At 47.1% G+C, this 230,686-nt stretch carries 173 protein-coding genes (2 of these 173 only partly in view); 90 read left to right on the top strand and 83 right to left on the bottom strand.

Translation table 11 applies throughout. From position 1 onward, the window contains the following. The 3 genes from OP864_RS12450 to OP864_RS12440 all read left to right on the top strand — a co-directional run. Positions 1 to 126, top strand: partial view of a hypothetical protein gene (locus OP864_RS12450; RefSeq protein WP_270098494.1) — the end only. Its footprint begins 336 nt before the window's first position; the window shows 126 of its 462 coding nt (coding positions 337-462); the start codon falls outside the window, past its left edge; the stop codon is at positions 124 to 126. Positions 127 to 392: 266 nt separating this feature from the next. Then, entirely contained in the window at positions 393 to 785 is a 393-nt protein-coding gene (locus OP864_RS12445; RefSeq protein ID WP_015693433.1) for an energy transducer TonB, read from the top strand. A 48-nt stretch (positions 786 to 833) separates the two neighbouring features. Next, a complete protein-coding gene (locus OP864_RS12440; RefSeq protein ID WP_270098493.1) occupies positions 834 to 1,574 on the top strand; it encodes an energy transducer TonB in 741 nt (246 codons plus the stop codon). 297 nt (positions 1,575 to 1,871) lie between these two features. On the opposite strand, the gene OP864_RS12435 is transcribed toward OP864_RS12440, so the two are convergent. Both OP864_RS12435 and dacB read right to left on the bottom strand, forming a co-directional pair. Then, on the bottom strand, positions 1,872 to 2,759 hold the full coding sequence (locus OP864_RS12435) for a lysophospholipid acyltransferase family protein (protein WP_270098492.1): 888 nt from the start codon (positions 2,757 to 2,759) through the stop codon (positions 1,872 to 1,874). A 162-nt stretch (positions 2,760 to 2,921) separates the two neighbouring features. Then, positions 2,922 to 4,382, bottom strand: a complete 1,461-nt coding sequence (gene dacB / locus OP864_RS12430; RefSeq protein WP_015693429.1) for a D-alanyl-D-alanine carboxypeptidase/D-alanyl-D-alanine endopeptidase — start codon at positions 4,380 to 4,382, stop codon at positions 2,922 to 2,924. 142 nt (positions 4,383 to 4,524) lie between these two features. Here dacB and trxA point away from each other — a divergent pair, with 142 nt between their 5' ends. Continuing rightward, the gene (gene trxA, locus OP864_RS12425) at positions 4,525 to 4,845 is read left to right on the top strand and encodes a thioredoxin (protein WP_015693428.1); all 321 of its coding nucleotides are present in this window, start codon (positions 4,525 to 4,527) and stop codon (positions 4,843 to 4,845) included. 60 nt (positions 4,846 to 4,905) lie between these two features. Here trxA and OP864_RS12420 read toward each other — a convergent pair whose 3' ends face one another. From OP864_RS12420 to ribD, 6 genes are all read right to left on the bottom strand, one after another. Beyond that, a complete protein-coding gene (locus OP864_RS12420) occupies positions 4,906 to 6,024 on the bottom strand; it encodes an AAA family ATPase (RefSeq protein ID WP_270098491.1) in 1,119 nt (372 codons plus the stop codon). A gap of 17 nt (positions 6,025 to 6,041) precedes the next feature. After that, the gene (locus OP864_RS12415) at positions 6,042 to 6,806 is read right to left on the bottom strand and encodes a leucine-rich repeat domain-containing protein (RefSeq protein WP_015693426.1); all 765 of its coding nucleotides are present in this window, start codon (positions 6,804 to 6,806) and stop codon (positions 6,042 to 6,044) included. A 9-nt stretch (positions 6,807 to 6,815) separates the two neighbouring features. Continuing rightward, positions 6,816 to 7,244, bottom strand: a complete 429-nt coding sequence (locus tag OP864_RS12410; RefSeq protein ID WP_270098489.1) for a hypothetical protein — start codon at positions 7,242 to 7,244, stop codon at positions 6,816 to 6,818. Between the two features lie 171 nt (positions 7,245 to 7,415). After that, on the bottom strand, positions 7,416 to 8,195 hold the full coding sequence (locus tag OP864_RS12405) for a hypothetical protein (protein WP_270098488.1): 780 nt from the start codon (positions 8,193 to 8,195) through the stop codon (positions 7,416 to 7,418). 230 nt (positions 8,196 to 8,425) lie between these two features. Next, the gene (locus OP864_RS12400; RefSeq protein ID WP_270098487.1) at positions 8,426 to 9,328 is read right to left on the bottom strand and encodes an EamA family transporter; all 903 of its coding nucleotides are present in this window, start codon (positions 9,326 to 9,328) and stop codon (positions 8,426 to 8,428) included. A 3-nt stretch (positions 9,329 to 9,331) separates the two neighbouring features. Continuing rightward, positions 9,332 to 10,378 carry a bifunctional diaminohydroxyphosphoribosylaminopyrimidine deaminase/5-amino-6-(5-phosphoribosylamino)uracil reductase RibD gene (gene ribD, locus OP864_RS12395; RefSeq protein WP_270098486.1) on the bottom strand — a complete coding sequence of 349 codons (1,047 nt, stop codon included), beginning with the start codon at positions 10,376 to 10,378 and terminating at the stop codon, positions 9,332 to 9,334. Positions 10,379 to 10,559: 181 nt separating this feature from the next. Here ribD and OP864_RS12390 point away from each other — a divergent pair, with 181 nt between their 5' ends. Then, entirely contained in the window at positions 10,560 to 11,336 is a 777-nt protein-coding gene (locus OP864_RS12390) for a ParA family protein (RefSeq protein ID WP_015693420.1), read from the top strand. Positions 11,337 to 11,395: 59 nt separating this feature from the next. Here OP864_RS12390 and OP864_RS12385 read toward each other — a convergent pair whose 3' ends face one another. From OP864_RS12385 to OP864_RS12370, 4 genes are read right to left on the bottom strand one after another with little or no spacing between them, the layout of a single operon-like run. Continuing rightward, positions 11,396 to 12,133, bottom strand: coding sequence for an outer membrane lipoprotein-sorting protein (locus tag OP864_RS12385; RefSeq protein ID WP_270098485.1), 738 nt, complete (start codon positions 12,131 to 12,133; stop codon positions 11,396 to 11,398). A 59-nt stretch (positions 12,134 to 12,192) separates the two neighbouring features. Continuing rightward, positions 12,193 to 13,467: an ABC transporter permease gene (locus OP864_RS12380; protein ID WP_270098484.1), complete on the bottom strand. Its 1,275-nt coding sequence runs from the start codon at positions 13,465 to 13,467 to the stop codon at positions 12,193 to 12,195. Next, positions 13,464 to 14,609 (bottom strand): ABC transporter permease, encoded by a 1,146-nt coding sequence (locus tag OP864_RS12375; protein WP_270098483.1) that lies wholly within the window; start codon positions 14,607 to 14,609, stop codon positions 13,464 to 13,466. Before OP864_RS12375 ends, OP864_RS12380 begins: the two co-directional genes overlap by 4 nt. Continuing rightward, entirely contained in the window at positions 14,606 to 15,316 is a 711-nt protein-coding gene (locus tag OP864_RS12370; protein WP_270098482.1) for an ABC transporter ATP-binding protein, read from the bottom strand. Before OP864_RS12370 ends, OP864_RS12375 begins: the two co-directional genes overlap by 4 nt. Positions 15,317 to 16,574: 1,258 nt before the next feature. Here OP864_RS12370 and OP864_RS12360 point away from each other — a divergent pair. Next, positions 16,575 to 19,223 (top strand): AAA family ATPase, encoded by a 2,649-nt coding sequence (locus OP864_RS12360; RefSeq protein WP_270098481.1) that lies wholly within the window; start codon positions 16,575 to 16,577, stop codon positions 19,221 to 19,223. On the opposite strand, the gene OP864_RS12355 is transcribed toward OP864_RS12360, so the two are convergent. Together OP864_RS12355 and OP864_RS12350 are read right to left on the bottom strand one after the other, a co-directional pair. Continuing rightward, positions 19,220 to 19,876: a glycoside hydrolase family 25 protein gene (locus tag OP864_RS12355; protein WP_270098480.1), complete on the bottom strand. Its 657-nt coding sequence runs from the start codon at positions 19,874 to 19,876 to the stop codon at positions 19,220 to 19,222. The two genes, OP864_RS12360 and OP864_RS12355, sit on opposite strands and share 4 nt — an antisense overlap. Then, a complete protein-coding gene (locus OP864_RS12350) occupies positions 19,876 to 20,871 on the bottom strand; it encodes a sugar phosphate nucleotidyltransferase (RefSeq protein ID WP_270098479.1) in 996 nt (331 codons plus the stop codon). The genes OP864_RS12355 and OP864_RS12350 overlap by 1 nt, the downstream gene beginning before the upstream one ends. 294 nt (positions 20,872 to 21,165) lie before the next feature. Between OP864_RS12350 and OP864_RS12345 the strand changes: the two genes are divergently transcribed. After that, complete coding sequence (locus OP864_RS12345; RefSeq protein ID WP_270098478.1) at positions 21,166 to 21,669, top strand: Dps family protein; 504 nt, start codon at positions 21,166 to 21,168, stop codon at positions 21,667 to 21,669. A gap of 230 nt (positions 21,670 to 21,899) precedes the next feature. Here OP864_RS12345 and OP864_RS12340 read toward each other — a convergent pair whose 3' ends face one another. Next, complete coding sequence (locus OP864_RS12340) at positions 21,900 to 23,765, bottom strand: endonuclease (protein WP_270098477.1); 1,866 nt, start codon at positions 23,763 to 23,765, stop codon at positions 21,900 to 21,902. 359 nt (positions 23,766 to 24,124) lie between these two features. Between OP864_RS12340 and OP864_RS12335 the strand changes: the two genes are divergently transcribed. The 4 genes from OP864_RS12335 (at position 24,125) to OP864_RS12320 (ending at position 28,609) form a co-directional block, all read left to right on the top strand. Next, entirely contained in the window at positions 24,125 to 25,873 is a 1,749-nt protein-coding gene (locus tag OP864_RS12335; protein ID WP_270098476.1) for a toxin-antitoxin system YwqK family antitoxin, read from the top strand. Positions 25,874 to 25,894: 21 nt separating this feature from the next. After that, positions 25,895 to 26,059 (top strand): hypothetical protein, encoded by a 165-nt coding sequence (locus OP864_RS12330; RefSeq protein WP_270098475.1) that lies wholly within the window; start codon positions 25,895 to 25,897, stop codon positions 26,057 to 26,059. Positions 26,060 to 26,154: 95 nt separating this feature from the next. Beyond that, positions 26,155 to 27,021 carry a nuclear transport factor 2 family protein gene (locus tag OP864_RS12325; protein ID WP_270098474.1) on the top strand — a complete coding sequence of 289 codons (867 nt, stop codon included), beginning with the start codon at positions 26,155 to 26,157 and terminating at the stop codon, positions 27,019 to 27,021. 334 nt (positions 27,022 to 27,355) lie between these two features. Beyond that, positions 27,356 to 28,609, top strand: coding sequence for a pyruvate dehydrogenase complex dihydrolipoamide acetyltransferase (locus OP864_RS12320; protein WP_015693405.1), 1,254 nt, complete (start codon positions 27,356 to 27,358; stop codon positions 28,607 to 28,609). Between the two features lie 258 nt (positions 28,610 to 28,867). Here the strand turns inward: OP864_RS12320 and OP864_RS12315 are convergent, their stop codons facing one another. The 3 genes from OP864_RS12315 to OP864_RS12305 form a co-directional block, all read right to left on the bottom strand. Next, on the bottom strand, positions 28,868 to 33,718 hold the full coding sequence (locus OP864_RS12315; protein ID WP_270098473.1) for a T9SS type A sorting domain-containing protein: 4,851 nt from the start codon (positions 33,716 to 33,718) through the stop codon (positions 28,868 to 28,870). Between the two features lie 333 nt (positions 33,719 to 34,051). Continuing rightward, positions 34,052 to 38,773 (bottom strand): T9SS type A sorting domain-containing protein, encoded by a 4,722-nt coding sequence (locus OP864_RS12310; protein ID WP_270098472.1) that lies wholly within the window; start codon positions 38,771 to 38,773, stop codon positions 34,052 to 34,054. Between the two features lie 433 nt (positions 38,774 to 39,206). Continuing rightward, a complete protein-coding gene (locus OP864_RS12305; protein ID WP_270098471.1) occupies positions 39,207 to 40,409 on the bottom strand; it encodes an imelysin family protein in 1,203 nt (400 codons plus the stop codon). A 181-nt stretch (positions 40,410 to 40,590) separates the two neighbouring features. Between OP864_RS12305 and OP864_RS12300 the strand changes: the two genes are divergently transcribed. Then, positions 40,591 to 40,869, top strand: a complete 279-nt coding sequence (locus OP864_RS12300; RefSeq protein ID WP_270098470.1) for a DUF202 domain-containing protein — start codon at positions 40,591 to 40,593, stop codon at positions 40,867 to 40,869. A 232-nt stretch (positions 40,870 to 41,101) separates the two neighbouring features. Here the strand turns inward: OP864_RS12300 and OP864_RS12295 are convergent, their stop codons facing one another. The 5 genes from OP864_RS12295 to OP864_RS12275 form a co-directional block, all read right to left on the bottom strand. Beyond that, the gene (locus tag OP864_RS12295; protein WP_015693398.1) at positions 41,102 to 41,362 is read right to left on the bottom strand and encodes a hypothetical protein; all 261 of its coding nucleotides are present in this window, start codon (positions 41,360 to 41,362) and stop codon (positions 41,102 to 41,104) included. Positions 41,363 to 41,384: 22 nt separating this feature from the next. Then, positions 41,385 to 42,980, bottom strand: coding sequence for a zinc-dependent metalloprotease (locus OP864_RS12290; RefSeq protein ID WP_270098469.1), 1,596 nt, complete (start codon positions 42,978 to 42,980; stop codon positions 41,385 to 41,387). Between the two features lie 73 nt (positions 42,981 to 43,053). Further along, a complete protein-coding gene (locus OP864_RS12285; protein ID WP_270098468.1) occupies positions 43,054 to 44,121 on the bottom strand; it encodes a DUF418 domain-containing protein in 1,068 nt (355 codons plus the stop codon). Positions 44,122 to 44,136: 15 nt separating this feature from the next. After that, entirely contained in the window at positions 44,137 to 44,451 is a 315-nt protein-coding gene (locus OP864_RS12280; protein ID WP_270098467.1) for an MGMT family protein, read from the bottom strand. Between the two features lie 14 nt (positions 44,452 to 44,465). After that, positions 44,466 to 45,581 (bottom strand): leucine-rich repeat domain-containing protein, encoded by a 1,116-nt coding sequence (locus OP864_RS12275; RefSeq protein ID WP_270098466.1) that lies wholly within the window; start codon positions 45,579 to 45,581, stop codon positions 44,466 to 44,468. A 449-nt stretch (positions 45,582 to 46,030) separates the two neighbouring features. On the opposite strand from OP864_RS12275, the gene OP864_RS12270 reads away from it, so the two are divergent. Then, positions 46,031 to 48,268, top strand: a complete 2,238-nt coding sequence (locus tag OP864_RS12270) for a Na+/H+ antiporter NhaC family protein (protein ID WP_270098465.1) — start codon at positions 46,031 to 46,033, stop codon at positions 48,266 to 48,268. 157 nt (positions 48,269 to 48,425) lie between these two features. On the opposite strand, the gene OP864_RS12265 is transcribed toward OP864_RS12270, so the two are convergent. The 4 genes from OP864_RS12265 to OP864_RS12250 all read right to left on the bottom strand — a co-directional run bounded on the left by OP864_RS12265 (position 48,426) and on the right by OP864_RS12250 (position 53,758). Next, a complete protein-coding gene (locus tag OP864_RS12265) occupies positions 48,426 to 50,492 on the bottom strand; it encodes a TonB-dependent receptor plug domain-containing protein (protein ID WP_270098464.1) in 2,067 nt (688 codons plus the stop codon). A 184-nt stretch (positions 50,493 to 50,676) separates the two neighbouring features. After that, the gene (locus tag OP864_RS12260; protein WP_270098463.1) at positions 50,677 to 51,753 is read right to left on the bottom strand and encodes a hemin-degrading factor; all 1,077 of its coding nucleotides are present in this window, start codon (positions 51,751 to 51,753) and stop codon (positions 50,677 to 50,679) included. Between the two features lie 5 nt (positions 51,754 to 51,758). Further along, positions 51,759 to 52,562, bottom strand: a complete 804-nt coding sequence (locus tag OP864_RS12255; RefSeq protein WP_270098462.1) for an ATP-binding cassette domain-containing protein — start codon at positions 52,560 to 52,562, stop codon at positions 51,759 to 51,761. Positions 52,563 to 52,735: 173 nt separating this feature from the next. Next, complete coding sequence (locus OP864_RS12250) at positions 52,736 to 53,758, bottom strand: FecCD family ABC transporter permease (RefSeq protein ID WP_270098461.1); 1,023 nt, start codon at positions 53,756 to 53,758, stop codon at positions 52,736 to 52,738. Between the two features lie 129 nt (positions 53,759 to 53,887). Here OP864_RS12250 and OP864_RS12245 point away from each other — a divergent pair, with 129 nt between their 5' ends. The 5 genes from OP864_RS12245 to OP864_RS12225 all read left to right on the top strand — a co-directional run bounded on the left by OP864_RS12245 (position 53,888) and on the right by OP864_RS12225 (position 59,092). After that, positions 53,888 to 54,832, top strand: coding sequence for an SDR family oxidoreductase (locus OP864_RS12245; protein WP_245538560.1), 945 nt, complete (start codon positions 53,888 to 53,890; stop codon positions 54,830 to 54,832). 36 nt (positions 54,833 to 54,868) lie between these two features. Further along, positions 54,869 to 56,107, top strand: a complete 1,239-nt coding sequence (locus OP864_RS12240) for an SH3 domain-containing protein (protein ID WP_270098459.1) — start codon at positions 54,869 to 54,871, stop codon at positions 56,105 to 56,107. Between the two features lie 183 nt (positions 56,108 to 56,290). Then, positions 56,291 to 56,944: an HD domain-containing protein gene (locus tag OP864_RS12235; RefSeq protein ID WP_270098458.1), complete on the top strand. Its 654-nt coding sequence runs from the start codon at positions 56,291 to 56,293 to the stop codon at positions 56,942 to 56,944. A gap of 230 nt (positions 56,945 to 57,174) precedes the next feature. Next, positions 57,175 to 58,374 (top strand): class I SAM-dependent rRNA methyltransferase, encoded by a 1,200-nt coding sequence (locus tag OP864_RS12230; protein WP_349294457.1) that lies wholly within the window; start codon positions 57,175 to 57,177, stop codon positions 58,372 to 58,374. A gap of 76 nt (positions 58,375 to 58,450) precedes the next feature. After that, positions 58,451 to 59,092, top strand: a complete 642-nt coding sequence (locus OP864_RS12225) for a hypothetical protein (RefSeq protein ID WP_270098456.1) — start codon at positions 58,451 to 58,453, stop codon at positions 59,090 to 59,092. A gap of 85 nt (positions 59,093 to 59,177) precedes the next feature. Here the strand turns inward: OP864_RS12225 and fahA are convergent, their stop codons facing one another. From fahA to nqrA, 7 genes are all read right to left on the bottom strand, one after another. Continuing rightward, positions 59,178 to 60,452 carry a fumarylacetoacetase gene (gene fahA / locus OP864_RS12220; protein ID WP_015693378.1) on the bottom strand — a complete coding sequence of 425 codons (1,275 nt, stop codon included), beginning with the start codon at positions 60,450 to 60,452 and terminating at the stop codon, positions 59,178 to 59,180. 286 nt (positions 60,453 to 60,738) lie between these two features. Beyond that, positions 60,739 to 62,067 carry an NADH:ubiquinone reductase (Na(+)-transporting) subunit F gene (gene nqrF, locus OP864_RS12215; RefSeq protein ID WP_015693377.1) on the bottom strand — a complete coding sequence of 443 codons (1,329 nt, stop codon included), beginning with the start codon at positions 62,065 to 62,067 and terminating at the stop codon, positions 60,739 to 60,741. A 40-nt stretch (positions 62,068 to 62,107) separates the two neighbouring features. Next, positions 62,108 to 62,713: an NADH:ubiquinone reductase (Na(+)-transporting) subunit E gene (nqrE, locus tag OP864_RS12210; RefSeq protein WP_015693376.1), complete on the bottom strand. Its 606-nt coding sequence runs from the start codon at positions 62,711 to 62,713 to the stop codon at positions 62,108 to 62,110. 43 nt (positions 62,714 to 62,756) lie between these two features. Continuing rightward, complete coding sequence (locus tag OP864_RS12205; RefSeq protein ID WP_002657242.1) at positions 62,757 to 63,422, bottom strand: NADH:ubiquinone reductase (Na(+)-transporting) subunit D; 666 nt, start codon at positions 63,420 to 63,422, stop codon at positions 62,757 to 62,759. 48 nt (positions 63,423 to 63,470) lie between these two features. Then, complete coding sequence (locus OP864_RS12200; RefSeq protein ID WP_270098454.1) at positions 63,471 to 64,280, bottom strand: FMN-binding protein; 810 nt, start codon at positions 64,278 to 64,280, stop codon at positions 63,471 to 63,473. Continuing rightward, the gene (locus OP864_RS12195; protein WP_270098453.1) at positions 64,270 to 65,571 is read right to left on the bottom strand and encodes an NADH:ubiquinone reductase (Na(+)-transporting) subunit B; all 1,302 of its coding nucleotides are present in this window, start codon (positions 65,569 to 65,571) and stop codon (positions 64,270 to 64,272) included. The genes OP864_RS12200 and OP864_RS12195 overlap by 11 nt, the downstream gene beginning before the upstream one ends. 52 nt (positions 65,572 to 65,623) lie before the next feature. After that, on the bottom strand, positions 65,624 to 67,267 hold the full coding sequence (nqrA, locus tag OP864_RS12190; protein ID WP_270098452.1) for an NADH:ubiquinone reductase (Na(+)-transporting) subunit A: 1,644 nt from the start codon (positions 67,265 to 67,267) through the stop codon (positions 65,624 to 65,626). 294 nt (positions 67,268 to 67,561) lie between these two features. Between nqrA and OP864_RS12185 the strand changes: the two genes are divergently transcribed. The 4 genes from OP864_RS12185 (at position 67,562) to aroB (ending at position 70,414) form a co-directional block, all read left to right on the top strand. Beyond that, on the top strand, positions 67,562 to 67,981 hold the full coding sequence (locus OP864_RS12185; RefSeq protein WP_270098451.1) for a Fur family transcriptional regulator: 420 nt from the start codon (positions 67,562 to 67,564) through the stop codon (positions 67,979 to 67,981). Positions 67,982 to 67,999: 18 nt separating this feature from the next. Next, complete coding sequence (locus OP864_RS12180) at positions 68,000 to 68,302, top strand: DUF4286 family protein (protein WP_270098450.1); 303 nt, start codon at positions 68,000 to 68,002, stop codon at positions 68,300 to 68,302. A 12-nt stretch (positions 68,303 to 68,314) separates the two neighbouring features. Continuing rightward, entirely contained in the window at positions 68,315 to 68,842 is a 528-nt protein-coding gene (locus tag OP864_RS12175) for a 1,2-dihydroxy-3-keto-5-methylthiopentene dioxygenase (RefSeq protein ID WP_270098449.1), read from the top strand. Between the two features lie 483 nt (positions 68,843 to 69,325). Then, entirely contained in the window at positions 69,326 to 70,414 is a 1,089-nt protein-coding gene (aroB, locus tag OP864_RS12170; RefSeq protein ID WP_270098448.1) for a 3-dehydroquinate synthase, read from the top strand. 68 nt (positions 70,415 to 70,482) lie between these two features. Here the strand turns inward: aroB and OP864_RS12165 are convergent, their stop codons facing one another. The 4 genes from OP864_RS12165 to OP864_RS12150 all read right to left on the bottom strand — a co-directional run bounded on the left by OP864_RS12165 (position 70,483) and on the right by OP864_RS12150 (position 75,964). Beyond that, positions 70,483 to 73,497 (bottom strand): DNA helicase, encoded by a 3,015-nt coding sequence (locus tag OP864_RS12165; RefSeq protein WP_270098447.1) that lies wholly within the window; start codon positions 73,495 to 73,497, stop codon positions 70,483 to 70,485. A gap of 339 nt (positions 73,498 to 73,836) precedes the next feature. Beyond that, positions 73,837 to 74,388, bottom strand: coding sequence for a hypothetical protein (locus OP864_RS12160; protein WP_270098446.1), 552 nt, complete (start codon positions 74,386 to 74,388; stop codon positions 73,837 to 73,839). A 202-nt stretch (positions 74,389 to 74,590) separates the two neighbouring features. Continuing rightward, on the bottom strand, positions 74,591 to 75,439 hold the full coding sequence (lgt, locus tag OP864_RS12155) for a prolipoprotein diacylglyceryl transferase (protein WP_270098445.1): 849 nt from the start codon (positions 75,437 to 75,439) through the stop codon (positions 74,591 to 74,593). Positions 75,440 to 75,490: 51 nt separating this feature from the next. Beyond that, a complete protein-coding gene (locus OP864_RS12150; RefSeq protein WP_270098444.1) occupies positions 75,491 to 75,964 on the bottom strand; it encodes a hypothetical protein in 474 nt (157 codons plus the stop codon). A gap of 176 nt (positions 75,965 to 76,140) precedes the next feature. Here OP864_RS12150 and OP864_RS12145 point away from each other — a divergent pair, with 176 nt between their 5' ends. The 4 genes from OP864_RS12145 to OP864_RS12130 all read left to right on the top strand — a co-directional run bounded on the left by OP864_RS12145 (position 76,141) and on the right by OP864_RS12130 (position 83,269). Next, complete coding sequence (locus tag OP864_RS12145; protein WP_270098443.1) at positions 76,141 to 76,980, top strand: MG2 domain-containing protein; 840 nt, start codon at positions 76,141 to 76,143, stop codon at positions 76,978 to 76,980. Positions 76,981 to 76,983: 3 nt separating this feature from the next. Then, positions 76,984 to 80,805 carry an alpha-2-macroglobulin family protein gene (locus OP864_RS12140; RefSeq protein ID WP_270098442.1) on the top strand — a complete coding sequence of 1,274 codons (3,822 nt, stop codon included), beginning with the start codon at positions 76,984 to 76,986 and terminating at the stop codon, positions 80,803 to 80,805. A 467-nt stretch (positions 80,806 to 81,272) separates the two neighbouring features. Next, positions 81,273 to 82,613: an RIP metalloprotease RseP gene (gene rseP, locus OP864_RS12135; RefSeq protein ID WP_270098441.1), complete on the top strand. Its 1,341-nt coding sequence runs from the start codon at positions 81,273 to 81,275 to the stop codon at positions 82,611 to 82,613. 5 nt (positions 82,614 to 82,618) lie between these two features. Continuing rightward, the gene (locus OP864_RS12130) at positions 82,619 to 83,269 is read left to right on the top strand and encodes a tetratricopeptide repeat protein (protein ID WP_270098440.1); all 651 of its coding nucleotides are present in this window, start codon (positions 82,619 to 82,621) and stop codon (positions 83,267 to 83,269) included. Between the two features lie 445 nt (positions 83,270 to 83,714). Here the strand turns inward: OP864_RS12130 and OP864_RS12125 are convergent, their stop codons facing one another. Further along, a complete protein-coding gene (locus OP864_RS12125) occupies positions 83,715 to 84,920 on the bottom strand; it encodes a GTP-binding protein (RefSeq protein WP_270098439.1) in 1,206 nt (401 codons plus the stop codon). A 383-nt stretch (positions 84,921 to 85,303) separates the two neighbouring features. Between OP864_RS12125 and OP864_RS12120 the strand changes: the two genes are divergently transcribed. Then, on the top strand, positions 85,304 to 85,618 hold the full coding sequence (locus OP864_RS12120) for a YbjQ family protein (protein ID WP_015693353.1): 315 nt from the start codon (positions 85,304 to 85,306) through the stop codon (positions 85,616 to 85,618). 3 nt (positions 85,619 to 85,621) lie between these two features. After that, entirely contained in the window at positions 85,622 to 85,744 is a 123-nt protein-coding gene (locus tag OP864_RS12115; RefSeq protein WP_002657274.1) for a hypothetical protein, read from the top strand. Between the two features lie 2 nt (positions 85,745 to 85,746). Here the strand turns inward: OP864_RS12115 and OP864_RS12110 are convergent, their stop codons facing one another. The 8 genes from OP864_RS12110 to OP864_RS12075 all read right to left on the bottom strand — a co-directional run bounded on the left by OP864_RS12110 (position 85,747) and on the right by OP864_RS12075 (position 94,184). Then, the gene (locus tag OP864_RS12110) at positions 85,747 to 86,892 is read right to left on the bottom strand and encodes a vWA domain-containing protein (RefSeq protein ID WP_270098438.1); all 1,146 of its coding nucleotides are present in this window, start codon (positions 86,890 to 86,892) and stop codon (positions 85,747 to 85,749) included. 6 nt (positions 86,893 to 86,898) lie between these two features. After that, positions 86,899 to 87,873 (bottom strand): toxin-antitoxin system YwqK family antitoxin, encoded by a 975-nt coding sequence (locus OP864_RS12105; RefSeq protein WP_270098437.1) that lies wholly within the window; start codon positions 87,871 to 87,873, stop codon positions 86,899 to 86,901. Positions 87,874 to 88,102: 229 nt separating this feature from the next. Continuing rightward, positions 88,103 to 88,849 carry a hypothetical protein gene (locus tag OP864_RS12100; RefSeq protein WP_270098436.1) on the bottom strand — a complete coding sequence of 249 codons (747 nt, stop codon included), beginning with the start codon at positions 88,847 to 88,849 and terminating at the stop codon, positions 88,103 to 88,105. 9 nt (positions 88,850 to 88,858) lie between these two features. After that, the gene (locus OP864_RS12095) at positions 88,859 to 89,527 is read right to left on the bottom strand and encodes a VTC domain-containing protein (RefSeq protein WP_270098435.1); all 669 of its coding nucleotides are present in this window, start codon (positions 89,525 to 89,527) and stop codon (positions 88,859 to 88,861) included. A 163-nt stretch (positions 89,528 to 89,690) separates the two neighbouring features. Then, a complete protein-coding gene (locus tag OP864_RS12090; RefSeq protein ID WP_270098434.1) occupies positions 89,691 to 90,389 on the bottom strand; it encodes a DUF4956 domain-containing protein in 699 nt (232 codons plus the stop codon). After that, a complete protein-coding gene (locus OP864_RS12085) occupies positions 90,382 to 91,266 on the bottom strand; it encodes a mechanosensitive ion channel family protein (protein ID WP_270098433.1) in 885 nt (294 codons plus the stop codon). The genes OP864_RS12090 and OP864_RS12085 overlap by 8 nt, the downstream gene beginning before the upstream one ends. Positions 91,267 to 91,583: 317 nt before the next feature. Further along, entirely contained in the window at positions 91,584 to 93,119 is a 1,536-nt protein-coding gene (locus OP864_RS12080; RefSeq protein ID WP_270098432.1) for an SUMF1/EgtB/PvdO family nonheme iron enzyme, read from the bottom strand. A 60-nt stretch (positions 93,120 to 93,179) separates the two neighbouring features. Next, positions 93,180 to 94,184, bottom strand: a complete 1,005-nt coding sequence (locus tag OP864_RS12075) for a PorP/SprF family type IX secretion system membrane protein (RefSeq protein WP_270098431.1) — start codon at positions 94,182 to 94,184, stop codon at positions 93,180 to 93,182. Between the two features lie 317 nt (positions 94,185 to 94,501). Between OP864_RS12075 and porU the strand changes: the two genes are divergently transcribed. From porU to OP864_RS12035, 8 genes are all read left to right on the top strand, one after another. Next, complete coding sequence (gene porU, locus OP864_RS12070) at positions 94,502 to 98,392, top strand: type IX secretion system sortase PorU (RefSeq protein ID WP_270098430.1); 3,891 nt, start codon at positions 94,502 to 94,504, stop codon at positions 98,390 to 98,392. Positions 98,393 to 98,833: 441 nt separating this feature from the next. Then, positions 98,834 to 100,111, top strand: coding sequence for a type IX secretion system outer membrane channel protein PorV (gene porV, locus OP864_RS12065; RefSeq protein WP_270098429.1), 1,278 nt, complete (start codon positions 98,834 to 98,836; stop codon positions 100,109 to 100,111). Positions 100,112 to 100,335: 224 nt separating this feature from the next. Beyond that, positions 100,336 to 101,454 (top strand): DUF1015 family protein, encoded by a 1,119-nt coding sequence (locus tag OP864_RS12060; RefSeq protein WP_270098428.1) that lies wholly within the window; start codon positions 100,336 to 100,338, stop codon positions 101,452 to 101,454. Between the two features lie 97 nt (positions 101,455 to 101,551). Next, a complete protein-coding gene (locus OP864_RS12055; RefSeq protein WP_002657294.1) occupies positions 101,552 to 102,691 on the top strand; it encodes a cystathionine gamma-synthase in 1,140 nt (379 codons plus the stop codon). 890 nt (positions 102,692 to 103,581) lie between these two features. Then, a complete protein-coding gene (locus tag OP864_RS12050) occupies positions 103,582 to 103,974 on the top strand; it encodes a hypothetical protein (protein WP_270098427.1) in 393 nt (130 codons plus the stop codon). Between the two features lie 303 nt (positions 103,975 to 104,277). Beyond that, positions 104,278 to 104,871, top strand: coding sequence for a leucine-rich repeat domain-containing protein (locus OP864_RS12045; RefSeq protein WP_270098426.1), 594 nt, complete (start codon positions 104,278 to 104,280; stop codon positions 104,869 to 104,871). Beyond that, on the top strand, positions 104,856 to 105,386 hold the full coding sequence (locus OP864_RS12040) for a DinB family protein (RefSeq protein WP_270098425.1): 531 nt from the start codon (positions 104,856 to 104,858) through the stop codon (positions 105,384 to 105,386). Before OP864_RS12045 ends, OP864_RS12040 begins: the two co-directional genes overlap by 16 nt. Next, on the top strand, positions 105,379 to 106,413 hold the full coding sequence (locus OP864_RS12035) for a radical SAM/SPASM domain-containing protein (RefSeq protein ID WP_270098424.1): 1,035 nt from the start codon (positions 105,379 to 105,381) through the stop codon (positions 106,411 to 106,413). The genes OP864_RS12040 and OP864_RS12035 overlap by 8 nt, the downstream gene beginning before the upstream one ends. 228 nt (positions 106,414 to 106,641) lie before the next feature. Here the strand turns inward: OP864_RS12035 and OP864_RS12030 are convergent, their stop codons facing one another. Together OP864_RS12030 and OP864_RS12025 are read right to left on the bottom strand one after the other, a co-directional pair. After that, positions 106,642 to 108,441 (bottom strand): acyl-CoA dehydrogenase FadE, encoded by a 1,800-nt coding sequence (locus OP864_RS12030; RefSeq protein WP_270098423.1) that lies wholly within the window; start codon positions 108,439 to 108,441, stop codon positions 106,642 to 106,644. A 260-nt stretch (positions 108,442 to 108,701) separates the two neighbouring features. Then, the gene (locus OP864_RS12025; protein WP_270098422.1) at positions 108,702 to 109,460 is read right to left on the bottom strand and encodes a hypothetical protein; all 759 of its coding nucleotides are present in this window, start codon (positions 109,458 to 109,460) and stop codon (positions 108,702 to 108,704) included. A 163-nt stretch (positions 109,461 to 109,623) separates the two neighbouring features. Here OP864_RS12025 and OP864_RS12020 point away from each other — a divergent pair, with 163 nt between their 5' ends. The 5 genes from OP864_RS12020 (at position 109,624) to OP864_RS12000 (ending at position 113,111) form a co-directional block, all read left to right on the top strand. Further along, a complete protein-coding gene (locus OP864_RS12020; protein WP_270098421.1) occupies positions 109,624 to 110,328 on the top strand; it encodes a DNA alkylation repair protein in 705 nt (234 codons plus the stop codon). Next, the gene (locus OP864_RS12015; protein WP_270098420.1) at positions 110,321 to 110,776 is read left to right on the top strand and encodes a hypothetical protein; all 456 of its coding nucleotides are present in this window, start codon (positions 110,321 to 110,323) and stop codon (positions 110,774 to 110,776) included. The genes OP864_RS12020 and OP864_RS12015 overlap by 8 nt, the downstream gene beginning before the upstream one ends. Before the next feature lie 13 nt (positions 110,777 to 110,789). Next, the gene (locus OP864_RS12010; protein ID WP_270098419.1) at positions 110,790 to 111,425 is read left to right on the top strand and encodes an SCO family protein; all 636 of its coding nucleotides are present in this window, start codon (positions 110,790 to 110,792) and stop codon (positions 111,423 to 111,425) included. Between the two features lie 7 nt (positions 111,426 to 111,432). Continuing rightward, positions 111,433 to 111,828 (top strand): c-type cytochrome, encoded by a 396-nt coding sequence (locus OP864_RS12005; RefSeq protein WP_270098418.1) that lies wholly within the window; start codon positions 111,433 to 111,435, stop codon positions 111,826 to 111,828. Positions 111,829 to 112,115: 287 nt separating this feature from the next. Continuing rightward, positions 112,116 to 113,111, top strand: a complete 996-nt coding sequence (locus OP864_RS12000) for a DUF3137 domain-containing protein (RefSeq protein WP_270098417.1) — start codon at positions 112,116 to 112,118, stop codon at positions 113,109 to 113,111. Positions 113,112 to 113,334: 223 nt separating this feature from the next. Here OP864_RS12000 and OP864_RS11995 read toward each other — a convergent pair whose 3' ends face one another. Further along, positions 113,335 to 114,477 (bottom strand): OmpA family protein, encoded by a 1,143-nt coding sequence (locus tag OP864_RS11995; RefSeq protein ID WP_270098415.1) that lies wholly within the window; start codon positions 114,475 to 114,477, stop codon positions 113,335 to 113,337. Between the two features lie 285 nt (positions 114,478 to 114,762). Between OP864_RS11995 and OP864_RS11990 the strand changes: the two genes are divergently transcribed. The 6 genes from OP864_RS11990 (at position 114,763) to OP864_RS11965 (ending at position 126,000) form a co-directional block, all read left to right on the top strand. Next, positions 114,763 to 115,497: a L,D-transpeptidase family protein gene (locus OP864_RS11990; protein ID WP_270098414.1), complete on the top strand. Its 735-nt coding sequence runs from the start codon at positions 114,763 to 114,765 to the stop codon at positions 115,495 to 115,497. Between the two features lie 85 nt (positions 115,498 to 115,582). Next, positions 115,583 to 117,289, top strand: coding sequence for a S8 family peptidase (locus OP864_RS11985; RefSeq protein ID WP_270098412.1), 1,707 nt, complete (start codon positions 115,583 to 115,585; stop codon positions 117,287 to 117,289). Positions 117,290 to 117,481: 192 nt separating this feature from the next. Then, complete coding sequence (locus OP864_RS11980) at positions 117,482 to 118,135, top strand: SanA/YdcF family protein (RefSeq protein WP_270098410.1); 654 nt, start codon at positions 117,482 to 117,484, stop codon at positions 118,133 to 118,135. A gap of 14 nt (positions 118,136 to 118,149) precedes the next feature. Further along, entirely contained in the window at positions 118,150 to 118,923 is a 774-nt protein-coding gene (gene tpiA / locus OP864_RS11975; RefSeq protein ID WP_270098409.1) for a triose-phosphate isomerase, read from the top strand. Between the two features lie 374 nt (positions 118,924 to 119,297). Beyond that, positions 119,298 to 122,771, top strand: a complete 3,474-nt coding sequence (locus OP864_RS11970) for a S8 family serine peptidase (protein ID WP_270098408.1) — start codon at positions 119,298 to 119,300, stop codon at positions 122,769 to 122,771. 208 nt (positions 122,772 to 122,979) lie between these two features. Beyond that, complete coding sequence (locus OP864_RS11965; RefSeq protein ID WP_270098406.1) at positions 122,980 to 126,000, top strand: CHAT domain-containing protein; 3,021 nt, start codon at positions 122,980 to 122,982, stop codon at positions 125,998 to 126,000. Positions 126,001 to 126,200: 200 nt separating this feature from the next. Here the strand turns inward: OP864_RS11965 and OP864_RS11960 are convergent, their stop codons facing one another. Beyond that, the gene (locus OP864_RS11960) at positions 126,201 to 128,798 is read right to left on the bottom strand and encodes an FtsK/SpoIIIE family DNA translocase (RefSeq protein WP_270098405.1); all 2,598 of its coding nucleotides are present in this window, start codon (positions 128,796 to 128,798) and stop codon (positions 126,201 to 126,203) included. Positions 128,799 to 128,977: 179 nt separating this feature from the next. Between OP864_RS11960 and OP864_RS11955 the strand changes: the two genes are divergently transcribed. Beyond that, complete coding sequence (locus OP864_RS11955) at positions 128,978 to 129,727, top strand: hypothetical protein (protein ID WP_270098404.1); 750 nt, start codon at positions 128,978 to 128,980, stop codon at positions 129,725 to 129,727. Between the two features lie 411 nt (positions 129,728 to 130,138). After that, positions 130,139 to 131,029 (top strand): lipoyl synthase, encoded by an 891-nt coding sequence (gene lipA, locus OP864_RS11950; protein WP_002657330.1) that lies wholly within the window; start codon positions 130,139 to 130,141, stop codon positions 131,027 to 131,029. 381 nt (positions 131,030 to 131,410) lie between these two features. Here lipA and OP864_RS11945 read toward each other — a convergent pair whose 3' ends face one another. The 4 genes from OP864_RS11945 to OP864_RS11930 form a co-directional block, all read right to left on the bottom strand. Further along, positions 131,411 to 133,510 carry a ComEA family DNA-binding protein gene (locus tag OP864_RS11945; protein ID WP_270098403.1) on the bottom strand — a complete coding sequence of 700 codons (2,100 nt, stop codon included), beginning with the start codon at positions 133,508 to 133,510 and terminating at the stop codon, positions 131,411 to 131,413. Between the two features lie 27 nt (positions 133,511 to 133,537). Beyond that, a complete protein-coding gene (locus tag OP864_RS11940; RefSeq protein WP_270098402.1) occupies positions 133,538 to 134,398 on the bottom strand; it encodes a PorV/PorQ family protein in 861 nt (286 codons plus the stop codon). 541 nt (positions 134,399 to 134,939) lie between these two features. Next, complete coding sequence (locus OP864_RS11935) at positions 134,940 to 135,806, bottom strand: helix-turn-helix domain-containing protein (RefSeq protein ID WP_270098401.1); 867 nt, start codon at positions 135,804 to 135,806, stop codon at positions 134,940 to 134,942. A 91-nt stretch (positions 135,807 to 135,897) separates the two neighbouring features. Next, positions 135,898 to 136,308 (bottom strand): hypothetical protein, encoded by a 411-nt coding sequence (locus tag OP864_RS11930; protein ID WP_270098400.1) that lies wholly within the window; start codon positions 136,306 to 136,308, stop codon positions 135,898 to 135,900. 183 nt (positions 136,309 to 136,491) lie between these two features. On the opposite strand from OP864_RS11930, the gene OP864_RS11925 reads away from it, so the two are divergent. From OP864_RS11925 to OP864_RS11890, 8 genes are all read left to right on the top strand, one after another. Then, positions 136,492 to 137,286, top strand: a complete 795-nt coding sequence (locus OP864_RS11925) for a M48 family metalloprotease (protein WP_270098399.1) — start codon at positions 136,492 to 136,494, stop codon at positions 137,284 to 137,286. Positions 137,287 to 137,308: 22 nt separating this feature from the next. Continuing rightward, on the top strand, positions 137,309 to 137,917 hold the full coding sequence (locus tag OP864_RS11920; RefSeq protein ID WP_270098398.1) for a hypothetical protein: 609 nt from the start codon (positions 137,309 to 137,311) through the stop codon (positions 137,915 to 137,917). Between the two features lie 134 nt (positions 137,918 to 138,051). Continuing rightward, positions 138,052 to 138,630 carry a hypothetical protein gene (locus tag OP864_RS11915; protein ID WP_270098397.1) on the top strand — a complete coding sequence of 193 codons (579 nt, stop codon included), beginning with the start codon at positions 138,052 to 138,054 and terminating at the stop codon, positions 138,628 to 138,630. A gap of 3 nt (positions 138,631 to 138,633) precedes the next feature. Further along, positions 138,634 to 139,107 (top strand): TlpA family protein disulfide reductase, encoded by a 474-nt coding sequence (locus tag OP864_RS11910; RefSeq protein ID WP_270098396.1) that lies wholly within the window; start codon positions 138,634 to 138,636, stop codon positions 139,105 to 139,107. 335 nt (positions 139,108 to 139,442) lie between these two features. Then, complete coding sequence (locus tag OP864_RS11905) at positions 139,443 to 141,836, top strand: hypothetical protein (RefSeq protein ID WP_270098395.1); 2,394 nt, start codon at positions 139,443 to 139,445, stop codon at positions 141,834 to 141,836. Between the two features lie 341 nt (positions 141,837 to 142,177). Further along, positions 142,178 to 143,827: a S8 family serine peptidase gene (locus OP864_RS11900; protein ID WP_270098394.1), complete on the top strand. Its 1,650-nt coding sequence runs from the start codon at positions 142,178 to 142,180 to the stop codon at positions 143,825 to 143,827. 201 nt (positions 143,828 to 144,028) lie between these two features. Beyond that, positions 144,029 to 145,246 carry an acyl-CoA dehydrogenase family protein gene (locus OP864_RS11895; protein ID WP_270098393.1) on the top strand — a complete coding sequence of 406 codons (1,218 nt, stop codon included), beginning with the start codon at positions 144,029 to 144,031 and terminating at the stop codon, positions 145,244 to 145,246. Between the two features lie 62 nt (positions 145,247 to 145,308). Next, positions 145,309 to 145,848 (top strand): TrmH family RNA methyltransferase, encoded by a 540-nt coding sequence (locus OP864_RS11890; protein WP_270098392.1) that lies wholly within the window; start codon positions 145,309 to 145,311, stop codon positions 145,846 to 145,848. A 250-nt stretch (positions 145,849 to 146,098) separates the two neighbouring features. Here the strand turns inward: OP864_RS11890 and OP864_RS11885 are convergent, their stop codons facing one another. After that, on the bottom strand, positions 146,099 to 146,554 hold the full coding sequence (locus OP864_RS11885) for a hypothetical protein (RefSeq protein WP_270098391.1): 456 nt from the start codon (positions 146,552 to 146,554) through the stop codon (positions 146,099 to 146,101). A 691-nt stretch (positions 146,555 to 147,245) separates the two neighbouring features. Continuing rightward, positions 147,246 to 148,217, bottom strand: a complete 972-nt coding sequence (locus OP864_RS11880) for a hypothetical protein (RefSeq protein WP_270098390.1) — start codon at positions 148,215 to 148,217, stop codon at positions 147,246 to 147,248. 1,114 nt (positions 148,218 to 149,331) lie between these two features. On the opposite strand from OP864_RS11880, the gene OP864_RS11875 reads away from it, so the two are divergent. Further along, positions 149,332 to 150,408: a 3-oxoacyl-ACP synthase III family protein gene (locus OP864_RS11875; protein ID WP_270098389.1), complete on the top strand. Its 1,077-nt coding sequence runs from the start codon at positions 149,332 to 149,334 to the stop codon at positions 150,406 to 150,408. A 113-nt stretch (positions 150,409 to 150,521) separates the two neighbouring features. Continuing rightward, positions 150,522 to 151,625, top strand: coding sequence for a redox-regulated ATPase YchF (ychF, locus tag OP864_RS11870; RefSeq protein WP_015693293.1), 1,104 nt, complete (start codon positions 150,522 to 150,524; stop codon positions 151,623 to 151,625). 388 nt (positions 151,626 to 152,013) lie between these two features. Here ychF and OP864_RS11865 read toward each other — a convergent pair whose 3' ends face one another. The 7 genes from OP864_RS11865 to OP864_RS11835 form a co-directional block, all read right to left on the bottom strand. Then, positions 152,014 to 152,796 (bottom strand): hypothetical protein, encoded by a 783-nt coding sequence (locus tag OP864_RS11865; RefSeq protein WP_270098388.1) that lies wholly within the window; start codon positions 152,794 to 152,796, stop codon positions 152,014 to 152,016. A 59-nt stretch (positions 152,797 to 152,855) separates the two neighbouring features. Next, the gene (locus OP864_RS11860) at positions 152,856 to 154,562 is read right to left on the bottom strand and encodes an AMP-binding protein (protein ID WP_270098387.1); all 1,707 of its coding nucleotides are present in this window, start codon (positions 154,560 to 154,562) and stop codon (positions 152,856 to 152,858) included. A gap of 505 nt (positions 154,563 to 155,067) precedes the next feature. Then, a complete protein-coding gene (locus OP864_RS11855; protein WP_270098386.1) occupies positions 155,068 to 156,054 on the bottom strand; it encodes an energy transducer TonB in 987 nt (328 codons plus the stop codon). 30 nt (positions 156,055 to 156,084) lie between these two features. After that, positions 156,085 to 156,420, bottom strand: coding sequence for a VanZ family protein (locus tag OP864_RS11850; protein ID WP_270098385.1), 336 nt, complete (start codon positions 156,418 to 156,420; stop codon positions 156,085 to 156,087). Next, positions 156,413 to 156,793, bottom strand: coding sequence for a glycine cleavage system protein GcvH (gcvH, locus tag OP864_RS11845; protein ID WP_270098384.1), 381 nt, complete (start codon positions 156,791 to 156,793; stop codon positions 156,413 to 156,415). The genes OP864_RS11850 and gcvH overlap by 8 nt, the downstream gene beginning before the upstream one ends. A gap of 610 nt (positions 156,794 to 157,403) precedes the next feature. Then, positions 157,404 to 159,815 carry a TonB-dependent receptor gene (locus OP864_RS11840; RefSeq protein WP_270098383.1) on the bottom strand — a complete coding sequence of 804 codons (2,412 nt, stop codon included), beginning with the start codon at positions 159,813 to 159,815 and terminating at the stop codon, positions 157,404 to 157,406. 479 nt (positions 159,816 to 160,294) lie between these two features. Beyond that, the gene (locus OP864_RS11835) at positions 160,295 to 161,356 is read right to left on the bottom strand and encodes an endonuclease/exonuclease/phosphatase family protein (protein WP_270098382.1); all 1,062 of its coding nucleotides are present in this window, start codon (positions 161,354 to 161,356) and stop codon (positions 160,295 to 160,297) included. A 299-nt stretch (positions 161,357 to 161,655) separates the two neighbouring features. Here OP864_RS11835 and OP864_RS11830 point away from each other — a divergent pair, with 299 nt between their 5' ends. Together OP864_RS11830 and OP864_RS11825 are read left to right on the top strand one after the other, a co-directional pair. Then, complete coding sequence (locus OP864_RS11830) at positions 161,656 to 164,511, top strand: carboxypeptidase regulatory-like domain-containing protein (RefSeq protein WP_270098381.1); 2,856 nt, start codon at positions 161,656 to 161,658, stop codon at positions 164,509 to 164,511. Positions 164,512 to 164,698: 187 nt separating this feature from the next. After that, a complete protein-coding gene (locus tag OP864_RS11825; RefSeq protein ID WP_270098379.1) occupies positions 164,699 to 166,738 on the top strand; it encodes a DUF5689 domain-containing protein in 2,040 nt (679 codons plus the stop codon). Between the two features lie 238 nt (positions 166,739 to 166,976). On the opposite strand, the gene OP864_RS11820 is transcribed toward OP864_RS11825, so the two are convergent. The 4 genes from OP864_RS11820 to folP all read right to left on the bottom strand — a co-directional run bounded on the left by OP864_RS11820 (position 166,977) and on the right by folP (position 173,039). Continuing rightward, positions 166,977 to 168,098: a hypothetical protein gene (locus tag OP864_RS11820; RefSeq protein WP_270098378.1), complete on the bottom strand. Its 1,122-nt coding sequence runs from the start codon at positions 168,096 to 168,098 to the stop codon at positions 166,977 to 166,979. A 79-nt stretch (positions 168,099 to 168,177) separates the two neighbouring features. Then, positions 168,178 to 171,081 carry a hypothetical protein gene (locus tag OP864_RS11815; RefSeq protein WP_270098377.1) on the bottom strand — a complete coding sequence of 968 codons (2,904 nt, stop codon included), beginning with the start codon at positions 171,079 to 171,081 and terminating at the stop codon, positions 168,178 to 168,180. 497 nt (positions 171,082 to 171,578) lie between these two features. Continuing rightward, a complete protein-coding gene (locus OP864_RS11810) occupies positions 171,579 to 172,181 on the bottom strand; it encodes a MiaE family protein (protein ID WP_270098376.1) in 603 nt (200 codons plus the stop codon). 3 nt (positions 172,182 to 172,184) lie between these two features. Beyond that, a complete protein-coding gene (gene folP / locus OP864_RS11805; protein WP_270098375.1) occupies positions 172,185 to 173,039 on the bottom strand; it encodes a dihydropteroate synthase in 855 nt (284 codons plus the stop codon). A 190-nt stretch (positions 173,040 to 173,229) separates the two neighbouring features. Here folP and OP864_RS11800 point away from each other — a divergent pair, with 190 nt between their 5' ends. From OP864_RS11800 to OP864_RS11790, 3 genes are all read left to right on the top strand, one after another. Next, positions 173,230 to 173,676 (top strand): cytochrome B, encoded by a 447-nt coding sequence (locus tag OP864_RS11800; RefSeq protein ID WP_270098374.1) that lies wholly within the window; start codon positions 173,230 to 173,232, stop codon positions 173,674 to 173,676. A gap of 404 nt (positions 173,677 to 174,080) precedes the next feature. Continuing rightward, positions 174,081 to 175,022, top strand: coding sequence for a thioredoxin-disulfide reductase (gene trxB / locus OP864_RS11795; protein WP_270098373.1), 942 nt, complete (start codon positions 174,081 to 174,083; stop codon positions 175,020 to 175,022). Between the two features lie 266 nt (positions 175,023 to 175,288). After that, a complete protein-coding gene (locus tag OP864_RS11790; protein ID WP_270098372.1) occupies positions 175,289 to 177,727 on the top strand; it encodes a bifunctional UDP-N-acetylmuramoyl-tripeptide:D-alanyl-D-alanine ligase/alanine racemase in 2,439 nt (812 codons plus the stop codon). Positions 177,728 to 177,936: 209 nt separating this feature from the next. On the opposite strand, the gene OP864_RS11785 is transcribed toward OP864_RS11790, so the two are convergent. Continuing rightward, positions 177,937 to 178,800 carry a hydroxymethylglutaryl-CoA lyase gene (locus OP864_RS11785; RefSeq protein WP_270098371.1) on the bottom strand — a complete coding sequence of 288 codons (864 nt, stop codon included), beginning with the start codon at positions 178,798 to 178,800 and terminating at the stop codon, positions 177,937 to 177,939. 127 nt (positions 178,801 to 178,927) lie between these two features. Between OP864_RS11785 and OP864_RS11780 the strand changes: the two genes are divergently transcribed. Next, complete coding sequence (locus OP864_RS11780) at positions 178,928 to 179,176, top strand: hypothetical protein (protein ID WP_015693265.1); 249 nt, start codon at positions 178,928 to 178,930, stop codon at positions 179,174 to 179,176. On the opposite strand, the gene dcd is transcribed toward OP864_RS11780, so the two are convergent. Further along, entirely contained in the window at positions 179,173 to 179,709 is a 537-nt protein-coding gene (dcd, locus tag OP864_RS11775) for a dCTP deaminase (RefSeq protein WP_015693264.1), read from the bottom strand. The two genes, OP864_RS11780 and dcd, sit on opposite strands and share 4 nt — an antisense overlap. A 291-nt stretch (positions 179,710 to 180,000) precedes the next feature. Between dcd and OP864_RS11770 the strand changes: the two genes are divergently transcribed. Then, entirely contained in the window at positions 180,001 to 180,222 is a 222-nt protein-coding gene (locus OP864_RS11770; protein WP_002657397.1) for a DUF2795 domain-containing protein, read from the top strand. Between the two features lie 263 nt (positions 180,223 to 180,485). Here OP864_RS11770 and OP864_RS11765 read toward each other — a convergent pair whose 3' ends face one another. After that, positions 180,486 to 181,910: a DEAD/DEAH box helicase gene (locus OP864_RS11765; protein ID WP_270098370.1), complete on the bottom strand. Its 1,425-nt coding sequence runs from the start codon at positions 181,908 to 181,910 to the stop codon at positions 180,486 to 180,488. A 409-nt stretch (positions 181,911 to 182,319) separates the two neighbouring features. On the opposite strand from OP864_RS11765, the gene OP864_RS11760 reads away from it, so the two are divergent. The 4 genes from OP864_RS11760 to rodA all read left to right on the top strand — a co-directional run bounded on the left by OP864_RS11760 (position 182,320) and on the right by rodA (position 188,344). Then, positions 182,320 to 183,849 (top strand): SulP family inorganic anion transporter, encoded by a 1,530-nt coding sequence (locus OP864_RS11760; RefSeq protein ID WP_015693261.1) that lies wholly within the window; start codon positions 182,320 to 182,322, stop codon positions 183,847 to 183,849. A gap of 635 nt (positions 183,850 to 184,484) precedes the next feature. After that, positions 184,485 to 185,405 carry a hypothetical protein gene (locus OP864_RS11755; protein WP_270098369.1) on the top strand — a complete coding sequence of 307 codons (921 nt, stop codon included), beginning with the start codon at positions 184,485 to 184,487 and terminating at the stop codon, positions 185,403 to 185,405. Between the two features lie 9 nt (positions 185,406 to 185,414). Next, positions 185,415 to 186,812 (top strand): thioredoxin domain-containing protein, encoded by a 1,398-nt coding sequence (locus OP864_RS11750; RefSeq protein WP_270098368.1) that lies wholly within the window; start codon positions 185,415 to 185,417, stop codon positions 186,810 to 186,812. Between the two features lie 116 nt (positions 186,813 to 186,928). Continuing rightward, positions 186,929 to 188,344 carry a rod shape-determining protein RodA gene (rodA, locus tag OP864_RS11745; protein WP_015693256.1) on the top strand — a complete coding sequence of 472 codons (1,416 nt, stop codon included), beginning with the start codon at positions 186,929 to 186,931 and terminating at the stop codon, positions 188,342 to 188,344. Positions 188,345 to 188,567: 223 nt separating this feature from the next. On the opposite strand, the gene OP864_RS11740 is transcribed toward rodA, so the two are convergent. The 7 genes from OP864_RS11740 to OP864_RS11710 all read right to left on the bottom strand — a co-directional run bounded on the left by OP864_RS11740 (position 188,568) and on the right by OP864_RS11710 (position 194,854). Then, complete coding sequence (locus OP864_RS11740; RefSeq protein WP_015693255.1) at positions 188,568 to 189,065, bottom strand: Lrp/AsnC family transcriptional regulator; 498 nt, start codon at positions 189,063 to 189,065, stop codon at positions 188,568 to 188,570. A gap of 292 nt (positions 189,066 to 189,357) precedes the next feature. Next, on the bottom strand, positions 189,358 to 190,779 hold the full coding sequence (locus OP864_RS11735) for a Glu/Leu/Phe/Val family dehydrogenase (protein ID WP_270098367.1): 1,422 nt from the start codon (positions 190,777 to 190,779) through the stop codon (positions 189,358 to 189,360). A gap of 86 nt (positions 190,780 to 190,865) precedes the next feature. Next, positions 190,866 to 191,081, bottom strand: coding sequence for a CcmD family protein (locus OP864_RS11730; protein ID WP_015693253.1), 216 nt, complete (start codon positions 191,079 to 191,081; stop codon positions 190,866 to 190,868). A gap of 389 nt (positions 191,082 to 191,470) precedes the next feature. Then, positions 191,471 to 192,520: a cytochrome c biogenesis protein gene (locus OP864_RS11725; RefSeq protein ID WP_270098366.1), complete on the bottom strand. Its 1,050-nt coding sequence runs from the start codon at positions 192,518 to 192,520 to the stop codon at positions 191,471 to 191,473. A 10-nt stretch (positions 192,521 to 192,530) separates the two neighbouring features. After that, a complete protein-coding gene (gene rsmD, locus OP864_RS11720) occupies positions 192,531 to 193,085 on the bottom strand; it encodes a 16S rRNA (guanine(966)-N(2))-methyltransferase RsmD (protein ID WP_270098365.1) in 555 nt (184 codons plus the stop codon). Positions 193,086 to 193,267: 182 nt separating this feature from the next. Next, positions 193,268 to 194,107: a DUF3822 family protein gene (locus OP864_RS11715; RefSeq protein ID WP_270098364.1), complete on the bottom strand. Its 840-nt coding sequence runs from the start codon at positions 194,105 to 194,107 to the stop codon at positions 193,268 to 193,270. 3 nt (positions 194,108 to 194,110) lie between these two features. Next, positions 194,111 to 194,854, bottom strand: coding sequence for a hypothetical protein (locus OP864_RS11710; RefSeq protein ID WP_270098363.1), 744 nt, complete (start codon positions 194,852 to 194,854; stop codon positions 194,111 to 194,113). Positions 194,855 to 195,432: 578 nt separating this feature from the next. Here OP864_RS11710 and OP864_RS11705 point away from each other — a divergent pair. The 7 genes from OP864_RS11705 to OP864_RS11675 all read left to right on the top strand — a co-directional run bounded on the left by OP864_RS11705 (position 195,433) and on the right by OP864_RS11675 (position 203,302). Then, on the top strand, positions 195,433 to 196,905 hold the full coding sequence (locus tag OP864_RS11705; RefSeq protein ID WP_270098362.1) for a phytoene desaturase family protein: 1,473 nt from the start codon (positions 195,433 to 195,435) through the stop codon (positions 196,903 to 196,905). Between the two features lie 12 nt (positions 196,906 to 196,917). Next, positions 196,918 to 197,760, top strand: a complete 843-nt coding sequence (locus tag OP864_RS11700) for a phytoene/squalene synthase family protein (protein ID WP_015693245.1) — start codon at positions 196,918 to 196,920, stop codon at positions 197,758 to 197,760. Beyond that, on the top strand, positions 197,761 to 198,615 hold the full coding sequence (locus OP864_RS11695) for a lycopene cyclase domain-containing protein (protein ID WP_270098361.1): 855 nt from the start codon (positions 197,761 to 197,763) through the stop codon (positions 198,613 to 198,615). Positions 198,616 to 198,712: 97 nt separating this feature from the next. Next, on the top strand, positions 198,713 to 199,882 hold the full coding sequence (locus OP864_RS11690) for a pyridoxal phosphate-dependent aminotransferase (protein WP_270098360.1): 1,170 nt from the start codon (positions 198,713 to 198,715) through the stop codon (positions 199,880 to 199,882). A 368-nt stretch (positions 199,883 to 200,250) separates the two neighbouring features. Next, on the top strand, positions 200,251 to 200,958 hold the full coding sequence (locus OP864_RS11685; protein ID WP_270098359.1) for an SAM-dependent methyltransferase: 708 nt from the start codon (positions 200,251 to 200,253) through the stop codon (positions 200,956 to 200,958). A gap of 12 nt (positions 200,959 to 200,970) precedes the next feature. After that, positions 200,971 to 202,368 (top strand): M20/M25/M40 family metallo-hydrolase, encoded by a 1,398-nt coding sequence (locus OP864_RS11680; protein WP_270098358.1) that lies wholly within the window; start codon positions 200,971 to 200,973, stop codon positions 202,366 to 202,368. Next, positions 202,355 to 203,302 carry a WD40/YVTN/BNR-like repeat-containing protein gene (locus OP864_RS11675; protein WP_270098357.1) on the top strand — a complete coding sequence of 316 codons (948 nt, stop codon included), beginning with the start codon at positions 202,355 to 202,357 and terminating at the stop codon, positions 203,300 to 203,302. Before OP864_RS11680 ends, OP864_RS11675 begins: the two co-directional genes overlap by 14 nt. On the opposite strand, the gene OP864_RS11670 is transcribed toward OP864_RS11675, so the two are convergent. Further along, the gene (locus OP864_RS11670; protein ID WP_270098356.1) at positions 203,299 to 203,877 is read right to left on the bottom strand and encodes a hypothetical protein; all 579 of its coding nucleotides are present in this window, start codon (positions 203,875 to 203,877) and stop codon (positions 203,299 to 203,301) included. The two genes, OP864_RS11675 and OP864_RS11670, sit on opposite strands and share 4 nt — an antisense overlap. 454 nt (positions 203,878 to 204,331) lie before the next feature. Here OP864_RS11670 and OP864_RS11665 point away from each other — a divergent pair, with 454 nt between their 5' ends. From OP864_RS11665 to OP864_RS11610, 12 genes are all read left to right on the top strand, one after another. Beyond that, complete coding sequence (locus tag OP864_RS11665; protein ID WP_015693237.1) at positions 204,332 to 204,661, top strand: hypothetical protein; 330 nt, start codon at positions 204,332 to 204,334, stop codon at positions 204,659 to 204,661. Positions 204,662 to 204,681: 20 nt separating this feature from the next. After that, complete coding sequence (mutL, locus tag OP864_RS11660) at positions 204,682 to 206,544, top strand: DNA mismatch repair endonuclease MutL (protein ID WP_270098355.1); 1,863 nt, start codon at positions 204,682 to 204,684, stop codon at positions 206,542 to 206,544. 960 nt (positions 206,545 to 207,504) lie between these two features. Further along, the gene (locus OP864_RS11655; protein ID WP_270098354.1) at positions 207,505 to 209,175 is read left to right on the top strand and encodes an ArnT family glycosyltransferase; all 1,671 of its coding nucleotides are present in this window, start codon (positions 207,505 to 207,507) and stop codon (positions 209,173 to 209,175) included. Between the two features lie 700 nt (positions 209,176 to 209,875). Next, the gene (locus OP864_RS11650) at positions 209,876 to 210,769 is read left to right on the top strand and encodes a DUF4007 family protein (protein ID WP_270098353.1); all 894 of its coding nucleotides are present in this window, start codon (positions 209,876 to 209,878) and stop codon (positions 210,767 to 210,769) included. A gap of 11 nt (positions 210,770 to 210,780) precedes the next feature. Beyond that, positions 210,781 to 214,008 carry a hypothetical protein gene (locus tag OP864_RS11645; protein ID WP_270098352.1) on the top strand — a complete coding sequence of 1,076 codons (3,228 nt, stop codon included), beginning with the start codon at positions 210,781 to 210,783 and terminating at the stop codon, positions 214,006 to 214,008. Then, positions 214,001 to 215,116, top strand: coding sequence for a phosphoadenosine phosphosulfate reductase domain-containing protein (locus tag OP864_RS11640; RefSeq protein WP_270098351.1), 1,116 nt, complete (start codon positions 214,001 to 214,003; stop codon positions 215,114 to 215,116). The genes OP864_RS11645 and OP864_RS11640 overlap by 8 nt, the downstream gene beginning before the upstream one ends. A gap of 169 nt (positions 215,117 to 215,285) precedes the next feature. Further along, positions 215,286 to 217,607, top strand: a complete 2,322-nt coding sequence (locus tag OP864_RS11635) for a DUF262 domain-containing protein (protein ID WP_270098350.1) — start codon at positions 215,286 to 215,288, stop codon at positions 217,605 to 217,607. Between the two features lie 1,213 nt (positions 217,608 to 218,820). Then, positions 218,821 to 219,336 (top strand): hypothetical protein, encoded by a 516-nt coding sequence (locus tag OP864_RS11630; protein WP_270098349.1) that lies wholly within the window; start codon positions 218,821 to 218,823, stop codon positions 219,334 to 219,336. Positions 219,337 to 219,497: 161 nt separating this feature from the next. Beyond that, entirely contained in the window at positions 219,498 to 219,905 is a 408-nt protein-coding gene (gene tnpA / locus OP864_RS11625; protein ID WP_270098348.1) for an IS200/IS605 family transposase, read from the top strand. Between the two features lie 863 nt (positions 219,906 to 220,768). Next, a complete protein-coding gene (locus OP864_RS11620; protein WP_270098347.1) occupies positions 220,769 to 223,015 on the top strand; it encodes a carboxypeptidase-like regulatory domain-containing protein in 2,247 nt (748 codons plus the stop codon). A 42-nt stretch (positions 223,016 to 223,057) separates the two neighbouring features. Continuing rightward, positions 223,058 to 225,322: an outer membrane peptidoglycan-associated protein gene (locus OP864_RS11615; RefSeq protein WP_270098346.1), complete on the top strand. Its 2,265-nt coding sequence runs from the start codon at positions 223,058 to 223,060 to the stop codon at positions 225,320 to 225,322. Positions 225,323 to 225,566: 244 nt separating this feature from the next. Next, positions 225,567 to 226,268, top strand: coding sequence for an SDR family oxidoreductase (locus OP864_RS11610; RefSeq protein WP_270098345.1), 702 nt, complete (start codon positions 225,567 to 225,569; stop codon positions 226,266 to 226,268). Positions 226,269 to 226,329: 61 nt separating this feature from the next. Here the strand turns inward: OP864_RS11610 and OP864_RS11605 are convergent, their stop codons facing one another. From OP864_RS11605 to OP864_RS11590, 4 genes are read right to left on the bottom strand one after another with little or no spacing between them, the layout of a single operon-like run. Next, positions 226,330 to 226,989: a hypothetical protein gene (locus OP864_RS11605; protein WP_270098344.1), complete on the bottom strand. Its 660-nt coding sequence runs from the start codon at positions 226,987 to 226,989 to the stop codon at positions 226,330 to 226,332. After that, the gene (locus tag OP864_RS11600; protein WP_270098343.1) at positions 226,982 to 228,085 is read right to left on the bottom strand and encodes a potassium channel family protein; all 1,104 of its coding nucleotides are present in this window, start codon (positions 228,083 to 228,085) and stop codon (positions 226,982 to 226,984) included. The genes OP864_RS11605 and OP864_RS11600 overlap by 8 nt, the downstream gene beginning before the upstream one ends. 49 nt (positions 228,086 to 228,134) lie before the next feature. Further along, positions 228,135 to 229,025 (bottom strand): 3-hydroxyacyl-CoA dehydrogenase family protein, encoded by an 891-nt coding sequence (locus OP864_RS11595; RefSeq protein WP_015693222.1) that lies wholly within the window; start codon positions 229,023 to 229,025, stop codon positions 228,135 to 228,137. 42 nt (positions 229,026 to 229,067) lie between these two features. Next, positions 229,068 to 230,165, bottom strand: a complete 1,098-nt coding sequence (locus tag OP864_RS11590) for an aminopeptidase (protein WP_270098341.1) — start codon at positions 230,163 to 230,165, stop codon at positions 229,068 to 229,070. A 320-nt stretch (positions 230,166 to 230,485) separates the two neighbouring features. On the opposite strand from OP864_RS11590, the gene OP864_RS11585 reads away from it, so the two are divergent. Further along, a protein-coding gene (locus tag OP864_RS11585; RefSeq protein WP_270098340.1) for an OmpA family protein crosses the window boundary here: on the top strand, positions 230,486 to 230,686 show its 5' portion. Its footprint extends 957 nt past the window's final position; 201 of the gene's 1,158 nt are visible here — the first part of the coding sequence; it begins with the start codon at positions 230,486 to 230,488; its stop codon lies off the right edge, out of view.

The raw sequence follows: 230,686 nt of genomic DNA, 5'->3' as shown, positions 1-230,686 counted from the left end.
ATGCCCCTGCACTTCCGATTCCAAGATCGCAAATATAAATTAATAGGGCCCTGGTCTGGGGTCGTCCCTTGGAGAGACTGCTCTCCTGGAGAAATTGAACTGGAAAAAGCCAGTATTCGGGCCTAGGTGGAATACCTAATTTATTAGTTGTAATAAAAACTTTTATTCCAAATATGGCCATTTGAGGCGATTTTTACCCTAAATTATGCCGCCAGAGCAAAATAATGCAGTTCGACCGACAATGGCCCACACAATAGATATTACTAATAGGTCTTTTTGGTATGATTTTCAGAGAGGAGAGCAAGAACAAATCTCTGCCTACAAAATAAGACTTATTAAGAACTACTGACCGCCCAGCTCCCTCCCCTTTGGGCCTAGAAAAAAACGATATTATGAAACAAATCTTTGCCCTTTTTTTCCTCATCAGCAGCCTTGGCCTTAGCCAAGTACACGCCCAAGAAGGAGAAGAGCCTCGCTTTCCCGGTTGTGAGGATGCCTTAGATTATGACTGCGCAGATATGAAAATGCTGCAGTTTCTTTTTAGTAATCTCAAACACCCTCAGGCCGCCAAAGACGCCAATGTACAAGGTACTGTCGTGGCCAGTTTTACCGTAAAAGCCGATGGCTCTATCAGCGCCCCAAGCGTAAAAGAAGGTCTAGGACATGGATGCGATGAAGAAGTCATCCGCCTAATCAATCTCATGCCCAAATGGATTCCAGGCACCGACCCCGAAGGAAATCCCATAGATATGGAGTGGGAGATTGACGTGAAGTTTAAGAATTAAACAAAAAGACGGCTGTGCCGTCTTTTTTTTGGCCAACACCTCTACACTATGCCTTATTATCGCCTTTTTTGCTGCCTCCTCTTCTCCGCCACACTCTGGGCCCAAGAAAATCGCCCCGCACTTTTCCCCTCTTGTAGCGACCCCCTCATTAGCCTAGCCCAACAAGAGGATTGCAGCCGCAAAAAACTCCTAGAATATATTCACCTGCATTGCCCCTACCCCGATACCGCCCTGCAGGAAGAAGTGGAGGGCCTAGTGGTCGCCGCCTTCGAGGTGGATGAAGAAGGCCAAATCGCTAAAGTCAAAATCCTAAAAGGGGTCAATAAAGCCATCAATGAAGCCGTTATGCAAACGCTCAGGGGCATCAAGGGCTTTCAGCCGGCCCTAAAAGATGGCCAAGCAAGCAAAAGCTGGATCGAGCTGCCTATCCGCTTCCAACTCAATAAATTACTAGATGCGGCCCAAGAAAATGAGTACCAACTGCTCTGGTCGGGCCCCAGCCAAAATAACCAACTCAAAAAAAAGGAACTAAAGACGCTCCTCCAAAATGAATCGCTTTTTGTCCGCAGTATCCAAGGCCAAAATTTCAAGATCCAAAAGCTAGAAATTACCTACTGGCGCAAAAAAAAGCTGCGGACCATCTACCTCAAAACCCCCAAAGATTTCTGGACCGAAGAGGTCCAAAATCTCCTCAAAGAAGTTCGCCGAAAAGGAAAGCTTTTTCTCCGAGCACATATCCAAGATCGCTATGAAGTAGTTGTTGTACAGCGAGATCTAGAACTGATTTAAGGGTTTGGGGCTGCCCCTTCCGCCAGCTTAAAAGCCAGCGCAAAGCGGTATCGCTTTGCGAAGCTATACAAAATGAGGGTTAAAACCCTCATGAATTATCGGGCGGGTCGGGCTGTGTCGCAGCTCGCAGGTCTGCTCGGCCCTGCGCCGCCAAAGGCGGCTGGGTCTGGCCCTTCGGGCCACTGCTATCCATCCCTCAGCCTGCGGCCCTTCGGGCCTGCTAGACGCAAAACAAGGCTCCGCTCCAGCCTAAAAAAAGGGCAGAAAACCATGGTTTTCTGCCCTTTTTCTTTGGCCCTAAGCCTGTGGTGGCTTGTGCTTCCAGCGCTTATGCGACCAGAGCCAATAAGCGGGGGCCTTTCGGATTTGAGCTTCTACTTTGGCCATGTAAATTTGGCTAATTTCTTCGGCAGTATGCGCCTGTGGGTCCTTAATGAGCTCTTCAAAATGGACCTCATACACTCCTCTTTTTACTTTTTGTACATCAAAATAATAGATGGGAATATTATAGCCTTGGGCATAGCGGGCCGGGCCGTGAATCGTGGCCGTCTGCTGGCCAAAAAACTCTACCCAATGCGCCTTTTTTACGCTACTCGGGTTTTGGTCGGCAATGAGGACCAAAAGCGGAGACTGCGAACGATGCGCCTCAAATTGCTTGGCCGTTTCATAGGTAGGTACAATCACATTGCCCGACAAACTGCGGCCCTTGAGCATTTCGGCCTCAATCAGTTTATTGGCCATGGGCTTATAAATGACCATACTGAGCATAGGCGTCTGAAAGCCAAGACCAGCTCCGCCCCACTCCCAGTTATTGTAGTGCGCCCCAGCCAAAACGGCCGCCCCTTCTTTTTGAGCAATGGGGTCCAAAATATCGCCATTGACGACCTTCCAGCGCTTTTTAGCCACCTCCTCACTCATGCTTAGGCCCTTAAGGCTCTCTAAAAAGATATCGCAAAGATGGCTATAAAACTCCCGCTCGATTTGGCTTCTTTCTGCTTCCGTTTTTTCTGGAAAACAACGCAGCAAATTGTCGCGGACCACCTGCTTGCGGTAGCCCAACAACTTATAAAGGACCAAATAAAGAAAATTAGAGTAGGCATATAAGAGCCAAAAAGGCGTTAGCCGAAAGCTAAAGCGCACCGTTTTAAAGGCCCAAAGCCCCAAATGATCTGAAAATTTTGCCATAAGTTCTGAGTTGTGAAATGCAGCCAGGCGCTATTGGCCTAGCGCTGTGGAGGGGTGGCCCGAAGGGCCAGACCAAAGGCGAAACGAAGTGAAGCCTGAAGGGCCGAGCAGACCTGCGAGCCCCGCAACATAGCGCCCGCCGAAGGCGGGAGGCCCCAAATCCTACTGATTATATTCGGCCATAGCCAGCAAGACTTTCTCTAGCTTTTTGCGGATGGTCCAGGATGCACAATTATAATTATTGACGATAATAGAAAACGCAATTCTGCGGCCCGAGCGGCTTTTGATATAGCCCGTATAAGAGCGAACTCGGTTCATAGAGCCGCCTTTGCCGTGCAGATTTTCCTCTAGGGCCGTTTTGCGGCCAAGGTACTTAAAAGTTCCTGTTTTACCCGCCACCGCCAATAAATTATAAAAATTGGGAAAGCTTTTTTGATCAATATACACTTTGCGCATAATTTGGGCCATGGTTTTGGCAGGTACGCCATTTCGGGCCGAAAGCCCAGAGCCGTCCTGCATAAAGAAGCCCTTGGTCGAAACGCCCCGCTTTTGCCAGAAGTCCATCAGGACCCCAATGCCCGCCTCGGTAGAGGCCTCTTGCTTAAACTTTTTGCCCAAGGTTTTGAGAAAAGACTCGCAATAGAGGTTTCGGCTGGCCTCATTCACATGCTGAATAATTTGGGCCAAAGGAGGCGAATAATGCGTATGAAAACGGCGGCGCTTTTCGGCCATTTTATAGTTTCTGTGCGTCACGGGTTGGCGCAAACAGCGAATCCCCTGCGCATTGAGCGAGCGCCAAAGCCAATGCGCCGCAAACAACTCCGGATTAGGTGCAGCGCCCTTCACCCGAAACTTCTTGCTGCCCTGAGGCAGGCTGCCCCGGATCCAAGCCTGAGGATGATAAGGGGCCGTATAAATATAGGATTGATCGCCAGAACGAGGCTTGCCCGTTTCCAATTCATTGATGACCTCTAGGCCGGGCACCTCTGGCTCGCAGCCCAAAAACTTAGGGCCACGGCTTTGGCTGGCGCTCAGTTGAAAGCGCATATAGAAAAGATTATCGTGCAAATTGAGGCCAGAAACCCCTGCCCCATAATGATTGCCCATATCCATCCATTGCCAAGTAGGCACCATAATCGAATTGTCGTAATAGCTGCCATCGCCAATAATGAGGCCCGTGATCTTTTGAATGCCCGCCTTGCGGACCGCCTCACAAAACTCATTGGCCAAATCATCTAAACTGGGAATATCCTCCATATAAGGAGAGCCCAAACAAGGGTCGCCCGTTCCTTTGAAATACAAATTGCCATGCAAAACCCCATCCTTGATATAACCATCATACTCCAGATAAGTAGCAAAACGATGATTGGCCCCCAAAAGGGCCAGAGTCGTGCTAGTGGTAATGGCCTTCATGGTAGAAGCCGTGATTAGGGATTGTTCTGGATTTCGGCTGGCGATCAGTTCGTTTTTATCGATATCAATAGCGGCAAAACCGATAGAGGCGTAGCGGAGCTCTGGCGCCTGCTCAAACTCCTTAAGCGCCATTTCTAGGCGGTTTTGGCCCAAAATAAAGCTGGGCGAAAGCAGTAAAAAACAAAAGAAAAAGCTAAATTTGTTAGACATAGTAGCGGGAATCTGTTAAATATATTTTAGGCGGTTTTCAGTTCTCAAACTTTATCGCTAATTTCGTTGTTACGACAACAAAATAATCAAAAGCCCTCGAGAAGGGCTCATATTTACAATATTTAAAACCAAAGATTGAATCATGGCCAAGGAAATCACAAATAGCAACTTCGATAGCCTAGTACTTGAATCTGGACAAGTAGCACTTATTGACTTTTGGGCACAATGGTGTGGTCCTTGCCGCGCAATTGCTCCTATCATTGAAGACCTCTCTCAAGAGTTTGAAGGTAAAGCAATTGTAGGTAAAGTAGATATTGACCGCAACCAAGAGATTGCTATGAAGTATAATATCCGCTCTATTCCTACTATTCTTGTTATTAAGGATGGTGAGGTAGTAGACCGCCAAGTAGGGATGACTACAAAGGCTAAATTGAAGTCTAAATTGGAGCAGTACATCGTCTAATCGATACGCCTCTATTTTAAGAAAAAGGAGCTTGACTTAAGGTCAAGCTCCTTTTTTGTTTTACATCTTCTGCAAAAGCAATTTGCCAATCTCAGGGTCGGTCATAATTACTTTAAGGTGCTTGTTGGGCGAGGCCACTAGGTCTTGGGCCATCGCCAAGCGGATGTCATTGGGCAGGAAGTCGATTTTGATAAAGGACTTTATATTTTGTAACTGCTCTTTGTTGGGCTTGACGCTATTGATATTTAGGAAGTTGACCAAACGCGTGCAAATGGTGGCCAAAATATCTACCCGCAAACTGCCCTTAGAAACCACTGACTTAATTGGCGAAAGCACTTCTTTCTTAAAGTCTTTGGCATTAAGAATATCTTCTGGGCTAATCAATTTGGCCAAGTTGTTATTGACAAAAGAGAGAAAGGCCGCCACCGTATTGCTATCCAAAGCCGAATCGGCTAGTAGCTGAACAAGGCCCAACTCCGCCGAAAGATCGGGAATATCACTAATCGACTCAAAGAATTGCACCAAGGAACGAGGGGTGGTCCGCTCGCCAGTGACCAACTCCGGATAGGTCAATACAAAGTTAATTCCCCTGGGGTCCAACCCATATTCCTCGGCCCATTTGGCCCATTCTTTCACATCAAATTCCATGGTAATGTGCATCATGCGGGTAAGCATGGCATCATCCATGGGCGTAACCGAATAATCGCCCCCATCGGGGTTGGCCGTTAGTACAATCTGCCAACCTTTGGGCAACTTCCAGCTCACTAGCTCATAATTTTGCAAAAGCTGCATAATCCCTCTCAGGATGCGGTCATCTGCTCGGTTGACATCATCAATTAAGAGAATGCCAGGCCCTTCTTCTTGAGGCACCCAATTGGGGGGAGAGAAACGAGTTTGGCCCTCCTCATCAATTCGGGGCATGCCCACCAAATCGCCCATTTCCTCAAATTGAGCTGGCGCTATATAAGCCAACTGATAGCCCTTTTCTCGAGCCATGCTTTCTACCAACTGCGTTTTGCCAATTCCATGCTTTCCCCAAATGCAAATTGGGGTTTTGGGGCGATTTTGCTCCTCCATCCGCGCATTGGTTTTTAGAATATGCTCCACAAAGCTGCGAAGTTCTGAGGCATTGGTTTTGGTGCCGTAATAGAGGTAGTGATGTTGTTCTGATATAGACATAAGAGGGAAAATTCTTCCTAAAAATAAATATTTACATCGCTCAGCTGGCGGCTAAGGTTGCGCTTTTGGCTGGCCGATAATTGGTTGCGCTCTAAATGCAGCATTTGCAAATTACTCATTTGCGGCAGATTATAAGGCAGGCGATCAATTTGATTGTCGCCTAGGTCCAAAATCCGAAGTTTGGGCAGGGCACAAAGCTCTTCGGGCAAACGCTTTAGACGATTGCCCCGAACAATCAGCTTCTCCAGATTTTGTAGCTGGGCCAAGGCCCTGGGCAATTCCGTCAGTTGATTGTCCATCAGGACTAGGGCCTGTAGTTGCTCCAACTGGGCCAAAGCATTGGGCAGTTGGCTCAGGCTACAACTATTTAGCGAAAGGGAACGCAAAAGAGAAAGCTGACCCAAACTTTCAGGCAGCTCCCCCAAAGGATTATAATGGATCTGTAGCTGCTCCAACGCCCGAAGTTCTGCCAAATTATCGGGCAATTTAGGCAAGTAGTTATGGCTCAGACTCAGGCTGCGCAAATTGGCAAAGTACCCCAATGGCTGCGGCAGTTCGGCCAGTGGCTCATAATGCAAACTCCAGGCTGTTAAGGCCCCCAAAAGCGCTTCCTGAGCAGTCTCTACCGCCCAATGCAAACCCGCTGGCTGCCGAACAATCAGTTCTGCCAGAGCTGCATCAGCAGGCAAGGGAGCAAAGGACTGCGCCAGGATGAACCCCAGCTCCCAGCCCTCTTCCGCTGCCAATAAGCGCTTTAAATTTGCTAGTTCTGCCGCTTGCATAAAGGCCAATTACTTTTTTTCCATTTCTTCAGATACCTTCACGACCTCTTCCGCCAATTTGCGAATATCTTTTTGGGCCGCCGCATTGGGATCCTCTGCAGAACGAGCCGATTTTGCCCCTTCTGCCGCCGCAAGCATTTCTTTAATGCGCTGACGCTCGGCCTCCAAATCTTTCAATTTCTGGGCGTAGTCTTGGTCCTTATCGGCCTCTTTTAGGTTGTCAATGGCCTTGTCCAATTTGTCCAAAACCTCATCATAAGTGCCCGCTTCTACCTTGTCCTTCTCATGGTTAAAGACCTCCACTACGGTCTGCCCAAAGTCCTTAGCAGAACCCAACAACTTATTGCGAACCGCCTTGTCTTCTGGCGTTCCCAATACAGACACATAGACAATCCAACCAATTAAGGCCACTACTACCAAAGAAATTAGCTTTTTCATACGCTCGTTTTTAGTTTTTGAATAAGAATATTTTTTTGGGGCCTCCGCCTCCCTTCGGTCGTCGGCGCTACGTTTCGCAGCTCGCTGTTCGCTCGGCCCTGCGCAAAAAACAAGTTTTTGCTGGGTCTGCGGCTGCGCCGCACTGCTGCACATCGCTAGGCCATTAAGGCCCTAGTTGGTGCCTGTTTTCGTTTTATACTTCTTTTCTATTTTTGCTTTTTTCGCCTCCTTGGGCGTCCTGCGATAAAGCTCCTGCTCTTCTTTGGTCAGAAAAGGAACCACCAAAGACAAACGGATCCCAAATTGCCCCCCTTTTTGCGTTATTTCATTAAAGCCCACATTTTGGTCAAAGTTGAAATCTCGCTGCAAAGCCTGTAGATCCAATGGACGATATGCCCGATAATATGGACGAATCTTAAAGATATAAAATAAGCGCTCTCGTTGCTCTTTTTTCAGCAAAAAGCGAAAAGGAAAGGCCAATTCCGCATAAAGCTCGCCCCAAATATTATAGTTCTTTATCGGAACCAGATAGTCGCCCCCAAAAGAATAGCGATAACGCATCTGCCCCATATGCAAACTGCCGCCAATGCTATGAAACTTTGACTTAAAAGGCCGAAAGCCTACACTAGCATCCGCAGAGATAAGGCTGTATTCTAGTTCTACCGTTTCTTTGAGCAATTGCGGATTGACACTGCTGAGCTTGCGCCCCAAATAGCCAAAACCCAAGGCCACATCCGCTACATAAGAATAACGCCCCAGGCCAAAACGATAGCCATGCAAGGCACGCAAATCGCCTAAGTTATGCCCCTCTCGCTCATTAAATTCTGTAACAATGGCAGACAGCTCATCAGATTGAAAGCTGCTGTATTCATAGCCCCCATAGGCATAGTATTGCCCCCAACTGCTGCCCGCAGAAATTAGAAATAAGAGTAAGAAAGTAATCTGTTTCATTATACTGTTTTATTTAATTAAATACAATCGGAAAGACTTGGCCTTGGCCTTTTTGGAAGGGCTTTGCCCGCCCCACTGAGGCTGGCGGAACCGCCAGCCCTTTCTCGGCTGAGGGATGGGCAGCAGTGGCCGAAGGCCAGACCCAAGCCGCCGCAGGCGGCTGCAGGGCCGAGCAGACCTGCGAGCTGCGATACAGCCCGACCCGACCAAAGGGAGGGGCAGCCCCAAAATCATTGAGAATAAGCCATCAATAAGATAGCGAAAATGGCTAAAAGCACCCCAATATAATTGATTTTTGACAAACGTTCACGAAAGAAAAAGAGCCCCAATAAGGCTGTGGCCATCACAATACTAATGTTGTTGATGGGCAAAACAACCGATTTGTCCCAAACGTTGAAGGCCAGCAACAAAAAGACGATCGAGAAGTAGTTGGGGATGCCCAAAGCTAAACCACCCCCTACATTTTTCCAAGACCAACGGGCCTTGGCCCTTAGCAATTGATAGAGGTAAACCACAGCCCCCGCCAAACCCGCCGAAGCAAAGATGGCCGTAGTAAAAGCCGCCGACTCTTCCTCTGTCCCCCCTAAAATACTTTGCTGCACATACTGCAAAAGAACCTCAATCAGGCCACTGCCGCTAAAGCTATAGATCGGAAAAAACCAAAGCAATAGCAGGCTACCGCCCTGGGCCAAATACTGCTGTCGCTCTTGTTTTCGGCTATCGCCCTCGGCTAGTTTTTCGGGCCAATTGCTGGCCAATACAGCCGCAAAGGCCAAGCCCAAACCAATAATTTTTAAGCTGCCCGCAGGCTCTTTAAAGGCAATAATAGCATAGGGCACCGAAACCAAAAGCGACATCTTCTGGAGAACCGAAGAAATGGTCACCCCAAATAAACGCACCGTCAGACCCACCGCATAAAAGCAACTGATGAAGATGATCCCCAAAATAAAGGCGTAGGGCATATAAGCTGCCCCCAAATCAAACAATTGACCATTGTATAGCCCGCCCGCCAACACACAGACAAAGTAGTTGATCACGATAGCCCCAAAGGTGTCTACCCCAAAACGAGGAAAGAGCTTGAAGACCGTAATCAAGGCCGTTGAGCAAAGGATACTCAAAAGAAGATATAACACAGTTTAGTCGTTGCGGTAATAAATTTCTACCCGATTATCAAATAGAGGCTGTACGCTCCTCAAATAGTTTTTGGGCGCTATGGGCGCCGCAATGCCTTGGCCCAAAATATCGGAAGATCGCAAAATGCGAATCTCATCCCATAGGCCCGCCGATAGAAAGCTCCGCAAAAGCTGCGCGCCCCCCTCCACTAAGACCGATTGTAGGCCTAGCTGCTGCCAATCGGCGCAAAGTTCCTCCAAAAGCTGCTCATAGGGAAGCTGCACAAAGCTGAGGTTCTTTTGCTCCAAAGCGGGCGGAATGGCCCGATACACTCTTGTCGCTTGCTGTCCATCAAATAGTTGTAGCCCCTTAGGCAACTGCCCCTCTCGGTCCAAAACCATCCGCAGCGGCTGCCGACCAAAATGATGGCGATTGCTCAAGGCGGGATTGTCTACGGCTGCCGTTTTTCGGCCCACTAGTATAGCCGACTCCTGGCTGCGCCAACGGTGGTTGATCCGACTAGAGATGGGGTTGGAGATCCGAAGGTTCTCTCCTTCTCTCCCCATAATATCATCTAAGGAACAGGCCCACTTGAGGACAATATAGGGGCGCTTTTGCCCTATATGCCGAAAAAAACGTCGATTTAGCCAAGCCGCTTCTTCTTCCAATACCCCCAGTTTCACCTCATGCCCCAAGGTCTTCAAGCGAGCAATGCTCTTGCCGCCCACCTGCTCAAAAGGATCCGTCTGAGCAATGACCACCCTTGGAATCTTATGCTGCACAATCAAATCTACACAAGGGGGCGTTCGGCCATGATGAAAACAAGGCTCTAAGGTCACATAAATAGTGGATTGGGCCAAAAGCGACTGATCTTGGACCGAACGAACTGCCAAGACCTCCGCATGCGGCTCTCCCGCCTTCTGATGAAAACCCTCCCCAATGATGCGCCCCTGATGCACAATCACGGCCCCCACTCTGGGGTTGGGCTGCTGACTCCTCCCACTCAAACGAGCCAAAGAGATGGCCCGACTCATGTATTTTTTGTCTAATTGTTCTATCGTCTCTTTCATGGCCCAAAGCTAATACTTTTTTCGATTTTGAATTGCTTTGCCTCCCCCCTGCTTTAGTCCCTCTAGCCGCAAATTATGGAGAGCGAAAAGCGCAAAAAGATATTTTTTTACTATTTTGGGCGGGCTAGCCTATCGCTTTTAGCAGAATGCTAGCGATTTAGTAAAGACTAATAAGAAGACCATGAGTATTATCATATCCCTATTGAACCACAAAGGAGGCGTTGGCAAAACTACCTCTGCGATCAACCTAGGCGCCGCCCTGGTCAAATTAAATAAAAAAGTACTGCTTGTCGATCTCGATCCTCAGGCTAACTTGACGATCTCTCTGGGTATCCCCAGACAAAGAGTGACGATCTATGAAAATATGCGCGGCGATGCAGAACTCCAACCCTATAATGTGAAGGAGGATTTTGATGTCATCACCTCTTCGCTAGACCTCTCTGGGGCCGAAATGGAACTCATCAATGAGCCCGGCCGAGAGTATATCCTCCGAGAACTCTTTGAGCCCGTTCAAGAGGAATATGATTATGTCATCATCGATTGCCCACCCTCGCTCGGCTTGCTGACCCTCAACGCACTCACCGCCAGTAATTTTGTTTTCATTCCCGTGCAAACTGAATTTTTGGCCCTGCAAGGACTCGCCAAGATCAAACAGATTACCGATAAGGTCAGCTTCCGCCTCAATAAGAAACTAAAGATGGGCGGCGTAATCGCCACCATGTACGATAGCCGCAAAATCCTTAATCGCGATATCGTGAGCACGATCAAGAAGTATTTTGGAGATAAGGTATTCAAAACCAAGATTCGTAGCAATGTCTCTTTGGCCGAAGCCCCCTCTCAGCATAAGGATATCTTTGAGTATAATAAGTCTTCTAATGGCGCCAAAGATTATCTCGCCCTCGCTAAAGAAGTGGTGGGCCGCCTAGAGGAAGCCCCTCAAAAAAAATCAGATGCCTAAAGGCTAGATGATAAAGCCAAAAAGGGCTGTCGGAATTCTCCGACAGCCCTTTTTCTTTGCTAACGCTTCAATACGCTTTTATTAAAATAGTGGTCTGGAATCGCTTCATCTAAGGCTAGCTCCAAAAGAATAAAGTCGGTCCCCTTGCCCTTTTTTAGGGCATCTTTATAATGCGTGACCGTGGGATAATAACGATCGCCAAATGCCTTGACCTCCGAGAAGGTCAATTCCTTGAGCAGCTGGCCACTCTTGGCATATAACTCTTCTTTTAGAGGGACATAATAGCGCTGATCTACCCAAATTTTTCGCTTGGGATAGCTCAAACCCTCTACCTTAGCCAATAGCTCCAAAACCCAGACCTGCTGTCCCTGCAGTTCTTCTTCGCCCAACAAACGCAGACTATACATCTCTTGCAGTTTTCGGTCCTCCATCATATCCTTATAAGAAAGGTCAGAGCCCATAACCGACTGCCGAAGCATATGCCCCGATAATTGAATACTCCGATCCGTTGCAGGCGAGTATATCCATAGGCGATCGCCTAACTTAAGCATTTTGGTCCCTCGCTCCCTAGCCGGGGCCAGGTATTCGGTATAGGCCTTTTGGCTCCCCTCCGAATAGGTTCGACTTTCTACGGTTCGGCTGCCTCGACGGCCATGAATAACCATCTGACTTCGGCTGATTTGCGTCTTGGCATTCATGTTTTCATCCATCTTGGCAATGATCTCACTGGCCGTTTGGGCCCAGTTTGGCGCCATCATAAAGAGGCTTAACACAAGGCTACATAATATTTTTTTCATCTCTTTTCTGTTTTGTTTTTTTGGGACTCGGTCTGGCCTTCGGCCCTTTAGACCAATTTCTAGGCCTCCAATTCCTTAAATAAATTGGCGGTGCTTCTTTGATAGATGCCCAAGCCCGCTAGCATACTGCCCAAAAGACTGGCCAAAAGGCCTGGAATAAAGCCAATATAGAGCAACTCTACCGTTAATTTGGCCCTAAAGACCGAAGGCATCATCACATTAGATTGCTCCAAAGCCCCATCTAGGTCAATACCATATAGTTGTAGGTAGTAGCAAAGCCCTAGCCCAACTAATGTGCCCCAAAAAGAGCCCAAGCCACCAATGAGTAGAGACTCTATACAAAGGGCCGTATATATCTGCCCTTTGGCCTCGCCCAAAGCCAAGCGAATACCAAACTCTTTATATCTTCTCAAGCCGCCTAAAAGGCCCATATTCCAAAGGACAATAGACATGGCCAGCACAAAGATGCCTATAATTAAAGTAGACATATTGTTGGCATAGTCTACATATTGGCCCAGGTTGTTTTGGGCCCTGAGCGAAAACATAATAGGCGCAAATTCATCAGGATTCTTCGCTTGCTTCTCATTAAAGGCTGCTGCAATGCTCTTGGCCCTTTCTGCCGAATAACTATTGCTCTTAAAGTAACCCAAGATCTCTGCCGCCGCATCTTGCATATCCAGAAAATCTTCCGCATCGGCTAGATTCATGATGAGGCTGCTGCGGTCCATGGCCTGCACCCCAAAGCGGATGACGCCCACCAATTGGTAGTTTCTAAAGCTCATGCTGCCCTCCATCGTGCTGCCCATCAAACTGAAGCTTTGGCCCAATTCTATGCCCAAGCGCCGAGCAAATTCCTCCCCCATAAGGACCTCCTGCGGCTGTTCTGGCAAACGCCCTTTATATAGAGATTTTTGCAGGTTCAGTCTTTGGGCCTCTCCCAAACTAGGGGTACTAAGGTCTAGGGCCGTTACATTGGCAGGGCCTTGGGCCTTCGTTTCTCCCTGAGCATTGGCCAAATCTACCAGCCCCCCAAAGCGAATCCTGGGCGTCCAGATTAACTCGGGATACTCCTGCCGCAAATGAGCCAACAGGCTGTCGGCCTCATAAAGGGCCAGGTCATTGGGCTTTTGGCTAGCTAGCTCGGCATAGGCGCGGCTCATCACTTTGAGATGCCCCGTCTCTAGGCGGGCATTCTGCTCAATAATATCATTAAACACCCCCTGCATAAACCCAGACAAGAAGACCGTGAGCAATACCCCCATGCCCGTGACCAAGATGGGGAAAAAGCTGCGAGAACGATCTCGCCAAATGCCTTTAAGTAGAAAGTAGATCATTGTAGTTTTCCTTTTAGGGCGGCAACGGGGCTCATCCGAGCAATCTTCCTTGCGGGCCAATAACTGACCAGAAAAGAGCTGCCTAAAATAATCAAGCTCGTTTTTAGAATGAGGGCCCAGCTATAGACGGGATAAATGGCCTTGCCCATACTCACGCCCATTTCATCGGCCATTTCGGGCATGGGGATGCCGTTTTGGGCCAAATAATAGAGCAATGGTCCCCCATATAAACCACCCAAGAAAAGGCCCAAGATGGCATATAGCCCTCCTTCTAAAGTAAAGAGCAGCTGAACTTCTTTTGGGCTCATGCCCAAGGAGATATAGGTCCCAATTTCTTTTTGCCGCTTAAATATAGACAGGACCTGGGTATCAAAAAGGGCCAAAAGGGCTATGGCCAACAAAATGTAATAGCTAAACTGCGAGCTGCCTTTTTTGGCTTCAATAATCTTATTGATAGGGGCTAGTAGGGCCTCCAAATCTTGCCAATTGGCCCCAGCCACCGACTGCGGTTTGGCCTTGGCAGACAGCCAAATATTGGCTTTGTTTTCTAGGCCCGTTTTAGCTTGCAAGCTCGAGAGGTCTACCCAGATTTGCCCTTGGTCCACGCTAGGCAGCGGGCTATCAAAAACGCCCACTATTTCTATTTCTTGAGCATCAAAGCTGCCTTTTTGGTCTCGCCAGCGCATCAAAAGACGGTCGCCTTTTTGGAGCTGGCAGTTTTTGGCCATTCTGCGACCAATGAGGGCGGGAAACTGGGCCTGACTTTCGGCCAAAAGAGCCGTAGGCAGGGCCAATAGTTCTTGCTGGGCGGGAATCCCCTTGATAATCAAGGGATACATGCGGCCATCGGGATAAATACTGCCCTGTCGCCATAGTATAGGCGTTCCCTCTAGGCTATTGGGCCAATCCTTTAGGCCCTCCTGATAAGAAAAGGGATCTAAGGGATCAAATCCTTGGGCCCAATACTGCCCCGCAGCAAACTCCCAAGCAATACTATCCTGTTTGGCCGACTGGTTCCAACCGTCTAACATGCCATTGATAAAGAGAATCAAGACAAAAACGAGGGAGAGAATGCTGGCATTGAGCCAGGTCCGCAGGCCAGCCCCCTTCAGATTCCGATAGGCTAAGGTCCAGGCTATCATTCGCTTACTGTTTTAGGAGTTTGGGCCTCATCCTTTTCGATTTCTCCGTCTCGAAGATGGATGATGCGCTCTAGGTAGGCCATTACTTTCTCATCATGGGTAGAAAATAGAAAGCTCGTGCCTAATTCTTGATTCAGGCGGCGCATCAGACGCATAATATTATGTGCATTGGCGGCATCTAGGTTGGCGGTGGGTTCATCGGCCAAGATTAACTTGGGCCGTTTGACAATAGCACGGGCAATGGCCACCCTTTGGCCCTCTCCGCCCGATAATTTATCGGGTTTTTTATTGGCCAAATGCGCAATGCCCAACCATTCTAGGGCTTCTTTTACGGCTTTTTGGCGCTCTGCCTTGCTCTTTTTTTGGAGTAGTAAGGGAAATTCTACATTTTCAAAAACAGTATAGACGGGCAGGAGGTTAAATTGCTGAAAAATAAATCCCAGCTCTAAATTCCTAAAGTTGGCCGCCGCCTTGGCGCTCATTTTGGCCACATCTTGGCCCAAAACAATAGCCTCTCCCTCCGAGGGTTGGTCAAGGCCACCAATAATATTGAGTAGGGTAGTTTTACCTGAGCCTGAGGGACCGACTAGGCCCGCAAATTCTGCCGCCTGCATACTTAGGCTCAAGTCTTTAAGGGCCGTAAACTCTCCTTCGCCCAAAGGAAAGCGCTTATAGATATGTTTAAGGACGAAGATTTCTTCTTTCATCTTGCTAGAGGATTATTACTGTTGCTTAGGCGGCCAAGGCTAGCCTGCCTTTCTACTGAAGATAAGGTTTAGCTAAGAAATAGACTGCTGATTGCTAAAAATATTCTGGAAGGCCCTCTTTTTTGACCCTTTCTAGCGGCCTCTTAATGGCAGGCGGCTCTCCTAGACTTCATGCCTAGGCCATAACTATGGCCTCTTTAAGGAAATGGATGTTTTTTGATGTTTTTTTTTGGGGCTGCCCCGCCCTGCGGGCGGGTCGGGCTGTGTCGCAGCTCGCAGCTCTGCTCGGCCCTGCGCAAAAAAGCGCTTTGCGCTTTTTTGCTAGGTCTGGCCCTTCGGGCCACTGCTTTCCATCCCTCAGCCGCGGGCGCTTCGCGCCCTTCTGGACCCTCGCCCTTTGCTTTGGGCTACATTCCCTATATATATAGTATGCGACTAAACTTTGTCTATTTATAGGGTTTTGTCTTTAAGCTGCTGTTTTCCTTAGCCAATAGGCCATCTATAATAATGAGTGTACAGCAAGTTTCCCTTTAGCTCTGGGGGATTCCCCCTGGCCATCTGGATCCTTACATTTAAGCGGGGGGATTCCCCCTAGCCATCTGGATCGTTACATTTAGCCGTGGGGATTCCCCACAGCCATCTGGATCCTTACATTTAGCTGTGGGGATTCCCCACAGCCGTCTGGATCGTTACATTTAGCCGTGGGGATTCCCCACAGCCGTCTGGATCGTTACATTTAGCCGTGGGGATTCCCCACAGCCATCTGGATCCTTACATTTAGCTGTGGGGATTCCCCACAGCCATCTGGATCCTTACATTTAGCCGTGGGGATTCCCCACAGCCATCTGGATCCTTACATTTAGCTCCGGGGATTCCCCAGAGCCATCTGGATCATTACATTTAGCTCCGGGGGTATCTAAATGGTCCTATTGCTTTTTTCGGGGACTCCCCTACTAGCGTTGAGCGATAAGTGATTAGGCGCTAAAATATGGAGCGAAGCCTTTTTACCTTCTAAAATTGGGGGCCGAAGCGGCAGGCCCAGAGAGAAAAAGGCCGTTGAGCGGCCCAGCGCTGCGGAGGGGTGGCCGCAGGCCAGACCGAAGCCGCCGCAGGCGGCTGAAGGGCCGAACAGCCCTGTGAGCCCCGCAGCATAGCGGCGGCCAGCTTGGCAGAGCCAAGCTGGCCGCGGGCCCCAAAAAATAAAACTTGCAGAAAGGAAGTTAAACAACTATATTAGATAGTTAATAAAAAGCGATCTATGTCAAAATTAATCGACCCGAACTTTAAGCCGTACAAATACTTGGATCTCAAGACCTACTGTACGGTAGAATGGTTAGCGGGCAATAAAAAGAAATATCGGCAAGTATTTGACCGCTATGAAACGGCTCATATATATGCGGAGCTGACCTTTTATAATAAGTTATTTGATGAGGAGGATTGGGTAGTGAAGGTCAACCTCAAGTGTTATTCCCTAAAGAAGGGGCGCAAAGAGCTTTGCGACCTTAGTTTTGAGCGTAAGGTAAGTCGTTATGACAACTGTGTTTATATTCGAGAAGGCTGGGGAAACAAAAAAGTAGGTAATTTTTGGAAGGCGGGTAGTTACTACTGGGAAGCCTATATAGATGGGGAGAAAGTAGCGACTCGGTACTTTTATATAGAGGATACGGGAAAGAAGACCTTAGATATAAAGCACTACTTGCAGTTAAAGTCGGCCAAAATGTTTGAGGCGCCTTATAATGCCACCTTAGCGGAAGAAGAAAAAGTATATTTGAAGACTTTTCCGGCCAATGAGACGCGTTATGTGCACATAGATTTGGGCTTAGAGAACATGTTTCGGGCAAAATCCTGGCATTGTGAGTTGGTGGTACGGGTCTATAACTCGGCTCGGCAGCTCAAGGGAGAGGCCACGCATTTGCAGAGCATTGAGGCGGAGGAAGAAGTTTTGGAAATTGAGTTGCAGTGGGGCTCTAATGTGAAGGGCTCTTGGAGCAAGGGGCAGTATACGGCCGAAATCATCTTTATGGACCAGCTGCTGGCCATTTTGCCTTTCACTGTAGATGAAGAGGCGGAAGAAGGGATTGTGGGATGTATTTTGCCCAATCAATTTCAGCCAATGGCCTTGCCTGGATTAGATGGACAGGGCGAAGATTTTGAGGAAGTGATGCAAGGTTTGGATCGTTTGATTGGCTTGGCGGCCATCAAGCAGAAGTTGCGCGACCATGCCAACTACCTACAATTTCTGCAACTGCGTAGAGACAAGGGCTTTGCGGAAACCGAAGAAATCAGTCTGCATGCCGTCTTTCAGGGCAACCCGGGGACGGGGAAAACCACCGTGGCCAAAATGATGGGGCGGCTCTACTCTAGTATGGGGCTCTTATCTAAGGGGCATGTACATGAAGTAGATCGGGTGGACCTTGTGGGCGAATACATTGGGCAGACTGCGCCTAAGGTTCGGGATGCGATTGAGAAAGCTCGTGGGGGTGTCCTTTTCATTGATGAGGCCTATGCCTTAGCGAGGACCAATGACGACAGCAAGGACTTTGGTCGAGAAGTCATTGAGATCTTGGTCAAAGAAATGTCTAATGGGCCGGGTGATATGGCCGTCATTGTGGCGGGATATCCTAAGGAAATGAAATACTTCTTAGGCTCTAATCCGGGCTTGCGTTCTCGTTTTAAGTTATTCTTTGACTTTAGCGACTACTTGCCCGATGAGCTATCGGCAATATCCAACTATGCTTGTCAGCAGAAGGGCGTTATTTTATCGGAAGCGGGGCGGAAAGCCTTGGATCAGATGATTGTAGATGCTTTTCGGTCTAGAGACCGTAGTTTTGGCAATGCTCGTTTTGTTTACGACCTCATAGAGGAGGCCAAAATCAATTTGGGCTTGCGGATTATGGGCAGCGAAGCGCCTCATAAGTTGAGTAAAGAAGAATTAGAGACCATTAGTTTAGAAGATGTGCAGCGGATAGAGTTGGAAAGCCCCAAGCGCTTGCCCAACCTCCCTATAGATGAGCGTTTATTGACTGAGGCCATGAAAGAGCTCAACGAACTAATAGGTATGCAGAACATCAAGACGGAGATTGCCGAACTGGTGCAGTTGGTTCGTTTCTATCGTCTGAGCCATCGGAATGTCCTTAATAAGTTCTTCTTGCATACTGTTTTTGTGGGGAATCCGGGAACGGGAAAGACCACAGTAGCCCGCATTTTGACCAAAATCTACAAGGCATTGGGTATTTTGGAGCGGGGGCATATGGTAGAGACCGACCGTCAGGGCTTGGTAGCGGGTTATGTGGGGCAAACCGCTATAAAAACCTCTGAGCGAATAGATGAGGCCATGGGAGGCGTTCTTTTTATAGACGAAGCTTATGCCTTAATCTCTGGCGGCAATGGCAGTTTGGCCAATGCCAGTGATTTTGGGGCCGAAGCCATACAGACCCTACTCAAGCGAATGGAAGACTCTAGGGGGCAGTTCTTTGTTTTTGCTGCGGGTTATCCGGAAAACATGGAAAACTTCCTCAAGGTCAATCCGGGATTGCGTTCTCGTTTTGACAAAGTCTTGAAATTTGAGGATTACAAAAGCGAGGAGCTCTATTCTATTGCCTTGATGATGCTAGAAGAAGAAGGTTTAGAGTTGGAAGAAGCTGCGGCGGACTATCTTCGTCAGCATTTGGAGCAGCTCTATGAAGTGCGAGACAAATACTTTGGCAATGCTCGTTCGGTGCGTCAGCTCATCAATGAGGTCAGTCGCAGACAGAGTTTGCGTTTGGCTGCACTCACAGAAGAAGAGCGGCAACAGCTATCCTTACAGCAGGTAAGTTATGCCGATGTAGCGGGCTTAGCGGCTGAAGGAGAAGAGCAGCTCTTTAATAAAAAGAGCATTGGATTTCGCTCCAAGGGCAATGCCTAATCGAGCAAGAGCGTCTTTAGCTCTTGGCGGCTAGCGGCAAACACATTAAGGTCGACCTGGGCGGGAATGCCCGGATGTCGGCCTTTATTTGTATACTGCCAAAACAGCCAATTTTTGGTTGTGGGCATCTTTCGGTTATAGCGAGCGATCCAGAGGGGGTAAGCTTGAAACTCTGGATGCAGATAATCCTCATAAAACTTCATGGAGCTATAGATAATGGGCTTGCATTGGCAGGCCTCTTCTACCTTGTTGAGCCAAAGCGATACGCCTAGGCGGAGCTTTTGCGCCCCTACCCCATCCAGTTCCTCTACATCGAGGACGGGGGGCAGGTCGCCGGGGCCTAGGGGCACCGTTTGTAGAAAAAAGTTGGCCTGTGCGATTGGCGAGCGTTGAGGTCTAAAAAAATGGTAGGCCCCTACGGGCAGGCCCTTCTTCTTGAGGGCCGTCCAATTATGCTCAAAGAGAGAATCTTGGTAATTATCGGCTTCTGTGGCCTTAATAAAAACAAAGTCGATCTTTTTTTCATCAAACTTTTCCCAATCGATTCGTTTTTGATAGTGTGAAATATCTAGACCTTTGACGGCATAGTCATCGGCTTGATGTTTACAAGAGAATAAAAGCGGCAGTAAGAGCAAGAGAGGGAAAAAGCGCATTAGGAAAAGTCAATTTCAGTGTTATCTCCAATATTTAGGCTTTGGCTAAGGCCCTTTACCGAGGCATCGCTACCAATGATAGAGCGTTGCAAGACAGCCTCTTCTATACTGGCATAATTTCCAATAATAGAATCATAGATAATGGCTTGTTTGAGTTGGGCGCCATCTCCCACCGATACATTGGGGCCAAGGATAGAGTTTTCTATTTTGCAATCTTTGCCGATGCGTACGGGGGGAATAATAATAGTATTTGTAAAACTATAGTGGGTACCTTCCTCTCGGTCGCGGCGTTGCAGCAGCATGGCATTGGTGGCTAGTAGAATTTCTTTTTTGCCACAATCAAACCAATTGCTAATGGGGCAGACGGAGATTTTGCAGCCCAATCGGACCATCTGCATGAGGGCATCGGTCAGTTGGAACTCCCCCATAGTTTTGACCTCATGCTCTATAATATAGCTAAGGGCGGCAATTAGTTCGGGCACTTCACAGATCTTATAGATGCCCACAATGGCCATATTAGATTTGGGGATGCGGGGTTTTTCTACTACTCTTCGGATATAGCGGTCCTCATCGAGCACCACCACGCCAAACTCTCGGGGGTCCTCTACTTTTTTGACCCCTAGGCAGGTAGTTTTGCTAGAGAGGATTCCTTGCAGGTCGCCATCTAGGATCGTATCGCCCAGCATAATCAAAAACTCGGGTTCCTGCATAAATTCCTTTTGGGCCAGCCAGATGGCATGCCCAAGGCCGAGGCGTTCTTCTTGGTAGATAAACACCTTTTTGAGGTCGGGATAACTATCTTCAATATACTTGCGGATCTTATCGCCTAGATAGCCAATGACAAAAACAAACTCCTCTATTCCGTACTCTTGCAGCTGCTCAATAATAGCGGCAATAATGGGTTTACCGGCCACGGGAATAAGGGGTTTGGGTTGGGTGTAGGTATGCGGGCGCAATCGGGTGCCCGCTCCTGCTACAGGTATTAGCGCTTTCATAAAATAGGCTTCTGATGAGTGATAGACTGGCTTTCGGTGCTCCAAAATACAGCTTTTCCCGCAAATCGGGCAGCATCCAATTTCTTTTAGCCAAAAGAAATAGACGCAAAAAAGTGAATAAAATATAAACAATACACTGATAAAGCTGTTAAGTAAGTAGAGAAAAGCAAAAGAGGGCTTGTTTTTAGCCTGATATTTTGGGAAGATTGGGATTAAGCTTGCTAAACAGCGGCTTTATATTCCCGAACGGCCCAAGTTCTTTTCTTTTACATTATTCATCTTATAAAACTATATATGCAGACCTACCAAAAGTTAGGATTCGAGAAAAAAGAGAGTCAATCTATTGTTCATGCCCTCAACCATTTGCTGGCCAACTACCAGCTTTACTATCATAAATTGCGGGGGTTTCATTGGAATGTAGAGGGCCGCGACTTCTTTGAGTTGCATGAAAAATTCGAGGAAGACTATCAGGCTGCTCATGAGAACATTGACCGCATTGCGGAGCGCATTCGGATTTTCGGAAAGAAGCCCGTTTATCGCTTGGCTGAATATTTAGAAATGGCCAAAATCAAGGAGGCCAAAAGTGGTTTGGCCCCAGAGGATATGGTTCGACAGATTGTGGATGATATGGAAACCCTTTTGGGGGAAATGCTTGGGGTGGTGCAAGCTGCCGAAGAGACTGGCGATACGGCCAGCATTCACTTAATCATGAACATGATGCAAGCCTTAGAGAAGCGCCACTGGATGTTTTCGGCTTGGCTGAAGAAAGTGCCTGTGGCCTCGCCCCAGCACAACTAGAGCTGGCCCAAAGCGGCTAGCCGCAAAGGGCCCCCAACCATTAGGTTGGGGGCCCTTTTTTCATTGGCTCATCGGCGCATTTGGCCCAGCGCTGCGGAGGGGTGGCCGAAGGCCAGACCCAAGCCGCCGCAGGCGGCTGCAGGGCCGAACAGACCTGTGAGCCCCGCAGCATAGCGGCGGCCGCCCGCCCTATTTGGGGCGGCCGCGGGCCCCAAATCATCAGTTGGTAACTAGTTTACTTTAAGCAGCTTAAATTGTTGTATGCTTTCGCCTTTTCGCAACCTAAGCAGATAGGCCCCTGCGGGTAGATCCTTAAGATCAAGTTGCCAGATTTTGGCGTTAAAGCTGGCTGTTTTGAGCAATTGGCCTTGCAGATTATAGATAGCCGCCTCTCCGCTTAATTGTTGCGCCCAATAGATCGTCAATTCGTTTTGGACCGGATTGGGGGCAATTTTCAGGGGGGCCTGTTCTTGAGTCTGCAGGCTAATGATTGGCGACTGTTGCTGGTTAGTTTTCAGTTGATAATAATAAGTGGTTTGGGGGGCAATATCTTGATCGAAATAATGATCTTGGGCCTCAAACTGCCCTAGGAGCTGCCAGTCCATAGCATCTTGGCTACGGAAAAGCTGCAATTCGGCTTGGGGGTTGGGTTTTTGCCATTGCCAGGCGATATTGGCCATTTGATTATTGAGCAGTTCGGCCTCAAAATCGAGTTCATCTTGGCCCAAAAGAATCATTTGAGTGCAGCCATGGCCTAGGGCATCGCCCCAGATTTGACCGACCCATTCGGGATGATCGATAAAAGGATTTCGGTTGCCTTGGATGCTATAGACGGCATTATTTCGGTCCAATTCTTTGCTACTTACGGGATCATTTGCATGCCAATTGAGTAGAATCTGGAGCAGCCAGGGGACATAGGCCGTACAGCTATTGCTGATCATGGCGCAGCTACCCTCTGGGCTAAGCGACTGCCAGCTGGCCCAATCGGACTCATAGCGGCAGGCCATATAAAAATACATACGGGCATAGTCGCCTTTATACTCATCTATGGGCTCAAAATAGTTACTGCTACAAGGCAGGCTGGGATTATCGCCGACCATAAAGCCATTGCTGCCCGTTCGACTGGGCAGGCTCACGATACCAGGCGGCAGATTACTTTTAGAGGCATTTAGGCTACCATCTGAAGGCAAAATATGGTGTAAATCGGTATAAGCCGTATCGGAATTTGTGGTGCCTCCGCCCCACCAAGACTTAGGAAAAGAATGTTCTCTTTGGTAGCAGCCTCCTTCTCCGCCGGGGCAAGAACCTTGATCTTTGTTCGTGCAGGGATCCAATTCATATTCTCCGCTGGTATGGGGAAAATCGGTAAATACATCCCAGATGATAGTGGCGGTGCCGGCATCATTGCTTCTCAAATCGGTATGTAAAATGGCGTCCCAGACATCATAATCGCTAGAGGTATAATCAATTTTTCGCTGTTGGCGGATCAGTTGATGCAAACTAGACTTAAGATTGCAGCAAGTTTGGCTGCTATTGATGGGCGCATAATAATCGGCTAGGATACGGATATTATCGAGTTTATAGCGTTTACTTTGATTATTGTAGCCTATATATCGGAAGGCAAAATGCACGCTTGTGCCGTTAATACTATCCAGAGCAATAGCGGGGTGCCGTTGAAAGAGCGTAGAAAAGCAGCTCAGGGCCTCAATATCGAGCAATTCATCGGCTAGGGAGTGCCAATTGGCGGCGGCCAGGTCGGCGGCGGTTCCTCCCCCATTATAATTTATTGAATAAAAGAGGCTTAATTTTGGGCCATTATAGCGGTCATTATAATCAAAGAGCAGAAACTCCTCTTGATGGAGGTCTAGGTTAATGGCTGGAGAAATCAGCCAATCTTCATCATCGGCCCCGCCAAAGCCATTACAGCTAGCCTCTCCGTTTTGGGCCGTCCAGATATCGCTGCCATCGCTCAGACTGATAGCGGACCAGCTCCCTAAACCGGCCGAAAAGTCTTCTTGATGGACAATATTTTGTGCGCTAATTGGCTCAAGGAGAGCCAAAAAGAAAAAAATAAATAGTGGTTTTAAGTCAAGCATCACGATTAAAATTAGGTGAGTCTGTTGGAATTGCTTGCCTTTTGTTTGCTTGTTTGAGCGTTTAAGCTAATATTTTTATTCTATAGACTAATGTGTTAGTTCAGCGGCTAGCAGGCCTATGCTATCTGTTTTTTGGGGCTGCCCCTCGCCTTCGGCTCGGGTCGCTCCACTCCGCAGCTCGCAGGTCTGCTCGGCCCTGCAGCCCTGCGGGCTTGGGTCTGCCGCCTGCGGCGGCCCTGCTCCGGCAGCTCAGCCTGCGGCCCTTCGGGCCTGTAGGGCGCAGAAAAGCCGTTTTGCGCCTAGAAAAACTTGCAAAAGCCAAGGAAAAACCCTAAACTGAAACACAAAAATTAACTAGCATGGCAAAACAACCCAATAGACCCGCTAATTTGCCCGAGGAGGCAAAATGGGTCAAGAGTAAAAACCGCTGGGAAGCTGGCGAAATCAATGCAAACGGAAAAACCGTTGGCCCTTGGAAAATCTGGCGAAAAAATGGCCAGCTTTGGATGGAAATGGAGTATGATGAGCAGGGCAAGCACATCAATGATTATCGCCGCTATCATCCCGATGGCAGTATTTCTCAGGAAGGGTCTTATAAAGCAGGCAAACTAGACGGCTGGTTGGCCTTCTATCGCCAACGCTCGGGCAATAGCAAAGAGCCTTTCCCCAGAGAGGTCTACTACAACCAAATTGTCAAAGTCTTACAGCGCTATGTAAATGGTCAAGCCCTTGGCAAGCGCTATCTTTTGCAAAATGGCCAAGAGGTCACCAACTACCTTAGCCACAAGCCCGCTTCGGTCCCTAAAGAAGCTTGCTGGAACCAAAGCGATTATGAATGGGAAATGGGCCCCTATGACCAAGAGGGCAAAAAGCATGGCCTTTGGAAATGGTGGCGGCCCGATGCCAGCCTCGTTTGTGAGGCCAATTATGATCATGGCGTTTTGCATGGTCCACTCAAGCGCTACCATAACGACGGCAAGGTTTCTAGAGCAGGCGAATACGCCCAAGGCAAAGCCCAGGGCGTGCATCATTTTTACCGCAACAAAAGTTATAGCCAAGAGCGCTTCATGAATCAGGTCGACCAAAGAGTTGACCGCTACGAAATTCACTATAAAACAAATGGGCAAGAAGATCATCGGGAGTACTTCCTTGCCGATGGAACAGCTTGTAGCAGCAAGGGCTTTGCCTTATTAACTGTAGCCCTAGACGATCTATTGACGCCTGGTCCCAATGGCTTTTTCCCTAGCCGCTACCAAGAGATGTTGGGCCGAATTTATCCGCAGCTGTTGGCTCAGGACCAATCGGCAGCAGTGGCCAAGATGAAGGCTAATTTCGAGCAGCTTTGGGGTATGCCCCTGCCCGAAGACTTAGGCCAACTCTATGCGCTTTGGTCCGCCATTGGCCAAAGAGAACTCTTTGATAGCCTTTTGCTGGCCCTACCTAAAAACCAAGCGCTTTTGGACCAAAAAGCAGCAGGCCAAAACCTCTTTGAGGCCGCCCTGCTCTCTATGCAAGAGGAATATCCCTATGACCATATCATGGATTGGTTTACGGGAGGGATTTGTTTGGACCAACCCCAACAGCAGCAAAATGGCCGCTACCGCTATGGCTACTATAGCTACCTTTATCAGCTTTATGGTACAGAGCAAGAGCAGGGAAAAATCTACTGCTACGAGCATAACAACAATGGACTCTGGGGCAGCCAAATTAACTCGGCCATGGCCCCCAACTTATCCGCTTGGCTCTTTGGGCTGTCGGCCTTTTCTTTCTATCATGAATATGAATTGCTCTCTCAGGAGCAGTTTAGCCGCTTATATGATGGGCCCCTCAAACAACACTTTGCCCCCAAATACTACTTTATGAACCATGTTCGTATGGGGAACCGCTATGTAAATGAGAGCGACTTTAAGTATCGGCCAGCCGAAAAACCTTTGGTCCAGCAATACAACAAAAGCCGCTGGATCATCGAGTTGTTCCGAGCAGAAGGCGATCCCTCTAGCATTGCCTACAACTTCTATAGCAATCAGCCCTACAAGGCGCCAGAGCAAGCTACAGACATCCTTAGCTCGGTCCCGGAGGCCTTGCACCACCTTTGGTCGGCCTTTTAGTTAGAGGGCCAAGCGGCTAAATTGCCCGAATACATTGCGCTTTGCAAGCAATCTCCTGCTTTGATTCTACAGGCTGCTGCCGAACTAGCCGAAGAGCTAAGCAGTGGGCGTAAGCGTTTGGGCTTTATCATTGATTTGCCAAAAATCAAGGCGGAATTTAATCGCTCTGTGGCCCAATACGTCTAAGTTTTCCTTAGACCAATCTAAGAAATGAGCTCCCTTTGGGGAGCTTTTTTTATTTTATGATTTCAAGCATCTCTTGATCACAAACATTGGATATCATGAAAAAACTAAGCTTAGTCTTGGCCCTGCTCCTGCTGCAAGCTAGCCTTTGGGCCCAAAAAGATGAGCGCCCTGCGCTCATCGCCACCGTCGATAGCTTTTTTGTGCATTTGCATAGCGGCGACTCGGCCAAAATGCGGCCACTCTTAGCCCCCCAAATGGAGCTACTCACGGTAGCTGGCGATAAGGTCCAACGCAGCCCCCTACCCGCCTTTTTAATGGCCATTGCCCGCCAACCGAGACTGCAAGAATGGGAGGAAAAACTCTGGGACTACCGCCTTCAAATAGATGGGCCATTGGCTACCGTTTGGACCCCCTACAGCTTTTACCTCGATGGAAATCTCAGCCATTGTGGGGCCAACCATTTTACGCTTCGCCAAAAGGCCGATGGCCAATGGCAGATCATTAGTTTGGTAGATAGCCGTCGACAAGAAGGCTGCCTCAACCGTTCTTGGGCCGAAGAAAGCCAGGCCAAAATTGACAGCCTTCTGGACCAATGGCATCTGGCCGCCAAGGAAGCCGATGCCGATGGTTTTTTTGGCAAAATGACTGAAAAAGGCATTTACATTGGTACCGATGCTGGAGAAAGATGGTATAGAGACGAGCTACGAAAATGGGCCAAGGGCGCTTTCAAGAAAGCCCCCGCCTGGGATTTTAGCGTAAAAGAGCGGCATATCCGCATCGATGAGCAAGGCGGCAAAACCGCCTGGGCCGATGAACTGCTCGATACCTGGATGGGCCCTTGTCGGGCCACAGCGGTCCTGAGCTACCAAAATGGCGAATGGAAAATAGAGCACTACCAACTCTCTATGACGGTCCCTAACGAAAAAGTAAAAGCTTATCTTAAATGGCTTGAACAAAAATAGCCAAGCGCTATTCTATAAAGCCGAGGGCCCTGCTTGGCCTAGCGCTGTGGAGGGGTGGCCCGCAGGGCCAGACCAAGCAAAACGAGCGCTAGCGAAGTTTTGCGAAGGGCCGAGCAGGCCTGCGAGCCCCGCAACATAGCGCCCGCCGCCCGCCCTATTTGGGGCGGCGGGAGGCCCCAAAAAAACTACATAATAATAGATAGTCTCTAACTCTAGTGGAAAGCCTAGAATAATTTTAGGACATTAAGAAAAGCTTACTATCTTTGAGCCGAGGCCCTGGCTTCAGCAAGAATAAACAACTATTACATTAAATAAATCAATAACTGAACATCCTATGGCAGAAATTGTAAGAATGCCTGCTCTCAGTGATACGATGACAGAGGGTACTTTGGTGGCTTGGCATAAAGCAGAAGGCGAAGCTGTAGAAATCGGCGAATTGTTGGCTGAAATTGAGACGGATAAAGCCGTCATGGAGTTTCAAAGTCTTTATGAAGGAACACTTTTGCACATTGGTGTAGAGGAAGGCAGTGCGGTACCTGTCAATCAAATTATTGCCGTAATTGGCGAAAAAGGAGAGGATGTTCAGGCCCTTTTGGCCCAGGCAGATGCAGGAGATTCGGCCACTACTGAGGAGGCTGCTCCAGCCGAAGAAGTAGTGCAAGAACTAGAAGCTCCTTTGGCCCAAAAAGAAACTTCTTCTTCTGATGATAGCCGCCTGAAGGCTTCTCCCTTGGCCCGTGCAATGGCCAAAGAAGAGGGCATCGACTTGAGCCAAGTAGAAGGTTCTGGCGATGACGGACGCATTGTGAAGAAAGATATTTTGGCCTATATGGAGAGCCAAAAAGCGGCTCCTGTAGCGGCTACGCCTAGCCCTCAAGTGGCTGCACCCAAGGTCCCCGAGGCCAAAGGCGGCTACAAAGATGTTCCTTTGAGCCAGATGCGCAAAACGATTGCCCGCCGCCTAGGCGAAAGCAAATTCAATGCGCCTCACTTCTATTTGACCATGGAAATTTGCATGGACAAATTGATGGAAACTCGCCAATACATCAAGGGCATTAGCGAAACCTCTATCTCTTATAACGACTTTGTGGTCAAGGCCGCAGCTAAGGCGCTTCAGCAGCATCCTAGCATCAATGCCTCTTGGTTGGGCGATGCGATCCGCTACTATGACTATGTAAATATTGGCGTGGCGGTGGCCATGGATGAAGGTTTGGTGGTTCCCGTTGTTGATGCCGCTGACACAAAATCTTTGTCTCAAATTGCTACGGAAATTCGCGAATTGGCTGGCAAAGCCCGCGATCGCCGCTTACAAGCGCAAGAAATGCAAGGCAATACCTTTACCATCTCTAACCTTGGTATGTTTGGTATTGACGAGTTTACAGCCATTATCAATCCACCCGATGCCTGCATTTTGGCGGTGGGCCGCATTGCGCCTCGCCTTGTGATGGTAGAGGGCGAAGTGAAGGAGTCGAACTTCATGAAAGTGACCCTTTCTTGCGATCACCGTGTGGTGGATGGTGCTCAGGGCGCTCGTTTCTTGCAGACCCTACGCGACATTCTAGAGGAGCCCATGCGTTTGATTATCTAATCGCTTTTGCTCCATTAAAATATCAGCCAGTTGCCTTTAGGTAGCTGGCTTTTTTTATTGTTTTTTTGGGGCCCGCGGCCGCAGGGCGGCCGCCGCTATGCTGCGCCGCTCGCAGGTCTGCTCGGCCCTGCGTCGCTTCGCTCCTGGGTCTGGCCTTCGGCCACGGCTGCGCAGCGCTGGGCCAGGCGCTCCCCTTTGGGGCGGGCAAAAAAAAGAAGGGGACAACAGCAAGCTGTTGTCCCCTTCTGCGCCTAAAGATTAGGGCCGAATTACCGTAAACTTCTTGGTGGTTTTAAAATTGGCATTGCCAATTTGCAAGAAATAAGGAGCTGCGGGTAAATCATGCAGATCGAAGCGAGCGCTTTGGCTGCCTGCCTCTAGCTGGCCTTGGGCCAATACTCTTCCTTGCAAGTCGATTAAGGACCACTGAAAATCTTGGCGGAGCGGCTGCGCAAACAACAACTGCGTATAATTTACCGCAGGATTTGGCGAAAGCAAAGCCGTATTGATCTGATGAGCTTCGGCCTGCGCCTCGGCTAGTTCAGTAGTGCTCAAGGCATTCACATATTCGGTAATATCTCGGGTCCTCACCGCCTGATAAATCGTTCGGCTAGTGGGGGCATCCTCCTGCACAAAGGCAATGGCCTCCAGATGAGCCGTATCGATATTATTGGGGTTGTAGGTCCAAACCTCCGAAAGCTGAACGCTATCGCCAGGCAACCAAGATTGGCTAAAGCGAGTTCCTGCGGCATCGGGCAACATCTTGCGGAGCAAAGAGTGCGTATGGAAATTTACGCCATTAGAAAAATAAACGGCTGAATCTTCGGTCACCACTAGCTGCAAATCATAATCTGCAGCGGCCAAGGTATCCTTAGCGATTAGGGTCGCATTGATTTGCAGATTATTATTCCCAATAAAGGCAATCGGCTCAAGGCGGATATCAAAACGGGCATCTTCTAGCATATCGGTCTCAAAATCCTCCTGTCTCAAATCGGCAGAATTGGGTGGATTGTTGCTATAGCGGCGACCATCGACTACCGCCTTAGCGCTTACGCCATCAATACCATAAATAGAGGTTCTGGCCGAGGGATCGTCTCGGTTCAGGCTGTTCATGGGGTCAAAAGCGGGGTCTTCATTATTGATTTGTAGTAAAATCACATCTCGAACGGCAGGCGTACGATAGACCAGATTATAAACATATTGGTTGATCGGGTCCATATTAACCACCCCAGCATTAGAAAAATGCTCGACCAGCACATTGCGTTCTCGGTTCCCGATCCAAACATTATCGAAGGCAAAGCCACGAAGAGGCGTTTGTGAGGCCCCAATGGCGCCAAAGGCCACTCTAAAGCGGAAATTCTCAAAGTTGCGGAAAGCATCTAGGGTATAGCGGGCATCTTGCCAGCCATTACTTATGCCAGACCAGCCTTTAGGGGCTAAATCTTGTACCCCAGGACGGCCAGCTACTACCGCCTGATTATACCAATTGATGCCTCGGTTGACATTTCCTAAGGGCAACCATTTCTCCGTTTGGGGATCAAAATATTCGATCACTGTTCCGTCATTTCCTTCATCGGTTTCATTAAAGAAATCGAGTTTGAGCATGGGACGTTCGAGAGCGGTTAGGTCGATACAAGGGCTATACACCCAACCACTTTCATCTGGGCCATAGGTACTATCTGTTCGAGTAATCCAAACTTGGCCATGGTCCTGAGCGATATCTAGATCGGTGGGCATACCCCACTCCCAGAGGTTACTCGATTGGGCTTGGCCTTCGGCCTCTTCAACCCAACCATTGGCGCTAGCATCAAAGTCTTCACTATAAGGAACTAGCGCATTGGGCTGTTCATTGGGCAAAACTAAGACCCGAATAGTATCCGAATCGCTGCAATAGTTATTATTTTCGACAAAGAGCGAGGCCTCAAAAATGCCAGGACTACTATACTGATAATTAAAAGTTGGAAACTGGTTATTATTATCATAGCTAGCGGCAAAGCTGTTGCCATCGCCCATATTCCAAACCGCGGTAGTTATAGAATCGTAAAGGGTGGTGGTTCCCGGAATTGTTCCGACCAAATTCATACTATCATTATCGATCTCAAAGAGGACGGAATCGCTAGAGCAGCTATTATCTGCGCTCAGTTTTACATTAGGCAAACTATGCACATTAAAGCTAGCCCAAGCGGTATCCAGACAAGAAACAAAGACATTGCTAGTATCTTGGAAAACTGCCTGAATCTGGTGCGTACCCACTCCTGCAATATTAGAAATCATAAACTCTTTTTCAAAGAGCACACCGGGACCGCTATAATTCAAGACATTTCCAGTGAGCAAATTGGGATAGAAAAAGAGCGTATCTCGGCCAAAGCAAGCATCTGCTGTAGCATCTGCGGGCAGACCTTGAGTGTCATGAGTGGCAAAAAAGCTATACTCTGGATGCGGATGAACATGGACAATTTGAGTATCTCGGGCCGTGCAAGTAAGCGCTTCCGTTTCATAGATAATGGTATCTCGGACCAAAGCGGGATAGCGTGTACTATCCGAGTAATTCGGATTGGGCCAATATTGTCCATTGATAAGGGCCCCATGAATAATTCCTGCCGTGGCAGAAGTATCCCCAAAGAAATAGCGTCCGCCGGTGGGCAAGCCAAAGAGCTCTTGCGGTTCATCGGCTTGGCAGAAATGATAGCTCGCCATACTGAAGTTGGAGCTAGGTAGCGGGTTAATCGTCACTTCAATTTCTACCGTATCCTTACAAAGGGTTGTAGGGTCTTGATAAACATAGGCATAATTGACATAACCAGGGGTATTGGGCAAAACGGGACTATAGACCACAGAAGGATTAAACTGATCATCTGTTGGTCCAGAAATCGTTGGTCCAGAATAAACCCCACCTGAGGGAGTTCCTGTTAAAATACCGATCGTATCATCGGCACAATAGGTGGTATCGGCTTCATCGGTTGAGAGCCCTACACTGGGAGATAAGTTGATTGTAAAAGTAGAGTCAATAGAAGAGACGCAACCATATTGGCTCACATAAGTATAGGTAATCACCTTTTGGCCCGTTCCGGCAACAGCCGGATTAAAAAGTGGTCCATCACCAACAATACCAGGCCCAGTCAAGTTGGCTTGAGAGGCTAAAAGATTGGCTGTAGAGGCATAAGAAGTTGGGGCTGGATAAGTTGTTAAAATATCTACTCCCCCGTTGGTACAATAGCGATTATTTTGGTTGCCCAAAGAGCTAGAGTTTCGGCCAGAGATGGCTAGGGCTACATCTCCGAGGATGCGGACATTAGCGGTATCTCTAGCCGCACAGTTTCCTTGTCCCGCCTCATAAATGAGGTAGTAGTTAACATCAGTGGTCTCATTGCTAGCCGTATAAATTGCATTAGGGTTAAAAATGGCCCCTAGAGTAGTGGAGGTATTGGCTGCATTTCCGTTTCTGGCGGTAATATAGTGTACCCCATTGGCGGGGCTAGAGCCACCTAAATTGACAAAGGTTTCATAATTACAGTAATTCTCTGCAATTGTAGAATCTATAGCCACTTCGGGCGGGTCTACAATTTGAATAGTTTCTTGATATCGAACGACAACTTCTTGTCCTGTATAGATGGTTTGTGCTTGTCCTGTTGTTGGAGAAGTAGGCACATACTCTCTATCTCTAACTTCTTCTATATATTCAATAGTCAGCAGCACACTATTTAATCCGCTTGGCAGCAGCAGTCTATATCGTTCTTGTCCTGGGGTACTATTGATTTGTTGGAGGGCAGAAGAGGGATTAGCTTGAACATTTATCAGGTAGCCTCTTCTTTGTCGGGTTCGGCTAGTTGTTGAAGAGGCATCTGGTCCTTGCCAGTTAGCATCCCATGGAAAATTAGTAGTATCTCGGCCAAACTCTAGAGGGCCATCTAAGCGGCAGTAGAGTTCGGGAAAAAGGCGGGGTGGAATAGCTAAAACATCAATAGAATCTCCTAATTGGCTAATACAGCCATTATTATCTATTTGCAGGCCCAATTCATATCGTCCAGAACCTGCTGTAGCGCCTAAAAAGCGGTTATTTTGAACATAGACGCCAGAAAAGCTGCTGGCTATGGGGGGGCTAGAATTAAGGATAGAGGCAAAATAGGCGGGTTCGCTAGCGACAACACGGATAGCTGCGGTATCTGAGCTATTGGTTACAGAGGCAAATTTGACACTATCGAGGCTATTATTATAAACCGTTATTATTTGTCGGCTACTCACCTCATTACAAACATCTGTAGTAGTTTGCATATAGGGTTGGTAGCGATATTCTAGTCGTAGGTCTCTATTTTTTCTATTTGTGGTTAGTGCTGCGCTGCCATTTATTCCATCGGGTATAAAATCGTAGCTAGCGCCAATATAGCTTGGTTGGGAAGAGGGATTTTGCAGATAATTTCCGGTTATTGGGGTATTGCTATTACTTTCTATCAGTCGTAGGTAAGTGGGACCTGAGCTAGGATTATAGCCAAAGCCTGTATTGGGTTGGGGGCTTAACTGGATAGCAATAGTATCTCTAGAGCAGACCTCTTGAGGGGCTATAATTTCGGGATGGACCTGTACCACTTGTAAAAAGAAGTTCAGCACGGCCCAGCCGGTATCTTGCTGTTCATCATAATGATAAAAAGTAATTTGGCCCGATTGCATATCATTGGGCACAGAGAATGTCATTTGGCCTGCGGTATCGCCTTCTATCGTTGTTGCATTGAGTAAAATGGTAGCTGGAAAAACATCATTAGGAAGCACGGGTACTGTTCGGATATTGGCTGGGGGGTAGGCGGGCTCTGTGGCGTCTAGATCTACAGTAATATCATTGATTGGCCCATCGCCATAATAGAAACTAGCATTACTAGGATTGCCTAGATAGCCATTATTGGCTTGTTTAATGAGGCAAAGAGAGCTCGTATTATTTTCATGTTGAACATAGAAAAAGTGGGGTGCCCTGTTGGTTCCTTCATAATGGATTGTTAGCTGATCGCCTGGGCAGGCTTCAAAGAGGGCGCCTGTATGGTTATTATTCGTAATACTTACTGTTTGCCCCCAGATGCTTAGGGGAACAGAGAGCAACAGAAAGAGGAGTAACTGTCTCATATATTTAGTTTTAGATGAGAAGGCGCTCTTGCTATAAATAGGTTGTAGGTGTTTGCTTTTTGCCTTTGGGCTAGAGGCAGGCGGGCCTTGGAGTTAAGCCCCGCTATTTTTATAGCGGGGCTTAGTTTATTTTAGGGCTGAGGTGGCCCTTAGCGGCAGGGATGGGGTGGCCGGCTTCGCCGGCCAGGCCCCTAGGGCCAATGGCCCAGCGCTGCGCAGCCGTGGCCGCAGGCCAGACCGAGCCGCCGGAGGCGGCGAAGGGCCGAGCGAAGAGCGAGCGGCGGAGCATAGCGGCGGCCGCCCGCCCTTATTGGGGCGGCCGCGGGCCCCAAATTATCGGACTAATACCATTTTGCGTTGTACTTGGAATCCTTGGCCTTGGATAGCGAAAATATAGACGCCGGCGGGCCAATCTCGGGCCCAGAGCTGTAGGCTTTCTTGGCCAGGCTCCCAGCTTCCTTCTTCAAAGATGCGGCCTTGCAGGTCCGTAACTCGCCAGCTATGTGCTTGTTGAGGGAGTTCTGCCAACTGCAAATTAAAGAACTCTGAAGAGGGGTTGGGATAGAGTTTTAGATTTTGGAAGGGAGCCGCAGCGGCCTGAGCGGCCTCAAAAGTGGAGGTGCCCAGAGAGTCGAGATAAATGGTAATATCTCTGGAGCTAGTGGCTTGGAAGACCTCCTTAGAAGTGGCTGTTTCCTCTTGGATAAAGGCCACTACCGAGGCTTCGTTAAAGTCAAAATCATTAGGGTAATTCCAGGTATATCGAATATGTTCTTGGTCGCCAACAGCGAAGGCGCGGCTATATCGGCTACCATCGGCAGCGGGCAACATTTTGCGCATCACGCTATGGGTATATTCTCCGCTAAAATAAGTGAGCGAATCTTCTAGCACGGCAATATGCAGATCATAATCGCCTAGCGGAAGGTCTTCTAGGGCGGTGAAAGTAACGGCTACCTCTAGAGTATTTCCGGCATAGCTCACAAAGGTATCGATACTAATATCGAACTTAGGCGAGCGGAGCATATCCTCTTCAAAATCGACCATTTGGAGATCTTGAGAATTGGAAGTAGCGCTAAATCTTCGGCCATCGATAAGGGCTTTACCGGCCTGTGAAATCCCGTATTTGATGACTCGAGCCGAGGGGTCGTCGATATTAAATAGATTAAATCGGTCGTTGGTATTGGGGAAGCTCGTTTGGTATTGGAGCATCACCGCATCATAGATCACAGGGGTGCGATACATGAGGTTATATACATGTTGGTTCACATAGTCAAAGTTATTGAGGCCCGAATTAGAAAAGTGTTCGAGCAGAACATTTCGGCTACGGTTACCGATCCAGATATTATCAAAGGCTACTCCATCGAGGCCCTGCACTACGCCAATTGCGCCAAAGGCGATACGGAGGCGGAGGTTAGTATAGTGCATGAGGTCGTCTAATTTGTAGCGAGCATCTTGCCAGCCATCAGAGTCGCCCGACCAGCCTCTGGGGGCTAGGCTTTGCACACCGGGGCGGCCAGCCACCACATTATAATTGTACCATTCGATTCCGCGGCCTTGTTCGCCAAGAGGCAGCCATTTATTGGCATCTTGATCAAAGTATTCAATAACGGCCCCATCATTTCCGGGGTCTGTTTCATAGTAAAGGTCTAGGCTAATCATTGGGCGTTCGAGGGCCGTCATATCAATACAAGGGCTATACACCCAGCCATCTTCTCCGCCTGAGGTATAGGCTCTGTTGAGTCCAGTGATCCAGGTATTTCCGTGTCCAGAAGCAATCACATTGGCGTTAGAGGTTCCCCATTCCCAGAGGTTACTGCTCGTATTGGCCGATTCGGCCTCCTCGATCCATCCGCCCGCATCGGCTTCAAAATCTTGGAAATAAGGAACAGAGTCTGTGGGTTGAATAGCGGGCAGCACCAAAATGCGCAATTCTGCAGAATCGGAGCAATAGCTATTATTTTCTACAAAAAGGGAGGCGGTATAGACCCCTTCTTGGGGATAAACATAATGGACCGTATCAATCGTATTATCTGATAGGTCAAATGTTCCAGAACGAATTGTTCCATCTCCAAAATCCCAAGTTACTTGAGAGATCGAATCATAGAGCGTGGTGGTTCCTGGGATGGTTCCTGTTAGTCCTAATTGTGCATTATCTGGAAAGAGCACAGCATCTTGTGTTCCGCAGCCATCGATAGAGCTAAAATTCACATTAGGCTGACTATGCACATAGAACTCGGCATAGGCTGTATCTCGGCAAACTGCGGGAAAATTGGTAGAGTCCTCATAAATTGCTCGAATATTGTGTGCACCGACACCAGCCACCTGAGGCAGCAAGAAGTCGGTATTATTGAGTACCCCTGGTCCATCATAATTCAGTACATTTCCGGCACTTAAATAAGGGAAGAAAAAGAGGGTATCTTGGCCCAAGCAAACATGAGTGGTCGTATCGCCGCCCCCATCTACGGTAGAAAAACTAAAGACGGGATTGGGGTAAGTGGTGAGTACGGCCTCTGTTCGATTGACGCAACCCAATTCTTCCAACTCATAGACCACCGTATCCACTCTAGTACTTGTGAGTAAGGTTGGATAATTGGGGTTGGGATAATAGGTCGCATCATGAAGCGTATCTGTTGTATTATAGTAGTAGAACACCCCACCAGCGGGTTGGCCATTTAGGCTAACGGGCTGATCTGACTCACAGAAGAAATAGTCGCTAACCGTTAAGCTAGGTTGCGGCAAGGGGTTAATGGTTACCGTCAAATAAGTGGTATCGCTACAGCCCGTATTGGGGTCGGTATAGCGGTACTCAAAGTCTACCGTACCTGCCGTATTGGGCGTAGGCGGGGCATAAATAATATTGGGCTGAAAAGCACTATCCTGAGGATTTTGGATCGTTGGGCCAAAAAAGATTCCTCCGGCAGGCGAGCCGGTTAAAATACCTAAGGTGTCATTGGCACAATAAGTATCTCCCAGTTGATCACTAGACAAAATGGGGTTGGGGCCTGGATCTACCGTAAAGGCAGAGTCAATAAAGCTTTTACAGCCATACTGATTGACATAAGTATAGCGAATATTAAAGGTACCTGGAGTTGCCGCCTGCGGATTAAAGATGGGTCCAAAACCACTAATCCCCTGCCCGGTGAAACTACCTTCTCCAGGCTGCAAAGAATCAGGGTGATCATAAAGCGTGGGCGCAGGAGCCGTCAAGAGTTGGTTAGAGGGGTCATTATAACAATAAGTATTGTTGCCATTTCCCTGATTGGCCGAGTTCCGACCAATAAAAGCCAAACTAATCGGAGCCACAATCGTAAACTCCGCCGTATCATAAGCAATACAGTTACCAATCCCCGATTCATAAATCAATCGATAGCGAATATCACTGACCTCTCCTTGGTGCAAACTTGAGGGACTAAAGTTGTTGCCCGCCTGACGTACTGTCCCCGTATTAGGGCCCGTGAGGGTGATCAAGTCGTGTACCCCACCAGCAGGCGTAGAGTTTAAGCCCACAATTGGCACATCATTACAGTAGTTGGCCTGCAAACTAGTGTCAATTACTGGGTCCTGCGGAGCAAATAACTCAATGGCCTCATAATAGACCAAGGTGGTGACGGTGTCTAGAATTGGGTAATTTGATAAATCCTGTGTACCATTATTATTATTATAATTCCTACCACCACTACCACTGTAGCGTCTTCTTTCCTCCATATACTCAATGCGCACCCAAATAGTATCAGTTCCTAAAGGAGCAGCCGCAGGATCAATCTGATAACGCTCTTGCCCTTGGTTACTATTGAGCACCGTTAGACAAGAGGCTGGCTGTACATCTACATCCATTAGATAACCTCTTTTTATGGTCCCGCCTCTGCGGCCTGAATAAAGAGGATCCCAAGGAAAGTTGTCATTGTCTCGCCCAAAGGTAAAAGCCGTATCCAAACTACAATAAGAATAAGGCATTACCCGACCCGGAACATCCCGAACCAAAACATTGGCCGTGGCCTGAGCCAAACAAGGCCCATTCTGCACCTCATAAGTCACAGGAAATGTCCCAATATCTGACTGAGAAGCCAAAAAGACCTCCCCTTCAACTACATAAGTCCCATAAATCGTATCGGCTAGGTTGTTATTGACAATCAAGTTCTCAAAACTAGTAGGAGTAACCCCCTGCAATTGCAAAACAGCACTATCCTCTCGGTTGGTTACCGCCGCAAAAGTTGCCCCATCAATATTATTATTATAAATAGTGGTAATCTGAGATCTGAACTTAGACGGACAATTAACCGCTGTCGTCTGCATGATTGGCCGATAATCATACCGAAGCGTATAGGTCGTAGACAAGTCCTGAGCCGCCACAATAGATGTCGCCCCATTCAACCCATTCGGCACAAAAGTATAGTCCAAAGGGTTGTTCGGATTGTTATTCGTAATGATATAATCATTCGGCGGATAACCCGTAAGCGCAAAGGTGTTCGAAATACTAATCGAACCCGCCCCCAAAGAAGAAGATGGCGCTGGCGTAACAAAAATTTCTAGATCTTCCGTCGTACACATTGTCGTCGGAATAGGAGACATATTTACATCCGGATTGGTCGCCAACAACACAATGGTATCCAAGGGAATCGGCGCCACCGTATAGTTACTATCTACCGCATACAACACAATAGTCCCTGAAGTAATATCTAGTGGAGCCGAAAAGGTAATGGTCCCCGAATAATTCCCCGCAGCCCCCTGACGAGTCGTCTGCGCAATAAGACTATCCGTAGTGTAGCCCCCAGAAGGCGGACTCAAATGCGTCGCAGTTTGCCAAGCCTGAACATGAGACCAATAAATCGTATCTGTTGTGGGCACGCTCTTCACCAAGCGCTGCCGCCCCCCTTTTACCGATAGAAAAAAGAAGTCAGGATACTCCGAATATCCGCTGTAGTTAATTCTCACATCATGCGTCGGATATGCTTCTTGTATAGCCGAACCAACATCTAAGTTCGTGATTGTTGTCGTTTTCTGCCCCCAAAGACAAAAACTCAAACTCAGCAATAAAAGGGTAAATATGTTCTTCATAGTGTTGCGTTTTCTATTCTAATTCCTCAAGGCCCCTCCGCCAATAGGACCCCTATCAAATGTTAAAACGATTTTAAGCTTTTCTTCGGCTACTCTCTCCCCCTTTTTTTATTTTTTTTGGGGCTGCCCCGCCCTGCAGGCGGGTCGGGCTGTGTCGCAGCTCGCAGGTCTGCTCGGCCCTTCGGCAGCAAAGCTGCCTCGGTCTGCCGCTTCGCGGCACTGCTTTCCATCCCTCAGCCAGTCGCTTCGCTCCTCTATCGCCAGCACAAATGTGCTGGCGATCAAAGATGTCTAAAAATAGCGTTTTTCAATTGCTAAAAAAAGACTAAACTCTCCTAAATCTTCTTTTCCCCCTAATTGTCTACGTTTTGTCTAAAAAAAAAGAGCGGCCCAATTAGACCGCTCTTCTTCACATACTATTAAGAGTTATCCCCTATTCAGGTAGCTCTGTGCTAATCGTAAAGCCTAAGGCCACCGCCGCATCAGCCAATAAGTCCCCCTGGTTTTGCAAGGCCGTAATAGCCTGGAAAACAGGCCCGTTATCTCCTACGTTCTCCTGCGTGACGTATTTATCAAATGGAGTGGGAATCGCATTGACTTTGTCCATTACTTCTTCCATAGCAGTCTCTAAATTGGCCGACTTCTGCTCGTCCAAATTGCGCAATAAGGCCAAAATAGAATGCTCTTGGTCCCCAATAATTTGACCGTTCACATCTTCATAGGTCCCCGACAATACATTATTGATCCCCAAAGCATTGGTAATAATGTCTCTATGCGTGTTGTCTGAAAAACAAGAGTGCTCATCTTCCTGCGGATTATCCGCCGGATTGGCCTCTAGGGCCACAAACATCCGCTCTCCAGCCAATTCTGACTTAGACAAGATGGCCGCCCCACTCAAAATCTTAGCCAAGGCTACATCTTCTTGCATGGCTTCAAAAGTAGTTCGGTAGCTCGCTCCAACAGCCCAAGCTGCCTTCAACTCTGCCAGTTGTTCTACCAATAATTCAGTAGTTGCCTGCAAATACTGAGCACGACGCTGCGCAAAAATGTCGCCCGCAAAATCCGTATGGCTGCGGTCTCCGCCCTGCCCCGGATTTACATTGACGTCCAGATCATCTTGGCCCCAAAGCAAAAATTCAATCGCATGATATCCAATGCTGATGTTCTTCTCGCCTCCCTGCTCATTCAAACTGGCCAATAACTCTTTGCTCAAAATAGGATAACTGGCCGTATCGTAGATAATGCCACCATTTACAATATTTCCAGAAGCATCCTCTACATAATCAATGTAGTTTTCATCCAAAGGCCAAGCATTCAAATCCCCCTCTGGCCCATCGGCATCATCAATAGGGCCATCATAAAAACGGAAGGCCTCCGTTTGGCCATAAGGCTCTCTAGCCGCTTTCCAAGCCGTTTTGGCCGCCTCTAAAGTTGTGGCAGAAGGTCCAGCCACCAAATTGTTAATCGCAGTCTGCAATTCCTGCGCCTTCAAATGACTGTCGCTATAAGAAGCATAAACAATCTCGCAGTAGTTGCTCACTACCTCATCTTTCAACCCTTCATTGGGGTCTTCATCTTTCTTACAAGCCGTTAGGCTCAATGCGCCCAAGGCTAGCGCTAAGGTCCAGTTTTTCATTATTGTTAGTTTATTAAGATTTAATCTAATTAAGATTAGGCGCAAAGATAGCAGCATTCATCTAAGCAAAAAATATTTTGATGCTTATTTTAAAGTCCTCTTAAATTTAAGCAGACTGCCAACCTTATCACAGAAAATGATGGCTATTTTTTGTTGCTTAGGCCCAAAACAAAAACAAGCTATGTCTGATACTACCAATAATAACCCCCAACCCTTGGTCCGCGATTTACTTGCCCTAGACCGCACCCACCTCGCCAATGAGCGCACCGCACTTTCTTTTATGCGCACAGCACTTTATATGGTGGTTACGGGCTTTGCCATTATCAATTTTTATCCCGATAAAGCAAGCTCTCATTATACGGCTTATGCGCTTTTTGCCTTGGGCTTAGTGATTTTCTTCTTGGGTATTTTTCGATATTTCCAGATGAAGGCCAAAATTTTGGACCACTATAAGGAGTAGGGTCCTGCAGGCGGCGAAGCCGCCGCAAAGGCGCGCAGCGCCGCGGCTGAGGGATGGAAAGCAGTGCCGCGAAGCGGCAGACCGAGGCAGCTTTGCTGCCGAAGGGCCGAGCAGACCTGCGAGCTGCGACACAGCCCGACCCGACCGAAGGAAGGGGCAGCCCCAAAATAAAAACCGCTAACTTCTAGATCTAGAAATTAGCGGTTTTCTCTTTCTCTTAGCGAGCCTGCTCTTATTCCAAATAACGCTGATCATTGCCCGAGCGAGAACGAATGGCCGCCCCAGCCGCAATGCCGCCGCCCAACAACAAATAGCCTGCAAAACCACCGGTAGCAATGGCCGCCAATAGGCAAACGGCAAAACCAATCCCCTCTACAGTTAGGCCCAATTTGCCTCTAAAACGGTATTCTGCCGCCGCTTTGAGGGGAATGAGCGAAAAATAGCCGACCACCGCAGCCATGGTCCAGAAAATAATACTTCCAATCAAAAACATATCTCTTATTTTAAATGAGTTCTTACTTAATGATAAATAATTTGCCTTGCATTTCGCCTGTTTTGCTGCGAAACTGCAGAAAATAACTGCCGCTGGCCCAATCTGTAGGCAATTGCAACTGATAGCGGCCCGCGCCAGCTTGCAACTGAGCGCTTTGTTCCCAGATCAACTGTCCTTGAGCATTAAAAATTCGCCATTGGCCCATTTTTTCTCCCTCTAGGGTCCATAAAATTTGCAAAGGCTGCCCCTGCGGCAAAGGGTTGGGCCCCAACTGAAAGTCCGATAAAACGGGCATATCCAAATCAGTTAGGGCCGTGGGCGAGTTGGTATTAAACTGCTGTGTGGGGCCATAACCCGCACAAAAATAGTTGTAGGTTAAGGGCATCACCCGCCAGCTATAAGGGAACATATTGGGACGAGGCGACAAAATGCGGTTGCTCTGAAAAAAGGTGTCGGCCACAATCACTTCTTCAATAACTTGGCCGCCTCCCATGGGCTCTTTGTAGAGCTGAAAAAGGTAGTGCGTTGCTCCAGCCGTGGCATTCCATTGAAAGAGCGGATATTCGGCGGGAATAATGGCATTTTGGCTAGGGCTGAGCAAAGTACTCAAATTACTAAAGCTGTCTAGGCTGCTAGGCTGCCCGATCCAATGCCCTCGCTCCGTCAATAAAAAGGCATTCATGGCCTGAATTTGCTCCTGAGAAAAGCCAACTTGGCAGCTGCTCAAGGCATAAGACATAATATACCAACCATCACTTAGAAAAGCCACGCTATCGGGATCTAACTGATAAATGGTGCTGCTGGCATTCGTCGAATTACAAACCCAACGATAGGCCAGATAATCGGCTGGAGTATCACAAAAACCATCGGCGGCAATACCACAGTTGGCATTGGGGCCTGTTCTGGGCACCTTTTCGACCAAAAGGGTGTCGATAATTAGGGTATCGGGATAAGGCTGGTCCTTAAAATCGGTGTAGTTAATGGTCACTTGCGTGGGCGCTGGCTGCGAAAAACTAGTCTGCGGACTGCCGTTCCAACTTTGCCCCCCTTCCCAACCAATAAAGGTATGCGGCAAGCCCAAAGCATGGCCCAACTCATGGGCAAAGGTGTGTCCCGTCAGGCAACTATTGCTCATGGCCACCCCAGCATAAGGCAGATTATAGCCGCAGTTTCCAGAGGCTGGAGAAGCCACAAAATAGACATTCAGGCTGCTATCTCTATTATATTGCAGCATCTTTTGGCCGCCCTGTGAGACCGAATCATGCACATAAAAGTCGGTATCATAAATCTTGCTAATGGGGGGCTCTACATAAAACTGGATGCCCGTGGCCGCAAAATCGGTATTGAGCTGGCAGACCGACTGCAGAATCTGATCGATAGGAATACTGCCCGTGCTATCATCCTTAAATACCTGATGAATTGTTAGTCCAATATATTGGGTACTATTAGATTTTGCCGCCAAGAGGGGCGCATATTGGCTGGGATTGGCCTGATAATTCTTTAGCCAGGCCGACTTATGCGAGGGGCTGCCACAAGACAACCACTCAAAGGGTTCTTGGGCCAATAAATAGCTGCTCAGCAAAAGTAAGGGGAGGAATAATAAAGTTCTTAGCATCATCTTTTTTTTGAAAAGATAAGCTTCTTTTTCCTTAACTCATTTATATAAAGTGGCTTATTTTGGGCCTCAATTCCTAATGCCCACAAACTTTACGCATTAGCCATTCTAACGGACCTAGTTTAAAATAACTAAGCCAAAAAAAAGAAAATGCAACAGCCAGCAAGCTAAAGACTAAAGCATAAGTAAAAGAAAAAACAATAGAGTAGGTCCCCAAGCTATTAGGCCAGAGCAATTCTACGGCCGTTATTCCGATCACAATATGGGCAACATAAACGCTAAGAGCCAACTGCCCTAGTTTATTTAAAAGAAGTACAATTAAATTGGTCGAAAATCTTTGTCCAATCAAAATACAAATAGAAATAAGAGTAGCAGCAAATGAAATTCCATTAAACATATATAAAGGATATGGAGGCATAGGGCTTGTTGCTAAGATAGTACTCCATCCATTTTCTTCTAAGCCAACTATATGACTTCCTGCCAATGCTATAAGTTGAATGAAGAGAAACACTGCGCCTCCCCCAAACAAAAATCGACCAACAAACTTAGAGTTTTGTAAGTCTTGCTGGCCTAGCCAGTAGCCAAATAACATGAAAGAAGTCCAAGGCAACACGGGGTGAAAACCATTAACAAATAGATTTCTAAAGAAGCCATTTATTGACCAGAAATCAAAATAAGTCAAGTTTTCAAAATTCCAAGAAGTTTCATAGGGAATAAAATACAGCACAAATGGGTAGATAAAAATAAAGGCCAAACTACTAAGCAATAATACAGTTTGCCTTGCCTTTAATAAAAGTAAAATGGCCAACATGTATACACCATAAAAATGGAGAATATCTGCTGGCCAAATATAAATATAAGATAGCCCCACAACAAAGAGAAAAAGAGCTCGCTTGGCTATTTTTTTCTTAATTACGCTTAGTTTAACTAGCTGCTTATTTTTCAAAGCAGATTTAGTCATCAAGGCTAAACCCACTCCAGCCAAAACCACAAATAAGGCAGCGGCTTTTCCATCAAAAAGACTAGCTAATGCTTTTAGTTGGGGGCTACCCTTTCCTCCTAAAACTACTTTAAAATTAACGATAATCATTCCTATAACAGCTAGGGATCTAGCTAGGTCAATACCTATTATCCGTTTCTTCATTGCATTTCAATTTGACTACAACTCCTCTAGCGGCTCCCAAATATATTGTTCAAAATTTTGGATTTGGTCTTCTACAATTTCTAGCCCCTCGGCCTCTAAAAGGGCCTGCATAGTTTGTCCACCAAAATGCAGCTTGCCCGTCAGGCGGCCCAAGCGGTTCACTACTCTGTGGGCGGGCACATCTGTCGGGCATTTATTTAGGGCATAGCCCACCTGCCGAGCCGCCCCAGCTTTTTCTAGGGCAGCGGCAATTCGGCCATAAGTACAGACCTTTCCTTTGGGAATTTGGCGAACCAATTCATAGATCGCCTCATAAAAATCACTAGCCATCTTTTGGGCCCAAGTTAAGCGTTATTATTGAGCCAGACAATCAGTTCGGGATCAATGTCTTTTTGCCGCAAGGGGTTTTTACGGTAGTTCAAGCTGCGCAACTCCTGCAAATCCATAATACTTAACGGTAGGGCCGACAGCTGATTATTTTCTACACGCACGGTTTTCAATTGCTGCAAACGCCCAATAGTAGCAGGCAATTTGGCCAATTGATTATCTCGAACAGATAGCTCGTAGAGTAGTGCCCAATTTTTAATGCAAGGCAATTTCTCCAACTGATTCCCATCCAAATTTAACAGCCGTAGCAAGGGCAAACGCGCCAAGGCAAAAGGCAAACGCCTCAACTCATTCTGGCTGAGGTCCAACCACTGCAAACGCTGTAAAGAACAAAGCTTAGAGGGGAGCTTCTTGAGTTTATTGTTTCGCAAACTCAACTCTTGCAACTGACAACAACGCCCAACGCTTTTAGGCAACTGCTCTAATTGGCTATGCTCAACGACTAGCTTACGCAAACTAGACAACTGCCCAATTTCCTCGGGCAAATACATAAGCGGCGAGGCCACCACTTGCAGTTCTTCTAGCTGCTGCAATTGCCCAATGCTTTTCGGCAAATAAGAAAGCGCCAATTGCCCCAAATGCAGGCGACGCAATTGCTTTAGCTGCCCGATCTCCTCGGGCAGTTCCTCCATTAGCCCCATCTGAATCTGTAGCTCTTCCAATTGATGCAATTGCCCAATACTAGCTGGCAAGCGCTTGGCTCGACTATGAAATATGCTCAGCTTTTTGAGCTGCTGCAAACGACCCAATACTTCCGGGATCTGATACAAAGACCGCTGTCGAATAAATAAATGCTCTAAGGAAAATAATTGCTGTATCTCTTTGCCCCCCATTTGCACGACCCGCTGCCCACAGCTCGCCCGATATAGCGTTTTTAGGCCTTCTAGCTCTTGAAACATCGGAATCTGCAAACTTTTAATCCAACTCAAGGCCATTTCTATATTGGCCCGATCCGCAGATTGGAATAGTTGCCAGATCTGCTCCTTAAAAGGATGCTCCTGCTGCTTTTGCTCTTCTTGGACCAGCATGTACCGACTGTAGTAGTATTTTTCTGTTGCTGCTCTTGCTGCCATAGCCATACAATTTTATAGAATGAGGGGGGAAATCAATCTCTATACACAAAACTAACCGCCAAAAAGAGCTTTAAAGGTGCAAAACATCACAGAACCAATAATAAACAAATTAAAATTTGGCAAATGTAATGTATTTAAAATTTTCAACTGTCACAAAAGCTGGCTTTTTTAAGAAACTTAAGGCCGCCGCCCTTTTGATTACCCAAATTGTTACGGTAGAAGAAGCTGTGGGGTTTTCCTCCCCATTTATTTTCTTTGTTTTTTTGGCCGCTAGCTCAGCTAGACTAGATTCCCAGCCATTTTCCAGAAGTTTGTGGAGCAATTCTCTTTAATTTTTTTAAAATCCATTATTTTAAGCGCCCAATTAAGCGATTTTGCAATCAATCATTTGGGCAATAAACAGGCAGGCCACCCCCTAGCCTTTTTTTATGCCCAATAATAGCCCGTTAATGAAAACTTTTTTTTGGACCCTAATCACGCTATTCTTGGCCGCTAACTTGCTCGCCCAAAGCCCTCCGAGCAATCAAGCCGATAGTCTCCGCCAAGATTCTATCGCCCAGGCCCATATCCAACTATTAGCCGATAGCCTTGCCCAAATTAACGTCAAAAGAGATACGATCCCTCAATACGATACGCTCGGCATCGCTAGCTTTCAGTACGAATGTATCCAGGAAAATGAAGAGAGCTTCCTCCGCTTTTCTGTGGTTAATCAAAAGCCCTTTTTAGGCAAAATATCCATCAACGGAGAAGAACAACTCCTCTTATTTAAAGATGGAAAAAGCCAAAAACAAATTGAGCCCCAACTCCAAGGTGAGCTTTATCAGCTCTCTAGCCAATCGGGGCGACAAAAAACACATAAGCTGGTCCATCTCCGCAAACGTACTGACGGCAGCATCCGCGTCAAACCCATCCCGCTTTGGTGGTCTATTCTCCCTCCCCTTGTCGCCATCCTAATCGCCCTGCTATTTAAACAGGTGGTCCTAGCCCTTTTCCTCGGCATCTTTTCTGGCGCCTGGATCATTAGCGGGATGCCCCTAGAGCCCTACCTGATCGTTAAAAGCTTCTTCAGTGTGCTCGATACTTATATTATTAAGGCCATGTCTGATAGTGGTCACCTCTCGGTGGTCCTCTTCTCGATGATGATTGGCGGAGTGGTGGCCCTGATTTCCCGAAATGGCGGTATGGCCGGCATTGTCAAACAGCTAGCCCCCCTAGCCCGTGGCCCCAAAAGTACCCAGTTGGTCGCTTGGTTCCTCGGTATCGCCATCTTCTTTGATGATTATGCCAATAGCCTAATTGTTGGTAATACGATCCGCCCCCTTAGCGATAAGTACAAGATTTCTAGAGAAAAACTCGCCTATATTGTAGATAGTACGGCCGCCCCTATCGCCGCTATCGCTTTTATTACCACCTGGATCGGTGCCGAACTCGGTTATATCGAAGATGCGCTCCCTAGCCTAGAGGGAATCGGCCAGCCGCCCTCGGCCTATTCGGTTTTTCTCTCTTCGCTCCAATATTCTTATTACTCTTTCTTTACCCTCCTCTTTATCCCTATTATCGTGATCTTCGGCCGCGATTTTGGCCCTATGCTTAAGGCCGAACGCCGCGCCCGCCACCAAGGGCAGGTTTTCGCCGTCTCTGGCAATGAAGGCGATAGTAGCGAACTAGAAGAGCTAGACCCCAAGCCCGGCGCTCCCCTTCGCTGGATTAACGGACTGCTTCCCATTCTCGTCGTAGTGCTCGGTACCCTCCTCGGCCTGATCGATACGGGCATGAATAGCTGCTACCAAAGCCTTATCGGTAAAGGCCTGACCCTAGAAAGCAATAGCTGGGAGCTGGTCTGGCAAGAACTCGGCTACCTAGAAGCCGACCTCAGCCAAGGGCTGGCCGCTGCCAAAAATGAGGCGATGGCAATCTCCGATTTGCGCAAGTTGGGCATCCTTATCGGTAGCTCCGACTCTTATTCGGCCCTCCTCTGGGCCTCGCTTTCTGCCATTATTGTGGCCATTTTCCTCTCTATGATTCAAGGAATTCTCAAATTAGGAGAAGGCCTAGAACTGATGGTCTCTGGCTTCAAAACGATGGTGCCCGCTCTCCTGATTCTAGTCTTTGCCTGGTCGCTGGCCCTCACTACAGAGGAATTGGGCACCGCCGAGTTCCTAACCTCTAGCCTAGAAGGAAACCTCAGCCCTTATTTTCTGCCTGTGGTCATTTTTATCCTTTCGGCACTGATTGCCTTTTCTACGGGCTCTAGCTGGAGTACCATGGCCATCCTCTACCCCATTGCCATTCCCATGACTTGGGAGCTCTGCCGTGCCAATGGCCTACCTATGGAAACCACCTGGGCCCTGCTCTATAATAATATCGCTATCGTGCTCTCGGCCTCGGTCCTCGGCGATCACTGCTCGCCTATTTCCGATACGACTATTCTTAGCTCTCTAGCCTCCAATTGCCGCCATATCGACCATGTGCGCACCCAACTCCCCTATGCCTTAACGGTTGGTGCTGTGAGTTTGGCCTGTGGCTATGCCAGTACAGCTTTCGCTATTCCCTTTACGATTTGTTTCCCTGTCGGTTTGGCGGTCTTGCTTTTGGTCGTCATTTTCTTCGGAAAATCAGTCAAAAAGAATCCCGATGCAGAGGATACCCCCCCCGATCATCCTCCCTTAGATACAGAACAAGAATAATAATCGCTGGCCCTTTTCACTTTTTGTGAGGAGGGCCTTTTTTTGGGGCCTCCGCTGCGGTTCAGGCGGGAGGCCCCAAAACATCCATCAACTAGCCGCATAAAAAAAGCCCGCATTGCTGCAGGCTAAAACACAAAAATCGACTACCTCTTCTGCCCTATTTAGAGCGGTAATTATAGCGCAATTGCAGAAAAAACTGCCGGCCAGGGCTAATCGCCATGCTGCCGCTGCTGCCCGAATGCGCAGAGCCGCTATCGCCAGCCGCTACGGTTTGTACATTGAGCAAATTGCGAACGCCCGCCCCTAAGGTCCAACTCTTTTTGAAGCGCTTTTGTACCGTTAGGTCCATTAAGGAATAAGCCCCCAAGCTATATTCATAGACCTCATTTTCTTGCGTAATGGGGTTGTAGGTCTCGGCATAGCGCAATAATTTGTCATAATCTCGACGAAAAATGGAGCAACTCCAGCCCGTTTTGGCCCAATGATAAGACAACTGCTGGCTAAATTCTAGGGTATAATTGTAGCGAGGCACCGCCTCCGACTCCTGGCTAAGGCTATTGTATCGGCCCGTATAAATGGCGCCCAACTGGATGCGCCAACCGCCCTTTTGATAAGCCAGGCGATAATCGGCGCCTAAACTCTCGTAGCGCTCCAGATTAAAATAGCTATACTGATTGCTCGCATTGGGCGCAGGTTGATAACTGCCCGTGCTGTCGACCACAAAATCTTGTAGCGTAATTTGGTCCTCAATATAATTATAGAACAAATTGAGGCCCGTTTGCCAAGGCCCCTTGCGGTAATCTAAATTGAGGCGCAGATGCTGAGAACGCTCCGCCTTGAGGTCGGCATTTCCCTGAATAAAATGATTGGCATCTACAAAATCCATATAGCGCTCTTTGAGCGAGGGCGCCCGAAAACCCGAAGCATAAGAGCCCCGAAGGGTCCAGTAAGGATGCCATTGCCAGCGGCCCTGCAAACTATAGGTCAATGGGGCCCTATAAGCCGTATGATAGCTCCCTCTAAGGCCCAATTGCAGGCGCAACTTGGCCGTGGGTTGATAACGGACTACCCCAAAGGCCGCATAATCGCCCTGCTCGCTATTTTCCTTGAGGCGTTGGCCCAAAGCAGCCTCCTGCCGAAAATCTAGGCCCGCTTGAAAGTCCCAAACTTCTCGAAATTCACTGGCCATCACCGCCCGAAAATGCCAGGCAGAAAAAGCCGAAGTATCAGAATCTAGGCTATCCTGCCGCAGGGCTTCGGGGTTTTCCCCTAGGGGCTGGCGATAGGCATTTTTCTGCCGTTCATAGAGGTTATTGGCCAAAAAAGCCTGTAAATGATAGCGCTCATCAATCACCTTTTTCCAAGATAATTGTTGGTCCAAACTGCGGGTAGTAAACGTATAATCATTGGCATAAGAAAGACTAGGAAAATCAGGCAAACGAGTATTGCCCAACTGCTTAATTTCCTCCAATAAGCCCCCAATCCGATAGCGGAATTGCCCCATTTTCTTGGCATCCCAACGCAAAAAAGCCTGTATATCATGCTGCCTTTTTGGATTAAAAGCCTGAGCGCGCAGGCTGTCAAAACCATAGCCCGCCCAATTTAAATAACGGTAGTTAATACGGCCAGAAATAGCCTTATAACGCCCCCCAAAATAGGCAGATCCCTGATAGCGGCCCTTGCTTTCACCCAACAAATGCCCGCCAGCCTGCCAACCTTCTTTGATAAAATCTTGGGTGACCAACTGAATCGTTCCCCCCAGCGCATTACTCCCATAAAGGACCGACATCGGGCCCTCGACAATCTCTACTTGCTTGAGGTTTTCTAGGCCCATACGGCCCAAATCGAGCTGCCCATCTTGTCGCCCGACCAAAGGCACCCCATCTACCAAAACGTTAATATAACGGCCCGATAAGCCCTGCATTTCTATCTGCGAGCCCAACACCCCATCCTGCTGAATCCGAATATTGAGTTGTTGTTGCAAAAGCTCGTCTAAAACCAAGGCGGCCCGCCTTCTAATTTCCTCTAAAGAGATGAGTTGCAGCGGCTCGATCGCCTTCGCTTGCCCAATGGGCAAAAATTCTCCACTCACAATCACTGCTTCATCCTGCCGCTCCTCTAACAACAAGCTATCTGCAGTGGGTGGAGTTTGGGCGTTCAGCAGCTGCAAACCGCATCTCCAAAGCAAAAATGAGAAAATACTGCAAATCTTTAGGTAGTTCATATCTACTTTTTTCTTTTTTGTTGGGGCTGCCCCGCCCTTGCGGGCGGGTCGCTCCCCTTTGGGCTCGCTCTCTGCTCGGCCCGTCTTTTTCGCTGCGCTCAAAAGCCGGTCTGGCCTTCGGCCACCCGCCGGGCAGCTCAGCCTGCGGCGCTTCGCGCCTGTAGAACGCAGAAAATCAAAGCCTTTAGACCGATTCGGGCTGGACCAAAACGGGCAAAGTATTGAGCAGGGCGCGCCAGTCTTCTCTTTCGGGAATACCGGGTTTGCGCGCGCCAAAGAAGTAAGCAATTAGTTCTCCTTGCTCATCAAAAAGCTCTAGGCTAGAGACGATTCCATCGGCAGAGGGTTTGCGGACCCACCAAGCCTCGGCTACGCCAGCCAGATCTAGATGCAGGTTAAAATCGGGGTCCATGACGTTGATCCAAGTCCCTCGCTCTACAATGCGTTTTACTGGACCTGTATGAATTTGGATACAGCCTTTATTGCCTACAAAGACCATAATAGGTTGGCCCGTCTCCGAGGCCTTTTCTAGCATTTCGGTAACGGCTGCTTTTTCCATTTGGCGGGCATGGCCTTCTGGGGCCAAACGTAGAGCATCTTGGCGGGCCAAGCCATGGCGTTTAAGCATCCCAAAGAAATCGTGCGTATCCTGCAAATTCAACCAATCTTCTTGAAAGGCCGCTACATCTACATCAGCTTTAGAAGCTTCGGGGCCTTCCCAATGGGGGTAAGGCAAAAGGGCCAAAGGGCTTTGGTCCTCCGCTCGGAACTTATCCAACAGCTTCTGATAAGCCTCCATATTGCTCTCTTTGGTACAATAGACCTTATGCACGGCCTCCCCTCTATGATCGAAAAACTGCAAGCCATGCAAGACCTCTTTTCCTTTGGGAATGCCCACGGCATAGACATGGGTCCAGCTAGACAAAAAGAGGCGCAAATCGATATCGGGATTCACCACCAGCCCCACTTGCTGAGTTGGGCCCATAAAAGAAACATTTTCATAAACGCCTTTGCGCTCATGCACCACATAAGGGTTGCGGCTAAGGGCCATCAGGCGGCCCAGGGGCGCTAGGCTCGCCAAAATCTCTTGGGGTTTATTCTCTAGGCGAATACAGCGGCCGCCCAGCTCCAATTCTAATAAAGACAGCTCGGCCACGCCCAATTTTTGGGCCGCTTGGCGGATGCGCAAATGAGGGGTTTCTGCTTGGAGGGCCGCATAAGCTTGGGCCAAATCCTGAGGCGTATTCAATTGATTCTCCATAATAATTATATAGTTTGGCCCTTTAGCCAGCCGCTAAAGATGACCTGTGGACAATGATGTATAGGATGTTTTTCTATAAATGTTTCTACTTGATACATAGCTTTGAGGGCTTCTTGCGTGAGCACCTCTTCGGGCGGGCCGAGGGCCCATTGTTGGCCTGGGGCCAAGAGCAGTAGACGGTCGGCATATTGGGCCGCAATATTGATATCGTGCAAAATGGCCAGAGCCCCCAATTCCTTTTCTTTACAAAGTTGGGCCACCAACTGCATCAATTGTTGTTGGTGGGCAATATCCAGGGCGGCTAGGGGCTCATCTAATAAAAGCAGGGCTTCTCTTTGCTCCACCGCCTCCTCCAATTGCCAGAGGAGTCGGGCCAATTGCAGGCGCTGCCGCTCTCCGCCTGAAAGCTGTTGCCAAAGGCGGTCTTCATAGCCTTTTAGGCCCAATTGGGCCAGTAAATCTAGGGCTCGTTCATCAGAGAGGGCGGCTTTTTGTTGGGCATGGCCTAGGCTCATAAACTCCTGGACCTTTAAGGGAAAAGGCAGATGCAAACTTTGCGACATCACCGCCCTAAACTTTGCCATTTCGGCAAGGCTATATTGGGCCAAATCTTTCCCTTTGAGTTGGAGCTTGCCCTTAACTTTGAGGCTAGGCGGTTTTTGTCCCGCCAAGCATTGCAAAAGAGAAGACTTTCCGACTCCGTTGGGGCCCAGAACCACCAAGAACTCTCCAGCAGAGAGCGAAAAGCGCAACTCTTTGAGCAAGGGCTTTGGGCCCCAAAACAAGGCCGCATCTACATCTAAAAGCATAATTATTCCGTTTATTTTGCGTCCTACAGGCCCCGAAGGGGCCGCAGGCCTAGCGATGTGTAGGGGTGGCCGAAGGCCAGACCCAGCCAGCTTGCTGGCGCAGGGCCGAGCGAGCAGCGAGCCCCGAAACGTAGCGCCTGCCGCAGGCAGGAGGCCCCAAAACATAAATAAGACTAAACCAACTGATGTCTTCCTCTAGCTTGCAAGACCAGATAGAAAAAAAGCGGGGCACCCAAAAGAGTCGTCAAGACCCCAAGGGGCAGCTCTTGAGGGGCCAAAAGGCAGCGGGCAAAGGTATCGGCCAGCAAGAGCAGGCCGCCCCCCAGCATAGCCGAAGCCGGCAATAAAAAGCGTTGATTACTGCCTCGCCAAAGGCGGATTAGGTGTGGGGCCAAAAGGCCAATAAAGCCAATGCTGCCCGAAAGCGCCACCGAAGCCCCCACCGCCAAACTAGCTGCAAACAAGACCTTCCATTTTATTTTTTGGCTGCTCCAGCCCATATATTGCGCCTCGGTTTCGCCCAATAAAAGGGCGTTTAGGGCGGGGCCCATAGGCAACAAAATGAACAAGGCAGGCAATAAGCAAATCAATAAAATCAGCAAATTGGACCAGCTACTACCAGCTAGGCTACCTAGGCTCCAGAAAGTAAAATCTCGGAGTTGGGCCTCCTCTGAAAAATAAGTCAGTAGGCCCGTAAAGGCGCCACAAAGGGCCGTAATCGCCACCCCTGCCAGCAGCATACTCGCCGTATAAGTTCGGCCATTTAGCGTACTCATGCGGTAGACCCCCAAGCAGGCCAAAATGGCCCCCAGAAAAGCAAAAAGCGGCAAGCCCCAAAGCGAATAACTGCCCAAAAGCGGCCCAATGAGGACCAAATAAATGGCAGCGGCCAGCATACTTCCGCCTTGCACCCCAATCAGGCTGGGTTCGGCCAAAGGATTTTGGAAAAGTCCCTGCACCCCCGCCCCAGAAAGGCCCAAGGCCGCGCCCACAGCATAAGCCATGAGCAGGCGAGGCAGGCGAATTTGCCAAAAGAGAAAATAGCTAGCGCCCGCTTGCGTTTGGCCAGAAAGCAGAGCCCATAAATCGGCAGCAGAAAGCGGGTAGGCCCCAAAAGTAGCTGAACCTAAGAGCAAAAGGACCGAAAACAGTCCGCCCAACAACAGCCATTGCAGATCTTCCTTTGCCAGATTCATCACTATTCTTATTTAGATCAATTACTAATAGTGCAAGTATAGGCCCTATTTAGCAAAAGACAAAACTTATTTAGACTTATTTTAATTAAGCGGCCTTAAAAGATTTGGGCTACTAAATATGAAGGCTGTTTGATATTCCTTAGATTAGCGATTCACCGAACGAATTGGATTGTGAAAAAAATTATTTTGACGGGCGCCTCGGGTTTTTTGGGTTGGCATTTGGCCCAAAGCTGGCAATTGGGTGGAGAGGCTGTAGGTTTATATTATCGGCAGCAATTTGAGGGGGCGCCTTGGTCTTGGGAGCGCATCAACTTATTGCGAGATCAGGAAGTACGGGAACTGTTGGATCGTTTGGCTCCTGATGCCATTATTCATGCTGCGGCTATTGCCAACACTAGCTTTTGCGAGGAGCATCCGGCCCTCTCCTATCATGTAAATGTATATGCGAGTTTGACCTTAGCGGATTATGCCAAGTCCAAGGGGATTCCCTTTTTGTTTGTCTCCTCGGACATGGTATTCAATGGGCATTCGGCGCCTTATGATGAGGAAAGTTTTGCTTATCCGCTCTTGCAGTATGGTAGTCAGAAATTGGCGGTAGAAGAAGCTTTATTGGCGGATTACCCCAATGCGTATATTTGTCGCTTGCCCTTATTGCTGGGCATTGGTCCGGCTTACAGCAAGCATTTTTTTGGGCGTTGGTTGGCCCAATTGGCGGATCAGGAAGGGGAGCAACTGGCGGCTTTTAGTGATGAATACCGAACGCCATTATCGGCTTATGAGGCTGCGCGTTATTTGCAGCAACTTTTGGCTTTAATTTATTATAATACGGAAGAGAAATTGCCTAGAATTTGGCATTTTCCTGGGCCAGAGCGGCTATCTCGTTTAGAATTGGCCCAAAAAATGGCCCATTGTTTTGGTCTTGATGCGCATAAAATTTTGGCGGCTAGTTTGGCCGATATACAGCCTGCTCGCCCTGAAGACCTCAGTATGCAAAGTCTTTATGCCGCCCAATACCTCAACTACAGTCCCTTAAGTTTGGCCGCTCAGCTAGAAGAGATTGCCGCCAAAGGTTAAGGTCCAACTTATTTTTCTCACGTTAGTTTATTCCCTATGCGACCCTTTCGACAGCTTTTAATTGGTAGTTTTGTTTTTTTACTCTTGCCTGCTTGTAGCGAGGAAGTGCCCAAGAAGCAGCCACAGGGGCCCGAGCAGCGTTTGGCGGCCAAAAACAGCAAAACCAGCCCATTACCACAGTTTGTAGAAGTCAGTATTCCCAACCTTCGGCTGCGTTCTACCCCTGATTTGGAGGGGGCTGTTTTAGAGCGTTTGGCCTTAGAGAGTGTAGTGGAGTACCTCAACGACAGCACCAACTTTACGACCCTAGTAGAAATGGGTGGAGAGGATCGCTATGAGCATTGGTATAAGGTGCGCAGCGGCAATGGCAATGAGGGTTGGGTCTATGGGGGCTGCATCAAATTTTTGGGAGAGCGAGAGAGCCTTCGTTTTCAGAGCATCAAGGAGAGTGAAACCCCTATTCCCTTGAGCAAAAAGGAGGAAATTGACCCTATGGAGCAGGCCCAGATGAATCGTTTTGGGGAGCTGCTTAAAAAGATATCGATACAAAACAAGTTAGCCTTAGAGGAGGCTATACAATACTATGAGGGGATGTTTCCCAACCGCAAAGCGGCGGCTTCAGACTGGGCTTTGGCCAAGCTGATTGCTTTTCAGCAGCAAGTGCATAGCTATTGGGTAGACCGTTTACCCAGCAGTAAATTTCAGGCCCATTTGGCCGAGCTCAAGCGCTATGGCTCTGTAGATATGCAACAAAATGCCAGTTTGCGAGAGCTCGATCAATTGTATTTGGCCTTTGCCTTGGGGCCCAAGGGCGAGCTATTGCTGGTCCCGAACATTGATAAATTTCAGCGGCGGGTCTATCGCATTGCCCCGGCCAATGGGCGTATTTTTCTGGACCTTTACGCCCAAGACATCGAGGAGCCGGTGCTAAAGGATGGGGAAATTATTCGGCCCATTACGGAGTTGGCGGCACGTTTAATTAGCTGGGATAAATTCTTATTGCGTTTGCCCAATTACGAGCTCAAGGACTGGATTGAGGAGCAAAAAAGCCTTTATTTGCGGGCCTTATTGCAGGGCAGCGCCAACCGCCCGGCTTTTGCGGGCCAGCCTAAGCGTTTGGAGGATGATTTTCAGTTGGCCTATAAAAACTTGCTTGAGCAGATGGGAGAAGCCAGTTTGATTCTAAAAATGCGCCCCTATGTCGAGGTATTGGCCCAAGAAAACTATATTTACAATGACCGAGTAAGGGCTGCACAAGCCAAGGTATATGAATAATTTTTTGGGGCAGTCCCGCCCTGCGGGCGGGTCGCTATGCTTCGGGGCTCGCAGGTCTGCTCGGCCCTGCGGCGGCTTTGCCGCCTGGGTCTGGCCTTCGGCCACCCCTGCGCAGCGCTCAGCCGTTCTGGCCTTTGGCCAGGGGCGGCTAGGCCGCCCAAGCTAGCCGCAAAACCATACAATATGATTATTAGTCCATATTTAGAAGAAGAACAAAAGGCCTACTTAGTAGAGAAATGGCAAGAGGCTGCTGGCGCTTATTCGATAAAGCCCAAGCAACAAGAAGACATCTGGGATTTGCTCTATGCGGCCTATGCCGATTGGGGTCGGCATTACCACAACCTTTCTCATTTGTACAATCTGCTACAACTGGCCGATCAGTGGGAGGCCCAGCTAGAAGATAAAGCCTTGGTCCAAATGGCCATTTTTTTTCATGATGTCGAGTACAACCCCAAGTCTAAAGACAATGAGCGGCTCTCGGCCCAATTTGCTCGGCAGCAGCTGCGCAAACCCTTGGGGGCCGAAAAATGCAAACAGCTCGAACAATATATATTGAGTACAGAAAAGCATGCGCCTTTGCTCGATGAGCCCGACTGTCGTTTATTTTTAGATTTTGACTTGGCCATATTGGGCCAAAGCTGGTCCATTTATGAAGAATACGCCCAAGCTGTGCAGAAAGAATACGTCAATTGGTACAACTTCCTATTTTATAAGCAGGGCAGACGAAAAGCCATGAAAAGCTTTCTGGATCGTCCTCAAATTTACTACTCTGCGGTCTTTAGGAAACAATATGAGGAGCAGGCCAGAGAAAATATAGATCGTGAGATTAGCCAATAGCCGTTAAAAAGCCTATTTTTGGGCCTTTGCCTTTAGGCCAAGGCGCTGATCGGCTTTAGCCGCCTTTCTTTTGGCTGAGGGATGGACAGCAGTGGCCGTTAGGCCAGACCCAGCCGCCAAAGGCGGCGCAGGGCCGAGCGAATAGCGAGCTGCGAAACAGCCCGACCCGCCCGCAGGGCGGGGCAGCCCCAAAAAAACAGTCTTTGAAACAGAACAGCAACAAACAACTAATGAACAAATTATATTATCCGAAAGTATTTATCAAGCCGGGAAAAGAGAGCGCCATTTTGCGCAAGCATCCTTGGTTATTTTCTGGGGCCATCAAGCGCATTGAGGGGCAGGTAGAAGATGGCGATATTGTGAGCTTGCACCGCAGCAATGGGGAATTTTTGGCCATTGGGCACTATCATCATGGCAGCATTGCCGTGCGGGTATTTAGTTATGAGCCCTTGGCGCCCGATGCTGATTTTTGGGCTCAAAAGTTTAATCGGGCTTGGAAAGTTCGGCAAATAGAGGGGTTGGACCAAGACCCTGAGACCAACTGTTTTCGCTTATTGCATGGCGAGGGAGATGGATTGCCGGGTTTAATTATTGACTTTTATGCGGGAACGGCTGTTTTTCAGGCGCATTCTATTGGGATGCACCGCTGCCGCAATGAAATTGTGGAGGCGCTCAAGCGTTGTTTGGGCGATAAGCTACAGGCGGTTTATGATAAAAGTAAGGCAAGTTTGCCGGCCCTTTATGCCCAAGAGTTGGAAGATGGTTTGCTTTATGGCGAAAGAGAAAGTGGATTGGCTGAAGTACTAGAAAACGGCCATAAGTTTGAGGTCAACTGGATTACGGGCCAGAAAACGGGCTTTTTCTTGGACCAAAGAGAAAACCGTGCGCTTTTGGGGCGTTATGCTCAGGGGAAAACTGTACTGAACGCCTTTTGCTATTCGGGTGGTTTTTCGATTTATGCCTTAAAAGCGGGAGCCAAGCGGGTAGACTCTGTAGATGTATCGGCCAAAGCGATTGATTTGCTCAACAAAAATGTGGCAATTAATGGTCTAGAGGGGGAAATGCATAGAGCGTACACCCAAGATGTGCTCAAATTTTTGCAGCAATCGGAAGAAAAATACGAGGTGATGGTCCTTGACCCACCGGCCTATGCCAAAAGCCTGAAAAAGCGGCATAAAGCGGTACAGGGATATAAGCGATTGAATATTGAAGGCTTTAAGAAAGTGGCCCCAGGAGGTTTACTATTTACCTTCTCTTGTTCTCAGGTGGTAGATGAGCAACTGTTTTACAATACGATTACCTCTGCGGCCATTGAGGCGGGTCGACAAGTGCGGGTACTGCGTCGCTTGAGTCAGCCGGCCGATCATCCTGTGAGCATGTTTCATCCAGAAGGGAGTTATCTCAAAGGATTACTTTTGCATGTAGAATAATTTTAGAAAAAGCTAATAGACCTTATCTATTAGCTTTTTTTATCTTTAGGGTATTAAATAATTTAATCCCCTTCTGATGAAATTCCCTTTCCTACTCTCCCTTTTGGTCCTCTTTTTATTTACCTCTTGTACCTCTAGCCGAGTGGTTCGGCCTTTAGAAAAGAAGAAAACGGCCTTTGGGGCCGATGTCTGTTTATTTACTACAGCTGGAGAAGCGGCCCCCATTATCAACATGCAAGTGGCCCATGGATTATCTAAGTACACGACCTTTTATGCCGGCACCAATGTCAGTTCTTTATTGGGTGGTGTTTTCATGGCTGATATTGGTTTTTTGTATGGACTTTGGAAGCCCAAGGGTTGGCGGCCGGGTTGTAGTATCTCTCCTCGGCTAACGGCCCAATTCAACTCTTATTCGACCAGTGACTTAACGCCTTTTCAGCCTGAGGCGGACCTCAACTTATACTGGGAGTATAGCAATCGAAAAGAGACGGCCAACAACTTCTTATTTCTGAACATTAGAAACTGGTTTGAATCTGAGGTTGGTGGAGTTTTCTTTCCTCAGGGCTATCGTCCTATTATTTCTGTAGGTCATCGTTGGCAGACGGAAAAAATGCAATTGGGTGTAGAGGCTCGTTATATGGGAGGTGCATTTGATGGCAGCACGACCAATGACCTACCTACTTATGGGTTTATGTTTACGGCCATGCGTTTGTTTTAATGTTTATTATGGTCAGCGCCCTAAAGGACAAAAAAAGAGCGCAGTACCCTTTGGGTACTGCGCTCTTGTCTATTGGGCCAATCGCTTAATCTAGAGCGGGTAAAATTTTGCCTGTGCAGGGGCCAAAGCCGATGCGGATCCCTTCGGCATTGTAGCCATAGCCAGAGAGGCTGAGTTCATCGCCATCTTGGAGGAACTTGCGTTGGCTGCCATCGGGCATATCGATGGGGCGGGTACCTCTCCAGCTTAGCTCGAGCATAGAGCCATAGCTAGAGGGTTCTTTGCCTGAGATTGTACCGGAGGCGCAGAGGTCGCCAACTTGAACATTACAGCCATTTACGGTATGGTGGGCCAATTGCTGGGCCATATTCCAGTACATGTACTTAAAGTTAGATTGGCAGATAGTTTTCTCTGCTCCGCTTGCTGTTTTGAGGTTAACTTCTAGCTCAATATTATAGTTTTTCTTGCCTTCATATTGGAGGTAAGGAAGTACTTCTGGATCTTGTTCTGGTCCTTCTACGCGCATATCTTCGAAGGCGTCTAGGGTAACGACCCAAGGCGAAACGGTAGAAGCGAAGCTTTTGGCCAAGAAGGGGCCTAGGGGCACATACTCCCATTTTTGGATATCTCGGGCGGACCAGTCATTAAAGAGGAGGAGGCCAAAGATATAGTCCTCGGCTTGGGCGGTGCTTACTCTTTTGCCTAGGGGATTTTCTTTACCGATAACGAAAGCCATTTCCAGCTCAAAATCGAGTAATTTAGAAGGGCCAAAAACGGGATTTCCTTCATTGGGTTTTTGTTGGCCTTTGGGGCGGTGAATAGCTGTACCAGAGACCACAATAGAAGAAGCGCGGCCATGGTAGCCTACGGGCAGGTGGCGCCAGTTGGGGAGCAGGGCATTATCGGGATCGCGGAACATGGTCCCTACGTTAGTAGCGTGTTCGATAGAAGAATAGAAATCGGTATAATCGCCTACTTTGACTGGCAGGAGCAACTCTACTTTATCGAGAGGAAAGAGGGCCCGGGCGCGGAGTTCGGCATGTTGGGCCATGGCTTGATTATCTTGGGCAAAGATTTCGGCTAGGCGGAGGCGGAAGGCCGAGGTTTTGGCTTTTCCGAGGGCCATAAAATCGTTGATATAGCGCTGGCTAAAGACAGTTTTATCGAGGTCCATATCATCGAAGAGGCCTAATTTGGCTAGTTGTTGTAGGTCGATAACGGTATCTCCGATAATTGTAGCCATACGGGCTTCAGACTGAGTGGTTTTGAAGACCCCAAAAGGCAAGTTCTGGATAGGGAAGTCGCTATTTTGCTGAACGGGCAACCAGCTTTTGAGTGCTGCTGCTATAATAGAAGCCATATAATATTTTTAGATGAGTTTATTGAATAGCGTCTAAGCTATAAAAAAAAGGGGAAGCCACAAGGCTTCAAAACTTAATTTTATCCAAAATTTGAGTGGGCTGGGTGGTGAATTGGCCTAGCGATGTGGAGCAGTGGCCGTTAGGCCAGACCTAGGCAGCGGAGCTGCCGCAGGGCCGAGCAGACCTGCGAGCTGCGAAACGTAGCGCCCGCCGCAGGCGGGAGGCCCCTAAAAAAAATAAAAAAGCCCCTGTAAAGAACAGAGGCTTTTATGGAAAGGGCTAAGATTAGCCACCAAAGTCATCAAAAGAGATATTTTCTTCTGGCACCCCTAGGCGGTCTAGGGTATCTACCACAGATTTGTTCATCATGGGAGGGCCACAGAAATAGTACTCAATTTCTTCTGGTTCTGGATGGTCTTTAAGGTATTGCTCGTAGCAAACGGGCATAATAAAACCTTTGAAGCCATCGCCATCGGCATCGATATTTTCTTTGACCTGCCAGTTATCTTCGGGCAAGGGGTTATCGAGAGCCACATAGAAGCGGAAGTTAGGGAACTGCTTTTCGATTTCGCGGAACTGCTCAATATAGAAAAGTTCTCGGCGGGTACGTCCACCATACCAGAAAGACACCTTACGGTCGGTTGTTTTGAGGGTGTGGAAGAGGTGGAAGAGGTGAGAGCGCAGAGGCGCCATACCTGCACCACCACCGATGTAGACCATTTCCTTTTTGGTGGGTTTGATATGGAACTCACCGTAGGGGCCTGAAACCACTACCTTATCGCCAGGTTTCTGGTTAAAGATATAAGAAGAGCAGACACCGGGATTAATATCTTGGTAGCCGTCCCATACGCGTTTGCCATCAACCTGCTTAAACTTGAAAGGAGGTGTAGCGATACGGATGTTAAGCATTACGATATTCCCTTCTGCGGGGTGGTTAGCCATAGAGTAAGCGCGGAACTGTGGTTCATCGTTCACCATTTGGAGGTCCCAAAGTTTGTAAGTATCCCATTCATCTTGGAACTTATTGGGGTCATCGCCATGGTGTTCGGGGTGGGCTTCAATATCGATATTTTTGTAATCCACAGTAATTTTGGGCACATCGATTTGAATATATCCACCTGGGTCGAAGTTCATCTCTTCGCCTTCTGGGAGGCGGACTACAAACTCCTTAATAAAAGAGGCTACATTATAGTTAGAGACAACAGTACACTCCCATTTTTGGATACCGAAGATTTCTTCGGGGACACGGATTTCCATATCGCCGCGGACCTTCACTTGGCAAGCCAAGCGCCAGTTATCTTGTGCATCTTTACGAGAAATGTGGTTAAGTTCGGTAGGGAGGATATCACCACCGCCGTTATCTACTTGACAGCGGCACATGGCACAGGTACCACCACCACCACAGGCAGAGGGGAGGAAAACACTTTGGCTAGAGAGCACACCGAGGAGTGTTCCGCCGGGTTTAGCCTCAAATGTTTTCTCGCCATTTACCTTAATCTTGACATCTCCTTGAGGGAGAAGTTTTTTACGGGCAGAGATCAATCCGGCAGACATAAAGAGAATGAGTACCGAAAAGACAATGACTGCCAGTATGATAGGAATAATAATTTCCATGAGGTCAGCTATTTTTTAATTCAGACGAAAATCGCTTTGATTAGTTAAAAGCCGCAGGATCGATACCCATGAGGCTCATAAAGGCAAGGCCCATTAGGCCTGTAAGGATAAAGGCCATACCCAGGCCGCGGAGAGCGGGGGGAATAGCGGCGGTTTTGAGTTTTTCTCGGATTGCGGCGATAGCGACAATAGCGAGGAAGAACCCAAGTCCGGCACCGAGGCCAAAAGATACAGAAGTACCAAACTCATACTCTCTAGATACCATAAAGAGAGATCCACCGAGGATCGAGCAGTTTACGGTAATGAGCGGCAGGAAGATCCCCAGGGAGTTATAGAGAGAGGGCGAGACCTTCTCGATAATCATTTCTACCAGCTGCACCATAGAGGCGATAACAGCGATAAAGAGGATCAGGCGCAAAAATACGAGGCTTACGCCTTCTACGATAGCTCCATCTTGGAGAATATATGTATTGAGTAGCCAGTTGATAGGCACGGTAATACCGAGAACAAAGATAACGGCGAGGCCGAGACCGAAGGCTGTTTTTACAGTTTTCGATACGGCTAGATAAGAGCACATTCCTAGGAAATAGGCTAGGATCATGTTATCGATAAAGGCCGCTTTGATAAATACGTTCAACGCATCCATGATAGTTGAATATTAATTAGCGTTTGGAAAAAGAGGTTCAGATCTAAGATACATCGACAAGTTTGGGGTTCAAGCTACGCTGAATCCAAATAAAGATGCCGATAATGAAAAGAGAAGCCGCGGGTAGCACCATTAGGTTATTGGCGATATAGGCATCGGGCATAACTTTCCAGCCCATAAAACTTCCTTTTCCAAAGAGTTCACGTACAATAGCCATAGCGACGAGGACGACACCATAGCCAATACCGTTACCGAGACCATCGAGGAAAGAGCGCCAAGGCTTGTTGGCCATAGCGAAAGCCTCTAGGCGTCCCATTACGATACAGTTAGTAATAATAAGACCGATAAATACGGCCAAGCTTTCGTAGGCGCTATAAGCAAAAGCACCGAGAACGATTTCTACTACCTGAACGAGGCCTGCAATAACGAGAAGTTGGACAATCATACGGATTGAGCCGGGGATGCTATTGCGGAGCATCGAGATAATCAGGTTAGAGAAAGAAGTAACAAAAATGAGAGCTACAGCCATAATTAGCGAAGGATAAACCTGAGAGGTAACCGCTAGGGCCGAGCAGATGCCCAAAACCTGTACGGTAATGGGGTTATTATCGTTAAGGGGGTCCGTCAGTAATTGACGTTCCTCTTTACCGAAGCCAAAGGCGGGTTCTTTCTTCTCCGCCTCGGCTAGCTGTTGTGTATCTTGAGCCATAATGCTAAAAATTTAAACAAATGAGATCAAATGCAATGCGGGAGCGGCTTAGCGCTGTCCGATTGCTTTATTATCGGCAGATTGAAGGCCTTTAATGTAGGGCAAATAATTGCCGATACCGCGCTGCATCATTTCAGACACACTATCACAAGTAACTGTAGCGCCAGAGATGGCCTTTACTTGATATTCGGGATGTTTGATATTTTTCTTTAGCACTTGTACAGACACATAATCGCCCGCTTCGTTAAAGATCTGCTTATTTTCAAATTGAGCTTTGAAGTCGGCATTATCTTTAATTTCGGCACCAAGACCGGGCGTTTCTCCTTTGTGGTCAAAGTTTACACCGGCCACCTGCCATTTGTCGGCATACTCTAGAGCGACATAGCCCCAGATTTTGTCCCAGAGTCCGTTTCCACGAACAGCAAGTACAAAGTAGTTTTTGCCTTCGTCTCCTTCATATTTATAGATAGGATAGACGCGATTTTCAGCGGCGAACTTCTCTTCTGAAGCGAGGTCAATATCGGCGAGTTTGCTATACTTTACGCCTTGGCCACGTTCATTGAGTTTATCGAGAGCGGCTTTAATTTCTGTTTCAGATTCTGCGGCCGACTTCTCTTGAGCGAAGAGAATATTGCCATTGGCATCCAAGATAGAAATCTTCACTTTTTGGTCAAAGACAGACTGCACATCGGCAGACATATCTTGGCCAGGGATACAGCTAAGAATTGCTTTTTTCTTAGCGGTTTCTTTGTTCTTCAAGAACATAGGGTTCAAACTATTGAACAAGAGCGAAAGCACAATGGCAATAACTCCAGTTAGCTTGAGCACATACAAATAGATTTGAGTATTACTTTGCATATTCCTTCGCGCGTTTCAATCGTTTACTAATATTTCCTTCGAGTACGTAGTGGTCTACCAATGGAGCAAAAACGTTCATGAGTAGAATCGCAAGCATCCATCCCTCAGCATAGGCGGGGTTCATCACGCGGATGACCATACCAAAGAAGCCGATCAAGAAGCCATAGATAATTTTACCACGGTTGGTTTGAGCAGCCGTAACGGGGTCAGTAGCCATAAATGCCATAGCAAAGAGCAAACCGCCCATACCGAAGTGCTGATACCAAGGTATATTCATAAATACGGTAGCATCCCAAGCGTTAAAGATCATCCCGGTAAGGGCTGTACCAATAACAAAAGAAAGCATCACTCTCCAGCTTGCTACTCTAGTAATCAACAAGAAGATGGCCCCAAAGATAATTGCAGGCTTAGAGGTTTCACCAATACAGCCGGGGATACCGCCCATCCACATCTGCAAAGCAGAATATTGAGAAAGGATACCACCAGTTACTTCACCAGTAGCTGCATCTACCTGCGCCCAACCTTGTGCGGCACCAAGGGCCAAAGGTGTAGCTCCAGAATAGCCCGCTACAAAGGGAGTTCCTTGCACAAAGGTGCTCCATCCGGCAGCTTCAAAAAGAGGATTGAACATAGTATGAGCCCAGTAGTAATCGGCTACTTTAGTCGCTCCATCTTCAGCCAAAGCCCAAGCAGCAACCCAAGGACCGTCCCCTGAGATTTCTGTAGGATAAGCAAAGAAGATAAATACACGAGCCAAAAGCGCTACATTCAATACGTTCATACCCGTTCCACCAAAGGCTTCTTTACCAATCACTACAGCAAAAGCTACAGCCAAAGCCAACATCCACAAAGGAATATCGGGGGGCATGATTAAAGGAATAAGCATACCCGATACCAAGAAGCCCTCTTCTACAGCATGGCCTCTTCGAGCAGCAAAGTAAAACTCGATTCCGAGTCCTACAACATTAGCAACAATAACAATAGGAAGCAATTGCACCAAGCCAAAAACGAGCTTGAGGTGAAAAGCTTCAATAAAACCTGTGTGAATACCAAGAGCAACAAAGTGCTGATGGCCAATATTAAAAGTTCCTACCAATAGGCAGAGTTGTAAAGCAATCACTACATGAAACATAGTGCGCTTCAAATCCATAGCATCACGAATGTGCACCCCTTTTCCCTTGGTCGTCAAGTTTGGCTTGAACATAAAGGTAAAAAAGGCATCATAAGTAGCATGAAGAAACTGATTCTCCTTGCTAGGCTCAATCCGTTTCCAGAAGTCTATTAATGCCATAACAAATTAGTTCTTATTTAGGTGGCTGAATCCAACGTTTTATAATCAAACCCTATTGAGCACGTAGCTCGTCTAGGCCTTCTCTTAAAATTGCTTGCAAAGGTTGCTTAGAAGTACATACGTACTCACAAAGAGCAATATCCTCCTCGCCTAGCTCCAACAAACCAAGACCTTCCATTTTCTCAAAGTCCTTGGCCAAAATGGCACGCATTACATGCTGAGGATAAATATTCATGGGCAAAACGCTCTCATATTCCCCTGTCATTACAAAGGCACGCTTCTCTCCATTGGTGTTTGTATCAGGAACATAATGAGTGCCGGGGAAAAACCCACCAGGGAATGTCCGCGAACGTGTGGGGTGCCCCGTCTGAGGAACCAACCAACCAAACAACTCATAATAATTACCTTCTTTCACTACAGATAGTTGGTCGTCGTAAAAGCCCAAAAAGCTTTCTCGCTCCACCTGCTTACCAGACAAAAGATCGCCAGAGACAATGCGGATGCTACGCACCTCTACCATTTTCTCCTCTTTCTGCCCCTCAGCATTACGTACATATGCTTTTTCTGTAGTCATATCATCGGCCATGCCTTCCAATAGCGCAGCAATCTGTATCCCCTGATGAACACGAGCATAATAACCCTCTTCACCGGGCAATTCAGCACCCGCTACAGCAATTACTTTAGAGGTATCAAAAATACCCTCCAACAACAACTGACCAATCAATAGTACGCCATGCACATCGGTATGCCATACAACCTGACCATTGGGAAGAACAGGGTCTACATGGTGAATGTGTACCCCTACATTACCCGCAGGGTGCTGACCCTGGAAATAATGAATCTCTACACCTTCTACCTCATCCGCTTTCAAGAAAGCATCAGACGGACGCTGCTGAGCCATGCCGTTTACTCCCAAATGTACCTTAGTACCTGAAAGCATCGCCAAAGCCTCTAGCCCCTTGCGAAAAGCAGCTTCCTTACCCGCTACAGACAAATTCGCATCTGTAGCCCAGGGTGCCGTGTCAAATGTAGATACAAAAATAGACTTGGGCGTCATGCTAGGATCTGCAACAATGTCAAAAGGACGCTGACGCAAGAAAGGCCATGCCCCACTCGCCGTCAAGAAATCAACCAAGTCTGCACGACTAGCCGTCTCCAAATTAGGTACATCCTCATGCTTGTGGTACTGCATCTCTCCCTGGTCAGCCAAAATAACCAACTCGTTGATAGAACGCTTCTCCCCACGACGCAACTCAATGAATTCTCCACTCACTGGCGCAGCATAAATGATCTCAGGATGCTTCTTGTCATAAAACAAGGGCTCCCCTGCCTTAACAGTAGCCCCCAATTCTGGCATCACCTTAGGAATTGGCGACATGCCAATGAAATCCTTAGGCTTTAGCGCATAAGTAGCCGAACGTACTTCCCGAATGCCCGTCTGGCCCAAAGAAGGTCCTCCAGCCAAGTTGACATCGAATCCACGTTTGAGGCGCTTTACAGGCGCATCGTCCGGTACATACTCCCCCTTTTTCTTGCCCAACCCCAATAACTCTTGCAAGCTGGAGGGCAATACAGAGTAGCCGCTGGTGTCTTCCCCAGCCTGACTTGCCGTTACCTTCAACAGCCCGTCTCCTAGCGTCAATAGTGTAAAGATGAATAACACCAACACTATCGCAATGATAATTCCCCAGGTCATCTAATTCTCAAAATTTTATTTCAATTCAATAAAAATTGTGTATCAAGCCCTCATTATAAATGCTAGCTTTTCTAACTTTGCAATAGACAGAAGCCCCGCCAAAGCTGCGCAAAACTACCAAATCTAAGGCGTCCAAAAAAATTTAACGCCTTTGTTTTGTAGCATTAGTCACAGTTTTATAGACCTCTGACCGACTTTGCGCAAATATATAATTTACTCTTACATTCTATAGCCCCCTTTTTAGCTTTTATTAACCTCTATTTTTATTTAGAAGTAGTCTAAATTACTTTATATATGTCCACCCCAATACAACTGCTGAGGAAACACAAAATTAGAAATACACCCATCCGTAGAGCCATCCTGCAGGTCTTTATCCAAAAAGATTATGCCCTCTCGCACGCCCAAATAGAAAAAGCCCTCAATGGCCAATTCGACCGAGTGACGCTCTACCGAAATCTCAAAACCTTTGAACAAAATGGCCTGATCCATCGCATCGCTAGCGAACAAGAGAGTATCCAATATGCCCTCTGCCAAGATAGCAATTGCCAAAATCATAAGCATAGCGATGATCACCTGCACTTTCGCTGCACAAAATGCGAACGCACGTTCTGCCTCAATCATAATCCCATCCCCAATATCGAACTCCCCCAAGGGTTTACCGCCCAAGAACAACAAATTTTACTCATCGGGCAATGTCCCAATTGCCAAGATTAAAACAAGAATAGTTTAGTTATGTTTATTCTCAATATTACACATAAGGTGGATGCCGATATCCTCCAAGAATGGAAGAGCTGGATGCAAGAGGAACATATTCCCGCTATCATGGATACGCAGCTCTTTACCGATTTTAAATTTACTAAGGTCCTCTTCCCCAGAGATGAAGAGGGCGCTAGCTTCGCTATCCAACTCCATTGCCCAGAACTTCGCCTGCTCCAACGTTTTCAAGCCAAGTTCTCCAACGATTTCCAGGCCCAAATGGCCCAAAAATATGGTACGAAATGCCTCTCTTTTCGTACCGTTCTCGAACTCCAATAAATTTTACCCATTATGGCTATTCTCAGTATTCCCGAGCAGAATTTCCAATCCAAAAATCCTAAGGAAATTCAAGATTTTCTGGCCCAAAAAGGTATCCTCTTCGATCAATGGCAGGCCAAAGAACCCCTTTCCCTCCAAGCTAGCCAAGAGGAGGTCCTCGCCGCCTACGAGCATGTCCTACAACCCTATATGAAACAAAATGGCTATAAGGTGGCCGACGTCATCAATATCAATAGCGAAACCCCCAACTACCCCGCTATCCGAGCCAAGTTCCTCGATGAACATACACATACCGAAGATGAGGTCCGCTTTTTCGTGGAAGGCCAAGGCCTTTTCTGGTTCCACCTGCCCAATTCCCCCGTTTTTAACGTGCTTTGCCAAGCCGGCGACCTCATTTCAGTCCCCGCAAATAGCAAACATTGGTTCGATGCCGGTAAAGATAATCCCTCGGTCAAAGCTATCCGCATTTTTATCGATATGGAGGGCTGGGTCCCCCATTATACCGGTAGCAACTTGGCCCAAAAATATGCCGCAGAATAAGTTTTTTATTTGGGGCCTCCGCTGCGGCTTCGCCTTGCGGCGGTTACTCCCTTTGGTCGTCGAACTGCGGCCTAAAGGCCTTGTTGTCGTTGCGCAGCTCGCTGCTTTTTTTGGGCCTCCGCTGCGGCTTCGCCTTGCGGCGCTACGTTCCGCAGCTCGCTCTTCGCTCGGCCCTGCGGCAGCAAAGCTGCCTCGGTCTGGCCTGACGGCCACTGCTGCACATCGCTAGGCCGCTCTACCCACTTCTTTGCTTTTAGGCCCCCTTTTTCAGCCCCCTTTGCTGTAGTTTTTTACAGTTAGCAGGCGGCAAAGCCGCCGCAGGCTGAGGGGCTGTAGCAGGGCCGCCAAAGGCGGCAGACCAAGGAGCCAAAGGCGACGCAGGGCCGAGCGAATAGCGAGCTGCGCAATGGCCCGACCCGGCCTTTGGCCGGGGCAGCCCCAAATCCTTTTCTAATATATATAGGTCCTAAATGCCCAATAGTCATGTTTCCAAATGATCCAAGCGCTGCCCTGCGCAGCCCCTACCCTATCCGTTTTGCTCAGGCCGATTTTCAAGCACTTAAGGAGCAGATAGAAGGCGGAAATTATGGGCAAATTTTCGTCCTGCTCGATGAAAATTCCGCCAGAGATTGTTGGCCCATTTTGGCCCCCGCCCTGGCGCCTTACTCCCCCCAATTGCTCCAAATTCCAGCCGGAGAAGAACATAAAAATCTGCAAACTTGCCAGTCACTCTGGACCAAATTGCTTCAAAAAGGGGCCCAGCGAAATAGCCTGCTCATCAATCTGGGCGGTGGCGTCCTTGGCGATATGGGCGGCTTTGTTGCCGCTACCTTTAAAAGAGGTTTCGATTTTATCCAAATCCCCACTAGCCTGCTGGCCCAGGTAGATGCTTCTGTGGGCGGCAAACTAGGCATCGATTTTCAAGGACTCAAAAACGGGATCGGCCTTTTTCAATTCCCTAAAATGGTCCTGATTTATCCCCCCTTTATCCAAACGCTCCCCCCCGAAGAAGTCCGCAGCGGCTGGGCCGAAATCCTTAAACATAGCCTGATTGCCGATGCCCAAAGCTGGCCCCAACTTCAAGAAATGCCCCCTCTGCAAGATATGAACCGCTGGCAGCAAATTATTGCTCACTCTATCCAGATTAAGGACCATATTGTGGACCAAGATCCTCAAGAAAAGGGCCTCCGAAAACTACTGAATTTTGGGCATTCTATCGGCCACGCCCTCGAAAGCCTAAGCTGGAACAGCCCTCAACCCCTCCTGCACGGAGAAGCGGTGGCTCTTGGCCTCCTAGCCGAAGCTTACCTCTCGGCCCAATACCTCCAACTCCCCCAAAAGGAATTGGACCAAATTGAGGCCGCTATCCGCCCCCTCTACCCGAGCTTTCCCCTGGCCCAAATTCCCCCCAATAGCTTCTTCCCCCTCCTTCGACAAGACAAAAAAAATGAAGGTAAAACCCATAGTTTTACCCTCATTTCCGCTATCGGCCAAGGCCAGTTTAATCAAAGCATTCCCTATACAGAAGAAGACCATATTTGGGAGGCTGTGGTTTTTGCTTTAGGGGGTTAGTGCAGTTCTCTCTTCAAAAAAAAGTCCTTGCTACCTAAATAAAGTAGCAAGGACTTTTTTTTTATGGCCTACTTATCCCAATTCAATATGGCCGCAGCCAAGCTCCGCAACTCCCCCTCTCTATTTTGCCAAAAATTGAAAGAATACAACTCAACCACCCAATAGCCTTCTTGGGCCAAACGATTTTGGGCCTCTACAGCCGATAGATAGTCGCCCGGGGCTTGCTGTTTCATCCAACCATCCAATAAAAGGATTAAGGGTTTTTCTCCCGCTCGACTAGACTCCACCAATAAATTGGCCCAAACTCCCTCTACTTTCTGATTGGCCAATAAACGCTCTTCATCTATGTAGCGACTCAAATAGGTTTTGAGGGCCTGACCAAAACTAGGGGCCGGCAAACTCAAGGCCTTGGGCTGCATAGAATAAGCCGCAGCCGATTGCCCCCTAAAACTACTCAAAGGCAACTCCCCTACGCTCCATTGCTGGGCTCCCAATTGCAACAAACGACGGCTGCGCTCTGCAGGCATTTGCTCCCCAGATTCTAAAAGGACCAATTCAAAATGTGCCAAACGCTCTGGCAAAAATTCTTCTAGCATGGCAGGCGTGGCTATAATAACGGGAGACAATTGATGAATCCGCTCCCAACCCAAATGCTCGATCAAAGCCCCCAAGGGTTCATCCTGCCAAGCTCTACTCCCCTGCGATAAGGGCAATTTGTTGTTTTTCTTCCAATCCTGATGCAATTCTTCATTCCGCAAAGCTACGTTCTTGCGGGCCGCCTCTCGCAAATGTGGCTGCAAGCTACGCTCCTGCTCCAATAGGTCCTGCAAATCGGTCCTTGCCGAAGGTAAGGCCAAGGAATAGGTAGCCGCCAAATAGTTATAGTAGTACCAGCTCTTAAAGGCCGTTTCCCAAGATTTGGGACGGCTAGCAATCAGGGCTTTGAGCAACTGCCGCCCCCGCTTGCCCAATAATAACCAATGTTTTCGCCAGCGATAATAAGCCAAGAAGTTGGGCAACTCTTCTTCTATGGCCAATAGCTGGGCAAAGCTATCTCGCAAAAACTGCTCTCTAGCAGGCAGAGAATCAGCCCCTACACTAAAGCGCTTTTTAAAGAAAGGCAAAGCGTTTAGACCTTCTAAGGCCTCCATCAAGCGCTCTTCCAAAGCTTGCAATTGCGATTTTCGGTCCAAGGGCAAGATAGAGCTCAACTCTAAAGCATTGACCTTCTCCCGCATTTGCTTGGGCAAACGCTGGCTCCAATGCTGCGCCCGCTTTTCAAACTCCTGAATGTGCTGATAAAGGGCATTGATGCTGTTAAATTGACGCATTTCCTTGAGCGCAAAGACAAAGTATTGCTTGCTGTCATAAAGCGATAATAATTGCTCGTATTCCTCCGCAATTTGCTGCTTGGCCGCCAAAAGTTGCTGATGACGCTTAGAAAATACGGACATCAATCGCAAGCGATTGCTATAGCCAGCTCTGTTTTCTCCAAATTCATCCCCATAAACCTTCTGATAAATGGCCATCATCTCCTGCAGACGGTCCAGTTGCTTGCGCAAGGCCATCGCATGCTGCTGATGATGCAAAAGCAACTCATCATAGTAGGCATCCAAAAAGCTGCTGTAATCTAAATGTAGCTGTCGAAACTCCTCGGTTTTCCAAGGCAATTCCTTCTGCAAAAGCTGCTCGGCCGCCTCCTCTGTATTTTCTAAAAAGAGCTCATCTCTTAACTGACTCAAGGGGTGGGCTAAGCTCCGTATAGGGGCAAATAGCGCCTCCTGCTCCCTAATGGCCTGCAAGAGCTCCTCATATTCTTTGGGACTAAAGATGTAGTCTTCTTTTTGCAAGATTCTCGACAAAAATTGCTTGCCTTCTTCTTGCTGATAACCCAAATAACGCCCCAACATCTGGCTCCAATCTTCCCCCAATAGGCCTTCTTGGCCCAAGGCTTCCTGCCCCTGATCCAATTTCTGCAATTGTAAGAGGTATTTCTGCAATTGTAACTGATAACTGGCCTGCTCTTTCCCCCCTTGCTTTTTGGGCTCCTTGGCCAATAGGCTAAATAGCTGCGCCCGAGCCTCTTCTTTGTTTTTCCATACCCAAGCCGGCCCAGGCAAAACCCCCTGTTCCATAAACTGGTTCTGATAGGCTTCTATGCGATTCAAGGGACAAACCACTAAAGCATTTCCACCATCCGCCAATAGGCCCGCAATAGCAGCAATAGGCAAACGAGGTAGACCAACAGTACTCTGCAATTGCTGAACGTTTTGGCCCTTGTACAAGGCTTGCAATAAGCTCCGCTCTGGCCCACTAACGGCTAAAGCGGCTAGCTTGCTGTGCCAAATAGGCTTGGGACTCCCCTTCAACCCTAAGGGCAAAGCCTGCTCCAACTGCTTGGGCTGCTCCAATTGACCCAAGATCCCCGCCCAATAGATGGCGTTTTTGGGCCGCTCTTCTTCCGATAATTGCGGATGCGGACAAGGGTAAAGCTTGGGCAAACCCGGCGCATCCAAACCCAACTTTTCCGCCAACTGGTTTAAGGCATCTAGTAAGGTTTGCGCCTTGAGCTCCTCTTTGGGCGGCAAAATTTCTTCCCAATCTAGCTTAAAGCGACTAATCAAATAGTTTTGCAATAATTCATTATATTGCAAAGCCGAATCCGAATCATAGGACAACATCCAATGCCGAGGATCCCCATCTTCCGCAGCCTCTAGCTGCAATTCCCATATAAAAATAGGCGCTTGCACCAATTGGCCCAAACCCTCATCTTCTAAAAGCAATAAAGGAAAACCCAACTGCAATTTCTGCTGCTGGTTGGCCAAACTACTAAAGCGCTCTTGCATGGCCGCAAGCCTCGCCTTTTCGGTACTTTCTAGCTGCTTGTACTGCCGCAGGTCCAAACCAAACTCAAACTCCTTTTGCTTGAGCAATTTAGCCATTAAACGCACAGGCAAATCAGCCCCCAAGGCATTCAATAACCACAAATCTAGTTGCCGCTCATCTAAGGGCAAAACATTGAGCTGGGCCAAGGCCGTTAAAAATAATTGATCGCTAGAGGAAGTTTCTTTGGGCTGCAACATAAGGAGCTATTTTATTTTGCTCTAAAATAATCAAGTCTACCGAATTTGATAATTTTTTTCGCCTCTCTCTATCACTCTTCTTTTTCTTCCCTTTTTTCTTTTCTGCTGTTATTTTGGGGCTGCCCCCTCGCTTTGCTCGGGGTCGGGCTGTCTCGCAGCTCGCTATTCGCTCGGCCCTTCGGCGCCAAAGCGCCTCGGTCTGCCGCCTTTGGCGGCCCTGCTGCCCATCCCTCAGCCGTTCTGGCCTGCGGCCAGTAGGGCCTTGCCCAGCCAAGCAAGGCTTTCTTCCCTTTTTATAGCTTCGGCCTTGGGCCAACCCTCCTAAATGATCCTTTTAGATCATTTCTTTTCCAGCAAATGCTCCTTTGCAAGCCTAAAAGACCATTTCTTTTCCAGCAAATGCTCCATTGCAAGCCCAAAAGACCATTTCTTTTCCAGCGAATGCTCCATTGCAAGCCCAAACAGCATTTCCTCTCCAGCGAATGCTCCATTGCAAGCCCAAAAGACCATTTCTTTTCCAGCAAACACTCCATTGCAAGCCCAAACAGCATTTCCTCTCCAGCGAATGCTCCATTGCAAGCCCAAAAGACCATTTCTTTTCCAGCAAACACTCCATTGCAAGCCCAAACAGCATTTCCTCTCCAGCGAATGCTCCATTGCAAGCCCAAAAGACCATTTCTTTTCCAGCAAACACTCCATTGCAAGCCCAAACAGCATTTCCTCTCCAGCGAATGCTCCTTTGCAACTCCAAAAGACCATTTCCTCTCCAGCAAACACTCTTTTGCTATTGCAGCCAAGATGTCGTTTTGGTCCAACTAGGGCCTTTGGCCCTAACTGGCCGTAGGCCAGAACGGCCACAACAAGCCCTTTAGGGCGCAGTTCGACGACCAAAGGGAGTAACCGATCTGTAGGGCGGGATCAAAGGGCCGTTAGGCCCGCAGGCCTAGCGATGTGCAGGGGTGGCCGAAGGCCAGACCAAGGAGCAAAGCGACGCAGGGCCGAGCGAACAGCGAGCCCCGAAACGTAGCGCCGACGAGCAAAGCGAGGCGGAGGCCCCCAAAAAAAAGACCCCAAAAAGGAGTCTTTATATAGATTAGTAAGTCTTGGGAGTAGGCGGTTTGTTTTTGGACCAAGCCAAATAAAGGCCAATTAGGATGAAAGGGATCGATAAGATTTGTCCCATGTTAATTAAAGCATCTTCGCTAATTCCCTCATTGATTTTGGTATACTCCAATAAGAAGCGATCAAAGAAAAGGAGGGCAAAGAAAACCCCAAATACTTGGCCTTGTTGGACCTTGCCATAGCGTTTTGCATAGTACCAAAACATAAAGCCAAAAATGGCCAGATAGCTAATGGCCTCATAGAGCTGAGAGGGGTGTCGGGGCTCCATGGGATCGCCATCATGGGAGCTCATGAGTCTAAACTGAAAGGCCCAAGGTAAATCGGTAGGCTCTCCAACAATTTCGGAGTTCATGAGGTTGCCCAAACGGATAAACATCCCCGCCAAAGGCACCACCACGGCCAGCTTATCGAGGTACCAAAAAACAGACTTTTTTTGTCTGCGGGCCAAGAGCAACAAAGCGGCCGTAATGCCAAAGGCGCCGCCATGGCTAGCTAGGCCTCTAAAGCCCGTAAATTGAAATTCGGGCTCAAATTGTACGGGCAGAAACATTTCTAGCGGATGTTGAGAGAAATACTCCCAATCATAGAAAATACAATGGCCTAGGCGTGCGCCCAAGATGGTCCCGATGACTACATACATAAGGAACTGGTCCAGCAGCTCGGGCTTTTCGCCTTCTTTTTTGACCAATCGGAGGATGATCATATAGCCGAGGATAAATCCAAAGGCAAAAAAGAGCGAATAATAGCGGAGTTCAAAGCTACCAAAGCGGAGCAAAACGGGATCTGGGGACCAGGGAATATAATTGAGTAGAAAATTCATACGGGCAGGTTTAAAAATAACTTGCCACAAAAGTAGAAAAAAATAATTGACTTAGCTGTTTTTTTGATCCATCAACCATTTCATAGCCGACTCCTTATCATTATCAATATAGAGATGTGCAATGCTTTGCATTTTGATCACATTGTGTAGCATCTCATAAATATGAGGGTCTGCTTTATAGTAAATACTCCATCGATAACGATCATCTAAAAAGCCCATTTCCATCAGGCTAGTAGCGAACTCAAAATTCTCTGCGGTTGTCAGCATAGATAATGTCTCACTAACATCAAAAAAGACATAGGGGCAATCATGTTTTTCTATAGTTGCAATAATAGCTTGCATAGCCTGGGCTCCTGTATTAGTAAGCGCTACGCCTGTAAACTTCCCCTCAATAAAGTGTTCTTTGGGGTGGTAGTGTAAACTTATCCCTTTGAGTTCCATAAAATTATCCATTAAAAGGTGTGTGAAGTGTTTTTTTGGGGGGCTAGGGATTTCTCTGGCAATTAAAATAGTACTTTTTTGCATTATCCTATCATTTTTTGATTGAATTAGGGGGGGATTTAATGATTCTGGGCACCAGATTCTGCTAAGGCTGCATCTTTTTGAATAGTTGAGGATAATCTAGTTTGGCTGTAAATGGCCATAGATTTTTTTCTTATCCTTGGCTAGCGAACTTTCACTCACTTAACTTAAATTTCCCTATGTATTTATTCCGTCATTCCAGGCTTTTAGCCTTATCCAGCCTTTTGCTCTTTAGCTTAGGCATAGGCTATGCCCTTTCTGGGGGCTCGCCTTTTTCCAATCACCCCAAGCTCAAGCAGCTACAAACTAAAATGGAGCAGCAGCAAGAGCAGCGGGGCCAAGAATTGGTTTATTTACAATGCGATCGGCCTATTTACCAGCCAGGCGAAGACCTTTGGTTTTCGGTCTATTTGCGTGATCCTGCCGACCTCTCTCCCTCTACAATTTCAGAGATTGTGTATGTAGAATTACTCAATGGCAAAGGGCAGGTTTTAGATAAAAAGCGCTACACTCTAGAAAATGGGCAAACTGCTGGCGATTTTCAGTTGCCTGCTAGCCTTTCTGGAGGTTACTACAAGCTAAAAGCCTACACTCAATGGCAAAAGAACAGTCAGCAATTTTATGAGCGAGAGATTCAGGTCCAAAAGCCGGTACTCCCTCGTTTAAATATGCGGCTTCGCTTTCAGGAGAAATCCTATGCCTTAGGCCAGCAGGTCAATGCCGAGCTTCAGTTACAGCAACTCAACAAGCAACCTTTGGCCAATCAGGCATTTAGCTATCATTTGATTGTAAATGGTAGAAAAGTAAAAGAAGGCCAAGGAAAAACGAATGGAATGGGCCAGGCTTTGGTGCAGGCTCAGCTTCCCAAAGAGGAATCTACACAGCAAGCCCTCATCAACATCTTTTTTCCCTTTGAGGGACAGCAAGAAGCCATTGCTCGGCCCATTCCCCTACAAATGGGCAAGGTAGATTTGCAGTTTTTTGCAGAAGGGGGAGATCTATTGCCCAACTTTCGGTAGACCTTGGCCTTTAAGGCTATAGATGAAAAGGGGCAGGCCGTCAAGGTTTCGGGACAAATCTTTAATAGTCAGGGCCAATACCTACAAGACTTTAGCAGCTATCATGCGGGCATGGGCAGTTTGTTATTTCAGCCCAAAGCTGGAGAGCGCTATTATGCCAAAGTACTCAGTCCCAAAGTAAAAAAGGATAGTTTTGCCCTACCGCAAGTAGAAAGCAGCAAAAGCCTAGGTTTGCGTTTGCGGAGTCAGAGCAGTCAGTTTCTAGACCTCGATATCTTGAGCAGCAAAGAGCAGGCTGCTTTTTTGGTCCTTCACCAACAGCAACAACCTTATTATAGTAAGGACCTAAAATTGGCCGTAGGAGCTAGCCCTTTGCAAATTCCCATAGCGGACTTACCTATGGGCCTAGTACAGCTCACCCTATTTGATGCAGAAATGCAGCCCATAGCCGAGCGTTTGGTCTTTGCCAATGCCGAGAAGCGTTTGCAAATTCAGATACAGACGCCCAAAGAGAAATATCTCCCTAGAGAGCAGGTAGAACTAGACATTCGGGTAACGGACCATTTAGGCAAGGCCGTTAATGGCCAATTTGCCTTATCGGTAGTCGATGAAAGTTTGCTCAGCTTTGCCGATGATGAAGAGCCGCATATTTTGGCCAGCCTCCTATTGAGCAGCCAGCTCAAAGGCAAGATTGCTTCGCCCAACTTTTACTTTGATGAGGCGGATGACCTAGAAAGAGAAAAACCCCATATTCATCGCCCTACTGCTTTGGACCAGCTACTGCTTACCCAAGGTTGGCGCAACTTTGACTGGAAACAGTTAGAACAAGCCCCCAACTATGCCCATCAGGCAGAAAAAGCTCGCTTTTTGGGCAAAGTGGTAGATGCCCAAGGGCAAGGTATCCCCAATGTTGAGCTTCAGCTAGGGGGAAAAAGTTTTAGCACCAATGAAGCAGGAGAATACAACATCTTTTGGCCCAACTATCAGGGAGCCGTACAAGCAAAATTGAGTAATCAGGGCTTTTTGGACCAAGTCGTTAGCTTTTCGGTTTATGGCCAACAGAGCAATATTGTCTACTATCGCCAAATTAAGCTATCGGGAAAAGTACAACAGGAAGAAAAGCCTGATCGTCACTTTAAAAAAGGAAAACTACAGTTTTATGGTCGGGGGCGCTACCTAGGCGAGGCCAAGATCAATAAGAAAGGAGAATATCAAATCAGTATTTCGGAAGAAGTAAGCGAAGCCCGCCTTGTTCAGGGGCAGATCTCGCTGCCCACAAAGCGGGTTCAGCTCCAAGGAAAGGGAGAAAACCGTAGGGCCAACTTTCAGTTTAGCAAAAAGGCGGTGGTAGAGCGCAAAAAGGAAAGAGCCATTGCTCAACTACAGCTAGCTCGTAGAAGCAAGCGGGCCCAAGTAAGACAACTAGAAGCTCCTCAGTTTGATGATGCCGTCTTGGAGCTCGAAGAGGATAGAATGGGAATGCTTGGAGGCGTAGGCGTTCCTCCCCCTCCGCCCCCTCCTCCTCCGCCCCCCCCTGCTTTACTATTTGAGATAGGGAACAAAGTAGAAGAAAAAGCCCTCCCAGAAGAAGTAGAAGCTCGCAAAGATATAGCAGAAGACGATGCTCTTATGGGCAAACGCAGACCTATGCCCAAGCCCATGCCTAGACGAGAAGAAGAAAGACAGAAAGAGCAACTACGTACTGTTATTATGCAAATTGATCGGGCCAGGACTTTCTATGCCCCTGCTTATACCGCAGAGCAGGCCATGCCTGAAAAGCGGACCGACTTTAGAAAAACCTTGTATTGGGCGCCCTTAATTCAGCTAAAGAATGGGCGGGCCAAACTAAGCTTTTACTGTAGCGATGCCATCACTCAATTTAAAGTGGTGGTAGAGGGTTGTGGACAAACAGGCGGTGTAGGTCGCCAAGACAGTCGCTTCTTTGTACAAACCCCATTGAGCGTATCGGCCAAGCTCCCGGCTCAGGTCCTCAAGCAAGATCGTTTAGAAATTCCGGTTAGCATCGCCAACCGCAGCGATCAGCTCCAAAAAGTACAGCTTAGCCTCGATCTTCCCGAGGGCATCAGCCTACTTACTGACTTAGAGCCAATAATCGAGCTAGCCCCTGCAAAGGCCATCACTAAATTTGTGGCAGTCAAAATTGGGCAAGAGGCCCAATCGGGCAAATTAGTGCTTGCCCTAAAAGGCGAAGCCTTTAATGATGCCATGGAGCAAGATATTGTCATCTTAGACAAAGGCTTTCCGGTCCGTTCGGTTTATGCGGGGCAGGCCCTAAAGAACCGCATGCAGCTCCACTTAGAAAAACCAGTAGCGGGAAGTATTCGGGCGCAATTTAAAGTTTACCCCAATAGTTTGGACCAAGTCATGGATGGCATTGCAAGCATGATGCGGATGCCTTCTGGTTGCTTTGAGCAAACCTCTAGTAGCAACTACCCCAACCTTTTGGCCCTCAACTACCTAAGAAGCAGCAATCAGAGTCGCCCCGCCCTAGAAGCGCAAGCCAAAGAATACCTAGAAGTAGGTTATGGCCGCTTGACGGGCTATGAATCGCCCTCTGGAGGTTTTGATTGGTGGGGACGGGACCCTGGGCATGAGGCCCTAACTGCCTATGGCTTGATGCAATTTATTGATATGCAAGCTGTATTTGATGTGGATCCCGCTTTGATCACGCGCACGCAAAAATGGTTACTATCTAGACGTAATGGCCAAGGGGGCTGGAAGAAAAACCCCAACCACCTACACTCTTGGGCCACTTCCGAAATCACCGATGCCTATATTGTTTGGGCTTTGGCAGAAGCTGGTTTGGGCCAAGAAATCGAAAAAGAGCTTACGGCTAGCTATAAGCAGGCAGTAAAGTCTGAAGACCCTTATCTAACCGCTTTGGTGGCCAATGCCCTTTGGGCGGCCAAAGACAAGCGAGGCAAGAGCCTGCTGCCCTTTTTGCGGGCGGCCCAACAAAAGGATGGTGCTTATAAGGGAGCAAAATGTTCGGTTGTTAACTCTACTGGGCAGGCGCTTTTGGCCGAAACGACAGCCCTAACGGCTATAGCCCTTATGCGCTATGATGGCTTGACGGCTCAGGTGACTAAGGCCATTGACTTTTTGCCCAACTGCAAAAACTACTATGGTTATGGCTCTACGCAGGGTACTGTTTTGGCCCTTAAAGCCATTTTGGCCTATACCGAACTGAATAAGCGGGCCGCAGAATCGGGCCGTATATTGGTCTATAAAGATGGGAAAAAGCTCTTTAGTCAGGAGTTTGTAGCGGGCCAAAAGGAAATTACTCTGCCCGATTTGACGCCCTACCTCAGCGCAGGCAAGCAAAACATAGAACTGCGTTATGAGGGTTGCAAGCAGGCCCTCCCCTTTGAGTTGGAATTGGCTTATAATACCAGCCTGCCTCAAAACTCGGCGGCTTCTGTACTGCGTTTGCAGACCCGTCTTTTGCAAAGCGATATTCGGATGGGACAGCAGGCTAGTCTAGAGGTCCAAATGAAGGCAGAAGGGCAGCAAAACCAGCCCGTAGTGATGGCCATGATTGGCATCCCCGCAGGTTTGTCGCCTCAGCTCAAGCAGCTAAAAGCCTTGCAAGAGCAGGGACATTTTGAGCATTTTGAGTTATTTGAAGACTTTGTGGTTTTGCATTTGGACCAACTACAGGCCCAAGAAGAGCGAAGTTTTCAGTTGGCGCTCAAAGCCGATATTCCAGGAAGCTATGAGAGCTCGGCCTCTTCTGTTTTCCGTTATTATACGCAGGAAGAGCGGCAATGGGCCGCCCCCTTAGCGATCAATATTTTGCCTTAAGGGCTAAAGCCTACAGCCGCCTATTTATTATAGGCGGCTCTTTTTTTGGGCCAAAGACGGCTGCTCTTTGCGTTTAGCAGGGCGCGAAGCGCCCGCAGGCCTAGCGATGTGCAGCAGTGGCCCAAAGGGCCAGACCCAGGCGGCTTTGCCGCCGCAGGGCCGAGCGAACAGCGAGCTGCGAAACGTAGCGCCGACGAGCGCAGCGAGGCGGAGGCCCCAAATTGCCTGCATATCCCTTCATAAACAAATAGTTAGGCCCTATGCAGGATAGATAAGAGGAGGCAAAAAAGGGGCAAAGTCTCCACCTTTGGAAGTTTTTAACAGGGCCAAGGGCTAATCTGACAAACTTTTAGTAAGTTTGCGAAGTTAAATTGACCTGAAATAAAGCCAAATGAGTAATTTTTATTCCTTGGCGCATACCTTATAATAGGGAGCTTTTGGCTCCACCACCTTTTATCATTTCATATATGGAATATCTGATTGTCGCAATACAATTTATCCTTAGTTTATCCATTTTGGTCACCTTACATGAGTTTGGCCATTTTTTGCCAGCTCGTTGGTTTGGCATGCGTGTAGAAAAGTTCTATCTCTTTTTTGATCCTTGGTTTGCGCTTTTCAAGACGCAGCGAGGCGAAACAGAATGGGGTGTGGGATGGCTGCCTTTAGGGGGCTATGTAAAAATTGCGGGCATGATTGACGAGAGCATGGACACCGAGCAGCTCAATCAGCCGCCACAAGAGTGGGAATTTCGTTCTAAGCCAGCTTGGCAGCGTTTGGTTGTGATGCTGGGCGGAGTAACGGTCAATTTCATTCTAGGGTTCTTCATTTTTGGGATGTTGCTTTGGGTTTATGGCGAGAAAAAGCTGCCCGCAGAAAATGTTCGCTATGGGGTGGCCGTGATGGAATTGGGCCAAGAAATGGGCCTAAAAACTGGCGATAAAATCTTGAAGGTCGGTAATAAAGAGCTCGACTATTTTACCTCTGGGGTGGTCTTGCAAGAGATTGTCATCAATATGGCCAAGACCTTGGAGGTAGAGCGGGAAGGCGCTAAAATTGAGCTGAATATTCCCGATAGCACTGCCGGCAAACTGGCCTCAAACAAGGCGGGCTTTATGGAAATCCGAGTACCTATGGTGGCTGGAGACTTCAGCAAGGAGTCTACGGCAAAGGCCGCAGGCATGGAAAAAGGAGACTCTATTATTGCCTGTAATGGGATGGAAGTGCACTTTTTTGATGAATTTGTTCGGGAAGTACAGCGACAGAAAGATCAGGAACTAAGCATTACGGTTATTCGCTCGGGAGAAGACAAGCCGCTTGTGCTCAAAGTGAAGCCTAATGAAGACGGAAAAGTGGGGGTAGCTCCTTTTGGTCCTGATCGTTATATGGAATTTGAAACCATTAAGCATGGGCCTTTGACGGCCTTCCCCTTGGGGCTACAAAAAGGTTGGAACTTCCTTTACTCCAACATCAAGGCGATGGGCCAAATGGTTACGGGCAGTGGTCATGTGAAAGCCACAGAAAGCTTGGGTGGCTTTATCTCTATCGCCAAATTATTTCCAACAGAATGGCAATGGGAGCGCTTCTGGTACATGACCGCCGTGCTTTCGCTCATTTTGGGCTTCATGAATCTTTTGCCTATTCCCGCTTTAGATGGCGGACATGCCGTCTTTTTGTTGATAGAAATCATCATGCGCCGCCCAGTTCCACAAAAAGTAATGGAAAAGGCGCAGGTAGTGGGCTTTATTTTGCTCATTAGCCTATTATTATTTGCCAACGGTATGGACTTTATTCGTTGGTTTAAAGGATAATACAGATGGAAGAGAAGGTCCTGCAAAAATACCTGGAGAAGCTACTCCAAATACAAGCTCGCCCAACTCATTTTGGCGAGCAGGACTTTCGCATTGCCCTGAGCGAACTCAATTTGACGGCGGAGGAACAAAAGGCCTTAGCGCAAGAATTTGAGCAGCGTTTTAAGTTGGGCAGCAACTATTATCAGGCAAAAAACTACGATAAAGCCATCGAGCAATTGGAGACGGCCAAGGCCATTGAGCCCTATCATTTGGCTTGTCATTTATTGCTAACCGATGCCTATAAATTGCGTTATTTGGCCGAGCATAAACCAGCTGATTATGAACGGAGCTTGGCCCTTTGCCAGGAGGGTTTGCGGCTACAATCGCATAATCCATTTTTCTCTGGAGTAGAGACGGCTATCGAAAAATACCAGCAGGGCCGGCATCAGCTGCGTTGGGCCATGCTGGGGCTTTTTCCCTTGGCGGGCCTATTGTTGGCGGGCCTCTATTTTGGGGCGCAGGCCAATTTATCTAGCTCGGCATTGTTGGCGATGACCCTTGGGTTTAGCCTTTTCGTAGCGGCCTTTTCGGCCTCCTTCTACTGGCATTATGCCAAGCGCAAAAAGGCCTTAAAGCGAGAGCGCATTTCGCTAAAATTTGTCGTTAAAAAATAAAACAGATCCCTTTACTTTTCTAGTGAAGGGATTTTTTTGGGGGCCCGCGGCCGCCCCAAAAGGGCGGGCGGCCGCCGCTAGGCTTCGCGGCTCGCTGTTCGCTCGGCCCTGCGTTTTTTTTCGCTGCGCTCAAAAAAACTGGGTCTGGCCTTCGGCCACCGCTGCGCAGCGCTGGGCCAAATGGAAGTCCTGCGCTTCGGCCATTCTTTGATGAAAATTTCAGGCTAGTCAAGGCATTTTTTAAAGGCATAGCCCTAGCTATGGCTGAGAAAAATAACGCAGAATAGCAGGAAATTAAATCAAAGGATAGAAGTGGCAGGGCTTTCATTTGGCCTTTGCCATTTGGCCTTCGGCCAAGGCAGGCAAGCTGCCTATATTGGGCCATAAAAAAGCGCCCCTCCCCTCTTTTGGGCAGAAGCGCACAATCAAAAAACCAAAAAACTATCTATGAAAATCTTGGAAAGGGGTCAGTGGCATAAAACTCGCCATCTTTCCAAGCTTGGATCTCTTCTTCGGTACAAAGGCAAGCCGTCAGCTCCTTGCGATAAGTAGGGACATCTAGGTCTAGACCAATAAAAACCAATTCATTGAGGCGGTCATCAAAGGGAGGGGTCCAGCGGGCCATCAGTGTTTCTTTATGGGCCTGAAAAACGGGATGTTGGTCCAATTCTTCTTGCGTAAAACTGCCCCACCAATAGCCAGCTAAATCGGCTCTTAAGCTACCGCCTGCTTGCGACCAGTTCAGGGCCAGTTTGGGACGGCTAGCGATCCAAAACATGCCTTTAGAGCGCAGAATATCTTGGGGAAACTCTTGGCTGAGCCAGTTCCAGAAGCGTTCGGGATGAAAGGGCCGAGGATCTCTAAAAACGAAAGAGCCAATGCCGTACTCCTCAGATTCTGGATGATGCTCCCCTTGCAGCTCTTGGATCCAAACTGCAGATTGGGCGGCCTCTTCATAGTCAAAACTATGGGTATTGATCAGCTCCTTAAGGTCTACCTTAGACTCTTGCGTAGCTATAATCTTGGCCCCAGCATTAAACTTGCGCAAAAGGTGGATCAACTGCTCCTTTTCCTCTTGAGTGACCAAATCTGTTTTATTGAGTAGAATCAGATTGGCAAACTCGATTTGTTCGGTAAGCAAATTAACGATAGGACGAGTATCGTTAAGGTCATCGGTGAGTTGGCGATCGACGATATTGTCGGCGCTAGAAAAATCTTGAAGGAATCGGCTGGCGTCTACCACTGTCACCATACAATCTAGGCGACAAAGGGAGCGCAGCTCTTCATTGCCCTCAATACCTTCTAGGCTAAAGGTTTGGGCCAGGGGAACGGGCTCGCTAATGCCCGTACTTTCGATCAGAAGATAATCGAAATCGCCAGTTTTGGCTAGGGCCGTTGCTTCTATAATTAGATCTTCTCGGAGGGTGCAGCAAATGCAGCCATTGCTCAATTCGATCATTTTTTCTTCTGTCTGCCTAAGGGCTTGGCCTTGCTTAATGAGGCGAGCATCAATATTGAGCTCGGCCATATCATTAACGATGAGTGCTACCTTTAGGCCCTCTTGATTTTCTAGAATATGCTTGAGCAAAGTGGTTTTTCCTGCGCCCAAGAAACCACTAAGAATAGTTACGCCCAACTGCTGTTCTGCCATTTTTCTCTTTTATAAATATGCAACAATGTTGCAAATATAAACAAAGTGCGTCAATAAAATGCAACATTGTTGCATTTTATTGACGCAGGCATTTAATTTTTGGACCGAAGGAAGATTCAGTTGGCGGCGGGCGGGCGAATTCTAGCGTTTGGGGTTCCTTTATACTGGGCGAAGCCCAGAACGGCTGAGGGATAGGCAAGGGTGGCCCGCAGGGCCAGACCGAGCAAAAATGCGCAGCATTTTTGTGAAGGGCCGAGCGAGCAGCGAGCCCTGAGATAGCCCGACCTGAGCGTAGCGAGGGGCAGCCCCACTAAAAAATGGGCTTAAAAAGAGAAAGTCTAAATAGAAAACTGTAATTTGGGAGAAACTTAAACTCCTCCAATATGATTATATCGAATACAGAAGGGCTGCCAGGCCGAGAGATCCAAGAAGTTTTGGGTTTGGTTCGGGGCAGTACGGTTAGGGCTCGGAATGTGGGTCGTGATTTTTTTGCTGGCCTCAAGAACATTGTTGGAGGCGAGATAGAAGAGTACACCAAGCTACAGGCGGATGCTAGAGAGCAGGCCTTGCAGCGGATGATTCAGGATGCGGAAAATTTGGGGGCGGATGCTGTAGTGAATGTACGTTTTACGAGTTCAACTATTTCTCAGGGGGCTTCTGAGGTATTGGCCTATGGAACGGCTGTAAAATTAGGATAAAGGATGCAGATTGTATTTGTCATTTATGGAGGGACCACCCTCTGCATATTGATTTTGATTGCCTATTTTTGGTCCTTAAAGATCAATAAGCGCAAAAAGGAGAACTTTGAGGAGCGCGATAATTAGTCTTATTTGGGGCTAATTCCTTCTTGATTGAGCCAATGGTGAATATCTTTTTTCTCTAGGGCTGCGGCAATCAGGCTAGGAAACTGTTGGGGAGTGCAAGCAAAAGCTGGGCTACCTAATTGGGCAAATTTTTGGGCCATATCTCGATCGTAGATTGGGGCACCTTGGTCATTTAGGGCGAGTAGCGAAATAAGCTGCACGCCTGTTTTTTTGAGTTGGACCAGCCTTTGGAGCAGGGCTTGGCTATCGCCGCCTTCATAGAGATCGCTAATGAGGACTATGGTTGTATTTTGGGGAGATCGGATAGACTTTTGGGCATAAGCCAGGGCCTTATTGATATCGGTTCCGCCGCCCAATTGGGTACCAAAAAGGAGGTCTACGGGTTCTTGCATATAGGCGCTAAGGTCGACTACTTCGGTATCAAAAACAATCATTTGGGAGCGCAGAGCGGGCAGAGAGGCGAGCACCGCCCCAAAAATGGAGCTATAGACCAGCGAGCTGCCCATAGAGCCACTTTGGTCTACACAAAGAATAATTTCTTTAAGGGATTGGCCTTTTTTGCCAGAGCCGATAAGGCGTTCGGGCACTACTGTTTTATAATCCTGTTGATAATGCTTAAGGTTGAGGCGGATAGTTCTTAGCCAATCGATTTCTTTATGTCGGGGCCGGCGATTGCGGACCGAGCGGTTCAGGGCGCCTTTTACGGCTTGGCGCAGGGGATTTTCGAGTTTTCTTTTGAGTTCTTCGACTACTTTTTGGACCAGCAGGCGGGCGGTTTCCCTTGTTTTTTCGGGAATCACCTTATTGAGCGAAAGCAAAGTGCTGAGTAGCTCTACATTGGGTTCTAGAGACTCCAGCAATTCGGGTTCTAGCAGCATTTCTTCTAGGCCGAGGCGGTCGAAAGCATCTTTTTGCATAATTTGGACCAGGGGGGCGGGAAAATACTTTCGGATATCGCCCAGCCAGCGATTCACCTGGGGCGAAGAATCGCCTAAGCCAGCCTGTCCATCATTTTGGTTATAGAGTGCCCCTAGGCATTGGTCCATTGCGTTGGCCTCTGCGGAGAGCTCGGTTTTATCTTCTGGGTTTTCGGCTGCTTTGCCGAGGAGCAAGCGCCATTTTTGGATACTGCTAAAATCTTCTTGCATAGGGAATTAGGGCATTTCTGTAGTTCTTAGGCGGCCATTATCATAGTATTCGGTTTTCATGACATTGCCTTGTTTATCCCAGTAGATCCAGCTTCCATGACGGGTTTGCGACCAGCGGTGGATACTCAGAGAGCTGGGCATATTGGACTTCCCTTGATATTTGAGTTGGCCATTATCCCAGTAGCTTTTGACCAAGATGGCTTTTTCGTCTTGCATTTCTACAATTTCGCGGACCAACTGTCCGGACTCGCTCCATTCCTTATACTCTCCACTCATTACATTATTGATAGAGAAAAACTGTCGTTGAGGCGAGCCATTGGGGTACCAAGAGCGGTAGCTACCGTGTACTCGGGTTTCCTTCATCATGACATCCTCTTCTTTTTGGCCATTGGCGTACCAGCGTTTAACGCGGCCGTATTGGTCGCCATTGCGATAAGGAATTTGAGATTTCATTTGGCCATTGGCGTACCATTCTACATCCATGGTTTTGCCTTCGCCTAGCAATTGGGTTTCAAAATACTTGCGGCCTTCTTTATCCCAGAGCGTTCTTGCGCCAATAGGGCGGCAATCGACATACTCTACTTCTTCGGCTTTTTGGCCATTTTTGTGCCATCGCTGCATCCTTCCGCTAGGGCAACCGCCCTGATAGCTTACGCTTGCCTTCTTATCTCCAGAGCCATAGAAAAAGGTCCATTGGCCTTCTCTTGCGCTATAGTCTTCTTCTAGGGCGCTGCGTTTTGATTTTTTACAGACCTCAATAGTTTTAGAAATTCCACGGCCATTATAGCTACCTTCGGCCTCTTTATTTCCATTTTCATAATAGTACTCCCAGCGGCCCACCTTTTTATTGTCGGCATTGAGCTGCCCTTTGGCCTTAAGCTGACCATTGGGCCATTGTTCCTTTACTTCTCTTTGCGCCTGAAGGACCGAGAAGTTAGCACAAAGAAGAATGGTGCAAAATGAATATATAAGATAATGCATAATTTGCTTGTTTGTAGAAAGTTAGAGCAGATCTTCCCGCAAAGCTACACTTTTAGATCTGAAAAATATATCGTATAAGTAGAATTCTATTTCTTGCGCAAGTAGTTCTAAATTAAGCGAATGAGTTTACTTTTAGTGGGCCAAAGAAGCCTATTATATAAGGTACGCTTTTCTATTCTATTTTTTGAAGTAAATTTATTTTTAGGCATTTTACTCATGTCACAAGCACTTACTTTTTTTGCTTTATCTTCAATCCTAATTGCTTTCTGATCTCTTCTTCGGCATGATAGAAATGTAAATAGTCGTCAAACCAGCGCTTGGGGCGTTTTTTTGGCCCATGCACCATGGCCACATTCTTTTTGGGATCAACCATCAAAACGCCTACTCCCCTAGCCTTACAAATCTTAATCAGATTATCTTGCAATTTAGGATCAATCATCTCAAAAGAGTCATTAGATAGCGATAGCCATTGTTCGTTGGCGGGATATTGAAATACCTGATGAATCACTTTCATCTCCTGATATTTATGACTATTTCTAAAAATATAGGCATAAAGAGCAGAGGCGCCAAGGAGGACCACCATAGGAATAACAAATCGAATCCAGAAGGATTCATCGGTCATTCGCCAAACAAAAAACATAACGCCCGACAAAATCGTGAAGAGCAAACCATGCCAAAGGCTATCTTTTACCCAAAGCTTGTCTATTCGATACGGTTTTAAGGCCTTTAAGGTTTTATGCGATTTGGCCTCCATAGACACTACATAGGCTTTGGTTTTACTCATGGGGTAGGCCAAAAGCCCATCGGCTCGCTTCATGCCATATTTGTGTTTGGTCCGTTCTTCCAGATTAGAGTAGAGCACTTTGGGCCGTTCTTGGGTCTTGTAATAATGCTCTAAATAGGCCTGGGCGGCCTTTTGCACCTCTAGTTCAATCAGGCGGTCTTCCTTGGGTATTCTCTTTTTTTTCTTTGCCATAACTTATTTTTAAAAGCGGTAGCATTGCTGCACGGCCTGTATATATTTTGAGTTTTTGCTTAATCGAAAGGGGATTTGCTGGGCCAGCTCTTCTGCTAAATTGGCCTCTTCTGGACCATATTTTAGCTCTAGAATTAGGCCGTCCATCGCTTTTTCTCCCTTGGGCTGCCAATAGGAACTGGGCCAAATGGCAGCTGCAGCTTGTTGGCTGTCTAGGGTCAGGCGCAAACGCCCATTTAGGGCCGAGTAATACTGCCGATAGTAGCAATTATAGACCTTTGGGGCCCAAGCATAGCCCTTATGCGGAGCATGGTCGAGCAGAGCGGCTAACTGCATTTTTGGCGAGTTAACATCCAACTTAGGCAGCTCCCAAATTTGCTTTCGGCCCAATTCTCCTGTTTTTTGCTTTAGCTCCAAACGGGCTGGCTGCCAAGCATTTTGCCAAGGCCCATAAAAACGCAAACGATACTTATAGCGCTGACTGCTGCCCGCCAAATTGGCCCGATAACAATGCCAATCTATGCTATCAAAATAAATATTGTGTAGCCAACGAGGAGCATGCGCTTTTCGCCAAGCAAAAGGCAGTTGCCGCAGCAAAATTTCTATCTCTGCTGGCCGATACCCTAAAACTACATACTTACGCTCGTATCGCCAAGCCGTTTGCTCTTTTAAAGACATTCAGGTACTTTTATATTTTTTTGGGGCCTCCGCCTCGCTATGCTCGTCGGCGCTACGTTTCGGGGCTCGCTATTCGCTCGGCCCTTCAGCGCTGCGCGCTTCGGTCTGGCCTGCGGCCACCCCTACACATCGCTAGGCCAGTCGCTTCGCGCCTCTAGGTCCATTAAAGGGGGAGGTCAGTTTGGGCCACCACCAAAAAGCTCGTATTGGCCGAAAGCGCCTGTAGGGCTTTTTGGGCTGCTTGTAGTTGGGCGGTTTCGCAGGCGGGCAAAGAAAAAGAGAGTTCTAGGCCCATCCCCTCGCCTAGGGCATCCATTCGGCGAAGCTGCAATTTTGGTCCCAATATTTTCTTCAAACTTTCTTCAATCAAAAGGGGCTCTTCCAAATCGGTGCGGAGCTCCAGATAAATGGCCCCTTCTTTTTGGTAGTAAGCGGCGGGCCGCATCCAGTAATTGGCCAAAATGGCCAAACTCAGAAAGCTAAATAAAATGAGGGCCAAAAAGGGCTGATTGGCCCCAGCCGCTAGGCCCAAGCCAATCACGATAAACAAATAGCTGAGCTCTTCGGGCTCCTTAATTGCTGCTCGAAAGCGTACAATAGAGAGCGCGCCCACCAAGCCCAAAGAAAGGGTCAAAGAAGATTTGACAATCAGCATAACGAGCATGGTGGTTAGGGCCAAGGGCATAAAATTGGCGGCAAAGCGCTTGCGATTAGACAAGGCTCGGCCATAGCGGACATAAATGGCCGCTAGCAGCCAGCTCAGCAAGGTCACCAACAATAAATTGATCACTAAATCAATGGGATGAATACTATTGAGCAAATCTTGGCCATATAGCTGCAGCCTCTCGTATAAACTATTCATGTTCTTGCTCTTCTCCTTTTTGCTGCACCACAACATCTACCGCCAAGCGATATTCTGAAGTCGGCTTAAAGTTTACATCCATCTGAGAGAATGGAATTTCGATTCCGGCCTTATCAAAGGCTTTTTTGAGGTATTCCTCCATATAAAATAGGGTCTCCCAATAATCATCGGCTTTGGCCCAGACCCAAACCTCTAGATCTACAGAAGAGGCGCCTAGGGCCAAAACATTCACTTGATGTTGATAAGCTTTATCGGAAACGGCAAAAGGGCAGCCGGCAATTACTTCTCGGGCCACTTGGCGGGCTTGGTCAATATCTGCCGAATAGCTAATGCCCACCGGGGCAGAAACCCGGATAATTCCGGCGGCCGAAATATTTTCTAGGGCCTCATCGGTAAGTAATTTATTGGGGATGACAATGCGGCGATGGTCCAAGGTTTCTAGGATGGTATTAAAAATCTGAATTTCCTTTACTCGGCCCATATAATCGCCAGCGCGGACCATATCGCCGGTGCGGAAGGGCTTAAAAATCAGGATGAGGATACCACTAGAAATATTGCTTAAGCTGCCTTGCAGGGCCAAACCTACGGCAAAACCAATAGAGGCCAAGACCGCCACAAAAGAGGTAGTTTCTACCCCTACAATATCCACCACCGAAATAGCCAACAGAATTTTGAGGGCCACCGAAACTAGGCTAATAATAAAGGGGCGGAGGTCTTTATCAAAATCATTCTTTTTCAGCAGATTGTTAATCAGCTTCATTCCTTGGCCAATAATTTTGAGGCCAAAATAGAGTAAGGCAAGGGCTAGCATCAGCCTTGGCGCATACTCCATTACCATATTAAAGAGGTTGGTTAGCAGCGCTTGATAGTCAATCATAGGAAAAAAAATTTAGGGGGCTAATAAATTATTTTGGCGGCTCAAAAATACAAGATTTGCCTTAGAACTCAGTTCTATAGAGCTGCTTTTTCTTCTTCCGTTATGCTTTGGGCCGATCTTTTTTAGGCGAAGAAGAAGGCTGTATGGCCTAGCGATGTGCAGCAGTGCGGCGAAGCCGCAGACCAAGGCCGTTAGGCCGCAGGGCCGAGCAGACCTGCGAGCTGCGCAACGTAGCGCCTGCCGCAGGCAGGAGGCCCCAAAACATAAAAAAGGTCCAACTCTAAAAAGAATTGGACCTTAGGGTAAGTCAGCAAAGCTTAGAACTTACGTTTTGTGCGTTTTTTGCGCGTTTTGATCTGGTTTCCACCTTTGAAGCGGTTTCCAGAGGGAGAACCCACGCGGAGCATAGAGCAACGGAAACCGATAGTAGCAGAAGCCTTATCTTCGTCTAGGAAGCGGCGTTGGCCGGGAGAGAGCCAGTAGGCGCGATCGGCCCAAGAACCTCCTTTGTAAACACGGGCCTTATCAGAGATAAGAGAGTGTTTGCCAAACTGGTACATATGTTTAGTTTCGTTATTGAGTTTAGAGTCGCCATAATTGAGGCGAGACTCGATATCGCCATCACCGTAGTTAATTACATTAGACTTGGTAAAGTTGCGGCGATCTTTGATCTCATTATCGTCTAGGGGCTTATACTTTAGGCGGCCGATGCTATCTACACCAACGGGAGTACCGTTGCTATTGCGTTCTACCTGCGTAAAGACATTACCACGGAAACTGTTCAACTCGTTATTATCCTCTAGGGTAAGTGAAGTAGTGGGACGGTAAACGTCGCGCACCCATTCGTTTACGTTTCCGGCCATATTATAGAGGCCAAAATCGTTAGGCACATAAGAGCGGACAGGCGCCGTAATACTTGCGTTATCGTTTAGTGCGCCAGACATACCCATATAGTCACCACGGCCACGCTTAAAGTTAGCTACGATAGCTCCTTGGTAGCGGCCATGTTGAGGATAGCGAACGGTAGTTCCGTCCCAGGGGTAGATACGGCGGTCAGTGATATTTTCGTCGCGGGCGGCACTTTGGTTACCTACGAGTGCGAGGGCGGCAAACTCCCATTGTGCCTCGGTGGGCAACTGATATTCGGGAAGCATGATACCATCTTCAAAGCGGACGGCACGTTCCTCGCCAGTAGCGGGATTCACGGCAGGTTTGGGGCCAGGTTGTGCTTGGTAGATACCAGAGAGGTAAGAGCCCGTGCTAAAGGTATTTTCTCCTTGTTGTCCTTCAATAGAAGTAGGATCAATTTTACCTTGTTCGATGAGCAACATCTCATTCACACGGTCCGAGCGCCATTTACAGAATTCGTTAGCTTGCAACCAAGTCACACCAACTACGGGATAATCCTCATAGGCGGGGTGGCGCAAGTAGTTTTCTACATAAGGCGTATTATAAGAAAGTTCGTCTAGCCATGCTAGGGTATCGGGTAGGGCCTGCAAATGCACTTGCGGCATAGAGGGGTACACCCGACGGAGGTAGTAGAGGTATTCCAACCAATCGATATTGGTCACCTCGGTTTCATCCATATAGAAGCTAGCCAATGATTGACGGCGAGGGGCAGCTCGGTAGTCTTTCATGACATCTTCTTCGGTTTGTCCCATATTGAAGGTACCCCCTTCAATAAGAACGAGATTAGGTCCAGTAATCTGGCCTTTATAGTTAGGGAGTTTTTCAAAACCACCCCATTCTTGCGAGTTATATCCCCAGCCGGTAGACTGAGAGCGCTGTTCGCGTTTGCAAGCAGTTGTAGCTAGTAAGAGGCCAGCCAAACTAAGCAGCAATAGTTTTTTCATGCTAAGCAAGGTTTTTTTTTCTGAACAAAAGGCGAAAACAAATTTATAAAAAAAAGCAGACTACCTAAACATTTTTAGACAATCGTTATAGTCTATGCGTTTTTTATCGGATGCTAGGTTAAGAATCAGCGAGACTTCATGGGCGCCTCCAGAGGCATTGGCAAGACCGGAGAGCGTCCAATCATAGCTATAAGCTATTTTAATTGGCCCTTGCTGAACGCCAAGCATAAAAATAACGGCATCGGCATTAGAAAAAGTATGTCTAAACCAAATTCCCCCTAAAAAAATATCATATTGACTTTGGGCGCCAAAGTTTAGCTGCTTAAAATCACGCTGTTGGCTATATAAAATACTGGGCGAGATATAGGCGGCTTTTCTGATTTTTTTTCCTGTTGAAAGTGGAATTTGCCCCCCAAAGTGCAAGGTATAACGAATGGGCAGGGTAGCCGCCACTTCATTTAGCGACAAATAGCTTTCGCTAGGGGCATTGATATGCTTAATCGAGAATCCTCCATAAAAGTAAGGCATTTGATACAAAACCCCTGCCCCAAAATCCATATAGCTCAAATTATTGGCGCCTCGGGCTTCTTGGGTCGCATTGGTATTGCCCGAGCCATCTACCGAACCCGTGGCGGGGTCTAGCTGGTCCAAAAAGACCAGTTCATCCCAATTTAGGCGCTTATTGATAAACTGCCCCTCTAGGCCCATCCGCAGCCGGCTATTTTCGGCCAAATAGAGTGAATAGGTATAGTGCAGGCCAATTTGCGTGCTAGCATAAATGCCATTGCCCGCCACATCGGCCAAAACCGAGGCCCCAAAACCACTATTCTGCTTGCTAAAAAACTGGCTATAAGAAGCCGCATAACTCACATAAGCCTGCGAAATACTCGGCCATTGGTTTCTATAATTCAAATGAAATACGGGCGCATCTTCCAAACCCGTCAAAGCGGGATTGAGCTGCAAGGGAGCCGCATAAAACTGGCTAAATACAGGATCTTGCGCCCTCAAAGGAGCCCAACTAAGGAGAAATAAACAAAGAGTAAGGAGAGGATAAAACTTGAGCATGCCAACACTTTTTTAAGTCAAGACGTTATTTTGATTGAGTCGTTTAGTCTACAAACTAAACGCTATTTTTCTATCTTTCGATTTTTTGGGGCTTTCCCTTCGGTCGCCAAGAACGGCCCAAGGGCCTTCTTGTCGCCTCGGGTCGCTATGTTTCGGGGCTCGCAAGTCTGCTCGGCCCATCGGCGGCTTTGCCGCCTCGGTCTGGCCTTCGGCCACCCCTTCACAGCGCTAAGCCAAAGCAGCTTCGCTGCTTTAAGAAACGGCCCAAAATACAAAAGCGTACATTCTCATCTAACATTCATCTAGACTTTTCCAGCATGCCTAACTCCTCTCTTTCTATTCTGCCCCTCTTTTTACTCTTAGCGAGTTCATTATTTGGGCAAAACTTAACCCCTGTTCAAATACAACTAGATTGGAGCCCCAGCTTCAAATCTGCAGATGCGCTGTCGCCACAACAACAGTACCCCCATTTTGAAGGGGCCGTCTATGATGAGAACGAAATGCTGCCTTATTGGACCTATAGCCTTCGCCTGCGACAAACAAGCCAAATTCAAGCCGAATTGCAAGGGGCCATTTATGAACCCCTAGCCGTGCCCGCCAACTGGCGGCCCCAACTGCCCGCAGCTATCCAAACAGAACAGTTGTTTGAAAGAGGCCAGCCTCTGGCCCAAATTAAAGTTCTACCTATTCGCTATAATAGTAATAGCGGACAGTATGAGAAGTTAGTGCAAGCCGAGCTAAAAATTAGCCTCTCGCCTAGCCCCTCGCCCCTAGCCCGCAAATCTATTCTGCACCCGGTCCAACAATCTGCCCTAGCTAGTGGCCAAATTTATAAACTGGCCGTAAGCGAATCGGGCCTCTATAAAATTAGCCGCCAAGACCTAAGCGCCATGGGCTGGGACCCCAATAGTATTAACCCTCAGCAAATTCAAATCTTTGGCAATGGTGGCCAAATGGTTCCCGAAATTATTGGCCATGCCCAAATGATTGACGACCTCCAAGAATTAGCCATCTGGGTGGAAGGCGAACAAGATGGCCGATTTGATGAAAATGATTTTGTGCTTTTTTATGCCAAAGGCCCCAGAAATTGGCAGTACCAAAGCAATACAGACCGCTACCAACACCAACAAAATATTTATAGCGATCAAGCCTGCTATTTTATTAAGATAAATAGCGCAAATGGCCGCCGTATTAGTAGCCGAAATAATGGCAGCAATCCAGATTATAGCAGCAGCAGCTATGATGCCCTAGCCCACTATGAAACCGATGAAATCGCACTCATGGAGGATGTGATCGCCCTGCCGCCTAGTGGCCGCCTCTGGCTTGGCGACCCCTTCCAAATTAGCCGAAACCAAGACTTTAGTTTCGATATTCCCAACCGCCTTCCCAATGAAGAGGTTATCGTTCAATCTAGCTTTTTGGCCCGCCTAATTAGCGGAACAGGTAGTGGCAGCCTAATCATCTCTGAAGGCAACCAAAGCCGACAAACCGGAACCCTAGGCACGGTCAGTAGCTATGTCTACGCACTTTATGCCCAAACACTAAATCAACGCTTTAGTTTTGTTCCCGCTAGCAACGGAAGTATTAGCCTCAATTATCAGTTTAATCACCCTAGCTCTGGGGCAGAAGCTTGGCTAGATTATATCAGCCTGCAAGCTCGTGCCAATCTCCGCTACGAAAATACGCCCCTCTTTTTTAGAGATAGCCGCAGCCTTAGCGCCAATCAGGCCCAATATCAAATTGAAAATGCAGGCGCCAATCTCCAACTTTGGGACCTCACAGAATGGGGCAATATTAAGGCCCAAAGCTTTAGCCAAACAGGCAGCAATATCAGCTTTGTCGCCCCAGCCGATACCCTCCGAGAGTTTGTCCTCTTTCAGGCAGATAATATTGGCGCGCCTAGCCTTCTTGGCCCTCTAGATAATCAGAATTTACATAATATTACCCAAGCCCCACAATTACTCATTATTTATCATCCCGATTTTGCTAGCGAAGCCCAACGCCTGGCCCAACACCGCCAAGAGCATAGCGACATCACTAGCCTAGCCGTAGATATTAACCAAATTTATAATGAGTTTTCTTCTGGCCAACAAGATGCCACTGCCCTGCGCAATTTCTGCCGCATGCTCTACGAACGCTCTAGCGGAAACGATAGCCTGCGCTATCTGCTCCTCTTTGGCGATGGGAGCTTCGACCCCAAAGGCCTAAGCAAAAAACGAACAGAACATCTCAATTTTGTGCCTAGCTACCAAACCCCCAACACCCTAGAACCGCTGCGCACCTACACCTCCGACGACTTTTTTGCCCTTTTGGACCTAGGCGAAGGCGACCCCAATGCTAACCAAGCCCTAGATATTGGCGTGGGAAGACTGCCCGCCGCTAGCCTAAGCGAGGCCAGAACAATGGTCGATAAAATTATAGATTATGATAGCCAACCTCTCGCTCAGCAAGATTGGCGCAATCGCCTGACCTTTTGGGCCGATGATCAGGATAATAATATCCATATCAATGATGCCGATAATATTGCCCAAACTGTAGCCGCTAACCACCCCAACTATAATATCAATAAGATTTATTTGGATGCCTATCAGCAACAAAGTACCTCTGGCGGTAGCCGATACCCCGATGTTAATGCCGCTATCCTGCAAGATTTGTTCAAAGGAACATTGGTGGTCAATTATCTGGGCCATGGAGGCTGGGACGGACTCGCTCAAGAGCGAATCTTTACCCTCAGCGAAATTCAACAAATGAATAATCCCAATAAATTACCCCTCTTTGTTACCGCCACCTGCTCTTTCGCCCCCTTCGATGATCCCAAAAATCTTTGTGCAGGCGAACAGCTCATCCTCAAACCCAATGCTGGCGCTATTGCCCTACTCACAACGGTCCGAGTAGTACTCGCCGATGCTAACCAACACCTTACCGCCAATACTTTTGACCAACTCTTTTCGCCCATTGGCAACCGCATGCCCACCCTAGGCGAAGTCCTCCAAAGGGCCAAAAATAATAGCGGAATCCTTAGCGCATCTAACTCTAGAAAATATGTGCTCCTCGGCGACCCCTCCATGACCCTAGCCTACCCCCAAATGCAAGTAGCCACCACCAGCATCAACGGACAAGCCCCCAGCGGCGCCGATAGTATCAGCGCCCTGCAGTTGGTCCAAATTGAAGGAGAAGTGCAAGACCAAAACGGACAATTACTCTCCAATTTTAACGGCACCCTCTACCCCACCGTCTTCGATAAAGCCGATACCGCAAAAACAAGAGCCAATGATAGCGATAGCCAAATCCGCAACTTTATCCTCCAAAAGAAGGTGATCTTTAAAGGAAGAGCAAGCGTGACAAATGGCCGCTTTAGCTTCTCTTTTATGGTCCCTAGAGATATCAATTACAGCCTGGGCTATGGCAAAATATCTTATTATGCCGAAGATGGCCAGAGCATAGACGCTAGCGGCCACTACAACGGTATTGTGGTGGGCGGAACCAACCCCAATGCCGCCGAAGATAACGAGCCCCCAACAGTTAAGGTCTATATGAATGATCTCAATTTTGCCAAGGGCGGAATCACTGACCGCAACCCGCTTTTGCTGGTCCAATTAGAGGATGATAACGGCATCAATACCGTAGGCAATGGCATCGGCCACGACCTCACAGGCATCCTTACCTATACTATCGATGAACAAACTTATAGCTATAATCTCAATGAGTTTTATCAGGCCGAAGAAGACGATTTCCGCAAAGGGAGCATAGAATACCCCCTAAATAATCTGCCCGAAGGCCTGCATCAGGTCCAAGTTAAGGCTTGGGACGTATATAATAATATGGGCCAAGGCGAAACCGAGTTTGTGGTGGCCGATAATGCCCAAATGGCCCTCAATAATATTCTCAATTATCCCAACCCCTTTACGGATCATACCGAGTTTATGTTTGAACATAATTTGCCCGGCCAAGAACTAGAGGTGATGGTCCAAATCTATACGGTTTCTGGCAAATTGGTCAAAACAATCCAACAACCTATTAGCGCCGCCGAAAATACCGGCTACCGCATCGATGGCATCCACTGGGATGGCCGCGACGACTTTGGCGACCAACTGGCCCGAGGCGTCTATATCTATAAACTCAGCCTGAGGGCCGAAAGCCTGTCTGTAGAGGATGAAACAGAAATTAAACAAGAGGCTAGCTTCCAAAAATTAGTACTATTAAAATAATTTTTTGGGGCTGTCCCGCCCTGCGGGCGGGTCGCTACGCTCTGCAGCTCGCTCTCTGCTCGGCCCTGCGCCGCCTTTGGCGGCTGGGTCTGGCCTGACGGCCACTGCGGCGCATCGCTCATCCGTGAAAGGCGCCCTAGGGCGCCGAGCAGGCAGGCCTAGGGCCTGCCTGCGCCTTGGTCCTCAAGCGCTAGAAATAGCGTTTAAAGTAGCTTAGGCCCAAGTTTGTCCATTTTTTTTAACAAAACTCAAAGATTTAGCCCTATTTTTAGGCGCCAAAACACAAAAACGCACAACTTGTCCTCAGACAAAATAAATAAAAAGACTCCCCGCCCTCAAAACTTATAACTTAATTCTCATCTATGTAGCAGCTTTACTTTGGGGCCAATACCTTTAGGTGGCAGCCCAACTATTATCATCTTAAATTTAATCTAACCTCTTATGCAACAGAGAATCTTGCAGGCCTTTAGTTTTGTTCTAGGCCTAGGAATATTTTTGGGTTTACCCGAAGCTAAAGCGCAGTGTATCCTTAAAGATGGACAACTCGTTCAACCCGATGGCAGCCCCTGCTCGAATACCATTATTACTGCTGTTCCCTTTTTGCGCATTACCCCAGATGCTCGCTTTGGTGCTATGGGCGATGCCGGTATCGCCCTAGATGCCGACCCCAACTCTATGCACTTCAATTCTTCTAACCTCGCCTGGGCCCCCAGCGATGTAGGAGTATCTATGAATTATACGCCTTGGCTTCGCGCCCTAGGCCTCAATGACGTTTTTCTCTCTTATGTCTCGGTCTATAAACACCTAGATGACCGCCAAACCCTAGGCGGCTCTCTCCGCTATTTCTCCCTAGGAGAAATCCAATATACCGACGATCAAGGAAACGCCCTGCAAACGGTTAGCCCCAGAGAGTTTGAACTCACTGGCGCCTATGCCCGTAAAATGAGCCAAAACTTTTCGGCCGCTCTTAACCTTAAGTATATTTACTCTAGCTTAGGAACAGGCGTAGCCGCTGGCGGAGAAACCCTAACGCCCGCCCACGCCTTTGCCGCCGATGTTTCCTTTACCTACAACAAACCTATGAAGGTCAATGATAAGGAAGCCAATTTACGTATTGGTCTGGCCATGACCAACTTGGGCTCTAAGATCTCTTATACCCAATCTGCCGACCGCGATTATCTGCCCGCCAATATTGGCCTAGGCTCTGCCTTTACCTATGATATTGATGAGCATAACTCGATCACTTTTGCCCTAGATATCAATAAATTGATGGTCCCCACGCCCATTCCCCGCAGCATCGAAGACGAAAATGGCAACCTAGTCGAAAATCCAGCATACGATAGCGATGGAGATGCGGGCCAAGGAGATGGTACCGCCGACTACAAACAGCAGTCTGTGCCTAGCTCTATTTTCTCTTCTTTTAATGATGCCCCCGCTGGCGCCGGCGAAGAGTTTAGAGAACTGATGTACTCTGTAGGTATGGAGTATTGGTATAACAAACAGTTTGCTGTACGTGCCGGACACTATAACGAGCACTCGACCAAAGGAAACCGCAAGTACTTTACGGTAGGCCTTGGCCTGAAGTATAACATCTTTAATATCAACTTCTCTTATCTAGTGCCTGCCGTAGCCGCCCAACGCAATCCCCTAGATAATACGCTTCGCTTTTCGCTTGTTTTTGACTTTGGCGAGGCCCCTGAATTTGATACCAAAAAATAAACTGCTTTTTTACAAAAAGTTTGTAATATATTTGGCCAGCTCCCCCCTTGGAGCTGGCCTTTTTTATGGCCTAGCGCTGTGGAGGGGTGGCCGAAGGCCAGACCCAGCCGCCGAAGGCGGCGCAGGGCCGAGCAGACCTGCGAGCCCCGCAACATAGCGCCGCAAGCGAAGCGCTGCGGAGGCCCCAAAATATCGACTAACAAACAACAGAAAACAACATTATTATGGCTAACATTATCCCTTTTCGGCCAGTTTTGCCCGACCTCAACGACATTATTTCCTTTGACGACTTTTTTGGTACCGCCAAACGCAAGTTCCCCCTCTATTACCGAGATGGCTACTACCAAATGGACCAAGAGCCTAGCCTGCTGATTTATCGAATTATCCGACACAACCGCAGCCATACCGGTATTATTGCCTGCACCCATGTAGAGGATTATATTCAGGGCCATATCAAACGACATGAGTTTACCCTGGCCGATAAAGAGGCCCGGATGCAGGAGCTTTTTGAGGAGCGCAATGGTGTGATTAAACCCATTTTGCTCACTTACCCCAATGTGCTAGAAATTGATGCCCTGATTAACCGCATCACGATTTCTATGCCCCCTAGCTTTAAAATTCCCTTTGAAGACGACCAACATGTATTCTGGTTGCTCAAGGAAGAAGAGCATGTGCAGCGGCTACAAGAACTCTTTAAAGATAAAATTCCAAGCAGCTATATCTGCGATGGGCACCACCGCATGACCACCGCCGAACGGCTGTATGCCCAACATAAAAGTAAGGAGGCCAAAAATCCTTACCACTATATTATGGCCGCCTATTTTCCCGCTAGCGAGATCCTAATCCATAACTATAATCGCATTCTCAAGTCGCTCAAAGGACTTAGCGAAGAGGAGTTTTTGCAAAAACTAGAGAAATATTATGAGGTCAGCCTAGAACCCATGGCCTTCCGCCCACTCCGCCGTGGCGAAATGGGCTGCTATATTAAGGGCCGTTGGCGCAAACTCATTTTAAAGGAAGAATATAGCCCCGGCGATGAAACCAGCGTGGCCGATAGCCTAGATGCCCACCTCTTCAATCGCTATATTTTACAAGATATCTTGGGCATTGAGGATGTCCGCAATGATGTGGAGGTCCGTTATGTAGGGGGCGTGAAAGGCCCTGCGGCCCTAGAGCGAAAGGTAGATGAAGAGTCGGCCGTGGCCGCCTTCAACCTCTATCCCGTGGCTATGGAAGACCTCATTTCTATCTCGGACCTCAGAGGGACCCTGCCCCCCAAATCTACTTATGTAGAGCCCCGTATGCGCAACGGCTTTACCGCCCAAATGTATAGCAAAATCTAAGTCTCCTCTTAATCAAGGCCTAGAACTTGGCTAGACAGCCCTACTTTTGTATCTTCCCCTAACTTCATTTAAGAATCGAATTAAACGACTTATTTTTATGAAATTCGGAACCAAAGTCATTCACGCAGGTATTGAACCCGATCCCGCAACGGGAGCGATTATGACGCCCATTTATCAGACTTCTACTTATGCCCAAAGCTCTCCGGGCCAACATAAAGGTTATGAGTATTCTAGAACGCTCAACCCGACCCGCAAAGCCCTAGAAGATAACTTGGCTGCCCTAGAAAATGGACAGTTTGGCCTTACTTTCGGCTCTGGCCTAGCCGCAGAAGCTGCCCTTTTGCACCTGCTCGATCCAGGCGATGAGGTGATTTCTACCAACGACCTTTATGGTGGATCTTACCGCCTCTTTACGAAGGTCTTTAGCCGCTATGGCATCAAGTTTCAGTTTGTAGGGATGCAGGGCACCGCCGAAATCGAGGCCCATATTACCGAAAAAACTAAGCTCATCTGGGTAGAAACGCCCACCAACCCCATGCTCAATATTATTGATATTGAGGCCATTTGTGCCGTTGCCAAAAAGCACAACATTATGGTTTGTGTAGACAACACTTTTGCTACGCCTTACCTCCAAAATCCCTTGGACCTCGGCGCTGATGTCGTCATGCACTCGGTGACTAAATACCTAGGTGGCCACTCTGATGTGGTGATGGGCGCTTTGGTGGTGAAGGATGAAGCCTTGGCCGAAAAGCTCTACTTTATCCAAAACTCTGTGGGCGCTGTTCCTGGTCCCCAAGATTGTTTCTTGGTCCTTCGTGGCATCAAAACTCTACATCTTCGGGTGCAAAGAGCGAGCGAAAATGCCGCTAAAATTGCCGACTTCTTGATGCAGCACCCCAAGGTAGATAAGGTGTATTATCCTGGTTTGGCCCATCATGCGGGACATGAAACTGCCAAAAAGCAGATGCGCGGCTTTGGCGCTATGCTTTCCTTTAATCTTAAGGAGGATACCGCAGAAGCTGCCGCTAAGGTGCTCGAAAAGGTACATTATTTCACTTGTGCCGAGTCTTTGGGTGGCGTAGAATCGCTCATTGGCCATCCTGCTAGCATGACGCATGCGGCTATTCCCCGCGAAGAGCGCCTCAAAGTGGGCTTGACCGACTCGATCATTCGCCTTTCTGTTGGGGTAGAAGATGCCGATGACCTTTTGGCCGATTTGGATAAGGCCCTAGGATAGGTCCTCCCCTTTTGGAATCTATACGATATAGAGCTGCCGTTTTTCGGTGGCTCTTTTTTTTTGTTTTGGGGCCTCCTGCCTTCGGCAGGCGCTACGCTTCAGGGCTCGCAGGTCTGCTCGGCCCTGCGGCCTGACGGCCTTGGTCTGCGGCTTCGCCGCCCCCTTTCGCATCGCTAGGCCGTTTGGCCTTCGGCAATGGCGGCACATCGGTTACTCCCTCTGGTCGTCGAAGACGCCCTAAAGGGCTTGTTGTGGCCGCTCATCTGTCTTTTTTCTTTTAGCTTTTTTCTGCGGCAGTTTGGCTTTTGTTTTTTATTCCCCATAATTCTCATAGGGACCCTAGGGCCAAGGCCCTAGGCTATCTAAAAAATCGCCTTCCCCTCATTCGAGGGGATTTGCCTAATAGCCAGCCGCTAACCCCATTCCCTAAAACATCCATTGACCGAAGCACTACCCCTCCTTGGAGTGACTCTACCCTTAGCCTAGGGTCTTGGGAGACTGTTTAAAATTTTGTAAGCCCCCTTATAAATTTTACAGTATATATAGTAGTCGAGATAAAACTGCTTATAGCCATGGGCTGAAGCCCATGGTTGTGGGGCTATGCAAAGAGCGGGCTAAAGCCCTTCTTTGCAGCTAGGGCTTGGGCTCATTTTCTTCTTTAGTGAATAGCCTTAGAAGTAGAAAAGCGAACAAGGACTTTAGTCCGTCAGTTCGCTCAGTCAATAACCCTGGGCTTCAGCCCAGGGCCTTACAGCATGTTACAGTTGCGCTAAGCTATTCTGCAAATGCAAAACAGCCCATCAAAACCTTTTTGTCCTATTTGACAGAGATCAAACAGCCCATCAAAACCTTTTTGCCCTATTCTGCAGCTACAAAACGGCATATTCCATTTGGAAGAAGCTATTCTGCAGCTACAAAACGGCATATTCCATTTGGAAGAAGCTATTCTGCAGCTACAAAACGGCATATTACAGTTGCGGCAAGCTATTCTGCAGATGCAAAACGGCAGCTTACAGTTGCGGCAAGCTATTCTGCAGATGCAAAACGGCAGCTTACAGTTGCGGCAAGCTATTCTGCAGCTACAAAATGGCATATTCCATTTGGAGGATGCTATTCTGCAGATGCAAAACGGCATATTCCATTTGGAGGATGCTATTCTGCAGATGCAAAACGGCATATTCCATTTGGAGGATGCTATTCTGCAGATGCAAAACGGCATATTCTATTTGGAGGATGCTATTCTGCGTCTAGAGGCGGCGAAGCCGCCGGCTGAGGGGCTGTAGCAGGGCCGCCGAAGGCGGCAGACCAAAGCGGCGCAGCCGCTGCAGGGCCGAGCGAACAGCGAGCTGCGAAATGGCCCGACCCAAGGCCGAAGGCCGCAGGGGCAGCCCCAAAACAGCCTCCTAAAGGCAGAAAAAAAGAGTAAAACTGGGGAGATGATGTGGCTGGGGAGGGGACATAGGCTGGCGAAAAGGGGAAACATCTAGGGACTTAGCCGAAGAGAAGGTTTTAAAATCTTTAGAAAAGCAGTATTTTGAGAGTAACTCAATGCTTGAGCGGCTTTATTTTGACAAAAAACGATATTGATGAGGCGATTATATTTTTTGTTTTGCTTTCTTTTGTTTTGGCAGTTTGCGATGGGGCAAGCGCAGCCGCCATCTTGGGCTTGTCGGGATATAGCAGGCTTATCGGGAGAGCAATTTGACAGCTTGCGGGTTCTTTATTTGTATGAAAAGGAGCTACAAGACTGGCCCAAGGAGATGCGTCAGGCCAAGGGGTTGAAGCGGCTTTGGCTGAGGAAGATGAGCTATATGGACCTGCCAGTTATTTTGGAAGACTTGCAATATCAGCCGCAGTTAGAGCAGCTCTTTTTGACGGAGAACGAGCTGGCCTTTTTGCCGGCTAGCATTGCTAATTTGCAGGCCTTGCGCATTTTATATTTGGACCAAAACGAGCTTGACCAACTGCCTGAGGCATTGGGGCAACTGCAAGATTTGGAAGAACTGCATTTAGGGGATAATCAGTTGGAGCAGCTGCCAAAATGGCTAGAAGACCTTCCCAATTTGAAAAAACTTTATGTGCAGGGCAACCCTTTGAGTTTGGAGACCGATGAAAGTCGAGCAGCTTGGGAAGAACTATTTAAAGAAAAGAAAATTCATTGTCAATGGAACAAACAGTAGCACGTCCGGAAGCGGGAGAATTTGCGCCCTTTTATGCCAACTACATCAACTTGGTTCCGGCTAGGCCCCTCTTGCCGCAATTTCAGTTAAACATGGACAAAACCCTTGAGCTATTGGCACATTTGCCATTAGAGGCGGGCAACTTTGCCTATGCCGAGGGCAAATGGAGCATAAAAGAATTGGTGCAGCACTGCATAGATACCGAGCAAATTATGTTATATAGAGCCCTGCGTTTTGTTCGGAACGATGGGCAGGCCTTGGCGGGATTTGATGAAGACGCCTATGTTGCGGCCCTTAATTTGGAGCAGCGCAAGCTTTCGGAGCTCTTAGTGGATTGGCAGAGTTTGCGACAATTTAGTCAGCGGTTTTTCCTACATCTTCGGGCAGAAGATTGGCTAAAGCGGGGAGTTGCTAGTGGCAAAACTTGTTCGGTTCGGGCTTTGGCCTACATCATCTTGGGTCATGAGAGTCATCATCGTAATATATTAGAAGAACGTTACCTTCCTTATGTCTAAACTAGCCAAATTGCAGGATGCCTGGAACCTAGGGCGTCGGATTGGGCCAAAACGGTTTTGGAATCTAGTCAAAGTCTACAGCTCCTATTATTATAGTCGTTTATTGGGGCGGCCCAAGCAATGGGGTTTGCCTTTTTCTATTGCCATAGAGCCGACCACGGCTTGCAACCTTCGTTGTCCGGAATGCCCTAGTGGGTTGCGCAACTTTTCTAGGCCAACGGGCAACCTCAAGGCTGATTTTTTCAGGAGTTTGATGGACCAAATGGGGGGGCAGCTCTTTTACCTGACCTTTTACTTTCAGGGAGAGCCCTACATCAACCCCAACTTTTTGGAGATGGTCGCTTATGCCAAGCAGAAGGGCATTTATACGGCCACCTCTACCAATGCACATTTTTTGAATGAGGCCAATGCGAAGAAAACCGTAGAATCGGGTTTGGACCGTTTGATTATCTCTATAGATGGCAGTGATCAGGAGACCTACTCGGCCTATCGGAAGAGTGGAAAATTAGAGAATGTATTGCAGGGGGCCAGGAATATGGTCAAGTGGCGCAAGAAACTGAAGAGCAAAACCCCCTATTTGATCTTTCAGTTTTTGGTAGTTCGGCCCAATGAGCATCAGATTCCGGACATCTATCGTTTGGCGGAAGAGATAGGGGTGGATGAGGTTAAATTGAAGACCGCCCAGATCTATGATTACAAGCAGGGCAACCCCTTGATTCCCACACAAAATAAATATGCTCGTTATGCCAAGCAGGCGGATGGCAGTTATGTCATTAAGAATGAGTTATTGAACCATTGTTGGAAGCTTTGGCACTCTTGTGTGATTAGTTGGGATGGTCGGGTATTGCCTTGTTGTTTTGACAAAGATGCGCAGCATGAGTTGGGGCAATTGCAGTCGGCAAGTTTTGAGGAAATCTGGTGGTCGGAGGCCTATCAGGAATTTAGAGAATTGCTATTTAGGGGTCGGGATCAGATAGACATTTGTCAGAACTGCACAGAGGGTTGTAAAGTTTGGGCGGAGGATTGATTTGGTGGAGCGCTTGAAGGCTTAGAGAATGACAATCACTGTAGGTTGAAACCTACAGCAACAATGGTATTGCTCCGCAATAATATATAAATGAGGGTTGAAACCCTCATGAAGTTGACTCGCCTAGGGTAAAACTTTATTCGGATACAGGACAGCCCCAAGGCCCAAACAAAAAAGGTCTACCTCTGAGGAGGCAGACCTTTTTGAATTTGATTGATATTCTGCTAATTAGAAGCAGTACTCATTAGCGTCGATAAAAGTTTTGGCGACTTCACGACCTAGATTTTTGACATTATATTGTCCGCCTTTGCTAAAGCGTTTCACGCCATTGAGCATCATGCGGAGGGCATCGCCATCGGCGAAAGAGCAGAGTGCATCTTTGGCATTTTTGGCGGCGCGATCGAGGGCATCGTTAAGGAAAATCTTAAGCATTTTTTCGGGATTGCTATTATCTTTTCCGAGTTCGGCTAATTTTTGGACACGGAGAAGGAAAGACTCGGCCACGAAAGCGTCGATCATTAGGTCGGCGATATTCATGCAGATTTCCTGTTCATTTTTGAGGTCCAATTTGCCATCAAGTTGGTATTTAGCGGCACCACCGGCCACCATAAGGGCCATTTTCTTGAGCTGCTTAACCGTTTTGATTTCTTGAGCTAGGGGGCCGTCGAGATTTTCGATTTTGGGCATGCTAGCCAACTCCTTTTGCACCTCCCAAGCGGGTCCAGTGATATCGATAGCGCCCTTCATAGCTCTACGCATCGTCATAGAGAAAGTGAGCAAGCGGTTAATTTCGTTGGTACCTTCAAAGATGCGGTTGATCCGAGCATCGCGGTAAGCGCGGGCAGCAGAATACTCTTCAGAGAAGCCATTTCCGCCATGGATTTGGACCGTTTCGTCTACTACATAATCGAGCATTTCGGAGCCAATCACCTTAAGCATAGCGCATTCTACAGCATATTCTTCGGCGGCGATTAGTTTGGCCTCGGCAAAAGTTTTGCCTGCTTCCATAAGGGCCTTAGCCTTTTGTTGGAGGAGCATAGAGCTACGGTAGAGCGCCGATTCTGCGGCATAAATCTGAGTAGCTTGTTGGGCCAACTTATGTTGGATAGCCCCAAAATTGCTAATTGGCTGTTTAAATTGATGGCGTTCGTTAGCGTACTGTACGGCTAGGTCGGCATTGCGTTTAGCGGCGCCTAGAGTCATTACGCCCAACTTAAAGCGACCCACATTGAGTACATTAAAGGCGATGAGGTGGCCTTTTCCGATTTCTCCCAAAACAGCATCCTTAGACACCTTTACATTTTCGAAGAACACTTGGCGAGTAGAAGAACCTTTGATCCCGAGTTTATCTTCCTCGGCGCCAAGGCTAAGGCCTTCGGCTCCACGTTCTACCAAAAAGCCAGTAAACTTATCGCCATCTACTTGAGCGAAGACAATAAACACATCGGCAAAACCGCCGTTAGTGATCCACATTTTTTGTCCGGTAATAAAGAAATGTTCTCCATCTTCAGAGCGGATCGCCTTTGTTTTAGCGGCTAGGGCATCTGAGCCAGAGCCGGGTTCGGTAAGGCAATAAGAGGCTGCCATTTGGCCAGAGCAAAGGCCGGGTAAGTACTTTTGTTTTTGTTCTTCGGTACCATAATAAAGGATGGGGAGCATACCGATACCTGTATGAGCGGCTACAGCTACAGAGAAAGAGCCCGAGCGGCCCACCTCTTCGGTAATAATGGTATTGGTATTATTATCCATGGGCATTCCGCCATATTCTTCGGGAATATGTGCGCTGAGTAGGCCCTGCTCGCCCGCTACGGCCAAAAGATCCTTAGCAATATTATTTTCTTGCTTTTCGATTTTGGCGTAATTGGGGTAGATATGCGTTTCGCAGAAATCCTTCACCATTTGGCGAATCATCTCCTGCTCCTCATTACTTTCTTCGGGGATATAAGTTTCTTTTGCTTGGCTATCGCGGACCAAATACTCCGCACCTTTTAGCACCTCTGTTTGTTTATTATCAACAAGTTCTGCCATGATTGTATGTTTTTATAGATTATACTTTCAGAATTACTATAGTTTAAGGGTTCTCCTTAAACCCAAAAGAAGAGATAGGGCCTTGGACCTTATCTCTTCTTTGATGGGAAAGCGCTTATTGCCAGCGCTATCTCCACAACCCTAAAAATAGCATTTTGTTTGCATTTAATCAAAAAAAGCCGATAATAATTTTCATTTGTGGTCATTTAGGCCAATAAACAATTAACTAATTTGGTGGCCATAGTTTTTTGGGGCTATACTTAGCGTTTTTTAGGCTTTTTAAAATAGTCTTCAAAAATGGCGGTTTGGTAGGGTTGGCTACGGAGCAAAAAGGTTTTATAGCCTTCTACCTTGGGGATATGTTTTTTGAGCAGCTCTATACTGACCTTAGCATTGGCGGGTTTAGCCATAAAGCAGAGGGCATCTAGGTGGATATAGTAGTAGTCTACGGTATATTTTTTCTCTTCTCTTTTTGTTTGGTTTTGGAAATAGGGTAAAGAGTGTCCTTCAAAACTGTTATAGTCCCTTTTCCAATAAAAAATTTCCTCATCTAGGGCCTCTAATTCTTCTAGATCTAATTTAATTTTGCCTAGGGTTTTTTTGGGCTTTTTTAGGAGCTGGCTCAATTTAACTTCTACAGGAAGTTTATACATTTGCCCATGCAAACTATCGCGGTTAATTTCTGTAATATGTTCTAGGGCGGTATAAACTGGCATATCGGGCAAATTGCTCATAAACTGATAATGCAGCAGCCAGTAGCCATCTCGGTACTTATTCCCTAGGGCTACGGTATACAGCATCACACTATCTTGGCCAGAATTCACGTACCATGATTTTAGCTCGCCATTAGGGGTTTTATTCTTTTGCCGAAAAACACCTTGACGCAGATGAAAAAGGCGCTCTAAGTTGCCATCTAATTTTTTGTAATGCTCTTCGGAGAGGTAGGCCTCGGTAGGCTGTGCTAGCAGTGCTGCCGAAGACAGGCAGAAGAGGAGCAACATCAAATAACTATTCTTCATAAAAATTAAGTTTAGGAGTGAAGCGATGCTGTGGGGGTTAGCAAAGTGTTTAAAAAAAAAGGGTATTGCTTGCTTTATTAAAATTAACTCAAAAACTGCGAAGTCTTAAATTTTTCAAAATAAAATTCTTCAAAAAGCAGTCATATTAAAATTTTGTAAACTATTGAAAAAGACTCAAATAGCTTTATTAAAAGCCTTAGAAGCCCACTTTAAGCAAGCCGCTATTAAAGAGAAGGCTGCGCCTATGTCGGCTTATATGCGGAATCGGTTTAGCTTTTTGGGACTGCCTGCCCCTATTCGGAAAACGGCCCAAAAAGCTTTTTGGGCCAAAAGGCCCTTGCCTCAGGGAGAAGATTTATTTGATTTTGTGCAATTACTTTGGGCGCAGGATTATCGAGAGTTGCACTATCAGGCGATGGAGCTCTTAGAAAAGCCCTTGAAAAAAACAGAAGATGCAGAGCTGCTGCCCTTTTTGCTGCAGCTCTTGCAAAGCAATAGTTGGTGGGATAGCTGCGATTATATTGGTCCAAAACTCATTGGCTCCTATTTGCAACGTTTTCCCACCCTTAAAACAGAGGTGAAAAACTGGGTTCAATCAGAAGACCTCTGGCTCCGAAGAACGGCCCTGCTCTTTCAGCTTCGCTATAAAGACAAAACAGATTGGCCCCTCTTGCAAGAAATTATTCTAGAACTAGCCCCCGAAACCGACTTTTTTATCCGAAAAGCAATCGGTTGGTCGCTCAGAGAGTACTCTAAAACCAACGGCCCAGCTGTTACTACTTTTATTCACACAAATGAAGCTAAACTATCAGGTCTTTCTCAACGAGAAGGACTCAAATGGCTAAAAAATCAACAAAAAAATGGCTAAATTCCACGCTTTATTTCTTGGCTTGCTCCTACTTGCAGCCTGCCAAAATCCCGCTGCTGCCCCCAGCAATCAAAGCGGCCTTTCTCCCCAATTAGATTCGCTCTATACCCTTGTTGTGGCCAAACACGACAGCATTATGCCCGAAATTGGGCAGCTAGAAGCTTATCAATTTAAGCTGCGTAAATTATCTGCCGCAGATAGCCTGCCCGCAGAACAAAAAAAGGACGCTTTGCTCATTTTGGCCCAGCTCAAAAAAGGACATGAGGCCATGTTTGACTGGATGAATGCCTTTAAAAATCCTCACCTCAATGAGGACTTTTATGCCCAAAGCTCAGAAAAAGAACTTTGGAGCTATCTACAAACTGAAGAAGAAAAAATTGAAGAGGTCACTAGGCTGATGCAAAGCAGTATGCAAAACGCCAAAGGCTTCCTTGAAGAGATTAAATAAAGATTGTCCTACTATGAATACTAAATTTTTCATCTTTCTGCTCGCCATAGCAACCTTAGGCGCCTGTAGTTCTAGCCCACAAAAAAAACTACCCGTTTTGGGCCAGCCCGAAGTGACTGAAAAAACCGTTGATGGTAAAACGGTCTATGACTCTACAGAACATAAAATTCCAGATTTTAGCCTCTACAATCAAGAAGGCGAAAATATTACCCAGGCTACCGTAGAGGGCAAGGTCTATGTCGCCGATTTCTTCTTTACCTCCTGCCCCACGATCTGCCCCAAGGTGAAGGCCAATCTCAAAAAGGTGTACAAGGAGTATAAAGACCGAGATGATTTCTTGCTCCTCTCCCACTCTATCGATGTCAAACACGATACTATTGGCCGCCTTGCTTGGTATGCCGATAAGTTTAATATTGACGCTAAAAGCTGGCATTTGCTCACGGGCAAACATGAGGACATCTATAAGCTCTCGCCAGAATATCTCATTGCGGCCTTGGTCGATGAGGGCGCTCCCGGTGGTTTTGACCATAGCGGGGCCGTGGCCTTAGTCGATCGCCACCGCCGAATTCGGGGAATGTACGATGGTACAGATCCCGAAAAAATGGAGGACCTCATTAAAGATATTGCCATCCTTTTGGCCGAAAAATAAGCCGCTTATGCGTCCCATTTTCCTTTTTTTCTTCCTGCTTTTGGGCCTTTTTGCCTGCGAGCAACCCAATGCCTACGGCGATGGCGCCATGCTCTACGAAAAACATTGCGCCAACTGCCATGGCGACCAAGGCGAAGGCCTAGAAGAGCTGATTCCGCCCCTCGCCCAAGCCGATGCCCTGATGCAGGCCGGTACGGCCGCCGCCTGCTGGGTCCGCTACGGCCTGCATGGCCCTATTCTCGTCAATGGACAAGAATTTGACAATGAAATGCCCGAAAATAAAGCCCTTAGCGCCGTAGAAATTACCAATGTGCTCAATTATGTGCGCAATTCTTGGGGCAATAAGGGGGAGTTTCTACAACTCGATCAGGTGCAAGAGCAACTTTTAAATTGCCAAAAGTAATTTTTTTGTATTTTGTTTTGGGGCCTCCGCAGCTTTGCTGCGTCGCTACGTTTCGGGGCTCGCTATTCGCTCGGCCCTTCGCCAGCAAGCTGGCTCGGTCTGGCCTACGGCCACCCCTGCACATCGCTAGGCCAGGGCGGCTTCGCCGCCTTGGTCTGCCGCCTTCGGCGGCCCTGCTACACATCGGTTACTCCCTTTGGTCGTCGAAGACGGCCTAAAGGCCTTGTTGTGGCCAGGGCGGCTTCGCCGCCCTACTGGACCATTTTTTTTGCTCTAATTCCCTCTTTATGTTTGACCTCAATGCGCATATCCAAGAAATTGAACAGCTGATTCCCAAGGCCGAAAAGCTGCGCAAGCGCAAGCTGATCCCCTACTATTTGCTCAAGTCCTTGGCCCTAATTCCCTTGGCTATCGCTTTGCTTTTTGCCTATATTGCACTGAGCAATTTAGATAGCAAGGCAATTCCGATTCCTACTGGGGTGGCGGCTTTCATCTTTTTTATTGGGGCAATTGTGCTCTTTTCTAGAGCGGGCCGCAATCGTTTGGACCGCCTGAGGGGCGAGGTAAAAGAAGCGCTTTTGTTGCCCCTTTTGGGCCAGCATCCTCATTTTGAGTATCGGCCCAAAAATAGCTTAACCCTAGATGATTTGCGCAGAGCGGGCTTGTTTCAGCCGCCGCCCAATATCCTAAAAGGCGAAGACTTGTTTGTGGGCCAAATTGGTAAATTCCCGGTCGATTTTTCAGAAATAGAGGCCAAAAGGCGGACAGAAAACCGCAGTGGCAACAAGAAAAAGGTCAATATTTCTGTTGTATTTAAGGGAATTTTTGGCCGTATTCGCCTGCCCAACAGCAGCCAAATTGGGTCTACCTTAGTGATTCCACAATTGATCAAAAACTCCCAAAACTCTAAGTGGTTTTCTTGGGTCAACGATGCGCTTTCACTGCTTCAGATTAAGCAAAAGCATATTGAAATTGAGGGCCTACCCGAATTTTCGGAGCGTTATGCCGTTTATGGCGACAGCCCTGAGGGGAGCCGTAAGTTATTGCGTTTGGATTTACAGCAGGTTTTGCTCGATATTTCGGCTCGTTGGGAGCGGCCCGTTTATTTTGCTTTTGTGGACCAGACGGCTTATTTGGGCCTATCTCATAAGGGCCAGCGTTTTGAGTTATCTGTTCGCCAGCCCTTGAGTGCGGAAACAGTACGGCAGGAGGCCAAGGTTTTTTTACAAGAGTTTCAGGAAATTGAACATTATATGGAGCTATTGGCCCAGCAACTCTCTTAGCTCCTCGGCCAGGCCTTATTTGGCCCAGCGCTGCGCAGCCGTGGCCCAAAGGGCCAGACCAAAGCCCGCAGGGCTGCAGGGCCGAGCAGACCTGCGAGCGGCGCAGCATAGCGGCGGCCGACCTAGCCGAAGGCTAGCCGGCCGCGGGCCCCAAAAAAGAATAAAGAAAGCCCCCAGCAGCAGAACGCTCCTGAGGGCTATTTTTTTGAATCTGGACCATCATTTAATTTGGACCATCTTGTTCGCCACAAATAATTTCGGCCTCTACCCGGCGGTTAACGGCCCCGCCATTTTCGTGATGCGGCAAAGGTTGAGAGCCGCCATGATGTAGGGTAATAATTCTTTTGCGATCCACCCCTTTCTGGATTAAGGCTCTTTTGACGGCCAAAACTCGTTCCTTAGAAAGGATGAGATTATTGTAAGCATCGCCAAAAATATCGGTATGTCCGTGCAAGACCACCTTAGCAGAGGGGTATCGTTCTAAATAATTTTGGACAATACCCAAGGTTTTCATGGCCTGTACTCGTCTAGAAAAGCGGGCTTTATTATCGTGAAAATAGACATTTTTGAGGATCACTCGTTTTTGGCACTCTAAATCTTCTACCGTATTGAGCATATTGGGCATATAATCTACGGGCTGCATGGCCGATTGAATGGGCATATTGGGGCGTTCGCCTAGGTTTTCGGCTTTGGGGACCAGTTCTTCTGACTCATAGACCTTAGACTTTGCGTAGCTAAAGGCTGTATAGAAATTATCTAGCTTCGTTTTCATTTCTTGTTGGCTGCCTAGGGTGGGGCTAGTAGCCGACTTTAGCATGAGGTCACTCACCTCAAAATACGTTCTAAAATTGGCATCTTGGGGGCCTCCGGTGAGGTTGACCACCTTAACGAAATAGGGCAAATTTTCTACATGTAACTCACAGCTAAGGACATCGCCTTTTTGGGGCATCATGGGAAAGCGTTGTTCGGCGCCTAGCTCGGCTAATTGCAATTCATTATTGAGGCGAATATTTTTGACCGTGGCCAATTTGCGCAAAGCCTCTTGTTGGCTACCTGGCCGTTTGGGTGTTTCTAGGGCCCAGGCATAAGGGAGGTCGTGGCCAACAAACTCCAGCATATCGTTATGGGTAGAAATATAAATACAATGCAAGACGACCTCTTTGGCGCCGTACTCTACCTTAGAGATGATAAAGTTTTTGTTTTTTTCACGATATCGGGGGAGATAATCTACATGAGAGAAATGATCATCAATGAGGGGACGATAATCCTCTGCTGGGCCTTGGGGGCTAGCCCAGGCCGTAGTCGTATTGGGCCAAAAACCCAAGATGAGACTGCAAACTAGGAAAAGGGGGAAAAATGATTTCATTTTCAAATGTTTGTATGTCGAACTCATAAAAAAGAGCGTTTATCAGCTAGCAGGACGTTTATAAAGCGATATTATTTTGTTTAGCGACCAAAACTTGCAAAAAAAGACTACTTCTGTAGAGTTCTATTGAGGCGGACAAATAGAACGGGACACAAAGATAAGCTATTCCCTTTGCATCTCCAACAAATTGGTTAACAAGCCGTTCCGAATTAACATTTGTAGAAAAACGATGGATGTTTATCTTTATTTATTAGTGATTTGTCTGCTGCTTTAAATAAAACTTTTATGTTGCATTACTTTTTAACAACCACCAATTTGTTGGCCAAATTCCATATTTGCCATTTATCTTTTCCATTCATTTTTTTCTTCTTGCTTTCTTGCCAGTCTAATTTGGCGCAAATAGAGGCCAGAGGAAACTTAACCAAGCAGCTAGAAAAAGCGGGCCTGCATTTAGGGGATCCCGTCTTGATTCGGATCTTCAAAGCGGAGCGGCGGCTAGAGTTATGGATGCAAAAAGAGAAGGGGGCCTACTACATTTTAGTACAAAAATATCCTATTTGTAATTATGGAAAAAAGGGCTTGGGGCCAAAATTCAAGGAGGGCGATGGTCGGGCGCCAGAGGGCATTTATGAGGTCCGAAAATCGCAGCTCAACCCCAAGAGCAAATATCATTTAGCCTTCAATTTGGGGTATCCGAATGCCTATGATCGGGCCCATCGGCGGACGGGTTCTTATTTGATGGTACATGGCGACTGTGTTTCTATTGGTTGTTATGCCATGACCGATGCGGCGATTGAGGAAATTTATGGGGCGGTAGCGGCGGCTTTATCTGCGGGGCAACCCTCGGTGCAGGTTCATTGTTATCCCTTTGCCTTAGAGCCAGCTGCTTTAGAAAAGCATAAGGATAGCCCCTACTTTGATTTTTGGTCCAATTTGGCCGATGCTTATCAGTTGTTTGAGGAGCAAAAACAGCCTTTAGTTTGGGAGGTACAGCAAAAGCGCTATGTTTTTCTGCCTTAATCTCTTGATCGACCCACTTTTTGCTTTTTGGCTACGTATTTTAAGCAAACTCATTATTACGGACCTCATTTAAACGAAATAATTTATGCGCATTATTTACTTGCTTGTATTTTTGGCCCTCCCTCATTTATTTTGGGCCCAAAAGATTTCGCCCATTATTGATCTGGAGCAAAAGTCTTTAATTGATTGTTTTTTATTGTTGGAGCAGCAGGCTGAGTTTCCGAACTTGCCCAAAAAAGGCAAATTGGCCAAGGGCCGCTATGTCTTTGCTCAACTCCAAAATGCGCAGGCTGCACAGGCGCCTATTTTGGCCCAATTAAAGGGTTTAGAGCTTCAGTATCAGTCTTTTTTAGTGGTCAATGCAATAAGAGTTTGGGCCAAAGCAAGTGATTTGGAGCAGTTGGCCCAACGGGCCGATATTGCCCGCATTCTTCCCAACCCCAATATGCAGGCGAGTTTTCCAGTAGCCCATGGCAGCAAAAGCTATAGCAATTGGGGCATCGAGCAAGTACGGGCGCAGCTTCTCTGGGCCTTGGGCTTTAAGGGCGCTGGCGTAGTGGTGGCTGGCCAAGATACAGGCTACGATTGGGAGCATCCGGCCATCAATAGCCAATATAGAGGAACGGCCCAAAACGACCATAATTATAACTGGCATGATGCCATCCATGAGGCCAGCCCCTTGCACAATACTTCGGATAATCCCTGTGGCTTTGATGCCCAAACTCCCTGCGATGACCATGCTCACGGTACCCATACCATGGGGACCATGGCGGGCCTTGCCCCCAACGAAACTATTGGCCTTGCTCCAGAGTCTCAATGGATCGGCTGCCGAAATATGGACCGAGGCTGGGGTAGCCCCGCCAGCTATTTGGAGTGCTTTGAGTGGTTTTTGGCCCCTACAAACCTTAGCGGTAGCGATGCAGACCCTAGCAAAGCCCCTGATGTAATCAATAATTCTTGGGGCTGCCCTCCCGTAGAAGGCTGCCATCCCGATAACTTTGCCCTACTTCGCCAAGCGGTAATTAACCTCAAGGCGGCGGGAGTTATGGTGGTGGTTTCGGCTGGAAATGAGGGGCCTAGCTGCGGTAGCATTCAAAATCCAGCCGCTATTTTTGGAGAATCTTTTGTGGTAGCTGCCAGTAATATAGATGACCAAATTGCAGGCTTTAGTAGCCGCGGACCATCGCTGACCCCTAGCAATGATAAGCCCAAGCCCGATATTGCCGCCCCCGGGGTCAATATCCGCTCTTCGGTCCTCAATGAAGGCTACAGCAGCTCTTCGGGAACGAGTATGGCGGGCCCTCATGTGGCTGCGGCCGTGGCCCTTTTGCTCTCTGCCGCCCCCGAGCTCAAGGGAGATGTGGAGCGCATAGAAGAAATTTTGCGGCAGTCGGCTTTGCCCTTGCCTGGCGAAGATTGTGGGGGCTTGGCCCAGGATGCCCAGCCCAATTTTAGTGCAGGTTGGGGCCGCCTAGACCTTTGGCGGGCGCTGGCCTTGGTCCGTCCAAATTTAGTCTACCCCATCATGGAAGATAATGCCTACAAATTGAGTATCTTGCCCAACCCTAGCCAAGGAAAACTCATTGTTTTATTGCCCGATAGCTATGATGAAATAGAGTACCGCCTATTCAATTTATTGGGCCAAGAGGTTGCCCAAGGCGAGGCGCCACTTTTGGGCCGCAGCTTACCACTAGATTTTTCGGCCATTCCCCAAGGAACTTATTTGCTCAATCTTTGGCCCAAAGGACGAAAAAGCGAGCAGTTTTCGGCAAAGTTGATTCTGCAGCATTAGGGGCCTCCGCAGCAAAGCTGCGGCGCTATGTTTCGGGGCTCGCAAGTCTGCTCGGCCCTGCGCCGCCTTCGGCGGCTGGGTCTGGCCTGCGGCCACCCCTGCACAGCGCTAGGCCATTTTGGCCTTCGGCCAAGGCGGCTTTGCCGCCGCCCCATTTCCCAAGCCCCTATTTGAACCACCAATTTACCAACTATGAGAATATTAAAGCATTGGAAAAAAATGGCCTATTTGGCTTTAGGGCTTTCTGCTACGGCTCTTATTTTACTCCTTTCGGTCAATTATGCCATGTTGAGCTGGGCCAAAGGGCAATCTTACCAAGATGTGGAGCAGATTGAGGCCCGAGAAGTCGCCCTAGTTTTGGGCACCTCTCGCTCAGTTAATGGCCGCTATGAAAATCCTTTTTTTAGTTTGCGCATGAAAGCCGCTGCCGAGCTTTATCATGCGGGCAAGGTTAAGCATTTTTTAGTAAGTGGCGACAACAGCAACCACAACTACAATGAGCCCAGAGATATGCGCGACAAGCTCATTAAGTTGGGGGTGCCCGCCTCGGCCATTACGATGGATTTTGCGGGTTTGCGGACCTTAGACTCGGTGGTGCGGGCCAAAAAGATTTTTCAGCAGCAAAAGATTACTATTATTTCTCAGGGCTTTCATAATCCTCGGGCTTTGTGGATAGCTAGCGCCTGTGGTATAGATGCCATTGCTTATGATGCTGACTTTCCGAAATGGTCCAATAAAAAAGTGATTTACAGAGAATATTTGGCCCGTTTGGGGGCTTGGGTAGATTTATATATCTTGGGGACAGCGCCCAAGTATTTGGGAGATAAAATAGATATTCAAGTTTAAAACCGCCCATAAAAATGAAAGCTAAGTCATTAGTGGTAGCCAACTGGAAGATGAATAAATCTTATGTTCCGGGGATCATGTTACTGAATCAGATTATTTCGACCCTAGATCCATTGCCCGAGGGCAAAGAAATGGTAATTTGTCCGCCCTATATTCATTTGCAGACGGCCCAAACCTTGGCCAAAGATCGTTTTGATGTACAAATTGGGGCACAGAACTGCCATGTTCAGAAAGAGGGCGCCTATACGGGAGAGATTTCGGCCCCTATGTTGGCCGATTTGGGCCTTAAGTATGTGATTTTGGGCCATTCTGAGCGCAGAAGAGATTTTGCGGAAGATGGCAAGATGCTAACGGATAAGGTCAAGCAAGCTTTGCGTCAGGGTTTGCAGCCGATTTATTGTTTTGGAGAACCTTGGCCCGTTCGGAAGGAGGGCCAAGCCCAAGCTTTTGTAGAGCAGCAATTGCAGGAAGTTTTGGGGCAGCTAGATGCCCAGCAGATGGAGCGGATTGTTTTGGCCTATGAGCCGATTTGGGCCATTGGCACGGGGCAGACGGCTAGTCCGGAAGAGGCCGAAGAAATGCACGCTTTTATTCGGGCTTATTTGGCCAAACAATTTTCTGAGGACTTGGCCCAGAGAACGACTATTTTGTATGGTGGAAGTTGTAAGCCCAGTAATGCGGCGGCCCTTTTTGCCCAGCCCAACATCAATGGGGCTTTGGTGGGCGGTGCCTCTTTGGATGCCGAAGACTTTTTGGCTATTGTAGAAGCTGGACGCAAGGAACTATAATTAGTGTGACTACTTTTTAGCTCGAAGCCCTTGGCAAGTAGTTGCCAAGGGCTTTTTTTGTTTGGTCCATTTTACATCTAGAGGCGGCGCAGCCGCCGGCTGAGGGATGGATAGTAGTGGCCGAAGGCCAGACCTAGCCGCCGCAGGCGGCGCAGGGCCGAGCGAATAGCGAGCTGCGGCACAGCCCGACCCGGCCAAAGGCCGGGGCAGCCCCAAACCTCATCAGATAGAAAATAAAATAATAGCAGGAGTAACTTATAAATAGGCATTGACTTACGTTAAATAAAATAAATTGCGCTAAACTGCTAATCCTGCCCTATTTTTGTGACTGCGCTTTTTGCATTTGCCAAAATTACCCTAAACTAACTGAAACTATGTTGAAATACCCCTACCCCTTCATCCTTCTCTTTATGTTGCTGCCTTTTTTGGGGCAAGCGCAAATTAGTACTATAGATTCTGTAGAGCTACTAGAATTTGCTCAAAAATTTGGTGGCTTAGATGCCCAAAACGTACCTATTGCTAACAGTTGGAATTCTCTGCCTAATTTGGCGAGCACAGAAGTTTGGACGCCTAGCAACCCCGCCTCTAATTGGTATGGGGTAGATACGGATGCCTCAGGGAATGTCATTCGTATTGATTTAAGTGGATTGCCTTTATCTATGCCTGTCACGAGCTATTCTTTAGCTGATTTTTTCTTTTTGGAAGAGATTTACTTGGATAGTTGTGGTTTGTTAGGGTCTTTTCCTGTTCCTATGTTTCAGGGAGGGCAGCAAGCACTCAGAGTAGTTGATATTAGTAATAATATGTTATTCTATGATACTAGTTTTTATAGTGTCAATTTTTCGGGACAATCGGGATTAGAAGAGCTATACAGCCGCAATGCCTTTGGCACGCCCGCCCCCTTCTTTTACTTTTATCCAGCTGGTTCTCAAAACCTTAGAGTATTAGATATTAGTGGAAATGGATTTCAGGGGCAGCTAGATATGGCTTCGGCTATGAGTAGTTTGGAGGTCTTAAAGGCCAAGGACAATGCCTTTGCGGGCATTATCAATACCTCCAATGCGACCGCTTTGGATTTGCTTGACATTAGTAATAATGCGATGACCACAAGCGCTCATATTGAGGAGCTGCTAGAAAACTGTCCTTTGAGACGTTTGGAGGCCAGTTCTGCGATGAATGCGGTAATGGGAACCACTTATCCTTTTCCGGACCCGACGCCCAACTTTACGCCTTACGACCTTCATTTGGACCTTTCGCACAACAACTTTGATGGCACGGCAAATTTGGATAAGCTGATTGACCAAGCGACTGCGATATACATCAACCTTTCGCATAATGAGTTGGATAGTGTTTATCCTTTGCAGAATGGCGTTAATCACTTGGAGTATCTAGATTTGTCTCATAATACTATTCTTTGTCGTTTGGACAACAACTTCTTGGATAAGTATCGAGAAATTGAGGAGTTGCGCTTAAATAACAACTTATTTTATGGGCCGCTCAGTAGTTTTCCAGATAATACCGCTGAATTTATGGAGGTTTTGGACCTTTCTGGCAATCCTGGACTAGTTGGTGTTTTTCCCTTAGAAGATTTTCTAACGGCCCAGGACGTCAACGCCCCTTTAAATACCTTAGACATATCTAATTGTAACTTTAGAAAGCTACAAACCACCTCTGGCAATGCTCGTAACTTTAGCAACTTGAAGCGCATTGGTATAGATGGCAATCGCTTTCACTTTGATGACTTCTTTACCTTAGTTCGGGCGGTAAATACCCCACAGTTTACAGTATACAACAACCTTCCTGCGGGAGTTACTGGCCCAGTTAGTCATTATATTCCGCCTTATTGGAATAGTGGAGCTGGCGCGGGTCTTCCTTTTGATACCTTGGCTGCTTTTACCTATGGAGTGGGTATTGATAGTGCTGGAGTGGGCGGTGTTCGTCGGAGAGGCATTGGCAAATATGTCTATTTGCCCACCAATGTAGGCTTTGACCCCGATTGGGTAAATACTGTTCGTTGGTTTAGAATGAAGGGGCTAACTGTAGAAAGCCTAGGCGGCTTAGCCTCTGATGGCACGCCACAGGGTTTTGATAATACCATTTTCCCTGTTACGGCCACAGATACAGGCTTTTTGGCTGGGCCAGATATTGATCATCCTCATATTTTGAGAGTGGGACCACTGGATTCGGCGGCGCATTCTGTCTGGAAATACTTTGCCGAGGTGCGTCATGATTCTTTTCCGCTCAAGAGCTTTGTTAGCCGGCCCAAACGCCTAATTGTGGGCAACTGTTTTGATAGCTTGGGCGCTCCTATTAACTGCCAGCAAATGCTGGTGCAATTTCAAGATACCGTTTCGGCAGAAACAAAACTGGCCCTTAGAGAAGAGCTAGGCGTTAGCCTTCTTGATTCTTGTGTTTGTGGTTCTATTGAGCTTTGGGAAATTAGCGATACCTCTAATCAGGCCTTGGTGGAAACTGTAGGAACAGGGACAAGAGGTACTGTAAACACGGGTAGAGGCCAAGCAGAACTCCTCAGTGCCGACCCCAATTACCAACTCCTCGGTCCAGGTGGTAATGGCAGTGCTGCTGCACCCAACTTTGCGCCCAGCCACCCCAACAATAATCCTGTTCTAATTGGGATGATTGATGCGGGTATTGACTATAATAATAGTTCTTTGCAAGAACGCATCTGGGTCAATACTGAAGATAATGATAACAACGGCATCGATGATGATGACGATTGTGAAATAGATAATGGCTGGGGTTGGAACTACCTAGACCGCAACGGCAATGTTTATGACGACCACGGACATGGAACCGCTGTAGCCTCTGTTTTAGGTGGTTTTTCTAGCCCCAACATCCTGCCCAATAGCAGCAGTAATGATGATATTGCCATTGTGCCTTATAAGTATACTGATGGAACAGGAGCAGGCTCTGTGTTTGAAGCCGCTTGTGCGCTTCGCCAAGCCAGCGATTATGCCGATGTTCTTCCGTCTGGCGATACCGCCCGCATCCGCGTGGTCAATGCAAGCTGGGGCTATTATGGAGAGCCTTGTATTTTGCTAGAAAACACGATTAAATATGCAGGCAGTAAAGAGCATTTGCTTTTGGTCACTTCTGCTGGAAACGATGGCTATAATACAGCCAACCAAAAGCACTGGCCCTCTAATTCGCCTTGGCAGGAGGACCCTCAAGAAAGCTTTAACGACAATGTTTTGGCCGTGGCTTCTCTCAACCCCAACAACCCCGATTTCTTGGCCAGCTACTCCAATTATGGCGCTATGCACATTGATTTGGCTGCCGATGGGCAGCTAGATGCCTTTGTTCCCGGTCAAACGACTATGCAAAGCCAGTCAGGGACCTCTTTTGCCGCTCCTCAGGTAGCACGTGCAGCCGCCCAACTTTTTGATGAGTTTCCCGATGCTTCGGCTTGTGCAGTACGCAATGCCCTCTTGTTGGCCGCCACAAAATTGCAATCGGATGATAGCCTAAAGCTTAGCTCTGGAGGTCGCCTCAATTACCAAGACGCTCGCCAAATTCTGTACAATACCATTGATCGTCAAACTTGCTCAGACAACTATGTTTTGAGCCAAGAGCGCATCTATGATTCTGCCCAGGAAGAGGAGCGCCTGCTCTGGCTTTCTCCTAACCCTAGCCAAGGCCAAATTCGCTTGCAAAGCCTAAATGGTCCGCTCACGCTTCGCATTCTGAGCCTAGACGGCAAAGTTTGGCAGCAACTAGAGCTTCAAACTAGCCAAACCCTAGATCTCTCGGCCTTACCCGCTGGTATGTACCTGATCGAATCTCGTCAAAATGATCGCCTGCAGGTTCAAAAATGGATCAAGCAGTAGGTTTTTCTATTTACTTTTTGGGGCCTCCGCCTCGCTGCGCTCGTCGGCGCTATGTTTCGGGGCTCGCAGGTCTGCTCGGCCCTTCGCCGCCTCTGGCGGCTCGGTCTGGCCCTGCGGGCCACCCCTACACAGCGCTAGGCCGCTCAACGGCAGAGCAAAAGCTAAGCTTCTTGCTGCGGCCCCACACCCCAAAAAACTCCCCCTAACTATGCTAAAAAAAAGCCTTTACCTCCTCCCCTTTCTCTTGCCCCATCTTCTGCTGGCCCAAACCGCCGAAGAGTATTTAGAACAGGCCCAAACGGCTGAAAGCCCAGCCGCAGCCCAAGCCCTTTACCAACAAGCTGCCCAAAAATTTAAGGCCCAAGGCCAAGCCGATCAATATCTACAAGCCCAAGCCGAATGGATTAAGGGCCAAATGAATGATTTAGGCTATGCCAATAGCCGAAAATTGCTAGAAAATGCCATTCAAGAAGGCCAAGAAATGCTCGGTATGCAGGGCCAAGGCATGGCCCTACTTCATAAGTACCTAGGCTATACCTACTACTATGAAGATAACTTGATTGATGCCACTCCCGCTCTAGAAACGGCCCTCGCACTAAGAGAAAAAGCCAACCCCAATGATCCCGAACTCTTTCGAGATTTTTTTAACCTAGGAGTCGTTTACAATAGCGTCAATGCTTACCAAAGAGCCAATAAAAAATTGGCAAAAAGCTTAGCCCTTGCTAAACAAAATAAAGTAGACGAGACTATTACTTATCGTATTCAAATTGAGCTAGCCAATAACTTAACCCTCTCCTTACGCTATAAGGAGAGCCTCCAATTACTAAATGCTATAGAACCTAAACTTAAAAACCTAGATCAAAAAGCAAGTAATCAACGCCTGCAAGCTTTCTTCTATACCAAAAAAGCTAATGCTATTTATGAACAAGCGACTAACTATAAGGGAATGCTTCAAGCGGCCCTAACAGAAAAAAAAGCCCTTGCATTTTATGAAAATGGACAGGATGAAGCAAATAGCATAATGTCTAAGCTCAAAGTTATGGAGTTTTATAGGCTAGCCTATGTAGACAAACCTGATAAAACTTATATAAAAAAAGCGCTTAAGTTTTTTAAAGAGATAGATAAAAGTAGCCTAACTCCTTACCAATACTATAAGTATTTAACTATGGCGGCTTTTTTTAGTAGCCATAATCAGAATGCTGCTCTTTCCTCTCAAAAAATAGAACAGGAGATTAACCAACTAATAGAGTCTCCTCAACTTACCAAGTTCAGTAAAAAGAACTTATTTACTACTCTTGCTAAATTAGCTGCACATCAAAAAAATTGGGAAAAAACCCAACAGCTGCTAGACAAGGCAGGCCGCATGCTCTTAAAAGAAGATGCAGAAGTAGAAGAAAATATTTCCAAAAGTTGGGTAAATCAAGTTAGTCGTCTCGATTTGCTTTCCTCTGTTGTGGCCAAAAAAATAGGCTTCTACCAAGAGCAATACGCCCAAGAAAAAGACAAAGCCCTTTTGCTAAAAAGCTTGGCCCTTATGGAGGTCTATGATGCTGTAGTAGATGAAATACGTAAACAGATTAATGAATCTGGAGGGCAGATGTCTTGGTCTACGTTCTTAGTAGTAGACTATAAATATGCGCTCAATGCCTGCTACATTTTGGGCCAAGAAGACCCTAAATACCTAGAAAAGGCTTTTTACTACTCAGAGCGGGCCAAAAGCTTTTTGCTCTTACAGTCTTTTCAGGCAGCAAAAGCCAGACAAGAAGCGGGCTTGCCCCTGCAACTGCTGGAGAAAGAGGAGGGCTTCCGCCAAAAAATCACTACTCTCAAGCAGGATATTTTTCAGTATAAACAGGCGGGACGAAGCAAAGAGCAAGCCGCCCAAAATTTAGAAAAAGAACTGCTGGCCCAAGAAACCGCCTTTAGTAACTTTCAAAAAGAGTTGCAAGAAGATTATCCGGCCTACTATCAAATGCAGTATGAGTTGCCTATCCGCGACCTAAAGAGCTGCCAAGCGGCCTTGGCCCAAAACCAAGGACTGCTAGAGTTTTTTGTTGGGGAGGAATATACTTATAGCTTTGGTATCCAAAAGGACCAAATCCAGCTAAAACGCCATAAAATTAGCCGGAACGGGCTAAGAAAACGCATCAAAAGCTACCGCAATAGCATTTATGGGCATTATTTGGGCCTAGGTAAAAAAACAGAGGAAAGCTACAAAGCAGATGCAAAGGCTTTTTATGAGCAAGGGTTGGCTTTTTATCAGGACCTTATTGCGCCCCTAGGCGAACTGCCCGAACGACTCATTATTGTGCCCGCTGGCGCTTTGGCTACCTTACCCTTTGAGCCTATGATTACCGCTGAAGTAGATCAGCCCACAAATTATCAGACGCACCCTTATTTGGTCCAGAAACACGCCATTAGCTACAACTACTCGGCCACGCTCTGGCAGGAAATGAAAGAGCGCAAAGGCCCTAAGGCAAGCAAAGAGCTTTTGGCTTTTGCACCCGAATTTGGGCAAGGAGCGGCTTCTTTTGTGCGGGGTCGACGCTTTGCGCTTTCTCCACTCACTTATAATAAAAGAGAGGTGGAACGAGTCCGTGAAATTTGGGGAGAAGGCGATATTTTCATGGGCCAAGAAGCAACTGAAGATAAGTTTAAGGCCTTGGGCGAAGACTATAAAATCATTCACTTTGCCACCCATGGTATGGCCAACGACCAAGATCCAGATTTCTCGCTTTTGGCCTTTACCGAAATTTCCGATAGCATAGAAAATGAGTTTTTGTATGTGAGCGATATTTATAATATGCAGCTCAAAGCCAATTTGGTGGTCCTTTCTGCCTGCGAAACAGCTCTGGGAGAGCTCAATGAAGGCGAGGGCAGTATTTCTTTAGCTCGGAGTTTTTCTTATGCTGGAGCCAAAAGTATTTTCACTACTCTTTGGTCGGTAAATGACCAAGCGACCTCGGCTTTGGTAGAAAACTTTTACTACAACCTCAAGCAGGGCATGCCCAAAGACCAAGCCCTACAAAAAGCCAAAACCATGTTTTTGGCGGCGGGTAATCATGAGACCTCGCATCCTTTTTTGTGGTCGCCTTATATTTTGATTGGCGATAGCCAGCCCATTAGCAGTCCTTCTTCCTTTTGGGCTTATGGCCTAGGCGCTGCGGGAGTTCTTTTATTGGGCGGTGGTTTTCTTTGGATCAAAAGAAGAAGAAAGCAGGAAGCCTAAGTTGGTCCAGAAAGGCGCGAAGCGCCTTGGCCTAGCGATGTGAAAGGGGGGCCGCAGGCCCGACCGAGTTTTGAGCGTAGCGAAAAACGAAGGGCCGAGCAGACCTGCGAGCCCTGAAACGTAGCGCCGCAAGGCGAAGCCGCAGCGGAGGCCCCAAAACAGCATAAAAAAGCCCAATACTTAGCGTACTGGGCTTTTCTTTATTTAAAGCTCAACTTATTTTTTTGGTCTCGGAGATGTTTGAGGTATTCCTCCAATTCGATTTCATCCATAAAGAGGACATCTCGGGCTTTGGAGCCTTGGTTGGGCCCCACGATGCCAGTATGTTCTAGTTGGTCCATAATGCGGCCGGCGCGATTGTAGCCCAATTTGAGGCGTCTTTGGATCATGGAAGTAGAGCCCGATTGATTGATGACGACCAAGCGAGCCGCATCCTCAAAATACTCATCCAAATCGTGCAGCACCTGGCTAAGCTGATCGCCACCGCTACCGCCCTCCTCGCCATAAGTGGGCAGATAATAGGGTTCTGGATAGCCGGGTTGCTCGGCAATATGGTCAATAATTCGCTCCACTTCGGGGGTATCGACAAAGGCACATTGGAGGCGAAGCAAGGTAGAGCCCGAAGAAAGCAGCATATCTCCTCGGCCGATGAGTTGCTCGGCTCCGCCAGCGTCCAGAATCGTTCTGGAGTCAATTTTTGAGGCCACCTTAAAGGCCAAACGGGCGGGAAAGTTGGCTTTAATGACCCCCGTAATAATATTTACTGAAGGGCGCTGTGTGGCAATAATCAGGTGAATGCCCACGGCTCGGGCCAGCTGTGCGAGGCGGCCAATGGGCAGCTCGACCTCTTTGCCCGCCGTCATGATGAGGTCGGCAAATTCATCAATGACCAAAACGATAAAGGGCAAAAAGCGGTGGCCTTTTTCGGGATTGAGGCGGCGGGCCACAAACTTAGCGTTATACTCATTGAGGTTACGCACCCTTGCTTTTTTGAGCAAATTATAGCGTTCATCCATCTCTACGGTTAGGGAGTAGAGGGTTTGAATCACCTGAGCAGTTTCGGTCACAATGGCCTCTTCTTCGCCGGGCAGATAGCCCAAAAAGTGCGCAGCGATGGCATTATAGGGAGAGAGTTCTACCTTTTTGGGGTCAATCAGAATGAGTTTGAGCTGCGAGGGATGTTTTTTATACAGCAGGCTGGCAATGATGGTGTTAATCCCCACCGATTTACCTTGGCCCGTGGCCCCTGCGATCAGCAAGTGAGGCATTTTGGCCAAATCGGCCACAAAAACCTCATTAGAGATGGATTTACCCAAGGCAATGGGCAGGTCCATTTTGGCATTTTTAAATTTGGGCGAGGCCAAGACCTCTTTGAGAGAAACAATCTGCTTATTGCGGTTAGGCACCTCAATACCGATCGTTCCACGGCCAGGAATAGGGGCAATAATCCGAATCCCCAAAGCGGCCAAGCTCAGGGCAATATCATCCTCTAAGTTCTTAATTTTAGAAATGCGCACCCCTGGGGCGGGCACAATTTCATAGAGGGTGACGGTGGGCCCGATGGTCGCCTTAATTTTAACGATTTCGATTTTATAGTTGAGTAAGGTCTCAATAATTTGGTCCTTATTCGCCTCTAGTTCGGCCCGATCGATAACGGGTTTTTGGTCCTCATAGCTTTCTAGCAAATCCAAAACGGGGCTTTCGTATCGGGGCAGCTCTAGGGTGGGATCATAGGGCTCAATATGGTCGGAGTTTTCCTCGGCGATGGCTACATCTTGGGCCAATTTGTCTTGATCAGACAAAAGCTCTACATCCAGTTCTCCATCCGATTCGGCCTGTTCTTTCTTTTTGGCCTCTAGGTTGAGTTCGAGTTGGTTTTCAGTGAGGCCCTTCACTCGTTCTTCCAATTCTTTGCTCTTGCTTTTCTTTTCGGGTTGGGCTTCTTCTACCACAAGTCCCTCGGCCCGCAGGCGTTGATCTTCGGTATGCTTGGGCAATTCGGCTTCTCGCTCTTCTTGCGTTCGGGGGCGAAGCGTTTTGGGTTCTTCTTTTTCTTTGAGGCTTTCGTTTTTATCGCCTGCAGCCTTTACATCTTTGGGTTTAGGCTGATTTTTGGGCAGCTGTTCGGCCTGAAAGGGGCTTTCTCCCTTAAGAAAATTATTGAACACTCTGCTTAGGCTGCGCAGCACTGTTTTTGGGGCCAAGCTCGACATAAAAAACTGCGGGGTCCATTCCTGAAAGTTGGGGTTGCGTAGCCAGACCAAAATAATTAGGGCAATAAAAATCAACATGCCCACAATGCCGGCCGTCCCGACAAAAGAAGAGAGCGAGCCAATAATCAGGGCACCAAAACTTCCGCCCCAAGGAAACTGAGAGCTAGCCGACTGAAAAATAAATTGCAGCAAACAGCTGGTCCAAACCATACTGACCAAGCCCCGACGGTAAATTTTGAGCATAGAACGAATCCCCTCGCCCATCACCAAATTGTAGCCCGTTTTATAAAACAAGCCCACAAAAACATAGGAGGAAATCCCAAAGCCCCAATAAAAGAAGCTATGCGAAAGCACCGCCCCCAAACGCCCGAGCCAGTTGCTCATCTCTTGTGGACGAAGCAGGATGGCCCAATAGGCTTTGTCCCAATCTTGTTTCCAGGTAAACAGATAAGAAGTGAAGGCAATCAGTAAATAAAGTGATATAAAGATGAGAAATAACCCAATCATTTTGGGCCAGCGCTCGTCTTTATAAAAATTCATGGAGATTTGTCCTCCCGACTTCTTTTTTTTCTTGGCTTTAGACATGCTTTTTGCTGAAAGTTTTGCGAAACCCAAATTTAAGGAAAATTAGTAGCTTTGCCAGTCCTCTAGCAAGAAAAGCTCGTTTATCCGCTATAGCCTCAGGCCTAGGGCTGCAAAAGCGAAACAAATGCGCTAATTTTTACGTTTTTAATACATTTAGCCCCCTCAAACCTCCACCGCCTATGAAATTTATCCTCTACCTTTTTTGCCTCCTTGGCGCTTTCTCTACTTTTGCCCAAAATGACAATAGCCCCAGTCATCAACATGAGGTGGTTGTTGGGGGCGGCCTACACAGCCAAGGCTATATGTTAGGCGGGACCTACAGCTATTTTTATCAGCCCAAACGCGCCCTTTTAGGCCAGGCCCAATTTGCCTATATCAAGCACCCCAAAGAGCGGGTGATGGACAATGATAACAATATTTCTATCAGCAATAGCGGCCAAAGCCGATACACTTTTGGTAAACAAAATAGCCTTTACAGCCTCCGCCTAGGCGCTGGCCAACGCTTTTTCCTATCGCCCAGAACCCGCAAGCAAAATCTTGCCCTCGCTTGGAGCTATAGCGCCGGCCTCAATCTCGGTCTGCTCAAACCCTATTATCTGGACCTCATCTACAGAACGAGCAATGATGGCGTGATTATCCGCTCCGAACCCTATTCCGAAGATAATCGCTATAAGTTTTTAGATCCCCTAGATATTAATGGCGCATCTAGCTCTTCTCTCGGCTGGGACGAGCTCCAAGGCCGTACGGGCCTCTACCTCCAAGGCAGCCTCTACTTTGATTTTGGCCCCAGCGATGAGGTCGCCAAAGCCCTAGAAATTGGCCTCTCCGCCGATTATTTTTTCCAAGAAATGCCCATTATGCTCGAACAACCCGACGAACGCCTTTTTGACAATATTTTCATCCACTTTTATCTAGGTAAACGCTGGTAATTTGGGGCCTCCGCTGCGGCGGTTACTCCCTTCGGTCGTCGAAGCCCCCCTAAAGGGCTTGTTGTCGTTCTGGGGCTCGCAAATGTTTTGGGGCCTCCGCAGCAAAGCTGCGGCGGTTACTCCCTTCGCTCGTCGAACTGCGCCCTAAAGGGCTTGTTGTCGTTCCGGGGCTCGCTATTCGCTCGGCCCTGCGGCGCAAAGCGCCTGGGTCTGCGGCTACGCCGCCCCCCTGCACATCGCTAGGCCAATTTGCGGCTGCGCCGCACTGCGCCTTCGGCGCAGCCCAACTGAACTTAATTGGACCAAATTCCTCGGCTTTTGGGCAAAAAACAGTAATTTTGCCCCCATTCTTTTCCATCAGCTAACCGAACAGAAGCCAATTTCTGCTGTTCTCAAAATAAAACTTGCTGTATGTTCGAACTTCCAATCGTTGAATCTAAAAAAGAACGCCGCAAAAAGCCAGATTGGCTTCGGGTGAAACTCCCCATCGGCGAGAATTATAGAAAGGTCCGTGATTTAGTGGACCAATATAAACTGCATACCATTTGCCAAAGTGGCCACTGCCCCAATATGGGCGAATGCTGGGGTGAAGGTACCGCTACCTTCATGATTTTGGGCAATGTCTGTACCCGCTCTTGTTCTTTCTGTGCCGTAGCCACGGGCCGCCCACCAGAATATGACGAGGATGAACCCCAAAGAGTGGCCGAGGCCGTCCGCCTCATGCAGGTCAAACATGCGGTCCTCACTTCCGTCAACCGAGATGAACTCAAGGACCGAGGCGCTGCTATTTGGCATCAAACCGTAAGGGCCATTAAAGAACAATCGCCCCAAACCACCATCGAAACCCTCATCCCCGATGTGCGCGCCAATTGGGAGGCCCTAGAAACCATGATTTCTGCCGGCCAAGAGGTGGTTTCTCATAATATGGAAACCGTAGAATCGCTCTACCGCAAAGTACGTCCCCAAGGAAAGTACAAACGCAGTTTGGAGCAAATCCAACGCATCAAAGACTATGGCAAACGGACCAAAACCGGCATTATGGTCGGCCTAGGCGAAAGCAAAGAAGATGTCTTCAAAATCATGGACGACCTGCTCGAACATGGCTGCGATGTCCTCACTATTGGCCAATACCTGCAACCCACCAAAATGCATATCGAAGTGGCCGAGTATATCCATCCCGACCTCTTTGCAGAATATGAGCAAGTCGGCCTAGAAAAAGGCTTCGACTTTGTAGAAAGTGGGCCTCTCGTCCGCTCTTCTTATCATGCAGAACGACATGTTTATCCCAATCAGAAGAAATAAAAAAAGGCCCTTAGGGGCCTTTTTTTATTTCTTCGTACTTCAGCTACTCAAGACCTATTTTGCAAAAACAGCTTAAGGTTTTTATCAAAGAATGGCCTAGAAGTTAATTTTATGAGGGTTTCCACCCTCATTTATAGATGTTTGCGAAGCAATACCGTTCTTGCTGTAGGTTCCAACCTACAGTAAAAAGGGCCGAAGGCCCGTCGGCCTAGGGGCCTGAAAGGGGGCCGCCTAGCGGCAGACCTAGGGCGAAATGAAATGAGCCCGCAGGGCCGAGCAGACCTGCGAGCCCTGAAAGGGCCCGCCCGCCGAAGGCGGGAGGCCCCAAAAAAAACAGCAGTCCCAAACTGAACTGCTGCTTAAAAAATGGGGCAAAATGGCTTAGAACTTCAGGCGGAGCTGCACTTTTAGTTCTGAGCGAGTATTGCCTAAAATTAGATTTTGGCCCGAGCTAATCTCATCGCGATCGGCCCAATAGGTTTGTGCATAGCGGACCCAAAGCGTTAGATTTCGATTAAATTTATAGCTCGTATTGATGTAGAATCGGCTGCCACGGCCATAATAAGCGGGCACCGAAAAGGCATAAAGCACATCATTTTCGTAGGCATAGATGCGGGTGTCATAATCCTCGGTGGCAAAAATGGCAAATCGAGTTTGGACCTTGAGGGGGGCAAAACGGGCCGACCAAACCAAGTCTTGGTACATCATAAATCCCTTACTGAACTCATGGTCCTCATAGAAGGATAGCTCGGCTCGGCTGCGGATTTCCCACTCTCGGCTCAGGCGATAGCGAAAATGAATGCGGGCATTTTGCCGCTTTTTGTTGATCAGATAATCGTAAGGCGTGGCATTATCAGAGCGGTTGCCTTCTTTTTGCTCAAAGCGATACTGAAAATAGAGGTTCCAGCGGTAAGCAGGTTGATAATCTAGGCGAACAAAATACTCATGTCCCTTGGAGGGCGCGTCAATATTGGAGCGCAGCCAAGGAAAAACGAAGAGGTCAAAATAGCCGCTAAAGCTCAGGCCACGGCCCAAGTTGGCATTCAGGCCCATATATAGGCCCTTTTCGTTATTGGTTCCCGCAGACTCGCCAAAGGCATTGCCCGTTAGGGTTTGGTAGTTTTTGGCATAATTCCGATAAATCAGGGCCATGCTCACTTTTTCATCTAGGGCCGCCGTCAGGCCGTTGATAGTTGCCAAACCGCCATTATCACTAACCGCCGTTTCGCCAAAAAACTGTAAGTTTCTATAAGCCAGATTATAATCTAGGCTAGCATTGAGCAGCGACTGCCCATTAAAGGCATACTTTTGATAAAGGCGGGGCGTGCGGACCAAAGAGTCGCTAAGGCGGTTATAGACTACATTTGCGCCAATTCGCCAAGTATTGGCCTTATAGGTCATATTGGCCCCGGTGGTAATTTGCTGCAAGCTATTTTTGTCCTCCAATTCGTTTTCGGTTCGGTGCAGGCCACTCAATTGCAAAGAAGAAACCTCTAAAACCTCAAAAGAATCATCTAGGCTATCGGTTTGGACCAAAGAGATATTGCCATCTCTAAAACGGTGTGAGCCAAAGACCGTCGCCTCCCATTTGCTGCCGCCAATCGTGGCCGCCCCGCCCCGCATAAACAAAGCCTCATTGACCGAGCTATAGGGGCGGATTTTATTGGACAAGCGCTTAATGTTGAGCACAGCCGCCCCTTTTCGGGTACCAAAGCCACTCCAACTGGTGAGCCCCTGCCCAAAATAGACCTGATAATCGCCTAAGGCAATGGCTTTGACCCATTTATTATAATCTTTGATAAAGAAATGGGCCGAAAAATAATCGGGTAATTTCGTCTGATTTTTCTGACTAAAAGGCGTCAGCCATTCTTCGCCTGCATCCTTTTCTAAAGTCAGGCCCATACTCAAACGGTCCTTGTAGGTCAGGCGATAGCGCAAATAAAGTTTATCGGGGCTCCCCAAAAAGTCGGGATCTTCCCCATCCTGAGGCAAAAAGCCAGCTTGCTCCTCTATATTTCGCTGATAGCGCATAAAGACTTGCTGTCGCTTATATTTAAAGGCCCGTTTAAAGCTAAAAGCCTCCATTTCCTTAGTAGCTTCTAGACTGACAAAGGGCAGAATCTTGGCAATGCTACTTTGGTCAAAAGTGGGCACGCCCTGTAGTTCATAGAGCGAAAAAATTTGGCCAAAGCGATTGCGGTAGTTAATCAAGGCCTGAATCTGAATGGCCGACAGTAAATTGAGGGCCTGTAGCTCCTCCCGGCTCGCCTTATTGATGTCTAAAGGGTTGCGTTGATAGATTTCGAGGTTTTCAAATTCCGTATCAAAATCAAATTCTTGCGCATCCGCATCATCCACCAAGTTTTCAATCTGGATTTGCGTGGCGCTATTGTCATCTAAAGGAGCGTCTGTGGTATCTACCTGCCCCCAAAGGCTGGCAGTCAGGCCCATAAAAAGGCCCAATAATGATCGTCTTAACATAATGGACAAGGTATTAAATGGGCAATCTTATTCTTCTTCTGTTTTGGCCTCGGCGGCTTTTTTAGTTTTTTGCAAGCGATAACTTAGGGCAAAAGAAGGCGTAAACCCAAGCACTTGATGATAGGCCGTGGCCAAATCAATTTGTAGCTCGTCTAGGTCTAAGCCCAAACCAAAAGAAAGCTGGCTCAAATCACTGAGCTGCATGCCCGCCCGCAACTTAAATATCTTATGCGCCTGATATTCAATACCGGCCTTAGCCCCAAAAGGCTGATTGTAAATGTCTTTTTCTAGGGCCGCATAAATCCCCACTTTTTCAGAGGGATGATAGGCCAAACCCAAATTAAAAAGGGCCGGCAGACGCTCGTCCAATTGGCCCAATTTGGCATGTACTGGATTATATACATGCGCTGCTAATGTCAATTCTTCACTAATTTTGGCCGTCAAGCCCAACTCAAAGGTAAAACTATTGGCCGAGCCATAAGTCGGAATCCTTATCCCCAAATAATCTAATTGTACGCCCAAAGCAAAACGCTCCGATAGCTTTCTGGCATAGGCCAAACCAATTTTTTGCTCATTATAGGCCGAAAAGCCAAAGTAGTTTAGCGTCAACCCAAAGGTCCCCTGATTATTTTCTAAGGGATAGGCCGCTGCAAACAAAAAGGAGTTGAGCCCCTCGGCCAAAAATCGCCGCTCGCCATAGGCAGAAAAGCTCAATTCTTCCAAAAAAGCAAGGCCCGCCTGGTTGCTATAAGCGGCATTGATGTCGGTAAAAGCAACCGAAGCATTCCCCAAGGCCGCCCCTCTGGCCGCAGCCGATTGAGGTTGGCCCTGCTGGGCAAAAAGTCCAAAAGCCATACTGGCCAAAAGAAGGGTGTAAAGCGTTCTCATAGTTTCTGTAATTTGCTGATGATGTTGGTTTTTTTGGGGCCTCCGCTGCGGCTTCGCCTTGCGGCGCTACGCTTCAGGGCTCGCTATTCGCTCGGCCCTTCGTCGCTCTGCTCCTCGGTCTGCGGCTTCGCCGCCCCCTTTCGCATCGCTAGGCCAAATGGAAGTCCTGCGCTTCGGCCATTCTTTGATAAAAATTTCAGGCTAGTCAAGGCATTTTTTAAAGGCATAGCCCTAGCTATGGCTGAGAAAAATAAGGCAGAATAGCAGGAAATTAAATCAAAGGATAGAAGTGGCAGGGCTTTCATTTGGCCTTTGCCATTTTGGCCTTCGGCCAAATAGAGCGAGACAGCCAGCGCTTAGCCGCCCAACAAATTACATAATTCGCTAGCCTTCTACAAAAGAGGCTTGGCTTTCTTAAAGTTTAATTAAAGCAGCAGGCCAAAAGCAAGCTGGCCACTTATAGCCTTAAGACTGGCCCGCTAAAAAAGAAAAGACCCAAAATCTAGGATTTTGGGTCTTTTCTTTAGCCTTAAAAGGAGGCTTAGGCAGAAACTAACTCTTGTTGTAGGCCTTGGCGATATTGCTCTGGAGAACAATCTTGGCTCTTACGGAAAAACGTAATAAAATAAGAGGGCGTTTCAAAGCCCAACTGCTGAGAAATTTCGGCAATAGTGAGGTTGCTATGGCAAAGCAGGCGCTCGGCTTCTAGTTGCACTCTCTTGCGAATAACCGCCCCAGAGGTTTTGCCAAAAACGCGTTTGCACAATTTATTGAGGTAATTGGTGCTAATGAACAGCTTTTGCGCATAAAAAGAGGGGGCTCTAGAGCTCTGGAAATGCTCCTCTACCAATTGCTCAAACTCTAGCATTTTTTCTTCTTGTCGGTTAGGACGGGCCAATTGAATATTGCGGGCCATTTTTTCGGGAGCAAAACGCTCTTGCAATTCAAAGAAAATAATATTGGCATAAGAGCGCAATACGGCCAATTGCTGCGGCTCTTGCTGGTAGTCATTATACATACAGGCCAGCAAAACATTTAGTTTGCTTATTGCATCCTGAGGCAAATCGACTAGGGCCAAAAGGCCTTTTTGCACAAAAGCAAAAGCCTTGAGAATATTGTTGTGGTAGCGTTGCTCGAAAAAAGCTGGCGAAAAAGAAAACAGATAGCCTTCTGCGGCCTCTCCTTCTGCAGAAAGCAGAATTTGATCGGGGCGAAGCAAAAGCGCTTGGCCCGCTTTCAAGGTTGTTTGGCGACGGTTGAGCTCCATTTTAAGCTGGCCAGCCGACAAATAAAAGAAACTATAGCCTCCTTCAAGAAGAGGAAGTTGCAATTCAGCTTTGGGCTGAATCAATTGCATATCAATAAGTTGCGGCCCATCTTGGGGCTGATATATAGCGTGAATAGTCATGAGATTCCACTTTATTAGGATAATAGAAACAGGCCCAACAAACTGATTATTAGCTTGTTGAACACCATAAAATTCAAATACTGGATTGAATTTATCCTAGAAGTGGAGGGTGAAAAACAGAGAGACCTGGCCCAGGGTTTTCAGAAAAACAATAGGCTGGAAAATGGGCAGGTTCTAAAATAAAGGGAATACGAATGAGGACATTTGTTAAGCTTGCTGGCTTGCTATCCAGCTCCTCATATAAAAAGTTTATTTGCAGCTCTTTTTGGGCATCTAATCCTTTTTCTTCCTGCTCTTCTGCATCTTCGGCCCAATTATTTAGCTGCTCTTTGTAGTAACATTTACCTTGGCACATAGGAAACTCATCGGGAATGTTTCTATTTACACAAAACTCCTCTGCTATAAGCTCTTGCTGTAGCTTATAGGAAAGGTATACTTGCAAAGGCCGACTAAGGGGCAAGAGCAAAGTACAGATGAGTAAATATAATCCGAATTGCTTCAAAATAACGCTACGGTTTTATTTGGGGGCAAGATAATACTTTTGGGCAGAATAAAAAGTGATCGAAGTAACCTAGCCCCTTTTTTAGACAATTAGTCCGCTTTAGTGATACAAACAGCTATTATAAAATGGCCACCTTTTTTTGTATTTTGCGGCCCATTTTAACGCCTGCTTAACTACTTATAAATGTCAGTCTTTAGAATATATCTGCTTGCTTTTTTTATCCTCTTTAGTTGGAGTGCCTGCCAAAAGCCAGCCCCCAAAATTGAGCATCAGTTACAAGCTACTGATGATAGTCGAATTGGACAAGCTATAGATGCACAATTTGTAGCCCATTGGGATAGTTTACCCGAAGTAGAGCTGCTACGGCCCACTGACTACCCCCAGGCCTATAATTACTTAGATAGTCAATTATTGTTTTGTTTGGCCCAGCCTCAGTTTGAGCATGCCCAAACCTTTAATTGGCAGTTGCGTATTTTTCAGGCAGCAGAAAAAGAGCAGTTATTTGTTGCCCCCGGCGGCTATCTTTATTTTTCTACAGACTTCCTTCGCTTTTTGGCCAATGAAGAAGAACTAAAGGCCGTTTTGGCCCATGCCATGCTCAGTATTGACCAACGGATAATTAGCCAACAACTACAAGAAGCCTTTTCTATTAGCTATTTATTGGACCTTGCCCTTGGGGCCGAACCCGATGCCCCCGCCCAACTTTTGGCCCTAGTAGAAACCGTAGGCTACAAAAAAGAAGAAATGCAGCAACTAGAACCCCTCTTTGAAGCCCTGCTCTGCCAAATTGATAGCTCTCCTGACAGTATGCGCTCTTTTTTGCAAAGAGTAGAAGGACAAAATGATTTTGACTGGGCTTGGCGATTTAATTCTGACTTTGACTGGTCTGCAGCCCTAGCTAGCAATAATAACTGCCCCCTCTCTCCCACTATGCTTTCTAGCAATAATTATTTATCCTTTTTAGATCAACTTCCTTAACCCTTTAGCGCCTATTTCCCCTATGAAAAAAAGTATCCTCCTATTTTTGGCCCTAGGCCTTTTGGCCTGCCAAAGCAAAGAACAAGAAAAAAAAGTGCTGCCTAATGTGCCCCCTGAAGCCAGTGCTACCTCTCTCTCTCCAAAAGATAGCCTTAGCCAATTTCCTAAAGATTGGGAAGGCCGCTATGAAGGCGAAATGCATTGGTACGTCAATGGCCAACTAAGAGGCAAAATTCCTTGCCGACATGAGGTTTTAGCAAAAAAGCCTGGCGTTTGGAGCTGGACCACCGAATTTGACTCTAGCCAACTCATCCCCAAAGCGGTCCTCAAAGACTACCTCTTAATAGAAGATAAAAGCCAAGCCCAAGGGCATTATATCCTCGATGAACAAGATGGAATTCTAATTGACATGATTTTAATGGGCAATAGCTTCTATAGCCAGTTTGAAGTGGGCAATAGTAAAATTACTACCGTAGACCGCCTAGAAGGAAATACCCTCTACAAAGAAATTATTATGGCCCCTAAAGATAAAGTTCGAAAAAGCTCGGCTAAAATTGGCAAAGAGAGCTTTGAAGTCACTGCCGCCAATAGTATCACCCTCCAAAAAGCTATCCTGAAAAAACAAAAATAACCCCCTCTAGAAGAACAGCTTTCATCCTCATTTTACTTCCCTAAACTTTTTATAAAAAAAAGTCTCGGCGAGGGTCTAAAAGGCTTCATTTTTGGATTAGAAGCAAGACCCTCCCCCATTTTATATTACACACTATGAAAGCAAAACATCTAATGAAAAACCTAGTTTTACTTCTCTTCTGTAGCCTCAGCCTACAACTTTTTGCCCAAAACAAAGAAAACCTCATCAACAATGGCCAATTCCGAAATAGCCTAGATGGTTGGGAAATTCTGCTCAGCAATGGAAGCCCCGGCATTAAGGCCCAAATTTTATCAGCGGAAGCAGATTATAAGAAATTTGGCTTGGCCGATAACTTTGTCGGCACCTCTTTTGTCGAAATTGACGAAAACTCTAGCATTCGGCAAGATGTGGAGCTAAAAAGCATTGAACCGCACAGCCTTGTTTTTGCCTATGCGCCTCGCCCCAATGCTGGCGACAAACAACTAATTGTAAAAGTAGATGGTCGGGCCGTTTGGACCACCACCCTAGGCAACCAAGATGCAGTGGGTCGTTTTCAGTATAAAGCCATTAAGTTGATGCCCGAAGAAAAATCGGCCCAAATTAGCTTTTATGTGGTCTCTCTTTCTGGCAAAAAGGACCAAGGCGTTTTCATTGCCGATGTTTTTCTCAATGAAGAACCGCTAGTAGATTTATACATGATTGATAAATACTAATTTATGATTTGGCGCATTTTCTTTTTCTTGCTGCTTAGCGCTCCTCTTTTTGGGCAAATGGCAGCCCCTGACTTTCAATTACAAGACCATAAAGAGCAACGCTTTGACTATAAGGAGGGCCGTAAGGCCAAGTACTATCTGCTTTTTTTTTGGCATTTCCAATGTAGCCATTGTCAGCAGGGCCTAGCCAAGGTAGAGCAGTTTTTAAAAGACAAATCACCAGAGGATATTCAAGTTGTTACGATTTTTCCCTTTGCCCACCAAAAAGAAGAATTTTGGACCTATGTGCAAGATAGTAGCAACCAATTGCAGACGCCTTTTTTTCAGCATGCTACAGATTATAAAGCCACGGCTCGCCGAGCCTTTGCCCTAAAAGGACAGCCGCCTTTTTTGGTTTTGCTCAATGCAGAAAACGAAATTTTATCTTCTGGCTTTAAGGCCAAAAAATTAGAGCGTATCTGGAAAGCGCTCCGCTAAGCTAAACAGCCCCTAGGGGCTGTTTTTTTTTGCCCCCCTGCTTTTAGGTCGAGTTTTTGCGCAGGCTCAAAATCTTTTGTTCCTCTTTGCTAAAATACTATTTTTAAGAGTTCGTTAAAGCTTTAGGCCCTATTGGCCCAGCGCTGCGGAGTGGGTGGCCGAAGGCCAGACCGAGCAAAACGAGCGCTAGCGAAGTTTTGCGAAGGGCCGAGCAGACCTGCGAGCCCCGCAGCATAGCGGCGGCCGACCTAGGCAAAGCCTAGCCGGCCGCGGGCCCCAAAAAAAATTAAACCCACAGAAAGACTCATATATCTGTTTCATTAAAACCAATAAAAATGAAAAACATCTTACAGTCAGCGTTTTTGCTGCTTATTTTTCAGTTGATGGGGAGTATAGGCGCGCAGGCCCAGCTCATCAACTTTGAAGAAACCTGGCAGGCCTTCTTAAAAGACCCTCTGACGGCCTCTGTTTCTGAACTGCCCAAGCCGCCAAAATCTAGCGTGGGCGATTATGCCAAATATCATTTGATGTATGCCAACTCTAGCTTTTGTGCCGACGAATTGATTGATGCAGAAAGCTATTTGAAAGAGCTCAAAAGTATGGATAAATCGCAATACGATAAATATCCCGGCTTTTCGCAGCGCTTGGCCGATTTGGAAGGAAAAATGAAAGCCTACTACAAAGTAGATGTACTTTGGAAGCGCCATTTGCAAAAATTTGATGTCTCTAGAGGCGAACTAGAAGCCGCCGAAGAAGGCCGCAAAGTTTGTGAAAAAGGGACCTTGGCCAAATATTATCAGATGATGTCGATGGCCTATTATTGCGAAGGCAATGAGGTAGAAGCCCTCAATCAGTTTGAAAACAAAGCCATGCGCATTGTAGACAAAACCTCTTTGCAAGCTGCCGATGTAGAAGGCCTACCCGGCGAAATTAAGCGCTCTAAGGCCCATTTTAAGGTTTTGGGACAGCTCAACAAGGCTTGGAAAACCTATATGGATAGCGATGTATCGCCTGGTTTTGAACCCGAAGTTCCTCTTTATAGCTGTTATACCATTCCCAATATGAAAGCTTATATGCTGCGGGCTATGGTAGATGTTTGTAAAAATGGCTCGGAAATGTTGGCCAAAATTAAAGAACTAGAAGCCGAAAACACCCATGACATTCCCGCCGATTTGGCCGAGAAAATCGGTTGGTTGGAAGCCGAAGTGAAGAAATATAACGGAAACTTGGCCGTGCTCAACAAAGCTTGGGGACAATTTACGAGCAGCGGAAAAGTAGACCCCAGCCTAAAATATATGGGCGAATACTGCGAAAAAGATGCGCAAATTAAGGCCTATACCATGGCCGGAACCCTAGATTACTGCAACATTGGAGAAGAAATGCTCGGCAAAATTGCAGAGGTGCAAAAAGAGTATAATCCAACCCTAGACGCTACCACCAAGGCCAAAATTAAGGCCCTAGAAAAATTGGTCAAGGAAGATGCCGCCCGCCAAGCTAAACTAGAAGAAGCTTGGGCCGAGTTTGTTCCTCAAGATACCCTCAATAGCATTGATTTTGCCTTTGAATACTGCGACAAAGAAGCGCAAATCCGTGCCTATATCATGGATGGCCGCGTAAATGCTTGCTACAAAGGCGAACAACGCCTAGCCGATATCGATAAATTGATGGCCTCGGCTAAGCCTAGCCTACAAGCCGATACCAAAGCCAAATGGGAGGACCTCAAAGTTGTTGTGGCTAAATACCGTGGCGATATTGCTGCCCTCGATAAACTTTGGGCCACCTTTATCCAAAATAATGACACCATCTATGAAGAATTTACCGTAGAACCCTACTACTGCGATAAAATTACTCAGGTGAAATCTTGGTGCCTAGTTGGTAATGTCAATACCTGCGAGCAAGGCCAAGAATATATGGACAAAATTGATAGCTATACCAAAACTTACAAACTCAAATATGACCGCGAACTGAGCTGCCGCATCACTCGCCTTCGTCAGCAAATTTGGGACTGCCGCTACTGGGAGCTCGTGCGCCAAGCACAACGCGAAACCCATGAAGAACGCGAGCGCTTTGGCCCCGAATCTGCCGAAATGATGCGCCTAGACCTCAATAACGACAAACTTCCCTGTAATACAGAGGTACTTTATGAGCCTCTCGGGAAAATTGGGGTGCGCTACGTCATCCAGACCTTCCTTTGCCAAGGTACCGACCTCGCCAAAATGGGAGATCCCGAGTACTATAAGAAAATTGCTACCTGGGTAGACACCGAAGTACTAAGCAAGTATTGCGAAGCCAATATGCGCTGTAAAAAAGATTTTTATATCTACCTAGAAGGCCACACCGATGGCCACCCCTTTAGCTTCCACCGCTACAAAAAGTCTTTGGGCGTTCCCAAAGGTACCGAGTTTACTCACTTTGTAGGCAAGGGAGAAAAAGAAGCCGCCGACACCATCGTGAAGAAAACTGAACGCGAACTAAGCTTTGACCTAAAAAGTAATATGGAGTTGGGTATCGCCCGCGCCTGGACGGTCCGCGAGCAACTTCAGTTCATGAAGGTTCCTATCACCATTGGCGCCTATGAACACCCCTCTAAAGAGCGTGGAGCCGAGTACCGCCGCGTAGATGTAGAGCTAAATATTACCAACCTTTTGCTCGATTTCTATGAAAAACGCCTAGCCGAACTCATCGAAGAATCTGGCATTGGCGAAAAACCTAAAGATTGTAAAGGCTAATCTTTTTAAGCTAAATCATCTGGGCCGGTCCTCTTTTCGAGGGCTGGCCTTTTTTATTTTTTTGGGGGGCTGCCCCGCCCTACGGGCGGGTCGGGCTGTGTCGTGGCTCGCAGGTCTGCTCGGCCCTGCAGGCTTTTTCGCTTTGCTTCAAAAGCCTTGGGTCTGCGGCTACGCCGCACCACTATCTATCCCTCAGCCGGGCGGCTGCGCCGCCCCCTAGACCATTTTGGCCCTCTTTTTTTGCCATTGGTCGAACTTTAGCCCAAAGCTTTGTAATATGTCCGCATCTTGCTTAAATTAGAATAAGCAACCCCAACCGCATTGAACGAATAAAAATGCCTATGTTAAAGCAACTCTACCTTTTAGTTTTTCTCCTCTCTAGCCAACTTATTTTCGCCCAAAGAGATTACGATTTATTTTGGGTGCAATTTGACCATAAGGACAATAGCCCCTACAGCATTTTTCACCCTCAAGAGTATCTCTCTTCTGCCGCCATTGAGCGCCGCCAAAAGATGGGCATAAAGATCGACAGCCTAGATTTACCCGTAGATCCTAGCTATTTGGCCCAAATAAAGGCCCAAGGCTTTGCCATTCAGTATAGCTCCAAATGGAAAAACGGCGCCGTGATCCGTGGCAATGGCCAAAAACTCAAATTTGTTCAAGAACTCCCCTTTGTCCAAAAAACAGCCGCCATCGGCTTTAGCCGCAAAAAAAATGAAGGGACCAACTATATCGGCCGACGAGAATATAAATCCGAATATACCAAAGAAGACGACTTTTACGGCCTGAGCGAAAACCAAATCCATATGCTGCAAGTCGATTATCTCCACCAACTCGGTTTTGCAGGCCAAAATATGCCCCTAGCCGTTTTTGATGGCGGTTTCTCCGACCTCAGAGAAACTCCCGCCTTTGATTCGCTCCGCCAAAAGGGCCAAATTTTAGGCAGCTACGATTTTGTTCAACTCGATACCTTTGTCTATGAAGGCTCCGAACATGGCCGCGATGTCCTCTCTTGTATGGCCGCCAATTTGCCCGGCCAAGTCATGGGCAGCGCCCCACAAGCCAATTACTTTTTATGCAAAACCGAAGACTCCGGCGGAGAATACCGCATTGAAGAATATAACTGGCTGGCCGCCGCAGAATTTGCCGATAGCGTTGGCGTTTATCTGATCAACTCCTCTTTGGGCTATGCCGATTTTGATGACGACAAAATGGATTATGCCTATGTAGACCTAGATGGTAATACCACCACCATCACCCAAGCCGCCGACCTAGCCGCTAGCCGTGGCATTTTGGTCGTTACTTCGGCCGGAAATGAAGGCAATGACCCCTGGCACCACCTCTCCGCCCCCGGCGATGCCGATAGCATCCTGACCGTTGGCGCCACCGATCGCGATGGCTTTCATGCCGATTTTAGCTCCTATGGTTTTGATTCTAGCTATTTGGTCAAACCCAACCTAGCCGCCCGAGGCCTTTTCGCTATTGTGGCCCAAGTTGGCCGCTATCGACACAATTTTAATTCGGGAACTTCTTTTTCTTCACCCATCTTGGCCGGCGCCATGGCTTGCCTTTGGCAAGCCCTACCCGAATATAGCAATGTAGAACTCATTCGCCTAGCCGAAAGCCTAGGCAACCAATACAAAAAACCCGATACCGCCCTAGGCTATGGGGTGCCCGCCCTCTTCGATGCCTGGAAAAAAGCCAGAGCCGGCCACTATCTAGAGGTCCAAGAAAAAGAAGATCTCTATTATCTGCCCATGGCCAAAGCCCAAGAAGATTTCTTTATCATCTGGCCCGAAGCCATTGACGAAGAAGTAGACGTAAAACTCTATGGCCCAATTGGCCAATTGATTTATACAAAAAAATATCAAGCCGTTTTCGGACAACGCTTTTTATGCAAAATTCCAAACTGGAAAACACTGCCCGCAGGCCTTTATCAACTAGAACTAAAAATGGGGCCCGCCAAGAAAAAAGCCCTTTTGGCTAAGTAGGCCCTAGAAAATATTGAACTCATTCATAGTTTTTTTTAGCTTTGCTGCAGCAAAGACAAAAAAAGAAAATCCCCTCTACTAATTCCCTGATTTTCGGCCTAAAAGCACAACGATTTAAGCAAATTCGAGTTCTATTTCTGGACTCATACAGCCCCCAACAACAAAATTAAGATAAGCTAACAGCTAAATAATAGTATAATTATGCAAAACCAAGAATTGCTAGACAGCATTAAGCGTTCGGCCAAACAAGACCGCTTTAAGGGCCAAGATTATTATATGATTGACGATTTGCTAACGGATGAGCAGAAAATTGCTCGCGATGCCGTTCGCGAATTTGTCCGTGGCGAAATTTCTCCCATTATTGAGGATTGCTACGAACGCGCCATCTATCCCCGCCACCTGATCAAAGGCTTGGCAGAATTGGGCGCTTTTGGCCCCTCTTTGCCCGAAAAATACGGCTGCGCAGGTACCGATGAAACCACTTACGGCCTCATGATGCAAGAATTGGAGCGTGGCGACTCAGGCATTCGCTCTGCTGCCTCTGTGCAAGGTTCTTTGGTCATGTACCCCATCTATCGCTTCGGTAGCGAAGAACAGCGCATGAAATACTTGCCCAAATTGGCCTCTGGCGAATTTATCGGCTGCTTTGGTTTGACCGAGCCCGATCATGGATCGAATCCCGCCGGCATGATTACCAACATCAAAGAAGATGGCGATCATTATATCCTCAATGGCGCAAAAATGTGGATCACGAACTCGCCTATCGCAGATGTGGCCGTGGTTTGGGCCAAGGATGAAGAAGGCGTTATCCGTGGTTTGATTGTCGATATGGACACCCCCGGCGTTTCTGCTCCCGAAATTCACGGAAAACTTTCTCTCCGCGCTTCTATTACTGGCGAATTGGTTTTTGAAGATGCGCGCATCCCCAAAGCCAATCTTTTGCCCAATGTAAAAGGCTTGAAAGGTCCTTTGTTTTGCCTCACTAAAGCCCGCTACGGCATTGCTTGGGGTGCTTTGGGTGCGGCTATGGATTGTTATGAGTCGGCTTTGCGCTACTCTTTGGAGCGCGAACAGTTTGGTAAACCTATCGCTGGTTTCCAATTGACTCAGAAAAAATTGGCCGAAATGATTACCGAAATCACCAAAGCGCAACTTTTGCTTTGGCGTTTGGGCGGCCTCATGGATGCCGGCAAAGCTACTCCCGCTCAAGTTTCTATGGCCAAGCGTAATAATGTGGCCATGGCCCTAGACATTGCTCGCGAAGCTCGCCAAATTCATGGTGGTATGGGAATTACCAACGAGTATCCCTGCATGCGCCATATGATGAACTTGGAAACGGTATTGACTTACGAAGGTACGCACGATATTCACTTGCTCATTACGGGTATGGATGTTACGGGCTTGAACGCCTTTAAATAAGCGAAATCAATAAACTTTAGCCTCCTCTAGTTGATAGAGGAGGCTTTTTTGTCTACAAAATTATGGAACTGAAAAAAAAGAGCATGCTAGAGCTACAGCGGCCTAGCATCGAAGAGTATAAGCAACAACCCAAAATGCCTTTGCTCCTCATTTTAGATAATTTGCGTTCGGCCCTAAATGTGGGCGCTGCTTTTCGCACCGCCGATGCTTTTGGCATTGAAGGCATTTTTTTGACGGGAATTTCGGCCCAACCGCCGCAAAGAGAAATTATGAAGTCGGCTTTGGGCGCCGATAGAGCTGTAGATTGGCAATATTTTGAAGAAAATAAAGCAGCCGTAGCCGCAGCCAAGGCCAAAGGCTATAAAGTGTATGCCGTGGAGCAAACTTTTGGCAGCCATTCTTTAGAACAGTTTGTTTGGGCCGCCCAAGAAGGCATTGCCCTCATTTTTGGCAATGAAGTAAAAGGCGTGGATGCCGAACTCTTGCCTTTGGTAGATGGCGCCATTGAAATTCCGCAATTTGGCAGCAAACATTCTTTAAATGTTTCGGTGAGCATGGGCGTTTTACTTTGGGAAATGCGCAGACAATATTTGGGACGCTAAGTCTAGAAAAAATGAGCGAATAGAGTGATAAAATCCTCTTTCGCTTTTTTTTAGTGCTTTTTATAAGCTTTTTGGGGCTGTCCCTCGCCTTCGGCTCGGGTCGCTACGCTCCGCAGCTCGCAGGTCTGCTCGGCCCTGCAGCGGCTTCGCCGCTTTGGTCTGGCCTTCGGCCACTGCTGCGCATCGCTCATCCGCTCATCTAATTTTTTTCTCAGGGCTTTTTTCTTCGGCAGTTTTGCTTCTTATTTTATTATGCAGCTTCTTGAGCAGCATATTTTTTTGTTGGACCATATAATAAGTCCCAGCCTTTTAGCAAAACTTGATAATAGAGGGCAATAAAGCGATTGAGCAAAGTCAATGGGGCTTGCAAAAGCCATAATTTTGGCGAAGAAGAAAGATTTTCCTCCTTTTTTTGCCCTTTTTGCGGCAAATCTTTTTGCGATTGCCCCTGCAACAAACCCAAGTTAATGAGTTGCTCATAAATTTGCGCTAGCTCTTGCAGCTCCGTAAAAATTTGTTCGGGTTGGCCCAATGCCCGAAAAATGAGGAGAAACTCCCCAAACAAAAATTTTCTGCGGCCAATAAATTCCTCCAAACCCGCTGCACGCAAGCGTTTGCGCAAGGTCGGATAAGAAATGCCGTAAAATGCCTTGAGCATTTTTTTGCTCAGTTTATAATCTTGCATTTTTTGCTGAAGACTGATCATGGGGCTGTGTTTTTTTGTTGTTTCTAAAGTTAAGGCTAAAAAATACTAATTTCAATAGACTGACTAATAATTTTTTAGACAAAAAAGCAGCAGAAAAATTAGTTTGATTTTTCTGCCGCTTGCTATTTGAAAGCCGCTAATTGAAAGGGGAATTTTATTTCCCCCATAAATTTCATAGGAAGGCCAAGGCCCTAGGCTAAGAAAAAAATTGTCATCCCCTCATTCGAGGGGATTTTTTTTGGCGGTTGTGCTTGGGCGGTTGTTGTTTTTTCTTGAAACTAAAATCCTTTTCCATTTTCCAGCAAAGAAGGGCTTTAGCCCGCTCTTTGCATAGCCCCGCAAGCATGGGCTTCAGCCCATGGCCATAAAGCAATTCTACACTTAAACTCCACACTAAAAATTCAGGAATGAAAACAATTGCTATTATTTATGCCCTGGGCTGAAGCCCAGGGTTGTAGACTTGAGCGAACTGACGGACTAAAGTCCTTGTTCGCTTTTTTGGCTGCTTATTGTTTTTTCTTTGGATTTTTACAGACCTGTAGGTTAAAACCCAGATCAAAAAAGAGGAACCATTCTACATCCAATAAAATGAGCCGATGGTTAAAACCATCGGCTCATAAAAAATGGAATAAAACCTTTCCCTTTTTCCAGCAAAGAAGGGCTTTAGCCCGCTCTTTACACAGACAATCATTCAAGAAGCGTAACCCTGCTCCACAGCAACAATTTTTAGTTTTCTGCCCAATTTTTTAAAATAGAAATTGTAAATGTAGGGATTAGACAACCTATGCCCTTGCAAGCAACTATTTTCATAAAAAAACAACTCTATGCGAATAAGTTTTTTGGGGCCAAGGGCTTTCCTAATGAAAATATCTAAATGATCTGTCCTGATATTCGCATCTAATGGAATTGTATCCATTATTGTCAAATTTTTCTGTTTTGCTCTTTTACCTATAGCCTGGAACTGCCCTTCATCATCAATAAGACGCAAATTAGTCTTGCCTAAATCTTGACTTTTACGCACTAACTGTACAAATTGACTACTTTTAAAAATGGCGGACAAAAACTCATCCTTTTTTTTGAGCTCCCTAGCCATTTGTTGGCCTCTTTTGGCCTTTACTTTAGGTAGCTCATCTCCAAAGTTTATTTCAGACAGAGGAAAAATATTTTCTGCCAGTAAAATAGGGGCATCTCCTTTCGTGTCAAAATAAAACTTAGCCAGACAAGGCTGTTTATGAGGTTTTTCTGCACTACAGTCCATTTTACAAAAAAACAATGCTAGCTGTTCTATCTGGCCAATTTTCTTCCGCTCTAAAATGATAAGATCAAAAAAAGGGGCCGCATTGATATTAGTTGGAAAATCTATTGCTACTGAGAGCGGCTTTCCAGCTCTGCACAAGCGCAGTGCAGCAAAAGAAGCGGTTTGATCAAAAATGCGCAGACTTAAATAAGCCAGATTTTTCTTTCTAGCCAATAAAAAGGGCTGTAAAGATGTTCCATCTATAATTTGTTGCAACATCTTTTCCTCCATAGTCTGCTTTGCATCCCTTAAGCCTTTACATTGAAGCTCAGAAAAATAATGCTCAAATTCGTCTTCCAAATCTTCTTGAGCATGCAAAAAACTTAAGCTGCTTAAAACAGCTAAAATCAATGCTATTGCTTTCATTAAACTACCGTTTTGGCAAGCTTGGATAAGAAATGCCGTAAAACGCCTTGAGCATTTTTTGTTGGAGATTCATCATGGGCTATATTTTTTGTTGTTTCTAAAGTTAAGGCTAAAAAATACTAATGTTAATAAACTGACTAATAATTTTTTAGACAAAAAATCGGCAGAAAAATTAGTTTGATTTTTCTGCCGCTTGCTATTTGAAAGCCGCTAATTGAAAGGGGAATTTTATTTCCCCCATAAATTTCATAGGAAGGCCAAGGCCCTAGGCTAAGAAAAAAATTGTCATCCCCTCATTCGAGGGGATTTTTTTTGGCGGTTGTGGTTGGACGGTTGTTGTTTTTGTCACTAAAAATTCAGGGATAAAAAACAACTGCTATTATTTATGCCCTGGGCTGAAGCCTAGGCTTGCTGACTTGAGCGAACTGGCGGACTAAAGTCCTTGTTCGCTTTTTTTCTTGGTTATTTTGGACCAGTGGGTTAAAACCCACAGCAAAAAAATGGCCATTCTACATCCAAAAAAATGAGCCGAAGGTTAAAACCATCGGCTCATAACATCTAGCAGAAAAAATTGTGGTAAAAAATTATTCATCACATTTAGGCCAGTTTTTTCTCAAGAGATATTTTTGTCCTTGTTTTTTTATGGAGGTTTTTAAACCTCCATTTAAAAGGAAATGCCTTTTTGTTGTATGGCTGTAGGTTTCAACCTACAGACCACTGCAGTTTTTGGCCCAGCTGCTAATTGAAAGGGGAGTTTTTGGGCCGAAGAAAAAAAGACCAGAGAAAAAACTAAAGTTGTGCGGCCCAGCGCTGCGCAGCCGTGGCCGTCAGGCCAGACCCAGTTTTTTGAGCGCAGCGAAAAAAACGCAGGGCCGAGCAGACCTGCGAGCGGCGCAGCATAGCGGCGGCCAACTGAGGCCGAAGGCCGAACTGGCCGCGGGCCCCAAAAGAAATAATAGAAAAAAAATTATATTAAGGCCCAGACTAGGGGCAGAGAGGGCCAACAAGTATCTCCCTAAAAGAGAAATCATTTTAAAAATATTACCTTTGTGCCTAGGCGGAGGGCAAACTCGGCCAACAACATCCTAAATACCAATAATTAGCTGCTTTTAATATGTGTGCATACTATAGTAAGATTGTGGGAACGGGTTCTTATGAGCCTCAAGTCGTGGTCCCCAATCAAGATTTTACCGACTATCAATTTTATAAGGCCAATGGCGAGAAGAATGTAAAGGAGCCAGCGAAAATTGTGAGCAAATTGGCTGAAATTTCTGGCATTACCGAGCGTTTGTATGCCCAAGAGCATATCAACACCTCTGATTTAGCTTATTTGGCGGCCAAAAATGCTTTGGAGAGCTCTGGAATAGATGGCGAAAGTTTGGACCATATTATTGTGGCCCATAATTTTGGTGATGTCAACTCGAAGACGCATTATACCGATATGTTGCCCAATGTTGCGGCTAAGGTCAAGCAAAAATTAGGAATTGTCAATTCGGATTGTGTAGCCTATGATATTTTGTTTGGTTGCCCAAGTTGGGTACAGGGCGTAATTCAGGCCGATTATTATTTGCGTTCGGGCGATGCCAAGCGGGTGATGGTGATTGGCTCTGATGTGATGTCTAGAGTATTGGACCCGCATGATTTGGACTCTATGCTTTTTGGCGATGGTGCCGGAGCGGTTATTTTGGAGCGTTTTGAATCGGAAGAGCCTGCGGGAATTCTCTGCCATAAAACGGTAACCGATAGCGTGCAGGGAGCCGATTTTCTTCGGATGGGAGCTTCTTATAATGAAGAAGTAGATGAGGACCGTCTGTTTGTAAAAATGAATGGCCGCTCTGTTTATAAATATGCGATGGAAAAAGTGCCGGCCACTATGGATGCCTGTTTGAAAAAGGCGAATGTAGATATTGCCGACCTCAAGCAGATTTTGATTCATCAGGCCAATGAAAAAATGATTCGTCAGTTGTGTAAGAAACTATACAGCATGCACGACCGCCAAATGCCCGAAACCGTTTTTCCCTTGACCGTAGGCAAATGGGGAAATAGTTCGGCGGCCACGGTGCCTATGTTATTGGACCATATCCTAAAAGGAAAATTGGAAGGCCACCAAATTGAGGCGGGAGACCATATTATTCTCTCTTCGGTAGGTGGGGGGATGCACGCTAACTGCATCGTTTATAAACATGTCTAAAAAACAAGAGGGAATTCTGCCCTTTTTTCTATAAGTTCGCTATTTTTGCGGCAAATGAATACAAGGGGCTTCGGCCCCTTTCTTTTTGAGGCCCTCAAAACTATACGCTATATATGGCTCTTCAATGTGGTATTGTAGGTTTGCCCAATGTGGGAAAATCGACACTCTTCAACGCACTTACTCAGGCTGGCGCACTAGCGGCCAACTATCCTTTTGCCACCAAAGACCCCAACGTTGGGGTGGTTACGGTTCCAGATTATCGTTTGGACAAGCTAGAGGAAATTGTTCAACCCCAAAAAACAGTTCCTACTACCGTAGAGATTGTAGATATTGCGGGCCTCATTCGTGGTGCGAGTAAAGGCGAAGGCCTGGGCAACCAGTTTTTGGCTAACATCCGTGAAGTCAATGCGATTATGCATGTGGTCCGTTGCTTTGACGATGGAAACGTAACGCATGTTGACGGTGGAGTAGATCCCGTTCGCGATAAAGAAACCATTGATTTGGAATTGATTTTCAAGGATATGGAAACCTTGGAAAAACGCAAACAACGTCTGCAAAAACTAGCTAAAGCCCTAGATCGTACCGTTTTGCGTCAACTCAAAATTGTAGAAGAACTCATTGCGCATTTGGAGCAAGAGCAGCCTGCTCGTTCTTTTGATGAGTTGGATAGCGAGGATGACGAAAAGTTCTTTAAAGAATTGCAACTGCTTACCGCCAAGCCCATTATTTACATCTGTAATGTGGATGAGGCTTCTGTACTTACAGGAAATGAGCATACTGAAAAATTTAAGGCGGCTGTCGCCAAAGAAAACGCCGAAGTGATTCTCGTTTCTGCTGCTATTGAGGCCGATATTGCCGAGCTAGAAGAAGAAGAAGAGCGCAAAGAATTTTTGGCCGATATGGGCCTAGAAGAACCTGGCGTAAACCGTGTGATTCGGGCTTGCTACAACCTACTCGAGCTGATTACCTATTTTACGGCTGGCGAGAAAGAAGTCCGTGCCTGGACCATTCGTAGAGGAACCAAAGCGCCTCAGGCGGCTGGTGTTATCCACTCTGATATTGAAAGAGGATTTATTAAGGCCCGTACCGTAGCCTATGAAAAATTTGTAGAGCTAGGCGGCTGGAAAGGCGCCCAAGAAGTAGGCGCTATGCGCCAAGAAGGTAAAGAATATCTGGTCCAAGATGGTGACCTTCTTGAGTTTATGCATAATACCTAGATCGATAGGCCAGACTACCTATTTTTAGGCTTTAGGTCTTATCAGCAAAAAAAATAATACCCCCTGCCCTATCTTTGTAACAGACAAGAAGGAAATACCTTGTCTAATCCAATTAAGTTTGGGGTAAATCATGGGGATTAATATTTAGCAAGTAGCTTGGGGAAGCTGCTTGCTTTTTTTTTGTTTTAGGGCCGAAGCAATTTGTTCTGAGCAAAAAATGAGGTGGAGCGGCTGAGCGCTGTGGAGTGGGTGGCCGAAGGCCAGACCGAGGAGCGTAAGCGACGCAGGGCCGAGCGAGCAGCGAGCCCCGCAACATAGCGACCCGAGGCCGCAGGCCGAAGGGGCTGCCCCAAAAAAATAGCCCAGCAAAAAGCTAGGCTAAATTCAGTTAAAAATCTTCATACTTTTGTCGGAAAGCGACATAGCGCCAAAGGACGTAAGAAAAGGCCAGATTGGGCGTTAGGCAGAGAAGCTCCCAGGTAGAGCGGAGCATAGATTTCCAGTAAGGCAGCTCCCAAAATAGCAAACCGATACTGCTAATCATGATGAGAATCCCCCAGGCAAAAATGCCCCAAAAAGCCGCCTTTTGGCTAGGCTTGAACCAAAGCAAGGGAATCAGGGCTAGCTCTACCCCACCCATAATTTGCAAAATCAGGCGGCTGCGGCCATAGCTCAGGCCAAAACTATCTTGTAGGGCCTCCTGCCAATTGATTTGATTGGGCGCATGAATATCTAGGGCATAAAAGGCGTAGGCCAACAGACTCAGGCTAAGGGCCATTTTCATTCGCCAGACAATTTTCTGCACCGGTTTTTTGCTAAAGAGCAGCAAATAGTAGCTAAAAGGCAAGGAAAACTGCAAACTGTGCACAAAAAAACTGGGCCAATAGGCGCCCGCTTCAATTTGGTAGAGCCAAGCCAAAACCATCAGTGCGCCCCCCTGCCAAATAAAAATACGGCCCTTATTTCGGCTATCGCTAAATACCGTGGCGGCGGCGCCCAAAACATAAAACCAACCCATCAAATGCGTAAAACGGTCGACCCCATCGGGGCCCCAGCTGGCGGGTAAAATATATTCATAGGGTGCCGACCAAAAAAAGTGCTGCCAAGCTCGGCCAATCAAAAGTAAGAAAAGGCTCCATTTGAGAAGCCGAATGAGCATAAATCGGAGCATACTGCTTTTTTTTCTCCAAAAAAAAGGGGCCGAAGCCCCTTTTGGTCCTAACTAAATTTTTATGCCTGTTTGGCCTCATCTCTTAGGGCCCGGCGAAGGATTTTACCCACATTGGTCTTGGGCAACTCCTCTCTAAATTCATAATGTTTGGGCTTTTTGTAGCCCGTAAAGTTTTCTTTAGAGAAAGCACGGAGCTCCTCTTCCGTCAGAGAAGGATCTTTTTTGACCACAAAGACCTTCACGGCCTCTGTAGACTTGGGATCGGGAACGCCAACTGCGGCCACCTCCAAAACTTTGGGATGAGCAGCAAGGACCTCCTCAATTTCGTTGGGATAAACATTAAAGCCCGAAACCAAAATCATATCCTTAATGCGGTCCACAATTTTCACAAAACCATCTTCATCCATAATGCCCACATCTCCAGTGCGCAACCAACCGTCAATAATGGTTTTGGCCGTGGCTTCTGGGCGGTTGAGGTAGCCCTTCATCACCTGAGGACCCCGCACTTGAATTTCTCCAGCCTCGCCCAAAGCTAAGGGGTTATTTTCTTCATCGCAAATGCGAATTTCGGTAGAGGGAATAGGCAAACCAATGGTGCCAATACGGCCCTCATCATAGAGCGGATTGACAGAAACCACCGGAGAGGCTTCGGTCATGCCGTAACCTTCTGTCAAGGTAGAACCCGTTACTTTTTTCCATTTTTCAGCCACGGGTTTCTGAATAGCCATGGCTCCCCCAATCACAATTTGTAGCTTAGAAAAGTCGAGCTGCGCAAATTCTGCATTATTCAAAAGGGCATTGAATAAGGTATTTACCCCGGTCATAATGCTGGGCTCGGTCTTTTTCATGATGTCCACCACCGCGGGTAAATCTCTAGGATTGACCACCAAAACATTGCAGGCACCAAAAGAAGTCCCCAAACAAAGTAAATTTACCGTAAAGGAGAAAATATGATAGAGCGGAAGCGGGGTTAAGATACGCTCCTGTCCTTCTTTGATATTGGCGCTATTGATCCAGCCTTCTACCTGAAAAGCATTGGCCAATAGGTTTTTATTGGTCAGCTCGGCCCCCTTGGCCACCCCAGTAGTACCGCCCGTATATTGTAGGCAAATTACATCATCAAGCTGGCCGCCAGTAGCCATTTTGAGCTGGCTGGCATTGCCTTTATTGAGGGCCTTTTTAAATTTGATATGCCCGGCCAAATTATAGCTAGGGACCATTTTTTTAAGATTGCGCACCGCAAAATTGATCAGCCAGCCCTTAAAGCCGCCAAACATCTCCCCAATGCTCACTACAATCACCTTATTGCGTTTCACTTGGGTCTTATCGATTACTTTTTCGAGCTCGGCCGCAAAGTTTTCGGCAATGATCACTGCGGTTACCTCTGCATCATTAAATTGATGCTCAATTTCTCTGGCCGTATAAAGCGGATTGGTATTTACAATGGTCAAACCCGCACGCATAGCGGCAAAAAGAGCAATGGGATACTGTAGAAGGTTAGGCATCATCAGGGCCAAACGATCGCCAGGTTTAAGGCCCATATCATTTTGCAAATAGGCCGCAAACTGCTTCGATAACTGATCTACCTCCGCAAAGCTAAGGGCCTTTTCTGAACTGCCCACAAAGCTTCTAAAAGCGGGACGGTTCGCATATTTTTTCAGGTTCTCATTAACCAAATCTACTAAGCTGGTGTATCCTCCAAAATCGATTTCATGAGGAACGCCTTGGGGGTAATTTTTCAGCCATCGTTTTTCTACAGCAGACATATATTTTGTTGTTTTTCTATCTTCTGCCTCCTTACTGCCTAATTATGAGGCAACTAAGCAGCAGCTTAAATTGATTGTTGATGTCAGTTTAGTGGGAAGCAAACAAACTTTTGATTCCAAGACCCAAAATATACACAATCTTCTTTTTTATTTAAGCTTTGGCCCTCATTTTTATTAGGAGGCTGTTTTTTTGGGGCTGCCCCTTCCGCCGGGTTGAAACCCAGCGCAAAGCGGTATCGCTTTGCGAAGCGATACAAAATGAGGGTGGAAACCCTCATGAATTATCGGCTCGGGTCGGGCTGTGTCGCAGCTCGCAGGTCTGCTCGGCCCTGCGCCGCCTTTGGCGGCTGGGTCTGGCCCTTCGGGCCCCTGCTATCCATCCCTCAGCCGAGGCGCTGCGCGCCTTACTCCCTTCGGTCGTTTGGGGAGCCAGATGCTGTGCTTTGGGCCAAAAAAAAGCTACTCCCAAGGGAGTAGCTCTATACAGTTTGGCCTAAGCCAAGATTTAGTTCAATTGGAACTTGATGGGCACTACCATACGTACACGTACGGGATTACCTCTTTGGCGACCGGGGGTCCATTTTTCCTTCATACTGTTCATACTTTTCACAGCACGGAGGGCAGCTTCTGCTAGTCCTCCACCGCCAGTCATGTCGCGAACGACTTCAACATTGGCGATACGGCCATCTTCTAGTACGATGTAACGAACGTAAACGGTTCCTTCGATGCCATTTTCACGGGCCATAGCGGGATAACCTGCTTTTTTGGCCAAATAGGCGCGGAGCTTCAAATCAGCACATTGCTTCTTTTCTGCATCAGAGCCTTCCTTATCCTCACAACCGGGGAAGCGAGGAAACTGCTCCACAAACTCAAAAACCTCGGGGGCTTTGGGGGGAGGAGGAGGGGGGGGAGGTGGTGGAGGAGGCGGAGGCGGTGGGGGTGTCCCTTTGCTTCCTTTCTTCCCATCTTTATCTCCTTCAAGATCCTGTTGCTCATCATCCTGAGAAGGTGGCTCAGGGGGAGGCTCCGGCTTGGTATCATCAATTTGTACCTGCGTGGGAGGAGGTGGCGGTGGTGGTGGCGGTGGTGGCGGAGGCGGAGGTGGTGGCGTGTTAGGCACATCTATCAGAATTTCTTCTGATTCGATCACCGTTTCCTCCTCAAAAGCAAACTCTTCCCATTCGGTTTGAGTCCAGTTTAGCGCCAAGAAGACCACAAAGAGTGAACATGCCAAACCTGCCCGGTACACCATGGGCGAGTGCTTAAACACATTCACCTCCTCGTACTTTCTAGTAATGGCCGAGTAATTGGCATCTTCTTTTCCTTCCTTGGCCTGCATGAGCTTTTCGCTCTGCTTAGCCAAATAGGATTTGTAGCCAAAAATAGCTCCGGCAGAAACCGCAATCAGCCCAACGAGGCTAATGACAATTTGGCTTCCAGAGACCATAATGCTCGCCATCAGAAAGTCGTTAGAGAGGAATCCTAACAGCATAATTCTGTGGTTTTGGGTGAAAAAAATAGTTTATTGAAACAATGAATATTTCCTTAATAAATAGTAGCCCATAAGGGCGCCTATTGTATTTGCGGCCAGATCCCAATAGTCAAATTGACGGTAAGGGCTAAGGTCTTGCAAACACTCTAGGAGGAGGCCCAAAGCGAGGCTAAAATAGAGGTTATTTCTTTTTTTGGTCCAGACGCTATTGCCCAAGAGCAGTAGGCCAAAGTAAAAAAGAAAATGAGCTAATTTATCCCAGCCCAAGCCATTTAGGCTAGCGGGCAATTGCAGGGGCCAAAGCGAGAGCAAGGCCAAGGCAATCAGGGCCAAAAAATAGGCTGAGGAAAAAAGTCGCTTAAGCATTGATGGCTGCTTTATAAGCAGCGGCATCCATCAAATCGTCCATTTCGGCAGCATCTCGAACTTTGATTTTAACCATCCAGCCTTCGCCGTAGGGATCAGAGTTGACCAACTCGGGGCTATCTTCTAGGCCTTCGTTAAATTCTACTACCTCTCCGCTAATAGGCATCATTAGGTCCGAAACTGTTTTTACAGCTTCTACAGAGCCAAAGATTTCCTCCGCGTCTAGGTCCTCCCCTTCTTCAGAAATATCAACATAAACAATATCTCCGAGTTCGGATTGGGCAAAATCAGTAATACCAACAAAAGCGAACTCCCCTTCTAGGCGAACCCATTCGTGGTCCTTACTGTACTTCAGATTTTCTGGAATGTTCATAAGCGAAACTAGCTTAATTAAAGGATATTAAAATTGTGATTGGCCCACAAGAATAGATTGGCCCGAAGTTATTGGGCGGCTATTTTGGGGCATTTGCTGCCAAAAATAATTTTTTTTTGGGGAAATCACTAAAGCACTTCCTTTAATTTCGCTTTTTTCCTTGCGGGGCTGCATATATTGCCGCCCAATTCGTCTTTAAGAACTTTCTATTTGACTAGATGTAAGCGGCTTGTATTTTGGTGCTTGCCTTTTAAAAAAAAAGTATTTTTTTTCTGTGGGCCAGAGGCGGCAGAGCCGTCTTCTTCTCCTTTAAGCGCTTTCTCTATTTAACTAGATGTAAGCGGCTTGTATTTTGGTGGCCGCCTTTTTAAAAAAAAGTATTTTTTTGCGGGGGACAGGCGGCGAAGCCGCCGCAGGCCTAGGGACATGTAGCAGGGCCGCCGCAGGCGGCAGACCCAAGGCTTTTGTAGCGCAGCGAAAAAGCCTGCAGGGCCGAGCAGAACTGCGAGCTGCGCAATGGCCCGGCCGCCGCAGGCGGCAGGCCCCAAAAAACAATAAAAAAAGCCCAACTCTGAAGAATCGGGCTTTTCTATATATATAATAGTTCCTTTTAGAACTTGAGTACAGCGCCTAAGGCGGGGAGGATAGGCAATTGATTTACTCTTTGGTAGCGGACGCGATCAAAGTAGAAAATATTGGCTCGATCGTACATATTGGTCACACTGGCATTGAGGAGCAACTTGCTATAGCGGCCGAGGTCAAAGGTATAAGTGGCCGAGAAATCGAGGCGATGATAATAAGGCAGGCGGCCACCGTTGAGTTCATCGCTGTAGAGCACGCCCAATTCGGTATCGGGATTATTATTGGCGGTAATATAATCGCTATTGATGCCGTCTTGGAAGCTATAATTAGTAAAAAAGCCTTGAGTTTGCGTAAAGGGGAAACCTGAGCCGAGATTCCAGCGGAGCGAGAGCTCTAGGGGGTACTCGGTACGTCTGCGGCGTTCCTCTGCAGAAAGGTCTTCGGGTAGGGACTTAAACTTCAGTTTATAGGCGCCCACAAAGTTGAGATTATGGCGGCGGTCGAAGTGAGCGGGAAACTCTTGCAGCCCATCATCTCGGCGGACATGGCCTAGAGAGTAGGCCAGATAGAGATAAAGTTGATCTTTTTCATAAGTTCCGGAGAGATCGAGGCCATAGGCTTTTCCTTCTTCGGCGATGTAAGTGGGTTGTAGTTGGTCGGTATCGGCGGTGCGGTTGCGGTTCAGGCCAATAATTTGGGGGAACCATTTGATATAGGGTTCTACATTAAAGACCAAATGTTTACCTGCGTCAAACTCTAGACCGCCAATAGCATGAATAGAAGTTTGCAGTTTAGAATTGGTGGCCTCATAAACAGGCGATTGACTTTCTTCATCATAGCCCGTAATTCGGAACACCTGTTGGTCGGGCCCACCCAAAAAGCCGACAAACAAGTTAACTACATCTCGTTCGTCTACAGAGCTGATTAAGTTTTGGGAGTACATCCCGCCCGCCATTTTGAGGCGGATATTTTCGGTAATATTATACTTAAGGCCCAGGCGGGGTTCTGCTCTAAACTCGCCCAAAGAGGCATAATATTGAGCGCGCAAACTAGGTTCGATCACCAAATTGCCAAAGCGGCCTTGATAGCGGAGATAGCCGGCTACCTCTGTATTAGATTGAGTTTGGCCGATGGGAATACCATTATTGTTTACAAAGGCGAAATCGGTACCGACACTATTGAACTCTAGGCCATAATTGAGCTCTCTAGAGAGGCCCATATAATAGGTAAAATTAAAGTTGGCGTTAAAATTAGAGATATCGCTACGGCGTTCGCGGCTACCGTCGCCTTCTTCAAAGTTAGAGCCATAGAGTGAGTAGGCCAGGGTACCGTCCATAATAATTTTGGCTGCGCCGGGGACGATACGGAAATTGATTCCACCGCCGGCAGAATTCCAGCTATACTTAGCCACATCGCCAAAATTGGCCACATCATTATGGCTAAAGCCGTAGGCATTTAGTCGGCTACCGTTGGCGGCATTAAAAGAGAGCTTTGCGTGAAAATCGGTAAAGCTATAAGGGAGTGTGCTATCAGAAACGGCAGTTCCTTCACGGCTGAGGATAGGCTTATAGAGTAACTTAGAGCTTTCATTGAGGTAAGAATGCTTGGCTGTCACAAAATAAGAGAGGCTACTTCCGCCATCATCGCCTAGGGGGATAATGGGTCCTTCAATTAGGGCTTTAGCGACAAAAGGGTTGATACTAACCATTCCCGCTGTGCGCTTTTTATTTCCATCTCGGGTTCGGATATCGACAATAGCGGAAGAGCGGCCGCCATATTTGGCGCTAAAGCCGCCGGTATAGACATCGGCGCTACGGATCAGTTCTGTTTCGAAGACCGAGAAAAAGCCGATAGAGTGAAAAGCGTTAGAGATGGTCATTCCATCGAGTAGAATTTTATTTTGGACGGGGGCGCCACCACGGATATAGAACTGTCCGCCTTGGTCGCCAGTAAAGACAATACCTGGAATAACTTGTAGGTATTGGGCGATATCGGCCTCGCCACCTGTAGAGGGCAGGCGTTTAATATCTTTGGGGGTAACTTGGACCACAGAGACCCGCACTGTATTTTGGGCTTTTTCCTTATCTGCATCTACGGTTACCGTACCTACCTGTTCGGCCGAGGGGACCATATTGAGGTTTACGGTCATAAACTTACCGGCGACAACCTCTACATCTACTACCAAACTATCATAGCCGAGGCTACGGCATTTGAGTTGATAGTTGCCTGGGGGCACATTAGCGATGGTATAGAAGCCATCATCTCCAGAGAGGGCATTATACTCTCCGTTATTGAGGTAGACGGGGGTAAAAGGGATAGGCATTCCCGTTTCATCATCTAAAAGGGTACCCCTTATTCCGCCATTTTGGGCCATAAGGCTAAAAGAAAAGAGGCCAAAAAGCAGCAAAAAGAGGCTGCTCATTTTAAAATTCTGCATCATTGATAAAATTATCAGTAGTCCGTTTTTGAATAAAAAGTGAAGCCTAGAGAAATGTTATAATTTTCCATGCTTAACTTCTCTACGGCGGCCAAAATAGCCTTTTTCAAGGGGATTGCCCTAAAAAACAACTTTATAAATTTTGTTAAGAGAAGCCAAACAAAAAACAATATTTGGTGGGGCGAAGGCTGCTCCGCCGAATAGAATGGGGGCGATTATTTTTGATGGGGCCTTATTTTTTTTGGATTTAGTAGGGCGCGCAGCGGCCTAAAAAGGAGCGCAGCGACGCGGCTGAGGGATGAGAGCAGGGCCGCCAAAGGCGGCAGACCAAAGGCTTTTGTAGCGAAGCGAAAAAGCCTGCAGGGCCGAGCGAGCAGCGAGCTGCGGACAGCCCGACCCGGCCGCAGGCCGGGGCAGCCCCAAAAGAAAAAAGACCTAAAGCATAAGCCTTAGATCTTTTAGGGAGGGGTAAGTTTAACTATTTATCGTTGTACTCGGCGGAGGAAAACGCTATAGACGGGAAGGTGATCGCTATAGCCGCCAATGAAAGTGCCAAAAGAGTAAGTTCTTTTGGGAGCATTTTTGAATCTGCCCTCTTTTTGGAAAAGGTAACCTTTGCGGAAAACCACCGCCTTTTGGAAGAAAAAGCCCTCTTGTTTTTTATTGAGGAAAGCCGAAGAGATGATCGTTTGATCGAAGAGGTTCCAGCTATCGTTCCAGGCCAGGGTACCATTACCTTTCTTGTATTTTTTCCACATGGGATTAAAGAGTCCGCCAGTTTGCACCTCCTTCTTTTTGCCTTTGGCTTGCAAAACATTTTTTACAGAAGGGCTAACGGGGTCGTCATTGAGGTCGCCAGTAATAAAGATTTTGGTATTGGGGTTAATCTTGATGAGCGAGTCGATCACGGCCTTACATTGTTTGGCGGCATGTTCTCGGCGGGGAGAAGAGCGTTTTTCTCCGCCACGGCGAGAGGGCCAGTGATTGACAAAAATGTGCATAGTATCGGTACCGCCGAGAATACCCTCTACCCAAAGGATATCGCGAGAATGGTAAGTGCCATCGCCCTCATTGCGGGGGAAATTGACGGCTAGGGTTTTGTGGCTAAGTTCTCGGAAATAGCGAGGATTATAGAGCAGGGCTACATCGATACCGCGGGCATCGGGAGACTCTTCATGGATAATTTTATAATTGCGGTCTTTAATTTTGGGTTGTTGGACCAAATCTTCGAGCACCTTGCGGTTTTCGATTTCGGAAACGCCCAGAATCACTACTCCGTCGGGCGTAATATCGGTAGCCATTTCGCTAATCACCTTAGAGAGGTTATTCATTTTGGATTGATAGACCTCTGTATTGTATTTATTGCGGCCTGTGGGCGTAAACTCCTCATCTCGTTTATCGGGAGTATCTAGGGTATCAAAAAGATTTTCGAGGTTATAAAATCCGATTGGCGCCACCTGATAATCTTGGGCGCTAAGGGGTTGCTGCAAAGCCAAGAGGCAAAGGCCTAGGGCCAAGACAGGAAGTTTCAAGAGAGCGTGCATGATAGTCGTTCTTTAGTTTCGAGCAAAAAAATAAGATCTGAATCAGCCGAAGCTGCTAGCGGATGGGCCAAAACAGGGCCAAAACGAGGCAAAGATAAAGGCTTGAGCCGCTTTTAGGTGCTGTTTCGTTCAAATATAACTTTAACTTATTGTTAATTCCTAAGAAAGTTTCGGTGGGCTCTCTCTTATTTGTGCTAACTTTGCCCCCGAAAAGGAGGGGCTAGCTTTTGCTTGCATCGATTTGCCAAGGGTAAAGGTTGGTCTTCATTTTACTATTAAAATAGCACAGTATTCTGCTTATGAAACAGTTAACCACATTATTCGCCTTGCTTTTGCTCTTAGGGCAGACGGTTTGGGCACAATCTGGGGCGGGGCTAAAAGGCTCGCTTAAGGATAGTGACAACCGGCCTGTAGATGGAGTTGCCTTAAGTGTAGATGGCCAAGAAGCAGCCAGTTCTTCTAATGAAGAGGGCTACTTTGAGCTATCTGGACTGTCGGCAGGTAGCCACACCCTTATTTTTAGCAAAGCAGGTTGGAACACCTACCGCCTAGATGTAAACCTTACTGAAGGAACCAAAGATCTAGGGACAATCATCATGGTCCAAGAAGGAGGCATTGATATGTTTTCTAGTGAGGACCTCATTCCCACTGTTAGCCTTTCGGACCAAGACGTTTCTGGGGGCTCTGGTGCTGGAGGCTCTAATGTCTCTGGTCTATTGACTTCTTCTAGAGATGTATTTTATAGTACTGCCGCTTTTGCATTTAGCCCCTTGCGTTTCCGTATTCGTGGCTATGATTCTGAGCACTCTACGGTTTATATCAATGGATTGCCCATGAATTCTCCCGAGAACGGCTTTGCCACTTGGAGCCTTTGGGGTGGATTGAATGACGCTATGCGCAACCGTAGCAATACCGTTGGTTTGGCCCCTACTGATTATACCTTTGGTGGAATTGGTGGCGCTACTCAAATTGATATGCGTGCCTCTACACAATGGAAGCAACTTCGCGTGGGTTTAGCTGCTTCTAACCGCTCTTACCGCGTTCGTCCTATGTTTATCTACTCTACTGGCCTGATGCCTAACGGCTGGGCCTTTTCTGTAAGTGGATCTTTGCGTTTGGCCGAACAAGGACAGGTAGACGGTTCTTATTATAATGCAGGTTCTTACTATGCCGCTGCCGAAAAGCGCATTGGTAAAAAGCATGCCATCAACCTTTCTATTTTTGGCGCACCCAGAGCCCGAGGTAAAAATGCCCCCGTTACTGCTGAAATGCAAGAAATTGCCCGCGAAGCCAACGACGATGATGGCTATTTTTACAACCCTTACTGGGGCTGGCAAACCCAAGAGGATGGCAGCCGGGTAAAGCGTAACTCTCGCTACTCTTATACCCATATTCCCGTTATTATGCTTACGCATGACTGGAAAATCACGCCTTCTTCTAAATTGACCACTAGCTTCGGCTATCAGTTTGGACAAAACGGAAGCACGGCCCTCAACTGGTACAACTCTTCTGACCCTCGTCCAGAATACTACCGCAAATGGCCTAGCTATTTTGATAATACCGACCAAGCTACTGCCGATGCCCTACGCGCACAGTATGTAGCCAACCCCGAGCAACTACAACTCGATTGGGATAACTTCTATGAAGTAAACCGTAATAGCTACGATGAGTCGATTTCTAGCACAGAAACTCGCGCAAAGTATATCGTTGAACAGCGTCGCTACGATGTGAAACAATTTAACTTCAATAGTATCTACCGCAATTTCCTCAACGAAAATGTGACCATCAATGCCGGCCTTAACGGTCAATATTATATTGGCCAAAACTTTAAGGTCCTAGACGATCTCCTTGGCGCCGATTATTATGTAGATGTAGACCAGTTTGCCCTACGTGACTCGGCCCAAAATGAAGATTTCTACCAAAATGACCTCGATAACCCCAATGCCGCTCTTACAGAAGGCGATCGCTTTGGCTACGACTATGAGTCGCATATCCAAAATGTTGCCGCTTGGGGACAAGGCCAATTCAAATATGGACAACTAGAGCTCTTCGGCGCTGCCGAACTTAGCTATACCCAGTTCTGGAGAGAAGGAAATATGCGCAATGGCCGCTTCCCCGACAACTCTCTAGGTAAAGGTGAAGTTTTCTCTGATTTCAACTACAACTTTAAGGCGGGTGCCACCTATAAACTAGATGGCCGCAACTTTTTCTTCCTCAACGGAAGCTATGGTACCAAAGCCCCCTATTTCCGCAACTCTTATGTTTCGGCTCGTACCCGCGACCAAATCGTTCCCGGCCTACAAAGCAAAACGATTTATGGCGTAGAAGGAGGTTACCTCCTCAAAGCACCTAAGGCCAAGGCTCGTATCTCTGGCTACTATACCGCTTTCCAAAACGAATTCTATAACCGTAGCTTCTTCTCTGATAACGCCTTTGCCGCCGATGACGGAAGCCTACAAAGCGGTTATGTAAACTTTGTTATGGATGGTATCAACCGCCGCCATATGGGCCTCGAACTAGCCGGAGAATATGAAGTACTTAGCGGCCTTAAACTAAGAGCTGTTGCCGCTGTTGGCGAAAATATCTACACCAGCCGCCCCAATATCTCGATCTACCTAGATAATGACCCCAATACTCAGGTGTCTAGCCGTACCGCCTACATGAAAAACGCTTATGTAGCCGGATCTCCCCAAATCGCAACTTCTTTTGCAATCAACTACCGCTCACCTAAATACTGGTTTGTGAACCTCAGCTTCAACTATATGGCCCGCAGCTTCGTCGATATTAACCCCGACCGCCGCACTTATGAAGCCGTTACCTACAGCGCCGACCCCACTTACCAACAACAGGCCGTTGTCCCCGACTCTGATCAGTGGAATGCCATTTTGGCCCAAGAAGAACTACCCGCCGCCTTTACCGTGGACCTTTTCGCAGGTAAGTCGCTTCGCCTAAAAACCAAAAAAGGCAAAACCTACTTCCTCTACTTTAACCTAGGGGTAAATAATATTTTGAACAACCGCAACATGGTTAGCGGTGGCTTTGAACAACTTCGTTACGACTTTGAAGAAAAAGATCCCGAGAAGTTCCCTACTCGTTACTTCTATAGCTACGGCATCAATTACTTCGCAAGTATTACTTACCGTCTACCTATGTAGATGAATCTTCATTTTTTCTGACTTTTATTTAGTTGGTTTTGGGGCCTCCCGCCTGCGGCGGGCGCTACGTTCCGCAGCTCGCTCTCTGCTCGGCCCTTCGGCAGCTCCGCTGCCTCGGTCTGGCCTGACGGCCACTGCTGCACATCGCTAGGCCAATGGCCGCCCGGATGCCCCCAAACCAGCCTCAATGACTTCTACTGAAAAATACCATATTATGAAAAGTATGTCTTATCGCATTTTTGCGCTTTTCTTGGGCCTCACGCTTTTTGGCCTCAATTTCCAAAGTTGTAAGAAAGACTTTGATGAGCCCCCCATCCGTGAGCTCCCTAGCCTTACTGGCAACACAACCGTAGCCCAGCTACAAGCTATGCACACGATCGGCGACCCCGCCGACTCTATCTCTGGCGATATCATCGTCGAGGCTATTGTCGTCTCTTCTGATGAAGCCGGTAACTTCTATAAGCAACTTATCGTTCAGGATGCTACCGGTGGTGTAGAAATCCGCGTAGAAATGAACAACCTCTACAACGACTACCCCGTTGGCCGCCAAGTTTGGATCAACTGTAATGGCCTCTACCTAGGCGATTTTGAAGGCAACTACCAATTGACCATCAACGCCAATGGCGACCGTATCCCCGAAGGCCTTTTGCCCGAGATTATCATCGCCGGTGAACGTGACCAACCCATCAACGCTCCTGTTGTGACTATCGCCGACATCAAAAGCAGCACGCAGTACCGCAACATGTTGGTCCAAATCGATGATGCCCAATTCGCTACTGCAGACGCTGGCCAACCCTATGCCGATGCAGCCGCTCAACAATCTGCTAACCGCACGATCGTAGACTGTAACGGGGAGTCTATCCTCCTTCGTAGCTCTGGCTACTCTGACTTCGTTGCAGAACTTACCCCTAGCGGAAAAGGTACTATCTTCGGTATCCACTCTAACTTTGGCTCTGATGCCCAACTTTATATCCGCGATACCGATGATATCAACTTCAATGATGCCCGCTGTAGCGTAACTGTTGGTGGTAACCTCATCGACTTGACGACCCTCCGCGCTGCTTATACCGGTAGCACTACGGTAGCTCCCGCCAACTCTAAGATCAATGTTTATGTGATCTCTGACCGCAATACAGATAACTTGGTAGACCAAAATATGGTCGTTACTGATGGTACCGCTGGTATCACTATCCGTTTCTCTTCTGCTCATAACTTCAATGAAGGAGACCAACTAGAAATTGGTATCGATGGCGCTACTTTGGATGAGTTTAACGGCTTGCTACAACTAGAAGGCGTAAATACCGCCAATGTAGGCATCTTGAGCAGCAATAACGCTGTTCCCGCTACTACTGTAACGCTTAGCGACTTGAATACCAATGCCGAAAATTATGAGTCTATGCTTGTCAAAGTAGTTAATGCTAGCCTTTCTGGTGGAGCTACTTACTCTGGCAACTTGATTATCGATGATGGTACCAGTACTATGGACCTCTTCACTCGCTTTGGTGCTACTTTCGCTAGCGATGCCGTTCCTTGCGGTACCCTAGAAGTAACCGCTATTGTTGGCCAATTTACTAGCTACCAACTTCAGTTGCGTAACCCCGCTAATGATGTGGTAGGCGGTACTACTTGTACTGCTGGTCCTGCCGACTTGACTACTATTGATAGCATCCGTATGCTTTATACGGGTAGCAATGTTACTGTAAATGCCAAAAAAGTAAGTGGTGTTGTTATCTCTGATGCAGCCAATGGCAATATCAATAACCAAAACTTGGTGATCCAAGATGGTACAGCAGGGATTACCCTTCGTTTTTCTAATGCCCACTCTTTCAACCTGGGTGACTCTGTAGAGGTGATCTTGAACAACGGTACAGTAAGCGAGTACAACGGCCTTCTTCAAGTAGATGGTTTGTTGACTACCAACGCTACACTTATCGCTTCTGGGGTAACTCCTGCTGTTCGCACAGCTACTGTTGCTCAGATTTTGGCCAATGCTGAAGACTGGGAATCTACTTTGGTCCAAATCACTGGCGCTACTATTGGCGGTGATGCTACCTATGGCTTCAATGATATTACTGATGCTTCTGGTACTATGGATTTCTATACTAGCAACGGCACAACCTTCAAAGGACAAACTGTTCCTACAGGTACCGTAAGTATTACTGGAATCTTGGGCCAATACAATACCGATTACCAAATCCTTATCCGTAGCACAGCTGATGTTCAGTAAGCTTTAGGATATTGATTATGATGAGAACTGCCCGCTAGCCAAAAGCTAGCGGGCAGTTTTTTTTGGCCCAAGGCCTTTTTTGCGTTCTACAGGGCGCGAAGCGCCCGCAGGCTGAGGGATAGATAGCAGTGGCCGAAGGCCAGACCTAGGCGGCAAAGCCGCCGCAGGGCCGAGCAGAGAGCGAGCTGCGACATAGCCCGACCCGCAGGCCCAAAGGGCCGTAGGGGCAGCCCCTCCCCTACTTCCTCAGTATCTCTAGCTCCTCCTCGGCCTTTTTGGGCCAAAGTCCCTTGCGCTCTACCCACCTCAACTGAATGGCTGGCCAAGGCGTTTGCGACAAATAAGTTTTGGCCCAAGCTCGTAAATAAGGCTTGTTGGAAAAGCTGGGTAAATCGTACTCCATGATGCTCCAATCATCTACAGATAGCCAGTATAGCCCCCCACTGCGATAGGCCGTTTTTAGGACCTTGAGCGGAATTTGTCGCTTGAGGCTGGGGGCATTAAATTGCTCCTCCGAAAAGCCCAAATGCAGCTCCGTAGAACAGGCCGAATACATGGAAAAAGACAGCGGATAGGGCCAGTAGCCCGTAGTTCGCTGGCTGGGAAGCAGGCCAAAAAGCAGGAAACTGAGGAGAAAAGCAGGCTGCTTGTAGGGCATAGATGCAGGCGTTTTTTGAGGAGCAAAAAGCAGGAGGGCCAAAAGCGGCATGCCCAAATTCCAAGGATAAACCACCCGATTCCAGTCGTCGAAAAAGAGGAAAAGCAAGATGCCCAAATGAAAGGGAATGAGCAACCATCGGCTATAGCGGGCCAATTTTGGGAAGAAAAAACTCAAGCCCAAAAGGGCCTCAAAAATGGCCAGGAGGTAGCCGCCCATGGGCCAATTGGCCCAGCTTTCGGTCCAATAAAAAATGCCCATCAGCCAAGGGAATACCTCTGTAGCAAAGAGCGGATTGATTTTGTGCAAGCCCGCCCAAAGGTAGCAGCAAGCCATAAAAAGCGCCAAAAGCTGCCGAACCAGCCCCTCTTTATCGCTTTGCCATTGGGCCCAGGCCAAGACCAAAAAGAAGAAAAAATACTGATAGCTCCAGGCTTGTAGCAGTTGTAAGTCGGCCAAAAACCCATAGGCCAAAAGGAGCGCTGTAGCCGATAAACTATAGCGGTTGGGGCGAAATACAACTGCTATCAGGGCCAAAACTAAGGCATAAAAATAGGGGGCGCCCAGGGGCAAGGGCAAAAGGCCCTGCATAGGAAAAAAACGTTGGCCCAAGCCCCAAGCAGGAGCCGAGAGCAGCAATTGAGCAAAAAACATCAGGCCACAAAGGCGGGCAATTAGGGAAAGGCGTTTGCTGTTAGGCATATAAAAAGAGTCAAAAAAGATCAAAAAAAGAGCCCGACATCCTCAGATAAATCGGGCTCTAAACTAGTTAAATCAGGCGCTATTTACCTTCTTCTAGTCGGCGTTCAGATTTAATTTTCTTAAGGGCATTCTCCTCATCTTCAATCTGTTTTCTCAAGAAGGCCAATTTATTTTCCTTCTCTTTAATTTCTGCCTGAATTTTATCCAGTTGCTCTTGGGTGGCTTTGCGTGCAGCTTCAATCTTCGCCATATTCTCCACCTCCACGGCCTTGAGGTTTTCGGCTAGTTTTTGTTTGGCGGCAAGATTATCGGCCTGAATGCTTTTGATTTCCTCTTCAGAGCGTTTTTTAGCCTCGGTAATTTTCTGGGCCGCATTTTCTTGGGCCTTGGCAATTTGCTCGGCATTGAGTTTCATGACTGCATTGAGCGAGTCTTGCAATTCTTGCTTTTTGGCTGCAGTTTCCTTTTTGGCCAAGGCAATTTCGCTAGCGCCTTTTTCCTTGGTATCGGCAATTTGGTTGGCTACATTCTCCTTCACCTTAAGTAGGCGTTCGGTTTCGGCTTTTTCGGCCAAAACGGTTTTGCTGCGAATCTCCTGAATGGCTTTGGCCGATTCTTCCTTAGTTTTTGCAATTTCAAAGGCGGCCGTTTCTTTGGTGGCGGCCACTTCGCTCAAAATCTTTTGGCGTTCGATAGCGGCTTTTTCCTTATCGGCGCGGATGGCCTCGGCTTGAGCCTCTCTATTTTCGGCAATTTTCTTCGCCTTTTCCTGATCAGAGGCAGCCATATCGGCATAGGCGGCCGCCTTTTCTGAAGCGACCTTTTTGCGCAATTCGGCAATCTCTTTTAGGGCTCTTTCTTGGGCCAAAAGGACCTCCTCGGCAGCAATTTCCTTGGTCTCTTTCATTTCGTCCTGAGACATACGGCTCACCTCATCGGCCTTGGCTCTAGCCGTAATGATATCAGATTGTACCTTTTCTTGAATTTCCTTTTGCTTTTTCACGGCTTCAGCCTGGGCTTTCTGTACCGCCTCGGCATATCTGGCCTTAGCGGCGGCGGCATCTTTGCTGGCCTGCTGTGCTTCTTTTTGAGCTTCGGCATCTGCTGCGGCAATTTGCTCGGCGGCCTTTTCTTTGGCCTGGGCAATTTCCTTAGCGGCAGCGGCCTTAATTTCAGCCTCTCTGGCTTTGGCGGCCTTAATTTGCTCCTGAATTTCTTTCTGGATGCGCTGAATTTCTTCTTCGGCCTTCACTTTGGCTGTGGCCACATCGGCTGCCAATTTGCGCTTCATGCTTTGGGCCTCTTCTCTAGCTTTGATCACCTCCTCATTGGTCAATTCCTTAGAGTTGGCAATTTCCGCTGCGGCTTTCTTTTTCGCCTCGGCTACCTCTTCGGCAGTTTGGGCTTTTTCTTTGGCTGCATCGGCTTTATCTTCTCTAATTTCCGACTTAATTCGGGCAATTTCATCAGCGGCAATTTTGCGTTCTTTCTCAATCTGAGCGGCAATGGCCTCTCTTTCTGTGGCCGCCTTTTCTAGGGCTGCCGCCACCGATTGGGCCGATTTCTCCTGAGCAGAGGCAATGTCTTCGGCGGCTTTGCGGCGCGCCTCCAAAACATCCATCTGAATCAATTCTTTTTCCTTGGCCGCTTTTTCTCTGGCTGCCGCAATGCTTTTGGCGGCCGCAATTTCGGCCTCGGCAATTTTCTCTGCAGCCGTCTTGCGAGACTGGTCTACATCCGCAGCGGTTAGGTTTTGTTGTTTTTTGGCCTTCTCTTTAGCCGCCGCAATTTCCGCTGCCATTTCTTCCTGAATGCTCTTGATTTTTTCATCAGAGGTTTCTTTGGCTAGCTCTACCTCAGCATCATACTGCGCCTTGGCCGATACGTACTGCTCTTTGGCACTTTTGATCCGCTCGGCAGCACTCTTTTGGGCCTCAGCTACTTTCTTGGCCTCATTGGCCTGAATCTCACTAATTTTAGCATCCGCCTTTTGCCGAACTTGCATGGCCTCCAACTGCGCTTTTTCAATCAAGCTGTTGGCGGTGGCCTGCGCATCCTCAATGGCTTTGCGCATAGCCTCTCTGGCCTTGGCAATCTCCTCCTGGGCCTTCTGACGCACTGCAACCACCTCTTCCGCAATGGCCGATTTTTCCTTAGAAGCATTCTCCCGAGCCGTAGCCAAAGAACGCTGAATACTCTCCCGAGCATCCGCCGCCTTCTGCTTTTCGTTCCGAATCGCTTCCTGCGTCAATTCTTTTTGTACGTTCAACTCATACTTCAATTTCTTAATCTCCTCATCCGAAAATTCTTCGCAAGGAGAAGATTGCGCCCGGGCAATCAATGCCGTAGAGTTGTTTTTCTTGGGGTCCTCCTTGGGCTTTTCACCCCCTCTAGAAGAGGCCACTGGCCCCGATTTCTTCGCCCCAGCAATGGTAACATTCACTTCTTTATAGGGCAAGAGGTCTTGGTTGATCACCTGCGTTAAGCAATAAGCCGTGTTTTTCAATTCCTCTTGGCGCGTACTCGAAACCGGACGAACATACATTTTACTCACGGTCATATCTACCAATCGAAGGGTCCGCACTTTATTCACCGCCAACCACTTGAGGTTTTCCATATTGAGCTGAATACTGTTTTGGTAGCCCTTGCGGTTCCCTACCTTAATCTGCTCCGCCGTCGAAATAAAGTCGTACAAACGCTTTTCCCCACTAGTCGAAATCAACATGATTTTAGTATTCCCCTTTTCCAAAGGATGCTCATCGGTAGAGGTTACTTCCAAAATAATCCCATCATCATCAACCTGCAAAACAAATTGATAACTCAAAGAGGTCTGACTATGAACAATAATAGATTTGGAGCGAATCTTTTGACGATCACTCATGCTTACTTTTTGGTCAAAAACGGTATTACAACCCTGCTGAGCAAAAAGCGAGGGGCCAGCCAATAGCATACAGCCCATCAATAAAAGTAGAATATGACGCATATAAATATATATTTTGGGGGAAATTAAAGGGATAAGTCTTTCACACCCTCATAAGTTACAGAAAAAAGGACAAAAGCCGCCGAGAAGCCCCTATTTTAAGAGTTCTCCTCCCTAAGGAGGCTATGCTTATTGTTTTTTTGGGGCTGCCCCTCGCCTATCGGCTCGGGTCGGGCTGTGTCGGGGCTCGCTGTTCGCTCGGCCCTGCAGGCAGGCAATGCCTGCCTTGGGTCTGCGGCTGCGCCGCCCCCCTATCCATCCCTCAGCCAGATTTAATCGCGCTGCTTTGGTCGTCTTTGCTATGATTTTTTGGCTAGGCCAGCTATTTTTTAAGGGCATAGCCTTCGCTATGACCGAGAAAAATAGGGCCGACTAGCGGGAAATTGCTGCAAACTATAAAAGTGAGTGCGTTTAAATTTGGCTATAGCCAGCCAGTCGCTACGCTCCTTTGCGGGCGCTGCGCGCCCTGTTCCATCCAAAGGGAGCAAGGCCTGCCCAAACTAGTGCATGCGGTCGGCCCGCACTTCCATACTAGCCAAAATCTCCGCCTCAAAAGCCAAACACTCTTTCCAACGAGCCATGCTCGTTTCTTCTCCACAATACTCTTTGGCCAAAGATAAAAAGAGCTTATAATGCCCCGCCTCAGCAACCATAAACCCATGGTAAAACTTACGCAGATGCTCTTCTTCTAATTGGGTGGCCAACAAACGAAAACGCTCACAACTTCGAGCCTCAATCATAGCACAAACCAAAAGCTTATCTAATAAGGCCGTTTCTGGACGCCCCCCTTTGCGCACAAAGGTAAACAACTTATTGACGTACTCGTCTTTGCGCTGCCGCCCCAACTTTAAGCCCCGCTTTTTGAGCTCTTTCAAAACCGAACGAAAATGGCCCCACTCTTCCGTAACAATGGGGGCGAGTTCAGCCACCAAGCGCTCGTAATCCGAATAACGCTGAATGAGCGAAATGCAGCTGGTCGCCGCCTTTTGCTCACAATAAGCATGATCGGTCAAAATATCTTCCAATTGCATGGCCGCCAAATCTACCCAACGTGGGTCGGTAGGTAGTTCTAGGCCCAAAACACGTTTAGTCGTTAGTTCCATAAACTAGTTTATCTTTAATTCTTCTTTTGCTTGCTGATAGGCCTGCCAAACTCCTATAGCCTGACGAGCCGCTTCTACATCATGTACCCGCAAAATGCGAGCCCCTTCTTCTAGGGCAAAAATATGCGCCGCAGTAGTAGCGGGCAAAACTTCCTGCGGTTGGCTATCCAAAAGTTTGTACAGCATAGATTTGCGAGAAACCCCCGCTAAAATAGGCAGTCCCAATTGCCGAAAAGCTTGCCCCCCCGCCAATAACTGGTAGTTCTGCCCCAGGCTTTTTCCAAAACCATAGCCAAGGTCCAATATAATATCTTTAACGCCCAACTGACGCAAGGCGCCCAGACGCTCCACAAAAAAGTCATAGACTTCTAAAACTACTGACTCATATTGGGGTTTATCTTGCATCGTTTCTGGCCGCCCCTGCATATGCATCAATACATAAGGCAATCCCAACTTGGCCACTATCGGCCAAAGTTTAGGGTCTATAGCCCCCGCCGATATATCATTGACCAAATGAATGCCCTCGGCCGCTGTAGCCTCTATAACTTCGGCCCAATAACTATCAATGCTGATCAATAAATCTGGAAACTCTTGCCGAATGCGCCTTAATGGCCCCAAAATTCGCTTTAACTCCTCCTCTGCAGAAACTGCCAGCGCCCCAGGCTTAGTCGATGCACCACCAATATCTAAAATGTCTAGCCCCTCTCCAATCATTCGCTCCACTTGCTCCAAATAAGCCTCTTCCCCCAAATAACGCCCGCCATCATAAAATGAATCTGGCGTTAGGTTGAGTATCCCCATAATCTTCGGAGAAGAGAGGTCCAAAAGTCGCCCCGCCGCATTAATCGTTGTTTGCATACTGCTTTTATACTTTAATGCGGCTAAAATAAGCCTTTTTTTTGAGAAACTAAGCCCCTAGGCCCTGCCGCTTATTTAGATAAAGTCTGATAAAAAACAGTTCTTTTTTTCCTTATATCAAGCCCCCTAATTACCTTTGAAGCCCCTTCTGACAAGGATCATTTTTTAATGTATAAATGCAACTAAACTTATGTTAAACGGACTACAACACGCTCACTCGGGCCTCCGCTGGCTAGTACTGATCTTTCTTTTACTCGCTATTGTGACCTCTTTCCAAAAATGGAAAGCCAATAAACAAGAGTACCTAAACAGCGATAAAAAACTACCGCTTTTTGCCCTCATTTTTACACATACACAGTTCCTCCTCGGACTCATTCTCTATTTTATGAGCCCTAAGGTGCAGTTTGTAGAAGGCATGATGAAAGATACTTATCTCCGCTTTTATGCCGTAGAGCATATTAGTATGATGGTCCTTGCTGTGGTGGCCATTACTATTGGCTATAGCCGAGCCAAACGCCTAGACGATGCCCCCGCTCGCTATAAAACGCAGTTTATGTTCTACCTTATCGGCCTGGTCCTTATGCTAGCCGGTATCCCTTGGCCTTTCCGTGAAGCCTTGGGCGCTGGATGGTTCTAAACCATTAAGCAAAAAATAAGACTACACCCAAAGGGGCAAAACTACAGTTTTGCCCCTTTTTCTATTTCAAAATATGCTAAGGCCGTATTTTGAACGCTACGCCCTTGCTTATCATTTCGCTTAGGGGAGTAGCTTGTAGAAATAATATGCGCTTAGATCCAGCCACGGGACCGTATTGCTCCGTCAGATTGGCTCCGTGGCAGCTGGGAGAGCAAGTAGAAGTTGGTCTAACAGCCCCTCTGACTAAGCATAATGGATAAAAAGCAGCCTCAAAAGGAAAAGACTTTATTTTAGGCTTAACAAACCCTAAGCGGTAAAACTTGTTTGCCTAACTGGAATTCAATACCTTTGTAGCAGGAATTTTTAATATAAATCTTATACCTACACATAATATATATATAGTTATGCCCAAAACAGTCAAATGTCTCATTATCGGTTCTGGTCCTGCAGGCTACACCGCTGCAATTTATGCTTCTAGAGCCAATATGGAGCCTGTACTTTATACAGGAAAAGAGCCAGGTGGTCAGCTGATGATCACAACAGATGTAGAAAACTTCCCGGGTTATCCCAAAGGCATCATGGGACCTGAAATGATGGAAGACTTCCGCAATCAGGCGGCCCGTTTTGGCACGGAGATCCACACCGGAGTCATGATTGACAAAGTAGACTTTTCTGGTCCTGTGCATAAGGCTTGGACCGAAGGTGGAGAAGAGATCCATGCTCATTCTGTAGTGATTGCCACGGGTGCTTCGGCCAAATGGCTGGGGCTAGATTCTGAAAAAAGGCTAATGAACAAAGGTGTTTCTGCCTGTGCGGTTTGTGATGGCTTTTTCTTCCGTGGACAAGAAGTCTCTGTAGTTGGTGGTGGAGATACTGCTGCTGAAGAGGCTCTTTATTTGTCTAAACTTTGTCCGAAGGTACACCTCTTTGTTCGTCGCGACGAGCTACGAGCCTCTAAGATTATGCAAGAGCGCATTGAGAAGGCCGAAAATGTAGAGGTGCACTGGAATACCGAGATCGAAGAGATTCTGGGCGATGATGGGGTCACTGGCGTTCGTCTCATCAACAATAAAACGAAAGAAAATAGCGAGCTCAGCCTAGGCGCTGTCTTTATTGCTATTGGCCACAAGCCCAATACAGACATCTTTAAGGAGTGGTTGCCCACAGATGAAACTGGCTACCTCATTGTAGATCAGCCGGGTACTTCTAAAACTAAGATTCCTGGTGTTTTTGTTAGTGGAGATGCTGCAGACAAAGTATATCGCCAGGCGATTACCGCCGCAGGTACTGGCTGTATGGCGGCCCTAGATGCCGAGCGCTACCTAGCCGAAGAAGGCATTATTTAAGCCCTAAAACAGGCAAAAAAGGCTGTCGAATTTCTCTTCGACAGCCTTTTTTTTGTTTGGCTAGGGCCCATTTTGGTCCAAAAGGTCGCCTAGCGCCATGCCGCTCTTGGCCTAGCGATGGGGAGCAGTGCCGCGCAGCGGCAGACCAAAGCCGAAACGAAGTGAAGGCTGAAGGGCCGAGCAGACTTGCGAGCTGCGGACCGTAGCGCCCGCCGAAGGCGGGAGGCCCCAAAAAACAATCAATACAGCATAAAAAAACAGGAAGGATGGAAGCAATAGATTTTGGAGGAGCATTTTGGCAAGGCAAGCGGGCATTGACCGATAGTCGGCAGGCGGTAGAAGCTGGGCGGCAGATTTTTTTTGCTCGTTTGGGGCCACAGCACAATGGACACGATTATATTCCGGCCCTTTATGAAAAAGGCCTGCGGCATTTTGTGGTAGAAGAAGGCGGTTGGGAAGAGCGTTACCCCAAGGCCGAATTTCTGCATTTTCCTGATAGTTTGGCCCTTTTGCAGGCTTGGGCGGCCTGGCATCGGCAGCAATTTGAGGGGCCGATCTTGGGGATTGCGGGCAGTAATGGCAAAACGATTATTAAGGAATGGCTCTACCAGTTGCTTTCGCCGCATTTGGCCCTACTCAAAAGCCCCAAGAGCTATAATTCTCAGTTGGGGGTGGCGCTTTCGCTGCTAGAACTGCGGGCAGAGCATCAGTTGGGCCTAATTGAGGCGGGCATTTCGAAGCGGGGCGAGATGCAGCGGCTGGCAAAGATGATTTCGCCCCAATATGGGCTCTTTAGTAATTTGGGCTCGGCACATGATGAAGGTTTTGCCAATAGAAGCGAAAAACTAGCCGAGAAAATGCGTCTTTTTGAGGGGGTGGAGCAGCTAGTTTATTGTTTGGACCAAAGAGAATTGGCCCAGTATGTCGCGCAGCATTTTGAGGAAGATCGCCGCTTTAGTTGGGGCCGCTCGCCCTTAGCTAAGTTGCAGCTTTTATCGGAAAAACAGCAAGGCAGCCAGAGCATTTTGCGTCTAGCTTATGCGGGTCAAGAGCAAACAGTTGTTTTGCCCTTTTGGGGAAAAGCCGCCATAGAAAATGCGATGCAAGTCCTGAGTTTTTGTCTGCTTTGGGGGCTATCTTGGGCCGATATTCAGGCTGGATTTAGGGAGCTGCGCAAATTGCCTATGCGGCTGAGCTGGAAAAAAGGGAGTCGAGATTGCCTTATTTTAGACGATAGTTATAGCAATGATTTATTGGGCCTTCGGCATGCTTTAGAATTTATGGCCCAGCATCAGGAGCATCGTTTTTTGCGGCCCAGCATCATCCTCTCCGACATCATGGAATCGGGCCAAGAGGAAGAGCAACTCTATGCGGAGGTTGCCCAATTATTGGAGCAATATCAGATCGAGCGGATCTTGGGCATTGGGGCCGCTATGCAGCGACAGCAAGCACAGTTTGACTTTATTCCGGAGCGCAATTTTTATCCCAATACAGAGCAGGCCTTGGCCGCCTTGGTCTCGGATGAGTTGCTTTTTCAATCGGAATATATCTTGGTCAAGGGGGCGCGTTCTTTTCGTTTGGAGCGCCTGAGTCAGCGCCTACTCGAGCAGCGGCATCGCTCGGTTTTGGAGCTCTCTAAATCGGCTATTTTGCATAATTTGCGGACCTACAAGCAGCAGCTCAAGCCCTCCACTCGGCTGATGGTCATGGTCAAGGCCTTTGCCTATGGCAGCAGCTATGAGATGGCCCATTTGCTGGCCAATCAGGGGGTAGATTACTTTGGGGTAGCCTATGCGGATGAGGGGGTGCGCTTGCGGAAAGAGGGCATTCAGCAACCGATTATGGTCATGAACAGTGAAAACCTGGCCTTTGAGGACCTCTTACAATTTCGCTTGGCCCCTTCCATCTTTAGTTTGGCCCAGCTCAAGGCCTTTGTGCAATTTTTGGAGCGTTACCACTACCCTGCTCATCCCATTCATATCGAGTTGGATACGGGCATGCATCGTTTGGGCTTTGAGGGCCAGGAATTGCCCGCCCTTTTGGCCTTTTTGAAAGAGAAAAAGCAATATATACAAGTGGCGGGCATCTTCTCGCATCTAGCTGCAGCCGATGAGGCCGAGCAGCAGGCCTTTACCCATTTGCAGGCCCAGCGTTTTGCCCACTGGGCCGAACAAATAGAGGCCATTTTAGAAGAGAAGCCCCTGCGGCATCTGCTCAATTCTGCGGGGATTTCGGCCTATGCCGACTACCAATACGACATGGTTCGTTTGGGCATTGGTTTGCATGGAGTAGACCCTGCCGAGCGCTTGAATTTGCAGGCGGTGGCTCGTTTGCGCAGCCAGGTCTCGCAGGTCAAGCAACTAGAAGCGGGAGAGGCTGTTGGCTATGGGCGAGCGGCCAAGGCTCCGCAGGCTAGGGAAATTGCCACCTTGGCCATTGGTTATGGCGATGGTTTGCCGAGGGGTTTGGGCAATGGCAAGGGGCAGGTTTATATAGGGGGGCGACTTTGTCCATTGGTGGGCAATGTTTGCATGGACATGTGCTTTGCCGATGTCTCGGGCCTAAGGGTTCGGGCGGGCGATAAAGCCATATTTTTTGGTCCAGAGCTGCCCATTGAGGGGCAGGCCAAGGCCTTGGGCAGCATTCCCTATGAGCTCTTAACTCGGATAGGGCCAAGGGTGCCGCGTTTGTATTATGAGGATTAGGATTTGGGGCTGCCCACTCGCTTCGCTCGGGTCGGGCCATTGCGCAGCTCGCAGGTCTGCTCGGCCCTGCAGGCTTTTTCGCTTTGCTTCAAAAGCCTTTGGTCTGCCGCCTGCGGCGGCCCTGCTCCAGCCCCTCAGCCGATAGGGCCAATGAAAAAGCCCCAAACGGCCGTTGGCCGTTTGGGGCTTGCGCTAATCTCTTTGCTCGCTTAGATCGTTGTTTTTTGAGGAAAGACAGCAAGCGCCATGGCCAAGCTTTCTTGCAGGGCCGTTTCATTTAGGGCGAGCTCTTCCTTTTGGCTATTAAAATAATAGACCAGATTTTCGGTAGGCATATTGCCCGTTAGATCATCTTTGGCCATAGGGCAGCCCCCATATCCTCTGAGCGCCCCATCAAAGCGGCGGCAATTATTTTGGTAAGCGGCCACAACTTTCTCCTCCCAATTATGGGCTTGAGTATGGAAATGGGCGCCAAACTCCACATCTGGATAAGGGGGAATCAGATTAGCAAAAAGGTATTCGATAATTTGGGGGTTAGCCACCCCAATAGTATCTGAAAGTGAAATAATTTTGATGCCCATATCGGCCAAGACATTGACCCAATTTTGCACCAGTTCTACATTCCAGGGGTCGCCATAAGGGTTACCAAAGCCCATAGAGACATAAACCACCAACTGCTTATTATGCTTGAGGCAAAGCTTTTGGATCGCCTCTACTCGGCCCAAAGAATCGGCAATACTTGCATTAGTATTGCGTTGTTGGAAGGTTTCGGAGACCGAAAAGGGATAGCCTAGGTAGCGAATTTCTTCAAATTGGCAGGCATCCTCGGCCCCTCTTTGATTGGCCACAATAGCTAGCAACTGGCTGCTGCTCTGCTCCAAATTTAGCTGGCTGAGGACCTTGGCCGTATCTCTCATTTGCGGAATCGCCTTGGGCGAGACAAAGCTGCCAAAATCTAGGGTATGAAAGCCCACTTTTAGCAATTGATTGAGATAATTTACCTTCTCTTCAGTGGGGATAAAATCATGCAAACCCTGCATGGCATCCCTTGGACATTCAATTAGTTTGATCATTAACTGTTAGTATCTAGTTAGTTCGCTCTAATTTTGCCTGCTCGGATGGAAAAGGAGCGAGAACAAAATGTAATTCTAATAGTTCTTTAGTAAGTTTGCGGCTTCAACGGAAATAGCATCTACAATTATGAAAAACAAAACAACCCTAACCCTCATTGCCTTTGGGCTTTTCCTCATTGGTTTTGTGGGCCTAATTGTCAACCTTATTGGTCTGCCATTTATGTTAACCGACTGGCTCAACCAGCTCTTTGGTGCGGCCGTAGGTTTCTTACTAAAACTTGTATTGGTCATGTTCGGTTTAGGCTTGGCGGTCTTTGCCAATAGCCCAGAAAAGGAGCCTTATGATGAATACTTTGATGGGGACAAATTTGATTAGAACTTATTTTTCCACATCATAGATTCTACGGGATAAGGCGTTTTCTCTACGTATTTGGCATTTTGTTTTTTATTGTAGCGATTTTCCACTTCGCCATCTAGGGCAAAGTAAATCAGTTGACCAATAGGCATACCGGCATATACGCGGACGGGCAAGCTACAAGAAATCTCTAAGGTCCAATAGTTACAGAAGCCCACATCGCCTTTACCTGCGGTGGCATGAATATCAATGCCCAAGCGGCCCACGCTAGATTTCCCCTCTAAAAAAGGAACTTGTTTATGGGTTTCGGTGTACTCTTGAGTCACGCCTAAATAAAGTTGGCCAGGCTGTAAAACATAGCCTTCTTCGGGAATTTCGAAGCGGCGAACCGAGTTGTGTTTTCGAGCATCTAGGACCTCGGCCTCATAAACGGCTAGGCTGGCTCCTAGGTGAACATCATAGGAATTGCTGCCTAGGCAGGCTCTGTCAAAAGGCTCAATAACGATTTCGCCTTGCGCTATACAGTTTAAAATGGCTTTATCTGATAGAATCATCTTGTTCTTCTTGAAGACTGCCCTATAAGCTAGACCAATCTTTATTTTGAATAATAATAATTTTGGGCGAATTAAAAAAGAAAAATGGACTTGGCCGCTATTTCTCAGGATAAGATTTTATTAAACTTTTGTCCTTTTTTTTCTTGGCCGACCCACTTTTTTTTCGCTCTTTTCGTTATGGAAATTAACGGCTAGCCCTTACATTTGCAGGCCTTTGAGGGGCCCGAATAAATAGAGGGTAATCCTTTAAAAGACAACATAAAAGCAAACCATCGAAAATTCTATTTCTCTATGTATTGGACGTTAGAACTCGCCTCTTATTTGCAGGACGCTCCTTGGCCTGCCACTCGCGACGAACTTATTGATTATGCTATCCGCTCTGGTGCGCCTATCGAGGTGATTGAAAACCTTCAGGCCCTAGAAGATGAGGGAGAGCATTACGAAGGCATTGAAGACATCTGGGATGATTATCCCACCAAAAGTGATTTCTTCTTTCCTGAAGACGAATACTAAATGCTTAAAGCGTTCTGGTAGAACCCAGAGCGCTTTTTTTGGTCCTATTTTGCGGTTTTGCAGGCGGCGAAGCCGCCGCAGGCTGAGGGATGGACAGGGGGGCGGCGAAGCCGCAGACCTAGCAGGCAAAGCCCGCGCAGGGCCGAGCAGACTTGCGAGCCCCGACACAGCCCGACCCGACCGCAGGGAGGGGCAGCCCCAAAAAAAGAAAAACCTTCCCCAAAAACTGGAGAAGGTTTTTTATTTAGAAGTTGGAGCGTTGTTTAGTACTTCCCTCTTTTCTTCTTCTTTTTCTTGAAGCTGCTAAAGCGGTCATTGGGACGGCCTTTGCCGTAACCACCACTTTTTTTCTTGCCTTTATAGCCACCTCGACGACCATCTTTGCGGCCAGAGCGGCCACGGTCTCCTCCACCTTTTTCAGAGAAAGACTGAGGGGCGCCCATTTTGCCGAGTTGGATTTTACTCAACTCATGAGCGAGGACCTTTCCGATGAGCTCTTCTTTGCTGAGGTTGGCAAAAAGCAGATTAGCTTCTTCCTTCATTTCCTCGGTAAGGTTGGCTCGGATAGATTGGTCCAAGACATTTTTGCACCAAGTTTTGAGGCGTTCGTTGCGAATCAGCTCCGCAGAAGGCACTTCTACTTGTTTGATTTTGAGGCCCAACATCTTTTCGATATGGCGGATGCGGTGGAAATCGCGTTTTTCTACAAAAGCGATCGACAAACCTTTTTTACCCGCACGAGCGGTACGGCCACTTCGGTGCGTATAATAAGAAAGGTCATCGGGCAAATGGTAGTGGAAAACATGCGTTAGATCATCCACATCGATACCCCGGGCAGCGATATCGGTAGCGATAAGGACCTGCAAGTTGTGTTGGCGGAAGCGGCGCATCACTTGATCGCGCTGCGCTTGCGACAAATCGCCATGCAAAGCATCGGCGGTATAGCCTCTTTGGATTAAGAGCTCGGCCAATTCCTGAGTATTGCGACGAGTGCGGCAGAAAACCACGGCCCGCATATCGGGTTGAGCGTCTAGGAAACGGCCCAAAGCCTCTGACTTATCCTTATAGTGTAGGCCTACATATTGGTGTTCGATATTTTCATTGACCTCTTGCTTGCTATTGAGCTGCACCTCTAGGGGGTTAGTCATATAGCGTTTTACGATGCCCTTAATATCCTTAGACATAGTAGCAGAGAACAACCAAAGGTTTTTACCTTCGGCGGTATATTCTAGAATTTCGTCTAGATCTTCTTTAAAGCCCATATTGAGCATCTCATCGGCTTCATCGAGGACCAAATAGCGCAAACCTCTGAGGTCTACAGCGCCACGTTTGAGTAAATCGATCAAGCGGCCAGGCGTAGCAATAATAATATGCTGAGTCTCAGAGCGGAGGGCTTTGAGTTGTTTAACGATGGGAGCACCACCATAAACGGCAAGCATGTTAATTCGCTGCTGGTATTTTCCGAAAAGCGCTAATTGTTTGGCAATCTGTTGGCCCAACTCACGAGTGGGGGCTAAGATTAATGCCTGTGTTAGGGGCATTTGGCTATCCATGCGCTCGATGAGCGGCAGACCAAAAGCAGCGGTTTTTCCGGTTCCCGTTTGGGCCAAGCCCAAAAAGTCGCGTTCCTGCTCTAGTAGTTCTGGAATAGCTTCATGTTGAATTTCACTAGGATTTTCAAATCCCATTTCCGCAATTGCTTTTAGCGTGGGCTGCGAAAGACCCAACTCCTTGAAGGTTAGCAAAGTAGTATTAATTTAAACTCGACCCACTCGCCCCCTTCATCAAAAATCTTTCTCAAATTCATTCAAAAGTAATAGGAGCCCTTAGGCCAAAATGATCATTAGTGAGCGCTTGCCAATTGTTTTTTTTTGGTATTGCTCGCCGCAAAGATGCGTAAAATATTGCAGAGCTGAGCCTAAAATTGATAAAATCGGTATTCTGCCTAGCAGATTTAATATTAAATCTGCCATCTGTTAAGACAAAGTTTTTCAGTTATTTAGGGTCTTTTGCTCAAAAAAGCCTAGTTTTGTGGCCGTTTTGCCCAAGCTTGGGCCAATAAAAAAACAACCCACTGAAAATCAATAGTTTTAACCAATGAAAAAGAAATATCAACTCTTTGATCTCTCTCAAAAAGTAGATTATCAAAAAGAATTACTCTCAGGCCTAACCGTGGCCCTAGCCTTGATTCCCGAGGCCGTAGCCTTTGCCATGATTGCTGGTCTACATCCGCTTACGGGACTCTATGCCGCTTTTATGATGGGAATCGTTACCGCTATTTTGGGTGGTCGTCCTGGCATGATTTCGGGCGCAACGGGTGCCGTGGCGGTGGTGATTGTCGAATTGGCCTTGCATCATGGGGTCGAATACGTTTTTGCGGCCGTTGTTTTGGCCGGGATTTTCCAAATTGGGGCCGGGCTCTTCCGTTTGGGCAAATTTATGCGGCTGGTCCCGCATCCTGTTATTTTTGGTTTTGTCAATGGTTTGGCCATTATCATTTTTACCGCTCAATTCGATCATTTTAAGCAAGATGGCCAATGGATGATTGGCAGTGAAATGTGGATGATGCTTGGCCTGACGGTCCTTTCTATGCTGATTATCTGGCTGTTGCCTAAATTGACTCGGGCCATTCCCTCTTCTTTGGTGGCTATTTTGGCCGTTTTTGGCATTGTCTCGGCTTTTGGGATCGATACCAAAACGGTAGGTGATATTAGCTCGATTCAGGGAAGTTTTCCGCCCTTTCATATTCCTGAGGTCCCTTTTAGCCTCAAAACCTTAGAGATTATTTTGCCTTATGCGGGCGTGGTGGCTGCTGTGGGCCTAATCGAAAGTTTATTGACGCTGAATATTATTGATGAGATTACCGAAAGTCGGGGTTCTGGCAACCGCGAAGCCGTGGCACAGGGAACCGCCAATATTCTCTCTGGCCTGTTTTCGGGCATGGGTGGTTGCGCTATGTTGGGCCAAAGTTTAATTAATATATCTAGTGGTGCCCGCGCTCGCTTGTCGGGCATTACGGCGGCCGTAATGCTCCTCATTTTTATCATGTTTGGTGCGGGCTTGATTGAACAGCTTCCTATTGCGGCCCTAGCTGGCGTGATGTTTATGGTGGCTATTGGTACCTTTGAATGGGCCAGTTTTACGGTCTTTAACAAGATGCCAAAGTCTGATATTTTTGTGATGGTGCTGGTTACGGTGGTCACTTTGGTTTTGCATAATTTGGCCCTTGCCGTGGTGGTGGGCGTGATTATCTCGGCCTTGGTTTTTGCTTGGGATAGCGCCGTTCGGATTCGCGCCCGCAAGCATATCGACGAAAATGGCCACAAACATTACGAAATTTATGGCCCCCTATTTTTTGGCTCTGTGGCTACCTTTAATGAGAAGTTTGATGTGCAAAATGACCCCGAAGTTGTGATTATTGATTTTGCCGAAAGCCGAGTGGTGGATATGTCGGCCATTGAGGCCCTCAATAAACTGACGGAGCGCTACCAAAAAGCCAATAAGGAGGTCCATCTCAAACACCTCTCAGAAGATTGCAGAAAACTTTTGGCCAATGCCGATAAGGTGGTCGATGTCAATGTTATTGAAGACCCCAGCTACAAACTACTGGTCGATGATGTAAAATAAAAGCCCTTTCTTTAAACGCCTCGCATTTTTTTGTGAGGCGTTTTTTTTGGGGCCTCCCGCCTGCGGCGGGCGCTACGCTTTGGGGCTCGCAGGTCTGCTCGGCCCTTCACAAAACTTCGCTAGCGCTCGTTTTGTTCGGTCTGGCCTTCGGCCACCCCACCGCATCGCTAGGCCGTTCTGGCCTTCGGCCAGCAGGCGGCAAAGCCGCCTGTTTGGACCAAAATGGCCCAGCTGCCCCGAGGGATTCCTTAAAGGAATCCCGTAGAGGGGCGGGTGGGCGGGGACATGTTAAAGCATGAGGAGCGCAGCGACGAATACCGCTTTTTGCGTCTTGCAGGCCCAAAGGGCCGCAGGCTGAGGGGCTGGAGCAGGGCCGCCAAAGGCGGCAGACCAAAGCCCGCAGGGCTGCAGGGCCGAGCAGACTTGCGAGCTGCGCAATGGCCCGACCCGAGCGAAGCGAGTGGGCAGCCCCAAAAAAAAGGCAATAAAATAAGGCATAAAGAACAGATAAACAATAGTTTTTTAGAAAAGCGAAAAAAAAATGGGCTTTTCCCTTTTTGCTTGGCTGAAGCCTAATAAATTTTGTATTTTCGGATTCCAAATACATTTGCCAAAAAAACTAAGCGAACCAGATTATGAAAATTAAGAAGCTTACGCCCGAACAGGTTCAGGATAAGAGCCTGGGATACAAGGAGTATAAAAAGGTCATTAAGACCTTGCTCAACAGCATGCAATCGGAGCACAACAGTGCCGATTTGCCCACCAAATATTTGGCCCTCACCAATTATGAGTTTGCCGATATGCCCGGCAAAAAAATGGGCCTTATTATTCCTGGCGACCAAACGGCTAGCTGGGCCAAGCTCTCTAAAGAGCTGCTCAAAGCCAACAAAAAAGAGATCAGCCTAGGACAGTGCTATATTAGCTTAGATGAATATGACAATCCCGTTCTTCAACTTGAACCATTGAAGGGGAATGCTAAAAAGGCCCTATTGCTCAAGCAATTGACCAAAACGGCCCTAAAAGGTACAGGCGTAGAAGTGGCCATGGCCGCTGCAGAAGAAGCCGTTGCCGAAGCCGTAGCCGATGCTAGCGAAGCCACAGCAGAAGAGACGCCCGCTGGCCCCAAAGAACAAATTCAGGCCCTTTTGGTACAGATTTCGGACCTCAATAAAGGCATTAACCTAGCCGATGGACTTCAGCCAGAGGACATCAGCCAGGCCGAAGAGCTAAAAACGGCTATTCGCCAATTTGCCCTTTTGCTCAAAGATGCAGATGCTGGACTCCGCCAAGAGTTTGGTGCGGCCTTTATCAAAACCCGCAAGCTCTTTAAGAAATTAGAAGAAGAAATTGCTGCGGCCAAAGCCCTTCAGGCAGAGCTCGATGCCGAACTAGCCGCTGAATTGGGCGAGCTAGAAGAAGAGGAAACGGCCACTGCCGCTGCTGAAGAAACAGTAGCTGCGCCCGAAAATAAAGCGGAGGCCATTGCGAGCAATGCCGCCCTTTTTGAGGAAATCAATCAGCTCATCCAAGAGAGCCAATTGCAGCAACTTGTATAAATCACAGAAATGGATCAAGCAACTATCAATAAAGTCAAGGAACTTCAGGCCGCAGCCCAAAAGTGGCTCAAGCACTATGAGGCAGGCGACTTTGGCCAAGATGCAGCCCTAGCCGCTCAGGCCCAAGAAATGAAGACCACCCTAGAAAAATGCAATCAGATTTTGGCCAAGGCCAAAGGCAGTAGCGGAGACTGGCAAGCAGAATTCGATAAACTCAAGGCCAAATTTGAACAAGAACCCTTCTTTGCCAATTGCTTTGCCGCAGCAGAAGATCTGCTAGCCGCTGGCAAAAAAGTAGATGAAGGCGTTCAAAAATTAGCCGGAGAAGCCCAAAAGTTGGCCAGCAACTGGTATGGCCAATTTGCCGACCTAGCCGAAGTGCCCCAAAATATCAAGGCCACCGTAGCCGGCCTAAGCGATAGAGCCAAACAATTGCTCGGCTCGGCCCAAAAGCCTGAAGGCAATTACAAAATTGCTTTCTTTGGCGCTCAAACTGGCGAAAGCCGCAAGCTCTCCAAACATCTAGATGATTTGGTGGCCGAACATGCCGGGCAATTTAGCCTAGAAAAACATGTGGATGATGGCCAAGAAGGCTTGCGCAAAAAACATAATATCGAGCACTTCCCTACCCTCCTCTTTATGGTGGACAATAAGGAATTTGCTCGACATGAAGGCGAAATTAGCCTGGCTAGCCTCCAACAAAAAATCAATACTATGCTCGAGGGCGCTAAGTTCTCGGATAGTAGCAAGGTGATTTCTATGGAGGACCAAAAAACTATCTCGGAAAGAGAACTCTTCGAGTTGGGCGAATTTGTGGTGGTCTACTTCGAAACCGTTTGGTCGGGCGCTTGTAAAAAAGTGGGCAGCTCGGTCAAAGATGCCGTGCTCGAACTAGCCGCAGAGGCCAATAAAACAACCAGCATCAAATATGAAAATGTATTGATTGATGGCCGCACCAAATTGCATGAGCGCTTTAAGGTGGACAAAGTACCCACTATGGTCTATCTCCGCGATGGCAATGAAGTAGGGCGTCATGAAGGCTATATCAACCCCTCTAACCTCAAAGAAGATATGCGCCGCTTCTTGGCCAACGGAAAAGTAGGCAATAGCAGCTCTAATGAGGTGGATTTGATTGGGATGGAATATGACCAAGCTTCTGCTCAACAGCTTAGCATGGACCTCAAAAGCCGCCTAGATGGCAGCGTGGGCAAAGGAGGCAAAAACGAAACCTCTGATGTCTATACTATCCAGGTCCTTTTGGCCCAAAATGGCTATAGCTGCGCAGCAGATGGAGAATATAGCAGCGAACTAGCCGCTATTATTACCGAATTCCAAGCCGCCAATGAGCTCCCTCAAACAGGAGCCGTTAAGGCTGGCGACGAAAGCTGGCAGGCCCTAAATAGCTAGGCCTTTTTTAGACAGCTCAAAAAAGCGGAAAAACCTCTGGGTTTTTCCGCTTTTTTTTCGCTTTTGGACCAAGGGCCGCCCCCCCTTTCTTATCTTTGAGCCTAATTTTGTTATTCATGAATGACCTGAGAAAAGAATTTAGCAATTATGATTGGCTGGGCATTGGCCTAACCCTAGTGCTGATGGCCATCGGCTGGCTGATGATTTTCGCCTCGGAGTATCATGCCGAGAGCTATACCCATTTGCTGGATCTAGACAAGAACTACGGCAAGCAGCTCATCTGGATTACGGCAGCTATCGTTTTGGCTGTGGGGGTCCAAATTGTCGACTCTAAGTTTATTCACACCATGAGCCCCTTGGCTTTTGCAGCGGTCTTGTTTTTGCTTTTTGCGGTGCTCTTTACTCCACCAGTCAATGGCGCTAGCTCCTGGTTTGGCATTGGCAGCTTTAGGCTACAACCCTCCGAGTTTTCTAAAACAGCCACCAACTTGGCCCTAGCCGCCCTACTCACTCGACCGCAATTTAGGATGCAGGAGTTCAAGTATCAGCTGCAGGCCGTAGGCCTCATTCTTAGTCCCGTTATTCTCATTGCGTTACAGCCCGATGCGGGTTCTTGTTTGGTCTATGTGGCCTTTTTTCTCGTCATTTTCCGTGCGGGTTTTCCGCCTTTCATCTACATTTTGGGCCTCAGTATGGCCAGTTTGGGCATTGCCTCTTTAATGGTCGATGATGTGAGTGGGCTAATTTTAAGCCTCATTTTCTTGGCCAATTTGGTGGCGCTTCGCCTTTGGCAGAAAGATGAACGCTGGCTGCTCGCTGCTGTTGCTCTTGGCGCAGTACTCTATTTTCTCTATCAAGCCGCCTATTTTTGGCCCCTACTCCTCTTATTTTCAGCAAGCCTAATCAGTTTATCGGCTTTGGCAGGGCTCAAAAAGCGCGGCCAATGGCAGGCGGTGGGCTTCAATTTAGGCGTTTTGGCCCTAAGTATGGGCTATAGCGCTACGGTCAATTATGCCATTTACAAACTTCTACGCCCTCACCAACAAGAGCGCATTTTGGTCTGGCTTCGGCCCGAAAAATGCGACCCTCTAGGCGCACTCTACAATGTAGAGCAATCTAAATTTGCCATTGGTTCTGGTGGGCTCTGGGGCAAGGGCTTCTTAGAGGGAGAACGCACAAAACTAGACTATGTGCCCGAACAATCTACTGATTTTATTTTTTGCACTATGGGCGAAGAATGGGGATTTATGGGCAGCTTTCTCCTCATTAGCCTCTTTACGGCTCTTTTGCTCCGCATTCTGTACTTAGCCGAACGCCAACGCTCCGATTTTGCCAAATATTACGCCTATGGCGTGGCCTTCATTCTCTTCATGCACCTTTTTGTCAATATCGGCATGACGGTCGGCCTGGTCCCCGTTATCGGCATTCCGCTCCCCTTCATTAGCTATGGGGGCTCTTCCCTAATGTCTTTTGGCATCTTGCTGGCCATCCTTTTCAAACTCGATTTTGAACGAAAATCTATTTTTCGATAAGCTGTTTTTGGGGCTGCCCCGCCCTGCGGGCGGGTCGGGCCATTGCGCAGCTCGCAGGTCTGCTCGGCCCTGCGCAGGCTTCGCCTGCTAGGTCTGCCGCCTTCGGCGGCCCTGCTACAGCCCCTCAGCCGGCGGCCCTTCGGGCCTGTAGGACCAAAAAAAAGCGCTAAACCAGTGGGTGGTTTAGCGCTTCTGCTGTCAACAGTAAAACAGGGGATAAGACTTAGTGCTGATGCAACTTCTCATAATTGAAAGGCAACAACTTAGAATCCTTCACAGTAGATAGGGTCATCAAAGTTTTGAGTCGCTCAATCTCCTCAATTTTAGAGAGGGTCTTGAACAAGAGCTGCTCATAAGTGGGGATATCCTTACAAACCAACTTCATCAAGAAGTCGGCTTCTCCCGTAATGATATAGCACTCTACAATTTCATCAATTTGGTCCACCTTAGACAAAAAGCTTTCTAGCGCATTTTCTTTTTGCCAGGCCAAAGAAACCAAAACAAAAGTCTTTACACTAAGGCCCATTGCTGCGGGGGCCACTTGGGCATGATAGCTCTCAATAATACCTGAGTTCTCTAACTTCTTTACTCGCTCCAAAGTAGGAGCTGGAGACAAACCAATTCGCTTTGATAGTTCCAAATTGGTAATCTTACTGTTCTGCTGAAGAATCTTCAAAATCTTCAGGTCAATCTTATCCAACTTATGATTTCCTGTTGGCATAATGCGTTGTTTAGCAAAGGGCTGCTGCCCTTTTGTTATAGTAATATATATCCTAATGTCAAACGGTATGGCCAAGGGCCAAATATCTATTTATTTAGATACACAAAAATAGTCTTTTTTTTCTATTCCTAAAGTGCTTAGCAGGAATTTAACAAAATAAAATTTTGTTTAGCCGACTAAACTTCTGCTTATACAGTAGTATTGTGTTAGTTATCACAAAAAAAGGAGGCTTCGGCCTCCTTTTTCGTTATTTGTTAGCGGTATAAACCAACTTTAAATTGGCCGATTTTGGCTATGGCCAAATACCGAGAGACATATAGTCTGCGCCAATTTTCTTAATAGCGTAAACAAATGCTGCGGTACGTAGATCGGGAATAGCGGGATTAGACTTCCAAGTAGCGCGAATATTTTGGTAAGAAGTCACCATAGTTTCTTCTAGACCAGAGCGTACGAGGTCCAGCTCATCGGCACCAGAAGTAAGCATACTTCTTTGGGCGGGGCTGAGGTCTTTGCCTGTCATTTCCAAAATCATATCTACCAAATGGGTGTAGCGGTTCGAGGTGAAACGCTTCTCCATATGGCCAAAGCGAGAGTGAGAGATATTTTTCAACCACTCAAAATAAGATACAGTTACCCCACCTGCGTTTGCATACATATCGGGAATGATGAGTACGCCTTTTTTGAGGAGGACGGCTTCTGCCTCAGGAGTAACAGGTCCGTTGGCAGCTTCTGCAATAATTTTAGCCTTAATGCGGTCTGCATTATCAGCGTTAATTTGGTTTTCTAGGGCCGCGGGAACAAGAATATCGCATTCTAGCTCTAGAGCGCTACCACGGTGCTCCAAAGTAGTACTACCAGGAAAACCTAGGATAGAACCAGTTTTGGCGCGGAACTTCAATAGTTCAGTTACATCGATTCCCTCAGGGTTATAGATAGAACCTTCGTACTCGGCTACGCCAATTACTTTGATTCCGCCTTCTTCCTGAGAAATTGTTCCAGTATAAGAACCTACATTACCCATACCTTGGATCACCATAGTTTTTCCTTCGGTTCCGGTAGTCAGGCCTAATTTATCAGTATCGTCGCTATAAGAAAGGGCTTCGCGGATAGCATAGAAAACGCCACGGCCAGTAGCCTCTGTACGTCCAGCTACACCATTTTGCTCTACGGGCTTACCCGTTACACAGCCTGCGCCTTCTAGTTCGCCATGACGAAGCGTCATGTAAGTATCCATGATCCAAGCCATTTCTTTGGGGCCTGTTCCATAATCGGGAGCAGGTACATCTAGGCCGGGGCCAATAAAGTTTTTGCGGACCAACTCAGCAGCATAGCGGCGAGTAATGCGCTCCAACTCCTCTTCAGAATAATCTTTGGGATTGATTTTCACCCCCCCCTTGGCGCCACCAAAAGGTACATCTACTACAGCACACTTATAGGTCATCAGGGCTGCAAGTGCTTTTACCTCATCTTGGTTTACCCCTAAGCTATAGCGAATCCCCCCCTTAGTGGGCATACGGTGATTAGAGTGTTGTACGCGGTAAGCCTCGATTACATTCACATCGCCGTCTTTGGTACGTACAGGGAATTTCATTGCAAAAATCGCGTTACAAGCCTTAATCTGGCCCAATAGGCCCTCAGAAAGGCCAGCGTAACTTGCTGCTTTATCAAAGTTGCGTTCTACGCCTTCAAAAAAGCTATAATGTTTGTCCGCCATAATTCGGAAAATTGATAATTGAAAAAGTCAAATGTATTAAAGTGGACCTATCCATTTGATAAGGCCCCTCAAGTGTTTCGATTTATTTATAAATCTTCATGCGCTCGCTCTATCTTGGCCAAACGGCGCTCTAGATAAACCAAAAGGGCAATAATACCTATGAAGATCAACAGAATAACGGCCACTACTACATAAATTTTACCCGTACTCTCCAAAAAATCTGTTTGTGTAGAAGGAGATTGGGCGCTTAGGCTAACAGTAGCCAAAAGCATCAAAATCAAGCTATTATATGTTTTTCTCATGCTTTTATGATCCGTTTGTATTGTAAACTTTGGAATTTTTATTTGGAAAAAAAAATTTATCCTCAACTATATTTTAAAGAAGAGTCTACCGTTTGAGGCAAATTTGGGCTAGTTTACTTATATAATCTTTTGTGAACTAGCTATTTTCCCAAAGAAATATCTAAAACTCTATATTAAAAATTATTCTTATTGGCCCCTCCTTTTAGACCCAAAATAAAAGCGGCCGAAGCCCAAGGCCAAAAGCAAAGCCTACAGATGAGCGGCTTACTGGCCTGTAGGGGGCGGCAAAGCCGCAGACCTAGGGGCTGAAAGCCCCGCAGGGCCGAGCAGACCTGCGAGCCAGGAAGGGCAGGACCTGAGGCCGCAGGCCGAAGGGAAGCCCCAAAAAATTAGTCCCTAAATTGATTCTCCCAAACCTTGGGTTCTAGGCGATAGACCCGAAAACAAATTTGAGCCAACCAAAGGCCGAAAATGATCCAGCCCAAAACCGAGGGATAGAAAAGTAGGCGCAGGCTGCTATCCAAATCATAGCTGCTAAAAGCGGGATTGCCCTCGGCGCCAGGGTGCAGGCTATCCACCATTCTGGGCACCACATAGAGGAGCGGAATGAGGGTGGCAAAGGCAAAAATGTTGTAGGTGGCCGCAATTCTGGCCCGTTTGTCGGGGTCTTCAAAAGAGGAGCGCAAAACGAAATAGGCCAGATAAATGAGGACCGCCACCGCAGAGGTGTTCTGCTTGACATCCCAGCTCCAATAGGCTCCCCAGGTGTGTTTGGCCCAAATGGCGCCCGTGACCAAGCCCAAAAGGCCGTAGCTCACGCCCACCGTGGCCAAGGCTCTGGCCCAATGGTCATTTTTGAGGCCCTGCCCCGCCATCAGTTGTTTGATGCTCGCCACCACAGAAAGCAGCAAAATAAACATCATCCCGAACCACATGGGCACATGATAAAACAGGTTGCGGATACTTTCTTCTAGAATATTGAGAAAGGGAAAATTGGTCCCTGCTGTCATCGCAAAAGGCTCAGATTGGCAGGCCTCTACGGCCAAATCACCCTCTCCTTTTTGGATGTATAAATCCGTAAAAGCGGTTCCGTATTTGGGCGTGCTAATCTCAATCAGGGGAAAAGGCGCCTTAATTTTGTTGGGGTCCAACTGCGGCAGAGCCACCTCCAACTTGAGTTGGCGGGCCTGGCCAATTTCGATTTTTTGGGCACAAAACACTTGATCTTCCGCTAGCAAAATGCGAGCTTGGACCTCCTCGCCCGACTCAAAGCGGCCATTATAGACCCAAACATCTAGCGATTGACTTTGGCCCGTTTTCAGGCTCAAACTACTTTTATCCGATACAATTCCCATCCTTAGCGGAATCAACAAACCAGCCGAGAGGCTGTAGAACAACAAGACCGCCGCTAGGGCCTTCCACCAATGTTTTTTCAACATGTTTCTCTATTTACTGGGCATCATCGGCCCAAAAGATGCTAAATCGGGCCTGCCCATACTTACGAATTTGCGCAAAGTTAGCATGATTTGCGAAATCTTGGCGCTCGTCATGCTCTATTATCAGGCAGCCCCCTTTTTTTAATATATTCTTAGAAAAAATAAGCGCTGGCAGCTCCTGCATTTTATTCAGGGCATAGGGCGGGTCGGCAAAGACGAGCCCATAACTTTCTTCGGGCAATTGGCCCAAAAAGGCAAAGACATCGGCCTGATAGACCTTGGCCTTTTCTTCCATCCGAAAACGCTGCAATTGGCTTTGAATAAAGCGGCAACAGCCCCGATATTTCTCTACAAAATCGACCTGTTCGGCCCCTCTAGATAAAAACTCATAGCCGACGCCCCCCACTCCTGCAAAAAGGTCCAAAACCCGCAAATCTTGCAGTTCAATTTGATGTTGGAGGATATTAAAAAGCCCCTCTCTGGCCATATCGGTGGTGGGGCGGGTTTTCTGGCTTTTGCCAGGCATTTCATAGCGTTGGCCCTTCAATTGGCCACTGATGATTCGCATATATTTTTGTTTTTTCTGCTGTTTTGGGGCTGCCCCTGCGCTTCGCTTGGGTCGGGCTGTGTCGCAGCTCGCTATTCGCTCGGCCCTGCGGCGCTAAAGCGCCTTGGTCTGGCCCTTTGGGCCACTGCTATCCATCCCTCAGCCAGCGGGCTGCGCCCGCTTCTAGGTCCAAAAAGGGCCAGTTACAAGATCGTAGCTAAAAGCTGAACAGCTCTTTGGGGTTCTAGTTCGGCCAGGCAATCGCTTTGGGCAAAATCTTGGGGGCGGGGCAAGGGTTTTAGGGCCACAATATAGGTATAAAGCAACTGATGAATCGCCGAATCTACCGTCAGTTCTCCGCCAAAATGCAGGGGAATCTTTTTGGGCGAAAGTCCCAGCTCCTTATACATCCAGAGCAAATAATAGAGGCAATCCTCTGCATTTCGGAAGGGCCGAAGCTGGTGCAGCAGCAACTTATCTTTATGCCAGGCCATCAACTGAATGCTTCTGGGGCTAAAATAGGCCAGCAAGCGGTAGTTATTTTCGGGCAATTTGGGAATAAGTTCTTGGCTAATTTGGAGCAGGCTGGGCAGGGCAGAATAAATTTCGGCCTGCGGGAAAAGGTCCTGCAACTGATCTTTTAGGCCTAAGCGGACCGACTGCAAAAAGACCAAATCAAGCGAAGGCAGTTGGGCCTCCAACAGATAATCGCCCTCATCAATCGGGAGCAGGGCCTCAAAATAGCTGTATTGTTGTTCTGCCTGATAAAGCGGTAAGGGCAGCGAAATCACTCTATTGCTCCGCAAATAAATCTGGACCTTTTGATAAGGCGCCCGCAGAATTTCTCTTTGGTCATAAGCCTGATTTAGCCCATCGACCAAACTATACTCTTCTTCTACCTGAACAAAATCGAGGCCGCCTAGGGCCAAGACCTCTTTTTGGGCATGCACCAAATAAGACAACCTATCCGCTCCAAGCAGGAGGGATAGGTTATAATTTTTGCTTTCGTCTAGCGAAAACTTAGCGCTTGTATAGCGGTCCATAGCTTACCAGTTACCAGTAGTAGAAGGCTTAGTGAGATCTCCCACTTTCACCTCTGCTTTATGATCAAAGCTAGGGTCATACATACCGTATTCCTTTACAGAATACTCTTTCATATAATCGCCTACCGTGGTTTTCACTTCAAAGGTGGGGAGGCGGCGGCCAAAAGCACGGCGACCTTCCATAGCGACTTCGCCAGCAGCGACAACAAACTCCTTATTATCAGAGAAAGGAACGCTACGAATTTTCTTGAAATAATCTTTAATAGAAGCCTCTGCAAAATCTAGATAAGCGGCAACGGCGGGATCTTGGCGAACATCTTGGCTCGTATCCTGCCAGTTTTCCATAATCTCTAAAGCGGGGCCTTGCAACTCCTTAAGTTTGGCCTGATCTAATTTGCCAGCTGCGGCAATAAAAGAGAGGACAGAATCGCGGGCGGGATACATCAGCTCCGTAGTATCGGGCGTGATTGTCGTATCAAAGGGGTCACCTTCAATTTTAAGGATAAAGAAGCTATCCTTGAGGAAAGAAGTTTCTAGTTCTTCAAAAGAGGCGGCAAAAAGGGTATCTCCTTTAATGCTAGTATACATCTTTTGGAGCTCTGCAATTTCTTCTAGTTTTTCTTGGACGGCAGTTTTGCGCTCCGCCCAAGTATCTCTAAAATCTACAGGTCGGCGGATGCTTTCCATGAGGTAATAGGCAGAGGCTAGAGCAGCCAAAATAAATACGATATTGAGTACGATCTTCATCGGGCTATTATTTTAAATCTAATAAAGTAGCGCAAAATAAAATTTTATGTCAGGCGGGCTAGGGCCCTTTAATCCTGCTTGCAAGTATAAGTATTTTTTAAAAAAAATTGGTCCTCTCTTCTTTTTTTGTTTTTAGCAGCGGGGGCCAAAGTTAGTCATTAGATGAGGAAAAGGCCCTTTTTTGGTGTTTGGCTGCGGCTTCTCTTTTGGGCCATAGCAGGCGGCGCAGCCGCCGCAGAGGAGCGTAGCGACTGGCTGAGGGATAGATAGCAGTGGCCCGAAGGGGCAGACCCAAGGCTTTTGAAGCGAAGCGAAAAAGCCTGCAGGGCCGAGCGAACAGCGAGCTGCGGCATAGCCCGACCCGCCCGAAGGGCGGGGCAGCCCCAAAATATAAAAGCAGTAAAAATTATTTCAACAGCCTTAAAATAGTATGTTTACACTATAAATGTGGAGACTTTAGATAAAAAATTTAGCGCTTTTTTAAACAAAACCTTTAGGGATAAGTTAAAGAGCCAATAATCGTTTAACTTGTCTCTTGGCTAAAAAGCCTTTTTGCTTTACTGGAGAACAACCACAATATGTCGAAAAAAGTCATTGTTATTGGGTCTGGATTTGCGGGCCTTTCTGCGGCCTGTCATTTGGCCAAAGCTGGATACAGCGTTCAGTTATTAGAAAAAAATGATTGTGCTGGCGGGCGTGCTCGCAAAATGGAGGTGCAGGGATATCATTTTGATATGGGACCGAGTTGGTATTGGATGCCAGAGGTTTTTGAGCAATTTTTTGAGCAATTTGGCAAAAAGGTGTCGGATTATTATGAGCTCAAGCGCTTAGACCCGGCCTATAAAATTGTATTTGGGGAGGGAGAAGAGCTGGCGGTTCCGGCCGATATGCAGGCCTTAAAAGAGTTGTTTGAGAGTTATGAGCCCGGGAGTTCGGCCAAATTGCAACAATTTTTGGATGAGGCCGAATACAAATATAAGGTGGGCATGGGCGAGTTTGTGCAAAAGCCTTCTTTATCCATTTTGGAATTTGCAGATTTACGGGTGGTTCGGGCACTATTTAAGCTGCAGATGTTTTCTTCTATTGCCACTCATGTAGAAAAGCTATTTAAGCATCCGCATTTGCGGGAGTTATTGAAATTTCCCGTTTTATTTTTGGGGGCTACTCCAGAAGAAACGCCGGCCATGTACAGCTTGATGAACTATGCAGATTTGGCTTTGGGGACCTGGTTTCCCATGGGCGGCATGTACCAAATTGTGGCGGCAATGGTTAGTTTAGCCGAAGAATTGGGGGTAGAAATATTGCTCAATGAAGAAGTCTTAAGTATTGAGGTTTCGGGCAAGCAAGCCAAGGCAGCCATTACCAAAAATGGGCGTTTTGAGGCCGATATCATTGTAGCGGGAGCTGACTACCATCATGTGGACCAAAAACTACTTGCGCCTGAATATCGTAACTACAATGAGCGCTATTGGGATAAGCGAGTGATGGCGCCATCTTCTCTGCTCTTTTATTTGGGGGTAAACAAGCCGCTAGACAACCTACTGCACCACAACCTCTTTTTTGATGAGGACTTTAAGCTACACGCTCAAGAAATTTACAAAACCCCAAAATGGCCCAGCAAGCCTTTATTCTATGCTTGTTTGGCCTCTAAAACCGACCCTTCTTGTGCTCCAGAAGGGCATGAAAATCTCTTTTTATTGGTGCCTGTGGCCCCAGAACTAGAGGATACCGAAGCTACTCGAGAGCATTACTACAACTTGGTGATGGACCGTTTGGAAGCCCTAACGGGGCAGGAAATCCGCTCGGCCGTAGATTACAAACTGAGTTATGCACATAAGGACTTTAAGAAAGACTACTATGCCTATAAAGGGAACGCCTATGGTTTGGCCAATACCCTATCGCAAACGGCCTTTCTCAAGCCGCGCTTGAAAAACAAAAAACTAAACAACTTCTATTATGCTGGGCAATTGACCACGCCCGGTCCGGGTGTTCCCCCCTCTCTTATTTCTGGAGAGGTTGTCGCCCGAGAAATCATTAAGTCTAAGGGCTAAAATACATCTCCTATGGATCACTTAAAACTTTATCAGGACAGCTGCCAAGCTTGCAGCCAGCTCATTACAGAGCGTTATAGCACCTCTTTTTCGCTGGGCATTCGGATGTTTTCTAAGCGGTTCAGAGGACCTATTTACGCCATTTATGGTTTTGTTCGCTTTGCCGATGAAATCGTAGATACTTTTCATGGGCATGACAAAGCCGATTTGCTTGAGCGGTTTCGGCAAGATACGTATCGGGCCATTGAGGAAAAGATCAGCCTCAATCCCGTTTTGCAGGCCTTTCAAATGGTGGTCAATGAATACCAAATTGAGCGAGAACTGATTGATGCCTTTTTGTATAGTATGGAGATGGACCTGCATTTTCAGCGCTATGAAGATAGCCTCTACAAAAAGTACATTTACGGCTCTGCCGAGGTGGTGGGACTGATGTGTTTGCGGGTGTTTTGCAAAGATCAGCCGGGCCTTTATGAGGAGCTAAAAGAACCGGCCTGCGCCCTAGGCTCCGCCTTTCAAAAGGTCAACTTTTTGCGCGATATGAAAAGCGATTATGCAGAAAGAGGTCGGGTGTATTTTCCGGGTGTAGATTATAAGTTATTCAATGACCAAATCAAGGCCGAAATCGAGGCGGATATCCTGCTTGATTTTCAACTGGCCTATCATGGCATTTTGGGCCTGCCCAAAGGTTGCCGCTTTGGGGTCTATGTGGCCTATAAGTATTACCTCAATCTCTTTCACAAAATTAAGCAATCGCCTGCCGATCGGGTAACCGAAGAGCGCATCCGAATTCCCAATGGCAGCAAATTGTATATCTTGGGCAAATCCATGATTCGGGCACAGTTTAATCTCTTATAAATGCAGCAGCAAACAAAAAAATGGGGGGCGGCTCTTCTTCTTGGAGGGCTGCCCTTGCTTTGGGTCCTTTACTTATTATGGCAGCCCCTAGACTGGCAGGCCGAGCAGTCTATGCAAGTGCCCGCTATGGGACCAAAACTCAGTTTTGGCGAGCATGCCTATTGGTATTTGTGGATTAACATCGGGACGCTCCTCTTTCCTTTTTTACTCTCCTTTGATAAAAAGGTGCATTTCTATAAAAAATGGCGCTTTCTCCTCCCCGGCCTGCTCATGGTAGGCGGCTTCTTTTTAGCCTGGGATGTTTTCTTCACCCAAATGGGGGTCTGGGATTTCAATCCCCGCTATTTTACCTACTCTTTCCTGGGCCTCCCCCTAGGCGAATGGCTGTTTTTTATTACCGTTCCCTACGCCTGTGTCTTTATTCATGAATGCCTTTTGGCCTATATTCCTAAAGATATTTTGGCCCCCATAGAACGGCCCCTAAGCTGGCTTTTGGTCCTTGGCTTTTATGCGATTGGCTTTTTGGGCCTCTGGATGAGCTATACCGCCTGGACCTTCCTGCTGGCTGGTAGCTTTTTGCTCTGGCAACTGCTGTTTGTCCCCAATCACTATCGCAGCCGATTTTATCTGGCCTATCTCATTAGCATTTTTCCCTTTTTATTGGTCAATGGCATCCTGACCGGAGGCTTCAATCAAGAACCTGTGGTCCTCTATAATAATAGCCAACAACTACAAAATCTACTCGGCTTTCGCTGCGGCAGTATCCCCTGGGATGACTTTATTTACGGCTTTTTACTCCTTTTTCTAAATGTCGCTTTCTTCGAGTACTTCAAGAAAAAGGGTGCAAAACTATAAGGCAGCTTTAAAAACAAGGACTAGACTAGCACGAAATTTGAGCAAAAAACAATACCTTTATTCGCTACTTTTTTACTCATGTATCTAGCCCTACCCTATGCCTTCCAGCGATTTTGATATTTATGAATTACTGCCCCGCCGCAGCCGAAAAATTCTAAATAGCCGCCGCCGAGCCCGCTACCATAGCCTGCCTCGGCATTGCCTGCGTATGGAGCAAAACGAAAGCCCTTGGGGCAGCCTAGGCAGCGAGCAAGACTATAGCCAATATCCCGATCCCGAATGCCAGCTGCTCCGTGACGAAGCCGCCGAGTTTTATGGCCTCAAAAAAGAACAAATTATCGCCGGCAATGGCGGCAGCGCCCTGATCGACCTGATTTTTCGCGTCTTTTGCCAAGATGATAAAGACCATATCCTCAGCTTTAGCCCTATCGCTCCCGAAGTCCGCCACCTAGCCGATCTCAATGGCAGCCATCTCGAACTGCTCCCCCTCAATGAAGATCATCAAATTTCACTCTTCAAACTGCGGGCAGAACTCCGCAAAGAGGTCAAAATCCTATTTCTGAGCCATCCCAACCCCATCTCTGGCCGCTGCCTCCGAGGGATCGATATTGTAGATGCGATCGAGGGCTTTAAGGGCCTGGTCATCCTAGATGAAAGACAACTGGATTATCAACAAGACCTTAGCCTACTCCCCTACCTCAAAGATTTTCCAAATCTAGTGATTATTCGCTCTTTTTCTAGCCTCTGGGGACTAGCGGGCCTCCGCCTAGGACTGGCTTTCGGCTCTGCCGAACTGATCGAGATTTTGCAAAAAATGCAAACGCCCTTTAGTGTCAATGCCATGGCCCAAGCTGCCGCCGTAAAGGCCATGCGCCTGCCCGCCCAAAAGGATCGCGTAGTCGAACAAACCCTAGAACAACGCAAAATCCTTATCGAAAAACTCGACCAATTGCCTCTGGTCCAAGAGGTCTTCCTCTCCAACAGCAATTGCATTCTCTTTAAGGTCAAAGAGGGCCAAAAAACTTATGAATACCTACAATCAGAAGGCATCGAGGTCTTTCCCGCCTTCCAAATTGATAAAAATTTAGAGCATTGTATCCGCATTTCTGTCGGCCAAGAGGAACAAAATAAACGCCTCATCAAGGCCCTCAAAGAGATGCCCAGCAAAACCTCTCTACGCCACAAAATCATGAAGCAACTCGGCCAAGGCCTCAAAAATGCGAGCCTGATTCTAGGCATGGGCGTTTTCAAAAAAATTATTGGGTAACCATATTCCAATACCTCTAGGGAAGGATAGCACAGGCTGTTCTTCCCTTTTTTTATGCGCTAAGGAGTTGCTCTACTGCTGTTTTTTTGGGGCTGCCCCTCCCTACGGTCGGGTCGGGCTGTGTCGCAGCTCGCAGGTCTGCTCGGCCCTGCGCCGCCAAAGGCGGCTGGGTCTGGCGCTTTGCGCCACTGCTGTCCATCCCTCAGCCGCTGCGCTGGGCGCAGCCCAGCGCAGGATCCTCCCAGCCGCCAAAGCGCCCCAACTAGCCCCTACAGCAAAAGAGTTCTGCCGCTTTTGGTCCTCTGTTTTAAGAATTTGGCGGACTTCCGTATCTTGTAGGCATTAAACTATCTCAACCCTCTGCCTTTATGCCGGCTAAATTATACCTTATCCCCGTCCCTTTGGGCCCCTCCGATTATTTACCTGTCCCAGAACAAGTGATTCAAGTGGTGCATAGTTTGGACCATTTTATTGTTGAGCGAGGCAAAACCGCCCGCCGCTTTCTCAAGGATTGGAAAACCCCCGTCCCCTTTCAAGAAATGACCTTTTTTGAACTCAACAAACGCACCGACCTAGCCGAACTGCCCTCTTTCTTAGAGCCCGCCCTCAAAATGGGCAAAAGCATCGGCCTGATGTCTGAAGCAGGCTGCCCCGGCGTAGCCGACCCCGGCGCTGCCGTTATCGAAATGGCCCATGCCAAAGGCATTGAGGTGGTCCCCTTAGTCGGCCCCTCTTCTATCCTATTGGCCCTAATGGCTTCTGGCTTCAATGGCCAATGCTTTGGCTTCGAGGGCTATCTGCCCATCAAAAAAGGAGATCGCCAAAGAAAAATTAAACAGCTCTACGCCCAATCTAAAAAAGAAGGCCGCAGCCAAATTTTTATCGAAACGCCTTACCGCAATATGGCCATGCTAGAGGACCTTTTGGCCCAATTGCCCAAGCATTGTCGCCTTTGTGTAGCCGCAGATATTAGCCTGCCCAGCCAGTATATTAAAAGCCAAACTGTAGCCGAATGGAAAAAAGGAGAGCTGCCTGACCTCCATAAACGGCCTACCGTATTTCTTTTCCTTGCCTAAATTACCTACGCTATGCGCTCCCTTTTTGCTCTTTTAGTCTGCTCTCTTTTTTTATCCAGCCCAAAGGCATCTTGCCAAAACGGAGATGAGGAAGTAGAGCAAGTTGCTAAATTCTTTGACCATGTTTTGACTCAGGGACAATGTTATCCTTGGTTGCACTATCTCTGCAAAGAAGTAGGCCATAGAGTAGCAGGCTCTGCCGCTGGGGCCGCCGCTGTAGAATACAGTCAGCAAATTCTAGATAGCATTGGCTGCGATAAGGTCTGGACCCAAGAGGTGGAGGTCCGCCACTGGAGCCGCGGAAGCATAGAAAAATGTAAGGTAGTTCAATCTAATACCCTAGGCGATTTGGAGCTCTCTGTGGTCGCTTTGGGCTACTCCGCCCCCACCCCAAACTTGGGCCTAAAGGCAGAAGTGATCGAGGTGAAATCTGTGGAAGAACTGCGCAAACTGCCCAGCAGCCAAGTCAAAGGCAAGTTTGTCTTTTTTAATGGGCCTATGGACCCCAAAAAGATCAATACCTTTCACGCTTATGGGGCCGCAGGCTCACAACGGACCTCTGGACCAAAAGTAGCTGCCCAAAAAGGCGCAGTAGGGGCTCTGGTCCGTTCTCTTACCCTCAAAAATGATGATGTCCCCCACTCTGGTGTGACCATTTTCCAACAAGAAAAGCCCATTCCAGCCGCAGCCCTAGGTATCCAAAGCGCCGATAAACTATCAGCTCTTTTGGCCCAAGAACCCAAGGCCAAGATTTTGCTAGAGCTAAATTGCCAAGATTTGGGCAAGCGCAAAACCTATAATGTAATTGGCGAAATCAAGGGCTCGGTCTATCCCGATGAGATTATTGTCGTAGGTGGCCATCTCGACTCTTGGGATTTGGGCGAGGGGGCCCATGATGATGGCGCTGGCTGCGTGCATGCCATGCAGGTCCTACACAGCTTCAAAGCCCTAGGTATTCGGCCCAAACATACGATTCGCTGTGTGCTTTTTGCCAATGAAGAAAGCGGCCTAGCTGGTGGTCGTAAATATGCCGCCGAAGCCGAGCGCAAAGGCGAAAAACATATTGCCGCCATTGAATCTGATGGAGGGGGACATGCCCCTAGAGGCTTTGCCATGGATGCCCTGCCCCATGTTCTAAAACCCGCCTATGCCAAGGCCCAAAACTGGAGAAGTTTAGTGGCCCCTTATGGCTTTTATGAACTCACTACTGGAGGTTCTGGGGCAGATATTAGTCCCCTCAAAAAGTTGGGCGTGGTCCTTTTTGGCTTCCGTCCCGACTCTCAACGCTATTTTGACTACCACCACTCTAGAAATGATGTTTTTGAAAATGTGCATCGCAGAGAACTAGAACTAGGCGCCGCCGGTATTGCCGCCTGGGTATACCTGATTGATAAATATGGCCTACAATAAATTTCTACTTTTTTTGCTCGGCTTGAGCTGCTTGGCCTGCCAAAAGATAGCGCCCCTAGAACGGCCCATGACGCAATGGCAAGCCCCCGATCAATTGCCAGTAAATAGCCTATTACTTCATGGCGATAGCCTATATGTTGGCTTGGGTGACCTTTTTGACCGTGGAGGAGTTTGGGCCACTGCTCTAGATAGCCCTAGTTGGGATAGTTTGCTCCTGCTCGATCATGCCGTCCGAGATTTACAATGGCTAGAGGACCGACTATATGCCTACCCCATTGGCAATACCGTTTATTATCGAGAAGGCGGAATTTGGTCGGGCCTATATATGCCTGGCTGGGAGTTTTTTTCTGCGGGCCATTTCTTTTCTGACTCTGCGGGCCTAGTCGTTGCTGGCGAAAATCTGGGCCAGGGGCGCATCCATCGCCTAAGGGCCAATGGAGAATTTCCCAACCTACTACAAGCCGATAGCTTTTTGCACAGCTTTAGCGATTTGGCGGGCCGGCCCAATGGCCAAGCCATGGCCGTAGGCTATGGCCTGATCTTAAAGACCACTGATGGGGGCCAAAACTGGAGCCCTATGCCGCCCCAAGGCAACTACTTTAGGGCCATCAGTTGGCCAGACAGCCTAAATGCCTTTGTGGCTGGCGATTACGGTAGTGTTTATAAAACCGAAGATGGCGGAGAAAGCTGGCAAAAGCTGCTGTCTGGCCAAACCATGAACCCCAAATACCGCTGGCGCTCTATTTTGGCCCTAGACCAAAACCGTCTGGCCGTAGGGGGAAAAGATGGGGCCCTGCTCCTCTCTCATGATGGCGGAGAAAACTGGCAAAAACTTCAGGGTTTGGCGGGCGAAGAAATTCTCTCCTTGGCCCATGATGGGCAATTTTGGTATTTGGGTACGGCCCAGGGACATATCTGGCGCTTTAGCGATTAGTCTCGTTTTTTTAGGCCCTTATTCACTTCATGCATGGCCGCTATAAAGTCAATACTTTGCTGTGCATACTTCAACAGCCATTTCTTTTTCTTGCGGCCGGGCAAATGCTCTAGAATATAGAGATTTAGCTCAAGTTGGGCCAGCATATATTCTTGGTCCAGCTCTGGTATATGGCTACGCCCGAGCAGCTTACAAAACTCTGCTTGTTCTGCTTCAGGAGAGAGCACTGCATTATCATGATAGGGCAAGCAGTCTAAAATGGCAAGCCGTAGCTCAATGAGCAGCAGCAACTCTTTGGTAGCGGCTAGTTTTTCGCTAGTGGTTTTGGCTTTATTATAGGCCTTGATTGCTTTTTTGGAGCGGCGATTAAAGGACTTGATTTTGGCCCTAATTTCTGGCTTTTCGGCACAAATATGATAGGCGTGGGCCCGACTGACCAAATGGGCAATCATCGCATCGGAGGCTTTGGCGAGCCGACTATCGGCGGCGATGACCTCTGCAGGAAGGCTTTGGCCCAAAAGAGGAAGGGCGGCAAAAAGCAAAAAGAAAAGAGCATAAAAAGAAGGTAACTTCATAACTGTCGTTTTTGTCGTAAATAACTAATACAACAGTAGGGTAAGTTTTTCTTTTTAGAATTGCCAGTTTTCTGTCTAAATAATCTTATTATTTATGGCTGGGCGGCCCAGAGCGAAGCTGGGGCATTTGGCCTAGCGATGTGCAGCAGTGGCCCGCAGGGCCAGACCCAGGCAGCTTTGCTGCCGCAGGGCCGAGCGAATAGCGAGCTGCGGAACGTAGCGCCGACGAGCGCAGCGAGGCGGAGGCCCCAAAATAGCAGCGAGCTGTGGAACGACAACAAGTCCTTTAGGACGCAGTTCGACGACCAAAGGGAGTAACCGCCGCAGCAAAGCTGCGGAGGCCCCAAAAAATAAAACAAAAAGCTAAAATGGCTGTAGATATTAGGAGATTTGCCAAAGCTTTTTAGTTTGAGATAAGTTCGTTATCTTCATTCCAATTAATAGAGAAATCATTATGCTTAAATTCTTCAAACTAGGGGGGCATCAGCCTCGTGGATTTGGTTATCAGCCGCGGTTTTATGATGCGGATAAAGAGGCTTTGGAGAACCGCGTACGTGCGGCGGAAGGCCGAAAAACGGGAGATATTGACCGAGAAGTGACCAAAATGCGCATTCGTGAAGAGCTGCGTTTGGCCAGAGAGATTGCCAAGCGGGAGCATCGTGGGCTTTGGTCTGGTGGTATTTTGCGCTTATTAATTATCTTGGGCATCTTGACGGCTGCGGCCTATGCGGCCCTAGAGCGCTGGTTGCCCGGCTTGCTTAACTTTTGGTTTCCCAATTCCTAGTTTCTTAATTTATATTCCTTATGGCAGACCTTATTCGCCTGTTGCCCGACCATATTGCCAACCAAATTGCCGCCGGAGAGGTAGTGCAACGGCCCGCTTCTGTGGTAAAAGAATTGATGGAAAATGCCATTGATGCCGGGGCGCAAAACATTCGGCTAATCATTAATGATGCGGGAAAAACCCTCATTCAGTTGGTTGATGACGGCATTGGGATGAGTGAAACTGATGCTCGGATGAGTTTTGAGCGGCATGCGACCTCTAAAATTCAGAAGGCAGAAGACCTTTTTAACCTGCATACGATGGGTTTTCGGGGCGAGGCCCTAGCCTCTATTGCTGCGGTGGCCCAGGTAGAAATGCGGACCAAAAAGCGGGGCGAAGAACTGGGCGTTCGCCTGCAAGTAGAAGGCTCGGAGCTCATCTTGCAAGAACCTTGTCAGGCGGCGGCGGGGACCAGTATTTCGGTCAAGAACCTCTTTTATAATATTCCCGCTAGACGCAACTTCCTCAAGTCCGATAAGGTAGAGTTTAAGCATATTCTCGATGAGTTTCAGCAGATTGCCATTGCTCATCCCGATATCTTTTTTGCCTTGCACCACAATGGTCAAAAGCAGTTTCATCTGCCTGCCAGCAACCTCAAACAACGGATTATTCAGGTACTGGGGAAGAAATACGCCCAAGCGCTGATTCCCATCTCTGAAGAGACCGATATTATTAAGATTTGGGGCTATGTGGGCAAGCCCGATTTTGCTCGCAAGATGCGTGGCGATCAGTATTTCTACGTCAATCAGCGCTATATCAAAAGCAATTATTTGCAGCATGCGCTTTTTCAGGCCTATGAAGACCTCTTGCCGCAAAAGATGTATCCGCTTTATGTGGTTTTCTTTGAGCTAGACCCAGCCAAAATTGATGTGAATGTCCACCCCAGCAAACAAGAAATTAAGTTTGAGGATGAGCGTCTGATCTATAATTACCTTAGAGTTTGTACCCGCCATGCTTTGGCCCAGCATCATGTGACGCCCAGCATTGATTTTGAGCAGGAGTCGAGCATTAGTAAGCAATTGGAGCGGGAACAGATGGAAAAACAACAGCTATTTTCCAATAAAACGAGCAGCTCAAAGTCTAGCACTGGCAGTGGCGGCTATCGTCCCCCTCAAAAAACGGAGCAGGAAAAAAACAATCTGGCGCATTGGGAGAAGCTCTATGCGGGTTTACAAAATGAGGAGGAAGAAGAGCAACAGCCCCTTCCTTCCAAGCTCTCTAAGCAAACCCCACTTTTTGAACAAGAAGAAGAAGAGACCCTGCAAATGGGCCAAGGCCCCAAGCAAGAGCTTTTTTATTTGGGCCAAGGCTATATGATTAGCCCATTAAGAGCGGGCTATTTACTGATTCATCAGCAGACCGCCCTAGAGCGCATCCTTTATGATGATTATTTGCAGCGGCTAGAACATAAGCGGCTGGTCCAACAACACAGCCTCTTCCCCATTAGTGTCAGCCTAAACTTGCGAGATGCCAAGCTCTTACAAGAGCTGCTGCCCGAACTCAAGAAGATGGGCTTTGAGCTGGTCCCTATGGGTGAAACCACCTTTGTCATCTCTTCAGTGCCCGCCTATTTAGAACAATTGGGCGAAGAAGATGGCTGGCTAAAAGAAATCTTGGAGCAGTACCAATTGGGTCAATCGCTCTCCCTTTCCTTTGAGCAAAATATGGCCAGAGCCATGGCCATGCGCATGGCCAAACAACAACCCAAACGGCTTAGCCCCATGGAAATGCAGGCCCTTATTGATCGACTCTTTGCCTGCCAAAATCCAGAGCGATCGCCTAGAGGTCGCCGCTGCTTTATTCGCTACAATTTTGAAGAACTCGATAGCCGTTTTGAGTCTTAATTCGACTATTAGCCACTCCAATCTTACTCATTAGGAGCCGAGGGTTTTAACCCTGGGCTCCTTTTTTATCATTCCTATTGGCCACACACTTGCTGTAGGTTTTAACCTACAGGTCTTTGGAAATGAATACTTTAGTTGTTAATAATTGTCAGACCTGTGGGTTAAAACCCACAGCAACAAAGGATCTTTAGAACATCCTGCTGCTGAGCGGAAGGTTGAAACCTTCCGCTCAGAACAATATCTGCTTGTTAGGAGCCGAGGGTTTTAACCCTGGGCTCCTTTTTTATCATTCCTATTGGCCACACACTTGCTGTAGGTTTTAACCTACAGATCTCTGGAAATGAATACTTTAAATATTAAATATCATAATACCTTTGAGTTGAAACCTTCCCCCCAAAAAACAATATCTGCTTGTTAGGAATTGTAATACCTGTGGGTTGAAACCCACAGCAACAAAGGATCTTTAGAACATCCTGCGGCTGAGCGGAAGGTTGAAACCTTCCGCTCAGAACAATATCTGCTTGTTAGGAGCCGAGGGTTTTAACCCTGGGCTCCTTTTTTATCATCCCTATTGGCCACACACTTGCTGTAGGTTTTAACCTACAGGTCTTTGGAATTAAATGCTTTAGTTGTTAGGAATTATAATACCTCTGGGTGGAAACCCACAGCCCTTTTCTGCGCCTAGGGACAAGCCCCTAGGCTAGCTGTTTCAGACAGCCCTCTGCGAGGGCCTTTGGTTCAGCCCCTTCTTTGCTATAATGATTGAGCCAAGCCCTATATTTTAGCATTTGAGGCCCTTTAGGGCCGACTCCATTCGATTAGCCTAGGGGCTTGTCCCTAGGCGATGATTAGCCACTCCAATCTTACTCATTAGGAGCCGAGCATTTTCCCCCACAGCAATCTATATCTTCTTTTTTCTTCTGCCCTCCACTGCTTACCTTTGGCCCAAGAACAAGCAGCATGAAATCACTTCTCTCCTATTTGGGCCTTAGCGCCCTGCTCTCGCTCCTGTTGTTGGGGCATTATTTTTTTGGCTATTATGGTCACTATGGCTATGATGATGTCATGGGCTATATGTACCAAGCCGCTCAATTGGTACAAGGGCAGTTTCATTTAGGCGACGACCACTATGCCTATCGCTGGGGGACGATCTTCCCCACGGCCCTCTCCTATGCCCTTTTGGGCATCAATGATTTTGCTGGGGCCCTTCCCGCTATGCTCATCACGGGCGCCACGGCCCTACTGATCTTTTGGAGTTTGGGCGGCCGTTGGAAAGGGGCCGGCATTTGGGGCGTTCTGCTCTTTTTCTTCAATGAATGGAGCCTGTTTTATTCGGATAAGGTCATGCCCGATATTCTTGTCGCTTTAGGGACCCTAGGCCTTTTTCTCTGTCTTTGGCGACTCCGCTTTAAGCGACAAGGCGGTCCAAGCTGGCCCTATGCCCTGAGCTTTAGCCTGATTTTGCTCTATTCTTTTTGGGCCAAAGAGACCATTATCTTATCGCTGCCGGTCTTTTTTGTCTTCTTTCTTCTAGATGTTTACCGCCGTGAATACCTCGCCTTTTGGGCTTGGGCGATTGGCTTTTCTGCCCTCTTTTTTGCCCTTTATTTTGGGGTGATTTATGGACAAACGGGCAGTTTTCTCTATCGCTTCAAAGCCATAGAGCTGGGCAGTTATTTCAATCCCTGCAGCTACGACCAGCTCCCAATTTCCCATTTACTAGAACGCATTAGCTATGGTTTGGGCCTTCTATTTCTTCGCAGCGGTTTGCTGCCTGTTTTGGGCATGGGCCTAGGCAGTCTCTTTTTCCTAAAAGGCAGGCTCTGGAAACTAGACAGCGAGTCCGCCTTTTGGAGCCTTAGCTTGGGCCTCAGTGTTTTTTCGGCCTATTTCATGACGATTTCTTATAAGGCTTATGTGCCTATGTGCGGCACGGATGTCCGTCACTTTTTATATTTGGCCCCCTTGGCCGCCATTGCCGCCGCCCCTTATTTACAGGCCTTTTGGCAGCGCAAGCAGTATACGCTTGGACTACTGCTGCCCTTGTGGTTTTGGACCGGTCTGGCCTATTGGCTAGACTATGGCAATGCCTTATCTATTGGGGCTTGGGCCTTGGCCCTTTCGCTTTTTGCGCTTTCTCCCCAGCGCTTGATTGTTGGGGCAAGGGCGCTCTCTATCTCGCTCTTTATTCTGGCTTTGGCCTACCCGACTTACCAAAGTATGCAATATGCCCAAACCCAAGGCTATATCGAACAGCGGGAACTGATCCTGCGGCATTTCTCTCCCGATCAGCAGCAGGCGGCCATAGTCATTAGCAATCCGGTACAGCGCAATTTTGGCGAATACTATATGCAGTTTGCCCCTCAATCTCAGGTCCTTTTCTGGAACTACCAACAGGCGGCGCAAGAACAGCCCCAGCCCAATAGCCGCTATTATTTATTGCTCAATGGCTTTAGTCGCTATCAAAGCAATACTAGCTGGGAGGAGCTCCCTCCTTTGGTACAGGCCTATTATCAGGACCAAAAACAACTTCCCCTAAAACTAATCGATAGCCAAAAAGAGGGGGCCATTCTCCTCCTCGAAATCACTGATCCCGCAGCAGCTTGGCCCCAATTGCTTTTGCCCCAATAGGTCTTGTTGCTGTTGGAGACTATTTAAAATTTTGTGTTTTTCCTTTTTGCTGCCTAGGGACAAGCCCCTAGGCTAGCTTTTCAGACAGCCCTCTAAAGAGGGCCTTTGGATAAAACCTTTATCTACAATAACCACTTAGTAAGGCACTATATATCCACCTTTGAGGCCCTTTAGGGCTGACTCCATTTAGATTAGCCTAGGGGCTTGTCCCTAGGCGATGATTAGCCAAATCCTAGCAAGCCAAAGGCTCAAATTTTATTCGGATACATAAAATCCTGAACCGTCCCGCTATTTATAAGCATATACTAGATGCTGTTGTTTTGGGGCGTTACTCCTTTCAGTCGTCGAACTGCAGACTAAAGTCTTTGTTGTCGCTGCGGCTTCGCCTTGCGGCGCTACGTTTCGCAGCTCGCTATTCGCTCGGCCCTTCGGCAGCTTTGCTGCCTTGGTCTGGCCCTGCGGGCCACTGCTGCACATCGCTAGGCCGTTTGGCCTTCGGCCATAAGAAGGAAGGTTCTGCTATTACCCCAAAGAATAAATAGCAGAAGTTCAGCCTTTTGCAAATCGATATCAACAGCTCTAGTCTATGCTTTAGAGAAGTAAACTTAAGGTAGCTTTTAAAACATTTTGTTGTATCGGGCTAAAAAGCTAACTTGCGTTTTTTGATAAATAGACCACTCTGAGTCACAAAAATACAAAGATGTCTAAGCTTCACTTCTCTGGACACAACTCATTTATTTGCAAGCAGTTTTGGCTAAAAAAAGGCTATGACTTTCTAAGAACAGAAGGGAATAACTTCAATTCAGACGAATCTGTTGTCGCACTAGGTATTGGTAAAAATATGGTTGCCGCATTGCGATACTGGTTAATATCCTTTAACATCTATAAACCTGCTGATGAAAAGGATGATGGTGTCACTAGTCTAGGTAACTTCTTATTTCGAGATGGACTTGGAAAAGACCCTTACTTAGAAGATATCAATTCGATATGGCTACTACACTATTTTCTAGTAAAAACTAATTATGCTACGATATACAACCTAGCATTCAATAGTTTTTTCCCTCAGAAGCAAGAGTTCAAAGCCGCTCAGCTCCAAAAATTCATTAAACGCTTTTGTGAGTCAGAAAAGCAGAAAATCTCTCCGAATACACTTAAGCGAGATGTTCAAGTTTTTCTGCAATCTTACCAACCTGCCTCTCAAAAAATTAAAGAAATAGAAGATAGTTTTTCTGGCTTATTACATGAGCTGAACTTACTAACTATAGTGCGATCTGAAGATGGCGAAAAACTATACTCCTTTCAATACACGGATCGTGAAGAGCTAGCAGAAGAAATTGTGCTCTATGTAATTTTGGATATCATGCAAGAAGGAGAAAGTAGTATTTCTTTTAAAAGATTACTTAGTAATCCCAACTCTCCTGCATGGATATTTGGATTAAATGCGGACGGACTTCTGAACAAAATAACTGCTTTAACAAACAAGTACCCAGGCATCACCTACTCTGAAACAGCTGGAAATAGAGTTCTTCAATTTGAAGAAAGCATGTTAACCCCAGAAACAAAGCAAAGCATTTTAGAAGACTACTATAAGTAAATAACTCTGTAATGAACAAATCAAACTTTACGCCTTCGGTCAATCTTGAAAGAGATCATGAGCGCGATATAGACTACTTAGTTAGCCCAAATAGTAGAGCTAGCTTTCAAAAAATATTAACGAACTACGAAAAAGGTGTTCGTGCATTTAGTGTTATTGGTGCTTATGGAAGTGGAAAATCATCTTTTCTCTGGGCAATAGAAAAAACGCTAAATCGGGATGGTGACTACTTTAATATTTTTGGCGATTTTGAATATTTAGAAGGTGTTGAGAGCATCATTATTGTCGGTAATTATTCTTCTTTTCAAGAAGCTTTTGCAGAAGCATTACATCTAGACAAAAGTAGTACTCAAAAAGATATTTTTGATGCCCTCGAAAAGCGCCATAAGCAAGCTAAAAATAAAGGTAGAGGGCTGCTCATTCTTACAGATGAATTTGGCAAATTTCTAGAATATGCAGCTAAAGAAGCGGCAGATGCTGAGCTCTACTTCATTCAGTTACTAGCTGAGTTTGTTTGCAATACAAAGTACTCAATGTTCTGGGTCAACACACTTCATCAAGACTTTAGTGCATACTCTTTTGGACTAAGTAGAGCACAGCAAAATGAATGGGTAAAAGTTAAAGGACGTTTTATAGAAGTTCCATTTAATGAACCTGTTGAGCAACTCCTACTACTTGCAGCAGAAAGATTGGCAAGTAGACAAAAAGCTCCAGTTGACCTAACATCTGTTAAGAAGGTTTTTAGCCTTATTAAGGGGGCAAATGCATTTCCACTAAGAGACTTCTTTAATGAAAAAATAGCTGCGCAGCTCTTTCCTCTAGATATTCTAGCCGCATCTATTATAACAAAGGCTCTTCAGCTCTATGGTCAAAATGAACGCTCTCTATTCTCCTTTATCGCTACTGATGACTACTTAGGGTTAAAAGATTTTGAATCTAATGGAGAGTTCTACAATTTGGCTAATGTCTATGATTACTTAAAGCATAATTATAGCTTACTAAGAAGTAGACACAACCCTCACTATAGTCAATGGGCGGCTATACAAACAGCTTTAGAAAGAGCAGAGGCAGTACTAGACGAAAAGTTTACATCTGCTGCATTTTTGCTAAAAACAATTGGACTACTCAATATTTTTGCATCCAAAGGAGCTCAACTGGATGAGACCTTCTATACAGAATATCTCAATACTACAGCAAAAATAGATAATGGAACAGAGCTACTAGAGTTATTAGAGCAGCATAAAATCATCCGGTTTCAGCGCTATAAAAAATGCTTTGTTCTCTTTGAAGGGACAGACCTAGACATTGACTTAGAGATTGAACAGGCTACAGCAAAAATCAATAAAAACTTTGACCTGCTGAAAGAGTTAAAAGCTTCTTTCAATCTATCTCTTGAATTAGCAAAAGCTGTGTTCTTTGAATTTGGGACTCCTCGTTTCTTTGAATATAAACTTTCAGAAGAACCAATACAAGACTATAAAGGGAGCAAAGAAATAGATGGCTGTATAAATCTTGTTTTTGCAGAAAAACTTACTAAAAAAGCCTTTTTAAGTGCTTCTGCTACAGCTAAGCACGAACCCATACTACATGCCTATTTCAAAAGAACTGCTGAGATCAAATCACTTCTTATTGAGATCAAAAAAATTGAGTACGTAAAACACAATTACCCTGATGATAAGGTTGCCCAAAAAGAGTTGATTAAACTCCTCGCCAATCAAAAAGAGATACTGAACCAACAATTATATAATGCTTTCTACAAAGGAAGCAAAGAAGTGCTATGGGCCTTTCAGGGCAAAGAGATTCAGCTCAAAAATAGTCGCACATTAAACAAACAACTCTCTCTAGTTTGCGAAACTATATATCACGCTACTCCGATCTACAAGAATGAGATGATAAACAAAAGCAAGCTATCATCTTCTATGATTAGAGCTCAGAAGAATCTAATGAGAGCATATACTTCTGAACTAAAAGATCAAAATCTTGGCTTTGCCCCTCAAAGAACCCCTCCTGAAAAGACTATATACTTATCTCTATTAAAGGAAACAGGTATCCTTGAGTGGAAAGAAAACCAGCATATTTTTCAAACGCCTACAGATCAAAGCTTTCATAAGCTATGGACAGCTTCTGATGATTTTCTTGAAACTACAAAAGCTGCAGGAAGAACAGTATATGAGTATATAGAACTTCTAAGCCAACGTCCATTTAAACTCAAAGAAGGATTTATTAAATTTTGGGTGCCGCTTTATCTCTATGCTAAACGTAATGAGTTTGCTCTTTTTGAAGGTGAGGTATATATACCAACAATAACTAATGAGGTACTAGAGGTTCTCATAAAAAATCCTAAGCGCTATAGTATCAAAGCCTTTAAAGTTGACGGCCCAAAACTAGAGCTATTTCAACGGTATAGAAACTTAATAGGTCAAAAAGGACGTCAAGAGTTGACTAATAAGAGCTTTATAGAAACGGTAAAGCCTTTCCTAATCTTCTATAAAGGGCTGCCAGTCTACAGTAAAACTACTAAGCGCTTATCTAACGAAGCCCTTGCAATTCGACAAGCTATTGCTGAAGCAAAGGACCCTGAAAAAGTCTTTTTTGAAGACTTTCCTATGGCCCTGAATTTCAATGACAACCAATTGAAAACAGACCAAGATTTAGATTTGTATATTGATCGGCTCCAAGATGCAATTAAAGAAATTAGACGTGCTTACGATCAGTTACTCAATCGATTTGAGCTATATATTACAGAGCTTTTAGGACAAACTGTAGTTGATTTCACTACATATAAAGATGCCCTCAACACACGTTTTAAAGCTGTAAAAACAGCCCTATTAAATCAAAAACATAAAGTTTTCCTACAACGTCTTCGTTCAGATTTAGATAGAGGAGACTGGTTAAACTCTATAGCACAAGCCTGCGTAGGCTCTACGCTTGAGAAAATAAAGGATCAAGATGAGCCACGACTTTATGAGAAGTTTAAAGAATTAGTAAGTCAACTTGATAATCTAAATGAGCTTAGTGCTGTTGAAGATACTCTAGGTGAAGACGAAGAACTTTTTGCATTTGAACTACATAGCTTAGGCAACGAAAGTAAAAAGAAAACTATTCGCTATCCTAAAAAACGACAAGCAGAGATAAACCAACAAAAACAGCAAATTCAGCTTTTATTGCAATCCACAGATAAAGAGCTTAATATTGCTACATTGACACAAATACTAAAAGAGCTTTTAGAGCATGACTAAAGTACGCCACTTACTTGGTATATCAGGAGGTAAAGATAGCTCTGCACTCGCTATCTACCTAAATGACTTATATCCACAATTAACTATCGAATACTATTCTTGTGATACTGGGAAAGAATTGGAGGAGACCTATACTCTTGTAGATAATCTACAAGCCTACTTGGGAAAAAAAATTGACTTACTACAAGCTGCAGAAAACAGTCATTTAGATCCATTTGATCATTTTCTTCAAGTCTATGGCGGGTTTCTACCTTCATCTGTTACAAGATGGTGTACCAAAAAGCTAAAACTTGATCCATTTGAAAAATTTGTAGGAGATGATTTAGTAATTTCTTACGTAGGTATTCGCGATGACGAAAATAGAGAAGGCTATATTTCTAAGAAGTCTAATATTCAAACGATTTTCCCCTACAGGAAAAACATTTGGTCAGAGGATGTCATCCAAAAGGTTTTGCAGAATAGTACAAAGGATATAATTGCAAAGTTTTATGAAGAGGAAGGAATCCTAGATAGTATAAAGCTAGAACGTGCGCTTAAAATTGTCACAACCAATGTATCACCCGAATTTGATCGAGATAGAAAACTGGATAGCTTATTAAAGGTTAGCATCAAAGCTTTTAATCATGTTGTCTTTCGGTTCATTAAAGAATTTACTAACTACCCATTATCTTACCTAGATAAAGAAGACTTCCCCCTACTTAACAATGAAGACGGTCTTGTTCGAGAAGATGTCTTCAGAATTTTAAGAGAAAGCGGTGTTGGTGTTCCGGCCTACTACGAAAAGCGAGAGTTTGAAGTTGATGGGAAGAAAGGATATTATTCTAGAAGTAGATCAGGCTGCTACTTTTGCTTTTTTCAGCAAAAAATTGAATGGGTCTGGCTCTATGAACAACATCCTCAGCTTTTTGCAAAAGCTATTGAATATGAAAAAGAAGGCTACACTTGGATGCAAGACGAACGACTAGAAGAACTAGCAGCCGAAGAACGCCGAACACAAATAAAACGAGATGCAATAGCTAGAGCTAGCAGACAAAAAAAAGACTCCCCCTATCTACTAGACTTATTAGATGATGCTGAAGGCGAAGGCTGTGCAGCTTGCTTTATTTAAATGAAAAGAGCGATCGAATTATCGATCGCTCTTTTTGTTTTATCTATTGGGTGTAGTCAATAAAAAATATTAGCTTGTAAAGTCTTTAGTTCTGAAGGAGAACTAGGTAGCACAAAAAAAGATCATACTAAAATATAACTTATTTTTTTTAATTGAAAACCTAATCTAGATGTTCCAAATAGATAAAGCATTTAATCCCGAAACTACAAATGTATACAGTTTTTACCAGAAGCCAGGTGTAGGGTTGTACATACCATTGTATCAAAGAGAATATAGCTGGGATAAGGATAATATAAATCAACTTTTAGAGGATGTTTCTCAAGGAATATTTTCAATAACAGAAAACAGGGATGAAATTCGATTTTTAGGGACTGTAATTGCAGTTCAAGTTAGAGATAAACGATCTATTTACCCACTAGATCCTCAAGGGCTACCATCCCTTATTGAAAATATTATTGATGGCCAACAAAGATTATCAACAATAGCGTTATTTTCAACACTTTTGTACCACCAAATATGGCGTTTACAGCAAGGAGTTCCAGACGCCGTGGATCCAGATATAAAAAGTCAGTTGGATGAAGTGTGTGAGTATTGGAAAAATAAGTTGCAGAAGGTATTTTCTCTCGATTTAGAAAGAGGCACTCCTAACCGAAAACCAAAAATAATCAGAGGAAATCAGGACCAGTGGACTAAAGATGGAGATATAGATTCAAACTACCAGTCCGATGTTGCCAATTATTTAGCTAACTTCATAAGTTATATTGATGCTCCAGAAGGTGAGAAGCAACTCCCCAAGTTTAATAAAAAAACTAGAACAGGAAGCAATTTAAGACAAATTGCTCGGTGGCTTGATTCAACAGTTCTGAAAGCACACGAAAAAGAAACCGAAGACTTTATTACTGCATGGGAAATTTTAGATAAGATAGACCAAGACTCAATTTGGCAATATCAAAGAGATGAGCTAACTGCTATTGTCCAGAAAAAAGAAGTAAATAATAAAAAATCTGTAGACTATATTTTATGCTCACTAGTACAACTATTTGCCCTGTCCCATTATTTATTAGAACGTTGTTGTTTCACGATTATTCAGCCAATGAATGAAGACTGGGCTTTTGACATGTTTCAGTCTTTAAATGCTACAGGAACGCCTCTAACAGCTATTGAAACGTTTAAGCCAAGTGTTGTATATGCCGTAGAAAATGATAGTTCTATTGGTCGGTTTCAAGACTCTATTGCAGAAAAAAGCTTTGACAAAATAGATGCTCTTTTTACAGGATCTAAAAGTGCTGCAAGAAAAAATAGCTTGACTAAAGATTTGTTAATTTCACTTGCATTAACTATTGAAGGAAGAAAATTAGGAAGTCATTTTTCACAACAAAGAAAATGGCTCGTAGAGACTTTTACAAAGAGCTGCCGTAACACTAATGAACAATTAGATTTTATCCGATTTTTTGGTAATTATGCCGAATTCTATAAAGATATATGGCTGGAATACACAGGCCTAAATGGAAAATCTATTAACCTCATAGATGATCATCCAGAAGCAGAGCTAATATCACTATATATTCTTTACCTGAAGGAATCTAACCATAAGATGGCTATAACTATTTTAGGTCGTTTTTATGCAGATGTTATAGAAGGAAAAGATCAAGCCGTGGCAAACTTTATAGAAGCAACAAAAATTATTACCCGATTTTATACTTTGTGGCGATCAGCTCAATCAAATGCAGGGCTAGATGTACAGTATCGAAACTTTTTTAAACGACCTGTAAATAAAGATAATGAAGTTTTGACTTCAGAGTCTAACATCTGGCTAGACTCCCCCCAAATTAGCTTAGATAAGCTAAGAGAACATTTTAACAATGCCCTCCATCAAGAGGGAAATAATTTATTAGACAAAAATACCTGGAAGTATAAATCTAGTAGTTACTTGAAATACAACAAGGCTAAATCTATTTGTAAACTAGGGCTATTCATCAGTGCCCATGACACTATTCCCGATGATCAAGCACAAGGAGTAATGAAATCAGCAAAAGCAAATACAGCTGACTATCTAATATTACGAAAATGGATATCAGATGATCTAAAAACAATAGAACATATAGCCCCACAAAAAAACACTTATGGTGCATGGGATCAAGAATTCTATACAGAGGAAGACCTATATCAATCAATAGGTAACCTTACTCTGTTACCAGTTGAAATCAATAGTTCTGTAAGTAATAAAGGGTGGAAGTCTAAATATATATATTTCCAGTTTCTTAGTGAGGTAGATACTGAAAAGCATGAAACTCTTCGAAGTAAAGCAGAACAGTTAGAGGTACCTCTTCAAGATTCAACACTTAAACTATTAATGAATGCTAAATTCAATCACCATATAATGCCAATTGTAGCTGTCGGTGATAATGACAACTGGAGTATCGAAATTGTAAAAAAGAGAACAGAGCGAATTTTAGATTTAATTTGGAGTCATTTCAATGAAACAAAGTAGGCGGTAAACTTTAAGTTAAACCAACTTCAAATAAAGAGCCCTGATTATCTAGTAGATAGTCAGGGCTTTTTCATGCCCCAGCCCAAGGGCTGCCAAACTGGGCTTTAGAGTCTATTTAAAGTTTTGTGCCTGCCCTTTCCTGCGCCTAGGGACAAGCCCCTAGGCTAGCTTTTTTAGACAGCCCTCTAAAGAGGGCCTTTGGATAAGGTTCTTCTCTGCGATAACAACTGAACAAGGCCTTGTATATCAACAGTTGAGGCCCTTGTCAGGGCTGACTCCATTGGATTAGCCTGGGGGCTTGTCCCCAGGCAACTATTGGCCAAATCCTAAGCAGCTAAAGGCCTAAATTTTATTCTAATACACAAAATCCTGAACAGTCCCTGATGAGCTACTCAAAGTCCTTTCTTGAGGCCTGAACTACATTATATAGGTTATGGAACTGCATGAGAGACGTCCTGAACTCCATTACATAGGTTATGGAACCCCATGAGAGACGTCCTGAACTCCAGCAGATAGGTTGTGGAACCCCATGAGGGAAGTCCCGAACTCCAGCAGATAGGTTGTGAAACTGCATGAGGGACGTCCCGAACTCCAGCAGATAGGTTGTGAAACTGCATGAGAGACGTTCCGAACTCCAGCAGATAAGTTGTCGAAGTCCTTTGTTGAGGTCTTGTTAGTCCTTAAAAAGAGTATTAGAACTACATAGCTAGAGTAATGAACCTATGTCATATATAAATGAAGTAGTTGCATGCAGTATTGGGACCTAGAAAATTAGGTAAATAAGCTCAATTACGATCTAACAGACCTCAAAAAAGGAGTCTAGGTAGCTAAGGCTTGAAGTAAAGGACCGCAGCAATGCACTTTATAAGCTCTAAATTAAGAGTTAGGACCTCGCTGTCTAGCTACTGAACGATACGCAAGTATTTATAAGACCTATCCTTTAAGGTTCAGAAGCACTAAAACTACCTTCCAAGACGAGGTTTTAGACCTTATACAAGCCCAAAAACTAACTAAAACGTTAAAATAGATGCTTTTTTAAGGTAAATACGTAAATAAATTTAGTTATAACTTGCATTTATAAAAAGTTACCTCTACATTTATAACTATAACAACACAGATAAACAAAAGGCAGGAGTTCCCCTATAGCTTTTAAGCTATGATTGCTCTACCTAATCTCTGCTGTTTATTTTCATTACTTAAACCTTTTTTAGTTATGGCTAAAAACAATATGATTAGCATTGAATTGCTAGCGACTGCTATTCAGCAGATTAACGGCGCTTTTGACCTAATTGATCAGCTTCTAGATGGCAAGGTCATTAACCTCAGCCCCAGCGACCGTCAACGTTATGGAAGCATCAATGAGCAGAACAAGCTCTTTATCCTCAAAGCACACAGCTTTTATCAAGCAAAGGGGCAATTGCTTCCTAGCTACTTTGATCGAGTGGAGTACGAAAAAGACTTTAATGCTCGTCAGGTTTTTGAGAATCTAGAAGGTCGCACCAATGAGCTCTATGAAAAGCTTCGCGATACTCGCACCCTACTTGATTATGACTCTATGCGCTTTTCTTCTCAGATGTATAAGCAGGCAAAGAACATGAGCGAATCTGGCGTACCTGGTGTTGATTTTTGGGTAGCCGAAATGGCCCAGTTCTTCAAGCGTAGCCGCATCAACCTAGAGGCCATGGCCGAAGAAGAAGATGTGGATAATACTGCAGAACAAGAGGATTAGGATTGTTGGAAAATGGAAAAGGCATAAAGCCTTTAATTAGTAGCCGAGGAATACCCCTTGGCTACTTTTTTATCATCCCTATTGGCCAGCCAGTTAACTTACAGGTCATTTAGGTAGCATAATTAGGGTCGGAAATTCTCTAAAAGAAAAGTCAACAACATATGCCCATTGACTATATCTACATTCATATTGTTTGGTCCACCAAAAACAGAGATGACGTTTTTAGCCCTGAAGGCATGGTCAAAATGTCTAAAATTATAGATAATGTTGCGACCAAAAATAAAATCTTTCTTCTAGCAGTAAATGGCTATAAAGACCATATACACTGTCTTGTCCAGCTAAAAAGGTCACAATCTTTAAGCTCAATTATAAAGCAACTCAAAGGCAGCAGTAGCTTTATCTACAATAAATCAGTAGCCAATGAACAAAAAATTAAATGGCAACGAGGTGCTTTTAGTGAAAGCATTCAGCCTAAAGCTGTAGAGAAAGTCATAAACTATATTCGTTATCAAGAACATATTCATCGAAATAGAGAATTTAAGTTCTTAGATTTTAAACGTTGGGGATGATAATACCTCTGAGTTGAAACATTCCACCCCAAAAACAATATCTGCTTGTTAAGAATTGTCAGACCTGTGGGTTGAAACCCACAGCAACAAAGGATCTTTAGAACATCCTGCTGCTGAGCGGAAGGTTGAAACCTTCCGCCCAGAACAATATCTGCTTGTTAGGAGCCGAGGGTTTTAACCCTGGGCTCCTTTTTCATCATCCCTATTGGCCACCCACTTGCTGTAGGTTTTAACCTACAGGTCCTTTAAAATGAACACTTTAGACATTAAACATGATAATACCTCTGAGTTGAAACATTCCGCCCCAAAAACAATATCTGTTTGTTAAGAATTGTCAGACCTGTGGGTTAAAACCCACAGCAACAAAGGACCTTTAGAACATCCTGCTGCTGAGCGGAAGGTTGAAACCTTCCGCCCAGAATGATATCTTTTTACTCCTCTACATCTACACCCCTAGGGCCAAGCCCCAAAGCCATAAGTAGCAGGCGGCAAAGCCGCCATGGCCGAAGGCCAAACGGCCCAGCGCTGCGGCGGGGTGGCCGAAGGCCAGACCAAAGGCGAAACGAAGTGAAGCCTGAAGGGCCGAGCAGACCTGCGAGCCCCAAAGCATAGCGGCGGCCGACCTAGCCAAAGGCTAGCCGGCCGCGGGCCCCAAATCCACTCACTATAAGGACCTAAAGGCCTCATCAAAAGACAAAAAAAGCGATTCTAAACTATAGGGGCAGTGCTCATTCTGATTAAAAGCTGTATTTTTGTAAGCAGCAAAATTCTGCTTGAGGAAATAATTAGCCCCCAAAAAAAGTTTGATTAAAGTGCCAGTTAGGAATTTCTTTTGCTAAAAGGCGCGCTAAAAGGTGTAAATAATGATACTACGAACCACTTCTATTTTTTTGCTTCTATTGTGTTTGGGATGGGGGAGTTTGTCTGCACAGACAAATTGGAAAGACCTAAAGAAAGAAGCCGAGGCCGCAGCGGCCGACAGAGACTTTGCCTTGGCCGGCATCCGTTATGGACAAGCTTTTGAGCTTAAGCGCAGCCAATTGGACCTGGCCTATTTGGCTGGAGACTATTTTTTGAAGGCCAGAGATTATTCCCAGGCCCTAAAGTATTTGGTCATTGCCAAGGCCGAAGACAAAAAAGATTATGAATTGGTGGGGATGAAATATGCCTTGGCCCTAAAGCAAACTGGAGAGTATAAACAGGCAGAATCGGCATTTCGACAGTTTATTGGACAATATGATGGTCCCCAAGCCGATTATTGGAAGGAGCGGGCTAGCCATGAAATTGATGGCTGCCAGTTTGGGATCAAGGCCGCAGAACAAGCCAAAGAGCTGCCCCTACAGCTGTTGTCTAGCCAAATCAATGGAGAAAAGAATGAGTTTGCCCCCATCTGGTTAAATGGACAGCTTTATTTTAGCTCGAGTAGAGACCGCAAAACAGTGCTTTATAGCAGTGAAAAAACAGGCGATATAGATAGCTGGAGCAAGGCCGCCCCCTTTGCAGGCAATGCCAAGATCAATGGCGACTTTGCCGGGGGAAGCTTTACCGCAGATGGCCGCCGCTTCTATTTTTCGATGAAAAATAAGAAGGGAAAATATGCCATCTATCTGCTGGTGCAGGAAAGTGGGCGCTGGTCCAACCCCATTCCGCTGCCCATTTATATCAATGGAAGCGACTATAATAGTAGCTACCCCTTTGTGGTCGAGCAAGATGGGAAAGAAATCCTATACTTTGCCTCGGATCGTCCGGGTAGCAAGGGCGGTTATGACATCTGGCGGTCGATTCGACAGGCAGAAAGCAAGTCCTTCAACTTCTCTTTGCCCCAAAACCTAGGGCCAAATATTAACACCTTTGCCGATGAATTGAGTCCCTACTATTCGGAAAAAGACCAGGCGCTATACTTTAGCTCTAATGGGCATTTGAGTGCGGGCGGTCTAGACCTTTTCAAGGCCCAATCTACGGGCAAGGGTTGGGAGCTGGCCCAAAACCTGGGCTTCCCCATCAACTCCCCCGCCGATGAACTCTATTATACAGAAGGGGCCAAAGGGAGTTTCTTTGTATCTAACCGCAGCATAGAAGGACAAACCGCCCCAGCCAATGAAAACATCTACTATCTGGGAGCGGCTAAAAATATCGAGCTCAAAGTGGAGGGAATTATCTATGCCGAGAACGACCCCAAAAAGACGCCAATTGAAGGCGTACAGCTACAGCTTTTTGAGCAAACCGCAGGCAATGAAGAACTGGTTTATAGTGCCAAACTTACTGCTCAGGGCTATAGCATCAGCCTAGACGCCAACAAGCGCTATTTGGTCCTACTCACCGCAGAAGGCTATCAAACCGCTAGTTTTGAGCTGGCCACCCTAGATATTAAGCGATCGGAGACGCAGAACAACCCCATTGCCTTGCGGCCTGCAGAAGTAGTGGCCCAAAATCCACCCAAAGAATTTAAGAGCCCATTCTTTGCCATTGTTCCTCAAGAATATATTGGAGAAGAAAAAGCCTTTAAATTGCCCAAGCGAGCAGAAGATCCTCAAACGGGCAAGGCTTATCCGGCAGGCAGTACCGAGGCAGAGCTCTATGAACGAGTGGCTAAAATTGCCGCCCGCTCGCCCTCCAATAAAGTCTATTGGGCCAAAAACAACCTCTTGCCACTGATGGAAGAGGAAGAGCCTATTGTGGCCAATACGCCCCCTAAAGAAGAGCCCAAAGAAGCCCTCCCCAGCAATAATAAAAAGCTAGGCAAAGGCCTACATAAACACTATGACGAAAGCCAAGAAGATGCAGCCGAAGAAGGTGTTTCTTATGTCATTCAGGTCTCTGCCGTGCGCCGATACAAGGCCGCTAAATACGAAGAGCTACAAGAAGGCCCCTTGGGCGACTATGCCCTAAGCTTTGAGACCATCGAGCTCAATATTACTCGGGTATTGGTGGTGCCGCCGGGCCGCAATATAGACGGCAGCATTGGCTTTAAAAAGAAAACGGAAGCACTAAACATCTTATATCATATTATCAACTCTACTCAATTTACCAAAGCCTTTGTCGTTGAATATAAAGATGGCGAACGCGTAGGTAAGGGCTTTAGAGGCCTGAGCCAAGATGATGAAATCTAAATGGGCCTAAGCTGTCAATAGAACTAACCACGACTAATCAGAATGAAACGAACAAATTACCTTTTACTCTCTCTCGGATTACTACTCCTTCCATTTATGCTTGATGCTCAAAGAGCTCCGCAGAAAAGCTGGAAAAAGCTAAAGCGAGAAGCTGCAGAATTTGAAAAGCTGGGCGATCATAGTCGAGCAGCGCTCTACTATGAATCTGCCTATACGCAAAAGAGCTCTAAACCAGAATTGCTCTATATGGCTGGGGTTTGCTATCTCAAGGTCCGCGATTATGCCAATGCCGTAAAATGCTTGGCCGATGTAAAGGATAAGAATAATGAGAAAAACTATGATAAGCCCGGCTACCAATATGCCCTAGCCCTAAAGCAAACGGGGCAATATCAGGCTGCCAAAGATGCCTTTAATGAATTTTTGAAGGTCTATAAAGGTAGCGATCAGGCAGAGATGCAGGCTAAAATTACTACCGAAATTCAAGGCTGTAACTTTGCCCTCAAGGCGCAGGAGTATACCAACCCCAATATTTCGCTCAATCACTTGGCCCTCAATATCAACACGGAGAAAACCGAGTTTGCGCCCATCCCCTTTAGCAATAATGTGCTTTATTTCTCTTCTTCTATTAGTGGGGTCTCTAAGATTTACCGCAGCCAAAAAACAGGCGAAGATAGCTGGAGCAGCCGACAGGTCCCTACCCTATTTGCAGGCAAAATGGAAAAGCCCCATTATGGAAATGGTAGCTTTTCGGCCGATGGCAAACGCTTTTATTTTACCGAATGTGATTTTGTGAAAGCCGGAGAACTACAGTGCATGATCTATATCATGTCGCAAAATGAGGATGGCAGCTGGGCCAATCCCAAAGCCCTAGCCGATTACATCAATGCTCCCGAAAGCAATACCACTCACCCCTTTGTGATCACCAAAGAGGATAAGGAAATTCTCTACTTTGCCTCTGACCGAGAAGGCGGAAAAGGCGGCCTCGACCTTTGGTATGCCAGCCGAGATCTAAAGGATAAGGAGGCCAAATTCTCTTTGCCCAAAAACCTAGGCCCCAATATCAATACCGCAGGCGATGAAATTACGCCCTTCTATCACTTCCCCTCACAAACGCTCTACTTTTCTACCAATGGCAGAATTAGCGCAGGGGGCTTTGATATCTTTAAGTCTAAGGGCGAAATGCTCAAATGGGAGGTGGCCCAAAATGTAGGCTTCCCCCTCAACTCGGCAGCCGACGACCTCTATTTTATCATCAATGAAGCCCATAAAGGGGGCTATTTGGTCTCTAACCGCACCTTTGACCCTCATAAAGTGACCACCACCAATGATGATATTTTCCATTTTGGCCAAGAAGGAAGCCGCTTCTTCCTATCGGGTAAAATTATGGGTGAGGGCAAAGATGGGCCCCTAGAAGATGTGAATATCAAACTCTTTGAGGTCATTGATGGCAATGAGGAACTCATTAGCGACAAAATGCTGGCCGTAGGCGAGTATAAGTTTGACCTCAAAACCAAAAAAGAATACCTCTTTGAAATTAGCGCAGAGGGCTACCCCAAACTCCTCAAAACTCTCTCTACAGAGGATACCCAACCCAATGAAAAGAAACAACGCAACTTCGTTTTGCCTAAGGCTAAGGTAGCCGCCGTTCCAGAAATCACTCCCGAAGCCCCCCAAATAGAGGCCCGCTTTATTGTGGTTCCCGAGGAGTTCTCAGACCGAGACATGGCCTACCTCCTACCCGATGAAGTGCCCCTAAATGAAAGCACTGGCGATCCCTATGCTGAGGATAGCGAGGTCTATGACCTCTTCATCAAAGCCCAAGAAGTAGCCAAACTCTCTATGACCGGAGAGGTCTACTGGCAAGATGAGGTCCTCGTCCCTTATATGAGCGAGACCACCGCCAAGACCGAGCCCGAAGAAACGCCCGAAGAAGCAGGTATTTTTGAGCTCTATGCCCCCACCCCCGAAGCCGAAGAAGGCGTGGCCTACCAAATCCAAGTGGCCGCCGTTCGTAAATATCGCGCCTACCGCTTCGAGGAACTGCAAGAGGGCCCGCTACTCGATTATCGCCTGGGCTTCGAGCCCATCGATGGCGGCATTACCCGAGTCATGATTCTGCCCCTAGAAAGTAATGCAGACGGCTCCGAAGGCTTCAAAACCAAGTCAGAAGCCCTCAATGTGCTCTCTTATATTCTGGACCATAGCCGCTTCAAAACGGCTTTTGTGGGCCGCTACGAAAATGGAGAACGGGTCGGAGAAGGCTTCCGTGGCCTAGATGAAGATGCCGGACTTATTGATAAGAATTAAGCCCTAAGCAGTCGATTTTTTCGGCTGCTTTTTTTATGCGCGCTCAACTTTTTTTTGTTCTGCTGTTATATTGATTTGGGGCCTCCGCAGCAAAGCTGCGGCGCTACGTTTCAGGGCTCGCTATTCGCTCGGCCCTTCGCCAGCAAGCTGGCTCGGTCTGGCCTTCGGCCACCCTTTCACATCGCTAGGCCTGCGGGCCTTCGGCCCTGTAGAACGCCAATAATCACCATTATAAAATTAGAATATGCAACTCCAAAATGCAAAAGTAGTCGTTACGGGCGGAAGCTCGGGAATCGGAAAAGCCACGGCTCAACTACTCATTGAGAAAGGGGCCAAGGTCCTCATCACAGGCCGCAATGCCGAAAAGCTCGAACAAGTGGCCCAAGAAATTGGCGCTACAGCCCTCGCCCTAGACATGGCCGATAGCGAGCAGTTTACTGCAGCCGCTCAAAAGGTCCAAGATCTTATGGGCGCCCCCATTGATGTCCTCATCAATAATGCGGGCATCGGAGAATTTGCCCCCTTGGGCGAGCTCAGCCTAGAGCAGTTCCAAAAGGTCTATATGACCAATGTCTTCGGCCTTAGCTTACTCACCCAAGCCTTTTTGCCTCAACTCAAGGCCCAAAAGGGCAATATTGTTAATATTGCTTCTACTGCTGGCCTCAAAGGCTTTGCCACAGGCTCTATCTATGCTTCTTCTAAATTTGCCCTTCGTGGACTCACCCAATGCTGGCAGGCCGAACTCCGCCCCCACAATATTCGGGTGCAGTTGGTCAACCCCTCAGAGGTCACTACGGCCTTTAACCAAAAAGATCGGGTCGAGCGAACAGAAGAGGCCAAAAAGCTCCGCAGCCAAGAGATTGCTCACGCCATTGCCTCTGCCCTAGAAATGGACGACCGCGGCTTTATTCCAGAACTCACCGTCTGGGCCACCAACCCCTTTTAATCGGGGCCGCAGCGCAAAAAGGGAGCAACAGCTTAGGCTGTTGCTCCCTTTTTGCTTTCCGCTATAACCGTCGAAGCAAATGATAGAGTGGAAAAACGCTCAATAATAACAAGCCCTCTAAACATGGGCGAATCAGGGCCAGTATAAAGGCAAAGAACAGGCCCAGAGCATGGGCCCATAAAGGCGGGCGCTTAGGCATCGGCTGCCGAAAAGGAGAAAGCGAGGCTAACTGAGGATAATGGGCCATAAAATCGGCCTCATAGGCATAAGGTAAGCGCTCCAAAGGATGTTCTCGATAAGCTAGATAGGCCGCTTTGCGCCAGCCCTCCCTAAACAGTAAGTTGAAAAACTGGGCCATAAAATGCCCAAAATAATAGCCCATAAACGGCCTAAAAAAACCAAAGCCCCAATGCTTGCGGGCCAACAAAACATATTGCTGGGCATGGCAGAGCTCATGCACAATAGTGGCCAAATTATTCAGGCTCAAAGGCCCTTCGGGCTTATCCATATACAGCCTAATTTTTTTGCGGCTAAAACTATGCGGCAAGGCCACCCCCACGGCAAAGCTCCCCAGCATAAACCAAGGCAGCTGCTCGTATAGCTCAATTTTGGCCCCTTGCAGCTCAGGGAAAAGCTGCTCAAGCAGTTGCTCCTCCGCTTGAGTCAGTTGAAGAGGCCTAGGAAACAGCCCTTCATACAACAAAATGACCCAGCTACGCAAGTGGACGATGTTTGGGATGCATGACTACCCGCTCAAAGGTTTCTACCTGCTCCTCATCGCCCAAAATAACGAGGCTCATGCCTTTGACAATAGCCGTATCTGGTCCAGGGTTAATAATATACTTACCATTGGCCAAGCGGGCCCCAATGATATTTACCCCAGTTTGGGAGCGCAGATTCAGGTCTCTAATCTGTTTATCTTTAAACTCTGGCCGCAAATCTTTATAATCCACCTCTTTAAAGCTCATAGAGACATCATTGCCCAAATTGGACAAGAGGTTGAGAAACTCCACCATTCGGGGCTGATAAATAAGGGTGGCCATATAAAAGCCTCCAATCACCTCTGATAAAACGGCATAATCGGCTCCAGCGCGCAAGAGTTTTCGCTCTACCGAATGGTTAGAGGCCCGGGCAATCACTCGGACCAACTTATTTAGTTCTCGGGCAGTAAGTACCGTATATACATTTAAGGCATCATCGCCAAAAGTGACCACAATAGACATGGCATGCTCAATGCCGGCATCCAAAAGAGTTTGGTCCATAGCCGCATCGCCCTCAATAAAGGCATAGCCGCCTTTGCGGAGCTCCTCCACCTTTTCCTCATCGCTTTCAATAATCACATAGGGCAACTTATTTTTGGTCAGCTCCTGAGAAATCTCCCGACCGTGTCGCCCAAAGCCACAAATAATCGTGTGGTTATGCAAAGATTGTATTTTCTGATACATACGATAATCTTTCATGAATTTCCGCAGGTCCCCTTCAATAATAAAAGAAGAAAGGACCGAAATAGCATAGGCAAAAATTCCGATATTGAAAATAATGATGAAAGAGGTAAACAGGCGCCCATTAAAAGAAAGCGGCTGAATCTCGCCATAGCCCACCGTCGATAAAGTAATGATGGTCATATAAAACGCATCGGAAAGGCTATAATTATCAATAAACATAAAGCCCACGACCCCAATAAGGACCGTAAGGACCAGTAAGCCTGCAGCCAAAGCAATATTGCGCAGGTACTTACTCACTCGCTGATAATGCTGTTGAGAAGTAGAGCGAGTTTTATTTTTATGTTTTCTAACCTTAAATTTATTCGTGAGCATGGCAAGAGGAAAAGAGGCAGTGGGCAAGCCCACTGCCTAAGGAAATAGTCTATTTCTTAAAGAAGGGAGCCACTTCTTTATCTTTGCTGCCGGGCGTATAGCGGTAGAAACCTTCGCCTGTTTTGGCGCCTAGTTTACCTGCCGTGACCATATTGACCAGTAAGGGGCAGGGAGCATATTTATCTTGGCCAAAGCCATCATAGAGGACATTGAGAATAGACAAACAAACATCTAGTCCAATAAAGTCGGCTAGTTGTAAGGGGCCCATAGGGTGCGCCATGCCCAACTTCATTACGGTATCAATTTCTTCTACACCAGCTACCGACTCATAAAGGCTATAAATGGCCTCGTTAATCATCGGCATGAGGATACGGTTAGCAATAAAGCCGGGATAATCATTCACTTCTACAGGGACCTTCTTTAGGTTTTTAGAAAGCTCCATAATGGTATTTAGGGTCTCATCAGAGGTGGCATATCCACGGATGACCTCGACCAGTTTCATGACGGGTACGGGGTTCATAAAGTGCATACCGATGACCAATTCGGGGCGGCTAGTCACGGCGGCGATCTTTGTAATAGAAATAGAAGAGGTATTTGTGGCCAAGATACAGCCTTCGGGAGCGGCCTCATCCATTTGCTTAAAGATCTTGAGTTTGAGATCTACATTTTCTGTAGCGGCCTCTACGATTAGGTCGGCATTGGCTGCGGCCTTAGTGAGGTCAGCGCCGGGAGTAATATTAGCGAGTGTAGCTGTTTTGCCTGCCTCGTCAATTTTCTCTTTGCGCAGCATGCGGTCCAAATTCTTTTCGATGGTCGCCATAGCTTTGCTTAGTGCTTGTTCAGATACATCTACCAATTGGACCTTATAGCCCTGCATGGCAAAAACGTGGGCAATTCCATTCCCCATAGTTCCTGCACCTATCACAACAACATTTTTCATTTGAATACTTTATTTAGTTCTGTTAAACTGATTTTTAATTATTTAGCCTAATAAAAACTGGCCAGAGTCATAAATCTTCTCGCCATCGGCCCAGATTTCTCCGCCATTTTTCATTTCAGCGATCATATCCCAATGGATAGCTGATTGATTTTTGCCCCCACACTGCATATAGGTTTGTCCTACGGCCATATGTACCGTTCCGCCAATCTTCTCATCGAAGAGAATATTTTTGACGGGGCGTTGAATATCTCGGTTGGTGCCGATAGCGGCCTCGCCAAAGCGGCGGGCGCCGGGGATTTCAAAGATTTGGTCCAGTAGTTTTTGGCCTTTTTTGGCCTCCCAACGTTGAATTTCTCCAGCTTTGACCCAAAGCGTAATCCCTTCAACCTCTTGGCCTTGAAAAATGGAGGGATAAGCGAAATGGATTTGGCCCTCTACGGAATCTTCTACGGGGGCGGTATAGACCTCTCCGGAAGGCATATTTGTTTTTCCGTCGGAGTTGATCCATTTGCGGCCAGCTGTACTAAACTGAATATCGATTCCTTCGCCTTTATAGTGAATTTGGCTACAAGCATTGAGGTGGTCCACAATGCCTTGCTGCTCTCTGCTTAGGGCCTCCCAAGCGGCTTTGGGGTCTGCTGCATCTAGGCGGCAGGCGGTATAGATAAAGTCGGTATATTCATCTAGGCTCAGGCCAGCATTTTGGGCATGGGCCATAGTGGGATATTCGCAAAGGCTGCGTTTTAGGCGCAGGTCGGCGGTTCGTTCGCTATATAATTTGCGATAAGGCGCATGCGCTAGGGCTCTGAGTTTTTGTTTATCGCCATTGGGGCTATAGCAGAGTTGGCCATAGAAGGGCGCTCTAATATAGAGATAGCATTCAAACTCCTGCATAGCCTGTGCATAGATAGGGTCAATAGCTTGCAGTTGGGGCGCTTCGCCGTATTGGTTGAGCAGGCGGCCTTGTTCTCTAAAGCTAAGGCTAACATAAGGAATGCCTCCGGCTTTGAGCACCTCGGCATAAACCTCGCGGACTAAATCTTCGGCCAGAGTGGTAGAAGCGATATATACTCTTTCGCCGGGCTGTACACTTAGGGAGTAACCGACCAAGAGTTTTGCATATTTTTTCAGGTAGTTCATAGCTTTGTTTTGACTTTGACCAAAGTTAATTTTTTTTGAGGAAAATACGGCTTTTTTTCCCTTTTGGGCCTGCTTCTTTATGGCTTAGAGCTTGTATTTACTGCGGTTTTGCAGGGCCGAAGGCCCGCAGGCTGAGCTGCCGAAGCAGGGCCGCCGCAGGCGGCAGACCAAAGCCCGCAGGGCTGCAGGGCCGAGCGAATAGCGAGCTGCGAAGTGGAGCGACCCGCCCGCAGGGCGGGGCAGCCCCAAAATATCGAACATCTTCAAGGCATATTCGGTCTGCTTCTGTATCTTTGGGGCTATAAAAAGCAGAAAATCAGATGAAATACAACTTTAGTCTTTTGTTTTTGGTCCTTTTTGGCAGTTTGCAGGCGCAGGTATTACAAAATATAGTGCGCAATCCTAGTTTTGAGCAATATCGGCAGCAGTACCCTAAAGACCTGGGGCAGATCAGTTTATCGACCTATTGGGGGGGCGCTAATTTGGCGGGGGCCGACTACTACCATGAGCGATCGGAGGGT

It is taken from the genome of Saprospira grandis, from assembly GCF_027594745.1.
In the GTDB taxonomy this organism is placed as follows: domain Bacteria; phylum Bacteroidota; class Bacteroidia; order Chitinophagales; family Saprospiraceae; genus Saprospira; species Saprospira grandis.
The sequence above is the reverse complement of the archived record's forward strand: the minus strand, read 5'-3'. Positions and strand labels throughout refer to the sequence as shown.

Excerpts from the sequence above, each read along its gene's own strand:
- OP864_RS12445 (WP_015693433.1), top strand. The coding sequence starts at position 393 with ATGAAACAAATCTTTGCCCTTTTTTTCCTCATCAGCAGCCTTGGCCTT.
- OP864_RS12440 (WP_270098493.1), top strand. The coding sequence starts at position 834 with ATGCCTTATTATCGCCTTTTTTGCTGCCTCCTCTTCTCCGCCACACTC.
- OP864_RS12435 (WP_270098492.1), bottom strand. The coding sequence starts at position 2,759 with ATGGCAAAATTTTCAGATCATTTGGGGCTTTGGGCCTTTAAAACGGTG.
- dacB (WP_015693429.1), bottom strand. The coding sequence starts at position 4,382 with ATGTCTAACAAATTTAGCTTTTTCTTTTGTTTTTTACTGCTTTCGCCC.
- trxA (WP_015693428.1), top strand. The coding sequence starts at position 4,525 with ATGGCCAAGGAAATCACAAATAGCAACTTCGATAGCCTAGTACTTGAA.
- OP864_RS12420 (WP_270098491.1), bottom strand. The coding sequence starts at position 6,024 with ATGTCTATATCAGAACAACATCACTACCTCTATTACGGCACCAAAACC.
- OP864_RS12415 (WP_015693426.1), bottom strand. The coding sequence starts at position 6,806 with ATGCAAGCGGCAGAACTAGCAAATTTAAAGCGCTTATTGGCAGCGGAA.
- OP864_RS12410 (WP_270098489.1), bottom strand. The coding sequence starts at position 7,244 with ATGAAAAAGCTAATTTCTTTGGTAGTAGTGGCCTTAATTGGTTGGATT.
- OP864_RS12405 (WP_270098488.1), bottom strand. The coding sequence starts at position 8,195 with ATGAAACAGATTACTTTCTTACTCTTATTTCTAATTTCTGCGGGCAGC.
- ribD (WP_270098486.1), bottom strand. The coding sequence starts at position 10,378 with ATGAAAGAGACGATAGAACAATTAGACAAAAAATACATGAGTCGGGCC.
- OP864_RS12390 (WP_015693420.1), top strand. The coding sequence starts at position 10,560 with ATGAGTATTATCATATCCCTATTGAACCACAAAGGAGGCGTTGGCAAA.
- OP864_RS12385 (WP_270098485.1), bottom strand. The coding sequence starts at position 12,133 with ATGAAAAAAATATTATGTAGCCTTGTGTTAAGCCTCTTTATGATGGCG.
- OP864_RS12380 (WP_270098484.1), bottom strand. The coding sequence starts at position 13,467 with ATGATCTACTTTCTACTTAAAGGCATTTGGCGAGATCGTTCTCGCAGC.
- OP864_RS12375 (WP_270098483.1), bottom strand. The coding sequence starts at position 14,609 with ATGATAGCCTGGACCTTAGCCTATCGGAATCTGAAGGGGGCTGGCCTG.
- OP864_RS12370 (WP_270098482.1), bottom strand. The coding sequence starts at position 15,316 with ATGAAAGAAGAAATCTTCGTCCTTAAACATATCTATAAGCGCTTTCCT.
- OP864_RS12360 (WP_270098481.1), top strand. The coding sequence starts at position 16,575 with ATGTCAAAATTAATCGACCCGAACTTTAAGCCGTACAAATACTTGGAT.
- OP864_RS12355 (WP_270098480.1), bottom strand. The coding sequence starts at position 19,876 with ATGCGCTTTTTCCCTCTCTTGCTCTTACTGCCGCTTTTATTCTCTTGT.
- OP864_RS12350 (WP_270098479.1), bottom strand. The coding sequence starts at position 20,871 with ATGAAAGCGCTAATACCTGTAGCAGGAGCGGGCACCCGATTGCGCCCG.
- OP864_RS12345 (WP_270098478.1), top strand. The coding sequence starts at position 21,166 with ATGCAGACCTACCAAAAGTTAGGATTCGAGAAAAAAGAGAGTCAATCT.
- OP864_RS12340 (WP_270098477.1), bottom strand. The coding sequence starts at position 23,765 with ATGCTTGACTTAAAACCACTATTTATTTTTTTCTTTTTGGCTCTCCTT.
- OP864_RS12335 (WP_270098476.1), top strand. The coding sequence starts at position 24,125 with ATGGCAAAACAACCCAATAGACCCGCTAATTTGCCCGAGGAGGCAAAA.
- OP864_RS12325 (WP_270098474.1), top strand. The coding sequence starts at position 26,155 with ATGAAAAAACTAAGCTTAGTCTTGGCCCTGCTCCTGCTGCAAGCTAGC.
- OP864_RS12320 (WP_015693405.1), top strand. The coding sequence starts at position 27,356 with ATGGCAGAAATTGTAAGAATGCCTGCTCTCAGTGATACGATGACAGAG.
- OP864_RS12315 (WP_270098473.1), bottom strand. The coding sequence starts at position 33,718 with ATGAGACAGTTACTCCTCTTTCTGTTGCTCTCTGTTCCCCTAAGCATC.
- OP864_RS12310 (WP_270098472.1), bottom strand. The coding sequence starts at position 38,773 with ATGAAGAACATATTTACCCTTTTATTGCTGAGTTTGAGTTTTTGTCTT.
- OP864_RS12305 (WP_270098471.1), bottom strand. The coding sequence starts at position 40,409 with ATGAAAAACTGGACCTTAGCGCTAGCCTTGGGCGCATTGAGCCTAACG.
- OP864_RS12300 (WP_270098470.1), top strand. The coding sequence starts at position 40,591 with ATGTCTGATACTACCAATAATAACCCCCAACCCTTGGTCCGCGATTTA.
- OP864_RS12295 (WP_015693398.1), bottom strand. The coding sequence starts at position 41,362 with ATGTTTTTGATTGGAAGTATTATTTTCTGGACCATGGCTGCGGTGGTC.
- OP864_RS12290 (WP_270098469.1), bottom strand. The coding sequence starts at position 42,980 with ATGATGCTAAGAACTTTATTATTCCTCCCCTTACTTTTGCTGAGCAGC.
- OP864_RS12285 (WP_270098468.1), bottom strand. The coding sequence starts at position 44,121 with ATGAAGAAACGGATAATAGGTATTGACCTAGCTAGATCCCTAGCTGTT.
- OP864_RS12280 (WP_270098467.1), bottom strand. The coding sequence starts at position 44,451 with ATGGCTAGTGATTTTTATGAGGCGATCTATGAATTGGTTCGCCAAATT.
- OP864_RS12275 (WP_270098466.1), bottom strand. The coding sequence starts at position 45,581 with ATGGCAGCAAGAGCAGCAACAGAAAAATACTACTACAGTCGGTACATG.
- OP864_RS12270 (WP_270098465.1), top strand. The coding sequence starts at position 46,031 with ATGAAAACTTTTTTTTGGACCCTAATCACGCTATTCTTGGCCGCTAAC.
- OP864_RS12265 (WP_270098464.1), bottom strand. The coding sequence starts at position 50,492 with ATGAACTACCTAAAGATTTGCAGTATTTTCTCATTTTTGCTTTGGAGA.
- OP864_RS12260 (WP_270098463.1), bottom strand. The coding sequence starts at position 51,753 with ATGGAGAATCAATTGAATACGCCTCAGGATTTGGCCCAAGCTTATGCG.
- OP864_RS12255 (WP_270098462.1), bottom strand. The coding sequence starts at position 52,562 with ATGCTTTTAGATGTAGATGCGGCCTTGTTTTGGGGCCCAAAGCCCTTG.
- OP864_RS12250 (WP_270098461.1), bottom strand. The coding sequence starts at position 53,758 with ATGAATCTGGCAAAGGAAGATCTGCAATGGCTGTTGTTGGGCGGACTG.
- OP864_RS12240 (WP_270098459.1), top strand. The coding sequence starts at position 54,869 with ATGCGACCCTTTCGACAGCTTTTAATTGGTAGTTTTGTTTTTTTACTC.
- OP864_RS12235 (WP_270098458.1), top strand. The coding sequence starts at position 56,291 with ATGATTATTAGTCCATATTTAGAAGAAGAACAAAAGGCCTACTTAGTA.
- OP864_RS12230 (WP_349294457.1), top strand. The coding sequence starts at position 57,175 with ATGAACAAATTATATTATCCGAAAGTATTTATCAAGCCGGGAAAAGAG.
- OP864_RS12225 (WP_270098456.1), top strand. The coding sequence starts at position 58,451 with ATGAAATTCCCTTTCCTACTCTCCCTTTTGGTCCTCTTTTTATTTACC.
- fahA (WP_015693378.1), bottom strand. The coding sequence starts at position 60,452 with ATGGCTTCTATTATAGCAGCAGCACTCAAAAGCTGGTTGCCCGTTCAG.
- nqrF (WP_015693377.1), bottom strand. The coding sequence starts at position 62,067 with ATGGAAATTATTATTCCTATCATACTGGCAGTCATTGTCTTTTCGGTA.
- nqrE (WP_015693376.1), bottom strand. The coding sequence starts at position 62,713 with ATGGATGCGTTGAACGTATTTATCAAAGCGGCCTTTATCGATAACATG.
- OP864_RS12205 (WP_002657242.1), bottom strand. The coding sequence starts at position 63,422 with ATGGCTCAAGATACACAACAGCTAGCCGAGGCGGAGAAGAAAGAACCC.
- OP864_RS12200 (WP_270098454.1), bottom strand. The coding sequence starts at position 64,280 with ATGCAAAGTAATACTCAAATCTATTTGTATGTGCTCAAGCTAACTGGA.
- OP864_RS12195 (WP_270098453.1), bottom strand. The coding sequence starts at position 65,571 with ATGGCATTAATAGACTTCTGGAAACGGATTGAGCCTAGCAAGGAGAAT.
- nqrA (WP_270098452.1), bottom strand. The coding sequence starts at position 67,267 with ATGACCTGGGGAATTATCATTGCGATAGTGTTGGTGTTATTCATCTTT.
- OP864_RS12185 (WP_270098451.1), top strand. The coding sequence starts at position 67,562 with ATGTCCACCCCAATACAACTGCTGAGGAAACACAAAATTAGAAATACA.
- OP864_RS12180 (WP_270098450.1), top strand. The coding sequence starts at position 68,000 with ATGTTTATTCTCAATATTACACATAAGGTGGATGCCGATATCCTCCAA.
- OP864_RS12175 (WP_270098449.1), top strand. The coding sequence starts at position 68,315 with ATGGCTATTCTCAGTATTCCCGAGCAGAATTTCCAATCCAAAAATCCT.
- aroB (WP_270098448.1), top strand. The coding sequence starts at position 69,326 with ATGTTTCCAAATGATCCAAGCGCTGCCCTGCGCAGCCCCTACCCTATC.
- OP864_RS12165 (WP_270098447.1), bottom strand. The coding sequence starts at position 73,497 with ATGTTGCAGCCCAAAGAAACTTCCTCTAGCGATCAATTATTTTTAACG.
- lgt (WP_270098445.1), bottom strand. The coding sequence starts at position 75,439 with ATGAATTTTCTACTCAATTATATTCCCTGGTCCCCAGATCCCGTTTTG.
- OP864_RS12150 (WP_270098444.1), bottom strand. The coding sequence starts at position 75,964 with ATGCAAAAAAGTACTATTTTAATTGCCAGAGAAATCCCTAGCCCCCCA.
- OP864_RS12145 (WP_270098443.1), top strand. The coding sequence starts at position 76,141 with ATGTATTTATTCCGTCATTCCAGGCTTTTAGCCTTATCCAGCCTTTTG.
- rseP (WP_270098441.1), top strand. The coding sequence starts at position 81,273 with ATGGAATATCTGATTGTCGCAATACAATTTATCCTTAGTTTATCCATT.
- OP864_RS12130 (WP_270098440.1), top strand. The coding sequence starts at position 82,619 with ATGGAAGAGAAGGTCCTGCAAAAATACCTGGAGAAGCTACTCCAAATA.
- OP864_RS12125 (WP_270098439.1), bottom strand. The coding sequence starts at position 84,920 with ATGGCAGAACAGCAGTTGGGCGTAACTATTCTTAGTGGTTTCTTGGGC.
- OP864_RS12120 (WP_015693353.1), top strand. The coding sequence starts at position 85,304 with ATGATTATATCGAATACAGAAGGGCTGCCAGGCCGAGAGATCCAAGAA.
- OP864_RS12115 (WP_002657274.1), top strand. The coding sequence starts at position 85,622 with ATGCAGATTGTATTTGTCATTTATGGAGGGACCACCCTCTGCATATTG.
- OP864_RS12110 (WP_270098438.1), bottom strand. The coding sequence starts at position 86,892 with ATGCAAGAAGATTTTAGCAGTATCCAAAAATGGCGCTTGCTCCTCGGC.
- OP864_RS12105 (WP_270098437.1), bottom strand. The coding sequence starts at position 87,873 with ATGCATTATCTTATATATTCATTTTGCACCATTCTTCTTTGTGCTAAC.
- OP864_RS12100 (WP_270098436.1), bottom strand. The coding sequence starts at position 88,849 with ATGGCAAAGAAAAAAAAGAGAATACCCAAGGAAGACCGCCTGATTGAA.
- OP864_RS12095 (WP_270098435.1), bottom strand. The coding sequence starts at position 89,527 with ATGTCTTTAAAAGAGCAAACGGCTTGGCGATACGAGCGTAAGTATGTA.
- OP864_RS12090 (WP_270098434.1), bottom strand. The coding sequence starts at position 90,389 with ATGAATAGTTTATACGAGAGGCTGCAGCTATATGGCCAAGATTTGCTC.
- OP864_RS12085 (WP_270098433.1), bottom strand. The coding sequence starts at position 91,266 with ATGATTGACTATCAAGCGCTGCTAACCAACCTCTTTAATATGGTAATG.
- OP864_RS12080 (WP_270098432.1), bottom strand. The coding sequence starts at position 93,119 with ATGAAAAAACTATTGCTGCTTAGTTTGGCTGGCCTCTTACTAGCTACA.
- OP864_RS12075 (WP_270098431.1), bottom strand. The coding sequence starts at position 94,184 with ATGCTCAAGTTTTATCCTCTCCTTACTCTTTGTTTATTTCTCCTTAGT.
- porU (WP_270098430.1), top strand. The coding sequence starts at position 94,502 with ATGCCTAACTCCTCTCTTTCTATTCTGCCCCTCTTTTTACTCTTAGCG.
- porV (WP_270098429.1), top strand. The coding sequence starts at position 98,834 with ATGCAACAGAGAATCTTGCAGGCCTTTAGTTTTGTTCTAGGCCTAGGA.
- OP864_RS12060 (WP_270098428.1), top strand. The coding sequence starts at position 100,336 with ATGGCTAACATTATCCCTTTTCGGCCAGTTTTGCCCGACCTCAACGAC.
- OP864_RS12055 (WP_002657294.1), top strand. The coding sequence starts at position 101,552 with ATGAAATTCGGAACCAAAGTCATTCACGCAGGTATTGAACCCGATCCC.
- OP864_RS12045 (WP_270098426.1), top strand. The coding sequence starts at position 104,278 with ATGAGGCGATTATATTTTTTGTTTTGCTTTCTTTTGTTTTGGCAGTTT.
- OP864_RS12040 (WP_270098425.1), top strand. The coding sequence starts at position 104,856 with ATGGAACAAACAGTAGCACGTCCGGAAGCGGGAGAATTTGCGCCCTTT.
- OP864_RS12035 (WP_270098424.1), top strand. The coding sequence starts at position 105,379 with ATGTCTAAACTAGCCAAATTGCAGGATGCCTGGAACCTAGGGCGTCGG.
- OP864_RS12030 (WP_270098423.1), bottom strand. The coding sequence starts at position 108,441 with ATGGCAGAACTTGTTGATAATAAACAAACAGAGGTGCTAAAAGGTGCG.
- OP864_RS12025 (WP_270098422.1), bottom strand. The coding sequence starts at position 109,460 with ATGAAGAATAGTTATTTGATGTTGCTCCTCTTCTGCCTGTCTTCGGCA.
- OP864_RS12015 (WP_270098420.1), top strand. The coding sequence starts at position 110,321 with ATGGCTAAATTCCACGCTTTATTTCTTGGCTTGCTCCTACTTGCAGCC.
- OP864_RS12010 (WP_270098419.1), top strand. The coding sequence starts at position 110,790 with ATGAATACTAAATTTTTCATCTTTCTGCTCGCCATAGCAACCTTAGGC.
- OP864_RS12005 (WP_270098418.1), top strand. The coding sequence starts at position 111,433 with ATGCGTCCCATTTTCCTTTTTTTCTTCCTGCTTTTGGGCCTTTTTGCC.
- OP864_RS12000 (WP_270098417.1), top strand. The coding sequence starts at position 112,116 with ATGTTTGACCTCAATGCGCATATCCAAGAAATTGAACAGCTGATTCCC.
- OP864_RS11995 (WP_270098415.1), bottom strand. The coding sequence starts at position 114,477 with ATGAAATCATTTTTCCCCCTTTTCCTAGTTTGCAGTCTCATCTTGGGT.
- OP864_RS11990 (WP_270098414.1), top strand. The coding sequence starts at position 114,763 with ATGTTGCATTACTTTTTAACAACCACCAATTTGTTGGCCAAATTCCAT.
- OP864_RS11985 (WP_270098412.1), top strand. The coding sequence starts at position 115,583 with ATGCGCATTATTTACTTGCTTGTATTTTTGGCCCTCCCTCATTTATTT.
- OP864_RS11980 (WP_270098410.1), top strand. The coding sequence starts at position 117,482 with ATGAGAATATTAAAGCATTGGAAAAAAATGGCCTATTTGGCTTTAGGG.
- tpiA (WP_270098409.1), top strand. The coding sequence starts at position 118,150 with ATGAAAGCTAAGTCATTAGTGGTAGCCAACTGGAAGATGAATAAATCT.
- OP864_RS11970 (WP_270098408.1), top strand. The coding sequence starts at position 119,298 with ATGTTGAAATACCCCTACCCCTTCATCCTTCTCTTTATGTTGCTGCCT.
- OP864_RS11965 (WP_270098406.1), top strand. The coding sequence starts at position 122,980 with ATGCTAAAAAAAAGCCTTTACCTCCTCCCCTTTCTCTTGCCCCATCTT.
- OP864_RS11960 (WP_270098405.1), bottom strand. The coding sequence starts at position 128,798 with ATGTCTAAAGCCAAGAAAAAAAAGAAGTCGGGAGGACAAATCTCCATG.
- OP864_RS11955 (WP_270098404.1), top strand. The coding sequence starts at position 128,978 with ATGAAATTTATCCTCTACCTTTTTTGCCTCCTTGGCGCTTTCTCTACT.
- lipA (WP_002657330.1), top strand. The coding sequence starts at position 130,139 with ATGTTCGAACTTCCAATCGTTGAATCTAAAAAAGAACGCCGCAAAAAG.
- OP864_RS11945 (WP_270098403.1), bottom strand. The coding sequence starts at position 133,510 with ATGTTAAGACGATCATTATTGGGCCTTTTTATGGGCCTGACTGCCAGC.
- OP864_RS11940 (WP_270098402.1), bottom strand. The coding sequence starts at position 134,398 with ATGAGAACGCTTTACACCCTTCTTTTGGCCAGTATGGCTTTTGGACTT.
- OP864_RS11935 (WP_270098401.1), bottom strand. The coding sequence starts at position 135,806 with ATGACTATTCACGCTATATATCAGCCCCAAGATGGGCCGCAACTTATT.
- OP864_RS11925 (WP_270098399.1), top strand. The coding sequence starts at position 136,492 with ATGTCAGTCTTTAGAATATATCTGCTTGCTTTTTTTATCCTCTTTAGT.
- OP864_RS11920 (WP_270098398.1), top strand. The coding sequence starts at position 137,309 with ATGAAAAAAAGTATCCTCCTATTTTTGGCCCTAGGCCTTTTGGCCTGC.
- OP864_RS11915 (WP_270098397.1), top strand. The coding sequence starts at position 138,052 with ATGAAAGCAAAACATCTAATGAAAAACCTAGTTTTACTTCTCTTCTGT.
- OP864_RS11910 (WP_270098396.1), top strand. The coding sequence starts at position 138,634 with ATGATTTGGCGCATTTTCTTTTTCTTGCTGCTTAGCGCTCCTCTTTTT.
- OP864_RS11905 (WP_270098395.1), top strand. The coding sequence starts at position 139,443 with ATGAAAAACATCTTACAGTCAGCGTTTTTGCTGCTTATTTTTCAGTTG.
- OP864_RS11900 (WP_270098394.1), top strand. The coding sequence starts at position 142,178 with ATGTTAAAGCAACTCTACCTTTTAGTTTTTCTCCTCTCTAGCCAACTT.
- OP864_RS11895 (WP_270098393.1), top strand. The coding sequence starts at position 144,029 with ATGCAAAACCAAGAATTGCTAGACAGCATTAAGCGTTCGGCCAAACAA.
- OP864_RS11890 (WP_270098392.1), top strand. The coding sequence starts at position 145,309 with ATGGAACTGAAAAAAAAGAGCATGCTAGAGCTACAGCGGCCTAGCATC.
- OP864_RS11885 (WP_270098391.1), bottom strand. The coding sequence starts at position 146,554 with ATGATCAGTCTTCAGCAAAAAATGCAAGATTATAAACTGAGCAAAAAA.
- OP864_RS11880 (WP_270098390.1), bottom strand. The coding sequence starts at position 148,217 with ATGAAAGCAATAGCATTGATTTTAGCTGTTTTAAGCAGCTTAAGTTTT.
- OP864_RS11875 (WP_270098389.1), top strand. The coding sequence starts at position 149,332 with ATGTGTGCATACTATAGTAAGATTGTGGGAACGGGTTCTTATGAGCCT.
- ychF (WP_015693293.1), top strand. The coding sequence starts at position 150,522 with ATGGCTCTTCAATGTGGTATTGTAGGTTTGCCCAATGTGGGAAAATCG.
- OP864_RS11865 (WP_270098388.1), bottom strand. The coding sequence starts at position 152,796 with ATGCTCCGATTTATGCTCATTCGGCTTCTCAAATGGAGCCTTTTCTTA.
- OP864_RS11860 (WP_270098387.1), bottom strand. The coding sequence starts at position 154,562 with ATGTCTGCTGTAGAAAAACGATGGCTGAAAAATTACCCCCAAGGCGTT.
- OP864_RS11855 (WP_270098386.1), bottom strand. The coding sequence starts at position 156,054 with ATGCTGTTAGGATTCCTCTCTAACGACTTTCTGATGGCGAGCATTATG.
- OP864_RS11850 (WP_270098385.1), bottom strand. The coding sequence starts at position 156,420 with ATGCTTAAGCGACTTTTTTCCTCAGCCTATTTTTTGGCCCTGATTGCC.
- gcvH (WP_270098384.1), bottom strand. The coding sequence starts at position 156,793 with ATGAACATTCCAGAAAATCTGAAGTACAGTAAGGACCACGAATGGGTT.
- OP864_RS11840 (WP_270098383.1), bottom strand. The coding sequence starts at position 159,815 with ATGATGCAGAATTTTAAAATGAGCAGCCTCTTTTTGCTGCTTTTTGGC.
- OP864_RS11835 (WP_270098382.1), bottom strand. The coding sequence starts at position 161,356 with ATGCACGCTCTCTTGAAACTTCCTGTCTTGGCCCTAGGCCTTTGCCTC.
- OP864_RS11830 (WP_270098381.1), top strand. The coding sequence starts at position 161,656 with ATGAAACAGTTAACCACATTATTCGCCTTGCTTTTGCTCTTAGGGCAG.
- OP864_RS11825 (WP_270098379.1), top strand. The coding sequence starts at position 164,699 with ATGACTTCTACTGAAAAATACCATATTATGAAAAGTATGTCTTATCGC.
- OP864_RS11820 (WP_270098378.1), bottom strand. The coding sequence starts at position 168,098 with ATGCCTAACAGCAAACGCCTTTCCCTAATTGCCCGCCTTTGTGGCCTG.
- OP864_RS11815 (WP_270098377.1), bottom strand. The coding sequence starts at position 171,081 with ATGCGTCATATTCTACTTTTATTGATGGGCTGTATGCTATTGGCTGGC.
- OP864_RS11810 (WP_270098376.1), bottom strand. The coding sequence starts at position 172,181 with ATGGAACTAACGACTAAACGTGTTTTGGGCCTAGAACTACCTACCGAC.
- folP (WP_270098375.1), bottom strand. The coding sequence starts at position 173,039 with ATGCAAACAACGATTAATGCGGCGGGGCGACTTTTGGACCTCTCTTCT.
- OP864_RS11800 (WP_270098374.1), top strand. The coding sequence starts at position 173,230 with ATGTTAAACGGACTACAACACGCTCACTCGGGCCTCCGCTGGCTAGTA.
- trxB (WP_270098373.1), top strand. The coding sequence starts at position 174,081 with ATGCCCAAAACAGTCAAATGTCTCATTATCGGTTCTGGTCCTGCAGGC.
- OP864_RS11790 (WP_270098372.1), top strand. The coding sequence starts at position 175,289 with ATGGAAGCAATAGATTTTGGAGGAGCATTTTGGCAAGGCAAGCGGGCA.
- OP864_RS11785 (WP_270098371.1), bottom strand. The coding sequence starts at position 178,800 with ATGATCAAACTAATTGAATGTCCAAGGGATGCCATGCAGGGTTTGCAT.
- OP864_RS11780 (WP_015693265.1), top strand. The coding sequence starts at position 178,928 with ATGAAAAACAAAACAACCCTAACCCTCATTGCCTTTGGGCTTTTCCTC.
- dcd (WP_015693264.1), bottom strand. The coding sequence starts at position 179,709 with ATGATTCTATCAGATAAAGCCATTTTAAACTGTATAGCGCAAGGCGAA.
- OP864_RS11770 (WP_002657397.1), top strand. The coding sequence starts at position 180,001 with ATGTATTGGACGTTAGAACTCGCCTCTTATTTGCAGGACGCTCCTTGG.
- OP864_RS11765 (WP_270098370.1), bottom strand. The coding sequence starts at position 181,910 with ATGGGATTTGAAAATCCTAGTGAAATTCAACATGAAGCTATTCCAGAA.
- OP864_RS11760 (WP_015693261.1), top strand. The coding sequence starts at position 182,320 with ATGAAAAAGAAATATCAACTCTTTGATCTCTCTCAAAAAGTAGATTAT.
- OP864_RS11755 (WP_270098369.1), top strand. The coding sequence starts at position 184,485 with ATGAAAATTAAGAAGCTTACGCCCGAACAGGTTCAGGATAAGAGCCTG.
- OP864_RS11750 (WP_270098368.1), top strand. The coding sequence starts at position 185,415 with ATGGATCAAGCAACTATCAATAAAGTCAAGGAACTTCAGGCCGCAGCC.
- rodA (WP_015693256.1), top strand. The coding sequence starts at position 186,929 with ATGAATGACCTGAGAAAAGAATTTAGCAATTATGATTGGCTGGGCATT.
- OP864_RS11740 (WP_015693255.1), bottom strand. The coding sequence starts at position 189,065 with ATGCCAACAGGAAATCATAAGTTGGATAAGATTGACCTGAAGATTTTG.
- OP864_RS11735 (WP_270098367.1), bottom strand. The coding sequence starts at position 190,779 with ATGGCGGACAAACATTATAGCTTTTTTGAAGGCGTAGAACGCAACTTT.
- OP864_RS11730 (WP_015693253.1), bottom strand. The coding sequence starts at position 191,081 with ATGAGAAAAACATATAATAGCTTGATTTTGATGCTTTTGGCTACTGTT.
- OP864_RS11725 (WP_270098366.1), bottom strand. The coding sequence starts at position 192,520 with ATGTTGAAAAAACATTGGTGGAAGGCCCTAGCGGCGGTCTTGTTGTTC.
- rsmD (WP_270098365.1), bottom strand. The coding sequence starts at position 193,085 with ATGCGAATCATCAGTGGCCAATTGAAGGGCCAACGCTATGAAATGCCT.
- OP864_RS11715 (WP_270098364.1), bottom strand. The coding sequence starts at position 194,107 with ATGGACCGCTATACAAGCGCTAAGTTTTCGCTAGACGAAAGCAAAAAT.
- OP864_RS11710 (WP_270098363.1), bottom strand. The coding sequence starts at position 194,854 with ATGAAGATCGTACTCAATATCGTATTTATTTTGGCTGCTCTAGCCTCT.
- OP864_RS11705 (WP_270098362.1), top strand. The coding sequence starts at position 195,433 with ATGTCGAAAAAAGTCATTGTTATTGGGTCTGGATTTGCGGGCCTTTCT.
- OP864_RS11700 (WP_015693245.1), top strand. The coding sequence starts at position 196,918 with ATGGATCACTTAAAACTTTATCAGGACAGCTGCCAAGCTTGCAGCCAG.
- OP864_RS11695 (WP_270098361.1), top strand. The coding sequence starts at position 197,761 with ATGCAGCAGCAAACAAAAAAATGGGGGGCGGCTCTTCTTCTTGGAGGG.
- OP864_RS11690 (WP_270098360.1), top strand. The coding sequence starts at position 198,713 with ATGCCTTCCAGCGATTTTGATATTTATGAATTACTGCCCCGCCGCAGC.
- OP864_RS11685 (WP_270098359.1), top strand. The coding sequence starts at position 200,251 with ATGCCGGCTAAATTATACCTTATCCCCGTCCCTTTGGGCCCCTCCGAT.
- OP864_RS11680 (WP_270098358.1), top strand. The coding sequence starts at position 200,971 with ATGCGCTCCCTTTTTGCTCTTTTAGTCTGCTCTCTTTTTTTATCCAGC.
- OP864_RS11675 (WP_270098357.1), top strand. The coding sequence starts at position 202,355 with ATGGCCTACAATAAATTTCTACTTTTTTTGCTCGGCTTGAGCTGCTTG.
- OP864_RS11670 (WP_270098356.1), bottom strand. The coding sequence starts at position 203,877 with ATGAAGTTACCTTCTTTTTATGCTCTTTTCTTTTTGCTTTTTGCCGCC.
- OP864_RS11665 (WP_015693237.1), top strand. The coding sequence starts at position 204,332 with ATGCTTAAATTCTTCAAACTAGGGGGGCATCAGCCTCGTGGATTTGGT.
- mutL (WP_270098355.1), top strand. The coding sequence starts at position 204,682 with ATGGCAGACCTTATTCGCCTGTTGCCCGACCATATTGCCAACCAAATT.
- OP864_RS11655 (WP_270098354.1), top strand. The coding sequence starts at position 207,505 with ATGAAATCACTTCTCTCCTATTTGGGCCTTAGCGCCCTGCTCTCGCTC.
- OP864_RS11650 (WP_270098353.1), top strand. The coding sequence starts at position 209,876 with ATGTCTAAGCTTCACTTCTCTGGACACAACTCATTTATTTGCAAGCAG.
- OP864_RS11645 (WP_270098352.1), top strand. The coding sequence starts at position 210,781 with ATGAACAAATCAAACTTTACGCCTTCGGTCAATCTTGAAAGAGATCAT.
- OP864_RS11640 (WP_270098351.1), top strand. The coding sequence starts at position 214,001 with ATGACTAAAGTACGCCACTTACTTGGTATATCAGGAGGTAAAGATAGC.
- OP864_RS11635 (WP_270098350.1), top strand. The coding sequence starts at position 215,286 with ATGTTCCAAATAGATAAAGCATTTAATCCCGAAACTACAAATGTATAC.
- OP864_RS11630 (WP_270098349.1), top strand. The coding sequence starts at position 218,821 with ATGGCTAAAAACAATATGATTAGCATTGAATTGCTAGCGACTGCTATT.
- tnpA (WP_270098348.1), top strand. The coding sequence starts at position 219,498 with ATGCCCATTGACTATATCTACATTCATATTGTTTGGTCCACCAAAAAC.
- OP864_RS11620 (WP_270098347.1), top strand. The coding sequence starts at position 220,769 with ATGATACTACGAACCACTTCTATTTTTTTGCTTCTATTGTGTTTGGGA.
- OP864_RS11615 (WP_270098346.1), top strand. The coding sequence starts at position 223,058 with ATGAAACGAACAAATTACCTTTTACTCTCTCTCGGATTACTACTCCTT.
- OP864_RS11610 (WP_270098345.1), top strand. The coding sequence starts at position 225,567 with ATGCAACTCCAAAATGCAAAAGTAGTCGTTACGGGCGGAAGCTCGGGA.
- OP864_RS11600 (WP_270098343.1), bottom strand. The coding sequence starts at position 228,085 with ATGCTCACGAATAAATTTAAGGTTAGAAAACATAAAAATAAAACTCGC.
- OP864_RS11595 (WP_015693222.1), bottom strand. The coding sequence starts at position 229,025 with ATGAAAAATGTTGTTGTGATAGGTGCAGGAACTATGGGGAATGGAATT.
- OP864_RS11590 (WP_270098341.1), bottom strand. The coding sequence starts at position 230,165 with ATGAACTACCTGAAAAAATATGCAAAACTCTTGGTCGGTTACTCCCTA.